The organism is Streptomyces sp. NPDC001902 (assembly GCF_042891295.1).
GTDB lineage: Bacteria > Actinomycetota > Actinomycetes > Streptomycetales > Streptomycetaceae > Actinacidiphila.
In genome coordinates, this window is the sequence record NZ_JBIATA010000023.1 from 1 (window position 1) to 167,656 (window position 167,656).

Annotated in this window: 135 protein-coding genes, 1 tRNA gene, 7 pseudogenes and 1 riboswitch; of the genes and pseudogenes, 80 read left to right on the forward strand and 63 right to left on the reverse strand. The window is 70.5% G+C overall.

Annotated elements, in window-relative coordinates; translation table 11 throughout:
• Nucleotides 1-816 (reverse strand): S8 family serine peptidase (locus ACFYYN_RS30595; protein ID WP_500548320.1); only part of this gene is annotated, 816 nt, incomplete at its 3' end.
• Between the two features lie 1,142 nt (nucleotides 817-1,958).
• Between ACFYYN_RS30595 and ACFYYN_RS30600 the strand changes: the two genes are divergently transcribed.
• The 3 genes and pseudogenes from ACFYYN_RS30600 to ACFYYN_RS30610 form a co-directional block, all read left to right on the forward strand.
• The gene (locus tag ACFYYN_RS30600; RefSeq protein ID WP_500330824.1) at nucleotides 1,959-2,372 is read left to right on the forward strand and encodes a hypothetical protein; all 414 of its coding nucleotides are present in this window, start codon (nucleotides 1,959-1,961) and stop codon (nucleotides 2,370-2,372) included.
• A gap of 769 nt (nucleotides 2,373-3,141) precedes the next feature.
• The gene (locus tag ACFYYN_RS30605; protein WP_500548321.1) at nucleotides 3,142-4,452 is read left to right on the forward strand and encodes an AfsR/SARP family transcriptional regulator; all 1,311 of its coding nucleotides are present in this window, start codon (nucleotides 3,142-3,144) and stop codon (nucleotides 4,450-4,452) included.
• 27 nt (nucleotides 4,453-4,479) lie between these two features.
• Nucleotides 4,480-4,760: pseudogene (locus tag ACFYYN_RS30610) on the forward strand (IS110 family transposase); the annotation flags it as partial.
• 320 nt (nucleotides 4,761-5,080) lie between these two features.
• Here the strand turns inward: ACFYYN_RS30610 and ACFYYN_RS30615 are convergent.
• The 7 genes and pseudogenes from ACFYYN_RS30615 to ACFYYN_RS30645 all read right to left on the reverse strand — a co-directional run bounded on the left by ACFYYN_RS30615 (nucleotide 5,081) and on the right by ACFYYN_RS30645 (nucleotide 13,838).
• Nucleotides 5,081-5,905, reverse strand: coding sequence for a hypothetical protein (locus tag ACFYYN_RS30615; protein ID WP_500548322.1), 825 nt, complete (start codon nucleotides 5,903-5,905; stop codon nucleotides 5,081-5,083).
• A 48-nt stretch (nucleotides 5,906-5,953) separates the two neighbouring features.
• Nucleotides 5,954-6,185: pseudogene (locus tag ACFYYN_RS30620) on the reverse strand (IS701 family transposase); the annotation flags it as partial.
• Nucleotides 6,186-6,460: 275 nt separating this feature from the next.
• On the reverse strand, nucleotides 6,461-6,601 hold the full coding sequence (locus ACFYYN_RS30625) for a hypothetical protein (protein WP_500548323.1): 141 nt from the start codon (nucleotides 6,599-6,601) through the stop codon (nucleotides 6,461-6,463).
• Nucleotides 6,602-6,938: 337 nt separating this feature from the next.
• Complete coding sequence (locus tag ACFYYN_RS30630) at nucleotides 6,939-8,105, reverse strand: ROK family protein (protein WP_500548324.1); 1,167 nt, start codon at nucleotides 8,103-8,105, stop codon at nucleotides 6,939-6,941.
• 279 nt (nucleotides 8,106-8,384) lie between these two features.
• Nucleotides 8,385-11,684: a PQQ-dependent sugar dehydrogenase gene (locus ACFYYN_RS30635; protein WP_500548325.1), complete on the reverse strand. Its 3,300-nt coding sequence runs from the start codon at nucleotides 11,682-11,684 to the stop codon at nucleotides 8,385-8,387.
• Nucleotides 11,685-11,824: 140 nt separating this feature from the next.
• Nucleotides 11,825-12,793, reverse strand: coding sequence for a sugar phosphate isomerase/epimerase family protein (locus ACFYYN_RS30640; RefSeq protein ID WP_500548326.1), 969 nt, complete (start codon nucleotides 12,791-12,793; stop codon nucleotides 11,825-11,827).
• Nucleotides 12,794-12,887: 94 nt separating this feature from the next.
• Nucleotides 12,888-13,838: a hypothetical protein gene (locus ACFYYN_RS30645; protein ID WP_500548327.1), complete on the reverse strand. Its 951-nt coding sequence runs from the start codon at nucleotides 13,836-13,838 to the stop codon at nucleotides 12,888-12,890.
• A 1,084-nt stretch (nucleotides 13,839-14,922) separates the two neighbouring features.
• Here ACFYYN_RS30645 and ACFYYN_RS30650 point away from each other — a divergent pair.
• The 4 genes from ACFYYN_RS30650 to ACFYYN_RS30665 all read left to right on the forward strand — a co-directional run bounded on the left by ACFYYN_RS30650 (nucleotide 14,923) and on the right by ACFYYN_RS30665 (nucleotide 18,258).
• Nucleotides 14,923-15,651, forward strand: a complete 729-nt coding sequence (locus tag ACFYYN_RS30650; protein WP_500548328.1) for an alpha/beta hydrolase — start codon at nucleotides 14,923-14,925, stop codon at nucleotides 15,649-15,651.
• 998 nt (nucleotides 15,652-16,649) lie between these two features.
• Nucleotides 16,650-16,850 (forward strand): hypothetical protein, encoded by a 201-nt coding sequence (locus ACFYYN_RS30655; protein ID WP_500334237.1) that lies wholly within the window; start codon nucleotides 16,650-16,652, stop codon nucleotides 16,848-16,850.
• Nucleotides 16,850-17,431, forward strand: coding sequence for an RNA polymerase sigma factor (locus tag ACFYYN_RS30660; protein WP_500548329.1), 582 nt, complete (start codon nucleotides 16,850-16,852; stop codon nucleotides 17,429-17,431). Before ACFYYN_RS30655 ends, ACFYYN_RS30660 begins: the two co-directional genes overlap by 1 nt.
• Nucleotides 17,431-18,258 carry a hypothetical protein gene (locus ACFYYN_RS30665; protein WP_500548330.1) on the forward strand — a complete coding sequence of 276 codons (828 nt, stop codon included), beginning with the start codon at nucleotides 17,431-17,433 and terminating at the stop codon, nucleotides 18,256-18,258. Before ACFYYN_RS30660 ends, ACFYYN_RS30665 begins: the two co-directional genes overlap by 1 nt.
• Nucleotides 18,259-18,532: 274 nt before the next feature.
• Here the strand turns inward: ACFYYN_RS30665 and ACFYYN_RS30670 are convergent.
• Both ACFYYN_RS30670 and ACFYYN_RS30675 read right to left on the reverse strand, forming a co-directional pair.
• A pseudogene (locus ACFYYN_RS30670) lies at nucleotides 18,533-19,026 on the reverse strand (transposase family protein); the annotation flags it as partial.
• A gap of 10 nt (nucleotides 19,027-19,036) precedes the next feature.
• Nucleotides 19,037-19,471, reverse strand: a complete 435-nt coding sequence (locus ACFYYN_RS30675) for a hypothetical protein (protein ID WP_500548331.1) — start codon at nucleotides 19,469-19,471, stop codon at nucleotides 19,037-19,039.
• Between the two features lie 379 nt (nucleotides 19,472-19,850).
• On the opposite strand from ACFYYN_RS30675, the gene ACFYYN_RS30680 reads away from it, so the two are divergent.
• Nucleotides 19,851-21,467, forward strand: coding sequence for a purple acid phosphatase family protein (locus ACFYYN_RS30680; RefSeq protein ID WP_500548332.1), 1,617 nt, complete (start codon nucleotides 19,851-19,853; stop codon nucleotides 21,465-21,467).
• A 143-nt stretch (nucleotides 21,468-21,610) separates the two neighbouring features.
• Here ACFYYN_RS30680 and ACFYYN_RS30685 read toward each other — a convergent pair whose 3' ends face one another.
• The 3 genes from ACFYYN_RS30685 to ACFYYN_RS30695 form a co-directional block, all read right to left on the reverse strand.
• Complete coding sequence (locus ACFYYN_RS30685; RefSeq protein ID WP_500548333.1) at nucleotides 21,611-22,714, reverse strand: Gfo/Idh/MocA family protein; 1,104 nt, start codon at nucleotides 22,712-22,714, stop codon at nucleotides 21,611-21,613.
• Between the two features lie 64 nt (nucleotides 22,715-22,778).
• Complete coding sequence (locus tag ACFYYN_RS30690; RefSeq protein WP_500548334.1) at nucleotides 22,779-23,000, reverse strand: hypothetical protein; 222 nt, start codon at nucleotides 22,998-23,000, stop codon at nucleotides 22,779-22,781.
• On the reverse strand, nucleotides 22,997-24,196 hold the full coding sequence (locus ACFYYN_RS30695; RefSeq protein WP_500548335.1) for a cysteine desulfurase-like protein: 1,200 nt from the start codon (nucleotides 24,194-24,196) through the stop codon (nucleotides 22,997-22,999). The genes ACFYYN_RS30690 and ACFYYN_RS30695 overlap by 4 nt, the downstream gene beginning before the upstream one ends.
• Before the next feature lie 763 nt (nucleotides 24,197-24,959).
• Here ACFYYN_RS30695 and ACFYYN_RS30700 point away from each other — a divergent pair.
• Complete coding sequence (locus tag ACFYYN_RS30700; protein ID WP_500548336.1) at nucleotides 24,960-25,328, forward strand: profilin; 369 nt, start codon at nucleotides 24,960-24,962, stop codon at nucleotides 25,326-25,328.
• A 162-nt stretch (nucleotides 25,329-25,490) separates the two neighbouring features.
• On the opposite strand, the gene ACFYYN_RS30705 is transcribed toward ACFYYN_RS30700, so the two are convergent.
• Both ACFYYN_RS30705 and ACFYYN_RS30710 read right to left on the reverse strand, forming a co-directional pair.
• Entirely contained in the window at nucleotides 25,491-25,937 is a 447-nt protein-coding gene (locus tag ACFYYN_RS30705) for a hypothetical protein (protein WP_500548337.1), read from the reverse strand.
• A gap of 21 nt (nucleotides 25,938-25,958) precedes the next feature.
• Entirely contained in the window at nucleotides 25,959-27,848 is a 1,890-nt protein-coding gene (locus ACFYYN_RS30710) for an SMI1/KNR4 family protein (protein WP_500548338.1), read from the reverse strand.
• Between the two features lie 113 nt (nucleotides 27,849-27,961).
• On the opposite strand from ACFYYN_RS30710, the gene ACFYYN_RS30715 reads away from it, so the two are divergent.
• The 4 genes from ACFYYN_RS30715 (at nucleotide 27,962) to ACFYYN_RS30730 (ending at nucleotide 32,077) form a co-directional block, all read left to right on the forward strand.
• On the forward strand, nucleotides 27,962-28,468 hold the full coding sequence (locus ACFYYN_RS30715; RefSeq protein ID WP_500548438.1) for a GNAT family N-acetyltransferase: 507 nt from the start codon (nucleotides 27,962-27,964) through the stop codon (nucleotides 28,466-28,468).
• A 92-nt stretch (nucleotides 28,469-28,560) separates the two neighbouring features.
• Nucleotides 28,561-28,833 (forward strand): hypothetical protein, encoded by a 273-nt coding sequence (locus tag ACFYYN_RS30720; RefSeq protein ID WP_500548339.1) that lies wholly within the window; start codon nucleotides 28,561-28,563, stop codon nucleotides 28,831-28,833.
• 266 nt (nucleotides 28,834-29,099) lie between these two features.
• Nucleotides 29,100-30,179 (forward strand): hypothetical protein, encoded by a 1,080-nt coding sequence (locus ACFYYN_RS30725; RefSeq protein WP_500548340.1) that lies wholly within the window; start codon nucleotides 29,100-29,102, stop codon nucleotides 30,177-30,179.
• Nucleotides 30,180-30,694: 515 nt separating this feature from the next.
• The gene (locus tag ACFYYN_RS30730; RefSeq protein ID WP_500548341.1) at nucleotides 30,695-32,077 is read left to right on the forward strand and encodes a hypothetical protein; all 1,383 of its coding nucleotides are present in this window, start codon (nucleotides 30,695-30,697) and stop codon (nucleotides 32,075-32,077) included.
• Nucleotides 32,078-32,475: 398 nt separating this feature from the next.
• Here ACFYYN_RS30730 and ACFYYN_RS30735 read toward each other — a convergent pair whose 3' ends face one another.
• Nucleotides 32,476-33,315 carry an SDR family NAD(P)-dependent oxidoreductase gene (locus ACFYYN_RS30735; protein ID WP_500548342.1) on the reverse strand — a complete coding sequence of 280 codons (840 nt, stop codon included), beginning with the start codon at nucleotides 33,313-33,315 and terminating at the stop codon, nucleotides 32,476-32,478.
• 111 nt (nucleotides 33,316-33,426) lie between these two features.
• On the opposite strand from ACFYYN_RS30735, the gene ACFYYN_RS30740 reads away from it, so the two are divergent.
• Nucleotides 33,427-34,260 carry a helix-turn-helix transcriptional regulator gene (locus ACFYYN_RS30740; protein WP_500548343.1) on the forward strand — a complete coding sequence of 278 codons (834 nt, stop codon included), beginning with the start codon at nucleotides 33,427-33,429 and terminating at the stop codon, nucleotides 34,258-34,260.
• 436 nt (nucleotides 34,261-34,696) lie between these two features.
• Nucleotides 34,697-35,140 (forward strand): VOC family protein, encoded by a 444-nt coding sequence (locus tag ACFYYN_RS30745; protein WP_500548344.1) that lies wholly within the window; start codon nucleotides 34,697-34,699, stop codon nucleotides 35,138-35,140.
• Between the two features lie 146 nt (nucleotides 35,141-35,286).
• Here ACFYYN_RS30745 and ACFYYN_RS30750 read toward each other — a convergent pair whose 3' ends face one another.
• Nucleotides 35,287-35,484 carry a hypothetical protein gene (locus ACFYYN_RS30750; RefSeq protein WP_500548345.1) on the reverse strand — a complete coding sequence of 66 codons (198 nt, stop codon included), beginning with the start codon at nucleotides 35,482-35,484 and terminating at the stop codon, nucleotides 35,287-35,289.
• Nucleotides 35,485-35,723: 239 nt separating this feature from the next.
• Between ACFYYN_RS30750 and ACFYYN_RS30755 the strand changes: the two genes are divergently transcribed.
• Entirely contained in the window at nucleotides 35,724-36,767 is a 1,044-nt protein-coding gene (locus ACFYYN_RS30755; protein ID WP_500548346.1) for a HEAT repeat domain-containing protein, read from the forward strand.
• 437 nt (nucleotides 36,768-37,204) lie between these two features.
• Here ACFYYN_RS30755 and ACFYYN_RS30760 read toward each other — a convergent pair whose 3' ends face one another.
• On the reverse strand, nucleotides 37,205-38,002 hold the full coding sequence (locus ACFYYN_RS30760) for an MBL fold metallo-hydrolase (RefSeq protein ID WP_500548347.1): 798 nt from the start codon (nucleotides 38,000-38,002) through the stop codon (nucleotides 37,205-37,207).
• A gap of 87 nt (nucleotides 38,003-38,089) precedes the next feature.
• Here ACFYYN_RS30760 and ACFYYN_RS30765 point away from each other — a divergent pair, with 87 nt between their 5' ends.
• Nucleotides 38,090-38,707, forward strand: a complete 618-nt coding sequence (locus ACFYYN_RS30765) for an ABATE domain-containing protein (protein WP_500548348.1) — start codon at nucleotides 38,090-38,092, stop codon at nucleotides 38,705-38,707.
• 440 nt (nucleotides 38,708-39,147) lie between these two features.
• Here the strand turns inward: ACFYYN_RS30765 and ACFYYN_RS30770 are convergent, their stop codons facing one another.
• On the reverse strand, nucleotides 39,148-39,603 hold the full coding sequence (locus ACFYYN_RS30770) for an NUDIX hydrolase (protein ID WP_500548349.1): 456 nt from the start codon (nucleotides 39,601-39,603) through the stop codon (nucleotides 39,148-39,150).
• Nucleotides 39,604-39,894: 291 nt separating this feature from the next.
• The gene (locus ACFYYN_RS30775) at nucleotides 39,895-44,544 is read right to left on the reverse strand and encodes a family 78 glycoside hydrolase catalytic domain (RefSeq protein WP_500548350.1); all 4,650 of its coding nucleotides are present in this window, start codon (nucleotides 44,542-44,544) and stop codon (nucleotides 39,895-39,897) included.
• 622 nt (nucleotides 44,545-45,166) lie between these two features.
• On the opposite strand from ACFYYN_RS30775, the gene ACFYYN_RS30780 reads away from it, so the two are divergent.
• Together ACFYYN_RS30780 and ACFYYN_RS30785 are read left to right on the forward strand one after the other, a co-directional pair.
• Nucleotides 45,167-45,688, forward strand: a complete 522-nt coding sequence (locus ACFYYN_RS30780) for an NUDIX domain-containing protein (protein WP_500548351.1) — start codon at nucleotides 45,167-45,169, stop codon at nucleotides 45,686-45,688.
• Between the two features lie 590 nt (nucleotides 45,689-46,278).
• The gene (locus ACFYYN_RS30785; RefSeq protein WP_500548352.1) at nucleotides 46,279-46,878 is read left to right on the forward strand and encodes a hypothetical protein; all 600 of its coding nucleotides are present in this window, start codon (nucleotides 46,279-46,281) and stop codon (nucleotides 46,876-46,878) included.
• A 195-nt stretch (nucleotides 46,879-47,073) separates the two neighbouring features.
• Here the strand turns inward: ACFYYN_RS30785 and ACFYYN_RS30790 are convergent, their stop codons facing one another.
• Nucleotides 47,074-47,850 (reverse strand): DUF427 domain-containing protein, encoded by a 777-nt coding sequence (locus ACFYYN_RS30790; protein WP_500548353.1) that lies wholly within the window; start codon nucleotides 47,848-47,850, stop codon nucleotides 47,074-47,076.
• A gap of 301 nt (nucleotides 47,851-48,151) precedes the next feature.
• On the opposite strand from ACFYYN_RS30790, the gene ACFYYN_RS30795 reads away from it, so the two are divergent.
• Nucleotides 48,152-48,682 carry a hypothetical protein gene (locus ACFYYN_RS30795; RefSeq protein ID WP_500548354.1) on the forward strand — a complete coding sequence of 177 codons (531 nt, stop codon included), beginning with the start codon at nucleotides 48,152-48,154 and terminating at the stop codon, nucleotides 48,680-48,682.
• A 136-nt stretch (nucleotides 48,683-48,818) separates the two neighbouring features.
• On the opposite strand, the gene ACFYYN_RS30800 is transcribed toward ACFYYN_RS30795, so the two are convergent.
• Nucleotides 48,819-49,574: a helix-turn-helix domain-containing protein gene (locus ACFYYN_RS30800; protein ID WP_500548355.1), complete on the reverse strand. Its 756-nt coding sequence runs from the start codon at nucleotides 49,572-49,574 to the stop codon at nucleotides 48,819-48,821.
• A gap of 240 nt (nucleotides 49,575-49,814) precedes the next feature.
• Here ACFYYN_RS30800 and ACFYYN_RS30805 point away from each other — a divergent pair, with 240 nt between their 5' ends.
• Together ACFYYN_RS30805 and ACFYYN_RS30810 are read left to right on the forward strand one after the other, a co-directional pair.
• Nucleotides 49,815-50,480: a DUF4097 family beta strand repeat-containing protein gene (locus tag ACFYYN_RS30805; RefSeq protein ID WP_500548356.1), complete on the forward strand. Its 666-nt coding sequence runs from the start codon at nucleotides 49,815-49,817 to the stop codon at nucleotides 50,478-50,480.
• A gap of 167 nt (nucleotides 50,481-50,647) precedes the next feature.
• Complete coding sequence (locus ACFYYN_RS30810; protein WP_500548357.1) at nucleotides 50,648-51,466, forward strand: alpha/beta fold hydrolase; 819 nt, start codon at nucleotides 50,648-50,650, stop codon at nucleotides 51,464-51,466.
• Nucleotides 51,467-51,773: 307 nt separating this feature from the next.
• On the opposite strand, the gene ACFYYN_RS30815 is transcribed toward ACFYYN_RS30810, so the two are convergent.
• The 6 genes from ACFYYN_RS30815 to ACFYYN_RS30840 all read right to left on the reverse strand — a co-directional run bounded on the left by ACFYYN_RS30815 (nucleotide 51,774) and on the right by ACFYYN_RS30840 (nucleotide 59,969).
• Nucleotides 51,774-54,194 carry a glycoside hydrolase family 95 protein gene (locus tag ACFYYN_RS30815; RefSeq protein WP_500548358.1) on the reverse strand — a complete coding sequence of 807 codons (2,421 nt, stop codon included), beginning with the start codon at nucleotides 54,192-54,194 and terminating at the stop codon, nucleotides 51,774-51,776.
• A 117-nt stretch (nucleotides 54,195-54,311) separates the two neighbouring features.
• Nucleotides 54,312-55,373 carry an ABC transporter permease gene (locus ACFYYN_RS30820; protein WP_500330894.1) on the reverse strand — a complete coding sequence of 354 codons (1,062 nt, stop codon included), beginning with the start codon at nucleotides 55,371-55,373 and terminating at the stop codon, nucleotides 54,312-54,314.
• Nucleotides 55,366-56,874 (reverse strand): sugar ABC transporter ATP-binding protein, encoded by a 1,509-nt coding sequence (locus ACFYYN_RS30825; protein WP_500548359.1) that lies wholly within the window; start codon nucleotides 56,872-56,874, stop codon nucleotides 55,366-55,368. The genes ACFYYN_RS30820 and ACFYYN_RS30825 overlap by 8 nt, the downstream gene beginning before the upstream one ends.
• Nucleotides 56,875-56,894: 20 nt before the next feature.
• The gene (locus ACFYYN_RS30830; RefSeq protein ID WP_500548360.1) at nucleotides 56,895-57,965 is read right to left on the reverse strand and encodes a sugar ABC transporter substrate-binding protein; all 1,071 of its coding nucleotides are present in this window, start codon (nucleotides 57,963-57,965) and stop codon (nucleotides 56,895-56,897) included.
• 88 nt (nucleotides 57,966-58,053) lie between these two features.
• Nucleotides 58,054-58,665, reverse strand: a complete 612-nt coding sequence (locus tag ACFYYN_RS30835) for an SDR family NAD(P)-dependent oxidoreductase (protein ID WP_500548361.1) — start codon at nucleotides 58,663-58,665, stop codon at nucleotides 58,054-58,056.
• On the reverse strand, nucleotides 58,662-59,969 hold the full coding sequence (locus ACFYYN_RS30840) for an enolase C-terminal domain-like protein (RefSeq protein ID WP_500548362.1): 1,308 nt from the start codon (nucleotides 59,967-59,969) through the stop codon (nucleotides 58,662-58,664). The genes ACFYYN_RS30835 and ACFYYN_RS30840 overlap by 4 nt, the downstream gene beginning before the upstream one ends.
• A 304-nt stretch (nucleotides 59,970-60,273) precedes the next feature.
• Here ACFYYN_RS30840 and ACFYYN_RS30845 point away from each other — a divergent pair, with 304 nt between their 5' ends.
• The 8 genes from ACFYYN_RS30845 (at nucleotide 60,274) to larE (ending at nucleotide 67,269) form a co-directional block, all read left to right on the forward strand.
• The gene (locus ACFYYN_RS30845) at nucleotides 60,274-60,993 is read left to right on the forward strand and encodes a FadR/GntR family transcriptional regulator (protein ID WP_500548363.1); all 720 of its coding nucleotides are present in this window, start codon (nucleotides 60,274-60,276) and stop codon (nucleotides 60,991-60,993) included.
• 85 nt (nucleotides 60,994-61,078) lie between these two features.
• A complete protein-coding gene (locus tag ACFYYN_RS30850) occupies nucleotides 61,079-61,381 on the forward strand; it encodes a fumarylacetoacetate hydrolase family protein (RefSeq protein ID WP_500548364.1) in 303 nt (100 codons plus the stop codon).
• 56 nt (nucleotides 61,382-61,437) lie between these two features.
• Complete coding sequence (locus ACFYYN_RS30855) at nucleotides 61,438-62,370, forward strand: aldo/keto reductase (RefSeq protein ID WP_500548365.1); 933 nt, start codon at nucleotides 61,438-61,440, stop codon at nucleotides 62,368-62,370.
• Entirely contained in the window at nucleotides 62,367-63,314 is a 948-nt protein-coding gene (locus tag ACFYYN_RS30860; RefSeq protein ID WP_500548366.1) for an amidohydrolase family protein, read from the forward strand. The genes ACFYYN_RS30855 and ACFYYN_RS30860 overlap by 4 nt, the downstream gene beginning before the upstream one ends.
• Nucleotides 63,311-64,591, forward strand: coding sequence for a nickel-dependent lactate racemase (gene larA / locus ACFYYN_RS30865; RefSeq protein ID WP_500548367.1), 1,281 nt, complete (start codon nucleotides 63,311-63,313; stop codon nucleotides 64,589-64,591). The genes ACFYYN_RS30860 and larA overlap by 4 nt, the downstream gene beginning before the upstream one ends.
• Nucleotides 64,588-65,277, forward strand: a complete 690-nt coding sequence (larB, locus tag ACFYYN_RS30870) for a nickel pincer cofactor biosynthesis protein LarB (protein ID WP_500548368.1) — start codon at nucleotides 64,588-64,590, stop codon at nucleotides 65,275-65,277. The genes larA and larB overlap by 4 nt, the downstream gene beginning before the upstream one ends.
• A complete protein-coding gene (gene larC / locus ACFYYN_RS30875; protein ID WP_500548369.1) occupies nucleotides 65,274-66,455 on the forward strand; it encodes a nickel pincer cofactor biosynthesis protein LarC in 1,182 nt (393 codons plus the stop codon). The genes larB and larC overlap by 4 nt, the downstream gene beginning before the upstream one ends.
• Nucleotides 66,445-67,269 carry an ATP-dependent sacrificial sulfur transferase LarE gene (gene larE / locus ACFYYN_RS30880; RefSeq protein WP_500548370.1) on the forward strand — a complete coding sequence of 275 codons (825 nt, stop codon included), beginning with the start codon at nucleotides 66,445-66,447 and terminating at the stop codon, nucleotides 67,267-67,269. The genes larC and larE overlap by 11 nt, the downstream gene beginning before the upstream one ends.
• Nucleotides 67,270-67,529: 260 nt before the next feature.
• On the opposite strand, the gene ACFYYN_RS30885 is transcribed toward larE, so the two are convergent.
• The gene (locus tag ACFYYN_RS30885; RefSeq protein WP_500548371.1) at nucleotides 67,530-71,246 is read right to left on the reverse strand and encodes a S8 family serine peptidase; all 3,717 of its coding nucleotides are present in this window, start codon (nucleotides 71,244-71,246) and stop codon (nucleotides 67,530-67,532) included.
• A gap of 514 nt (nucleotides 71,247-71,760) precedes the next feature.
• Here ACFYYN_RS30885 and ACFYYN_RS30890 point away from each other — a divergent pair.
• Nucleotides 71,761-71,988 (forward strand): hypothetical protein, encoded by a 228-nt coding sequence (locus ACFYYN_RS30890; protein WP_500329311.1) that lies wholly within the window; start codon nucleotides 71,761-71,763, stop codon nucleotides 71,986-71,988.
• A gap of 190 nt (nucleotides 71,989-72,178) precedes the next feature.
• On the opposite strand, the gene ACFYYN_RS30895 is transcribed toward ACFYYN_RS30890, so the two are convergent.
• Entirely contained in the window at nucleotides 72,179-72,934 is a 756-nt protein-coding gene (locus ACFYYN_RS30895) for an SDR family NAD(P)-dependent oxidoreductase (protein ID WP_500548372.1), read from the reverse strand.
• A gap of 131 nt (nucleotides 72,935-73,065) precedes the next feature.
• Here ACFYYN_RS30895 and ACFYYN_RS30900 point away from each other — a divergent pair, with 131 nt between their 5' ends.
• Nucleotides 73,066-73,500 (forward strand): Rrf2 family transcriptional regulator, encoded by a 435-nt coding sequence (locus tag ACFYYN_RS30900; protein WP_500548373.1) that lies wholly within the window; start codon nucleotides 73,066-73,068, stop codon nucleotides 73,498-73,500.
• A 76-nt stretch (nucleotides 73,501-73,576) separates the two neighbouring features.
• Here the strand turns inward: ACFYYN_RS30900 and ACFYYN_RS30905 are convergent, their stop codons facing one another.
• Entirely contained in the window at nucleotides 73,577-73,792 is a 216-nt protein-coding gene (locus ACFYYN_RS30905; RefSeq protein ID WP_500548374.1) for a superinfection immunity protein, read from the reverse strand.
• Nucleotides 73,793-74,008: 216 nt separating this feature from the next.
• On the opposite strand from ACFYYN_RS30905, the gene ACFYYN_RS30910 reads away from it, so the two are divergent.
• Nucleotides 74,009-75,976, forward strand: coding sequence for a SpoIIE family protein phosphatase (locus ACFYYN_RS30910; RefSeq protein WP_500548375.1), 1,968 nt, complete (start codon nucleotides 74,009-74,011; stop codon nucleotides 75,974-75,976).
• 313 nt (nucleotides 75,977-76,289) lie between these two features.
• On the opposite strand, the gene ACFYYN_RS30915 is transcribed toward ACFYYN_RS30910, so the two are convergent.
• The gene (locus tag ACFYYN_RS30915) at nucleotides 76,290-77,156 is read right to left on the reverse strand and encodes a LysR family transcriptional regulator (protein WP_500548376.1); all 867 of its coding nucleotides are present in this window, start codon (nucleotides 77,154-77,156) and stop codon (nucleotides 76,290-76,292) included.
• 179 nt (nucleotides 77,157-77,335) lie between these two features.
• Here ACFYYN_RS30915 and ACFYYN_RS30920 point away from each other — a divergent pair, with 179 nt between their 5' ends.
• From ACFYYN_RS30920 to ACFYYN_RS30945, 6 genes are all read left to right on the forward strand, one after another.
• Entirely contained in the window at nucleotides 77,336-78,358 is a 1,023-nt protein-coding gene (locus ACFYYN_RS30920; protein ID WP_500548377.1) for a DUF4331 family protein, read from the forward strand.
• Between the two features lie 273 nt (nucleotides 78,359-78,631).
• The gene (locus tag ACFYYN_RS30925) at nucleotides 78,632-79,423 is read left to right on the forward strand and encodes a class I SAM-dependent methyltransferase (RefSeq protein WP_500548378.1); all 792 of its coding nucleotides are present in this window, start codon (nucleotides 78,632-78,634) and stop codon (nucleotides 79,421-79,423) included.
• Nucleotides 79,424-79,696: 273 nt separating this feature from the next.
• Nucleotides 79,697-81,646: a protease-associated domain-containing protein gene (locus tag ACFYYN_RS30930; protein WP_500548379.1), complete on the forward strand. Its 1,950-nt coding sequence runs from the start codon at nucleotides 79,697-79,699 to the stop codon at nucleotides 81,644-81,646.
• A 310-nt stretch (nucleotides 81,647-81,956) separates the two neighbouring features.
• A complete protein-coding gene (locus ACFYYN_RS30935; protein ID WP_500548380.1) occupies nucleotides 81,957-82,709 on the forward strand; it encodes a hypothetical protein in 753 nt (250 codons plus the stop codon).
• 126 nt (nucleotides 82,710-82,835) lie between these two features.
• Nucleotides 82,836-83,069, forward strand: a complete 234-nt coding sequence (locus ACFYYN_RS30940; protein WP_499516374.1) for a type II toxin-antitoxin system HicB family antitoxin — start codon at nucleotides 82,836-82,838, stop codon at nucleotides 83,067-83,069.
• Nucleotide 83,070: 1 nt separating this feature from the next.
• Entirely contained in the window at nucleotides 83,071-83,442 is a 372-nt protein-coding gene (locus ACFYYN_RS30945) for a toxin Doc (RefSeq protein WP_500548381.1), read from the forward strand.
• Between the two features lie 102 nt (nucleotides 83,443-83,544).
• On the opposite strand, the gene ACFYYN_RS30950 is transcribed toward ACFYYN_RS30945, so the two are convergent.
• Both ACFYYN_RS30950 and ACFYYN_RS30955 read right to left on the reverse strand, forming a co-directional pair.
• On the reverse strand, nucleotides 83,545-87,660 hold the full coding sequence (locus ACFYYN_RS30950; protein ID WP_500548382.1) for a carboxypeptidase regulatory-like domain-containing protein: 4,116 nt from the start codon (nucleotides 87,658-87,660) through the stop codon (nucleotides 83,545-83,547).
• A gap of 674 nt (nucleotides 87,661-88,334) precedes the next feature.
• Complete coding sequence (locus ACFYYN_RS30955; RefSeq protein WP_500548383.1) at nucleotides 88,335-89,195, reverse strand: D-alanyl-D-alanine carboxypeptidase family protein; 861 nt, start codon at nucleotides 89,193-89,195, stop codon at nucleotides 88,335-88,337.
• A gap of 465 nt (nucleotides 89,196-89,660) precedes the next feature.
• Here ACFYYN_RS30955 and ACFYYN_RS30960 point away from each other — a divergent pair, with 465 nt between their 5' ends.
• From ACFYYN_RS30960 to ACFYYN_RS30970, 3 genes are all read left to right on the forward strand, one after another.
• The gene (locus ACFYYN_RS30960; protein WP_500548384.1) at nucleotides 89,661-93,860 is read left to right on the forward strand and encodes a carboxypeptidase regulatory-like domain-containing protein; all 4,200 of its coding nucleotides are present in this window, start codon (nucleotides 89,661-89,663) and stop codon (nucleotides 93,858-93,860) included.
• Between the two features lie 403 nt (nucleotides 93,861-94,263).
• Nucleotides 94,264-94,338: transfer RNA gene (locus ACFYYN_RS30965), tRNA-Met, on the forward strand.
• 318 nt (nucleotides 94,339-94,656) lie between these two features.
• Nucleotides 94,657-95,301, forward strand: coding sequence for an aggregation-promoting factor C-terminal-like domain-containing protein (locus tag ACFYYN_RS30970; RefSeq protein WP_500548385.1), 645 nt, complete (start codon nucleotides 94,657-94,659; stop codon nucleotides 95,299-95,301).
• A gap of 237 nt (nucleotides 95,302-95,538) precedes the next feature.
• On the opposite strand, the gene ACFYYN_RS30975 is transcribed toward ACFYYN_RS30970, so the two are convergent.
• Nucleotides 95,539-99,606 (reverse strand): Kelch repeat-containing protein, encoded by a 4,068-nt coding sequence (locus ACFYYN_RS30975; protein ID WP_500548439.1) that lies wholly within the window; start codon nucleotides 99,604-99,606, stop codon nucleotides 95,539-95,541.
• Between the two features lie 863 nt (nucleotides 99,607-100,469).
• On the opposite strand from ACFYYN_RS30975, the gene ACFYYN_RS30980 reads away from it, so the two are divergent.
• The 4 genes from ACFYYN_RS30980 to ACFYYN_RS30995 all read left to right on the forward strand — a co-directional run bounded on the left by ACFYYN_RS30980 (nucleotide 100,470) and on the right by ACFYYN_RS30995 (nucleotide 103,456).
• Nucleotides 100,470-101,933 carry an MFS transporter gene (locus tag ACFYYN_RS30980; RefSeq protein WP_500548386.1) on the forward strand — a complete coding sequence of 488 codons (1,464 nt, stop codon included), beginning with the start codon at nucleotides 100,470-100,472 and terminating at the stop codon, nucleotides 101,931-101,933.
• Nucleotides 101,930-102,493 (forward strand): TetR/AcrR family transcriptional regulator, encoded by a 564-nt coding sequence (locus ACFYYN_RS30985; RefSeq protein ID WP_500548387.1) that lies wholly within the window; start codon nucleotides 101,930-101,932, stop codon nucleotides 102,491-102,493. Before ACFYYN_RS30980 ends, ACFYYN_RS30985 begins: the two co-directional genes overlap by 4 nt.
• Before the next feature lie 193 nt (nucleotides 102,494-102,686).
• A complete protein-coding gene (locus tag ACFYYN_RS30990) occupies nucleotides 102,687-102,950 on the forward strand; it encodes a hypothetical protein (protein WP_500548388.1) in 264 nt (87 codons plus the stop codon).
• A gap of 107 nt (nucleotides 102,951-103,057) precedes the next feature.
• A complete protein-coding gene (locus ACFYYN_RS30995) occupies nucleotides 103,058-103,456 on the forward strand; it encodes a VOC family protein (protein ID WP_500329293.1) in 399 nt (132 codons plus the stop codon).
• 35 nt (nucleotides 103,457-103,491) lie between these two features.
• On the opposite strand, the gene thiE is transcribed toward ACFYYN_RS30995, so the two are convergent.
• From thiE to ACFYYN_RS31010, 3 genes are all read right to left on the reverse strand, one after another.
• Nucleotides 103,492-104,181, reverse strand: coding sequence for a thiamine phosphate synthase (thiE, locus tag ACFYYN_RS31000; RefSeq protein WP_500548389.1), 690 nt, complete (start codon nucleotides 104,179-104,181; stop codon nucleotides 103,492-103,494).
• Entirely contained in the window at nucleotides 104,178-104,987 is an 810-nt protein-coding gene (gene thiM, locus ACFYYN_RS31005) for a hydroxyethylthiazole kinase (RefSeq protein ID WP_500548390.1), read from the reverse strand. Before thiM ends, thiE begins: the two co-directional genes overlap by 4 nt.
• Nucleotides 104,988-105,058: 71 nt before the next feature.
• Nucleotides 105,059-106,465, reverse strand: a complete 1,407-nt coding sequence (locus ACFYYN_RS31010) for a purine-cytosine permease family protein (protein ID WP_500548391.1) — start codon at nucleotides 106,463-106,465, stop codon at nucleotides 105,059-105,061.
• Nucleotides 106,456-106,549: riboswitch (TPP riboswitch) on the reverse strand. Its footprint overlaps the gene before it by 10 nt.
• Nucleotides 106,550-106,726: 177 nt before the next feature.
• On the opposite strand from ACFYYN_RS31010, the gene ACFYYN_RS31015 reads away from it, so the two are divergent.
• The 3 genes from ACFYYN_RS31015 (at nucleotide 106,727) to ACFYYN_RS31025 (ending at nucleotide 109,344) form a co-directional block, all read left to right on the forward strand.
• Nucleotides 106,727-107,074: a transcriptional regulator gene (locus ACFYYN_RS31015; protein WP_500548392.1), complete on the forward strand. Its 348-nt coding sequence runs from the start codon at nucleotides 106,727-106,729 to the stop codon at nucleotides 107,072-107,074.
• Nucleotides 107,071-107,736 (forward strand): nucleotidyl transferase AbiEii/AbiGii toxin family protein, encoded by a 666-nt coding sequence (locus ACFYYN_RS31020; RefSeq protein WP_500548393.1) that lies wholly within the window; start codon nucleotides 107,071-107,073, stop codon nucleotides 107,734-107,736. Before ACFYYN_RS31015 ends, ACFYYN_RS31020 begins: the two co-directional genes overlap by 4 nt.
• A gap of 381 nt (nucleotides 107,737-108,117) precedes the next feature.
• Nucleotides 108,118-109,344: an acyl-CoA dehydrogenase family protein gene (locus tag ACFYYN_RS31025; protein ID WP_500548394.1), complete on the forward strand. Its 1,227-nt coding sequence runs from the start codon at nucleotides 108,118-108,120 to the stop codon at nucleotides 109,342-109,344.
• Between the two features lie 13 nt (nucleotides 109,345-109,357).
• Here ACFYYN_RS31025 and ACFYYN_RS31030 read toward each other — a convergent pair whose 3' ends face one another.
• A complete protein-coding gene (locus ACFYYN_RS31030) occupies nucleotides 109,358-110,599 on the reverse strand; it encodes an RNA-guided endonuclease InsQ/TnpB family protein (RefSeq protein ID WP_500548395.1) in 1,242 nt (413 codons plus the stop codon).
• Nucleotides 110,600-110,746: 147 nt separating this feature from the next.
• Here ACFYYN_RS31030 and ACFYYN_RS31035 point away from each other — a divergent pair, with 147 nt between their 5' ends.
• The 3 genes from ACFYYN_RS31035 to ACFYYN_RS31045 all read left to right on the forward strand — a co-directional run bounded on the left by ACFYYN_RS31035 (nucleotide 110,747) and on the right by ACFYYN_RS31045 (nucleotide 117,536).
• Nucleotides 110,747-111,988 carry a CaiB/BaiF CoA transferase family protein gene (locus ACFYYN_RS31035; protein WP_500548396.1) on the forward strand — a complete coding sequence of 414 codons (1,242 nt, stop codon included), beginning with the start codon at nucleotides 110,747-110,749 and terminating at the stop codon, nucleotides 111,986-111,988.
• A 713-nt stretch (nucleotides 111,989-112,701) separates the two neighbouring features.
• A complete protein-coding gene (locus ACFYYN_RS31040; RefSeq protein WP_500548397.1) occupies nucleotides 112,702-116,886 on the forward strand; it encodes a Kelch repeat-containing protein in 4,185 nt (1,394 codons plus the stop codon).
• A gap of 233 nt (nucleotides 116,887-117,119) precedes the next feature.
• Nucleotides 117,120-117,536, forward strand: coding sequence for a hypothetical protein (locus tag ACFYYN_RS31045; protein ID WP_500548440.1), 417 nt, complete (start codon nucleotides 117,120-117,122; stop codon nucleotides 117,534-117,536).
• A gap of 4 nt (nucleotides 117,537-117,540) precedes the next feature.
• On the opposite strand, the pseudogene ACFYYN_RS31050 reads toward ACFYYN_RS31045, so the two are convergent.
• Nucleotides 117,541-117,786 (reverse strand): annotated as a pseudogene (locus ACFYYN_RS31050) (transposase); the annotation flags it as partial.
• Between the two features lie 281 nt (nucleotides 117,787-118,067).
• Here ACFYYN_RS31050 and ACFYYN_RS31055 point away from each other — a divergent pair.
• Nucleotides 118,068-118,637, forward strand: coding sequence for an SMI1/KNR4 family protein (locus ACFYYN_RS31055; RefSeq protein WP_500548398.1), 570 nt, complete (start codon nucleotides 118,068-118,070; stop codon nucleotides 118,635-118,637).
• 59 nt (nucleotides 118,638-118,696) lie between these two features.
• Here the strand turns inward: ACFYYN_RS31055 and ACFYYN_RS31060 are convergent.
• Together ACFYYN_RS31060 and ACFYYN_RS31065 are read right to left on the reverse strand one after the other, a co-directional pair.
• Nucleotides 118,697-118,956 (reverse strand): annotated as a pseudogene (locus ACFYYN_RS31060) (IS5/IS1182 family transposase); the annotation flags it as partial.
• Nucleotides 118,957-119,257: 301 nt separating this feature from the next.
• Nucleotides 119,258-126,226, reverse strand: coding sequence for a glycoside hydrolase domain-containing protein (locus ACFYYN_RS31065; protein WP_500548399.1), 6,969 nt, complete (start codon nucleotides 126,224-126,226; stop codon nucleotides 119,258-119,260).
• A gap of 702 nt (nucleotides 126,227-126,928) precedes the next feature.
• Here ACFYYN_RS31065 and ACFYYN_RS31070 point away from each other — a divergent pair.
• From ACFYYN_RS31070 to ACFYYN_RS31080, 3 genes are all read left to right on the forward strand, one after another.
• Entirely contained in the window at nucleotides 126,929-127,726 is a 798-nt protein-coding gene (locus tag ACFYYN_RS31070) for a DUF1963 domain-containing protein (protein WP_500548400.1), read from the forward strand.
• Between the two features lie 187 nt (nucleotides 127,727-127,913).
• Complete coding sequence (locus ACFYYN_RS31075) at nucleotides 127,914-128,723, forward strand: hypothetical protein (RefSeq protein ID WP_500548401.1); 810 nt, start codon at nucleotides 127,914-127,916, stop codon at nucleotides 128,721-128,723.
• A 4-nt stretch (nucleotides 128,724-128,727) separates the two neighbouring features.
• On the forward strand, nucleotides 128,728-129,120 hold the full coding sequence (locus ACFYYN_RS31080; RefSeq protein ID WP_500548402.1) for a GntR family transcriptional regulator: 393 nt from the start codon (nucleotides 128,728-128,730) through the stop codon (nucleotides 129,118-129,120).
• A gap of 31 nt (nucleotides 129,121-129,151) precedes the next feature.
• Here the strand turns inward: ACFYYN_RS31080 and ACFYYN_RS31085 are convergent, their stop codons facing one another.
• From ACFYYN_RS31085 to ACFYYN_RS31100, 4 genes are all read right to left on the reverse strand, one after another.
• Nucleotides 129,152-129,862, reverse strand: coding sequence for a class I SAM-dependent methyltransferase (locus ACFYYN_RS31085; protein WP_500358818.1), 711 nt, complete (start codon nucleotides 129,860-129,862; stop codon nucleotides 129,152-129,154).
• 131 nt (nucleotides 129,863-129,993) lie between these two features.
• On the reverse strand, nucleotides 129,994-130,692 hold the full coding sequence (locus ACFYYN_RS31090; protein WP_500548403.1) for a response regulator: 699 nt from the start codon (nucleotides 130,690-130,692) through the stop codon (nucleotides 129,994-129,996).
• Nucleotides 130,693-130,753: 61 nt separating this feature from the next.
• Nucleotides 130,754-131,233, reverse strand: a complete 480-nt coding sequence (locus ACFYYN_RS31095) for an SDR family NAD(P)-dependent oxidoreductase (RefSeq protein WP_500548404.1) — start codon at nucleotides 131,231-131,233, stop codon at nucleotides 130,754-130,756.
• Nucleotides 131,234-131,278: 45 nt separating this feature from the next.
• On the reverse strand, nucleotides 131,279-131,701 hold the full coding sequence (locus tag ACFYYN_RS31100) for a hypothetical protein (protein WP_500548442.1): 423 nt from the start codon (nucleotides 131,699-131,701) through the stop codon (nucleotides 131,279-131,281).
• Between ACFYYN_RS31100 and ACFYYN_RS31105 the strand changes: the two are divergent.
• Nucleotides 131,652-131,873 (forward strand): annotated as a pseudogene (locus ACFYYN_RS31105) (hypothetical protein); the annotation flags it as partial. The gene ACFYYN_RS31100 and the pseudogene ACFYYN_RS31105 overlap by 50 nt on opposite strands.
• Before the next feature lie 207 nt (nucleotides 131,874-132,080).
• Here ACFYYN_RS31105 and ACFYYN_RS31110 read toward each other — a convergent pair.
• Nucleotides 132,081-132,788, reverse strand: a complete 708-nt coding sequence (locus ACFYYN_RS31110) for an alpha/beta fold hydrolase (protein ID WP_500548405.1) — start codon at nucleotides 132,786-132,788, stop codon at nucleotides 132,081-132,083.
• A gap of 589 nt (nucleotides 132,789-133,377) precedes the next feature.
• Here ACFYYN_RS31110 and ACFYYN_RS31115 point away from each other — a divergent pair.
• The 5 genes and pseudogenes from ACFYYN_RS31115 (at nucleotide 133,378) to ACFYYN_RS31135 (ending at nucleotide 137,214) form a co-directional block, all read left to right on the forward strand.
• Nucleotides 133,378-134,835 carry a dihydrolipoyl dehydrogenase family protein gene (locus ACFYYN_RS31115; protein WP_500548406.1) on the forward strand — a complete coding sequence of 486 codons (1,458 nt, stop codon included), beginning with the start codon at nucleotides 133,378-133,380 and terminating at the stop codon, nucleotides 134,833-134,835.
• A 118-nt stretch (nucleotides 134,836-134,953) separates the two neighbouring features.
• A pseudogene (locus tag ACFYYN_RS31120) lies at nucleotides 134,954-135,415 on the forward strand (DUF4279 domain-containing protein).
• Between the two features lie 173 nt (nucleotides 135,416-135,588).
• Nucleotides 135,589-136,107, forward strand: coding sequence for a GNAT family N-acetyltransferase (locus ACFYYN_RS31125; RefSeq protein ID WP_499516318.1), 519 nt, complete (start codon nucleotides 135,589-135,591; stop codon nucleotides 136,105-136,107).
• A gap of 61 nt (nucleotides 136,108-136,168) precedes the next feature.
• The gene (locus ACFYYN_RS31130; RefSeq protein ID WP_500548407.1) at nucleotides 136,169-136,669 is read left to right on the forward strand and encodes a hypothetical protein; all 501 of its coding nucleotides are present in this window, start codon (nucleotides 136,169-136,171) and stop codon (nucleotides 136,667-136,669) included.
• Between the two features lie 152 nt (nucleotides 136,670-136,821).
• Entirely contained in the window at nucleotides 136,822-137,214 is a 393-nt protein-coding gene (locus tag ACFYYN_RS31135) for a VOC family protein (RefSeq protein ID WP_500548408.1), read from the forward strand.
• Nucleotides 137,215-137,243: 29 nt separating this feature from the next.
• Here ACFYYN_RS31135 and ACFYYN_RS31140 read toward each other — a convergent pair whose 3' ends face one another.
• Nucleotides 137,244-137,870 carry a TetR/AcrR family transcriptional regulator gene (locus ACFYYN_RS31140; RefSeq protein WP_500548409.1) on the reverse strand — a complete coding sequence of 209 codons (627 nt, stop codon included), beginning with the start codon at nucleotides 137,868-137,870 and terminating at the stop codon, nucleotides 137,244-137,246.
• A gap of 49 nt (nucleotides 137,871-137,919) precedes the next feature.
• The gene (locus tag ACFYYN_RS31145) at nucleotides 137,920-139,251 is read right to left on the reverse strand and encodes an MFS transporter (protein WP_500548410.1); all 1,332 of its coding nucleotides are present in this window, start codon (nucleotides 139,249-139,251) and stop codon (nucleotides 137,920-137,922) included.
• Between the two features lie 486 nt (nucleotides 139,252-139,737).
• Here ACFYYN_RS31145 and ACFYYN_RS31150 point away from each other — a divergent pair, with 486 nt between their 5' ends.
• From ACFYYN_RS31150 to ACFYYN_RS31170, 5 genes are all read left to right on the forward strand, one after another.
• On the forward strand, nucleotides 139,738-139,941 hold the full coding sequence (locus ACFYYN_RS31150) for a cold-shock protein (protein WP_030224351.1): 204 nt from the start codon (nucleotides 139,738-139,740) through the stop codon (nucleotides 139,939-139,941).
• Between the two features lie 373 nt (nucleotides 139,942-140,314).
• The gene (locus tag ACFYYN_RS31155; RefSeq protein ID WP_500548411.1) at nucleotides 140,315-141,757 is read left to right on the forward strand and encodes a DEAD/DEAH box helicase; all 1,443 of its coding nucleotides are present in this window, start codon (nucleotides 140,315-140,317) and stop codon (nucleotides 141,755-141,757) included.
• 44 nt (nucleotides 141,758-141,801) lie between these two features.
• Entirely contained in the window at nucleotides 141,802-142,200 is a 399-nt protein-coding gene (locus ACFYYN_RS31160) for a CBS domain-containing protein (RefSeq protein WP_500329254.1), read from the forward strand.
• Between the two features lie 48 nt (nucleotides 142,201-142,248).
• On the forward strand, nucleotides 142,249-142,557 hold the full coding sequence (locus tag ACFYYN_RS31165; RefSeq protein WP_500548412.1) for an SCO5918 family protein: 309 nt from the start codon (nucleotides 142,249-142,251) through the stop codon (nucleotides 142,555-142,557).
• Nucleotides 142,558-142,993: 436 nt separating this feature from the next.
• Complete coding sequence (locus ACFYYN_RS31170) at nucleotides 142,994-143,332, forward strand: MerR family transcriptional regulator (protein WP_500548413.1); 339 nt, start codon at nucleotides 142,994-142,996, stop codon at nucleotides 143,330-143,332.
• Between the two features lie 35 nt (nucleotides 143,333-143,367).
• On the opposite strand, the gene ACFYYN_RS31175 is transcribed toward ACFYYN_RS31170, so the two are convergent.
• Nucleotides 143,368-144,408 (reverse strand): SPFH domain-containing protein, encoded by a 1,041-nt coding sequence (locus ACFYYN_RS31175; RefSeq protein ID WP_500548414.1) that lies wholly within the window; start codon nucleotides 144,406-144,408, stop codon nucleotides 143,368-143,370.
• A 3-nt stretch (nucleotides 144,409-144,411) separates the two neighbouring features.
• Nucleotides 144,412-144,843: an NfeD family protein gene (locus ACFYYN_RS31180; RefSeq protein WP_500329250.1), complete on the reverse strand. Its 432-nt coding sequence runs from the start codon at nucleotides 144,841-144,843 to the stop codon at nucleotides 144,412-144,414.
• A gap of 318 nt (nucleotides 144,844-145,161) precedes the next feature.
• Here ACFYYN_RS31180 and ACFYYN_RS31185 point away from each other — a divergent pair, with 318 nt between their 5' ends.
• Nucleotides 145,162-145,518 (forward strand): hypothetical protein, encoded by a 357-nt coding sequence (locus ACFYYN_RS31185; protein ID WP_500548415.1) that lies wholly within the window; start codon nucleotides 145,162-145,164, stop codon nucleotides 145,516-145,518.
• A gap of 224 nt (nucleotides 145,519-145,742) precedes the next feature.
• Here ACFYYN_RS31185 and ACFYYN_RS31190 read toward each other — a convergent pair whose 3' ends face one another.
• From ACFYYN_RS31190 to ACFYYN_RS31200, 3 genes are all read right to left on the reverse strand, one after another.
• Entirely contained in the window at nucleotides 145,743-146,234 is a 492-nt protein-coding gene (locus tag ACFYYN_RS31190; RefSeq protein ID WP_500548416.1) for an SPW repeat protein, read from the reverse strand.
• 372 nt (nucleotides 146,235-146,606) lie between these two features.
• Nucleotides 146,607-149,402 (reverse strand): ABC transporter permease, encoded by a 2,796-nt coding sequence (locus tag ACFYYN_RS31195; RefSeq protein ID WP_500548441.1) that lies wholly within the window; start codon nucleotides 149,400-149,402, stop codon nucleotides 146,607-146,609.
• Nucleotides 149,403-149,407: 5 nt separating this feature from the next.
• Nucleotides 149,408-150,106 carry an ABC transporter ATP-binding protein gene (locus ACFYYN_RS31200; RefSeq protein ID WP_500548417.1) on the reverse strand — a complete coding sequence of 233 codons (699 nt, stop codon included), beginning with the start codon at nucleotides 150,104-150,106 and terminating at the stop codon, nucleotides 149,408-149,410.
• Nucleotides 150,107-150,175: 69 nt separating this feature from the next.
• On the opposite strand from ACFYYN_RS31200, the gene ACFYYN_RS31205 reads away from it, so the two are divergent.
• Complete coding sequence (locus ACFYYN_RS31205; protein ID WP_500548418.1) at nucleotides 150,176-150,760, forward strand: PadR family transcriptional regulator; 585 nt, start codon at nucleotides 150,176-150,178, stop codon at nucleotides 150,758-150,760.
• A gap of 54 nt (nucleotides 150,761-150,814) precedes the next feature.
• On the opposite strand, the gene ACFYYN_RS31210 is transcribed toward ACFYYN_RS31205, so the two are convergent.
• A complete protein-coding gene (locus ACFYYN_RS31210; protein WP_500548419.1) occupies nucleotides 150,815-151,747 on the reverse strand; it encodes a LysR family transcriptional regulator in 933 nt (310 codons plus the stop codon).
• Between the two features lie 134 nt (nucleotides 151,748-151,881).
• On the opposite strand from ACFYYN_RS31210, the gene ACFYYN_RS31215 reads away from it, so the two are divergent.
• From ACFYYN_RS31215 to ACFYYN_RS31225, 3 genes are all read left to right on the forward strand, one after another.
• A complete protein-coding gene (locus ACFYYN_RS31215; RefSeq protein ID WP_500548420.1) occupies nucleotides 151,882-153,132 on the forward strand; it encodes an MFS transporter in 1,251 nt (416 codons plus the stop codon).
• A gap of 228 nt (nucleotides 153,133-153,360) precedes the next feature.
• The gene (locus tag ACFYYN_RS31220; protein WP_500548421.1) at nucleotides 153,361-153,840 is read left to right on the forward strand and encodes a hypothetical protein; all 480 of its coding nucleotides are present in this window, start codon (nucleotides 153,361-153,363) and stop codon (nucleotides 153,838-153,840) included.
• Between the two features lie 64 nt (nucleotides 153,841-153,904).
• Entirely contained in the window at nucleotides 153,905-154,273 is a 369-nt protein-coding gene (locus ACFYYN_RS31225) for an SH3 domain-containing protein (RefSeq protein ID WP_500438957.1), read from the forward strand.
• Between the two features lie 73 nt (nucleotides 154,274-154,346).
• On the opposite strand, the gene ACFYYN_RS31230 is transcribed toward ACFYYN_RS31225, so the two are convergent.
• A complete protein-coding gene (locus ACFYYN_RS31230) occupies nucleotides 154,347-155,240 on the reverse strand; it encodes a helix-turn-helix domain-containing protein (protein WP_500548422.1) in 894 nt (297 codons plus the stop codon).
• A gap of 158 nt (nucleotides 155,241-155,398) precedes the next feature.
• Between ACFYYN_RS31230 and ACFYYN_RS31235 the strand changes: the two genes are divergently transcribed.
• Together ACFYYN_RS31235 and ACFYYN_RS31240 are read left to right on the forward strand one after the other, a co-directional pair.
• The gene (locus ACFYYN_RS31235; RefSeq protein WP_500548423.1) at nucleotides 155,399-155,833 is read left to right on the forward strand and encodes a nuclear transport factor 2 family protein; all 435 of its coding nucleotides are present in this window, start codon (nucleotides 155,399-155,401) and stop codon (nucleotides 155,831-155,833) included.
• Nucleotides 155,834-156,054: 221 nt separating this feature from the next.
• Complete coding sequence (locus ACFYYN_RS31240) at nucleotides 156,055-156,273, forward strand: hypothetical protein (protein WP_500548424.1); 219 nt, start codon at nucleotides 156,055-156,057, stop codon at nucleotides 156,271-156,273.
• A gap of 72 nt (nucleotides 156,274-156,345) precedes the next feature.
• On the opposite strand, the gene ACFYYN_RS31245 is transcribed toward ACFYYN_RS31240, so the two are convergent.
• The gene (locus ACFYYN_RS31245; protein ID WP_500548425.1) at nucleotides 156,346-156,783 is read right to left on the reverse strand and encodes a DUF6174 domain-containing protein; all 438 of its coding nucleotides are present in this window, start codon (nucleotides 156,781-156,783) and stop codon (nucleotides 156,346-156,348) included.
• A 101-nt stretch (nucleotides 156,784-156,884) separates the two neighbouring features.
• Complete coding sequence (locus ACFYYN_RS31250; RefSeq protein ID WP_500548426.1) at nucleotides 156,885-157,409, reverse strand: tetratricopeptide repeat protein; 525 nt, start codon at nucleotides 157,407-157,409, stop codon at nucleotides 156,885-156,887.
• Nucleotides 157,410-157,564: 155 nt separating this feature from the next.
• Between ACFYYN_RS31250 and ACFYYN_RS31255 the strand changes: the two genes are divergently transcribed.
• Complete coding sequence (locus tag ACFYYN_RS31255; RefSeq protein ID WP_500548427.1) at nucleotides 157,565-158,557, forward strand: DUF5937 family protein; 993 nt, start codon at nucleotides 157,565-157,567, stop codon at nucleotides 158,555-158,557.
• 163 nt (nucleotides 158,558-158,720) lie between these two features.
• Here ACFYYN_RS31255 and ACFYYN_RS31260 read toward each other — a convergent pair whose 3' ends face one another.
• Nucleotides 158,721-158,936 carry a phosphodiester glycosidase family protein gene (locus tag ACFYYN_RS31260; RefSeq protein ID WP_500548428.1) on the reverse strand — a complete coding sequence of 72 codons (216 nt, stop codon included), beginning with the start codon at nucleotides 158,934-158,936 and terminating at the stop codon, nucleotides 158,721-158,723.
• 110 nt (nucleotides 158,937-159,046) lie between these two features.
• Between ACFYYN_RS31260 and ACFYYN_RS31265 the strand changes: the two genes are divergently transcribed.
• Complete coding sequence (locus ACFYYN_RS31265; RefSeq protein ID WP_500548429.1) at nucleotides 159,047-160,564, forward strand: tetratricopeptide repeat protein; 1,518 nt, start codon at nucleotides 159,047-159,049, stop codon at nucleotides 160,562-160,564.
• Between the two features lie 405 nt (nucleotides 160,565-160,969).
• On the opposite strand, the gene ACFYYN_RS31270 is transcribed toward ACFYYN_RS31265, so the two are convergent.
• On the reverse strand, nucleotides 160,970-161,302 hold the full coding sequence (locus ACFYYN_RS31270; RefSeq protein ID WP_500548430.1) for a histone-like nucleoid-structuring protein Lsr2: 333 nt from the start codon (nucleotides 161,300-161,302) through the stop codon (nucleotides 160,970-160,972).
• A 641-nt stretch (nucleotides 161,303-161,943) separates the two neighbouring features.
• Here ACFYYN_RS31270 and ACFYYN_RS31275 point away from each other — a divergent pair.
• Complete coding sequence (locus tag ACFYYN_RS31275; RefSeq protein ID WP_500548431.1) at nucleotides 161,944-162,423, forward strand: DUF4232 domain-containing protein; 480 nt, start codon at nucleotides 161,944-161,946, stop codon at nucleotides 162,421-162,423.
• A 480-nt stretch (nucleotides 162,424-162,903) separates the two neighbouring features.
• Here the strand turns inward: ACFYYN_RS31275 and ACFYYN_RS31280 are convergent, their stop codons facing one another.
• The 3 genes from ACFYYN_RS31280 to ACFYYN_RS31290 form a co-directional block, all read right to left on the reverse strand.
• The gene (locus ACFYYN_RS31280) at nucleotides 162,904-163,383 is read right to left on the reverse strand and encodes a DUF6924 domain-containing protein (RefSeq protein ID WP_500548432.1); all 480 of its coding nucleotides are present in this window, start codon (nucleotides 163,381-163,383) and stop codon (nucleotides 162,904-162,906) included.
• Between the two features lie 239 nt (nucleotides 163,384-163,622).
• Nucleotides 163,623-164,594 (reverse strand): hypothetical protein, encoded by a 972-nt coding sequence (locus ACFYYN_RS31285; protein WP_500548433.1) that lies wholly within the window; start codon nucleotides 164,592-164,594, stop codon nucleotides 163,623-163,625.
• Complete coding sequence (locus ACFYYN_RS31290) at nucleotides 164,591-164,944, reverse strand: PadR family transcriptional regulator (RefSeq protein ID WP_500548434.1); 354 nt, start codon at nucleotides 164,942-164,944, stop codon at nucleotides 164,591-164,593. The genes ACFYYN_RS31285 and ACFYYN_RS31290 overlap by 4 nt, the downstream gene beginning before the upstream one ends.
• 185 nt (nucleotides 164,945-165,129) lie before the next feature.
• Here ACFYYN_RS31290 and ACFYYN_RS31295 point away from each other — a divergent pair, with 185 nt between their 5' ends.
• The 3 genes from ACFYYN_RS31295 to ACFYYN_RS31305 all read left to right on the forward strand — a co-directional run bounded on the left by ACFYYN_RS31295 (nucleotide 165,130) and on the right by ACFYYN_RS31305 (nucleotide 167,387).
• Nucleotides 165,130-165,873: an alpha/beta fold hydrolase gene (locus ACFYYN_RS31295; protein ID WP_500548435.1), complete on the forward strand. Its 744-nt coding sequence runs from the start codon at nucleotides 165,130-165,132 to the stop codon at nucleotides 165,871-165,873.
• A 224-nt stretch (nucleotides 165,874-166,097) separates the two neighbouring features.
• Complete coding sequence (locus ACFYYN_RS31300; protein ID WP_500548436.1) at nucleotides 166,098-166,526, forward strand: VOC family protein; 429 nt, start codon at nucleotides 166,098-166,100, stop codon at nucleotides 166,524-166,526.
• A gap of 249 nt (nucleotides 166,527-166,775) precedes the next feature.
• A complete protein-coding gene (locus tag ACFYYN_RS31305; protein ID WP_500548437.1) occupies nucleotides 166,776-167,387 on the forward strand; it encodes a GNAT family N-acetyltransferase in 612 nt (203 codons plus the stop codon).
• The last annotated feature ends 269 nt before the right edge of the window (nucleotides 167,388-167,656 follow it).

Here is a 167,656-nt window from a genome sequence, read left to right on the forward strand (position 1 = left end):
TGCGACATGCGTGCCGTGACCGAACCGGTCCTCGGTGTCCGGCGAGTCGGAGAAGTTCCGCTCCTCGACGACCTGTCCGGCCAGATCGGGATGGGTGGTGTCCACTCCCGTGTCGAGGACGGCGATACGCGTGCCGGTGCCGTCGAAACCGGCCGCCCACGCCTCGGGTCCGCCGATCTGCGGGACGCTCTTGTCCAGGCTCGCCTGGACGACGCTGTCCAGCCACACCGAGGCGATACCCGGTGCGACGGTGCGCTTCATCGCGTCGGCGGACCCGTTGGTGACCGCGGACCACAGTTCCGCGCTGCCGTTCGCGGGCGCGCTGACGGCGTCGGCGTCGATGCTGCTCAGCGTCCGCTGCACGTCAGCGCCGCCGGTGGAGCGCAGCGCAGTCCGCGCCTCCGGACGGGCCGCGTCGTACATCACGATGAGCCGCAGGTCATGGCGGTCCGCGTAAGCCGGCGCGCTCAGCGTGGTGATGTCGAACAGACGCCGGTCCACCCGACCGTTCTGGACCAGGCTCCGCGCGTCGTCGGGCACCGCATAGGTGTGGCCGTCACGGGTCTCCACCCGGATGGGCATGTCCTCCCGGCCCTTGGCGGGACGCGCGGCGACGATCTCGCCCTTCGCGTTCACCGCGATCCGGTCACCGGTGATCAGTGGAATCCACCGGTGCACGCCGGTCCCGGCCGCAGTCCCCTTGACCTCGGGGCCCGTTCCGAAGGCCGAGGCCGAGAACGGCGTGGCCGACGATGCCGTGCCGGTGGGCGCGGAGAGTGCCACGGACACCGACGGGGTAGCGGCGACCAGCAGCATGCTGATTCCCAAGACCGTGCCGATCGCAGGTCTCTTGGACGTGAATTTCACGGTTTCCTCTCGTTCATTCACCCCGCGCCAAAGCGTGCATTTCACGGCGGACTTGGGGTGCGCCGCACAGCGAAGCACCCGCCCCGAGCGGGTGTCAACGGGTTGATCTTGGATAGACGAATGGTAAACGGGTCGTCAACCAGCAAGTTATCTCCGGCATGAAGCCACTTTTCCACCCCAACCCGCCCACCGTCCGGCAAGGCAGGCGCAAACCAGGCACCACCTGCGGTGATATCGCACGACGGCCGACAGCCTCCATTCCTCCTCCGCGAAGTAATCCATCCGGAATTCATCATTTCCCCGCCCGCCCCATTCGCTTCGACCGGATGTGAAGACGCCATTGGGCGAGCAACCGTCCCAGTAATTCCGCGTCCGGACAGACAACGTCCGCTCGCACCCGGCAAGGCCGCCAAGCGAATTCATCATCGGTAACGCCGACTGGCACACCGCCTCCCAACTGACCGAATGCACACGCCACCTGAGCCACAGGAAGTCATCGGCGGGCGAAGACCGTTCACCTGCGGCAAGAAGAACTGCACGCTACGGACTGGCGCCCGGCGACCTGGGCTGGTGCATGGATGCGACCGCCACGTGCAACGAGGCATCGATACCTGCTTCCCGCACATCTCCGATGTGAAGGAGCTGCCGGACGACGGCGACCTCGACCTCAGTCGCGATCACCTCGGCCGGGGGCCACCCCACCGAAGAAGGCGAACAAGATCAGCGCGCCTCAAGGTCCACGAAACCCACCGACAAGCCCACTCGCCCATGCGCACCACCGTCGATCACACCTCGCAGCGCGAGCACCTCGGCGGCCTGCGATGTCGATGCCCAGCAGCACCCCGGGGACGGACAGACTTGCGGGTCACCTTGTCATGCAGCGCAATGATCACTCGCATGTGACGCCAGCCGAGCCCACCCCACCGCCACCTGCAGCGATGACTCTCCGAGCCCGACAGGTGCCGCGCCGTTCGCATCACAGGTTTGCCTCCGAAGAAATAGGAGCATATGCTCGTATCTGTTCGCCGGAATCACCGGCAACCGATCGACACGCAGGCCCGCCCCGGCCGGATCTTCGAAGGAGACACGACATGGCGAACGCGGAAAGCAGTGACACCGACCGCCAGGGACTCAGCTACTACCCGTGGTGGCTGGACAACCTGGCCGACGACGTCACCCTGGAAGGCGCCGCCATGAACGGCACCGCGCGTGGCGCGGAAGCGGTTCGCGCCATCGTGGTCAAGGCCCGCGAACTGTACGAGTTCCAGGACTTTAGCTTCACCGGAGACTTCGGTGACAACGGCTTCCTCGAGATCTACGACGCCGCGGTCCTCGGCGAGCCCATGAAGGTCGTCGTCACCGTCACCTGCAACGCCGACGGACAGGCCCAGGAACTCGCGGTGCTCCATCGGCCGCGCAACACACTGCTGCTCTTCTCCCGCGAGATGAACAAGAAGTTCGCCGGCACCCCCCTCGCCGAACACTTCCTCGCCGACGAGTCCTGAGACGACGATCGCCAGGCGGGTCTCAGCGCCCAGCCCAGGCGCCGTCTCCTGGGCCGTCTGGCACGGTCGGCTGCGAAGCAACCCGAACTCTGCCCGTTGGGATCCAAAAGGGTTCGGCCCACGGACGGCCTGAGCAGGCCCCGCTGGGTCGTCGAGCAGACCTTCGCCTGCCCCACCAGTTCGAGCGGCCCCGGATCCGCTACGAGATACGTGCCGATCTCCACCTGCGCCTGCTCCCCCACGGCTGCACCATCACCTCCTTGAGAGGCCTCCGGGACCACTCCGCTGTCACCCGCGTGATCGCGGAGATCCACGCTCCTTCGGCGGCCGCAGTTCGATCAAGCTGCCCGACAGCGAACGGAACGTTGACCGCTTCGGAGCGCAGAACTGCGGCGGCTACCCGAGGCAGCAGTACGCCAACCGGAGAGATCCACCTCGGTCCGCCACCATCGAGTCGTCACATCCGCGCCGGTCACATCGTCTACCTAGCGTGAACATGGGAACCCAATGAGACGCTCGCACTGCCGTGGCTGCAGGTGCGCTCGCCGGCCCAGCCTATGGCGCGGCTGGGCCGTGCCGCGCGATGGCAGACGCCATCCGCCTCGGCTGCTCCTATCGTGAGCAGCTTCGCGGAACGACACACTGAGCCGAGCGCCGGAAAGCTTCACTCAGACCGACAGCACACGACTGTTGCCATCCGCCGGCATCCGATTCGGTATGCCACCGGTCCGGGGTGGGCCGCACCACTTCGAAAGGGAACAGTGCCGACGTGAGCGAACACTTCTGGTTCACCGTGTTGGGCCCATTGCGCGCCCAACACGGCTCGACAGAGATCGAACTGGGATCCCGTCAGCAACGCACGGTCCTTGCGGCGCTTCTACTGCGAGAGAATGGCCATGCCTCGGTCTCCGAGCTGGTCGAGGCGGTATGGGGAAAAGTTCCGCCACGCACGGCTAAGCAGACAATTCGTACCTACATACACCGTTTGCGGAAGATTCTGGGACCGGCACACGACGCGGGAGCCTCGGTCATCGTCTCCACGGGTAATGGCTACGCACTGCGAGTCTCCCCCAGCCGACTGGATCTAAGTGTGTTCCGTCAACGGCTTGCAATGGCGGATGAGGCCGCCAAAACAGGACACCACACCAGAGCCATAGCCCACCTCCGCGATGCTCTCGACCTGTGGCACGGAGAACCGCTGGCCGGAATTCCCGGAACATACGCCATGTCGCAGCGCAACCGACTCGAGGCGTTGCGCCTTGTCGCAGTTGAGCGACGCATCAACGCGGAATACGAGCTCGGCCGATTCGGTGAGGCCACCGCGGAGCTCTACGATCTGGTCGCCAAAGACCCACTGAACGAGAGATTCAGGGAGATGCTCATGTTCTCCCTCTGCAAAACCGGGCGGCAGGCCGAGGCGCTTGCGGTGTACCGAGAAGTACGGAATCTCCTCTCGGAGGACCTGGGCATAGATCCCGATCCCCGGCTGCAAATTCTCCACGAACGTGTCCTAAAAGCTGACGCTGAATTGCTGGTGTCGGACATATTCCCCGATCCCGCTGTCGGCTCTACCCTCCCGGAATACACGGCCGACACCGCCCCCGAGGTGTCGCCACCCCAGGCGGCCCCGCCGCCCGCCGACGCGGCAGCGTGTGTCGGCTACGACAACGAACTAGCCGTGCTCGACGCCCTGCTGGCTGCCGATGCACAAGGCGCCACCGCCACAGCGAGCGGCGTGATCGTCGTCATGGCCGGAGTGGGTATGACCACCCCTGCCGTGCACTGGGCACACCGGATCGGACATCGTTTTCCCGATGGGCACATATACCTCGATTTGCGCGGATCTGATTCATCCAGCCCGGCCATGGCTCCGATCGAGGCATCCGGATCGATTCTCCGGTCACTCGGAGTTTCCTCGCCGCTGCTCCCATCCGACCTGGAGGGTCGAACAGCGCTTTATCGCAGTCTGCTCTCCGGCCGGCGGATATTGCTGGTGCTCGACAATGTCCGTGACGCGGAACAGATCCGCCCCTTGCTGCCCCGCACGTCGAGTGCGCTGGTGGTCGTCACCAGCGGATGATCTCCGGCACATCGGTTCACATGAGAGTTCGACAAACTCACCGCGAAGTTCGGCACTGTGCCGGTGGTCGTAGACAAGTCTGCCCCGACAGGATTCCTCTCGCTGACCGTTGCCGCGATGCGGGCTGACGGGTCGCCATGGGTTGGATCGCCGACCTCTAGCCCGGCGAAGCCAGAACGATGCCGCTGTCATCGCGGACGCCGCGCTCGCCGGAACTCACCGCCCTGGTCGGCATCGACCAGGACCTGACGGCCGAGGCCACCCGCACCTCCAACCGGATCCGCGGTCTACTCCCTCAGTTCCATCCCCGTCCCGGCACGGGCGCCCTCGACATCGTCGCGCCATCGCCAGTCAAGTCTCCGGCCACCGCGCACGGACCCTCGTACTTCGGTAGTTGCTGCCACGCGATCCCCGTGTAAAGCACGAACAGGATGCCCTGCAGGCACAGCCGGTCGGGCACTGGCCTAATGCTCGGACCAAGGTGGCAGGATCGGCCCGATCATTGCCCACAACTCGTCCTCTACGGACCCACGGCTTGATGCTCACGCTCTCACGAACGGCTCAATCATCTGTCCGGTTACGGCTGACCTGCGCGGCACGTCCATATACGAGCGCCGTGGGGTGCGTGTCAGATGAACAGGACGCTCTCGATGTCGATGGTGACGAGTTCCACGTCCCGGAACACAGTGCCGTTCTCTCCGCGGCGGTAGACGCGCCGCTGGGTTGGAATCATGATCCCGTCGAACTTCCTGTACTCGCCGACGTAGTGTGCGGCATGTCCGGCGTTGATGACCTCAGGCGTGTAATCATGCCTGCGCAGCAACCCGTCCGAGTCGAAGTAGAAGACCTGCTGCCGGCTGTGCGTCGCAATGTGGTCCGGGAAAGTGACCTTCAGGCGCCTCCACTCCTCTCCCTGTTCCGTGACAGGAGACAGTTCCACAGCCCTGAATCCCGGCGAGGTGAACGTGAACGGAGACGTGAGGTACGTCCACATTGCATAACCGGCGAAGTAGGCAACGTGCAGATCGTCCCAAGCAGCACGCACGTCGGCCGGGAACGAAGCACGAGGGTCGAATCGCTCGGCCGTCACCTCCCCCGTGGAGGTCTCGACGGCCACTCGGTGCGGGGTGAAGGACGTCCGCAGGTGGGGCGCGGTATACGGATAGTGGCTGACACTCTGCCGGTACAGGTCGATCGAGACAGCCGTATGACTCAATACCCCCTCCTGCCCCTTCAGTCGCCACAGCGAGCCTCCGACGCGGAGATGCGCGGTCGCTGAGCTGAACTGGTTGTAGCGCGCCAGCCCCCCGTGCGCCTCAGTGGCAATGGCGACAAGATCACACATATCGAACACTCCTTCGTCTATTGATGGCCGCACGACCGGGCCGCACGCCTCCAGCGGACAGCAGGCGACCGTGAACCCCTCTTTAGGAGCATATGCTCCTATCTGCATCGCGGCAAGGATGGGGAGACATCGCCGTTCATGGCTGCAACCACGAGTCCAGGAGATCTCCTGGGGCCGGCTTACGCTGCGGCGGGCGATCACCCAGTGCCGGCGGTCCTCGCGGTGCCAGGGGCGGACCTCCACGCGGCCCAGTCGAAGACGCGCGGGCCGTGGGCGCCGGCGCTGCACGAGCGGCGTTCCCACTTCTGCCTGGGCAGGCCGTTGAACAGGTCGTGGACGGGGTGGTCCATGGCCAGCGGCTCACGACGGTGCCATGGCGGGTTGCTGCGGCGGCGCTGGACGCCTTTGCCAGCCTGCCGGGTCAGACCATGTTGAGCGGGAATCTCCGTGCGGTCGCGGAGATCAGACTGCAAGTGTTTGCGTTCTCCAGAGCCGATGACTGCGGCTGGGACACAGGTGAGGAGGCCCGAGCCAGCGCGCGCCTCTGCAGGACAGGCGGGACGCCATGGCCGGGCCTCGATTTCACTCACTGAATCACCGGTGACGTGCCGCACGAACGCGGTGCGGGGGCCGAGGTCGGCCCCCGCACCGTGCCGGTACTCGTCAGAGCGGCAGGTGCTGCTTCTTTCGGCGGTGTCGCTCACTGAGGGCAGTGAGCGTGGCGAGGACTGAGAAGGGAATGAACGCGATCAGCATCTCGCCGGCGGTAAGGCCACCGTGCAGTACTAGGAACGCCAGCGTCACCAGTGTTCCTGCCACCAGTCCCACGGGGATGGGGTGGCGTGCGGACCAGCGGTTCGCAGCGTCACGTCGTGGGGAAACACCCATGGTCACCACTGGTTCCATCTGCTGTAGCGGTACCAGCCGAGCACGGCCGGCATCTCCGGGGCGACCGCTCGCCCGGCCGGACAGGGGAGCGGGTCCTGTACGGTGCGCTGCGCGGACGCCCGTGCGGCACGGTGGCGTGCTCCTGGGTCGGCCCGATCGGACGAGGGCCCGGGACGCGCGCGCAAGCAGGGTCTGGCCACGCCGCTGGGGCTCGGTACCGGGGCTCGGGCGGCCGGCGCATCCGTCCTGTCGGTCAGAGATGTCGCTGGAAGTCGAGTTCGCTGGCCAGCAGTGCCGCACCGGCAACTCCGGCGCGCGGGCCGAGTTCTGACAGCACGATCTGCAGGTTACCCGTGGCGAGCGGAAGCGAGCCCTTGTACACGACGCTGCGGATCTCGGCGAGCAGTAGGTGGCCGAGGCCGGAGACGCCGCCGCCGATCACGATCATCGACGGGTTGATGAAGCTGACCAGTGTGGCGAGGACTTGCCCCACCCGGTGGCCGCCGTCCCGGATCAGGTTGACGCACGTGACGTCGCCGCCGGCCGCGCACTCCGCCACGTCCACGGCGGTGAGGAGGCCCTCCGCGGCGAGGCGTTCGGCCAGCGCCGGCGACTGACCCGAACGGGCGGCCTCGGTGGCGTCCCGGGCGAGGGCCACACCGCCGAAGAGGGCCTCCAGGCAACCGGTTCTGCCGCACGAGCAGGCCGGTCCCTCAGCCTCGACCTGAATGTGGCCGATGTCGCCCGCGGATCCCTCCGACCCGCGGTAGATCTGGCCGTTGACCTGCACACCGCAGCCTATTCCGCTGCCGATCTTGACGAACAGCAGGTTGTCGACGGTCTTGGCGACCCCCGCGTACCGCTCGCCGAGGGCCATCACGTTCACGTCGTTGTCCACCACGACCGGGCAGCCGTGCGCGCGGGTGAGGGTGTCCCGGACGGGGAAGCGGTCCCACCCCGGCATGATCGGCGGGGAGACCGAGATCCCCTCCTTGAAGCTGACCGGCCCCGGCAGGCCGATGCCTATGGAGTCGAGCCGCGCGCACCCGGCCTGGTCCGCCATTTTGTTGAGGAGTTCGTTGACCCTGTCCAGGACCGCGCGCGGACCTTTGCGGATATCGGCCGGCTCGGCATAGGAGGCGATCGGTTCCAGCCCTCCGTCGGTGATCTCGATGTCGATCGAGCTGGCCCCGAGGTCCACCGCCGCGAACCGGATTTCGGGATCGAGTTGGACGAGAGTGGAGGGGCGCCCGCCTCGAGAGGTGGCCGGACCCGCCTCGAGCACCTTCCCGGCGGCGATCAAGCGGTCGAGTTCAGCGAGCAGCCTCGGCCTCGCCACTTCCAGCTGGTCGGACAGCTGTGCGCGCGACAGCGGCCCGAGGTCGCGCAACAGGCACAGCGCGCGGTACTGGATGGTCACAGGCTCACTTCCTGGGTATCAGCCGCATGTGTGACAAAACGTTAGGGGCGTTACGTCATAAGCGTCAATGGCTTTCGCACGGATCACCGAAAGTTAAATCGGAAACAAAAAAAGCATCGGCGTGTCGAGAAGTTACCCGCCCCGAATCCCGGTCCGGGACTGACGGCATGTGGACACACCTGAGGGCCCGGCGGCCGCCGTCCGGCGACGGCCGCTGGTGGGCCCTGGAGCCTCCGGCAGGGTGCTGCCCGCCGTGACGGCCGGGCAGCACCCTTCGCATCAGCCGGCCAAGCCTCCCTTCACGGCGAGGGCATCGCGGGCAAGTGCGGTCCGCGCGGTCGCGTCGGTCACCAGTCCGGTGTCCTTGGCCAGTTGCGCGACCTGGTCCAGGACCGCGGCCGCCTGGTTGGTACGCCCTGCGTCGGCGTGCGCCCGGGCCTGGTCGAGCCGGACCGTCAGCCGCTGCCGGCCCTGCTCGGTCAGCCGGTTCTCCGCACGCAGTTGGGTGATCAGGGTGTCCATCTCGTCGAAGGAGGTACGGGTGGTGAAGTGCACCGTGCGCGAGGTGGTGTTGCCCGCCGCGTCACGACCCGTGACCACCAGGTCGTGGTCACCCAGCGGCAACCGCCACAGCAGCAATGGCTGCCCCGGCGTGACGGGCGTACCGTCCAGCGTCGCGGTCGCGGTCGGCCCTCCGGAGACGGCGTCCGTGACCGATACCACCGGCGTCGGGCGCTGGGAGTCCCCGTAGGCGGTGTCAGCCGTCACGCCCGTGACCGTCACCGTGGGTCCGGTCCGGTCGATCCGAACGGCGATGGTGCCGACCGCGGAGATGTTGTTGGCCGTGTCCGTCGCCCGGTACCGGATGGAACTCATCCCCTCCGTGGAGAGGGTGACCGCGCTGTTCGCGCTCAGCCAGGTCGTGCCGCCGTTGAGCGAGTACTCCCGGCTCTTGATGGCGCCGTTGTCGGTGGCGTTGACGGTCAGCGACACATTGCCGGTGTACCAGCCGTTGCTGCCGGTGGGCTGCGCCGGGTTGAACGCCGCCGTCGCCGTCGGCGGGGTCCTGTCGGCGATACCGGACCCCTGGAAGGTGAAGGAGTCCACATCGACGCCGCCGGAGGACGTGACGTAGAGCTGCCCGGTGCCGGAGGGAGCCGTGCTCAGCGCCGTGTTGATCGTCTGCCAGCCCTCACCCGCCGGGACCGTGATCGTGGCGAACGGGTCGGACCTGGGTGTGCCCCAACGCAGCGACAGAGTGCCGGCGCCGGTGGCGCGGGTCTGCACCCCGGTGATGCCGGCGAAGGACACCGGGTCGTAGCCGATCCAGTCGCCGTTGTCGAAGGCGGTCAGCTTGCGCTGTCCGGACGCGGTGGCGTCATCGGTGATCACGACGCCCTGGGACGAGTCGTAGTGTTCGCCCTGCATGAGGGCGGGGTTGAGGACGACCTGGGCGTCGCTGGTGGCGGGCGGCACGGAGCCGGCGCCCCGGTCGGTGTAGGTGAGACCGAGGACGCCGAAGACGTTCTCCGTGTCACCGTGGCCCGCGTCGGCCGGGGTGGTGATCGCCCCCGAGCAGCCGGTCCCGCTGCTCACCGGGTGGCCGTGCTGGTTGTGGCCGAGGCCGAGGGTCCAGGCGGCCTTGGTGCAGTCGACGTTGGTGCCGTCCTCCGGATCGTCGATCCGGGTGGCGTACGGCACCACATCGCCCCAGGTGAAGAAGCCACCGTTGGGCGGAGAGGTGAACGCCACCGTCGGAGCGGTGTTGCCCACGGTGATCTGCTTGCTGGTCAGGCCGGTCTTGCCCTCGGGGTCGGTGACCTTGAGGCGGGCACGGAGCTGGCCGTTGTCGGCATAGGTGCGGGTGGCCGTGGGGCCGGTGGTCTCGAAAGTGCCGTTGCCGTCGAGGTCCCACTGGTAGGTGAGGGCGGAGCCTTCCGGGTCGGTGGAACCGGTGGCACTGAAGGAGACCGTGAGCGGTGCCTGGCCCGAGGAGGGGCTGGCGCTGATCACCGCGGTGGGGGCCTTGTTGCCTTCGGCGTAGTCGATCCGGTACAGGCCCGCGTCGGGGTTCTGCCGGAAGAAGCCGTCGCCGTAGTCGAGGACGTAGAGCGCGCCGTCGGGGCCGAACTCCAGGTCCATCGGGTTGTCCCACGGCGGGATGCCGTTCTCGGAACGCTGGCTGTTGGGGAGCACGTTCTCCAGCTTGGTGACCGGTCCGTCCGGGCCGGCCAGGGTCAGGGCGGCGACGTAGTCCTGGGAGAACTCCCCGAAGAAGGCCTTGCCGTCCCAGTAGGCGGGGAACTTGCCCGGGGCGGGGTTGGACGCGTCGTAGTGGTAGACCGGGCCGCCCATCGGGGCCTGGCCGCCGGGGCCGCCAGGACCGCGGAAGGCGGTCAGTTCCGGCCAGGGCTGGTCGGTGTCGCGGTCGCCGTACCACAAGGTGGCCGCCCTCGACGGGGGCAGCTGGGTGAGGCCGGTGTTCCAGCGGGAGTCGTTGACCGGCGCGGCGCAGTCGAAGGCGGGGCCGGGGGTGAGGGTGGCGAAGTCGAAGTCCCGGTAGGGACGGGTGTTGTCACCGGTGCAGAACGGCCAGCCGCTGTTCATGGCGGTGGTGGTGGTGTCCCACTCGACGTAGCCCATCGGTCCGCGGTTGGGGTCGGCGTTCCCGGCGTCGGGGCCGTAGTCGCCCCACATCACCGCGCCCGTGGCCTTGTCCACCGTCATCCGGTAGGGGTTGCGCAGGCCCATCACGAAGATCTCGGGACGGGTCTTGTCCGTGCCGACGGGGAACAGGTTGCCCGGCGGGATGGTGTACGTCCCGTCGTCCTGGACGTGGATGCGCAGGATCTTGCCACGCAGGTCGTTGGTGTTCCCGGAGCCGCGGCGCTCGTCAAGGCCGGGGTTGTAGGTGGCCGCGTCGTTGATCGGGGTGTACCCGTTGACGTTGGGGCCCGACGCGGGAGTGTTGCCGCCGGTGGCCAGGTAGAGGTTGCCCTGCGCGTCGAAGTCGACGTCGCCGGCGACGTGGCAGCACTGACCGCGGTTGGTGGTGACGCGGATGATCTCCTGAGCGGTGGACAGGTCGAGCTTGTCCCCCGTCCACTTGAAGCGGGTGAGGGTGTCGTAGCCCTCCCACTGCTTCCAGTACGCGTCGGTCTGCCCGGCCGGCAGCCGCTCGGGGGCCGCACCGGCGGGAGTGCTCAGCGGCGGCGAGTAGTAGAGGTAGACCCAGTGGTTGGTCGCGAAGTCCGGGTCGAGGGTGACGGTCTGCAGACCCATCTCTGAGTTCTGGTAGACGTCGAGGTGGTTCACGACCTTGGTGATCCCGGTGCCGGGGTCGGTCATCCGCAGATCGCCGTTGCGGGCGGTGTGCAGGACGCGCAGATCGGGCAGCACGGCGAGGTCGATCGGCTCGCCGGTGTCCTTGCTGAGCGTGGCCTTCTCGTAGTTCGACCAGTCCACGGCGGGGTCGGCGCTCGCCTGCGCCGCAAGTGCGTCGTCCGGGTGCGCCTGCGCCGCCGGTGCCAAGGCGAGACCGCCCAGCACGGGCAGCGACGCCAGGAGCACCCCGGCCATGAGGCCTCTCAGGGTACGGTACACAGTGATGCGTCTCCTTGGTCTGTGCCGGTCAGGAGGTGCGCAGCCGGGCCGGCCCGCCGGTTGCGCCGTGGCAGCGGTACGCAAACGGCGGGCTGTGCCCAGTGGAGTGCCTGCGATCAGGCCAGCAGCCCCTTCAGGGCCGTGAAGCTGCGCTGCGCGGCGCCGAACGAACCCGGCGGGTTGGGCTGGGTGTTGGGCGCGGTGTCCTGCTCCCAGATGCCGACATGGCTGCCGCGGGCCCCGATGTCCCGGATGAACTGCTGGTACGGCAGGACGCCGGCGCCGAACTCGACGATGGAGTAGCCGTCCGCCCCCGAGCTGGCGGCGCCGTCCTTCATGTGGAACAGCGGGTACCGGTAGGGCTGGTTGCGCACGTAGGCAGCGGGGTCGAAGCCCGGCCAGCGGTGCTGGCCCACGTACGCCCAGTACACGTCCAGCTCCAGGTAGACGTAGCGCGGGTCGGTGTTGCGCAGGAAGACGTCGTACAGCCGGACCGACGGCTGGTCGGAGGCGAAGGCGAACTCTCCGGCGTGGTTGTGCTGGTAGAGCTTCAGACCGCGGGCGGCCGCGGCCTGCCCCCAGGCGTTGAACTCCTCCGCGGCGGCGAGGTAGCCGGCGACCGTGTTGGAGTTCGACGGTGCGTTGGCGGTGCCGACGTGCGGCATGCCCAGGATCTCCGCCGCGTCGAGCTGGCCCTGGAGGTTGGAGCGGAAGTCCCCGATGCCGACGTGGCTGCCGATCGCCTTCAGGCCGTTGTCGTCCAGCAGTTGCCGGATCTCCTGGAGCGTGATCTGCCGGCCGAGGATCGAGGTGTTCTGCGTGTAGCCCGCGAACTCGACCTCCTTGTACCCGATGCGCGCCATCTCCTCCAGGACGACCCGGAAGCCGAGCGAGCTGACCTTGTCGCGGACGCTGTAGAGCTGCAGGGAGATGCGGTCCTTCGGGATGGACAGGATGCTGGTCGCGGCGGAGGCGGACGGCGCCGCCGCGGCGCCGACGATCGAGGCGGCGGCGACCGCCACAGTGGTGGCGGCGGTGGCCCGCAGGAAGTCTCTGCGGTCGAAGGACTTGTCCAGGTGGCCCACGGTCACTCCTTGATGGGTGGGGCAAAGAAGAGTGGGGTGTGAGGTGTGAGGTGCTGACGGCGCGGAGCGCTGTTCGCCCGTGGACGGGCTGCGATCACAGACCGGTGCCCTCGGCAGCCGCTTCGGCCTTCGCCTGCGCGGTACGCGCCGCCACCTTCGCGGCGAGGTCGGCACCGCGATCCTGCGGGGCCGCCTTGGCGGCCCGGGCGAGCGACGCCGAGGGGGCGGTGGTCGTCGCGGCGATGCCGCCGCGCACGCGGGCCAGTTCGCCCACCTGGAGGGAGGGGCTGTTGTCCGTGGCGGTGAGCTTGCCGCGGACGATGGTGTTGTCCAGGACGGCGTTCGCGTTGTTGCCGGTGACCGCGAGGTCGCCGCCGAGGTAGGTGGCCTGCGCGCAGGAACTGAGCGGGCCGTCGCCGCCGAGCTGGAGGGTGTCGGAGTTGTTCTGGTACGCCGTGTCGCCCTGGACTTCGCTGGCGCACAGGACACCGCCGAGCGTGTTGGCGCTCACGGTGAGCGTCTTGGAGACCGTGCTGTCGTACACGTCGGTGTAGAGGTTCGCGTCGCCGGAGACGGCGCCGGAGACGGTGGTGCCGGAGATGTACAGCTCGCCTGAGGAGGCTCTTATGTCTCCCTTGACCGTGGCGTCTACGCTGTACAGGAAGCCTTCGACGGCCGATATGCCGCCACTGGCCGTGGTGTTCTGCACATGTACGCCGAAGGCCCCCTGCTCGGTCACCGCGCCCTTGACGCTGCTGTCGGTGATGTCCAGGTAGGCGTTGTCCCCGACGGAGACGGTGCTGCTGAAGGTGACGCCCTTCGCCACGAGGTCGGCGCCGGCCTCGATCGTCACCGTGCCCTTGACCTTCGTACCGGTCAGCGTGCACGACGCGCCCGCCGGCACCACGAGGGCGCCGCTCACGGTGACGGCTCCGCCTTCTCCCAAGCAGGTGGTCGTCAGCGCCGCCTGCGCGGGCGCCGCAATCGTGACCAGCCCTCCCGAGGCCACCAACGAAGCTGCAACAAGGTAGTAACGGATCTTCATGGAGCTTCCCTTCTGCTGCTGCTACGGCCACGGCGACATGCCGCGGCCGGGAACCCCCGCCACGGCGGGGTGCTGCGGAGTGCGGGACAACTGTTACGACGGAAACCCGCTACGTGCGGCGGGCGGGAGCTCGGCTTCTCGTCGGCGGTGAGGACGCGTCACATACGGCCCCGGCATGCGGGGTGGGTTGCAAGGCCGCACTGGCGTTACGTCGACGCAACATCGCGTCGATCGGCTGGAACGCTAATCGGGGTCCCCAGTGGTGTCCAGAGCTTTGGACGGAGTCATCAAAATCTTTTGGGCGAACCGTCAAAAGATCGCCGTCATACGTGAATTGAATCCGCCCAAATGTTGGATAGCACCTTGACATGGGTAACGCTCTGCTGCACGCTCGTGACGCTTCGCCACCCAGTCAGCGGTTCCAGGCACCATCGTCATCCCTGACAGGAGCGCTCATGCCGACCGGATCGTGGATCGCCGGCGCCCGTGGCTCTGTCGCCACCGCGGCACCTCCCGGACCGCTCGCCCTGCGCGCCGCACCGGCCGAACCCACCGGACGTGTGACCTCGTTGCCGCTCCCCCACGCAGGCCTTCCCGGCCGGACCACCTCGGCCGTGGGCACCTGCGATGTATACGATCTCCCTCGGCGCCGGAAGGCGGGGCTGCTCACATCGACGTGGGCGACGGCGGCAACTTCCCTTCCCCTGACCGTCTCAGGGTTGCCGTAGCGCCTGACCGGCCTCGGCGAGGCCGCCTGTCGGGCGCGGCCCACGACATTCGGTTCGGCCGGCATATGATCCCGTTCCTGACCCGCTGACCCGCACGGCTCGTCCTCGTCGTCGCCGCCTGCGCCGTTGCCGTGAGCCTCGGATGGTACGGCAGCAGGACCGTGCGGAGACTCCGCAAAAACCCGTTAGGCGGACGAGGAGCCCACTGCTACATTTCCGGAGGCCGTGCGAGAGATCGAGGAGGTGGTACCCGTGAACGCAGTATCGACATGGGTGCTCCCCTCCGGGGTCACGGTCGGGCGGTAGAGCAGGTCGTCCGGGAGCGCCGTTCCAGCGCACTCCCGAAAGGCACGACCATGCATTTCACTTCCGAGCAGCGCCTCGACGACGGCGTCCTCGAACGCGAATTCACCCTCGGCGAGATCCCCGGCATCCTGTGGACACCCGCATCCGCACCGGTGCCGCTGATCCTGCTCGGCCACCCTCCCCTTGGGCTGCGCAAGATGTACCCCCGCCTGGTGGACCGGGCCCGGCACTCCGCGGCGGCGGGCTTCGCCACGGCCACCATCGAGCTCCCCGGAAGCGGTGACCGGCCCCGTTGGCCCGCCGCCGAGCAGGCCCGCGCCGACCTGCGCCGGGCGATGGAGGCCGGCGAGCGGGTCAGCGACGAGATCGTCGACGCCCTCATCCTCCCGCTGGTCGACAAGGCGGTCCCGGAATGGCAGGCCGCCCTGGACGCCCTCCTGTCGCTACCCGAGATCGGCGGTCCGGTCGGGTACTCGGGGGGAGTGATCTCCATCGGCATCCGGCTGGCGGTGGTCGAGCCGCGCATCGTGGCCGCCGGTCTCTTCGCCGGGAGTTTCGTGCCTCGCGCCATGTTCGAGGAGGCCCGCCAGGTCACCATTCCGCTGCACGTCCTACTGCAGTGGGACGACGAGGGGAACGACCGGCAGGCAGCCCTGGACCTGTTCGACGCCTTCAGTTCCAAGGAGAAGTCCTTGCAGGCCAACATGGGCGGGCACACCGGCGTCCCGCAGTTCGCGGGAGACGCCGCGGCCCAGTTCTTCACCCGACATCTGAAGTGAGGCCGAACCGTCACGGTAGCTGAGGTCGGCCGGCATGCAGTTCGCCACAGCGTGGCCCCTGCTGAACTCTCGGCAGGGGCCCGTGTCGCCCGAACTCAGGAACTGTTCGATTCTTCAGACTGTGGGGAGGGTCGGTTCAGGACCCGCGTCAGTCGGTGGCAGGCGCGGTGGCGTATTCCTGATCGGTGACCGGAGTCAGCCAGTGCACGACGTCGTGCTCGGTGTCGCTCTCGTTGATGGTCAGGTGGACCACCAGCCGGTTCGGCGCTGCGCCGTGCCAGTGTTCTTGGTTGGCCTCGAACAGGACGCGGTCGCCGGGGCGAATGACCTCGACGGGCCCGCCGCGGGGCTGGCCCGCCCACCGCCCAGATCAAGTTCTCCCCCACCCTCGTCCCGCGCCACACCACCGCACCCCCACCCAGCTGACCCACCTTCTGCCCGGCATCGCCGAGGCCGTCTTCGCCCGCTCCTTGTCCGGACACACCGCGCTGCGAGCCACCGGTGCCACCCTGCCCGGCCCGGCGCCGACCGTCCTCGGCGCACGCGACGCCGCCCGCTTCACCGACCAGGGCGAACGGGCCCTGTACGCATCCAAGGTCATCTCCTACACCGCCAGGGAAGTCGGCGACGCCCAACTCCCCTCGGCGCCTGGTCGTGGCTCACGCCGCCCGCGGCGGCGCACCCGCACGACACCCTGCGCATACCCCGGCTCCCCGCAGCGTTCATCCAGGCCCGGCGCGACTACTTCGGCGCCCACACCTGCCGCCGCACCGAAGAACCCGCGCTCAAGTAAGACGGAGGGCGTTGAGGTCGCAGGGGATGCACTACGGAGCGCGACGCGCACAAGGGGGGCGCGCGCGTGACAGCGTGCGCACGCTCGGTGAAATTGGTGGCGTTCGGCGTGCACACTTGCGGGTCTCGTTCGCTTGGCTAGGAGCAAGGCAAAAGCGCTCGGTGCCGGGCGGGGGCTGCATCGGCCGACGAAAGGACTCCAGCCAGTGGATCTCGATATGGCTGCTCACGTGGTGACCGGAGCGGTGGCGCTCCGGGTCTTCGCGGGAGACATCCGCGCCCTGGGAACGCGCCTGCTCAGCGCCGGCGTGCGGGTCGGCGCCGCCCAACTGGCCGCGCAGCACCGGCGCGGCGAGGCGGCTGCCTCGAACGAAGGCACCGACGTTCAGCCGCTGGAGCGCGACTGATGAGCGGCCAGCAACCGGATCCGTGGGCCGATCAGGCCGTGCGCGACGATCTGACCGCGGTACTGCCGGACACCTTCACCGCTTTCTACTGCCTGCACCACAAGGCCTACCTGCGGTACGCCCACCTGCAGCTGGACAGCCGGCCCGCAGCCGAGCAGGTCGTCGAGGACGTGTTCGTTCAGCTGGCCACGATGTGGCCGCACGTGCTGAAGCAGCCGAACGTGGACAGCTACGCCTGGGCCGCGCTGAAGGAAGAGGTCGCCCGGCGCCTGGAGATACAAGGCCGCGCTCCCGCCTTGGTGGAGACCGCCGCGTTCGAGCAGATCCGGCGCAGGAGCCGTAGGACCTTCGCCGTGCTGGAGTCCAGCCTCGGGCTGTACACGGCGATCGCCCGGTTGCCGGAGCGCCAGTACGACGTGATCGTGCTGCGGTTCGTGCTCGGCTACCCGATGCGGCAGGTGGCCGAGCTGATGGGCATCACGTACGGAACGGTCCGCAGCCACGTGCGCGGTGCCCGCCGACGGCTGGCCCGGGATCTGGGGATCGACTGGGCCGCTGAAGAGATGAACGAGGAGGATTGATGAACCGGGGGAACAAGCGCACCGATCGCACCGATCGCATCGACCAGGTGCTGGCCGGCGCGGAGGTCCTGGCCGATGAGTACGCCGACTTCGATGAGCGAGCGGCTCTGGACCGCATCGCGCGGCGGGTGGTGTGGCACAGGGCCGAGTCGATGGAAAGCCGCGCCCGGTGGATCCGCACCGCATCCGGCGCGTACACCCGCCAGGCCGACGCACGGGACGGCCTGCCGGCCGCTCTGCACGAGCAGGCCGCCACCGAACTGGGCCTGCTGTCCTCCCAGGTGGTCCGGGACCCGCAGGCGATCGCGGCCATGGCATTGCTCGTCGACGACCGGGCCACCATCGAACCCACCGGCGCCCTCGCGTTCGCGTGCCTGCTGTACCTGGCCGACCGGCACGAGGCGGCGCAGTTCTGGTGGCAGTTCGCCGCCGGCGCCGACTCCCCCACCGCGGCCCACTGCCTGTTCCTGCACCACCTGCAGCACAGCGAACTACGCGACGCGCAGCACTGGCGCAAGCAAGCTCTGCTGCTGCGGAACCTGGGTCAGGACCCTCTGGCGCGCGCCGCGTGGTCGCAGGCGACGACCGATCGGGCACTGACGCATTGGCTGTGGGGACCGTCGCCGTCCCGGACGGCGATGGTGCCCCAGGTGGTCACCGTCGATGTCGTTCACCGTGCGTGCCGGCCCGCCTCGTCCCTGCCGCTGTCGCACTCGATCACCAAGGCCGTGCAGCGCCTCGAGGCGCAGCCTGATGAGGACTTCGGCACCATCCCCAAGCCCGACCCCGAGCTCGCGGCAGAGCTCGTGGACCGTGCGGCTTCATGACGAGCGTCTACGCCTTCAGAGCACCGGCGGGAAGCCGCTCGCCTCCGGAGCCCGCCTGTGGTGAGCGGCGGGTCGGGCTCGAGGACTCCCCCGTTATCTTGAGCCGCAGGTGGTGAAGAAAGCCGCCGAAGAAGGGTGTCGGTGCTCTGGCAGGCCGGGGCCCGGCATGGTGTCCTGAAGCATGGACCAGGCTTTGTCCGCTGCGATCGCTGTCGGGGGAACGCTGCTCGGAGTGGCATTGAGGTATCGGTTCCAGCGGCAGTCGGCTCGGGACGCCGAGGACTTCCCACACCTTGCAGTCGTTGCGGTCGCCGACAAGCGGCTGGCCGACCACCACGACCATGCGGGTGTCGGCGTCGATCACAACCTGGTGGTTCATGGAGTACCGGCAGTTCTTCGACCGCTCGGCCACGGTGTGATCGCGAGTGGGCACGAGGGTGCCGTCCACGATGAGCACGGCCTCCCCTTGGCGAACCGCTCGCGCGAGTGGAGCGCGAGCATCGGCCCGAGGAGGTCAATGACGCGGTCCGCTGCCGACGGGGACACCCCGAACAGCGGGCCGAGCTGGCGCATGGTCAGGTTCGTCCGCCAGTAGGTGGCAACCAGCAGTGCCTGTCCTCGAGCGGACGGCTCCACGGCCGGGCCCTGCGGTTCGCGTCTGCCCCTTCGTGTCGCAGCATGGTCACCAGCTTCCGGAAAAGCCTCGGGCTGAGCCCACGTGAACGGGCCTTTCCACGACGACTCTGACGTCGTGATCACACCGGTCACGCCAAGGTCTTCACACCGAGGTCAAGCGGAGGTCCCCAGCCCAGCTCTCACAACGGACCCGACCCGTTGGGAATGTGAGCTCGAGGGCGACACGCCCGGTGTTGGGTGCGTGTTCCTCCCGCACCTCCACAACATCCTCCCCGACGTGGTCCGCGAACGGCATCCCCTCACCGATCACCCCCACCGTGACGCGCCCCGGGTCGCCCATGTCGTAGCCGGCGTGCGGCTCCGACGCCTCAACGATCAGACACCAATCCGCTGCGGTCGTGGAGTGGATGGCGGCACCCAGGTCATCGATCAGCCACACCTCCAGCGGGCCCGTGGGGGCATCACGGCCGTACAGGTGCCACGAGCCGACGACCTCCGCGAGCCGACGACCCACCAAGCTCTGCGCGCTCACCCCAGCACCGTGAAGCGGGCACTCATTCGACACATCAGGCTCCATCGGCCGACGGTACCGCCGACGGGTCGGCTCATCTCCACCATCGCCCGCTTCTGATTGCCCTGTATTTACCTCGCCCGAGTTTCCACACATTCTTGGCGTGCCCCCAGCCTCCGTGATGCCAGTGACCCCGCCAACTGCCATCCAGGCGCAGGCTCCAAACGGCACAGGAGCGCGCCCGCACACCCCAGCCGCCGGGAACAACCGTCCGTTGCGGTGACCGCCATCTGCCGTTCATACCTGTCCCACCGCTCCGGTCGACCGTGCTTCCTAGCGTCCGAGAGTGCGCGCACCGCTGACCTGCCGCAGCCCGCTGTCAGGTTCGGAGCGCTGCTGTCCGGTCGGTGTGCGACTGCACCCGACGACGCGAAAGGCCCCCGGAATGTCGAAAGAACCCAAGCAAACCAGAATCTCCCGCCGCAACGCGCTCGGCTTGTTCGGCGCGACGGTGTCCGGTGCCGCCGCCGGGCCACTGGTCCTCGGCGCCGGAACCGCCGAGGCGGTCCCGGCGAAGTCGGAGGTCACCGGTCTCACCACCGGCTCGGCCACCACCCCCGTCCAGGGCCTGCACCTGACCTTCGGCGCCGACCCACGCAGCCAGATGGTCGTCTCGTGGGTCACCGACACGGCCGTCAAGAACCCCCGGGTCGTTTACGGCACGCTGAGTGGCGGCTTCGGCTCCACAGTGCACGCGAGGACGAAGACCTACGTGGACGGCACCTCCGGGCGGACCGTCTGGGTCCATCACGCGCTGCTCAGCAAGCTCAAGGCCGACACCGACTACCTGTACGCGGCCCAGCACGACGGCGCCACCCCCGACGCCGGCACCTTCCACACGGCGCCGTCCGGCCGAGCTCCGTTCACCTTCACCAGCTTCGGCGACCAGGGTGCGCCCAGCGTGACGTGGAAGACCGGAGCGAACCCGGCCGACGCCTCGGGCCGGGACTTCGAGCCCAACGCCACGCCCGCCGCTGCCGACATCGTCACCGGCGTCGAGAAGGTCGGCCCGCTGTTCCACCTCCTCAACGGTGACCTTTGCTACGCCAACACCGGGCCCGACCGCATTCGCGTCTGGCGCGACTTCCTCACCAACAACAGCCGCTCGGCGCGATTCCGTCCGTGGATGCCGTGCGCGGGCAACCATGAGATCGAGCTGGCCAACGGCAAGCTCGGTCTCGACGCGTACCAGACCTACTTCGAGCTGCCCTCGACCGAGACCCAGCCCGAGCTCGACAACCTCTGGTACTCCTTCACGGTCGGCGGCGTGAAGGTGATCGCCCTGCAGAACGACGACATCGCCCTGCAGGAGGGCGGTGACATCTACATCAAGGGCTACTCCGGCGGTCGGCAGCTCGCCTGGCTGGAGAAGGAGCTCAAGTCGGCACGGGCTTCGAAGGACATCGACTGGATCGTGGTCTGCATGCACCAGGTGATGATCAGCTCGGCGACCGCCGCGAACGGCCCCGATGTCGCGCTGCGCGCGGCGTACGGCCCGCTGTTCGACAAGTACGGCGTCGACCTGGTGGTCTGTGGCCACGAGCACGACTACGAGCGCTCGTTGGCGGTGCGTGGCGTCGTCCCCGGCAGCGTCACCCTGACGCCCAACCCGAGTCAGACCGCACTCGACGTGATCGACAGTGCGCACGGCACGACGCACATGGTCCTCGGCGGTGGCGGCGTGTCCGGCATCACCAACAACAGCTTCACCACCGACGACGCCGACGGTCATGGCCATCACTCGGCATACGTCCAGATGGAGCACGTCGGCAAGTACAACTCGGTCAAGGAGAAGGAGACGGCGGTCTGGATCGGCGTCCGCGACGCGGAGCATCCGTACGGCTTCGCCGAGTTCGCCGTCGACCCGGGCCGTCACCCCGGTGACATGACCCGCATCCACGTCACCTACTACAACATCATCACGCCCACCGGTGAGCTGTCGGTCTTCGAGAAGTTCACGCTCCAACGCCGCCGTAGCGACGGCGGCCACGGCCAGCACTGACCCACCGCGACCAGCAGCAGCAGTCGGCAACGCCTGGGGCCGGGACGTCGTCCCGGCCCCAGGCGTTGCCGACCGGGAGCCCTTGGCGTGTGGGCGCTGGAGCGCCGCGGGCGGGCACGAAGAAGGCCGCGCGGCCGGCGGGATCAGCGGGCCGCCCACGCCTCCGCCGCGGTCGTCACCGGCGCCCCCGTACGTGCCGACTCCTCGATGGCCAACGCCAGCAGATGGTCCTGGCAGCCCTCGGCCAGGGGATACGGTTCCGGGCCGGCGTCCCGGACCCATGCGCCCGTACGGCACAGCAGGTCCACCACGGCGAGGTCGTCCTCGGACAGGCTCGCGCCCAGATGGTCGTTGCGCCACACAACCCGCCCGTCGAACGAGATGTGGTGCACCTCCGCCCCTTCGAGGTTGAGGTCGGTGCCGGTGCGACGACGTACCAGCGGGGACTCCACCGGCGTGCGCGGATCGGCCATCCGCACCACCGTGTCGTCCACGATCTCGCCGAGCGAGCCGCGCACCACGATCCGGCGGGCACGCAGCGGATTCCACCACTGGTTGTCCGTGAAGTCGTACAGGCCCGTGCGGGCCCCGCCGAAGTCCAGGAGAGCGAGAGTGGTGACGGCGTCCTTGGGCGTGAGGTCGTCCGACCAGCCGCCGGGGGACAGCGGATCGGCGAGCGGGGCGGTGAAGGCCCGGGCCGTCACCGTCACGGGCCCGCAACCGACACCCAGGGTGTGCCGGATCAACGACATCGCGTGATACATGTGGGTCGAGGACACCTGGACGGACGTGACCTCGCCGATCACGCCTTCCCGTACGAGGGCGATACGAGCGGCGTGGCCGGGCATCAGTGTGTACTGCTCCGCGACCTGGACGAGTCCTCCGCCCCCGGCGCGCGTCGCGCCTCCCACGGCATCCCACAACTCCCGAAGCCCGCGCACGTCGGGCGCCGGCGGTGTCTCCGCGAGGACCGGGACCTCGTGCTCGACGAGTTCCCGTACGATCTGGGGCGTAACCTCCCACGGCACCGACGGGATCACGAATTCCGGTTTCCTGCCGCACAGTTCACCGACCGTCCGGAAGGCGGGCACCCCCCACTCCGCCTCCACCTGGGCGGCTCGATCGGCCGAGCGCGTCACCACGCCGGCCACCGCCAGCCGTTCGGGCAGCGCCCTCGCCAGCCGGGCGAAGAACTCGGCCCGCCAGCCACTGCCCACGATGCCGAACCGTATGGGTGCTGCGCTCACGTGTCCGCTCCTTCCCGCGTTCGGGGCGCGAGTCTAACCCGGCGACCTGTACCACGCGCCGCCGTCAGGGCGCACCTGTCCGGGGCGTACAGAAGGGGGCCGCCGCGTTCGCTCCGTCCGGGCCGTCGATGACCGAGCGGGTCATGTCGGACGCAGCCACCTGCTCGGCCTCCCGTACAAGACTGTTGCCGTGCACCGCGGCCCGGTCGCCGGCCCGCGCGAACACCGCGACGACGGCCCGGCCAGTGCCCCGGGACGCGCCCGTGACCAGCGTTCCGCGGTTCACTCGGCCACCTCCGCGACACCGTCGATCAGCCGCTGCACGTCCTCGCCGTCGACGTACGGGGCGAGCCCGGCACGCACCGCACCGGTGTCACCGAGCCCCAGCAGCCGCGATGCCTCCAGCGCGTAGAAGTTGCCCGCGGGGGCGTTCACACCACGCCGCGCCAGCCGCTCGTAGACCTCCCGGCCGGGCACTCCCTCCACGGAGAAGAACACCGTCGGCGTACGGCGTGCCGGCGCGCCGTACAGCCGCACCCTGTCGATGCCCGACAGCCCCTCCAGCAGCCGCCCCAGCAGGTTCTCCTCGTATGCCTCGACCGCTCGCATCGCCTCCAGTACCCGGCTGCGCCGGTCGCCCGCGGAGGACGCCAGTGAGGCGATGTAGTCCACGGCCGCGGTGGTACCGGCGAGCATCTCGTACGGCAGGGTGCCCAGCTCGAAGCGTTCCGGCACGTCGTCGGTGGAGGGCAGGAGCTTGTCCGGTCGGAATTCCTCCCACAGTCCCGGATCCGCGACCACGACACCATGGTGGGGGCCGAAGAACTTGTAGGGCGAACACGAGAAGAAGTCGGCGCCCAGGGCGGCCAGGTCGACCGGCGCGTGCGGCGTCAGGTGCACCCCGTCCACGTACAGCAGAGCTCCGACCTCGTGGACGGCCGCGGCGATCGCCGCCACGTCGGGGCGTGTGCCCAGCACGTTCGACGCCCCGGTGACCGCCACCAGCCGGGTCCGGCCGGACAGCTGTTCCCGGATGGCCTCGACGCTCAACTCACCACTCCGGGGATCGAACGCGGCCCACCGTACCGCCGCACCGGCGGATTCCGCGGCCTGGATCCACGGCCGGACGTTGGCATCGTGGTCCAGACGGGTGACGACCACCTCGTCACCGGCTGTCCACTGCCGCGCAAGCGTACGCGAGACGTCGTACGCCGCCTGCGTCGCCGACCGGGTGAAGACGACACCGCGCGGCTCGCAACCGAGAAGGTCCGCCATGGCCCGCCGCGCCTCCTTCACGACGTGCTCGGCACGGCGCTCGGCAGCTGTCACCGCGCCCCGGTTGGAGATGCCCGAGCACATCGCCGCGGCCATCGCCTCGGCGACCTGGCGGGGCACCTGTGAGCCACCCGGCCCGTCGAAGTGGGCCACCTTTTCCCTCAGCGCGGGGAAGTCGTCACGGATTCGCAGGACATCGAGATGCATGCGCCTATCCTGCCGGAGCGCGGATTCCGCGCGGGCCGGGTCACACAGGACGGATCCGCCTGCGGCCGGGTCTGCGTCACCCCGCGCCCGCACACGCGGGAAACCCTCGGCCAGGCCGCCGGGCTCTCCCCCCCCCCAGCGTCAGCCGCGCCTTCGGCGCCAAGGAAGTCCTCGCCGTCGGGGAGCTCACCGGTCACCGTCCCGCAGCAGTCGAGATCAGCGATCACAACCCCGACCTCTTCTCCGGTGACGACAGCCGGCAGCGCTGCACCTGGAGAGGCAGCAAGAAGAACCCCCGCACCGACGATCCCAAGTACGCCGTCACCGACACATCCGGCACCAGGTGGGCCTGCTGCGACGGCCACCTACCTTGAGTATTGCGCGGTCGCCGCCCGCATCTTCCAGGGTCACGTCGAGCTGGGGGGCACGTCGGCATGCCAGCGGTCGCGCTCGATACGGGCAACCGTCGTCGCGTTTTCGTTCACACGCCGCGAGGCAAGTCAGGCAAAAGCGGTGGTGATGGCGCTGTCGATGGCTGCCGTGGTGCTGAGGCCGGCGTTCCAGTGAATGTCCACGAGGCGCACAGTAGGGCCCTGCGCGGACATTGACGGCGGAATCGGTGGTTCCCCTGCGCGTGCGCTGGTCACTGACCCGGAGCAGCACCCCGCGCGGGGAACCGCCCTGGGTTGCACGCTGGCGGTATGCGCGTTGTCTTGGACCCGGGTCCGGCCGCCGCCGGCTCCCCGTCGGAAAGGAGCGGTTCATGAGCTGGGAACCGTCCTGCGAAGGCATCGTCCGAAGCACTCCGGGCGTAGATGCGGTGTTCCTCGCTGATCTCAACGGGAGCCTGTATGGAACCAGCGACGCGGCGCAATGGCGCCCCTCGCCCCAGGAGACCAAGGAGATCGTGCAGACGGTCCGCGATCCCGAAGCCACTCCGCGCCTGGCGGTTCAGGGCGAGAACTACGCGCTTACCGCCCGGCAGGACGACACCGTCATCGGCAAGAAGGACGACAAGGCAATCGTCGCGGTCGCCACCAGCAAAATCGTCATCGTCGCCCGCGCCAACGAGAGCGCCGCGCCTCAGGCCCTGAGCAAGCTCCAGACCTATGCCGCCGAGAACGCCAGTTGACGACAAGCGGCAAGGAATAGCCCACCGCGCGTCCGACCGCCCCGGGTTGCATGCCGTCGATATGCGCGCGATCTGGACCTGCTACGGCAGCTTCGACCTGGTCGGCCTGCCCGTCCACCTCTGCTCGGCGACCGAGGAGCACGGCACGGGGTTCCATCAGGCTCATGCGCGTGACGGCTCCAGGATCAAGCACCGGAAGCAACGTTCCACTCCCCGGCTCCTCGGCAGGTGGGTGACTCGGGAGGATGCTTCGACTTGAGCTCTCAGGTTCTTGTTCTCGATGGCCAGGAGCTGGACGCATGCGAGGGCGAGGCCCAGCTGGTCGGTGAGTTCCCGGTTCGCTCTGCGGAACTTGGCGTTTCTCCGGGCGAGGTCCGTGTCGCGCTTGGTGCCGGCTGGCGCGCTGCGTTCGGTTGTGGCGTTTCGCGCCGTCGTGATGGTCTCGACGATGTCGCGGTAGGGGCGGTGGAAGGTGGTGTTGGAGAGTCCGACGCGATGGGCGAGTGTCAGGGCGCTGGGACGGACGCCGTTGCGGGTGGCCTCGGCGAGAAGCTCGTCCGCCGCCTTTCCAACGCGTTCGGGACGGGGAAGGTCGGGGCGGGCGGTCATGTGGGGTTCCCGTCAACGAGTTCAGGGCCGGTGCCGCACGAACCCGAGGTAGGCGTACGCCTCCCCCTCGCGCGGCGCCCTGGTCCAGGACCGTGTGATGAAGGTGCGGAGCCTGCCCTGGGTCAGCGCGAAGCGCGGCAACGAGAGCCCGAGTTCGGCATGGAGGGCTTCCAGCAAACGGCGTTCGCGGTCCGGCTCCGTGTCCTCGGGGCGGAACAGCCGTGCGGGGTCCAGGGCTTCGGGTATCGCGCCGGAACGCTCGATCTCCGTACCCCGCACGGTGAACGCGTAGAGCTCCTCGCCCTGTTCGGCCACCGAGAGGTGGAACGCGGTGGGGCGGGCATCCGGAGACGCGCGCTCCGGGTCGCGCCACACCACCACCGCTCGGCCTGACGACGAGGCCGCCGCGGCGGGGGACGCGAGCCGCTCACTCAGAGAACGCCGGGAGTGGCCGTCGAAGGCGAAGGCCCACGCTTCGGCGGTGCGGCCCGCGGCGACGACGGCCCGGTCCTCCCAGGGTTGCACGCCCTCCCGCTCGTGCGGCTTGGGCCCCCGCCAGGGCAACATGCGCAGCTCCGCGGGCCCGCTCAGTTCGGCACCCTCCTCGCCGATCAGCGCGGGGAGCCGGTCCGGGTCGACCCCCTGGACCCAGACACAGCGGTATCCGTCCAACCGCTGCCCGTGCACGGCAGGCTCCGTCAGCCAGCCGAGGCCCGGCGGGTCGAGATCGGGCACCGGCTCGGGAGCGGGTCCCGTCTCCCCGGCCCGTGGTGTCGCGAGGATCTCCCGCCCACGGTCCGGGGTGATCAGCGGGCCCAGGAACGGATCGGCGAGCAGGCCGATCGGAGCGATCAGCAGGGACCCGGGCGCCTCCCACACCGGCAGCGCGTCCCGCAGCACCCGCCATGCGGCGTCGGTCGCCCCCCAGCGGGCCGATTCCCGGGCCTCGGCGACGGCCCGGCCCCAAGCACCGGGAGGCGCGTAGCGATAGGTGCCATCCCGCATCGCGCTCAATAGCGTCTCGGCGGCCTTCCGGTCTGCCCCACGGGCGGTCATCATCTTGAGCCAGTGGTCGTCCCCGCCCTGGCGCCATCGGTCGCCCGCCGGTGCCATGGCCTCCACGGGCAGGATCTCGGACAGGTAGCGCGGGTCGGCCACGAGGTGGCCGTAGTCCCGGTGGCTGTGCGGAGCGAGCAGGTGGCGGAGCTGGCCCAGCAGGGCGGCGCTACGTGGTCGGCCGAATGACCGCGCCTCCTCGAGCAGCGGCAGGGCCTCCTCGTACCGCCCGCGCAGGGCCAGCAGGCGGGCCTGCTCCACTTGGCCGTCCTGGGCTCGCGTGGTCGCGTTGACGAAGTCGGGTCTCTCCGTCCGGTCGGCGTGGAAGGCGCGGTACTTGGCCTCCATGTACGCGCGGAACGACGCGTAGCGGCGGGGGTATTCACCGCTCCAGCCCTTGAACACGTAGAGCGCCCACTCGCCGTCCTGGTCACTGTCGCCCGGGTCGAGCAGGGCGTTCGACATGTCGGAGTCCGTCTCCAGCCGCAGCGCGCGTCGCCACATCCCGGCCAGCAGGGCGTCCTCCTCGCGCGGGTCGTCGCCCAGACCCTGCTCGTACAGCGGGGTCATGCCGTGCGGATCCCCGAACCAGTCGATGTCCGCGACACCGCCGAGTTGGTAGACCCCGGCCGTCTCGTCCACGTGCCACCCGTTGCTCACGGCCAGGAACTCCCGGTACGAGGGCGGCAGCCGCCGCCCCAGCCGCTGCTCGGCCGCGGCGATCGCCGTCTCGTCCGCCCCGGGCCTGCCCAGGGGCAAGGCCTGTCCGCCGTCCTCGTCCCGGTCAGCGCGCGGAACCCACTCCTCCTGCCATCGCCCGAGGAACCCGTGCCAGTTGAAAGCCTCGCCACTCATGACCGGATGGTGTCATCCGGCACCGACAACGGCGGCCCGGTGGAGGACAGTCGGCAATCGGCAGGACAACGCAGGGCGCACGGTCGCGGTCGCATAGAGTGCTTGCCGTGACCGTGCTGCATGGCACCCTCGTCGTCCTCCAGCCCACCGCCACCGAGGACATCCCCGCTCTGGCCGCGATCCGGGGCACTCCCGAGGTGCGCGCACGCTGGAACGGCGGGGATGCTCTCGAAGCGGACATCGCGGCCGACCTTGACGACCCTGACACGGCCTGTTTGACGGTCCTGCACCAGCAGCGGATCGTGGGCATGATCCAGTGGTATTCCGAGGAGGATCCGGACTACCGGCACGCGGGAATCGACCTCTTCCTCGATCCTGCGGCGCACGGCAGGGGTCTGGGCACCGACGCCGTACGCACGCTGGCCCGCCATCTCATCGACGACCTCGGCTACCACCGTCTGGTCATCGACCCGGCGGCGGACAACACCGCGGCGATCCGCTGCTACGCGAATGCCGGTTTCCGGCCGGTCGGCATCATGCGGCAGTACGAGCGTGGCCCCGACGGGACCTGGCACGACGGCCTACTGATGGACCTGGTGGCCACCGAGCTGGTGCGCTGAACGCACTCACGCATCACGGCTGGGCCGGCGGTGGGGACGTATCAGGGGAGACCGGCGGACGTCGCCGCACTGCCGACGCCAGGATGGGCGCAATGGTGGAGATCAGCTTCCTTGCCGAGTCCGGCCGCGCCTGCTGGGAGGTTCCGGTCCGCGGCAAAGACTCGTGCTTCGAGGTCGAACGCGACGACGACGCCTGCGAACGGACGGGGCGGCGTCTGCTCGACGACGAGCGGATGCGCGGTATCGCGGCCCGGCTGGACCGCACGATGGTCGGCATCGCGAATTATTTGTTCCACGCCGGCGGCAGGTACGCCGGGAAGTGCTCTCTGACGGACCTGTTCGTGGACGTGGAAGACCGGCGGTAGTGTGCGGCGACGGCCATGAGCGAGTGGGTGGCGCGGGACGCCGAGAAGCACGACTCCCCACGCCTCTACTGGAACATGCTGGAAGACGCCCCGGTTCCCGCGCGGTACGCAAGGTGGGCACGTTCCTCGCGGGGTTGATCCTCCACACCTACCGGCGTGACGCGAACCATGTCTCCACCCGGCGCTGAGGGCGAGGGGGAACAGCGGGCACGGGCGTTCGGAGCGCTCCACCGCCCGTTGTCAGTCCTCGGGCATAAGGTGTGCCGGTGATCTTCAAGAGGAAGCAGAAGTCCGCCGGCCTCGACGCCGTCGTGTCGGAGCTGGAAGAGGCCGTCGACGCTCGTGACGGTGCCCGCACCGAGGGTGCCTTCACCGCCGCGATAAACAGCCTGCAGCAGTCGACCGACCCCGAACGCGTTCCAGTGGGGCCCCGGTTGGCCGCACTGATTCCCGCCTTCCCGCCCACCGGCCCGCGCCCGCTGCTGGCGATGGCGGCCGGGTTCTGCGTCGAGAGCGGGGCCGATCCGGCGGCCTGCGCGGAGCCGATCCTCGGCGGCGTCCGGCAGGACCTGCTCGACGCACTGGAGTTCGCCCGCCGGTGGACGGGCTCCGGTGGCGCCGAGGACGAACTGCCGGAGCCCGACGAGAAGATCATCGACGATGCCCTGCTGGCCCGCCTGGGCGACGACGCGCACGAGGCCACGCGGTTGGCGCTGGCCTGGTGCTCGGTCGAGGAGTGGCAACCGCCCGCGCTGGCCGTGCTGTGCCGCAGCGCAGAGGTGCGCAACCGGCACGCGTCCGCGCTCCTCCCCGTCTGCAACGATCTGGCAGCCCTGGAGCGGCACGACCTCAAGTGCCTGGCCTACGCGCTGGCCGTCCTGGACGACGAGCACCTGGTCGTGCTGCACCGGCCCACCGGAACCGGCTTCGAGGTGCGCATCGGCGGCATCGCGGACAACTTCCAGTTGCACACGCTGCTCGCCCACGTCCTCGTCGGCGGCGGCCACGTGCCCGGCACCGCGCCTTCGGCCGAGAGCGTCCGCCTGGCCACGGACCCCAAGCCCGCCCGAGGACGCAGCGAAGCGGTCGCGACCGGGGCCTTCGAACTCCTCGCCCCGAACGGCGACCGGATCTGGAACGAGGGGCTGCCCGACGACATCCCCGTGGTGGAGGGGCGCCGCCTGCTCGTACTGGACGAGCCGATGTACCAGCGCAGTTGGAACGCCGACCGGTTCTTCCCGCTGCTCCCGGGCACGGCCGAACTCACCCGCGTCCTCCCCGCCGAGGAGACGCGGAGCTGGTTCGCCCGCACCTCATCCGGCACCGGGACCGGCCCGGCGTCCTGACCCGGTGGCGGGCGCGCTCGTGACCGCGGCTTTCACGGTGCAAGCTGGGTCCCCCTGGTGATCACACGCCAACACCTACGCGCAGTTCGGAGCGCCGACCGTACAGCAACGGTCAGTCCGCGATCACTCCGGCAGCCATTGGGAGTGAATCACCAGAAATGTCGACAAGTCGCGCGCGCATCGTGCCGAGCACGCCATACCGGGTCACCGTGGTCCTCCCCCAGCCCCCGAGGCACGGGACGAAGCCACGGTCACCGAATGGGCATGCGAGTGATGATCAAGGTGCGCTACAACTACTCGCGGGCTCGGCCGCGCAATTGCATCGCCGGGCTGATTTCGGCACAGAAGGGGTGGGACAGCATATGGATGGATTGGCGAGACGGACGAATGGCGGGCGCCGCCCAAGAAGGCTACGTGCCGTCGTGGCGGCGCTGGGTCTCACCGTAGGGCTTGTGGTGACAGCCGCCCCGGCCGCGCACGCATCCGACCAGTTGCAGGTGCGGTACGCCGGCAGCGTGAACGACGACCTTGGCACCCTGCAGGTCGTTGCGGAGTCCGGCAGTGACATCACCGCGGTCTCGGCGCACATCGTCTCGTACACCACCGGGCACGAGGTCGCCCGGGTCAAACCCAAGGACTTCACGCTCTCCTCCGGCGACCGCAAGAGCGGTGTGTGGCGCACCAAGAAGCCGCTGCAGCTGGACCAGTTCGGTGCCTACCGCGTCGACGTAGAACTGACGGACGCCGACGGCGACCACGTCTCGCAGACGTCGGCCGGCGAACTCGCCTACTACGTCGTGGCCAAGTTCGGCGCACTGACCGTCGACCGTACTGCCATCGACAGGGACCACCGCGACGTCGAGGTCAGCGGCACCCTGTACGAGCGCCGGCCCACCAGGGAACTGCTCCCGCTCGCGGGACGCCAGGTAGACCTCGATGTCGACTACTGGACCCAGTCCTCCGTGACCACGGATGCTGCTGGACGCTTCACCGGCTCGGTCCACCTCGACAACGGTGCCCCTGTTCAGGCCGTGTTCCGCGCGACCGGGGGCGAGCCCTTCGTCCTGTCCGGGGAGTCGGAACTGGTGCAGATCGGCGTCGACCAGATTCCCACGCGGTTCGTCGCCCAGGTCAGCGCCACGGACATCGACGACGGAGAGGCGGTCACGCTGACCGCCAAGGTCGAACAGCACACGGCGGAGGGCTGGGTGCCCCTGGCCGGGGAGTCCGGTGGCATCCTCTTCGGGCCGAAGGAGGGCAGGACCGACACCGTAGGGGGCTTCACGACCAAAGACGACGGAACCTTCTCGGTCACCTACACGCCATGGGACGGCGGATACTTCCAGCTCGCGCTGGACACCACGGAAGACCCCTTCCTTCAGCCGTCCACCGGCCTGAGCGACCTGGTACACGTTCACCACGGCGCGGTGTTCACCGACTTTTCGTCGCTGCGGACCGACGAGCGGACCGTGCACGCGGAGGGCCACATGGACTTCACCGACGGCTTCACCCCGGGCACGGTCCTGGTCACCGTGCAGCGCTCGTCCGACGGCCTGGACTGGTCGGACCTGACCACCGTCGAGGCACGGTGGGACGGCACCGGGTATTACTTCTCCGCGGACCTCGAGGGCAGCGGAGAAGCCCGCTACCGGGCCGCCTACGAAGGCGGTGACGGCTTCCAGGACGCTGTCACCGACAGTGTGCTCGCGGCGGATGAGCAGGTGGCCCCGTACGGTGAACCGTCCGTACGGGGCCGGCCGGCAGCGTGTACGGCTGCGGCGGGGTCCGCCCTGCGGCCGACCCGGCAGCGCAGTCCGGGGCGGCGCTCGCCAACCGTTCTCGCTCAACTAGCGCTACAGCCGCAAGAGTTCACCGGGTTCCAGGCTGCGAGGTCGTGAGGAGGCCTCCGCCCCAGAAGATGCCCCACTTTCTGGTTCCTCGGTTCGAACTGGTCATTCGTTGGATCAGCTGGACCCAGGGGTTCTGGGTATGGCTGTCAGCGGACCGCCGCGAGACGGCTGGAACCGATCCGATGCCCCGGGAACCGGTACCCAGCGTGGAGTCCAGGCCCCCCACCGCGAGGGTGGGGAGCCTGGACAGGCAACGCTACGAACACCCTGGGACACAAGGCGCCCCACGACGGTACAACCGCCCCGCCGTCAGCTCCGTGCATCGCCGCACCCGCGCAGAGTCCCTTTCAAAGGGCAGTCGGGGGTCCTCATGGCGGCGCTGCTTCGCCTGGGCTGCGGTCACGGCCAGGTCGCTGAGCCGCGGGCAGGACAGCGAGTCAAGGCGGTCACTTCGCCGCCGGGTTGCCCTGGGCGAGGCGGGAGATGTGGTCCCACTGCTCCAGCCCCGCGAGCCGGCCGGCGAATTCCGTGCGCAGCGCATCGAGGCCGCCTGCACCGAACAGCACCCGCAGCGGCGGCTTCGGGGCGTCGGCCACCGCCAGCAGCGCCGCCGAGGTCGCGGCCGGATCACCCGGGACGAAACCGCTCGCTCTCGCACCGGCGTACAAAGCCTCCCGGGCGTGGGTGTAGGCCGGGTTCGGCTGCGACTGCGGGGAGGACGCGGCCAGGCCGGTGGGGAACATGATCGGCTCGATCAATGTGACGTGGATGCCGTACACCTCGACCTCGGCGGCCAGGGACTGGCTCATGGCTTCCAGGGCCCACTTGGAGGCCTGGTAGATGCCCAGCGCCGGGTAGGCAACCAGCCCGCCGATCGAGGAGACCTGCAGGATCCGGCCGGAGCGGCGCTCGCGCATCCCGGGCAGCACGGCCCGGGTGGTCCACAGCGCACCGAAGTAGTTGACGTCCATCTGCGCCCGGGCCTGCTCGGCACTGACCTCTTCGACCGCGCCGTGGAGCATGTGCCCGGCGTTGTTGACCAGAATGTCGATGCCACCGAACTGCTCTTCGGCGGTGTGGACCGCGGCGTCGGCGGCAGCCCGGTCGGTGACGTCGAGTTCCAGCGGCAGCAGCCGACTGCCGAAGCGGTCGGCGAGCGGCTTGAATACCGCTGCGTCGCGGGCGGTGGCGGCGACCTGGTCGCCCTGCTCGAGGACCGCCTCGGCCCAGAGCGCACCGAGCCCCCGGGAGGCGCCGGTGATAAACCATGTGCGGGCAGTAGCCATGCGATTTCTCCGTACGTGAGTCGGTGCAGCCCAGCGTCGGTCGTCCGGCGCGCGGTAGGCAGAGTGAGGTTGTCCCTGGCTACCGCGTCGCCGGGAGCACAGACTTTCGGCATGGACACCCAGCAGCTCGCCCAGTTCCTCCGCATCCGGCGCGAGGCACTCAGCCCCGCCGACGTCGGCCTGGCCGCGGCCGGGCGGCGGCGTACGCCGGGGCTGCGCAGGGAGGAGGTGGCCGGGCTCGCAGGCGTCTCGACGGACTACTACACCCGCCTCGAACAGGAGCGGGCCACGGCGACGCCGTCGGAGTCGGTGCTGCGCGCGCTGACCCGCGCGCTGCGGCTGAGCCTGGACGAACGCGACCACCTCTACCGGCTCGCCGGGCTGAACGTGCCGGACCGCCGGCGCGGCGACCGGCACGTCTCCCCGGCCCTGCTGGCCGTCCTCGACCGGCTCTACGACGTGCCCGCCCAGGTGATGACCGACCTCGGTGACACGCTGGCCCAGAACCACCTCGCCCGCGCCGTGTTCGGTGACCTCACCGGCCGCAGCGGCCCCGAGGCGAGCATCATCTACCGCTGGTTCACCGACCCCGGTACGCGCTGCGGGTATCCGGTCGAGGACCACGCCAACGAGTCGCGAGCCCTGGTCGCCGACCTGCGGGCCGCCGTCGGCCGCCGCGACGACGACCCCGCCCGCACCCTGGTCGACCGGCTGCGCAGCGGCAGCCCCGAGTTCGCCGCGCTGTGGCAACTCCACGACGTCGCCGTGATGCGGTACCGCCGCAAACGGATCCTGCACCCCGAGGTCGGCCTGCTCGATCTGGACTGCCAGTCCCTGATCGACGAGGACCGCACCCAGGTCCTCGCCCTGTTCTCGCCGGTCGCCGGTACCGCGACCGCGGAGCGGCTCACCCTGCTCGGCCTCACCAGCAGGCCGCATCCGTGAACTCGCACCCCCAAGGCCACGACATCAACCCCACCACCGGGCATCTCGGCCTGTCCGCCGACCAGGTGCTCACCACCGCCCGCGCCGTACGGCTGCATCTCGACTCCGACCAGCCGGTCTCTTGGATCCTGCGCACCGAATGCACCGAGATCGCCCAGCGGGCCCCCCACGACCACGGTGACAGCAACCGCCTTCGACCGCCCCTGCCGGCCGGCCCACGAACATCCCGGGGAGAAGGCCGCCCCCGGGGTGTCACACAACCACGGCCGCTCTGGTCGGTTACTGCGGAGCGGTCGGCAGCCCGGGGCAGAGCCCGCCGGCGTCGTGCACTGCACAAGTCTGCCGCACGCGGCTGAGGCGACGGCCTCTTGGCCACCCTGCTCCGTCGTGGTCTTCACCCCGGGACCACCCCACTTCGACGAAGGGTGACCCAACGATGACGGTACCTCCCGGTGACCTGCCCGTGCCCGAGCACGGTCTGCTCCTCACGCACTTCCTGACCGTGCGGGACGTCACGGTTTCGCGCCGCTTCTACGCCGACGTCTTCGGTGGCCAGGTCGTGATGGAGGAGAACCCGGCGATTGTCAAGATCGCCAACAGCTGGCTCATCATGAACCCAGGCGGCGGACCCACGCCCGACAAGCCGGACGTGACTCTGGAAGCGCCCCACACTGGTGACCGTGTATCCGGTTTCCTGAACGTGCGCGTCGCCGACCTCGCCGCCTTCCATGCGCACGCCGTCGCCCAGGGCGCCCGGTTCCTGACCGAACCGGTGGACCGAGGCTCGGAGCTGCGCTGCTACCTGCGCGACCCCGACGGATACCTGATCGAGGTGGGCCAGTCCACCGGCCTGCTCCGGGGAATCCTGGCCCGGTCATAGCGCAGCAGCACACCAAGGGGGGCCATCACCAACACCGGACATGGCACATCGCCCACCTCGACGGGCCTGTATGCGGCACGCGGACGGCCACCCCGGACGAGCCCGAACTCGAGCCGGTGGCACCCACTCCGGACCTCACATGGGTGTCACCGGTCGTACTGGTCGGTGTACTGCGGCCCGTCCGTCTCGGCCTTGCATCCCTCAGCGCCCGCGGGCATGCCGTGGGAGAGCACGAGGGCGTAGGACTGAGGGACGAAGTCGCAGCCCTTGCCGGACCACTGGGACGCCAGGAAGGTCCAGCCGACGGCAGCGGCAGCGAGTGTGTACTTGGTCGTGGCGTTCATACGAGATCGCGCCTCGGTTACGTAGGGTAATCGTGACCCGACTAAGGGTTATACGCAAGTATGAACGGATTGCACTCATATGCGCACCTCGACCTCAGGGGCAGGTGCACCCCAGGACAGCCAAGGCCTGTTGCCGGTACGCGGGACAGGACGGCACCGGTTCTCCGAGGAACCGGCCAGGCAGAAACCCAGCGCGGTGCTGTGCGGGTGCGGTGGCTCGAGCGTACGCTGACCCCGCCATGCGGGCGCTGGACCGGCGGGAACAGGTCCCCGGTCCGCGCCTCACCTCAGGGCAGGAGGCCCAGGTGACACCAGCCGAACTGTTCCGGTACGCCGACGGCACACTGGATGGTGATCCTTGGCCGCTCGTAAGGGAACTGGCCGTGAGCGGTGACCGCTCGGCGGCAGCGTCCGTACGGGCCGCGCTGGAAACCTGCACGCGCGAGCGCAACTGGTACGGCCGGGACCTGATGGCACATGCCTTGGCCGGCCTCTCCGGGGCCGAAGCGTTCCCGCTGCTCCTGCGGGTCTTCGCCGACGCGCTGCGCGGCGAGGACGACGATGACGGTGAACGACTGGGCATGGCGTTGAGCGCCGTCATGCGAGCCGATCGGGCCGAGTGCCGGGCCGTCATCCTCCCGGTGCTCGCCGGTGATGACCCCGACTTGCGCAGAGCCGCGCTGTGGGCGCTCCGCGACGTGTTCGAGACGCCCGACACGAGGGTACTGCGCGAGGCGCTGGCCGACCCCGATCCGGCGATCCGGCGAACCGCCCTCAACTCACTGCCGAGCGTGAACAACAACGCACAGGCATACGCGCTTGTGGTCACGGCCTTGCAGGATCCGGACTCCTGGGTACGGCACGATGCCGTGCTCCTGCTGGCCTGGTCCGCCCCTCCGGCGGCAGTCGACCACCTGGTTCCGCTTACCTCCGATCCCGCCTGGTACGTCCGTTCGGTGCTGGGCGAGGCGGTAGGGCGCAGGGCCGCGAACTCCGATCGCGCCCCGGACGCGGCTGCCGCCCTGCGTGAACTGCTCGCCGACGCCGAACCCTCCGTGCGGGCCGGGGCGGCCCGCGGCCTCGGCATGCTGGGCGTGTCGCTCGATGCCCTGCGGTCCAGGACGGACGACCCAGACTGGTGGGTACGCGCCGCTGTCGCGGGTGCCCTCGCCGCCAGTGTGCGGCACTGGCCGCCCGCACGTCCGCTACTGGCCCAACTGACCGACGACACAAATCCAACCGTGCGGGAAACAGCGACGGAAGCACTCCGCCCCTTCGAATAGCATCCGCCGAAACTCGGGCGCGTGAGGGTGCCGTCCGATGGGGTTTCGGGGTCGGCGGTCGGGGTCGTCTGCGCAATGACGCGGATGCTCGACCTTCGCGAAGGCCCGGAACAGGCACGCGCGGGCGCCACGGCGGCAACGGGAAGTAGCCCTCGGCCGGCGCGTAGACGGACAACACGTGGTCGCAGCGCGGCAGCGTCTGCCGGACGGCGAAACCGCGGCGCCGGAGTGAGCCGGAGCAGCCACCGCGCCCGCTCACCTGCTCGAGGACCCGGTCGGGCTTCGCCACACGCTCCTTCCCCGGCGGGCACTTCTACCTCGAACAGCACGCGGCACCCCTGGTCGCCGACCTGTTCGCCCGCCTCGACACGAACGCACCGCAGCCGGACCAGGGCTGACGCGCCGGACGCGCGCGAGTCTCGGTTCCGGGCGGCGGTTCAAGCCGAGGAGCGCTGCGCCCAGTCCTGGTCCAGGCGGTCGGCCAGGGCCGCGGCGGTGAAGGCGGCCTCCAAGTCCTCGCGGCCCTCGGTGAAGTGGGCCCAGCTGTCGTGGTGGACCGGGACGACACGGCGGGCGTCGAGGATCCGGGTGGCCTCGGCGGCCTGCGCGCTGTCCAGGACGATCAGGTTGCCGTCGAAGAGCATCGGAAAACGAGGTGCACCGGCGAACAGGATGGCGGTGTCCACCGGGGCGAAGCGCCCGGCGATCTCCTTGACGGCGTCGAGGGAGGCGTTGTCGCCGCTGACGTAGACCGTGGGAAGGCCCTCTCCGGTCAGGACGAAACCGACGACCTGCCCGGTGAAGGGCTCGACCTCCTCGCGCGGGCCGGGGCCGTGGATGGCGGGAACGCCGGTGACGGTGACAGTGCCGCCGCCCGGGCGCTCCAGCTCGACGGCCTCCCAGTCGGCCAGGCCCCTGGCCTTCTCCCCGAGGCGCTCGCCTCCGCTGGGGGTGGTCAGGGTGAGGGGGACGTCGGCGAGCAGGGCACGGCCGGAGGTGTCCAGGTTGTCGGGGTGCTCGTCGTGGGAGAGCAGGACCACGTCGATGGGGCCGAGATCGGCAGGGGTGCCGGTGGAGGGGGCGGTCTTGGTCAGGACCGGGCGGCCGGGCCGGCCGTAGTCGCCGGGGCCGTCGAACGTCGGGTCGGTCAAGAACCGCAGCCCGCCGTACTCGAACAAGGCGGTCGGGCCGCCGTACGTGCGGACCGGGAACTGATCGGCGTTGGGCTGGGACATCACGTCTTCCTCATTCCTCACGCAAAAGGTCTGCGTTTAACGTGACACCAGGCTAGGCAGGGCTCACGGAAAAATGCAACCGCTACCATGAGAAGCATGGACGACGCCCTGGCCACCGACACAGCGCAGAGCGCCCTGCCCCCAGCTCCGGGTGCCGACCGGCACCGCTCCCTGGACTTCGCCAACACCGCCGCCACCTTGCCCGCGGGCCAGAGCCACGACCTGCTCGCCACCCCCGGATCCGCCATGCACTGGCTCGTCGCCCACGACCTGACCACCCCGGACGTGCAGCTGTACGAGGTGTGCGCACAGCGGATGCGCGCGCTTCGCGCACACGTACGTGCCCTGTTCGCCGCCCGCGTCGACAGCACCGCCCCGCCCGAAGACTCCCTGCGCGCGGTGAACGAGGCACTCACGGCCGTACCCACCGCACCCCTCCTCGCCTGGGACGGGGCCCAGGGACTGCGCCGCATCCAGGCACACCCCACCGACCAGGCCGTCAACCACGCACTGGCGACCCTCGCCGCCGACGCCGCCGACCTGCTCACCGGTCCCGACGCCGACATCCTCGCCACCTGCGGCTCCGCCCCCTGCGACCGGTTCCTCCTGCGCACCCACGGCCGGCGCCACTGGTGCTCCATCCGCTGCGGCGACCGCGCCCGCGCCGCCCGTGCCTACGCCCGGCGCAACGGCGCCTCGGGCTGACGCGCCGCCCAGGACCTCACCCCGGGCTCGTGCCGGACCCTCATGCCCGCCCCCGCCCCCGCCCCCGCCCGCGCGACACCGCGACCGCGACCACGGCCTGTCGGGCCGCCACCCGCGGCAGGCTCGGTCGCTCCCGGCCTGGCGACCCCGGGCCCCGGTCTGACCGTCAGCAACTGAGGTCACGGACGCCCTGGACCTCCGCAACAAGAGCCTCCGTATCAGCCCCTCGGGCCTGACGGGCTCAAAGGCAAGGCCGACCGCCTCCCCCGCCGCAGAACGCACGGCAAAAGGAGGAACATGACGGCCGGCTGATGCTCGGTGAGGGTTTCCGGCGTCGTACGTCCCATGCTCAGCGGTTCGAGCAGCCGGGCCGCATCGCAGGTGAAAGTCAGGCGTTCGTACGGGGCGAGCGATCGCGGGCTGCGCTCGACCGTGGCGAGTCAGCCGTGGGGCCGGCCCTGGATCAGGAGTCGATGCGACTCCTGCAATCCCGGCGGCAGGTCGTTCGGCGATACCCACTTGGCCTCGAGGACTTCGAACGAGTCGAGCTCCAGGGAGCCGCCGATGAGCTCGGCGGCATACGCCACCTCCACGCGCAGCTTGTAGCCGCTCTTGAGGTGGACCACCTCGCCGGCCTTGACGTCCAGGCCGGTCTCCTCACGTACCTCGCGGGCGACGGTGTCGCGGAAGTCCTCACCCGCTTTGGCGTAGCCGGTGGGCAGGCCCCATTGGCGGTCTTCGGGCCACAGGCGGTGGCGCAACAGCAGCACGCGGCCCTCGGCGTCGCGGACAACGCCGGTCACGCCGACCATGTATTTGCTGTTCGTCAGCCACAGGATCCGCCACTGCAGGGGCCCCCGGATGATCCGCCACAGTCCAGCGATGATGCGCTTCACGCCATGCCTCTCGGGAGCCGGGCCGCCGATGCGTCCCGCGTAAGGGCCACGATCGCGCATGGAAGGGTGGCCTTCCAAACACGTGGCTACGTCGGCCGTGTACGCCGCAGGCCCTCTTCCCGGCCCGGCCGCGGGTGTCGTGACGGCGCCCCTCGACAGCGGCCTGCCACGCCCCGGCAAACCCCTCGGTCAGCCATTTCGACCGGGTCCGGAGATCACCCGTGCCGCGGGTCGTGTGCCTGAGCACCCCGGCACGGGGGTGCTCAGGCACACGAGGTGTCGCCGGCTGCATCAGTCGACTGGCATCACCCACACGTCGGCGATCGAGGGGTCGTAGTCGGCGCCGGTGTCCTGGAAGCGGAGCCGCACGGTGCCGTCCGACGTGCCGTCGGAGGGGTCGACCACGAACTGGTGGGTGATGGTGCCCTGGCCGCCCTCGCTTCGCCTCAGGTCGACGCTGTGCACCACCTTGCCGTCCACCTGGACGTCATAGGTCTTGCGCCGGGCACCGTCGAAGGTCTCGACGATGCGGACCACGAAGCGACCCTTGGTGGGTACGGCGGCGTCGAACTCCAGCCAGCCGCCCGGGTAGGAGGAGTGGGTGTAGCGCCGCGTCAGTCCGGCCTCGACGTTCGTTCCCGAGTGCTCCGACGCGGTCAGCCGGTGGGCGGACTCCGACGGCCCGTCACCGAGGTCGACGTGGTCGCTGGACTGCGCGGGTGGGGTGGGCAGCGAGACCGCGATCGTGCCGGTCGCCTGCTCCGCCGGCGTCGAGCCGGTCGCCACGGTGACCGTGGCCGCCTGGCCGACGACGGTGAGCGGCACCGTCACGACCGTTTGGACCGTCCTCTTCTCCCCCGGGTTCAGTTGGTAGCCGACCGGGTTCGGCGTCGGCCAGCCGTCAGGGAGGCCGAGCGTGAGCTTGCCGGACTGCACCACATCGGTGCGGTTGGTCAGCACGGTGGCGACGGTGGCCTCCTGGCCCGGGCCGACCGTGTCAGGCGTGGTGGACACACCGTCGATGGCGACGCCGGGGGCGACCGGCAGGCCCGCCGACACCGGGAGCGTCGCCGTTCCTCCCGCGTACTGGTAGGACACCGAGCCGGTGAGGTCGGCCATGGACGCCTGCGCGTTGGTCGCGACCGTGACGTCGTAGGCGTGCTTGACCGTACTGCCCGCACCTGTGGTGGACGCGTGCCGGCCCACCGGTTTCACCGTCCAGCCGCTGGGTGCCTGCAAAGACGAATCGACGCCGGTCAGCGGCCGCTTGCCGGTGTTCTTCAACGCCACGGTCACGCGGACGACATCGCCCGGGAGGATCTCGTCGGCCGGCACCTCCAGGGTGGCGACCGCGCCGACGAGGCGCGACGATGCCCGCGACAGGGTCCGCTCGATGCCGGTCAGCGCATCACGCAGTGCCGTGGCCGCCGTCTTGTCGATCGTGCCCTGCTCGGCGTACGTCTGCGTCCATCGGTCGAGGTCCGCCACGCCGGCGAGCGCACGGTGCACCGCGGCGGCGGTCAGCCGCTCGTCCGCGCCCTCGCTCTGCAGGCGCCAGGCGGCTGCGAGCTCGGTCCGCATCAGGGCGGTGCGCACCTGCAGGTGACCCTTGGCGATCTTGCCGGCACCACGCACCTGCAGCGCGTCGACATCGTCGGAGAACGACGCTGCCTGCGCCCGGGCCGCCCCCAGGTCCCCGAGCACCGGGTCGACCGCGAACGCATAGCGCCCCGAGCCGACCTCCAGCACCACGTCCCCGTCGGCCTGCTCGACGTATCTCACGTCGTCGACCTCGCTGATCGGCGTGCCGCCCTCGGTGACCGCCCAGCGGTTCGCCGCCGGGATGCGCACCTGGGCGGTGGTGTTCGCCGGCACGGTGACGTCGAGCTTCATCGTCCCGCTGGTCGTGCTCCACGCGCTGCGCACCGTGCCGTACGGCGTCTGGTGGCTGAAGTCGACGTGGTCGATGCCCTCACCGGGCTCGGGGGCGATGAGCACCTTGCGGTAGCCCGGCTCGGCCGCCGAGACGCCCGCCATGCTGCCGTACATCCACTCGCCGACCGCACCGTACGCGTAGTGGTTGAACGAGTTCATCCCCACGTCGTTGAAGGTGCCGTCGGGGTTGATGGAGTTCCACCGTTCCCAGACGGTGGTCGCGCCCTTCCCGATCTCGTAGCCCCAGGACGGGTAGTCCTTGTGCTGCAGCAGCCGGTAGGCGATGTCGGAGCGGCCCGCCTGCGTGAGCGCCGGCAGCAGTCCGTCGACGCCGAGGAAGCCGGTCGACAGGTGGTAGTCGCGGCGCTCGAGGGTCTTGACGAACTTGGCGACGACCTTGTCGCGCCGGTCGGCGGGGGCGAGGTCGTTGGTCAGGGTCAGGATGTACGAGGTCTGGCTGTCGCCCTTCACGGTGCCGTCGGCGCCGATGAACGCCGCCTGGTACGCCGACCTGATCGCCTCGTAGCGCTGCTGGTACGCCGCCGCGTCGCCGTCCCGGCCGATCGCGGCCGCCATCTGCGCGAACTCGCGGGTGCTCTTGGCGACGAACGCGGTGTCGAGCACGTCGGCCGGGGTCGCGTCGTCGAGGTTGAGCCAGTCGAGGTAGCCGCCGGCGGAGCGGATGTGGCCGGTGGAGTCGGCGTCGAGGAAGTCGACGTAACCCTTCATCATGTCGTAGTTCTCGCGGATGACGTTGGTGTCGCCGTACGCCTGCCACACCGTCCACGGCACGTGCACGCCGGAGTCCATCCAGCCTGCCGACTCGTAGCCGCCGTCGAAGCGGCCGGGGACCACGGGGGCGACGCCGGGCAGAGAACCGTTGGGCCGCTGGGTGTCCCGCAGGTCCTGCAGCCACTTGGTCAGGAAGGACTGTGCGTCCATGTTGTAGACGGCGGTGCGGGCGAAGACGTTGATGTCACCGGTCCAGCCCATCCGCTCGTCGCGCGCCGGGGTGTCCGTGGGGATCGACAGGAAGTTGCCGCGCATGCCCCAGACGATGTTGCTGTGCAACTGGTCGACCAGGTCGGAGTTGGTGTCGAGGCTGCTGGTGAGGTCACCGTCGGTGCCGACGACGACACCGACCAGGGCCTTGGCCGCGGGGGCCTCGTCGACGCCGGATATCTCGACGTACCGGAAGCCGTGGAAGGTGAACGACGGCTCGAAGGTCTCCGGCTGGTCGGTGGCGAAGGTGTAGTGGTCGGTCGCCTTCGCGGTGCGCAGGTTTGCGGTGTAGAGCGTGCCGTCGGGGTTGAGCACCTCGCCGTGCCGGATCTTCACCGTCCGTCCCGGCTTGCCCTTGAGGGTGAGGCGTACGTGGCCGACCATGTTCTGCCCGAGGTCGTAGAGGTAGACGCCGTCGGTCGGCGAGTCGATCCGCTTGGCGGTCCTGAGCTCCTGGGTGACCCGTACGTCGACCGCGGTCTGTGGTTCGAGCACGGTCGTCGGCTCGTCGCGGACCTGCGCCGCGGCCCAGTTCGCGTCGTCGAAGCCGGGCTTGTCCCAGCCGCCGACCTGCTTGGCCACCCGTGCGTCGTAGGACTCGCCGTCGAGCAGGTCGGCCTCGCGGGTCGGACCGCCGGTGGTGGTCCAGGTGCCGTCGGTACGGACGGTGGTGCTGGTGCCGTCGGTGAACTCGACCAGCATCTCGGCGATCACCGAGTTGTCCTTGCCGTAGACGTCGGTGCCGAACATGGCGACCTTGCCGCTGTACCAGCCCGGTGCGACCTCGGCGCCGAGCACGTTGGCGCCGGCGCGGACCTGCCGGGTCACGTCGTAGGTCTGGTAGTCGATGTGCTTGTCGTAAGCCGTCAGGCCGGGAGCGAGTTCGGCGTTGCCCACCCGGGCGCCGTTGAGCCGCAGTTCGTACACGCCGCGCGCCGATGCGTACACGCGTGCCCGGGCGACCTTCTTGCCGCCGAGGTCGAACTCCTTGCGCAGCAGCGGGACAGGCTCGTCGCGGCGCAGCCAGGCCTCGCCGCCCGCGCTGTCGACGCGCAGGCCGCCCGCGGTCACGGTGCCGGACGCGAAGGTGCGGTCGCCCGCCGGGAAGGCGGTGTCGACCAGGACGGTTCCGTCGTCGCTGGTGACCGTGACGTCGCGGACCAGACCGCGCTCCGCGCCGCTGGTGCGGAAGCCCATCGTGCCGGGGCCGCCGAACGTCGCATCGGTGCGCTGGTCAAGCTGCTTGCCGTCGACGGTGGTGGTGATCGTGTCGCCGTCGACGGCGATCGCGTAGTCGTGCTCGGCGGCGAAGTCGAACCCGGCCGGGAACGGTGTCGCCTTGAGGACCGAGTAGTTGCTGTTGCGCTTGACGTGCGGGCGCAGCGCGTCATCGGCGTCGCTGATCTGCCACATGTAGGCGTTCTCGGTGTCCTGACCGCGGAAGTAGACGCCGAGCGCCCCGTTGATGTCGGAGGCGGTGAACTTGATCGTGTAGTCGGTCCACTGGGCGCCCAGCGCCGGTGTGTCCGCACCGATCCACGCGGCGGTCCACGGCCGGTCGCCCAGAGCGGTGCCGAACGTGGCGGGCACGCTCCACTTGGAGACGATGCCGCGGTCGTCCCATACGCGGACGGACCAGACGTAGTCGGTGTGCGGCTGCAGCGCGGGGCCGCCGTAGCGGACGTCGACCGACTGGCGGGAGGAGACCTTGCCGCTGTCCCAGACGTCGGGCTTGTCGAGGCGGTCGGCCGAAGAGGCGACGTGTATCTCGTAGGCCCGCTGCGTGACGCCGCGGCGCTCGGAGCCGAGCTGCCAGCCCAGGGTCGGCGTCGCCAACGGGATACCGAGCGGGTCGTCGAGGGCGTTGACCGTCAAACCGCCGACGCTCGTTGCAGCGGCGGCGGGGGCGGTGGAGGCGGTGGGTGGACTCGCTGCCGTCGCCGTCGCGGGTGCCGCCACGACGAAGACTGATGCAGCGACCACCGCGGTGATCTGCTGACGCACGGGTGCTCCTCAAGAAAGATACTGAAACGCTTCAATGACACCCTGGCGGCCATCACCCCTCCGTGGCAACGGGTTGGACAGATTTGATGGGACGGATTCCAGAGATCAATGAATCGGTTTAAGACGATGGGACCATTGCGTCCACGTGGCGGCGGGTTGGCCCGGTGGCCCGGCCCACGAGGCCGTCGCCCACGCCGAGGCGGGTCTTCGAAGTCCTGCTGTCGGGGAGGCAGCCCGGTCCGGAAAGGCTCGTTCACGGGCGTTGATGTACACCAGCGCAGCACAGCACCCGGCAGGCCCGCCCTGGAAACCCGGCGGGCCGCCGACCGGCCACTCGGGTGCGGCAGGCTTCCACCTCACTCGGCGGACCGGCCCGGGCTCAGCGCCAAAATCCTGGGTGCCCGCCGCGAACTGCCCGGCGCCCGGGCGTGCCTTGAGGCAGTGGGCGAGGGTGTGGCGATGCGGCCCGGCCGGGTCTGCCCGTCGGCAAGCTATCGAGAATTGAGACAGGGGCGTGATCCTTCGTTCGGTGGGGTGGGGCGGCCGGTCTGAGTGCTCGCTGACCGTGTGGCGGTCCGGTCGTTCCCGGCGGGTGTCAGTGGGTTCTGCGATCGTGCCTGTCGTGGATGAACTCGTGGAACGCGTTGACGCTCAGGACCGTGTGCTGGGGGTGGTCAGTCGGCGGGACGCCGTTCGGGAGGGCTGGCTGCACCGGGTTGGCGTGGTGGTGTGCCGCGACGGGCAAGGTCGTTTTCTCGTGCATCGGCGGGCCGCGCACCTGTCCCGTTTCCCAGGGCACCATGAACTCGGGGTCGGGGGTGCTGCGGGAGTCGGCGAGTCCTATGAACAGGCAGCTGCCCGCGAGCTCAGCGAGGAGCTGGGAGTGCGGGCGACAGCGTGCCTTCGGTTCAAGTTCCTCAACCGGGGCGGGCTCAGCCCTCACTGGCTTGCGGTCTGTGACGCCGTGCTTCCGGAGATCGTCGCCCCTGATCCGGAAGAGGTGGCCTGGCACGGGTGGCTGACGGAGTCCGAGCTGCGGCGGGCTCTGCGGCAGTGGACCTTCACTCCTGATAGCCAGGCGATTCTCGATCGATATCTCGCCTGTCGTGCCGCACCGGCTTCTGCGCAGGAACGGTGCTCATGAGCTGGGCCAGTGGGAGCCCGACCGATATTCGCTGTGAACTGCAGCCACGAGTAGGCCAGTTGATGCTCGGCGACCATGGGGAACGTGTCCCGCGGGATCGAGTGCCATGACGGTGGACGAGACCCGTCTGATGCCACATAAGGCAGACGTACCGGGTGAACACGGGTGACGGCCGTCGCCGGCAGACCCGGTACGCGGAGGGAAACTGACGCACCGGCGCCTCCGGGCCGACAAGGGCCGGCTACCCCCGCACCGGCAGGGACGTCGGCGGCAGCCGTTGCCGCGCTGACGCCGGCCGGCGCCCACACGCTGCGATGTCAGTCCCCCGCACTACACTCACCGCGCGTGGCTCCCCCTGCAAACCGCGCTGCCGCGGAAGACGACGCATCCCTGAACAGGCTGTATACCCCGGTCGTGGGGAGCCGGAGGCTTCTGGGATCTTGTCCGGGGGCGGCGACGTCACACGACGCGCCCACCACTTACGCTACGTGACGCGTGGTCACCACCAGGGCAGCCGACAGGCCGCGGCCCAGCCGCGAACAGCAGGTCGCCGAACTCCCGGTGGGGCTACACGAAGAAAGGGAAAGACTGTGAACACCAGCAAGGTTACGGCCCGGCGTCTGACGGCCGAGGAGGTCTCAGAACTGGGCCTCAAGGACGAGATCTTCGTCTCGGCAGCCACGGATGATCTCCCCCTCGGCTGCTACGCGCCGGCATCCCTCACGAAGTCGGGCAAGAATTTCGAGGGCGGATCCTTCACCGCACGGACGGTCTTCGGCGAGGAAGTCCACATCCTCCCCGACGACGCCGAGCAGCCCGGGATATGGGTTGCCGACGAGGCCGGAGAGGAAATCGAGGTCCTGGCCAGTGCCGGCGTCCTGCTGAACCTCGCCCTCTTCGTGCCCGGCGGCAACACCGCATCCCTCGAATCGCTCTACGCCGCCGCACGGGAGGCGTTCGGCGCGGGAATCGTCCAGCGCTGGAACGAGGAAGTCGTCGCGGTGCCGGACGTCAAGGTCGACCTGTTCGAAGAGCCCGCCCGCGGGCGCAAGGGCACGACCGGCCAGAACCGGGACCGCCGCGCCCTGGACATCTACCCCACCCGGGTGCGGTTCATGGAAGCCAGCGCCGGCTGGAAGTTCGTCCTCGAACTCCACCAGGAACACGTCGACGAGACACCCACCATCTGAACCGGCGACGGCCCACCCCGCACGCCGGCGGCACCACGCCCCCTCCACACCGGAGGGGGCCCCCGCCGCACCCAACACACCAGGCGCCGCGCCCATCCCGGTTCCAGATGGGACCAGGGCCTGCCCTCCCGGCCCGCGCCGGGAACGGGGCACGTGCCGTGTGGGGCGGCCCGGACGACCGGGCCGCCCCAGGGTTCAGGAGGTGACGGCGGCGGGCCTGGGCAGCAGGACGCCGTCGACGTACAGGTCGACGTGCTCGTTGTAGAACGCGACCAGGCCCGCGATGCGATTGGCCTGAATGGTCGGGAAGTCGTACGCCCAGGCGATGTCCTGCTGCGGGTCACGGTCGCTGTCGAAGGACCAGTAGGCGCTCGTGGTCCCCTTGTAGGGGCATCGCGATACCGTTTCCGAGGCCTTCAGCCGGGCCCAGTCGACGTACATGCGCTCCACGTAGTAGCGGGTCGGCAGGCCGGTCTCGAACAACTTCACGCAATTGGGCGCCTCGGCCAGCACCACCCCGTCCAGCTCGACCCGCACACTGCTGGACGAACGCAGAGCGTCCACCCGCGAATACGGACTCCGCGGGTGGACGAAGACCGGTTCGTCCTCCTCGAACCAGGAGTCCAGCGCCTCCCACTCGAACCGCACCTGGCCGCGCAACGGCCCAGGGGCACCCTCGTCCCACACCCACGCCGCACCCTCGCGGACCTGCGAACCCACCCGCAGCGCGTGCCGGCGTGCGGGACCGGCGCCGTGATGCTCCGTGTGATGCTCATCGACGAGCACGCCGTCGACCAGGTCCTCCACCGGGATACTGAACTGCGGGTAGGCCCGCCACTCCCACACGTACAGCGCACGACGCGTGTCGAACACCACGCGGCTTCCCACCACGCCCCGGACCCTGCGCGGCACCGGCTCGACATGCCCCACCGGGACAATCAGGCTCGGATGCGCAACACTCTCACTTGCCATAATGCCGACCTCGGTTCTCTCGTTCGTCTTGCATGCATCGCCCCGCGGCAGAGGCCGCCCGTGGTCGAGGTCGAGGTCGAGTCCTGCGCTGGTGACACCGCCTCGCACCTCTCCACATCCCCTACCGTCGCGGAGGCGGCCCCGCCCACGGGCGGCGCAGTCGCCCTACCGGGCAAGCAGCGGCCACGCACGTCCTCTCGAGCACAGACCGGCGATGCACGGGAAACGTGACAAGCCCGGAGGGGCCGGCTCGAAGCGGGGACCCTGCCGATCCCGCCACCCCGTCCGGCATTCTGGAGCGGTGAGCACACCCGCAACGCCTTCACTCGGTTTGGTTCCCAGCCCTGGAGACACGTCATGGGGGCCGGAGTGGGTCCCGCTCGATGCCTTCCGCGAGCCCACGGTGGTTGAGGAGCTCACCCCGTCTGCCTTCATCTGGGACAACTTCAAGGTCGACGTCAGCCTCAGGATCGGCAATGGCGACTTCTCCGACGCCGCGGCCTCCGTCTGCGTTCTGGATTTTGTCCTCATGCTTCACGCCGCGAGGGTCACGCTCCGCGAGGACGGGCTCGCGGTGTTTGAACTGTCCGATCGACAGGGCGAATGGCGCTTCACTCGGGGCAAGGAACTCATCGGGTTGCGCACCCGATACGCCACCCGGGAGGGCTGGCGCTTCCGCCCCGCAGAGGGGCACTGCCCGGCGGGTGAGTTCGACAGCCTGGTGGAGCAGTCACTGAAGGACGCTCTCGCTCTGATGTTCTCGAGGCAACCCGTGACACGACGGAACCCCTATCTGCAGGCACTCGCATGCAGCGGCTTCGACGCTGCCTGAACGACCCTGTCGTACCGGTGACTGGGCACGTTCATCCGTGCGTGCCCGAGCAGTTTCCAGAGAGCCGGGCCGGCTCTGCACGCACGCCTGCCACCGGCTCGCCCGCCGCAGCAGTCCCCGCCGTCGGGAGGGCTGTCTATCCCTGGTCCGGACGCGGCGGGGCGGTCGCGTCGGGGCTGGTGCCGGGCCTGGTGTGGAGGACGTCGCGGGCCTGCTCGGCAGCGCGGGTGATGCTTTCGCTGATGAAGTCCAGGAAACGGGCGATGTTCTCCAGCCGGGCGGCGGCAGGCGTGTCGGCGCCGAGAACGGCAACACCCTGACGAGCGGTCGCCACCAGCTGGTCGTTGGCCCGGGCGCTGGCGATCGTCGCCTGGTAGAACAGCTCGTCATCGACGACATAGCGGTCCCGGCGGCGCTCGTCGCGCTCGCGGCGCACCAGGCTCTGGCTCTCCAGGAACGCGATCGCCTTGGAGATGGACGCCGGGCTGACCTGGAGGCGCTGGGCGAGTTCCGACGCGGTCAGGCTGCCCGCATCGGTGGTGAACAGACACGTCAGCACTCGGGCCGACATCTTGCTCAGCCCGGAACCCATCAGCACGGTGGTGAACGTCTCCTCGTACTCCGCCACCGCCTCCGCATCCCGCCCGTGCGGCTGAAGACCCGGCTGCGCCCCCCGCGCCGAGGCGGGCCTGCGCCGGTGGGCGCGGCGTTCGGTGGCCCGGTGGGCCAGATCGGCGCGGTAGGCGGTGGGGCCGCCGTTGCGCATCACCTCCCGCGTGACCGTCGACGTCGGACGGTCCAGACGCCGGGCGATCTCGGCGTAGGGGAGGCTGTCGGCCAGTCCCAGCGCGATCTGCTGACGTTCGGTCTGGGTGAGCCTGCCGCCCGGCATCGCGGTCTCCCTCGGTGATCCTGCGTGATGGTCCCTGACGCCCGACACTATAGCGTTCACCCCACAGCCATTGCAATGATCGCAGCGATGGGCGTTGCGTTCTCGACAGAGCCGTTGCAACAGTTTCCACGCATCTACCTGCACTTATAAGGAAGTTGCGCAACGAGCTTGTTGCCACGAACTGGAAAGCAACGTAGCGTTTCCGGTGTCAGAAACAACGAGCGAACACGGGAGACCACGATGCGCACCTTCGACACCCCCGCCCCGATCTCCGCCGTCCTGGACGTCCCCGCCGGACGCATCCAGTTCATCGCCGCCGACCGCACCGACACCACCGTCGAGGTCCTGCCCGCCAACCCCGCCAAGAACAGCGACGTCCAGGCCGCCGAGCAGACCACCGTCACCTACGCCGACGGCGTCCTGCAGATCCGCAGCACCCAGACCGGCAACCGGCTCTTCGGGCCCTCCGGGTCCCTGGAGGTCACCGTCCAGTTGCCCGCCGGCTCCCGCGTCCAGGCCAAGGCCGCAAGCGCCGAACTGCGCGGCGTCGGACGCCTCGGCGACATCGACTTCGACGGCGCCTACCGCCAGATCAAGATCGACGAGGCCGCCGGCGTCCGCCTCACCGCCACCGACGGCGACGTCGCGATCGGCCGGCTCACCGGCTCCGCCAAGATCAGCACCCAACGCGGCGACATCCGCATCACCTCGGCCCTGCGCGGCACCGTCGAGCTGCACACCCAGTCCGGCGACATCACCATCGCAGCCGCCGCCGGAGTCTCGGCCACCCTGGACGCCGGCACCGGCCACGGCCGCATCAGCAACGCCCTGAAGAACAACGGAACCCCCGACCTCGACATCCAGGCCACCACCCCCCACGGCAACATCACCGCCCGCAGCCTGTAAGCAGCACAGCACCACCCGGGGGGCAGGCGCCGAAGAAGTCCCGCACGGCGGGCCACCAGGCCGCCCCGCCCCCCGCCCTCGGGGCCCTGCGACCCACGTCGCGTGCCCCCAAATGGCCACACCCCACGCCTCACACCACGCCCTCACACCACCAAGGCGGAAAAGACATGACCAAGAACAGCACTCCCCCGGCCGGCTCCCCGTGGAGCGGCATGGTGCCCGTCGACGACACCGCCCTGGCCGTCACCGACACCGGCGGCCCCGGCACCCCCGTCGTCTACCTCAACGGCCAGTTCGCCACCCAGGGCTACTGGCGCCGGGTCATCACCGAACTCGGCTCCGGGTGGCGGCACATCACCTACGACGAACGCGCCCGCGGCAGAAAATCGAAGCGCTCGGCGGACTACTCCTTCGAAGCCGCCGTCCGTGACGTCGACGCCGTCCTCGCCGCCAGGAACGTGGACCAGGCACTGCTGGTGGGCTGGTCCTACGGAGCCGTCGTCGCCGCCCACTGGGCCCACCGCAACCCCGACCGCAGCCTGGGCGCAGTCCTCGTTGACGGCGCCTTCCCCCACGACTGGCTGGATGAGGCCATGGAACAACGCATCCGCACCTTGTTCCGCCGCATGAGCTGGATCACCCCGCTCCTGCGCCCCACCGGTCTGACCCCCCGCATGACCGCCCACCAGATGGCCGACAGCAACATCGAACTCGGCCGGCTCTCCCGCGAACGCGAACTCGGCCCCGTCCTGGACGCCATCACCGTCCCCGTCCGCTACGTCGTCGCCTCCGGAACCTCCCTGGGAAGCCGCGGGGACGAGCAGGAACGCATACGTACCAGCCTCGAGGCCGTCATCACCCGCAACCCCGACATCCGCATCAGTGCGAAGGTCGCCAGCAACCACGGTGCCATCCTCAAGAAGGACGCCCCTGCCATCGCCCACGCCGTACACGAAGCCGCCGGCCTGAACCGTGCCGAACACTGACCACACCACCACGACAGGGCCGCGACCGGCACCCGGTCACCACGGTGACCGGCCCGCGCGGCGGCGACAGCGAAGCAGGCGCGAGCCAGGCGCCTGCTTCGCTGTCCCCCTGCCACAGGTACGTTCGACGCGACGTAGCCGCGGGGGTGTCGGTGTGGGATACGCGGGCGCCTGCGTGATCGGGTCGGCCCTTGCCGGGCACGGGCCTCGGCGAGGGCTGGCGGTCAGCGCCCGCACCTGGCACGTCCCTTTCCGCGCCGACGTTGACGCCGCCCACGTGCTCATGAGCGGACGAGAACGGGAATGCTCAGCGAGGCTTGATCACATAGTCGTGGCCTCCCTTGACCTCGAACACGGCGACGGTGCTCTCCGGATGGTCCACATGGTGCCGCGGGGGCTGGCCGGTGGAGCGCACGGTTACCGGAAGGGAGGTACGCAGCCGGACGGTGCCGTCGTGCCGCGCCGCAAGGCGGGCGTGGGACAGCGCGCCGTCACGCCAGGCGAGATCGACGGTGAGGCCTCCACGGGCGAGCAGGCCTGTGACGCGTCCGTCCGGAAGCTGGGGAGGCAGCGCGGGCAGCAGATGGACCTCGTCGGTGTGCGACTGGAGCAGCCATTCGGTCACGCCCGCCGTGGCACCGAAGTTGCCGTCTATCTGGAACGGCGGGTGGAGGTCGAACAGGTTCGGCGCGGTGCGGTCGGGCGTGAGGAGGTCGCTGAGCAACTTGTAGGAGCGGGCGCCGTCCTCCGCCCGCGCCCAGAAGTTGATCTTCCAGGCGAGGGACCAGCCCGTGCCGGCGTCGCCGCGCATCTCCAGTGTCTTCAGTGCGGCCTGGAAGAGGTCCGGCGTTCCGCGCTTGGTGATCTGGTTGCTGGGGTGCAGGCCGTACAGGTGGGAGACATGGCGGTGCTGCCGCTCCGGGGCGCCGGCGTCCCAGTCCTCCTGCCACTCCTGCAACTGCCCCAACGCCCCGATCTTCATGGGAGGCAACTGGTCCCGGGCCGCACGCACCCGCTCCGCGTAGGGGCTCGGGGCGTCGAGGGTGTCACAAGCCGCGAGGTAGCCGTCGAAGAGGTCGCGCAGGATCTGGTTGTCCATGGTCGGCCCGGCGCACGCCGACACACCGTTGTGGTGGGCGTTCTCCGGTGACACGGACGGGCAGGTGACGAGGTGTCCCGTACCGGGGTCGCGAACGAGTGAGTCGAGGAAGAAGCGGACCGCTCCCTCGACCACGGGCAGGCGGCGGCGCAAGGCCTCGCGGTCGCCGGTGAAGCGGTAGTGCTCCCAGACGGAGGTCGCCAGCCAGGCGCCGCCGGTGGGCCACATCCCCCAGAAGGCGCCGTCGACGGGCGCGGTCCCGCGCCAGGCGTCCGTGTTGTGGTGCGCCACCCAGCCGTCCGCGCCGTACTGCACCCGCGCCGTCTTCCGCCCGGCCTCGGACAGGTCGTCCAGGAGCGCGAAGATCGGTTCCCAGCACTCCAGGAGGTTGGTGGTGGGGGCGGGCCAGTAGTTCATCTCCGTGTTGATGTTGATCGTGTACTTGGAATCCCAGGGCGGCGAGAGCTGGTCGTTCCAGATGCCCTGCAGGTTGGCGGGCTGGGTGCCCGGGCGGGAGGAGGCGATGAGCAGGTAGCGGCCGTACTGGTAGTGCAGCGCGATCAGCTGCGGGTCCTCCGCCCCGGCGAAGGCGGCCACCCGCTGGTCGGTCGGCGCGCCGGCCGCATCGGTGGTGCCGAGGTCGAGCGTGACGCGGCGGAAGAGCGCCCGGTGGTCCCGTTCGTGCCGTGCGCGCAGCTCGGGGTACGGGACGGCGGCAGCGGCGTTCAACGGTTCCTCGGCGCGGGCACGGTGGTCGCCCGAGGCATCCGCGTAGCCGAGGTAACCAGTGCCGACGGACACCAGCAGGGTCGCCGAATCGGCCCCGGTCACCGTGAGCGTGCCGTTCTCGCTGCGCACGGTACCGCCGCGGGCGTTGGCGCGGACCAGGGCGCGGAAGCGGACCTGTCCGGTGACTCCCTCGCGGGTCTGCCCGACACCTTCCAGTGCGGCCGTCAGCGGGTCGGGGGAGTCGGTCCCGGCCTGCTGGGGAGTGTCGAAAGCCGCGCTGAAGGACAGGCCGCCGCGGCCGCCGGCGGTGAGCCGGACCACGATCACCTGATCGGCGTGGCTGGCGAAGACCTCGCGCCGGTACGCGACCCCGCCGCGGCTGTACGTCACGGTCGCGACGCCCGTGTCGAGGTCCAGTTCCCGTCGGTAGCCGGTGACGTCGCCGGTGCCCGCGATGGTGAGGCGCAGGTTTCCGACGGTCTGGTACATCAGCTCGCCGACCGGTATGCCCATGAAGGACGAGTTGATCAAGTTCTGGGCGGAGTTCCATTCCCCGGCGAAGACCCTGCGCCGGATCTCCGCGAGGTTGGCCAGGCCCTGGGAGTTGGCGGGCTCGTAGGGGCCTCCCGCCCACAGCGTGTCCTCGTTGAGCTGGAGTTGCTCGGTGTTCACGCCACCGAACACCATCGCGCCGAGACGGCCGTTGCCGAGCGGCAGCGCCTCCAGCCATTGCGCGGCGGGCTTGTCGTACCACAGGGAAAGGTGAGACGGCTTGGGGGCGGGGTGCGGCTCCGGTCCGGGCACGGGATGCGGCGCCGCGGCCGCCTCGGCGGCCGGCAGCCCGGCGGTCAGCGCGGCCGTAGCGGCCGCGGAGGCGACGAGAAAGTCTCTTCGTTCCATGGGGTTGCCATGCCTTTCGGTCGCAGATGTCCGGGCCGGTCCCGAGGAGTGCACCCCGGAATCGCGGGCGCGGTCCGCACGCGCGGGTGGCCGTCGCCCGGCCCGGTCGGAGGGTTCCTATTCCTGGGCCCTGCCGCCTGTGATGCGGGACAGCGCCAGGGCGATGAGGATGATCGTGCCGTTGAGGGCGCCGATCCACTGCGCGGGGACGCCACCGAGGGTCAGGACGTTCTGGATCATGAACAGCAGCAGGATGCCCGTGAAGGCGCCGAACATGGTGCCCTTGCCGCCGTTGAGGCTGATGCCGCCGATGACCGCCGCTGCGAAGACGGTGAAGATGTAGCCGTTGCCCTGGGCGGAGGCCACCGAGGCGAGGCGCCCCGAGAGCAGCAGGCCGCTCAGCGCCGCCAGCACGCTCGCGGTGACGATGACGGTCCACAGCACACGGTCGGTACGGATGCCCGCCGCTTTCGCCGCGTCGACGTTGCCGCCGATCGCGTACAGGGAGCGGCCGAAGCTGGTGAAGCCGAGCACCACGATGCCGGTGGCGAACAGGAGCAGGCAGATCCACACCGAGGCGGGCATGCCCGCCCACTGGGCGGTGCCGAGGTAGAGCATCGACGGCGGCAGCTGGAAGAACGTCTGGCCACCGGAGATGCCGGTCAGGACACCGCGCAGCACGATCAGCATGCCGAGCGTCACGATGAAGCCGTTGAGACCGAACCGGATGATGAACAGGGCGTTGACCACACCGATCAGCAGACCCACCGCCAAGGTGACCGGCACGGACCAGCCGCCGGGCAGCACGCCGATTCCGTGCGTCGCGCCGGCCGGGACGGTGAGCCAGGCCGCGACCCCGGGTGCGATCCCCACGGTGGACTCCAGGGAGAGGTCCATCTTCTTGACGATCAGCACCAGGGTCTGGGCGAGGACCAGCAGTGCGATCTCGGACATGGTCTGCAGGACGTTGATCAGGTTGTCAGCCTGGAGGAACACCGGGTTGACGAGCTGGCCGACGATCGCCATCACGATGATCGCGGGAACGAGCGCCAGGTCGCGCAGTCGTGCGAGAGCGATCCGGTGACCGCTCCTTGTCGCTGCGGCCGGCTGCGCGCTCGAGGCGTCGGGCTGCCCGCCGTCCGGGCTCTTCGCAGCAGCCGCGGTCGCGCTCTCAGACATCGAGGTCCACTCCTTCCATCGCGGCCACGAGCTCGTGGTCGTGCCAGCCACCGGCCCTCTCGGCCACGACACGGCCCTGGAACATCACCAGGACCCGGTCGCATGTGCGCAGGTCGTCGAGTTCGTCGGAGGCGATGAGCACCCCGGTACCGGACTCGGCGATCTCCTCGACCTTGCCGAGGAGGAACTCCTTGGACCGCACGTCCACGCCGGCGGTCGGATTGATCAGCACCAGCACTTTGGGATCGTTGGCCAGGGCCCGGGCCATGACGACCTTCTGCTGGTTGCCTCCCGAGAGCCCGGAGACGGGCAGCTGCGGCCCCGGTGTCTTGATCGCCAGCTTTTCGATCATGGAGCGGGCGTAGGCGTCACGGCGCCGGTTGTCGATGAGACCCCGCGAGCCGAGCCGTTCGGGGATGGTCAGGGTCCCGTTGTCGGCGATGGACATCTCCGGTACGAGCCCCTGGTGGTGACGGTCCTGCGGGACGAACCCCACACCCGCCGCCAGCGCGGCGGGGACGCTGCCCGGCCGTGGCCGGATCCCCGCGATCCTGACCGTTCCCGTCTCGGCGGCCCGGAGTCCGACGACCGTCTCCGCCACCTCCGTACGGCCGCTGCCGGCCGCACCGGCGAGACCGACGATCTCCCCGCCCCGGATCCGGAAGGACACGTCACGGTACGTTCCCTGAACAGCCGCGCCTTCCACCGCGAGCACGGTCGGCGACCCGGAGTCCACGGGCTGACGGCTCATTGCAGCACCCCTGTCCGCGCTCTCACCCGTCATGGCGGCCACGAGCTCGGCACGGGGCAGTTCGGCCACGGGGGCGGTCAGGATGTGCCGGGCGTCGCGCAGCACCGTCACCGTGTCGCAGATTTCGTAGACCTCCTGCAAGTGGTGGCTGATGAACAGGAAGGTGATGCCCTGGCGCTGGAGGTCCCGGATCCGCGCGAACAGCCGGTTGATGGCGGATCCGTCGAGTTGCGCGGTGGGCTCGTCGAGGATGATGAAGCGTGCGCCGAACGACAGCGCCCGGGCGATCTCCACGAACTGCCGCTGTTCTATGCCGAGTTCGCCGGCAGGGGTGCGCACGTCCACGTCGACCGACCAGGTCTGCAGGACCTCGCGTGCCCGGTCACGGACCGTGCGCCAGCTGATCAGGCCACCCCGTCCCCGGCCGTGCCGGTTCAGGAAGAGGTTCTCCGCGACCGTCAGCTGGGGGATGACGGTGGACTTCTGGTAGACGCATGCCACCCGCTTGCGCCAGGCATCCCGGTCGGCGAGCCGGGGGGCCGGCACCCCGTCGAAGGCCACCGTCCCCTCGTCCGGTGCCTGAAGGCCGGTGAGGACGGAGACGAGGGTGGACTTGCCCGCCCCGTTGCGGCCCACGAGCGCGTGCGTCTCGCCGGGCATGATCGTGATCCTGGCGTCGTGCAGCGCGACCGTGGGCCCGAACCGCTTCGTCAGCCCTGCCGCCTGGACGACGGGAAGAGCCGTGACCATGGTGTGTACCGCCCTTCCGGTCAGCCGAGGTTGTTGCCCCACAGGGACGGGTCGTCGCTCTTGAGACTGGGAACCCCGCCGTAGGTGCCGCCGTCCGCGGTCACGAGCGGGGCGGAGAGCTGGTCCTCCAGCAGGCCGTCGCGGACCTGGATGATCGTGCTGTCGTGGTCGGTCTCGCCGGGCCGGAACGTCTTGCCCTCGATCGCCGCCTTGAGGTAGGAGAGGGCGTACTTGGCGTAGAGGTCGGCGGGCTGGGAGACGGTGGCGTCGATCTTCCCCTCGGCGATGTCCTTGAGCTCCTCGGGGATTCCGTCGTTGGAGACGATGAAGACGTGCTTCTTGTCCTCGGGGCCGACCAGCAGGTTCTTCTGCTTGAGCACCTGGAGGGTGCCGGCGAGCGCGAAGCTGGACTGCATGTAGACACCCTTGATGTCGGGGTGCGCGGTCAGGTCGGTCTGGAGCTTCTGCGCCGCGACGGCCCCGTCCCAGTTGGTGGCTTCACCGAGGACCTTGATGGCGGGGTAGTTCTTCTTCATGCACGCGTTGAAGGCCTCGGTGCGGTCTCGGCCGTTGATCGACGCGAGGTCGCCCTGGAGCATGACGACCTTGCCCTTGCCCCCCAGCTTGGTGCCGAGGAACTGGCAGGCCTTCTCGCCGTAGGCGCGGTTGTCGGCGCGGACCACCATGTAGACGTTGCCGGTGTCCGGTCGGGTGTCCACCGTGACGACCGGGATCTTCTTCGCCTCCATCTGCGCCAGGGTCGGCGCGATGGCCGCGGTGTCCTGAGGCGCCATCGCGACACCCTTGACGCCCTGACTGATGAAAGTCTGCGCATTGGCGGTGAGCTTGGCGACGTCGTTCTGCGAGTTGGTGGTCTTCAGGTCCAGCCCGAGTTCCTTCGCGAACTCGGGGGTGTACTTGATGTACGAGTTCCAGAAGTCGGTGTCGGAGCGTGGGTAGTCGACCCCGATCACCGTCGAACCGCCGCCCGTGCCCGACGCGGGTCCGGAGTCGCCGCAGGCGGTGAGTGCGAAGGCGGTCAGGGCGGCGAGGCCGCCGAAGCATGCGTGCCGGGTGAATCTGAGCTTCATTGCTCGTTCTCCTTGCCGGTGGGTCGCGAGGGCGGGCTGTACGCAGGCGGGTGTGGGGGCCTGCCGGAGTCCAGGGAAGGGGCCGGGGTCAGGCGCGCGGACGGATCCGCGGGCCTACCAAGCCTCCGTCGACGGCGAGGGCCTTGCCGGTGGTCGGGCCGGACGACGGGCTCGCGAGGTGGACGACGGCGGCGGAGACCTCGTCCGCGGAGGCGAGGGGGCCCATGGGGTGGCGTGCGCAGAGCGCAGCGCGTTCGGCTTCGGGGGCGGCCGCGCGATCGAGAGGGCGCCCGATACACGGTGCGTCGGCGGTGCCGGGGTTGACGCAGTTCACGCGGATGCCGGAGTGCACGAGGTCGGCAGCGGTCGTACGGGTCAGGGCGAGCACGGCACCCTTCGTCGCGGAGTACGGTGCCCGGTCGGGCAGTCCGGCGGTGGCGGCGACGGAACAGGTGTTGACGACCAGGACGTCGATGCCGTCGCGCAACCGCGCCACCTCGTCCACGGCTGCCCGGACGCTCGCGCCGTCGGCGACGTCCGCGCGGATGCCGATGAGGGGTTCGGGGACATCGTCCGGGATGAGGTCGAGGCAGGCGACCCTGGCCGGGCGGACCGCCGGAAGCCGAGCGGTGGCCGACCCGATGCCGGAGACGCCACCGGTCACGAGCGCCTTCAGGCCCGCGAACTCGGAGGGGCTCATCCGCCGGCCTCCCCACCCCACACGGGGCCGTCGGGATAGCGGTGGTCTTCCAGGGACCGCGGGTGCAGCTCGGCGCCGATGCCGGGCGAGACCGGCGCCAGGTAGCGGCCGTCGCGGATGCGGACCGGGTCCGTGAAGTGCTCGTGCAGGTGGTCGACGTACTCGATGACCCGGTCCTCGGTGGTGCCGCTGACGGCGACGTAGTCGAACATCGCCAGATGCTGCACCATCTCGCACAGCCCGACCCCGCCGGCGTGCGGGCAGACCGGGACGTCGAACTTGGCGGCCAGCAGCAGGACGGCGACGTTCTCGGTGACCCCGGCGGTGCGGCTGGCGTCGAGCTGCAGCACGTCGAGCGCGCCCGCCTGGAGCAGCTGCTTGAACATCACCTGGTTGTGGGTGTGTTCTCCGGTGGCGACCTTGACCGGCGCCAGCGCCCTGCGGATGGCGGCATGGCCGAGGATGTCGTCCGGGGAAGTGGGCTCCTCGATCCAGTACGGGTCGTAGGGCGTGAGCGACGCCATCCAGTCGATCGCCTGCTGGACGCCCCACGCCTGGTTGGCGTCGACGGCGATCCTGACGTCCGGGCCGACCGCCTCGCGCGCCAGCCGCATGCGGCGTTCGTCCGCCTCGCGATCGGCGCCGACCTTCAGCTTGATCTGGCCGAAGCCCTCGGCGACCGCCTCCTTGGCCAGTCGCACCAGCTTCTCGTCGTCGTACCCCAGCCAGCCCGGGGTCGTGGTGTACGCCGGGTAGCCGTGCTCCAGCAGGTGCGCGGTGCGCTGGGCGCGTCCGGGCTCGGCGCGCCGCAGGATGTCCAGCGCCTCGTCACGGGTGAGCGCGTCCTGGAGGTAGCGGAAGTCGACGAGGTCGACCAACTGCTCCGGAGAGAACTCGGCCAGCAGTCGCCAGACCGGCTTTCCGGTACGGCGCCCGTACAGGTCCCAGACGGCGTTGACGATGGCCGCGGTGGCCATGTGGATGGCCCCCTTCTCCGGCCCCAGCCAGCGCAGTTGGCTGTCGCCGGTCAGCCGCCGTGAGAAGCCGCCGAGATCGGCCAGCACCTCTTCCACCGGCAGTCCGACGACCAGTGGCGCCAGGGCACGTACGGCGGCGACCTCGACGTCGTTGCCGCGGCCCACGGTGAAGGCGAGTCCGTATCCCTCGTCCCCGGCACTCGTACGGACCGTCACATAGGCGGCCGAGTAGTCGGGCTCGGGATTCATGGCGTCGGAACCGTCGAGTTCCCGCGAGGTGGGGAACCGTACGTCGACCGCCTCGACCGCGGTGATCAGCTCAGTCATCGCTTCCGGCGCCTCCGGCTCGGAGGCTCCGTCGCACTCCCCGCATCATGGCAACCACCCGTCCTCATGTCTCAACGAGATGTTCTCTTCGTTACGACCAGCCTCGGACATTGGATGGATTTATAGGGTCGACTCGCATCGCTGTCCATACCCCCGGCAGGCAAAGGATTCCGAGACGCCTCTGACCTGCAGATGTGCGACAGACTCACACCCGGGCACGAGTCCGGGTCATCCCATCTATTCCGCAGCGATGGGATGTATTGCTACGCTGCCGCCGCTTGGGCGACGAGCAGGGAGCAGACGGATGTCTTTGACCGACAAGGCGATCGACCGCATCAGGGACCTCATCCACTCAGGCGAGCTGCGCCCGGGCGCCAAACTGCCGCCGGAGCAGCAGCTGGCAGCCGAGCTGGGCCTGTCCCGCAACCTCATGCGGGAAGCGGTGAAAGCGCTGGTCGTCGCACGGGTGTTGGAGATCCGCCGGGGCGACGGAACCTATGTGACCAGTCTGGAACCCGAGTTGCTGCTGAGCAGCATCGGTTCGGCGGTGGAGTTGCTGCGTGGCGACACCCTGCTGGAGCTCACCGAGGTGCGCCGGCTGTTCGAACCGATCGCCACGGGGCTCGCCGCCACGCGGATCTCGGCCGCGGGGCTGCGGGAGGTCGAACGGCATCTGGAGGCGATGCGGGCGGCCCGGGACGACGTGGAGCGCCTCAACGAACACGACGCCGCTTTCCATCGTGCCGTCGTCGCAGCCACCGGCAACGCCACCCTCACCACCCTGCTGGAGGGGATCTCCGGGCGGACGCTGCGGGCCCGTGTCTGGCGTGGCCTGGTCGATGACGACGCCGCGGGAAGGACGGTCGCCGAACACGAGGCGATCCACCGGGCACTGGCCGCCGGTGACGCCCCCTTGGCCCAGGCAGCCGCCCTCCTGCACGTCAGCAACACCGAACAGTGGCTGCGCGAGCATCTGGAACCGAACCTCGGCGCCCGGAGCGACGTCACGGACGGCCGGCAGTGACCCCGCACACCATCGTCCGCCCCGTGGCCGGCCCGAGGTCCGGCCGGCCACTGGCGAGCACGCATCATCAGCGAGGAGCACCCCGATGAGATTCCTGCGCGTCGGCCCCGCGGGCTTCGAGCGTCCCACCGCCCTCGGCGCCGAAGGAGCCGCCTACGGCCACGAGATCGAACTCTCGGTGGTCATCAGCCGGACCGCCCGTAGCCTGGGCTCCCCTGACGCCGCGGCCGGCGTGATCGCGGGTTGCGCCATCGCCGACGTCGTGAGCGAGCGCTCCTTCCAGCACGAGCGGGCGGCCCGGGGTCCGAGGACGCGACTGTGGGGCGGCGGCGTCGAAGTGGCGATCGACCGGCCCGGCCGTCAGCGGCACGTCCTCGGGCACGCCTGATGTCCTCCGCGATCCGACCGTGGTACGCCGAACGGGTGCCTCTGGGACGCTCCGGCGTGAGCGTCAGCCGCGTCGGGCTCGGCACCGCGCCGCTGGGCGGCCTCTTCTCCGCTGTCGGCGGCCGGCAGGCCGCCGAGACGCTGGAGGCCGCGTGGGCGGCCGGGATCCGGTACTTCGACACCGCCCCGCACTACGGTGCCGGGCTCGCCGAGCAGCGGCTCGGCGCGTTCCTCACCGGGGCCGGGCACCCGCGCGCGGAGACCACGGTGTCCACCAAGGTCGGCCGCCTGCTCGTGCCGGGCGAACCGGCCCCGGGGGACGAGGCCTTCCACGGCGCACCCGGCCTCGTCAGGGTCCGCGACTACAGTGCCGAAGGCGTCTACCGCTCACTCGTCGAAAGCCTGGGGCGTTCCGGTCTCGACGCCTTCGACGTCGTCTTCATCCACGACCCGGACGACTGCTGGGAGCAGGCCGTCACCGGTGCCTACCCGGCGCTGGCCCGGTTGCGCGACGAAGGCGTCGTCCGGGCGATCGGCGCGGGCATGAACCAGACGGCGATGCTCACCCGCTTCGTCACCGAGACCGACCTCGACTGCGTGCTCGTGGCCGGCCGCTACTCACTGCTGGACCGCAGCGCGGCCGACGAACTGCTGCCCGCATGCGCCGAACGCGAGGTGGGCGTCCTGGTCGCTGGTGTCTTCAACAGCGGCATCCTCGCGAACCTCGCCCCGGACGCCATGTACGACTACGCGCCGGCTCCGGAAGCGGTCCTCCGTCACGCCCGCGCCCTCGGTGAGCGCTGCGCCGAATACGGTGTCCCGCTTGCTGCAGCTGCCCTGCGGTTCCCGCTGCGCCACCCGGCTGTCACCGGTGTCGTCGTCGGGGCGCGCAGCGCACAGGAGATCACCGTGAACGCCGCGCACGCCTCGACGACGATCCCCGAAGAGCTGTGGCCGGAGCTCGACGTCCTGGAAGCGGAGGAACGATGAGCAGGATCGACGCACACCACCACGTCTGGCGGCCGGCACCGGCACCGGCCCCGTCCCCCTCCCCCACCGACGGCCCAGGTCCACAGCGCCGTGTGCACGCGTGGCTCGACGAACCCGACATGACCCCGGTGCGTCGGGACTTCACCCTGGAAGACCTGGCGCCGCTTGCCCTGGCAGCGGGCATCGACCGTACGATCCTGGTCCAGGTACTGCCCGACACCGACGAGACCGAGGACTTCCTGGCCCTGGCCTCCACGGGTGAGACGGTCGCCGGTGTCGTGGGCTGGGTCGACCTCACGTCGGACTGCCTCCCGCGCACGCTGGACGCCCTACGGGCGGCGCCAGGCGGCGAACTCCTCGTGGCCACCAGGCACCTGGTGCAGGACGAGCGGGATCCCCGCTGGCTGAACCGGCCGGAGGTGCAGCGGGGTCTGCGCGTGGTCGCGCAGGCGAACCTCTCCTACGACCTGCTCGTCCTTCCGCATCAACTGCCCTCGGCCATCGCCGCCGTCCGGACGCTGCCGGAACTCACCTTCGTCCTCGACCATCTGGCAAAACCCCCCATCGCCGCCGGTGAACTGCAGCCCTGGACCTCGCTGATCCGCGAACTGGCGGCACTCCCCAACGTGTTCTGCAAGCTGTCCGGCCTGGTCACCGAGGCTGACCGGCACCGCTGGAGCGTGGCGAACTTGCGTCCCTACGCCGACGTGGTGCTCGACGTGTTCGGCCCCGAGCGGGTGATGTTCGGCTCGGACTGGCCGGTGTGCCTGCTGGCCGCCTCGTACGAGGAGGTCGTCGGCGCGGCGGAGGCACTGACGGACGGCCTCACCGAGGCCGAGCGATCCCACGTCTTCCGCGCGACGGCGGAACGCGCCTATCGCCTGCACGAGCGACACCGTCGAGGGCGGGCCGAGGACGGAGAGGCCGTGGAGGCCGTCAGGTGAAGGTACGCCTCGCCTACGGGCAGTCAGGGCTCGACATCGACGTCGATCCGCACAGGACCACCGTCGTCGAGCCCGTCCACCACGCGGCGGCCCGGAACCCGGCGGCCGTCCTGCGCGCGGCCCTGCGCGAGCCGGTCGCAGGGCCCCCGTTGTCCGAGAGGGTGCGCCCGGGGCAGACGGTGGCCATCTCGGCCTGCGACGGCACCCGGCCGCAGCCCAGGCGCCCGATGATCCAGGCCGTGCTGGACGAGCTGGACGGCGTCGTCCGCAGGGAGGACGTGGTGATCCTCGTGGCGACGGGCACCCACCGCGGCAACGACGCGTCCGAGCTCCGGACGATGTTCGGCGACGAGATCGCGGACACGGTGAGGATCGTCAACCACGACGCCCGCGACGCCGCTCAGCTGACGTGGATGGGCAGGTACGGCAACGGCGTGCCGGTGTGGCTCAACCGGGAGTGGGTGCAGGCGGACGTCCGGATCACCACCGGCTTCGTCGAACCCCACTTCTTCGCCGGTTTCTCCGGCGGCCCGAAGCTCGTCGCCCCCGGCCTGGCGGGCCTCGAGACCGTGCTCGTGCTGCACGACGCGGCCCGGATCGGCGATCCACGGGCCACTTGGGGCATCACCCACGGAAACCCGGTTCACGACGACGTGCGCGCCATCGCGGAGGCCACGGGCGTCACCTTCGCGTTCGACGTGGTGCTCAACCGCGACAAGGACGTCGTCGCGGCGTTCGGCGGCGATCTGCTGCCGATGCACGCCGCCGCGACGGCCGCGGCCGCACGCATGGCGATGCGCCCGGTACAGGCACCGTTCGACGTCGTCGTCACCACCAACTCCGGCTTCCCGCTGGACCAGAACCTGTACCAGGCGGTCAAGGGGATGTCGGCGGCCCACCAGGTGGTCCGCCCCGGAGGGACGATCGTGTGCGCGGCCGAGTGCCGTGACGGTTTCCCCGACCACGGCTCCTACCGGCGGGTCCTGGCCTCGGCCCCGTCCCCGCAGGCGCTCATGACCGAGATCTCCGCGCGCACCGAGACGGTTCCGGACCAGTGGCAGGTGCAGATCCAGGCCCGCATCCAGTCGGGCAGTCAGGTCATCATGCACACCTCCTTCCTCAGTGACGACGAGCTGGCCGCAGCCCACCTGCGGCAGACCCGGGACGTCTCCGCCACCGTCGCCGAAGCGCTCGCCGCCGCGGGGCCGGAGGCCCGCCTGTGCGTCCTGCCGGAAGGTCCGCAGACCATCCCGTACGTCGAAGGGAGCCGGTCGTGAACGACGTACTGGACCTGGGATACGCACGAGTCGACATCGGTCGCGAGGCACGGCAGGGACTGCCCGAGGTCGTGTACGGCCCCGGCAAGACCGTGGAGCAGATCGCCGGCATCGTCACCGGCCTCCTGGAGCACAACACCGGGCCCGTCCTGGTCACCCGCGTCGCCCCGGACACCGCGGCGGCCGTCCAGGAGCAGGTGCACGGCGGGTCGTACGACGAGGAGGCCCGGCTGCTGCTCTGGCGACCGGCCGCCGCCTCGGGCTTCTCCGTCGTGGTGGCCGCCGCCGGGACGTCCGACCGGCCGGTGGCCGCCGAAGCCACCGCTGTGGCCACGGCCGTCGGGCTGGACACGACGGCCGTGCACGACGTGGGCGTCGCGGGACTCGAACGCGTGCTGCAGGTCCGCGGTCCGCTGCGGTCCGCGGACGCGGTGATCGTCGTGGCGGGCATGGAGGGCGCCCTCGCCAGTGTCGTCGGCGGTCTGGTGGCCGGCCCCGTCGTGGCGGTGCCGGTCTCCACCGGCTACGGCGCCTCGCTGGACGGGGTGACCGCGCTGCTCGCCATGCACGCCTCCTGCGCCGCCGGCGTGACCGTGGTCAACATCGACTCCGGGTTCTCGGCGGCCATGGCCGTGCACCGCATCGCCCGGTCCCGCGGCACGGCGGATGCCGGAGGCGTCAGGTGATCTGCTGGATCAACCCGTTCACCGGACTGGCCGGGGACATGCTGCTGGGTGCCCTGATCGACGCGGGGGCACCGCTCGACCGGATCCGGTCCGCCGTCTCCGCCACCGGGCTGACCGGCTGGGACCTGACGGCCGAACGCGTCACCGACCACGGACTGGCAGCCACCCGCGCACGCGTGGAGGTCACCGATCCGTGCACCGAGCGGCGCGCCGCCGAGGTGATCGAGATGGCCTCCCGGGCCGCTCCCCGGCCCGTCGCGACCCTCGCCGTCGCCGCCCTCACAGCCATCGCCGAGGTGGAGGGGAGACTGCACGACGCCGACCCCGCCACCGTCCATCTGCACGAACTCGGCGGTCACGACGCCCTCGTGGACATCGTCGGCAGCGCCGCGGCCCTGCACGCCCTCGGCGTCACCGACGTCATCAGCTCGCCCCTGCCGCTCGGCCGCGGCGAGGTGAACTCGGCGCACGGCGTCCTGCCCTGCCCGGCGCCGGCCACCCTCGCCCTGCTGACCGGAGCGGCCGTCAGGGGCTGCGACCTTCCCGGGGAAACGGTGACACCCACGGGCGCCGCACTCCTGCGCGCCGTCCGCACCCGCTACGGCCCGCCGCCCCCCATGACACTGGGCGCCACCGGCTACGGAGCGGGGTCCCGCCGCCTGCCCGACCGGCCCAACCTCGTCTCCGTCACCCTCGGCGACCCCGTCCCGACCACGGCGAACGAGGAGGTCGTCGTCCTGGAGACCAACCTCGACGACGTCACCGGAGAACTCCTCGGGCACCTCATCACCCGCCTTCTGGACGCCGGTGCCCTTGACGCCTGGACGACCGCCGCAGTGATGAAGAAGGGCAGGCCCGCGCAGGTCCTGCACCTCCTCACCACCGCGCACCACGAAGGACGGCTGCGCGACATGATCCTGGCCGAGACCGGTGCCCTCGGCATCCGGCGGATCAGCGCGACCCGCACCGCGCTGCCGCGCGCCTTCGAGACCGTCGACGTCGACGGACACGCCATCCGGGTCAAACACGGTCCGTACGCGGCCAAACCCGAGCACGACGACGTGGTGGCCGCGGCCACGGCGCTGGGTCTGCCCCTGCGCGCCGTCGCCGCGCGCGCACTGCGCCTGAGCCGAGGAGGGGCGACAGTGACGAGCCAGGAGGAAGACCGTGCACAGTGACGACACCCTTGAGCGCCGGCTGCTGAACCGCGTGCGCGCGCTCGGCGGTTCCCTCGCCGTCGCCTACTCGGGCGGCGCCGACTCCGCCCTGGTCCTCGCCGCGGCCGCACGGGCGCTCGGTCCCGAGCGCGTCCTGGCCGTCACCGCCGTCTCGGAGAGCCTGGCCGACGGTGAGCTGTCCCGCGCGCGGCGACTCGCCGACGACCTCGGGATCATCCATCTCACGCCGCGCACCCACGAGTTGACCCGGCCCGGATACCGGGCCAACGGGCCCGACCGCTGCTACTTCTGCAAGTCCGAGGTGCTGGACACCATCACCGCGCTCGCACACGAGCACGGCGTCGACGCCGTGGCCACCGGCACCAACGCCGACGACGCATCCGATCCCCACCGTCCGGGCATCCGCGCCGGGCGGGAACGCGGCATCCGGACACCGCTCCTCGACGCAGGCCTGACGAAGGCGGACGTACGCCGCCTCAGCAAACACTGGTCACTGCCCACCTGGGACAAACCCGCGACCCCCTGCCTCGCCAGCCGCGTCCGCTACGGCGTCGAGGTCACCTCCCACCGTCTGGCCCGCATCGATCGTGCGGAGAGGGCCGTTCGGGCGCTGACGACCGAGGCCGGGGTGGACGTGCGGGACCTCCGCGTCCGCGACCTCGGGGACCGCACCCGCATCGAGGCGGACCCGCCCCTCGTCGCCCGCATCGCGGCATTGCCGGGGCTCGCCCGAGCGCTCACAGAAGCGGGCTTCGCCGACCTGCCCTACCAGGTCGAACCGTTTCGCTCGGGCCGGCTCAACTCCGAGGTCTGACCCCAGGCCCCGTGGCCGCACCCTTCAGGAGGCGTGTCGTACGCGGGCCACCCGCTCGCCTCGCCCTCGACCCACCGCGTGCATCCCTGGGTGGGCCCGACCGCCACTCGGCCTCCTCTCGAACGGCAGCGACCTGGCCTGCTCTGGGAGCTCCGACAGCACGGACTGGTGCACCGACGCCTGCGGTCCTCACGACAGCCACTAGCCGGTGCGAGCCGGCCCTTGGGACGGCCCGCACCGGCGCGGTGTCGGCTCGCGGACTAGCCGGCCGGCCAGTGCGGCCAGGTCGGGGCGTAGCCGCACCACTGCTCCGGGCAGCCGACGCGGTAGGCCCGGGTGACCGTCTCCGTCAGCGATGTGCCGGAGCGGTCCGCGGCGGTCACCTGCAGTGAGACCCAGCCGGTGCCCGTCGCGGGCACGGTCACCCGCCGGACGCCGTCCCGGCCCCGGACCTCCGCCGCGTGCCAGGTGGCTCCGTCGTCCGTGGAGTACCGCACCGCCACCCGCTCGACGCCGGCGCCGCCGCTCGCCCCGGCCTGCCGGCCGATGCCCAAACCGAAGGTGAACTCCCGGTTCTCCGCGACCGAGTTGTCGCCGTCGAGCCCCGCCATGTCGTAGCGCGTGTCGAGCAGCGGCAGCGGGCGCTCGTCACCGGTGTGTTCCGAGCGGAACCGCCAGGTGTCCGTGACGTGCGTGCCCAGCTTCCACTCCGGGCTGTCGTGGTGCGCGGACGAGGTCATCTCGTACCACTGGCCGCGTGCGGGCACGTCGAAGACGCCCTGCCCCGGCTCGTCGTTACGGGCGATCACCTTGCCCGAGCGGTCGCGCAGCACCGTCTCGCCGGACTCCAGGTTCCGCAGGGGCTCCGACCGGTGGCCCGCCGCGTCCGAGAACATGGGCAGCGCGAGACGCAGCTTGTCCCCCGCGCGGGTGGCCTGTGGCCGGCCGTCGGATCCGTTCACCGACAGCGACGGGTTGAACGGCGCGGTGAGCCAGTTGTCCGCGACGGTGCGTCCCCGGCGGAGGACCGTCGGGTTGGTGTACTGCACACCCAGCGGTCCGTCGTCCAGCGCGTACTCGAACGTGGCCGTCGTCCACGGCACTTCGGGCGTGTAGTACGCCGTCATCCGCTGCGGCGCGCGGAACAGCGTCGACTGCTGGGCGAGATTGAGCCCGCGGTAGGTCACCCAGCCGTAGATCCCCTTGGGGTCGTTGGGGAACCCGGTGGTGCGGAAGCTGTGGTCCACGCGGGCCAGGTCCCGGCGCCGGTCCTGCCAGTTCGCACCCGCCGGCACCCCGTCGTCGTGGGCGTGGAACGTGAAGTAGGTGGCTTCGCCGTTGCGCTCCCCCTTGATCCGCAGGGTCACCTCGCCCTTGGCGAGCCGCTCGCGCAGCAGGGCCGCACCGTGGTCGTCGGTGCCCAGCACGGGGTCGTCCGCGCCGATCGACGCCGACCCGGCCAGCAGGATCGCCGCCGGCCGCTGCGCCTTGACCGCCTGGTAGCGCCGGTCCAGCTCCTCCCAGGGCAGGCTCCAGTCCGACTCCAGGAGCACGATCCGGTCCTCGATCTCAAGGCCCGTCAGGTCCCCGCCGTCGCCGGCGTCGGTGACCCGCTTCTCCAGGTCCCACTCCAGCCGCTGCGTCATCAGCCACACCGGCACGTCCACCGGGCTGCCGGAGCTGCCGGCGGTCGTCGCGAGGACGGACGGCTGCTCCCACGAGGCGGCGGAGAAGTACGTCAGTCCGGGTATCTTCGCGCTGCCCACGGCATAGGACCGGTACGCGCCGGAGTAGAGCGGCGCTGTCAGACCCTCCGGGACGCCCGCTCCGGCCGACGAGACCAGCCCGGTCGCCGACCCCCACTCGTTGATCCGCATCTTCGGGTCGTCGATGCCCATGGTGACCGGCTTCGCGCCGGACAGGTCGGTCCTCAGCGTCCGGTCGCCGGTGAGGGTCAGCCGCCGGGCGACGGCGACGGACGTCTCGGGCACGCTCGACCTGCCGTACCGGACGTACTCCCACACGCCGCCGAACACCCGGTAGTCGCCGACCGGCAGCCGGAGCTCCTCGGCCCCCTCGGTGAGGCTGACCAGCCGGGCCTCGCCGCTCCGCTCGTTCTGCACCACCAGGTTGGTGTACGCCATCTCGACCCCGGGCCGCAGCGCAGCGGCTTCGAGGGTGAGCGTGGCGGCCGGGCCCTCCGCGTCGACGCCGACGGGGGTGCGCGCCGTGCTGCCGTCGCTGCCACGTGCGGTGATCCAGGCGCTGTGGGCGCCGGCGGACGCACGGGCGGTGTCGATCCGCACGGTCGCCTCGGCGGTGCCGCCCGCCGGGACGGTCAGCCGGCGTGTGCCGAGCGAGACCGGTGCGTTGCCGGTCAGGGAGAGGTCCAGCCGGATGTCCTTGCCGCCGCTGTTGCGGTACGTCACCGTGCGGGTCGGGTTGCCGGTGTACGGCCAGGTCAGCTCGGCGGAGACCGCGGAAGGAGAGGCGGTGACCGCCGACGAGAGCGCGCCGGGCACGTCCACGCTGCCCGCGCCCTGCTCGTACACGCCGGCGCCGTCGACCGGGTCGGCGGCGCCGACGAGCGCCGCCTTGAGCCGCTGCGCGTCCCAGTCCGCGTGCCGCTGCTTGAGGATGGCGGCCGCCCCGGAGACGTGCGGGGTCGCCATGGAGGTGCCGCTGATCGTCGCGTAGAACTCGCTGTTCGCGGCGGCGTCCAGCGTGCCCGCGGCACGGGCGGCGGTGATCGCGCTGCCTGGCGCGGTGATCTCGGGCTTGACGCCTCCGTCGGTCACCGCCGGTCCCTGGGAGGAGAACGACGACATCGCACCCTCCTTGGTGATCGACCCGACGGTCAGGGCGCTCGGCGCGGCGGCCGGGGTGCCGATGGTGCCCGGCTTGCCCTCGTTGCCGGCCGCGACGACGAACAGCGGTCCGCCGTCCCCGGACAGGGTCTCGACGGCCTGGGAGATCGGGTCGCCGCCGTCGCTCGGCAGGTTGGAGCCGAGGCTCATCGAGACGATGTCCGCGTCCTGGGCGGCCGCCCATTCCATGCCTTCGAGGATTCCGCTGAAACTGCCGGACCCGCTGCCGTCGAGCACCTTGCCGATCAACAGGTCGGCCCCCGGCGCGACGCCCTTGTAGCGGCCCTGGGAGGCGGCGCCGCTTCCGGCGACGGTGGAGGCGACGTGCGTGCCGTGGCCGTTGAGGTCGGTGACGTCCTCGTCCCAGGTGAAGTTCTTCTCCGCGACGACCTTGTTCTTGAGGTCGGGGTGGGCGGGGTCGTACCCGGTGTCCAGCACGGCGACGCGCACGCCCTTGCCGTCAAGCCCCTTGCGCCATGCCTGGGGCGCGCCGGTCATGGCGACGGACCGGTCGAGGCTCGCCTCGACCTCGGCGTCCAGCCAGAGTTTCCCGGACGCGGCGGCGCGGGACGTCCCGCCGGCGGCGAGGAAGCCCCGCCAGGCCGTGGCCGCCTCGGACTTGGCGACGGTTCGGGCCGCCAGCCCCAGCTCGGGGAAGGTGTCCCGCTGCGTGGACCCGCGCAGCGCGGGGCCCGCCTGGGTTGTCGTGATCAGCGGAATGGACGCCCGGGTGGCGTCGTCGAGCCCTTGCGCGGCGAGTGCGGTGACGTCGAAGAGCTGCCGGTCCACCCGCCCTTCGGCCAGCGGCTGCGTGGCGTCGACGGGAATCACGTACTCGTGGTCGTTGATCCTCGCCCGGGTGAACGCGATGTGACCCCGGCCCTTGCCCGGGGTCACCCCGCTGACCTGGAGCCCGCTCCCGCTGCCGGTGAAGCCGACCCGGTCGCCGCTGATCAATGTGACGGTGTGCTGCGCGGGCGGCGCCGGCGGTACGGCCGCCCGGCCGGTCCCGGCGGCCGGCTCCGGACCGGCTGCCGCCGGCATCCCGGTGGCGAGCAGCGCCACCACGGTGGCCGCGACCACGGCCGCGGTCCTCGATCTGGATCGCATAACCTTGTACCAACTCCCCTGAGATCGCCCGATGAACGAGCGTCACCGGCGTGTGCCCGGCAACAGTCGGGCCGGGAGTTGACGCCGTGCCAGGTGTAAGGGCTGGCGCATAGACGCCATGTCACCTGTTCGCCAGTCGGCCACCCTGCGATCGGCGACGCGACCGGCGAGGGGCAGGTGCTCTGGAGTTGCCGCGTTCGGCCACCGGTCCCGAGCGCGCCGGGCGTACTTCCGTGGCCAACTGCCGGCCGGCAACGACGAGCTCGCACGACCGGGTCTTCAACTGGCGCACGGCAACTACGTCATCCGGGACCGGGAGGCGAGGTGGTCCGGCAGCCGCGCGATGGCGGCCGGGAAGGAGCCGGATGCGCCGCCGCCCGCGGCGGCACGGCCCGGTCGCCCGCGCTTCCCGCCCACTTCCGCGCGGTCCGGATGTAGGGGTACGGCTGCCGCAACCGGATGGATCATTCCTTCGTCCGCAATGACGAGACCGGTCCCCCACCGAGAGGCAACCATGGCCCAGCCCGCGGATCCCCTCGTCGAGTACTGCTTCATCATCACCTTCAGCCATCGCGATCAGGATCTGATGACCTTCTCCGGTACGTACACACCGGCGCCGGGGATGACCAGGCACGATGTCTACAACACGATCCGAGCCGATCATGTCCGGCAGCTGCCTTCGCTGATCCAGGGCTACTGCCAGGTGAGCTTCTTCTCGCTGGAACGCAATCAGCTGCCTTGACGGGCTGTTCCGCCGGACGGGAACGCGCGCCTCCTGGAGCTGGTGCGCGGGGCACTCCCGGCCCCGGGGAGCTGGTGGCGGGCCACCGGGCCGGCGCGCCCGGTACTCCGCTCGCCGGGGGCGGGCGCGCATCGCCCGCGGCATGCGGTCCGAGGCTCGATGTCTCCTCGGGGGCACGGCAGGATCGCCCTCAGGCGTTGTAGCCGCCGTGGGCGTCCAGCACGGCCCCCGTGACGTACGACGCGGCGGGGCTCGCCAGGAAGGCGATCGCCGCGGCGATCTCCTCGGGGCGCCCCATGCGCTGGAGGGAAAGGGAGCTGACCAGGGCCTTGAGGGTCTCGGGGTCCGGCGGTTCCATGCCGCTCTCCATCAGTCCGGCCTCCACGACGTTGGCCGTGATGCCCCGGTGCCCGAGGTCCCGCGCGACGCCCATGGTGTACCTCTCGATCCCCGACTTGGTGGCCGCGTAGTCGGCCAGGCCGGGAAGGCCGACGCGGGAACCGAGTCCGGAGCTCACGGTGATGATGCGGCCGTCCGCACGCAGCACCCGGGAGGCGGCCCGGATGACGGCTATCACGCCGAGGTAGTTGGTGGCGTGCATGCGGTCGAGTGCGGCGGTGTCGGCGTCAGGATCGTCCACCGTGCGGCCTTGTTCCACCGATATCGCCGCGTTGTTGACGAGGATGTCCAGACCGCCGAAGGCGGTGACCACTTCGTCGATCAGCGCCGGCGCCCGGCTCGTGTCCCCCTGGTCGGTCCGGATGGCGACGGCCTTCACACCCTTGCCACGCACCTCCTCGACGACGGCCTGCGCCCGCTCTGCGGAGCTGACGTAGGTGAACGCGACATCGGCACCCTGCTCGGCCAGGAGCCGTACGGTGGCGGCTCCCAGTCCGCGGGACCCACCGGTGACCAGGGCTACCTTGCCCGTGAGCGGCTGGCTCATAGTTCCCACCTCGTTGGATCGGTCTCTTTCACTGCCTGTCGCAACAATGACGGTTACGACAACGATCGCAACTATACTCGTTACGACTGCAGAGTCGTAACAAAAAATGTTTCCACTGGGAGGAGGGTCACGTGAGCGCCAACAGCAGGTTGACGATCGCTGCTCACGCGCTGGCCTGGATCGGCCTCTACCAGCGCCAGGGTCATGAGGTCGCCACCTCCGAGCAGATCGCGACCAGCGCGAACACCAATCCGGTGGTAATCAGACGCCTGCTGGGCGAACTGCGCCGAGCCGGTCTGGTGGAGTCCCGGCGAGGCGTGGGCGCGGGCTGGACGCTGGCACGTGAGCTGGGGTCGATCACCTTGCTCGACGTGTACGAGGCCGTGGAACCCGGCCCGCTCTTCGCGCTGCACCGGACCACCCCGGACCAGGGATGTGTGGTCGGTCACGGCATCCAGCCGGCGATGCGAGGTGTCTACGAGGGCATCGAGGAGACCGTCCGACACGAACTGTCCCGCGTCTCGCTCGAGGACGTGCTCCGGGACGTCCTCGCGGCACCTCGCTGACGGCAGGCGCGGCAAAGGCGCGTACAGGCCCCCGGCAGCCACCGTCCCTCACATTCTCGGGGACCTCACCGGCGATTCACGCCGAGGCTTGCACCGACGCATTGGGCTTCTTGGGCGTGCGGGTCGCCGTATAGAGGGCCACACCCCATCCGATGAGCGATGAGCCGAGGAACACGTTGATGACAAGAATCAGCCACCGGTCCTTTGCTCCACGCGCAAACGCGATGTACGACGGCGCCATGTAGAGCACGGCAAAAGCAAGTACGAGCATGAACGTCAGCAGGTTTTCCACAGCGCCCCCCGAGTTGATCTTCAACGACCGCCACAAGACACACCCGTGTCCGGGGTCCGCTGAAGGCTTCACGGGCGACCGTCCACCCTTTCCGGCCGGCTCCCCATCATCGTCACTGCACGTATGCAGTCGAACACAGCCTTTCATCCATGGCCCCTTGGCGAAATGCGCGAAAATGAAGAAGCGGTTGTTTCGGTATGTGCCAGGGAGCGACCCATGAACGCCTCGGACGAACTCCTGCAGAGGGCTGACCCGGCGGCTCTTGTGACGCTGGACGGTGCCATCCGCAGCCTCAACCCTGCGATGGCCACAGCGCTGGGCAAATCGGCGGAGCAGTGCCTGGGACGTCGCTTCGGTGATCTGTGGCCCGCTAGCCAGCGGATGTCGGCCGAGAGTGTCGTGGTCCACGCCGCCAGGACGAAGACGGTCGCGATGCAGGTGCTGGAGTTCCCCGGACGAGGCGGAGCACCCGTCGCCTCATTGATCGAGGCGCGGCAAGTGAAGGATCCGGCCGGTGACGGGCAGCTGGTCTGGGTGCACGCACTGGACACGCGGAACGACCTGGCCAGCCTACTGATCCCGTTCCGGCTGGCCACCACGGCCGCCGACCTCGGCCTGTGGATGTACTCACCCCAGGGACGCCTGTTCGAGTGGCTCGGGGGCGCACCCTCGCTGGTCGCGCTCTTCCCGGACCCCACAGTGTCGCTCTCCCATGTGATCTCGGCAGTGCACCCTGAGGACCGTGAGGCCTTGCGGCAGCTCCTGCGCTCCGCCTCCGCCCAGTCCTCCTGGTTGAGTGTGCGGTACCTCACCGAGCACGGGGGCTGGCACCAACTGGCCGCTCAGAGCCGTCGGATCCAGCTGGGGTACGGCGGCCCCGAGCGCATCTTCGGGGTGGTCCGCGACGACACCAAGCAGGCGAAGCGCAGGAAGAAGGCGCAGGCCGCACTGGCTGCCGAGCGACAGCGCGCCAAGGACGTCGCCGACTTCTCCTCGGCCTTGATCGGCGCCGCCACGGAGCAGGAACTGCAGCAGGTCGTCCTGACCCGGCTCGCCGCGACCTTCCGGGGTACCGGTGCCCTGCTCGCACTCGCCGACGAAGGCCGCCTGCTCGTCTCCACCGATGCCCGGGTGGCCATGTGGGAGGTCGAGGCCCTGCACGGCCTGTCGCTGGACCAACCGAGCCCGCTGCCCGAGGCGATCCGCAGCGGCCGGCCGCAATTCATTCCCGACCGGGAGGATTACATCCGCCGCTGGCCGCACGGGTCCGGATTTCCGTGGCTCGTCCGGCTCGGCTTCGACTACGCCGCCTCCATCACCCCCCTCAGCGAGACCGGCAATCAGCCGCTCGGGGCGTGGATGGTGTTCTACGACAGCGGGTACCGGCCCTCCGTGGATGAGCGGACCCTCATGGGTACGCTGGCCGACCTGGCAGGCCAGGCGCTGAGGCGCATCAGGTTGCAGCAGGCACGAGTCGAGCTGGCCACCGCGCTGCAGCAGACCATGCTCCCGACGCTGCCCGAGCACCTCGCGGGCCTGGAGGTCGCCGCCCGCTACCGGCCCAGCCGACACGGGCTGGACGTCGGCGGCGACTGGTACGACGCCTTCGTCATGCCCGACGGCACCGTCGCAATGGAGATCGGCGACGCCCAAGGGCACGACGTGGACGCCGCCGCCCTCATGGGACAGGTCCGTTCGTCCATGCGCGCCATCGCCGCCCACGAACCGCATCCGGCGACCGTGCTGACGCGCACCAACGAGCTGCTCGTCACCATGCGAGCGGCACGATTCGCCAGCTGCACCATGCTGCACCTCGACCCGCGCGACGGACGGGTCACCGGCGCCAGCGCCGGCCACGTGCCGCTGCTGTGCGCGCACAAGGACGGCAGCCACAGCACCCACGAGCTGCCGGGCGGACCGGTCCTCGGAGTCGTGCCCGACGCCGAGTACCGCGAGGAGACCTTCACCCTGGACAAGGACAGCGCGCTGATCATGGTCACCGACGGCGTGGTCGAAGGACCGGGCCTCACGTTGGAAGCCGGACTGGAGCGGGCCGGAACACTGGCCGGCGCAGCCCTCCACGACGGACTGAACACCGAGGAGACCGCCGACCGCATCCTCGACGCCGCAGTCGCAGTGGACCACGCCGACGACGTGGCCGTACTGGTCATCCAACGCACATGACGGCGCCCGCGTCCTCACGCACCCGCATCGTGCGGGCGATGGGCCGCGACTCCGAGAAGGTCCGTGACCGGGCATCAGCCGGCAGTCGCACTGCTCTTGCACGCCCGCGTGTCGAAGTCGGCGAGGAGACCGCGGGCACACTCGCCGCAGTGGCCTTCCGAATCACGGGTGCGACCGGGTTCCATCACGGCGGCAATGGCACCGCCTTTCCGATCATCACCTTCGGTCCGGTCACGCTGACCTCGGCTGACGGACGGGTCTCTGCTTTCACGGTCGACATCGAGCAGCAGGACCCATGGCCGCGTGAGAACCGTCAGCGATCCTCGCGGTGGGTACGTGCCGCGATCCGAAGCAGTTCCTCGACCGCGCCGGTCAACGGGCGGCCCTTCGGCCACACGGCGCGCAGCCGGCGGCGCAGGTCGGCCCCCGTCACCGGGACCTCCACGAGGCGCCCCTCGGCCAGGTCGTCCCGGACACTGACCGCGCTGAGCACCGCCGGGCCGGCGCCTTCGGCGACGGCCTTCCGTACCGCGACGTTGGCGTCCAGCACCATCAGAGGTCTGGCCGGCTCCGCTCCCGCGCCGGCGAGCACACGCTCGATGGTCTCCCGCGTGCCGGAACCCGGTTCGCGGACGATCAGGCGGGTTCGGGCCAGCTCGGTCAGGTCCACCGGCTCTCGCCGTCGTGCCCAGGCATGCTGCGGCGCGACCACGACGACCAGCCGGTCGGTACCCACCTGTCGTGAGCTGAGGCCGGACGGGACAGTGGGCGCCTCGACGAACCCCAGACTGATCCGGCCGTTCGCCGCGAGCGTGGCGACCTGTTCGGAATTGGTCACTTTGAGGCTGACGTACACATCGGGCGATCCCCGCTGCAGCGTGCCGATCCACCGCGGCACGAAGTGTTCGGCCAGCGTCATGCTGGCCGCCAGGTGCAGGTCGCGGGCGTGGTCACCGCGCAGCGCCGCGACGCCCACCATCAGAGAGTCCACTTCGGCCAGCACCCGCCCCGCCCATTGGCACACCGCCTTGCCCTCGACGGTCAGTGCGGAGCCGCGGGTGTCGCGCTTCACCAGCGTCAGCCCCAGGCGCCGCTCGAGCTGCGTCAGGCGCTTGCTCGCGGCGGGCTGGCTGATCCCCATCCGCTCGGCGGCCTGCCCCAGGCTGCCGAACTCGGCCACCCATGTCAGCAACAGGAGACTGCTGAGATCGGGGGGCGACCTGCTCATAACCACAGTGTATGACGGCATTCCCGATGTGGCGGTACCAGGTCGCCGCCTGCTCGGCAAGGATGAAACAGTCCGGAAAAACGCCCGGCACCCTTTCCTCGAAGAAAAACCGAGAGAATGAAGGACCGACCATGTCGCACCATCTCGACACTCCCCTGGCGGCCCAGAACGGCCAGCTGTTCATCGACGACCTGTACGTCTTTCCCGGTGAGCGCAGCACGGTGTTTGTCATGGACGTCAACTCCGACATCACCGGCGTCTACGCCGAGCCCGGGTTCCACCCGGAAGCACGCTACGAATTCAAGGTTCACTTCGACGGCGCCGAATTCGAGACCTTGACCTATCGGGTCTCCTTCGACGAACCCGGCCCCGACGGCAGGCAAACCCTGCGCCTGCACGTCCTGACCGGGAACGAGGCGCGGGAGGACTCCGCTGACGGCGACCTGGTGCTGGAAGGCCGCACCGGTGAGACGGCCGACGCGGGCGGCACCCGCGTCTGGGCCGGGCGCATCTCCGACTCCTTCTACATCGACCTGTCCCTGCTGGCCGTCGTCAACGGGGCGGTGGCCAAGGGGACGGCGGTGGACCTCTCGGACTGGCGCCCGCAGGAGGCGCAGAACAGCTTCGCCGGCACCACCGTGGAATCGATCGTGCTGGAGGTTCCGCACGAGCACGCGCAGCTGCGCCCCGGGGCCCGCACGGGCGTCTGGTGCGCGACCAAGCTGGCCACCGACGCCGGCGGATGGCGGCAGATCAACCGCGGCGGGCACCCGATGATGTGGCCGATCTTCTGGCCCGGCGACACCGACTTCAGCAACCCCGCCAACACCCGGCACCCCTCGCAGGACCGTGCCGCCGTCGGCGAATTCGTCGCCGGCCAGGTCGCGGCTGTCGTCGCGGCCACCGGGACGTGCGCCGACCCAGAGGGCTACGGCCGGACCGTGGCCGGGCAGCTGTTCCCCGACGTGCTGCCCTACGTCGTGGGAACGCCCGCCACGTACGGCTTCGCCGCCCGCAACGGCCGCACCCTGGCCGACAACGCGCCTGAGGCGATGCTCTCACTCGTGACCAACACGGCCGTGCCGGCCGGACTCAAGCCGTCCGTCGCCCAGCACCTGCGGAACGACCGCTTCCCGTACGTCGTGCCCGTATGACCACCCCGGTCACCCGTCCCCTCCGCGTCGAGATCGTCGCGGAGGGCTGCGGCGGCCGGATTTCCGGCGCGGCCAGAGGTCGGCCTTGCACGGATGCGTCCCCGGCTGACGCGCCCTGCCGCAGCCGATGATGCGTGTCGGCCTCGCTTCGCCTGCGCGACCACCCGTCGAGCCCGCAAATTTCGTTGAGCCCGCACCCTGCAATCGTGTTGGCTAGCGGCACCGAACTGTCAGTACCGCAGGTGTCCGCTTGCCTGTAGCAGGGAGTTGAACGTGCAGGACATGGTTGTCGACCCCGTTGCCCACAATCGGGCAGCCTGGGACAGGTATGTCCAAGAGGGCAACGAGTGGTCGAGGCCGGTGAGTACCGAGGACGTCGAGCGCGCCCGCATCGGCGACTGGTCGATTGTCCTCATCGGGCGTGAACCGGTCGACCGCTCCTGGCTGCCGACGGACCTGACCGGCAAGGACGTGTTGTGCCTGGCCTCCGGCGGTGGCCAGCAGGGTCCGATCCTCGCCGCCGCAGGGGCGCGCGTCACCGTATTCGACAACTCACCCCGCCAGCTCGGCCAGGACCAGATGGTGGCGGCGCGCGACGGACTCGAGCTGCGCACCGTCCTAGGCGACATGCGCGACCTCAGCGCCTTCGGCGACGCAACATTCGACGTCGTGTTCCATCCGGTCTCCAACCTCTTCGTACCAGACTTGGCACCGGTGTGGCGTGAGTGCTTCCGCGTCCTGCGACCGGGCGGAACTCTCCTCGTGGGCTTCCTCAACCCTGATGTGTACTTGTTCGACCACGAGGCGCTCGACGAGCGCGGCGAGCTGATCGTCGTGCACAAGTTGCCCTACAGCGATGTCACGCAGTACTCCGCCGAGGAACGCGCCACGAAGTTCGGCGCCGATGCCGCTCTTGAATACAGCCACACCCTCACCGACCAGATCGGCGGGCAACTCGCCGCGGGGTTCGTCCTCACCGGCTTCAAGGAAGCGCCGCACCAATCCAACGCATCCGCTCCATACATGTCGCACTATTTTGCGACGCTGGCGGTCAAGCCGGGCTGACCCAGCCGTGGGGCCGGCCGAGACGGCCGTGCCTGTGAAGGGCCGGGCGGAGCGCTGTGCGGGCCCGGCCCCCATTCACCTCGCTGAGCCCGTAACGAGTGGGAGAGCGGCATCCTGGTCGCGGCCCTGGCTGTGGCCGTCGCGCTGCTGATGATGCTGCAGTCTGCCGTGCCCAGTCGGCCCCGGTCATCCTGGTGCTCACCCTGATCCGACGGGTCCGTCCTCGACAGCGCGCCGGCGGGTTCCCGCTTCACCGGACACCTCACGGGCCTGGTGGACGGCAAGACCGCCACGCGCACCCTGGTCGCCGTCAGCACCCGCGAGGAGCACCACCATCTGCGGCTGCACTTCCAGGGCCGGGACGGCGAACCGCTGGCCGACGTGGTGCGGGTCCAGCGCCATGGTGACGGGTCCCGCTTCGAAGGGGTGACCAACACACGCGGTGACATCGACCTGGTCGTGCCGAACGGCGCCTACACGGCCTGGTTGTGGGGTGACGTCCGAGGCACCCACGGGGCCTCCTCGCTCGGGCAGGCGCTCCTGCTCAAGACCGGCATCCAGGTCCGCGACGCCGACACGTCGGCGACCGTCGACGGCAGGGAACTGCGACTGACCGAGGTCGTCACACCGCAGGTGACCACGGCCGGCGTCGTCCGCGCCGATTTCCTCAGGTCGTTCACCGACGGCGCTCCCGCCATCGGCGAGACCTCGACCCTCGCTCCCCAGCACGACAGCATGTGGGCGCTGCCCACGAGCAAGCCCGCCGACGGCGATCTGCTGTACACCGTCCGGGCCCGGATGGAGCAGCCTTTGCTCAGCCTCTCCTCGGGCTCCCAGAACTTCGACGACCTAACCTTGGAGCCCGGTTCGGCCCGGCCGGCCGACCGGACGCACACCCTCCCGGCCGTTTTCGCCGGTGACGGCCGGGAGCAGGACTACGCCGCGGCCGGAGCCCGGGGCAAGGTGGCGGTGGTCCGCTACGTACCCCCGCCGGACGACGACGATGACGGCGATTCCCGGACCGCCTCCCACGACCAGATCGCCGCCGCCGAGAAGGCCGGCGTGGCGGTCCTCGTCATCGTCAACGGCGACAGCGGACGCTACTGGCCGAGCGGCAGCCGTAGCAAGATCGTCGTCGCGGGCATCTCGCGAACCGAGGGCGAGGTCCTGATCGACCGCATCCACAGCGGTTCCGGCTCGGTGCCCATGCACATCGTCGGCCGCTCCACGACCGCGTACCTCTACGACCTGGTGCGCACCTGGCGCGGCGGCATCCCGAAGACCCTGCGCTATGCGCCGGGCACGAGGGAACTCGCCCGGGTCGAGGTCGATTTCCGCACGACGAACAAGGGGTACGAGAACCGGTTCGACATCCAGCCGTACCAGCTCTTCCTGCTGGACTCGACCCGGCTGTCGACCTCCGGGGCGCGACGCACCGACTGGGTGACCGCCGCCCCCGACGCCATCTGGAGGGAGGAGGCCCATCAGAGCGGCAACCAGTACTCCGACCAGTACTCCGGCCAGGTCGCCTATCCGGCAGGACGTGCCACGAGCGTCCAGTGGTTCGGTCCGGTCGAACGACCCCGGGTCGTCGAGTACCTGGACACCCCGCGGCGCACGGGCGACTCCGTCCTCGGGCAGATTCCCGGCTTCGGCGACGGCGGCCGCGATCACGCCGGCACCAATGGGCCCGGTACCACGACGCAGTCCGTCGAACTCCGCCGGAGCACCAAGCTGCTCGGCAGCACCGAAGGCTCGTACTTCGACTTCCCGGTTCCGAGCACCCCGAGCCGCTACCGGCTGGTGACCACCACGAAGCGCACCGGAGGGTACCCGTACTCCACCTCCACCCGCACCGAGTGGGGCTTCATGTCCGGGGCACCGCGGAACGGCAAGGCGCCGCTGCTCCCCCTGGTGCAGCTGGACTACACCATCCCGACCTCTACCGGCGGATCGGCCCGGCGCGACGCCGAGCTCGTCGTGGAGCCGTCGCACATCCGCGGCGCCTCCACGGCCCGGGTGCGCACCGACAAGGTGGAGGTGTCCTACGACGACGGCAGGACCTGGCACCGCGTCACGCCGCGGGTCCTGCGCGACGGCGCCGTGCGCGTGAGATTGGACGCCCCGCGGAAGGCCGCGTTCGTATCGCTGCGGGTCCACGCCTCGGACGCGCGGGGCAACACCGTGGCGCAGACGGTGATCCGGGCCACCGGCCTGCGCTGACCTACCGTCGGCGACCGGGCCGGGTGGGAACCACTCGGCCCGGTCGGCCTCGGGGCCCTCGGAGCCCTCGGCGAGGTGGCATCGCGAGCCGCACCTGGCACGGGAAAAGGGCTTCGGGGCGATCCGTCCCGTGCCATGATCCAGGCTTGTGTGGGGTGACGAAAGTCTGGCCGAACTCGAGGATTCCCTGAAGCGCCTGGCGATGCCTGGCCGCGTTCCGGCCCGGGTCCGCGTTGCCATCCGTCGCAGGCGTCACCTTCGCATCTTGTTGACCTGCATCCTCTTTTGCGCAGCGACGGGTGCGGTCTTCGTGACCGTCGACTACATGACCGCTGACGGCGTTTCCATGGCACAGACCCCCTGGGCAGTGGTCGCGCTGGTCTTCGGTGCCGTCGCGATTCCGGTGATGACCCTTGGCAGTTCCCTCGGCGGACGCGAGGCACCGCAGACCCGCTTGTCCTTCCGGCAGGTAGGCGTGGTCTTCGGCGCACGGCGGTACGCACTGGTCATGGAGATCGCCGAGGCCATCACGGCCTGCGCGGAGGCGCACAGGGCGGGCGGCGAAAGGCTGGCACCGAAACTGCGCAAGGTCTCCCGCCGGATCGGAGCGGTCAGTCGTGGCATATCCGCCGCTCACAGGCAACGGCGCTCCGTCTCCTTGCTCTCGCACCGCCGCAGGACGCTCAAGGCGCACGAGCGCCGGGTGATCGCCGCGCTGCGCGCCTGCGAAGCCCGTCTCGACAGCGATCCGCGCCCGGCGCTGGAGGAGCTGGGAGGGCTCCTTCTGACCATCGCGGATCGCTACTGCCAAGCCCGGGTGGGCGCGCTTCTGGACGAGAGCCAGCTACAGGGCGCTGTGGCGGGGCCTGACCGGGAGTGGATCCGTACCGTCACGTGGGCCGTCCTCACGATCGGAGGCGTGATCGGCGTCTCCCGGCTGGGGTTGTCCGACGGCGCTGAGCCGATCGTCATGGCGTGCACCGCCATCGCGGTGGCGGCCGTGGTCTGGAACCGCTCCGTACGTCGCGCCTTCGACATCGTCGGCCTCGCCCTGGGCCCCTGAGAGCGAGCCCTGCGCGCCGTGGGGCGCACCCGGGCGAGCGGGCGTCCGCACCGGCGTTCCCCGTCGCTTCGGCCCTGCGCTTGGCGCGGCATCCCAGTGTATAGCAGTCTGCTATACACTGGGGGCATGGCGAAGCAGATCAACATCCGGCTCGATGACGCCGTTCATGCCCGTCTCGTCGCACGCGCCGAGGCCGAGGGCACCACGGTGACCGCTCTGATCACGCAGGCTGCCGAGCGCGACCCCCGCCTCGACGACGGGGCCGCCACGGCCGCTGCGTTCCTGGCCCGGCATGCCGCGGAGTTCGCCGAGGCGTTCCCGGAAGAGGAGCCGGACAGCGCCACCGGACGGGCCGCCTGAGGTGGAGCTGCAGGTCGACATTCGCTGGCTGCTGGAACGCCAGGCCGAGGTGCTGCCGAAGGAGCCGTCGGTCCACGACTTCTCCGGCCTGGTCGCGGCGGTCGCCCGGCACCGGGTCAACGCCCCGAAGCTGGATTACACCGTGGACGCGGCCTGGCGTGCGGCGGCCCTCTTCCACGAGATCGTTTCGGTGTGCCCGCTGCCCGCCCGCAACGCCATGTACGGGGCGCTCGTCGCGGTGGCCTACATGGCGGCGTGCGGCCAGGTGGTCGATGCACCGTACGGGGCGCTCAGCGACCTGGCGAAGCAGGTCCGTGCGGGGCACGCGGACGTCTACGCCTGCGCCGACCAGATCCGCCGCTGGCGGCTCTGACCCACCCGCCGCGTCACCCGCGACGAGGCGACCCGGCACCCCCCGGACAGGCGCGGGCCGGTCCCGAGGGCCGGCCCGCGTCCGCTTCCGCCGGATCTGCGGTTACTGCTTCTTCAGCGTGAAGTCGCTGGTGACCGTCGCCCCCTTCTGGATCTTCACCGTGGTGGCCACCGGCCGGTAACCGTCCTTGGCCACGATGACCTGCAGCGGGTTGTTGCGGGAGTCCAGCCACAAGGAGTAGGTGCCGTCGGCGGCCGTCCTGAGCGAGTAGTCCGCCGCCCAGCTGCCGATCTCCACGGTGGCACCGGCCAGCGGCTTGGTGGTGCCGTCGCTCTGGACGCCACGGGCGGTTCCGGTGATCTTGCCCCAGGTCTTCGGCGGGTCGACGTGCAGGGACACCGGAACCTTCCGCATCCCGTACGGGCTGTCGTTGTCCAGCGCCAGCTGCGCGCTGAAGTCACCCGGCTGCGCGACCTCGGGCACCGAGGCGTCCAGCGTGACGGTGACGGTCGTGCTCGCACCGGGCTGCAGGGTGAAGTGCTGGGTGCTCGTCCTCAGCCACGGGACGTCGCTCGTGCCGCCCTGGTCGTATCCGGGCAGGAGCTCCACGGTGCTGCTCGGGGTGTACGGCTCGCTGCCGCCGCCGATCTTGTACACGCCGAGGGCGGCGCCGCCGCGGTAGGTGGCCACGTTGGCGTTGGGCAGGGCGGTCCAGGCGCCGGCCTGCGGGTCGTAGGCGAAGCCCTGGTTGGTGAGGGCCTCGTGGCTGATGCCGCTGGAGATCACGAGCTGGTCATTCGCCGCGGTGGACGAGGAACTCCACAGCGGGATCGGCAGGTCGGGAAGCGACGTCCAGGTGTCGGCGGCCGGGTCGTAGACGTAGGCGTGCTTGCTCTCGCCGAGGCCGTCCGCGTCACCGCCGGCGCAGTAGAGCTTGCCGTTGACGCCGCCGCACGACTCCCAGGCGACCCGCTCCGGGTAGTCGGCGATCCGGGACCAGGTGTCGGTGTCGGGGTCGTAGGCGTACGCCTCGGCGGTGCCGCAGCGGTCGTCGCAGCCGCCGACCGTGTAGAGCTTGCCGTCGAGAGCCGCGTTGCCCTGCCCCGCGTAGGCCGCGGGCGTCGGTGCGCCGGTGCTCCAGCGGTCGGCCACGGGGTCGTAGATCTCCAGCTTGGGGTCGGTGGTGTTGTCCGGGAGCCAGCCCCCGACGGTGTAGAACTTGCCGTCGACGAACTGCCCCGAGGGCGCCTCCCGGCGGTCCGCCGCGCCGGCCACCTTGCTCCAGCCGCCGACGACGGGGTCCAGGACGTACATCGCGTTGGTGACGTCGAAGCCGGTGTAGCCGAAGGCGGAGTAGACCTTGCCCTCGTAGGTGCCGACCGCGTTGCCGAGGACGGTCTCCGGGAGGTCGGGGCCGGTCTGCCAGGCGCCGCCGGACGGCGCCGCGGCGTGCTTCGCCCCGGTCGGGGCCGAACCCTTCTTGCTCGCGTGCGGGGAGAAGTGCCCCTTGACGGTCTGGAGGGGTGCGCCGTTGCCGAGGGCCTGGGACTGGAAGCCGCCGGCCCGTTCGCCCACCGTCACGCTGACGGGCGCTCCTCCGGTGTTCTTGACCGTCATGTTCCGCGTGGCGGACTTGCCCCAGGCGAGGGTGGCGCCGACGGAGTCCGGGGTCACGGTCAGTTGCCCGGCCTTGAGCTTGTAGGAGGCCGTGACGGCGCTGTCGGCCGCGATGTCGACGGTCTTGGTCAGCTCCGTGTAGCGCGGCCTTGCCGCGGTGACCTCGTGCTTTCCGAGGCCTGGCGAGAACATGAGGTAGAGCCCGTCACCGAGCGCGGGGTCCTCGGGGGTGGCCGCGCTCGTCGCGGTCGCCCCCGGCTCGCCCTTGACGGTGACGCCGGCGCCGACCAGGCCCTTGCCGGTGTTGGCGTCGGTCACGGTCCCGGTGACCAGGCCGCCGGGGGTGGCCGTGTAACCGCGATCGCCGACGAAGACGTCGTCGACGCCCCACCACCAGGCGAACTCGGTGACGAAGTGGAAGCGCACACGGACGTCCCGCTTCCCGGCGAAGTCGTCGAGCGGGATCTCGACCTTGGCGTGGTCCGCGAAGCCCGCCGTCGCCGACCACAGGGACTTCCATGTGGCGCCGTCGTCGGAGCTGGCGTCGACCGAGACCGCGCTCCCGTCGGACACCCAGTACATGGCGTCGAAGGCCAGCTCGGGATCGGACGCGTCGGTCAGGTTGTAGGCGGGGCTGATCAGCTGAGTGTCGTAGGGCGAACCGATCGTGGGGTTGTCGGCGATGGCGAAGGCTCCGTCGCCGCCGGTCTGGTTGCCACGGCCGCCCGGGTCGTCGAAGGTCCAGCCGCCCGCACTGCCGTCGGCGTTGACGACGCGCCAGCCCTGCGGGGCGGAGTCGGTGGACGCGAAGTGCTCGGTGGCGCCGTCCAGGTGCACCGCGTAGCCGGGTGCGGTGGCCTGCCAGGGGTCGGCCCGCAGGGACAGGTCGAGGGACTGCGGCGCGTCGGTGACGGTGAGGGACCTGGTCGCCGTCGTGTAGCCGGGCAGGGACGCGTCGGCGTGGAGGGTGTAGTCGTGGCCCTCGGGAAGGCTGAGGGTGAAGGCGCCGGTGGCCGGGTCGGTCCACACCGGGCCGCCGGGGACGCCGTCCACGGTGATCCTGGCGTACAGCGGCCAGCCGTGACCGGAGCCGTCGGTGACCTTGCCGGAGACGGTCTGGCTGGGGACCGGCTTCAGCGCGAAGTCCCGGGTGACGGTGCCGCCTTCGGTGACGTCGACGTCCTCGGCGGTGCTGCCGGCGTAGCCGTAGGCGTCGACGGTGACGTCGTAGCCGCCCACCGGGAGGCCGAGACTGTAACCGCCGTCGGCCCCGGTGCGCGTGACGTTGTCGGTTCCCGCGCTGACGGTGGCACCGGCGAGGGGCTTGCCGGTGACCTGGTCGGTCACGGTGCCGGCCAGCGTCCCGTGCGGGCCGGTGCGGAAGGCCCGCAGGCCGTCGGGGGTGCCGAGGCCCGTCGGGCCGTCGTATCCGGCGGCGCCGGAGCACAGGTAGGCCGGGGAGCAGGTGCCGTTGCTGCCGGCGGTGACGTCGTGGAACCCCGCGTCCGCCGCGTAGGGGTAGGAGTTGGGGTACGTGCCCGCGACGGGGGTGCCCGCGTTGGCGTAGACGGCGGCGATGATCGGCGAACCGGCGCTGGTGCCGCCGAACTGCGCCCAGCCGCCGCCACCGTAGGTCTGGTAGACCGCGACCGGGGTGGCGGGGTCGGCCACCGCGGCGACGTCCGCGACGGCGCGGTTGGCACACCCGGTGTCCCGCTGGAAGGCGGGCTTGGGCACGTAGAGCGAACACCCGGACCCCGCGCCGTCCCAGACGGTCTCGGACCAGCCGCGGCTGCTCCCGCTGTCGGCGGTCAGGGAGGTACCGCCCACCGCGGTCACGTAGGACGACGCGGCCGGGTAGGAGACGCCGTAGCCGAAGTCGCCGGAGGAGGCGACCATCGCGACGCCGGGGTGGTTGTAGTGGGCGTCCAGCACCGTCGTCTGGTAGGGGTCCTCACCGCTGCCGAAGCGGTAGTCGGTGCCGTAGGAGTTGGACACGAACTTGGCGCCGAGCCCGACCGCCGTGTCGACGGCGGCGCCGAGGTCCTCGAAGCTCGGGGTGTCGGCCTCGACGAGCAGGATGTGGGCCTCGGGGGCGATCGCCGAGACCATGTCGAGGTCGAGGGAGATCTCCCCGGCCCAGTCCGGGTCGGGCTGCGGGTAGTCGGTGCCGCCGCGCTGGTCGACCTTCGTGAAGCAGCCGTTGTCGGCGGTGCAGGCGGGCAGGCCGTACTGCTCGCGGTAGACCGCCAGGTCGTCCTCGGCGGTCGGGTCGTCGAAGGCGTCGACGATGGCGATCGTCTGCCCCGCTCCGCCGCCCGCCGGGAGGTTGTAGGCCGAACGCAGGTCGGCCGGTCCGAACCCGCCCGGCGCCGCGGTGGTCCGCAGGCCCTTGGACGGCTTCACATCGGTGCGGCGCAGGGCGTAGCAGGTGGCCTCGCCCTTCTTTGCGGCGCCGCACGCCGCTTCGTAGGGCGCGTCACCGCCCGCGGCAGCGGACGCTGTGGCGGCCGCGGCGGAGGGCGCCGCAGCCTGGGACGGTGTCTGGATGCCCAGGACGGCCAGCGCGGCGGTGACGATCACCGCCGACCAGGTGGACATCCGCCGCCGGAGCGGTGGACCGGATATGTGTGCTACGTGCAACGTCCGACTCCCCAGTGATTCCATGAAACGCCGACATATGAAGGTTCGACAGCGAACTTCTGCGGTCGCCGGGAGTCCATTAGCGGAGAGATCACGTATCCATGTCAACGCCGAAAGGGCAGAAACGGGCCACCATTTCACGTTCTCCGGTGCACTCGACGCGAATGTGTCCGGATTCCGGAGAGCGGGTGGGGATCAATGACGCCATGCGTGACAGGTCGCATCATGAGGGTGGTTGACGCACGCATCGCCCGATTCCCGGTCTGCCACCCTTGTACCACCGCGGAGCCCGTGCACCCTGCTTGCGCCTGACTGGTCCCCATGGCGCGACGTACCGGGGTATTCGCCGACATCCCCGCCTTTCCCGGTTTCCGTGGGCGGCCCCGGCCCGGTCGCTTACCGGGCAAAGTCGCGTCAATTATTTACCCATTGACGTTTCACCCGCCCGCGGGCGACTCGGCCGTACGGCGGGGACGGGATTGCCCATTGCCCATTGCCTGCCGCCGACTTCCGGGACCGACATCCCGGTCGCTGCGCCGGATGCCGGCGCCGGGCAGGTCCGCCGGCGAACGACGAAGGGTGTGCCCACGACCGCGGGGTCGTGGGCACACCCTTCGCCATGGTGGGCTTGCCTACTTCTTGAACCCGTAGTTCATCAGCTTCGTCGCGTCCGAGGCACGGCTGGTCGCCGAGGAGGAGGCGAGAACGGTACCGATGACCGTCTTGCCGTTCCGGGTCGCGGCGAAGACCAGGCAGTACTTCGCAACCGCGCCGGAACCGGTCTTGACACCGATGGTCCCGGAGTAGCTCTTCAACAGCGTGTTGGTGTTGGTCCACGACATGTAGCGGTAGCCACCGCTCTTCGTGGTCACCTTCTGCTTGGTCGCCTTCGTCTTCACGACGGTGCGGAAGGTGGAGTACTTCATCGCGCTGCTGGCGAGCTTGGTCAGGTCGCGAGGGGTCGAGTAGTTCGCCCCGTTTCCGATGCCGTCGAACGAGTCGAAGTGGGTGTTCTTCAGACCCAGGCTCTTGGCGGTCGAGTTCATCTTGCCGATGAACGACTTGACCCGCGCGGCCCGCGTGGAACCGCTGCCGAACTTGTCGGCGAGAGCGTAGGCCGCATCGCAGCCGGACGGGAGCATCAGCCCGTACAGCAACTGACGCACCGTCACCTTGTCACCGACGATCAGATGCGCCGAGGAGGCGCCCTTGGAGACGATGTAGTCGCTGTACGCCTTCTGAATCGTGACCTTGGCGTCAAGGTTCAGATTCGGCTGGGCGAGCACGACGCGAGCGGTCATGATCTTGGTGGTGGAGCCGGTGGAACGGCGGGTGTCGGCGGCCTTCGAGTAGAGGGCCTTACCCGTCGCGTTGTTCATCACGAAGCCGCCCTTGGCGGTGATCGTGGGCACCGTGAGCGTCGCGGCCTGCGCCGGGACGGTAAGTGCCGCGGCGGACAACACTACTCCCGCAGTGATCGTCACCGCGGACACGCGGGATGTGATCTTTATGCCGTTTTTCAAAGTGTATACCCCAAATGTTCCTATGGGTTGACGGCATGACGAAGCCGCCAGCCGATAGGACTCCCGAGGGGCGCAAAGGGATGCACATCCCGTCGAGAATTTTCCGACTTCTCATGCGATTCATTCGGGCATAAGCGTCCAATCACCCCTGTGCGGTGGATTTCGGGCCGGTGCGGCACGATGCCGCCCCCGGCACGCGCCCTCCGCCATCCAGGACCACGGCGGGACCGGCATGCGCATGCGCGACGGCCGCCGGCACCTCCCGGCCGCCCGCCCGACGCCGCGCACCGCCCTGGGGCCGCTCCGCCAAGATCGGCTCAACCAGCCACCCAGCCAGCAGAAACGATGTCTAATGGCCCCGCAGTGAATGGATTCATTCGCCATCGCCGAAGACTGATGGCGCATCACTGTCCAGATGGGATCACTTACTTGCACATGTCGAGAAAGCTCACGCGCTTCGGACGGCACAGACTCACCGCGGGCCTGACGGTACTGAGCCTGTCACTGCTCACCCTGCTGGGGACGCAGGCATCGGCCACCGCACAGACGCCGGCCGGTACGACACACGAGGGCGCGGACACCGGCAGGGACAACGGGCTGTCCATGGAGCCCTCCTGCTCCACACCCGAGAAGAACGAGTTCGCGTGCTTCGCCCTGCGCCGCACGGACCTCGCGACCGCCAGGCGGTCGTCGGAACCGGCCGGGTACGGCCCCGGCGATCTGCGAAGCGCCTACGACCTCCCGTCCAATGGCGGCGCCGGCCAGACCGTCGCCGTGGTCGCCGCGTACGACGACCCCACCGCCGAGCAGGACTTAGCGGTGTACCGGCAGCAGTACGGACTGCCGGCCTGCACCACCGGCAACGGCTGCTTCCGCAAGGTCGACCAGCGCGGCGGCACCGACTACCCGCAGCCCGACCCCGAGTGGGCCGGGGAGATCTCGCTGGACCTGGACATGGTCTCGGCCGTGGCGCCGAACGCGCACATCCTGCTGGTCGAGGCCGACAGCGCCGACCGCGGGAACCTCGGGGCGGCCGTCGACCAGGCCGTCGCTCTCGGCGCCAAGTTCGTCTCCAACTCCTACGGTTCCTACTACGACAGTTACCCCGGGGGCGGTGAGGACCCCGCCGAGACCACCGACACGCACTACGACCACCCCGGTGTCGCCATGGTCGTCGCGTCGGGAGACCTGAACTACGGTGTCCCCTACCCCGCCGCCTCCCCGTACGTCACCTCGGTCGGCGGCACCTCCCTCGCACGGGACCCGAGCGCTCCGCGCGGATGGTCGGAGTCGGTCTGGAGCAACGGGAACGACGGCACCGGCTCGGGCTGCTCCGCCTACCAGGCGAAACCGGCCTTCCAGAAGGACACCGGCTGCCCACGGCGTACCGTCGCGGACGTCTCGGCCGTCGCCGACCCCGCCACCGGGGTGGCGGTCTACCAGACCTACGGGCAGACCGGCTGGCAGGTCTACGGAGGGACCAGCGCGGCCACGCCGATCATCGCCGGGGTCTACGCGGCGGCCGGAACGCCGGCGGCCGACAGCTACCCCAACTCCTACCCCTACGCCGCCGCCGGCGGCCTCAACGACGTGACCAGCGGGGCCAACGGCGAGTGCGACCCCGCCTACCTGTGCACCGCGGGGCCGGGATACGACGGACCGACCGGGCTGGGTACGCCCCGGGGCCTCGGCGCGTTCCGCGGCGGGCCGCGCGGGGAGGTCTCCGGGACGGTCACCGACTCCGGGACCGGCAAGCCGGTGGCCGGGGCCGCGATATCGGGCGGTGACGTCGTGGTGCACTCCGACGCCTCGGGGGCCTACACGCTGTCCCTGCCTGCCGGAACCTACGACATCGGCGTCGAGGCCTTCGGCTATGCGACCGTGTCCACGCCGGACGTCGCCATCGCCGACGGCGCCGCTCTGACGAGGGACTACGCACTCCACACGGTGCCCAGCCGCACGGTCACGGGGAAGGTCACCGACGGTTCCGGCCACGACTGGCCGCTCTACGCCAAGATCGCCGTGGACGGCTCGCCCGCCGGCCCGGTGTGGACCGACCCCGCGACCGGCGCGTACAGCGTCAGGCTCCCCCAGAACCGCGCGCACACCCTGCGGATCACGGCCTCCCTCCCCGGCTACGAGGAAGTCACCCGGCACCTCGCGGCAGGCACGGCGGCGCAGCAGCTCGACATCCCGGTACCCGCCGACGTCTGGTCGGCCGGCACCCCCGCCTACGCGCCGAAGCTGACCGGCCCGACGCAGGAGTTCGCCTCGACGGACTCCGCGCCCGCGGGCTGGTCGGTGGTCAACGCCGAGGGAACGCAGGGCGGCTGGGCGTTCGACGACCCGGGTTCGCGTTCCAACACCACCGGTGGCGACGGTGGTTTCGCGGTGGTCGACAGCGACCACTACGGCTACCCGGCCGGCCAGGACTCCAGCCTGGTCAGTCCGCGGTTCGACTTCACCGACGTCGCGGTCCCCGAGCTGGCCTTCGACACCGACCTGATGCCCTTCTTCGGTCAGACCGCCGACCTCGACGCGAGCACCGACGACGGCCACACCTGGAAGAACATCCGGTCCCTCACCAACGACGCGGCCGGCCCGGCACACCTCGAGGTGCCCCTGGCCGCGTACGCGGGCGAGCCCTCGGTCCGGCTGCGGTTCCACTACTCCGCCTCCTACGCCCTGTGGTGGGCCGTTGACAACGTCTTCATCGGCGGCCGGGAACTCACCCCCACCCCGTCCGGCCTGATCACCGGAACCGTCACCGACGCCAACACGGGCACGGGGCTGGCATCCGCCACCGTCACCGACCGCGACGAGACCGGCCTGAGCGCGACCACGGCGGCGACACCCGACGACCCGAACCTCGGCGACGGCTTCTTCACGCTGACCGCGCCGCCGGGCAAGCACGCCCTCACGGCATCGACGCCGCGCTACACCGAGCGGACCAAGACGGTCGCGGCACGCGCCGACACCGTCGTCACCTCGTCATGGAAACTCGCAGCGGGTCAACTGTCCCTGGCGACCGACCCGATCGAGGCCACCGCGATCCTGGGCAAGAGCGCGACGCACAAACTGACCGTCACCAACACCGGAGGCGCGCAGGCCACCTTGACGCTGGCGGAACGGGCGGGCTCCGGCAGCACCGCCGAGGGCGCACCTCTCCACCGCGCCACCCAGCGTCTGCTCCCGTCCTCCCGCGCCGACGGGCACTCCGCGCAGATCGACGGCCGCACCACGCGGACCGCCGGGCGCGCGGCTGCCTCCACCACGGCCGGACCCTCGGGTGACGCCTGGAAGCCCGTCGCCGACCTGCCCACGGCCATCATGGACAACGCCGTCGACACCTACGACGGCAAGGTCTACTCGGCCTACGGGTACGACGGGGAGGACGACACCGGTGACCTGTACCGCCTCACCCCGGACACGGGGACCTGGACCCAGCTCACCTCGTCCCCGCACCCGCGCCGCGCTCCCGCGCACGGCTTCATCGACGGCAAGTTCTACGCCGCCGGGGGCTGGGGCAGCAGCACCGGCGGCATCGACCCGGGCCTGGACGTCTACGACCCGGTCCGCAACACCTGGACCAGCGGCGCGAAGGCGCCCAAGGCCTACGCCGGATCGGGCAGCACCGTCCTGGACGGAAAGCTGTACACGATCGGCGGTTGCGCGGCCACGAGCTGCGGCACGACCGACGCCTCCGTCTACGATCCCCGGGACAACCGCTGGTCCGAGATCGCCCCGTATCCGGAACCCATCGCCTGGCAGTCCTGCGCCGCCATCGGAACCAGGATCTACTGCGCCGGCGGCGAGAGCGGAGGCGCCGTCGCCGTCTCCTCCGCGTACGTCTACAACCCCGCCACCGACACGTGGTCGGCCCTGCCCGACATGCCGATCCCGCTGTGGGGGGCTGCGCACACCGCGGCCAACGGACTGCTGCTGATCTCCGGCGGAGTGACCGACGACAGTCAGCTGACGAACCAGGGCTTCGCCCTCGACCCCGCGACCGGCACGTGGAGCACCCTGCCCGACGCCAACACCAGCACGTTCAGAAGCGGCGGCGCGACGGGCTTCTACAAGGTCGGCGGCACCGTCGACGCGTACGAGCTCTCCCCCACCACCACCGTCGAGCTCCTGCCCGGCTACGACCAGGCGGGACTGTCGGAGGTCACCTGGCTCGGCGAGTCCGCCAAGAAGATCACCCTGGCCCCCGGCCAGAAGACGGTGCTCACGCTCACCTTCGACACCGCGAAACTGGAGGTCGCGCAGCCCGGCGCCTACGGTGCCCGGCTGGCCCTGTTCACCGACACCCCCTACGCACTGCCCGACATCCCCGTGTCCCTGCACGTCGACCCGCCCAGGACATGGGGCGCCATCAGCGGAACGATCCTCGGGGCGACCCCGGCAGGAGGCACGGCTCCCCTGGCGGGCGCGACCGTGCAGATCGACGGCTGGGCCGGCTCCTACACGCTGACGACGCGCGCGGACGGCACCTTCGGGCTGTGGCTCGACAGCCGTGACAACCCGCTGACCGTCATCGTCGCCAAGGACGGCTACCGGCCGGCCGTGGCCACCGTGCGGCTCAAGAGGGGAGCCACCGTCACCCACGACGTCACGTTGAAACGGGTGTAGCGGCCACGGCCTCCCCGGGACGGCGGCGGCCGTGCGCGGTCCGGAGTGGGCTGCGCACAGCCGCCGCCATGGTCCACCCGGACGATCCGTCCGGTCCCTTGGGCGCGCCGCGCCATCGACCCGAGGGCCGTGGCGGGACGCTCGCCGTAGCCGCGACGGGTTCCTCCCGTCGACAGGCCGGGCGCCGTATCCCCGAGCACGGCGCCCGGCCACCGGTGCGTCGGGCGGCGGGTGCATGGCTGCGGCCGTACGGGGCAGCCGACGGAGTACGGCCGCGCCGCGACCATCCCACCCCCGGTCGTCGGCGCGGCCGCCGCACATGCGAGCCGTACGGACGCCTCCTGGGCTCGCGACGCCAAATGTCAGCCCGACCCGCCCGGATGACGTATGGTGGACTCACCGACGCGGGGTGGAGCAGCTCGGTAGCTCGCTGGGCTCATAACCCAGAGGTCGCGTGGTTCAAATCCCGCCCCCGCTACGACATCCGGCCCCTGCCACATCATGTGGCAGGGGCCGGACCCGTGTGCACCGCGGTGCCCGGCGGTCGGTGGAGCGACCGACCCATGTGACTCGGAAAGCTTCCGACCGTTGCGCTTCCGTGTCCGGATGGGGCAAGCTGTCGATCTTGTCAGACCCTGCCCATGGCTCATCCGCCACCACCAGGTGTACGGAACCTCGGAATTGAAAGGTGTGCCGTGGGCCGCCCGCGCTCACTGGTGCACGACGATGGAGCCGGTGCGAGGGGGCATGTTCACGTCCGTGAGGTGACCAAGCGGGCGATGCGGAAGGAAACCGTGTGAGCCGGATCTCGGTCCGGGGATTCGCGGTGGCTTCGGCCACTGCGGTCACCACCGTGGGCGCCGTCGTCGGTGTCGCCTCCGAAGGCGAGCAGACGGGCCTGCAGCCCGTCGCCGCCGCCGACACGACGACCGTCCTCGCGGACATAACCGCCGGCCAGCACGTTCAGCAGGCCTCGCTCACGCATCAGGTGCAGGCGCAGACGGACGCCGCTGACGTCACCACGCGCAGGACCGCTGAGGAATCGGCCCGCCGGCAGGCCGCCCAGGACGCCACCGCCCGCAAGGAGGCCAAGAGGAAGGCCGAGGAGAAGAAGAAGGCCGCCGCCCAGGTGGTCACGGCTTCCTACTCCACCGCCGAGATCCAGGCGATGGCGCGCGAGATCATCGGCGACTCCTCCCAGTTCCAGTGCTTCTCGCAGATCGTCACCCGTGAGAGCGGCTGGAACTACACCGCGACCAACGCCTCTTCCGGCGCGTACGGGCTCGTCCAGGCCCTGCCGGGCACCAAGATGTCCACCGCGGGCGCCGACTGGCGTACCAACCCGCGCACCCAGATCAGGTGGGGCCTGAACTACATGAACGCCGCCTACGACAGCCCCTGCGGCGCATGGTCGTTCTGGCAGACCAACCACTGGTACTGACCAGCCGTTGCTCCCCCACCGCGGCGAGCCGGCACGCTGCTCAGGAACGCCACGGTCCCCTCTGCCGCCCTGACCGACACCATCGGCAGACCCACCGCGCGGCCACGGCGCACCCCCGGACGGGGGTGCGCCGTGGCCGCGGAACTTCATCTCCCGCAGCGGGCCCGGAGTTCACGTCCGGGGTGCGCCGACGACCCGTCGCGCGGGCCGTCGGCGCCGTTCCCGGCGCTCGCCCGGTTACTTGCGCTTGAGGGTGAAGTTGGCGGTGACCGTAGCTCCCTTCTTCAGCTTCACCGTCGTGACGGTCGGCTGGTAGCCGTCCTTGGCGACGATGACCGTGAGCGGGTTGTTGCGGACGTCGAGCCACAGTCCGTACGTGCCGTCGGCCGACGTGGTGAGCGTGTAGGACGAGGCCCAGCTGTCGATCTGCACGGTCGCGCCGGCCAGGGGTGCGGTGCCGCCGGTGGCCTTGTTGCCCAGGACGAGACCGGTGATCTTCCCCCAGGTCTTGGGCGGGTCGACGTGCAGGCTGACCGGGATGCGCGGCACCGCGTACGGCGTGTCGGTGCCCACGCTCAGGCCGGCGGTGAGGTCACCGGGCTGGGTCACGGACGGAGCCGTGGCGTCCAGCGAAACGGTGACGGTCGTGCTGGCCCCGGGCTGCAGGGTGAGCTCCTGGACGCTGGTGCTCAGCCAGTCGACGTCGCTCGCCCCGCCCTGGTCGTAGCCGGGCAGCACCTCGACCTTGCTGATCGGCCTGCCGGGGGCGTTGCCGCCGCCCACCTTGTAGAAGCCGGGTGCGCCGCCGCCGCGGTAGGTGGCGACGTTGGCGTTGGGCAGGGCGGCCCAGGTGCCGGACCTCGGGTCGAAGGCCTGGCTCCGGTTGGTGAGGGCGTTGTTGCCGATTCCGCCGACCAGCAGCAGGCGCCCGTTGGCCGCGGAGTAGTGGGTGCCCCACTGCGGGGCCGGGACGTCCGCGAGCTGCGACCAGCTGTCGGCGCCCGGGTCGTAGGCGTAGGTGTGGATGACGTCGTTCTCACTGGCACCCAGACCACCGGCGCAGTAGATCTGGCCGTCGATGGCGCCGCACGCCTCCCACGAGATGGGCTCGGGGTAGGCCGCGATCTGGGACCAGCTGTCGGTGCCCGCGTCGTAGACGCTGGCGTCGGTCGTGCCGCAGAAGTCGGCGCCGCAGCCGCCGATCATGTAGAGCTTGCCGTCCAGGACGGCGGTGCCGGAACCGGCGTACGGCTTGGGCGCGGACGCCCCGGTGGTCCAGCTGTCGGACGCCGGGTCGTAGATCTCCAGCTTGGCGTCCGGCGTGCCCGACGGGCCCCAGCCGCCGACGGCGTAGAGCTTGCCGTCGATGAACCCGTGCGCGGGGTCCTCACGGGTGTCGGACGCGCTCGCCAGCTTGGTCCAGGCACCGGCCACCGGGTCGAGGACGTACAGGTCCTTCACGTCGGTCGATCCGTTGTACCCGAAGGCCGAGTAGACCTTGCCGTCCAGGGTGTCGACGGCGTTGTCCATGAGGGCGGCCGGCAGGTCCGGGGCCGTCTGCCAGGTGTCGTCGGCAGGGACCGCCGCGGCGGGCTTGGCCGTGCCGGCCGGCGCCCGGGCGTTGCTGGACAGCGGGTTGAAGTTGCCCTTGACGGTCTGCAGCGCGGCGCCCTTGGCCTGCTGGGTGAAGCCGCCGGCCTGTTCGCCGAGCTTGACCGTGGCGGCGGCGCCGCCGGTGTTCCTGACGGTCAGCTTCTGCGTCTTGGCCCCGCCCCAGGCGACGGAGGCGGAGACGGAGGCCGGGGTGATCGCGACCTGACCGGCCTTGAGCTTGAAGTTCGCCTGGACGGCGCTGTCGGCCCCCGCCTTGGCGGTCTTGGTCAGCGAGGTGTACTTCGCCTTGGCCGCGGTGTAGGGGTGGCTGCCGAAGGCGGTCGAGACGAACGAGTAGTAGCCGTCGGGCAGGTTCGGGTCGTCGGGGGTGGCCCCGGTGGTGGTCTTCTCGGTGGGCTTGTCCTGGCTGGTGACGGTGGCACCGACGATGCCGCTACCGGTGTTGGCGTCGGTCACGGTGCCCACGACCAGGCCGGCGGGGACGGGGGTGAGCTGCCGGTTGCCGATGAAAACGTTGTCGACGGCCCACCACCAGCCGAAGCTCCCGGTGAAGTGGAAGCGCAGCTGCACCTCGGACTTGCCGGCGAAGTCGGACAGCGAGGCCTCGATGTGGTCCCCGGTGACGTCCGAGCCGGGCGACCAGATCTTGGTCCAGGTCTTGCCGCCGTCCGCGGTCGCCTCGACGGCCGCGGACTGGCCGCCGTACTGCTTGTACTCGGTGTCGAAGGCGACCTCGGGGTCGTTCTTGCCGGTGAAGTCGTAGACCGGGCTGATCAGCGAGGTGTCCTGGGTGACGCCGCCGCCGAAGTGGTCGCTGTCGATGACGGCGAACGCGCCGTCACCGCCGGTGTGGTTGCCGCGGTCGCCCGGGTCGTCGAACTGCCAGCCGCCCGTGGTGTCCTTGGCGTTGTCCACCGTCCAGCCGGCGGGCGGGGCGTCGGTGGCGTCGAACGGTTCGGTGGTGCCGGTCACGTCGACCCGGTATCCGGGCGGGTTCGCCGTCCAGGAGTCGACCGGGACCGCGATGCCCACCGTCTGCGCCGAGTCGCCGACGGTGACCGTCTTGCTGACGGTCTCGTAGCCGGGCGTCGCCGACGCGACGTGCAGGGTGTAGGAGTGCCCCTGGGGCAGGTCCAGGCTGTACGCACCGGTCGCGGGATCGGTCCACACCATGCCGGGGACGCCGTCCGCGGTGATCTTGGCGTAGAGCGGCCAGCCGTGGCCTGAGCCGTCGGTGACCTTGCCGGCGACCGTCTGGCTGGGCACCGGGGAGAGGCTGAAGTTCTTGGTGACCGTGGCGTCCTCGTCGACCACGATCCCGTCGGCCGAGCCGTCGGCGTAGCCGAACGCCTCGACGGAGACGTCGTAGGTGCCGGTGGGCACGGTCAGGGAGTAGGCGCCGGAGGCGTCGGTGTGGGCGATGCCGGTGCCCGCCGTGACGGTGGCACCGCTGACCGCCTTGCCCGTGGCGCTGTCGGTCACGGTTCCGGCGATCACGCCGTGCGCGCCGGTGCGGAACGCGTTCAGACCGGCGGGCGTGCCGAGGCCCGTCGGGCCGTCGAAGCCGGTGGCTCCGTTGCACAGGTACGACGGGGAGCAACTGCCGTTGCTGCCGGTGGTGATGTCGTTGAGTCCGGTGCCGGCCTCGTACGGGTACGCGTTCGGGTACGAGCCGGCGACGGGGGTGCCGGCGGCGGCGTACACCGAGGCGATGATGGGCGACGAGACGCTGGTGCCGCCGTAGACCGCCCAGCCGTTGTGGCCGTAGGTCTGGTAGACCGCCACGTCCTCCGCGACGGCCGAGACGTCGGCGAGTGCGCGGTTGTCGCAGCCGGTGTCGTGCTGGAAGGCGGGCTTGGGCTCGTACAGCGAGCAGCCGGAACCGGCCAGGCTCCAGGCGTCCTCGGTCCATCCGCGGGGGGTGGACGGCGCGCGGGTCAGCGTGGTGCCGCCAACCGCGGTCACGTACTGCGAGGCGGCCGGGTAGCTCACGCCGTAGCCGTAGTCGCCGGTGGACGCGGTGATCGCGACGCCGGGGTGGTTGTAGTGGGCGTCGAGGTCCGTGGTCTCGGACGGGTCCTCGCCGTTCCCGCCGCGGTAGTCGGTGCCGTAGGAGTTCGAGACGTACTTCGCACCAAGCGCGACCGCCTGGTCGACGGCGGCGGACAGGCTCTCGAAGCTGTTGTCGTCGGCCTCGACCAGCAGGATGTGCGCGTTGGGCGCGATCGCGGAGACCATGTCGACGTCGAGCGAGATCTCACCGGCCCAGCCGGGGTCCGGTACGGGGTAATCGGTGCCGCCGCGCTGGTCGACCTTGCGGAAGCATCCGTTGTCCGTGGTGCAGGCCGGCAGCCCGAACTGCGCCCGGTAGACGGCCAGGTCCGCTTCGGCGGTCGGGTCGTCGAAGGCGTCCACGATGGCGACGGTCTGTCCGGCGCCCCCGTCGGCGGGCAGGTCGTAGGCGCTCTGCAGATCGGCGGCACCGTAGCCGGCCGGGGTGTCGGCCGCCCGCAGCAGGCCCTTGACCGGCTTCACGTCGGTGCGGCGCAGGGCGAAGCAGCTGAAGTGGCCGGGCTTGGCGTCGTCACAGGTGGGTTCGAAGGAGGGGCGGCCTTCGGTGGCCGAGGCGGCGGACTTCGCGCCTGCGGCCCCGGTGGCTAATGCCGGTGCTTGTACTCCGAGCACCGCCATGGCGGCGGCGCCGAGGACGGCCAGTCCTCTGGTCACCGTCCGGCGGAGGGGGTTGGTGGTTCTCGCTGGTCTGCGCAACGTGACTCCCATGCGTGCGTGCAGGGATAGAGCCGTGTACGGCTCCCGGGCGACGGCGAACGTCCGAGCGTTCACCGGAGCCCATTAGCGAGTTCCGCTCTGTTCATGTCAACAAGGAAGAATCGGCACCGATGGTGACCGAACGTCATCGCTCGAATGCTGCACGTGTACGACGACGGTGATTGTTGGGCGTTTTGGAGGGGAATTGGTGTTGTAGTGTGTTCGCTGAGTGAACGCTGGGCTTCTGTTACTCGTGAGTGGTCACTGCACGTATCGAGGGCGTGAATACGACACGCGACGGAAAGACGCCAGCACCCCGGAGAATGGATCAAGGTTCCCGGATGGCATTTGCGCTGGTCAGCAGCCCATTCGCTGACAACTCGGCGCGCGATAGGTCCGTCCGCCGGATATGTCCTGACGTGACCCGTCGTATCCGCGGAGCCCGCTTGCGGCACGTCCCAATGCCACCTTCCCGGCGTCCGACGGAATTGCGCACCGCATCTCGGACGGCGGCTTCCACCACTCCGCTTTACTGACCCGTCATCAGGTTGCAGGGATGATCCGGGGGAATCTCAGGCCGTACCGCATTCCTGATGGACGGCTTTGTCGCAGATCGGCTGCAGCACGCATCGGCGTCTTGCACCGCAGTTCCTCGACGGAGACGCGGCCCGCCCAACCCCGCCGGGGAACGCGCCAGGGAGGTGTCGGGAATAATGTCATCAGGCGATGACTTCAGCTGAAGACATCGCCTGATGACATCGAGGAGAGCCGTGGAGAATCCCGCGATGGCGGAGCCCCGGTCCGCGCGGCAGCGAGCGCTGGTTCCCGTACTGGTCTCGCTCGGCATGCTGGTCGCCGTGGTCAGCAGCCTCGGCGCCCCACTGGTGCCGACCATCGCCGCCGAGGAGCACGTCTCCCTGAGCGACGCGCAGTGGTCGCTGACCGTCACGCTGCTCGTGGGCGCTGTCGTCACTCCGGTGATGGGACGGCTGGGGGACGGTCCACGCCGACGCCCCGTGATCCTCGGGGCCCTGGTCGCGGTGCTCACCGGCTGTGTCCTGGCGGCGCTGCCGCTGGGCATCGGCTGTCTGGTGACCGGGCGCGCGCTGCAGGGCCTCGGGCTGGGCCTCACCCCGTTGGCGATCGCCACCGCCCGCGACGCCCTGCCGCCGGAACGGTCCCGCCCCGCGGTGGCCCTGCTGTCGATCACCACCGTCGCCGGCGTCGGTCTGGGGTACCCGGTCACCGGGTTGATCGCGCAGTCCTACGGGCTGTACGCCGGATTCTGGTTCGGGGCGGCGGTCAGCGCCGCCGCCCTGGTGGCGGCCGCCGTGGTCCTGCCGCCGTCCCCGCGCCGCGCCGCCCCGCGGCTGGACGTGCCGGGCGCGGTGCTGCTCGGCACCGGACTCGCGGGACTGCTGCTCGCCCTGAGCGAGGCCGAGCTCTGGGGGTGGGACTCCGCGCGGCTGCTCGCCCTGGTCGTGGGCAGCTTCCTGCTGCTCGCACTGTGGGTCGTGCACGAACTGCGGACCGCGCGGCCGCTGGTCGACCTGCGGCTGACCAAGGACCGCACGGTGCTCACCGCGAACGTGACCGCGCTGGTGGCCGGCCTCGGGATGTACCTGCTGCTGTCGCTGGTCACCCGGTTCGTGCAGACGCCGCGCGAGGCCGGTTACGGGTTCGGCGCCTCTGTGGCCGTCACCGGGCTGGTGCTGCTGCCCTTCTCCCTCGCCAGCATGGCCGCCGGCCGGGTGGTGCCGCTGCTGGCCCGGCGGGCTCCCACCGCACTGGTGCTGTCGCTCGGGGGCGCGGTCTCCCTGGGCGCTGTGCTGGCCTTCGCCCTGGCCCGCGGACAGCTGTGGGAGCTGTTCGTCATCATGACGGTGGCCGGCTTCGGGGTCGGCTGGATGTTCGCCGTCATGCCCGGCATGATCGTGGGTTCCGTACCCGCACACGAGACGGGCAGTGCGATGAGCTTCAACCAGGTGCTGCGCTACGTCGGCTACTCCACCGGAAGCGTGCTGAGCGCCACGATCCTGCAGGCCCACACCGCCGCCGGCACCGCGCTGCCCACGGGTGACGGCTACCGGACGGCCGCGCTCCTGGCCTGCGGGGTGTGGGTCGCCATGATCCTGTTCACCGCCGTCCTCCCGCCGCGGCACCGGCGCACTGCCGTTGCGGCTCCCGCACCGGGCGCGGCCGCCGTGACGCACGGTGGGGAATCGGCGCCGCAGGAGGCGGCACGGTGAACGAGGACACACCCTCACGCAAGCGCGACTCCACCCGCAGCCGCGAAAGGCTGTTCCAGGCGGCGAGCGAGCTCTTCAGCGAGCGGGGCTTCGACCGCACCACGATCCGCGACATCGGGGAGCGGGCGGGCGTCGACCCGGCGCTGATCGCCCGGTACTTCAACAACAAGAGCGGCCTGTACACCGCGGTGCTGCGCGCCGAACTGGGTGACGCGACCCCACCGGACCTGCTCGCACCCGAGCGTCTGCGCGCACTGTTCGACCGCGGGGACCAGCGCGGCACCGGCCCCGTCTTCCGCTCGGCCGTCCACGCCCACGACGACGACGCCGTGCAGGACGCCGCCCGCGCCCAGTTGTACCTGCGCGTGGTCGACCCGCTGCGCGAGCGGTTCATCCGCGACGGGCTGGACCGGCCCCAACTGCGGGCCGAGGTGGCGGCTGCCGCCTTCATCGGGGTGCTGCTGGCCCGCGGCGCGGGAACGCTCGCCGAGCTCGCGGCCGCCGACCTGGACGATCTGGTACCCCTGGTCCGCGCGGCCCTGGGGGGCATGGACGTCTGACGGCGGGCCGTACGAGAGCCTCGAGCCCGGCCGGCGCACCTTCGGCTGCTCCACTTCGCCGACCCCGCCGCCGGTACGAACCGCTCCGGGATCTCCCGGCGGTGAGCCCTTGCCTTCGCCCTCCTGCGGGGAGCAAGATCGTCTCGCCGATCGAACGGACTGAGATCGGGTGCCTGCGGTTCATGGAGTTCTGATGAGCGGCTTCGCTTGGTGCATCGTGCTCGCCGTGGCCTGGATGAGCTGTTCCGTCTGGCGTACGGACACGTTGCCAACCTGGCGGCGCCGGCTGCCGATGCTGCTTCTGGTCGCCGGAGCGGCGGGTGTCGTCTCCGCGTCGTGGCAGAGGTTCGGCACCCCGGCCGTCCGGATCGTCGCGGGTTCAGACCTCGTCCTGATCCTGGCCGCCTGGGCGGTGAGTCTGCGGGAACGCCGAAGGCGGACCGCCGGCCGACGCTGAGGAGTTCCCTCCCGGATCAAGCCCGTCTGTTGCCCCTGGGCAAAAAGATCTCCGATCCGTCGGCGGGCGACCTACGCTGAGCCCCGTCCTCACTATCTGGGAGAAGCATGACAAGCAGGTTCACCGAGTTGACCGTCGACTGCCACGATCCGGACAGGCTCGCGGCCTTCTGGTGCGAGGTCCTGGACTTCAAGGTGATCGACCGGAGCGAGGGCAAGGTCGAGATCGGCTCATGGGTGCCGACCGTCGAGGATGTCCGGGCCCGCCAGATGCCGCCCACCCTGGTGTTCATCCGCGTGCCCGAGGGCAAGACCGTCAAGAACCGGCTTCACCTCGACGTCAGCCCGATCGACGGCAGCACCAAGGACGAGGTGACCAGATTGCTCGGTCTCGGCGCCGTCACGGTGGACGTGGGCCAGGGCCCGGACCGGAACTGGGTGGTCATGGCAGACCCCGAGGGCAACGAGTTCGACGTCCTGCGCACCTTGGCACCGCAGGACTACTGAGCCGAGCGATCGACGGCCCCGCGCAACACGCACCGTCAGGCGGGCTTCATCTCCCGGCTCCGGGTCGGCACACGGCCCCAGGCGAGGGCGTACGCGCGGGCCGCGGCACGGGGGTCGTCGGCGGCGCAGATGCCGGACACGACGGCCGCGCCCGCTGCCCCGGCCTCCCGCAGTCGCGGGAGGTCGGCAGGGTTCACGCCGCCGATGGCCACGGCGGGCAGTGCGCTGAGCCGGGCAAGGCGGGCGAAGCCGTCAAGGCCGAGCGAAGGCGGGGCGTCCGCCTTGGTCCGGGTCGCGTGCAGCGCGCCGATGCCGACGTGGTGAACGCCTGCCGGATCCTGGGCGGCCGCGCGCAGTTCCTCGGGGGTGGCGGCGCTGAGGCCCAGGATTGCGTGCGGTCCGATCAGTTCGCGGACGGCGGCCGGAGGCAGGTCCGACTGTCCGACGTGGACGCCCGACACGAGGATGCCCCCGGCGCGGGCGGCCAGGAACACGTCCACCCGGTCGTTGACGATCAATGCCACGCGCTCCGGGAGGACCGCGGCCACCTCCGTGACCGTGCGCAGGAATGCACCGCCGTCGGCGTGCTTCTCACGGATCTGCACCGCGGTGACGCCGCCCGCCACCGCCTGGGCGACGGTCTCGGCCACGCCGCGGCCCCGGGCCGTGCACTGGGCCGCGTCCGTAACCAGGTAGACCGACAGGTCGACCGGCGTCAGCGTCACGACACGGCCGCCCGCTCGGCGATGTCGGACTCCCGCAACCCGGCGAGCGCGTCCAGGAACTCCACGGCGAAACTGCCGGGCCCGGCGGCCTTCTTCGCGGCCAGTTCGGCGGCGACCGTGTAGGCGGTGACGGCAGCCACCGTCGAGGCGAACGGGTCCTCGTCCACCGCCGCGTAGGCGGCCATCACGGCGCCCAGCGCGCATCCCCCGCCCGTCACCCGGGTGAGCAGCGCGTCACCGTTGGCGATGCGGGCCGTACGCACCCCGTCGGTGATGAAGTCCACGGGGCCGGACACGGCGACCACGCCGCCGGTCGTGCCGGCCAGGCGCTGCGCCGTCTCCTCCGCCGCCTCGACGCCGTCGGAGGAATCCACTCCGCGGCCGCCATCGCCCGCTCCCGCCAGCGCGATGATCTCCGAGGCGTTGCCCCGTATCACCGTCGGCCGCAATTCGAGGAGCTGGTGCGCCAGCGCGGTGCGCACGGGCAGCGCGCCGACCGCCACCGGGTCGAGCACCCACGGGGTGCCGGCCGTGGCGGCCGCCTGCGCGGCCTCGACCATGGCGGAGCGCTGCTCGGCGTGCGGGGTGCCGAGGTTGACCAGGACCCCGGAGGCGACCTGGGCGAACGGTCCGGCCTCCCCCGGGATGTCGACCATGGCGGGCGAGGCGCCCAGCGCCAGCAGGACGTTGGCGGTGAACCCCGTCACCACCGAGTTGGTCAGGCACTGGACCAGCGGGGAGTGGGCCCGTAGGCGCGTGAGCGCCTCCGCGGCGAAGGCGGTGTGGTCGGCGGACGTCGGGGGCATGCGGTGTCGCTCCTTGAGGGGACGGACGTGTGCGGGCGCCTGCGATGGTCGGCGGTTCGGGACGTGGCGGTTCAGGGCCGCGAGCGCTGACGCAGTCGCAGCGGGGTGTACACCGCGAGGGCCACGAGGAAGGCCACGTAGTACGACAGGTCCGCGCCGTGCAGGGCCTCCGCCACCGGGCCGACGTACAGCGTGGTGTCCATGAACGGCACGGCCGCGGCGAAGGCGGCCACGAACGCGACCACGGCGGGCAGGCCAGGCTGCGGCCGGTCGGTCTCGGCGGCGAGGTCGATCTCCGCGCCCGCCCGTGCCCGTGCCCGGACCAGCCAGTCGACGATGACGATCGCCACGAAGCCGGGGATCCAGTAGCCGACGAACAGCAGCACGTTCTGGAAGCGGGCGGTGGTGTCGGCGGCGTGCATCCACAGCACCAGGGGGAAGCCGAGCACGGCGGCGAAAGCGGCCGCCGCCGGGCGGGGAACGCGGACGCCGACGGTCTGCAGGGCCAGGGATCCGCTGTAGTCGTTCATGGCGTTGCTGCACAGGGCCGCCAGGGCCACGGCGAGCAGCCCGAACGCCCCCAGCGGCCCACCGCCCAGCAGATCGGCCACGCCTGCGGCGGTCTGGTCGGTCAGGACGGACGCGCCCCACAACCCGAGGACCTGGACGGCCACGAAGGACACCACCAGGCCCGCCAGGGTGAACCAGAACATGCGCGAGCGCGAGGTGCTCCGGGGCAGGTAGCGGCTGAAGTCGCTGGCGTACGGGGCCCAGGACAGGGACAGGCTCAGCGCGATGGTGCTGGTCAGGACGAACGCCCCGCCCCGGTCGGCGCCGTGGGCGGAGCCGGTGACCGCGGGGTGGACGCCGTCGAGCAGCTTCCAGGCGATCAGGGCGAAGGCGACGGCGAGCACGAAGGTCATGACGATCTGGAGCCGGTGGATGGCCTCGTAGCCCAGGACGCCGAGAGCGCCCTGCCCGAGCATCATGATGAGGACCCCGAGCCAGAAGGGCAGGCCGCACAGCCGCGCCAGCGCGTCCCCGCCGAAGAGCCCGATCAGCGCGTCCCAGGCGACCGAGGACAGCCACTGCAGGATGCCGGGTAGCGCGACGGCCCGGCCGAAGGCCAGCCGGGCCAGCGGCAGCTGCCCCGCGCCGGTCCGGCTCCCCCAGGTGCCCAGGTAGGCGGTGGGTATCGCGCCGATCACGGTGCCGAGCACCACGGCGGTGAGCGCGGTGGCGAAGTCCAGGCCGAGGACGATGCCGATGGTGCCGGTGAACACGCCGGTCATGGTGAGGTTGGGCGCGAACCACACGGTGAACAGCCGCCCCGGTCCGCCGTAGCGGTTGCCCTCGGGGACCGGTCGTATGCCGTGTGCTTCGATCCGCAGGTCGCCGGCGGCCGCCGGCATGCGGCCGTCGAAGACGGTCTGTCGGCTGTCGGCAGGCAGACCGCCGGAAACATGCGCCAATGGCATGGAGACATCCCTCCGCCAGTACGAACTGGTTCAGGTTCGACGGGTGTGATCTCAGCCCTCGGCGGGGCACCCCGTGTCCGGTACGGGGGACAGACTAACCCGACGGCGACGCCCGGTGCGCCTGCGGGGCGACCTCCCGCAGGGACCCGTTCGCGAGCGTCCACCCGGCGCCTGGAGCGGCGTGGCGGTCACGGCGACGGCGCCCGTCACGGATCGGCGGGTTTGTGGCCCCGGTACCGCGGGCTGGGAAATAGTCGGGGCATGGCATCGACGTCCAGCACCCCAGAACTGCGCCGCGATCGGTTCCGCAGGCGGCTGCCCGCGGAGCTGTCCGCTCTGCGGGGACCCGCGCACGGGACGGTCGCCCTGCCGCTGCACCTGGCCTGGTCGGGCCTGACGGAGTTCGATCTGGACCAGCCGCGGCTGCGTATGAGTTGTTACCGGACCGTCCTGGCCGAGGGCCTCCACGACGACTTGGTCCGCTACCTCGACCGGGACCTTCTCATCAAGCTCTGGCCCGTGCTTCGCACGCTGATCAGCCGCGACATCCGCGACGTCTGGGAAGCCGCGTTCAGTGAACTCCCCGCTCGGGCGCCTCGAGCAGCGTGAACCTCGGTCCCCTGCACCGCCGGCCGCCGGCGGATGTCCTCACCATCGGCAGTCCGTATCCCCTGGTCCTCACGGGTGGCTACGCGGTGCAGGCGCACGGCCTGGTCCAACGGCTCCGCCAGGACCTCGACGTCGCCACGGACAACAACGACCCGATGGACCAGATCGCCGTGACCGTCACCGCCGGGCTTCGCGACCGCGGCTGGCAGGCGCACGTCGTGGAAGCGGATCCGCTGGCCGCGCGTCTCACCGTGACCGACCCGGACAGCGGTGAGGAATGCGAGCTCGACATCCTCAAGGAAGTCCTCACCCGCCCCGCCGTGATCACCGACCACGGACCGGTCCTGCCCCTCGAAGACGTGGTGGGTACCAAGGTCCGCGCACCGGCCGACCGCGGGATCGCCCGGGACCTCATCGACGTCCGTGCCGCGGCCCACCTGTGGTCCGCGATCGAGCTCGAAGCGCTCGGCCGCCGCCACGCCCGCGACGCCTTCGACCTGGAGGACCTGCCGGCCCGCCTGGGCGGCGCGGACTGGATCGACGACACCGAATGCGCCGCCTACGGCCTCACCGAGCCCGCGATCGGCGAATTGCGCCCATGGGCCCAGAGATGGGCAGACGATCTCACCGCCCGTCTCCACGACCAGCCGCTCGACGACTGACCGCCCTCACCGACGGCAGGCTCGGTCACGGAAACCGGACGCTTCGCCCGTGGAAGCAGCGGCAGCCGTGGACCAGGCGCACGTGCGGCCACCGTGCCTGGCCCGGCAGGCGCTGCGCGGGGGCGCCACGCAGCGGCGCCGGCGCGCCACCGCCGACATGACGTTCCGGCAGTTCCCGCGTCCTGCCCCGCCGCTCCCGCACCGTCGGCGACGGGCCACTCGGGTGGTCCGCGGCGACACCACCACGCTGGGCGGCGCGGGTCCGGGGGCGCCGCTCCGGATCCGCGTTTAATCGCGCTCGGATCCGAAAAGCCGGGGGCTGGGAGCGCCGGCGGGCGCGGATCTCCGGGCCAGGCCTCACAGCGCTTGAGGGAGATTGCCATGAGCGGCACCACGACCTTGCCGGCACCGTCCGGTCCCTACCTGGGCAAAGGGCTGCTGCCCGCAGACTTCTACGCCTACGAGGAACTGCTGTCGGACCGGGAACGGGAGAATGTCGAGTCCGTCCGCGAGTTCCTCCGCACGCAGGTCGCCCCGATCGTCGACGACCACTGGGCCCGGGCCGAGTTCCCCTTCCAGTTGGTCGAAGGCTTCGGGAGGCTCGGGCTCGTGGACTGGGCCGACCCGGACTCGACGGAATCCAGGCCGAGCAACCTCTTCGCGGGTCTCATGGCCTTGGAGCTCGCCCATGCCGACGCCTCGGTGGCGACGTTCTTCGGCGTGCACACGGGTCTGGCCATGGGCACCATCCTCGCCTGCGGCTCCGAGGAACAGCGTCGGCGGTGGCTGCCGGCGATGAGCCGCTTCGAGAAGATCGGCGCCTTCGGGTTGACCGAGCCGCACGGCGGCTCCGACGTGGCCGGCGGGCTGCGGACGACCGCCCGCCGCGACGGCGACGGATGGATCCTCGACGGCGCGAAGCGGTGGATCGGCAACGCGACGTTCGCCGACCTGGTCGTCATCTGGGCCCGCGACGTCGAGACCCGTCACGTGCTGGGCTTCGTCGTGGAGAAGGACACCCCCGGGTTCACCGCGACGAAGATCGAGAACAAGATGGCGCTGCGGATCGTGCAGAACGCCGACATCGTGCTCGACGGCTGCCGTGTTCCGGAGGCCAACCGGCTGCAGAACGCGAACTCGTTCAAGGACGCCGCGGAGATCCTGCGCCGGACCCGCAGTGGGGTGGCGTGGCAGGCGGTCGGCATCATGTTCGGCGCCTACGAGATCGCCCTGGAGTACGCCAAGCAGCGGGAGCAGTTCGGCAGGCCCATCGGAGGCTTCCAGCTGATGCAGGACCTGCTGGTGAAGATGCTCGGCAATGCCACGGCGTCGTGCGGGATGGTGACGCGGCTGGCCCAGCTGCAGGACGCCGGGGTGTACCGGGACGAGCAGTCATCGCTGGCGAAGGCCTACTGCACCGTGCGGATGCGGGAGACCGTGGGATGGGCGCGCGAACTGCTGGCCGGCAACGGCATCATCCTCGACTACAAGATCGGCCGGTTCGTCGCCGACGCCGAGGCCATCTACTCGTACGAGGGCACGCGCGAGATCCAGACCCTCATCGTCGGGCGTGCCGTGACCGACGGCCTGAGCGCTTTCGTGAGTTGACATCCTCCCCGTCCTAAAGGGCGGGGATTCCTGGCTCACGTGGGCTGGGGACCAGCGGTCCGCCAGCGCTTGCACGATCGGCACCAGCCGGGTTGAGACCAGCCCGGACCAGCATCACGCGGGCGGAGTTCTTGTCCCTGGGGGACACGGCTCCGCACGCGGTGCAGGTGTAGGTACGTTCCGAAAGAGGAAGAGCGTGCTTGGTTCTCGCTCCGCACGACGCGCAGTCCATGGTGGTGTGCGCGGGATGCACCAGGCGGACGTCCCGCCCGTGCTTGCGGCCCATCTCGATCAGAGCCGTCTTCGTCGCGCCGATCGCAGCGTCCGCCGCCCTGCGCGCCATGGTCGTCTTCGCGAGGAACCTCGGCCGGAAGTCCTCGACCGCGATCGCATCGTGGTCGCGCACCACGCGCTTGGCCCACTTGCGGGCGGTGTCCTGCCGCTGCCGCGCCACGTGCTTGTGCAGCTTGGCCGTCTGGTGCCTGGCCTTGCGGTAGCCCCTGGACGCGGCCTGCCCACGGGCAGGCTTACGGCGGGCCATCATCTTCTGGTACCGGGCCAGCTTCGCCGCGGCACTCCTCCCGTGCTGGGCGTGCGGCAGGTCGTGCGCGTCGCTGGTCGTGGTCGCGGTCTCACGCACGCCCCAGTCCACGCCGATCACCGCGCCGGTGGCGGGCAGCGGCTCCGGGGCGGTGGCCACGACGAACGAGGCGTACCAGTGGCCGAGGCTGTCGCGGTACACGCGTACCGAGGACGGTGCGGACGGCAGGTCTCGGGACCACACCACCGTGAGCACAATGCCGCCGGCCAGGTGCAGGCGCCCGTCCTTGAGCCTAAAACCCCGCCTGGTGTAGTTCAGCGACGGGGCGGCCTCGCGCTTGCGCTTGATCCGGGGCATCCCGGCCCGCTGCCTCATCGGCAGACGCACCGCGATGTCCTTCAACGCCTTGGCACGGGACTTCGCGAAGTCCCGGATGACCTGCTGCTGCGGCACCGAACTACCCGCCCGCAGCCACTCCATCGACCGCCTCGCCTCGGTCAGCATCCTGTCCAGCTGCGCAGGGCCGCACGTGACCTTCTGCTCGGCACTCCTGTTCAGGACGTGGACCCTGCGGGACACCGCCACGCACTCGTTCCACACCCACCGGCAACGCGCCCACTCCGCCTCCAGACCGGCACCCGCCGTGGACGACACCCGCAGCCGATAGGTGTACCGGGCGTACCCGGACCCCTGCCCGGTCACCGCTGTCGTCATCACGCTCCGGAACCCAACAGCCCCCACCGACAACGAAAGAGAACCCACGTCAGAACAGATGCGCAGTCAACTCCCCCGCTTCGCGCCTCCGACCCAAGCACCAACACCTCCCCGGCCTGAAGGCCCGGGCATCCTGAGAGAAATCAGGTGACGAAGTTGACCACCGAATCCGTGTTCACCGGGCTGAAGGTCCTCGACGCATCGAGCTTCATCGCGGCACCGGCCGCGGCCACCATGCTCTCCGACTTCGGAGCCGACGTCATCAAGATCGAGCCGCCGGGGAACGGCGATCCCCAGCGGCGGCTGGGCTCCGTACCGCCCAGTCCCCAGGCACGGGCCAACTACAGCTGGCACCTCGCCAACCGCAACAAGCGTGGCATGGTGATCGACCTGAAGTCCCCGGCGGCCACCGGGATCCTCAAGCGCCTCGTCGAGTGGGCCGATGTGGTGATCACCAACTTCCCCCACGGCACCCGCGAGAGACTGCACCTCGGCTACGACGAGGTCGCGGGCTGGAACCCGCGGGTCGTCTACGCCGACATCACCGGCTTCGGTGACACCGGCCCCGACGCCGGGCAGCCGGGCTTCGACCTGACCGCCGCCTGGTCGCGCAGCGGGCTGCTGGCCTCCACCCGTGACGCGGGAGCACCGCCGACGGTGCCGGTCTGGGGCAGCGGCGACTACATGTCGGCGATCGCCGTCTACGCGGCGATCGTGACCGCCCTGTACCGCCGCGAGCGCACGGGACAAGGGGCCAGTGTCGGGACGTCGCTGCTCGCCACGGGCGTCTGGGCCACGGGAACCCTGGTGGCCGGCGCACTCGCCGGCGGCACGTCCTTCGAGCTGCACGACCGGAAGGGGCCGGCGAATCCACTGGTCAACCCCTACCGCACCGCGGACGACGAGTGGTTCATGCTGGTGGCGTCTCCCCCGCACTGGCCGGGACTGACGCGGGCCATCGGGCGCCCCGAGCTGCTCGAGGACCCGCGTTTCGCCGACGTCGAGGGGGTCATCGAGAACGCCGCCGCGCTCAGCGAGCTGCTCGACGCCGAGTTCCGCGCGCGGCCCTTCGCCCACTGGAGGGACGCCCTGGGACGAGAACGCGTCACCCACAGCCTCATCCAGACCCCTGAGGAGGCCGCGCAGGACCCGCAGCTGCGCGCCAACGACATCGTGGTGCCGCTGGAAGGAGTCACCGGTCTCACGGAAACCATCAGCAGCCCGGTCAACCTGCGAGGAGTGCCGAAGGTGGCGGCGAAACGTGCGCCGGACCTGGGCGAGCACACCGACGAGATCCTCACCGAGCTGGGATTCGGCCCCGCCGAGATCGCCGAGCTGCGCGCGATCGGAGCGATCCCGGGCACGACGGAAACGCAGGCGCCGCGATGAGCGGGCCGTCCGAAGCGGCCGACCCGGTGCTCCACAAACGCCACGACGGCGCCACGAGCCGCGCTGCGGCTCGCGGCGGCTGTTGATCTGCTCGACGCCGCCCCGGACCGCCGGTCGGCGTGCCTGCGCGAAGGTCGCGTACGCCGACGGTGCCACGGGCCTCAACGGGCTGCTGGATCGCGAGGCCGCAGTCGATGAGTGGTGCTTCGCGCACCACCCGGAGGCTCCGGATGATTACCCGAACCACCGCTCCATCGGCGGCGGCGCTCGCAACGTCGGCAAGGACTGACGTCACGGGACAGTACGGTGACGTCCTGCCGAACGCCCCCGGTCCCCCGGGGTTCCTCCTGGGAAGCCACATGCCCGGCCGCCTCGTGAAGGGGACGACTCCCCCCACGCGGCCGCGCGAGCAACAGGATTCAGGCGTTGCCCGGTTGTGAACGGACGGGATGACCGCTCGGCCCCTCGCACGCGGCGGCCGGTCGACCGGACCGGCCGCCCGATGGTGAGGTGCATCGCCGCGGTGGGGCGCTCGCCGAGAAGTCGTGAATACGACACGCGGCGCCAAGTCGCCAACTCCATCCATTGACCTGGTTGTCGAGGGCGCGCGATCTTTCTTCGGGCAACGCGTCATGTGCCCGACAACGTTATCGGACCACTGCCGGAGTCGCCCCGTGCTCGTTCCCCGTCCTTCACGCCCCCTCTCCCGGTACTTGAGGGGTGCCCCCGCCCGGCCAACGGGATCCCCGTGGCAACGTGCCGTCGGCGGGGCCGCGGCCCTGCTGCTGGCCGCCCTGGCGGTCCAACTGCCCCAGCAGAGCCCGGCCGTCGCCGATGACGCCGGGCCGGCGGAGGAGTCGCTGTGCGGCGCCCCGCAGCCCGGGCACTTCGGTTGCTTCGCGGTGCGCCGAGCGGACACCGACAGCGGTCGCACCGCACGGTCCGCCACTCCCGATGGATTCGGCCCGGCCGACCTGCGCTCGGCGTACGACCTGCCCGCGGACGGCGGCGCCGGGGCGACCATCGCGGTCGTGGCGGCCTACGACAACCCGATGGCCGAGCAGGACCTCGCCGCCTACCGGGCCCAGTACGGGCTGCCGCCGTGCACGGCGGACAACGGCTGCTTCCGCAAGGTCGACCAGCGCGGCGGCACCGACTACCCGCAGCCCAACGACGGCTGGGCCGGCGAGATATCCCTGGACCTGGACATGGTCTCGGCCGTCGCGCCGAAGGCGCACATCCTCCTCGTCGAGGCCGACAGCTCCGCCACGGACGACCTGGGCTCCGCCGTCAACACCGCGGTGGCACTGGGCGCCCGCTACGTCTCCAACTCCTACGGCGCCTACTACGACGGCCCCGACCTCGCCGCCCTGGACGCGGCGTACTTCGACCACCCCGGCACCGCCGTGGTGTTCGCCTCCGGCGACTACGGCCACGGGCTGAGCTACCCGGCCTCCTCCCCCTACGTGACGTCCGTCGGCGGCACCTCGCTCAGCAGGAGCGACACCGGTGCGCGCGGCTGGACGGAGACGGTGTGGAGCGGCACCGGCTCGGGGTGCTCCGCCTACCAGCCCAAGCCGGCGTTCCAGACCGGCACCGGCTGCGACAAGCGGTCGGTGACGGACGTCAGCGCGGTCGCCGACCCCGACACCGGCGTGGCGGTCTACAACACCTACTCCGGCGGCGGATGGGGCGTCTACGGCGGCACCAGCGCCTCCGCCCCGATCATCGCCGGTCTGTACGCGCTGGCCGGGACGCCCGTCGAGGGCACCTACCCGGCCGGGTACCCGTACCGCGCGCCCGGTGCGCTCAACGACGTGACCACCGGCAGCAACGCGCAGTGCTCCGACGACGCGCCCTGCGACCCGGACACCGCACCCGCGTGCGAGCCCGCGAACAGCTGCACCGCGGGCCCCGGCTACGACGGACCGACGGGACTGGGCACGCCGAACGGCGTCGGCGCCTTCCGCCCCGGCCCGCACGGCACCGTGACCGGCAAGGTCACCGACAAGGCCACCGGCGAGGCGCTGTCCGGCGCGACGGTGCGGCTGGGCGCGCATACGGCGGTCACCGGCGCGGACGGAAGGTGGTCGCTGGCGGCGCCCACCGGCTCGTACACGCTGACGGTCAACGCCTTCGGCTACTCCGAGAAGGACCTGGGCAAGGTCACCCTCGCCGACGGCACGGAGCTGACCAGGAACGCCGCGCTCGCGGCCGTGCCGGCCACCACGGTCTCCGGGACGGTCCGGGACGGCGGCGGACACGGCTGGGGCCTCTACGCCCGGCTGACCGTCGACGGCGTACCCGGCACCGTCCACACCGACCCCAGGACCGGCCGCTACTCCGTCCGCCTCGAGCGCGGCAAGACGTACACGCTGCGCGCCACCGGCCTCTACCCCGGCTACCGCCCGGCCGAGACAAAGGTCGCGCTCGGATCGTCCCCGAAGACGGCCGACCTGACGCTCCCGCTGGTCGGCTCCGGCACCCTCCCGCCCGGCTACGCCGTGGACTACCACGGCGGCGGCTTCCAGTCCTTCGACACCGCCGCGAAGCCTGCCGGGTGGAGCATCGTCAACCACACCGCCGCCGGCGGCTGGGGATTCGACGACCCGCTGACCCGCGGCAACCAGACCGGTGGTGACGGCGGCTTCGCCCAGGTCGACGACTACGCCCTCGGCTGGGGCGAGGTCGACACCGAACTGATCAGCCCTGACTACGACCTCTCGGCGCAGACCCGGCCGGCGCTGGAGTTCGACACCGCGCTGCCCAGTCTGTGGCGCTTCAACGAGCCCACGGCCGACATCGACGTGAGCACCGACGGCGGGGACCACTGGGACAACCTCTGGCACCACACGGACGTCGTGGAGGGCCCCTCCCACCAGGTCGTTCCGCTCACCGCCTACGCCGGCAAGTCCTCGGTGCGGCTGCGCTTCCACTTCGCCGGCTCCCTGACCGGCATCTGGCAGCTGGACAACGTCGCCGTCGGCACCCGCTCGCTGGTCACCGTGCCCGGTGGGCTGCTGACGGGCCGGGTGACGGACGCCAACACCGGTGCCGGAGTGGTCGGCGCGACCGTCTCCGCCGCGAAGGCCCCCGAGGACGGCGGCCACAGCATCGCCACGCCGGACGACCCGGCCGTGGGCGACGGGCTGTACTGGGCCTTCTCCTCCCGTACCGGCCGCCAGGAGTTCACCGCCGCCCTGCCCGCCTTCGGCTATCCGGCCGGGACGTCGGCGGTGACGGTCAAGGCCGACACGGTCACCGCCGCGGACCTCGCGCTGCGCCCGTCCCGGCTGAAGGCCACCCCCGGTGCGGTGGGCGTCACCGTTCCCTGGGGCGGGAAGAAGACCGTCACGGTAAAGGTGCGCAACACCGGCGGCGCCCCGGCCTCTCTCGCCGTCGGCGAGCAAGCCGTCGCGGGAGCCCCGGCACGCGTGTCCGGCGCCCCCAGGGAGCGGACGGCGGCCAGACCCGATCCGCTCGACGTCGCGGCCACCGCCACGACGGACACCACGGCGGCGGGCCGGACCGCCGGGGCGACCGCCGGGCAGGCGTGGCAGCCGCTCGCGGACCTCCCGCAGCCCATGACCGGGGGGATCGCGGCCGCGTACGACGGCGTCCTCTACAGCGGTCTCGGCCAGACCCCCGACGGTCAGTGGACCACCGCCCTGCGCTCCTACGACCCCGCCACGGCGACCTGGAAGGACCTCGCCCCGGCCGTCACCAAGCGCAGCGGCGCGGCCTACGGATTCGTCCGGGGCAAGCTGTACGTCGTCGGCGGCAAGAACCGCGCGGGCACGCCGATCGCCGGGGGCGAGGTCTACGACCCGGCGAGCGACACATGGTCGCGGATCGCCGACGCGCCCAAGGCGTACGGCAATTCGGCCGCGGCAGCGGTCGGCGACCGGCTCTACGTGATCGGCGGCTGCACCGGCGTCTCCTGCGGCACGCGCGACGTCCAGGTCTACGACCCGGCCGGCGACACGTGGTCCACGGGCCCGGCCTACCCCGTGCCGACCTCCTGGCAGAGCTGCGGAACCGTCGACGGGACGCTGTACTGCGCGGGCGGTGTCCACCAGGGCGACGGGCAGCCTGCCCACGCCACGGCCGTGGGCTACGCCCTGGACCCGGCCGCGGGCCGCTGGACGCCGATCACCGACCCCCCGGTGGACTTCTGGGGTGCCGCGACGGCGAGCGGCGCGGGCCGGCTCATGGCCGCCGGCGGTGTGCTGGTCGGGGCCGCCGCGGTGACCAACGAGGCCTACGCCTACGATCCGGCCGCGGACACGTGGAGCGCGCTGCCGAACCTGCCGCAGCCGCTGTACGCGGCGGCCGGAGCGCCCGGCTGGTCGGTCCTCGGCGGCCAGAGCGCCGACAGGGTAATGCAGACCTCCGCCCTCGAACTGCCCGGTTACGACGCACCCCACGGGGACGTGACGTGGCTGGCGGCGAAGGCGGGCTCCTCATCCGTCGGTGCGGGCAGGACGGCGGAGCTCACCGTCACCGTCGACGCCCGGGACATGGGTCCGGCCGACGCGGGCGTGCACCAGGCGCGGCTGGTCATCGACAGCGACGGGCCGTACGCCTCCGTCACCGTCCCGGTCACCATGACCGTGGTGGCGCCGCCGGGGTGGACGCACCTGACCGGCACCGTCAGCGGCGCCGAGCGACGTGGCGGCAGCACCCCGCTGGCCGGAGCCACGGTTCGGGTTGGGACCGGGGCGGGCGCGCACACGCTCAGCACCGCGGTCGACGGCTCGTACCAGCTGTGGCTCCCGGACGCCGGACCGACCGTTTCCCTCACCGTGAGTGCCGAGGGCTACCGGACGGCCGAACGCACGGTGCGACCGCGCGGTCGTGACGCCGTCACCACCGACGTGGTTCTGACGAGGCGTTAGGCGACGTGCAGGACACGGTGGGGCCGGCCCGGCGGGCCGGCCCCACCGTGTCGCGTGTGGTGACGGGCAGGGGCGGCCCTGTGCGGCTTACAGGTCGTTTCACCATGAGGTCGCGGAGGGAAGGGATGCTGTCATGCTCGCTCCGTCCGTAGGATCACTCCATGCCTGCTGACGAACGCGTAACCCGGTTCATGTTGTCGGGTGGCATCCAGCCGATTTCAGCTCCTCAGCCGATGTCGCAGCTGCCCCAGCGGGTCTGGTCGGATGAAGACTGGAAGCAGATCCAGCTCGGCTATGCGTCGCGGGATATGGACGAGAAGTGGGACGTCTTCACGGAGGGCGAGGTCGTCTTCCTGCACCGAAGCTGGACCGGTAACGGAACTTTCGCGGCGACCTTCGCGCCGGTTGATGGCGGTGGACGGCGGATCGCCGGTGCTGTGGTCGAACGGGACGCTGAGCGCTATCGAGGAACGGACGATGCGTACGACTGCGTGATGCTTGAGTTGGTGATCAGTGCCATCGTGCTCGGCGAGCCGGCGACGGACCTCCGCTCGAAGTTGGTGGAGTTGACGCGCCGGGGGTCGGGTTCCGCCGACGCTCCTGCCAGTCTGATTCAGCACAGTGCCTTGGGGCTGCGCTCGGACTCCTAGCTGGTCACTCTGGGCGGCAGGACGGACGTCGGATGCAGATCAGGCTGCAGACCGGTTCGAGCAGGCCCTGGGAGAGATCAGCGCGTCGCTCGTAGCGGATGCGGAGTCGTTCGAACTGGTGGAGCCAGGCGAAGGCTCGCTCGACCACCCAGCGCACTTTGCCCAGTCCGGAGCCATGGGCAACGCCACGTCGGGCGATCACCGGCCTGATGGCCCGCTGCCACAGCAGGCGGCGGTACTTGTCGAAGTCGCGCGATCAAGGGAGGATTTCAGCTTCGCCACTCCAGGGTGTGGACGGCCTTGGCGACCTCGGCTGGGCCCCGCCGGGCATAGCCGGCTTGTTTGCGAGGAGGTGACGGGTGGTCACCTCGCTGAGCGGCAGTCCTGCACTTAGGGCCGGAAGGTGGTCGTAGGGGAGGGACCCCGAAGTCCGCTCGGAGTACCATCCCACCGAGGTTCTCACGTCTGCGCTCAGCAACCCCCACAGTGGCGCGGCCGTATGGGGCATCCGTACAGAGAAGGCTGAGGGGAATGAGTGTGGCGGAGAGCTGGTCCCGCGTGATGAATCTTCTTCGGCAGCACGCCCCGGCCGATCACGCGGATCTGCCTGGGCCCGCTACGGAACAGATGCTCGCGGCCGCCGAGGAACGGATGGGTATCCCCCTCCCCCAGGATCTGCGGGCGTGGCTGCTGCAGAACAATCTGGATCTTCCTGAGGAAGATGTGGACGTCGATGTGGCATGTTGCGGCTTCGACGGGTTCCCGGATGAGGGAAGCTTCTTTCTCGGCATCCGGGCGATGGAGAGGCTCTACGCGAACCACTCCACGCTCGGTGGATTCGACCCTCCTGACCAGCCGGACAATCCGTTTTGGCGTAATGAGTGGATCCCGTTCCTGTCGGACCAGGACGGCTGGATGGGAAAGTTTATCGACGTGCGGGACGGGCGCGTCGGCAGGTGGTTCGTGGGTGAGATCACGATCACGGGCGAGTACGAGTCGCTGGCTCACTATTTCGACTCCGTGGCGGAGATGCTGACGAAGATCGCCGATGGAAACCATCCGGTCTGTAAGGTCGCCGAAGGGCGACTCGTCTGGTCGTAGACCAGACGATCCGCCGCGTCGGTCCCGCAAGATGGAGAGGCAACGGTGAAAGAGCATCTTCAGCGTTGACGCTCCAGGGTGAGAACGGCCGCAGCGATGGACGTCATGTGGATGAGACTGACGCGGGCTTTGCGGAAGACGTGCCAGGACGTCAGTCTCGCGGCGCTTCGTGTCTCTGGTGCTCGTACCGCTGACAGGGCGCGGTTGACCGTCCGCTGGGTCGGGCTGAGGTCCTGGTGCGGAAGGTGCGGTCGGCAAGGACCGGAATGCCCTGGCGCTCGCAGATCCGGATGACTCGGTGGGTGCGGGCCGCGGTCAGGGATCACTCCCCCAGGGCACGCAGCGGCCCCGGCGCCCGCCGGGACAGGTGACCGACGAGAGCCGTCACGCCGGATGCGGAGTGCGACGCCGGTCAGTCAGCTGGTGCGGGCCTTGGGGCGGCCGGGCTCCCGGCCGGGGCGCGCCGACACCCGGTAAGGGACTGCCGTCCACCGCCGCCTGCGGAGCGCGCAGGACTGCAGGGCGACCGCCGCCCACGGCGACCCGAAACGCCGACGGCCCCTCCGGGTGAACCACTGGGGTTCACCCGGAGGGGCCGGCCGCCGGCGGTCAGGTGTGCGCTACCCCTGGGGGATCCACATGGGGTTGGCCCACTCCGTCGACGGCGCCCAGAATCCGGCGCCGCCGGCGGAGCCTGCTCCGTTGCCTCCGCGGCTCAGCAGGTCGGATGCCCCGGCGATGCGGTCACCACCGTTGCCGCCGGCCGCGACCGGACGGTCGTCGCGGTCCGTGGGCTGGAACCCGACCGTGTAGGTGCGGGTGACCGAACCGTTGGCCGAGGTCACCTTGATGGTGCGGGTGGTGAACCGGTGCCCGGTCGACGACAGGACCGAGCTGCCGTCGGTGACCTTCACCCGCGCGCCGGACTGGGCCGGTACGGCGGAGAGGGCCGGGACCTTCTTGTTCTTCGGCCAGTCGACGACGTACGTGGACACGGCCGGGTCGAACCCGTCGATCGCGATGCCTCCGACGGTGATCGCCTTGGCGTCGGCGACGCTGGCCTTGGTGGCGTCGGTGTGGTTCGTCACCTTGACCGACCCGTCGGCGTTGACGACGACGTGCGCCGCCATCGCGGCCGCCAGGTTGATCCGCTCCCAGCTCGCTCCGCCGTCCGCGGTGAGGTCCAGCGGGGAGCCGGAGTCCGTCGCGGTCTGCTCGAGGATCTGGGTGCGCTGAGCGGTGGTCAGGTCCGGGAAGGCCGTGATGAGCAGGGCCGCCGCGTCGGACGGCGCCTTGAGGGCCTGCCCGGACTTCCCGACCTGGGAGAACCCGTAGTCCAGGCGCTGCGTGTACAGGTCGACGTGCTGCGCCGTGCTCAGGCCGGCGTAGGAGTCGCCCTCGCAGGCCTCGAGCGTGTCGCCGTAGCCCTCCTTCTCGCAACTGGCGAGCAGCACGTTCTCCATCTCGGTGTGGGCCTGGGTCAGCAGCTTCGCGAAGTCGGGGTCCGCCCACCGGTGCGCGACGGTGGCCTGTGCGGCGATGCGGCCGCCCATGACGTCGAGCGGGTAGTGGAACCCGAGGACGATGCGGTTGTCCCCGTACTCCGAGGTGCGGGCCAGGATCGACGGTGCCAGCTCCGGCAGGAGCGTGGCGAGGATGGTCCCCGCTTCGTAGCCGCCGTAGGTGTGGCCGCTCGGGTAGGAGCCGCTGGTGGTGAGGCTGCCGTAGGAACCGTCCTGCGACTCGTAGACGGCACCGCCGTCGCCGACGAACCCGAGCCGCACGTACGGGCGCTGGTAGCCGAAGTGGTCCTTCGCCGGCCCGCCCTTGTCGAGGCCCTGAGTGACGCGGGAGAACAGCGCGCCGGTCTTCGGCAGCCGGCCGCCGTTGAGGGCGTCCAGGTAGATCTGTCCGAGCCGGGAGCCGAGTCCGTCGGCCATCGTGACGGTGGAGCTGTTCGTGGCGTCGACCTCGGCCCGGTCCACCTCCTTCTGCGTCGCCGCGTTGTTGATGCGCACCGCGATCCGGTCGTTCTCAGCGGTGGGCGGGGTGCCGCCCGGCACCTTGGTGTTGGCGGCAAGGATGTCGGAGTCGAGGTCCTCGAAGCCGTTGAGCAGGCCGTAGAAGTAGTCGGTCCCGTCGCCGGTGCCCGGCCACTTGTCCGACGCGTAGGTGGCGTTGAGCGTGTCGTCCGGGAAGGGGGTCGGCTCGTACGCCGGGTCGGAGGCGTCCGCCGCGGCGGTCGCCGAGGTGGTCACCGGGACGGTCGCGGCGGTGTCGTCCGACGTTCCGGCCAGCGTGACCGCGGTGACGGTGGCCGCGTGGGCCTTCGCCTTGCCCGTGGTCGTGAGCAGCGTCGTGCCCGCCGTGGCGGGGACGTGCGCGGTGGTTCCGTCGTCGAGGGCCACGGTGTAGCCGATGATCGGGAATCCGCCGTCGCCGGCCGCCTGCCAGGTCACGCGGACCTGCTTGCCGTCGGTGATCACACCCGTCACGGCCGGCTTCTGCGGCTTGCCGCCGCCGGTGACCACGGGTGCCGTGGCGGCGCTCCGCTGGGAGGTGCCGACGGCGTTGACCGCCTGGACGCGTGCCGTGTACGACCTGCCCGACCGCAGCCAGGTGAAGGTCGTGCTCCGGCTGCCCGGATCCTTGATCTTGATCTGGTGGCCGTCGTTCAGGGTGATCTCGTAGCCGGTGACCGGTGAGCCGCCGGTGTCCTTGGGTGCGGACCAGGCCACGGTCACGCTCGTGCCGGACGAGGTCGCCGACACCGCGTCAGGCGCGGCCGGCACCGTCTTGGGCTTCGTGGTGAGCGCGGACAGGGCGTGGCGAAGGGTGTCGTACCGGGCGGTGAGGGTCGCGTCCGTGGCCGCGCCGTCGGCGACCGCGGTCTTCGCCGCGGCGAGTGCCCCGGTGAACGCCTTCCACGACGCGTCCGTGTAGCGGTCGTCGTCGAGGGCGGACGCGGTGGCGACCAGGTCCTCCAGCTTCAGCCGCGGGAGCGGGATCAGCTGGCCCGCGGCCAGGGTGAGGCTGCGCGTCTGCGTGTCGACCTCGAGCTGGGTCGCGTCATCGGCGGTGACGAGGATGCGTGCAGCGGCGAGTTCACGCCCGTACACACCGAAGTCGATCGCGTCGTAGCGCTCCGCGTCGGCGGAGAGCCCCTCGTACTGCTCGATCGCCTTCTGCAGGGCGGACTTGTCCGTGACGGCGGGCGTCTCGACATGGTTGAAGGTGATCCGGCCCAGGTTCGCGACGTACGGGTGCGAGGAGTCCGGGTTCGTCGTCAGCCGCAGGTAGACGGTGTGCGTGCCGGTGATCGCCTTGGGCAGCGTCACGCTCGTCGTCCCGCCGGACGACCACGCGGATCCCGTGACCGGCAGCGGCACGGTCGCGTACGGCGTGCCGGGGTTGGCCGTGTCGAAGGAGTCCAGGTAGAGCTGGACGGCGGAGCCGGTGCCGCAACGGGCGGAGTTGTTGACGTAGGTGATCGTGACGGTGCTCTTCGGGGAGGTGCCGAAGTCGACGTCCCCGTAGTTGAGCCACGCCCCGTTGTAGGTGCCGCCGAGGTCGGTGGTGGAACCGGAGCCCGTCCAGCCGACGGGCTCGCTCTTGAGGCCGCCGCCGCTGTGGGAGCGCCACGCGGTGGCGTCGAAGCCCACGGGGGCGTCGGCGGTCTGCGTCAGGGCCAGCGAGTAGACGTTGCCCACGTAGGGCTGGGAGGCCGTCTGCGTGCTGGAGACGAACGCCGCGTACACGTCCTGGACGCCGGTGAAGACGCTCGGGTCGAGGTGCACGCTCGTGGTGGCGATGGTTCCCCAGCCCGATCCGCTGTAGTCGAGCGGGATGTCGACGCTCTTCGCGCCGTCCTTCGAGCCGAGGTGCAGCTCGATGTGCGAGTCCGACGCGGCCCGCGACTGGGGCTTGTCATAGCGGACGGTGACGGTGTCGGCGCCGCTCTGGAGGTTCGTGTCCTTCCACTGCGCCCACGCGCCGTTCGTCACGTTCTCGAAGATGCCGTTGCCGAGGTTGAGCGGCAGCGAACCGTTGCCGGTCGCGGTGCTGTTGACCGCGGTCAGCGTGGCGAGCGTGGTGGTGGGGGACGTCGAGACCTCGTACGGCGAGAACTGGTACCAGTCGAAGTTCGACACCCACTGCTGGCCCGACGGGGCGTGGAACACGAACGTCGCGCTCTTCGCGTCCAGCAGGGCGTCGGCGTCGGTGACGGCCGCCTGCACCGTGGAGTAGTACTGCCAGCCGCCGGTGCCGGGGAGCGGGACGGTGGCCACGATCGGGCCGTCGGCGGCGCCGGCGTGGATGTCCACGCTGCTCGGCTTCGCGTTCGTCGCCTGCGAGTTCGCGTAGCGGACCGAGATGGTCCGCGGGGCGACCCCGCCGAAGTCCAGCCTGGTGAACCGCTCCCACGACCCCTCGGTGACGCCACCGAGGTTGCCGTCGGAGTTGTTCCGCTCACTGACGAGGCTGGGGCCCTCCTTCTGGTCGGGGCTCTCGGCCTGCAGGACGGCGTAGCCGCCCTCGTCGATGGTCAGGGCGTCGATGGCGGTCTGCAGCGCGTCCTGCGCGGCCATGATCGTGCCCGTCGCGGAGGCGGTGTCCGCGAGGACGGTCCGCGCGCGTTCGAGGGCCGACCGGAACAGGTTCCAGGAGCCGTCGGAGTAGTTGGCGCTGCGCACCACGGACGCCTGGTCGACGAGTGCGCCCAGGGCCTTGCGCTGCACCGCGGCGGCGGAGACGAGGAGCGGGTCCGTCGGGGATATCCCGGTGCCGGTCACCGTCGAGGCCCGCACGCCGTGCGCGAAGGCCGCGTCCCGGAAGGTGATGCCGAAGCGCGCGTCGACCTTCGTGGTGCCGGTGAGGGACAGCGTCGCCGTGCGCTTGTCACTGACGCGGAGGTCCGCCGTGACGCCGTCCGGCAGGCCGGTCACGCTCGCCGCTCCGGTCTTGGTGAGGCTGGTCCCCTTGCGGGCGTCGAAGGACGCCGGTCCGGAAAGGGTGAGCTTCACGCTGTCGTGGAGGGTGCCGTCCTCGTCGGTGTCGACGGTGCCGGGGTGGGCGGAGAGGACGGTGTCGCCCTTGTCCGTGCCCGTGTCGCCGTCACCCGTGTCGCCCCCGTCGGTGTTCAGCGAGTACGCGGGCTCCGTGTGGGCGCCCCACTGGGAGGGCTTGGAACCCATGGTGAAGTCCAGGGTTCCGCCGGAGATGATCTGGGAGTAGTCGAGCCACGTGTTGTCGAACCGCTTGCCGTTGAGGGTCGCGCTCTGCACGTAGTAGTTGCTCGGCGACACGCCGTCGGCCTTCACCGTGAACCGGGAGCCGTTGGCGTAGCTGATCGTCGTCGAGTCGAAGAACGGGCTGCCGATCTGGAACTGGCTGGATCCGGCGGTCACCGGGAACAGGCCGAGCGCCGCGCCGACGAACATGGTCGACATGGTGCCGGCGTCGTTGTCCATGGTCGGCAGGAAGCCGTTCGGGGAGAGCTTGTAGACCTGGGTCTTGACCGGCGGGGTGAACTGGCCGCCGGAGCTGGGGGCCTCGTTCGTCGAGCCCGTCGCGATGTAGCGGTTCCAGGTCGTGCCGGTGTAGATGGCGCGCACCCACTTCTGCGTCAGGCTCGGCTCGCCGACGTAGTTGAAGAGGTAGGGGGCCTGGAGGTCGATCTCGTTCGCGTTGGAGTGCAGCATGGTCGAGCCGTCGTCGACGGTCGAGTCCTCGCCGAACATGTGCTTGACCGCGGCCTTGCCGGCCTTGTCGCCGCCCATGGCCTCGATGAGGCCGCCCATGTCGTACGCGTCGTACCAGTGGTACTGCCAGAGCGTGCCCTGGTAGAGGCCGGCCGCCTCGAACTTCTCGTAGTCGGCGCTCTGCCAGTCGCCGTTCGCGGCGCGCGGGGTGAGCAGACCGACCTTGGTGCCGTCGGCCGCGGTCCAGGCGCCGGACTTCACGAGGTTGTCGATCGCCATCGTCGACTGGGTGCGCAGCTTCTTCGCGTCGTCCTTCTTGCCGAGCGCGTCGGCGACGACGGACAGCGCCCACTGGTCGTAGCCGCGCTGCACGGTCGTACCGGGGTCACCGGTGACGTACCCCTGCCGTAGCTGCGCGCCCGTGTAGTAACCGGAGTACGACAGCAGCGCCGGGTACGCCTCGTCGAGCCGGTCGAAGTTCTTGTAGCCCTTCGACAGCGCGTCGGCGACCAGCACGGCCGAGCGCTCCCAGCGCACGGTCGGGACCGAGTGGGTGAGGCTGCCGAGGCTCTTGCCGGAGGTGCGCTGGTCGGCGAAGAGCACGATCAGCGACTGGATCATGTCCCGGTACGTGGCCGGGTCGATGTAGGACTCGACGGAGTACTTGCGGAAGTCGTCCCAGGTGGACCAGCCGTCGTAGTACGTGAAGCCGTTCGCCTTGTGCACCGCACCGTCCGCGCCGCGGTACGTCCCGCTGGTGCTGGTGGCGTTCACCGGCAGCGCGTACATGCGGTACAGGTGCGTGTAGAACTCCTTGGTGAGCGTCGACCCGGGGTCGGACTTCACCGAGGAGCGCACGTCGACGGCACCGAGGGCCTTGTTCCAGTCCGCCTTCGTCCGCGCGCGCGCCTGGTCGAGGGTGAGGTCGCCCACCTCGTTGTGCTGGTCGGTCGTGGCCTGCTCGGCGCTGATCGGCGACAGCGTGATGCGCAGCTCGATGTCGTCGCCCGCGGCCTTGTCGAACCCGAGGACGGCGCCGGTGTCGGACCCGTCCTGCGTGGTCGCGTCGCTCAGCTTGCCGTCGTTGCCCCAGCTCTTCAGGGAGGTCACGGCGACGTTCGTGGTGGCGGCGTAGTACAGCTTGTACGAGGCGCCGTTGAACGAACCCGCGATGAGCCCGGTGATCGACGTGGTCCCGTTCGGGAGCGTCGTCGCCTTCATCGTCGAGCGGGTGCGGCTGGTGAAGTTGTTCGCAAGGTCGAGGACGAGCTCGGGGTTCGACCCGGCGGGGAAGGTGTACCGCTGCAGCGCCGTGCGCGTCGTCGCGGTCATCTCGGCCTTGATGGTGCCCGGGTCCTGCTTCACCGACGACGCGGTTCCGGAGATGGCCCCGAGGCCCACCTGGTACGAGCCGGGCGTCGCGCTCTCGTCGTCGTGGCTGTACGCGTGGGCGTACGTGCCGGCGGCGGGCCGGCTGTCGTACTGCACGGAGGTCGGGACGACGAGCAGGTCGCCACCGCCTCCGGAGCCGCCGACGCCGTCGAGGTTCGTCGCGGTGAACCCGGCGATGTGGTCCTCGTTGTAGTCGTACCCGGTGTGGTTCCGGTTCGGCGTGGTCAGCGGGTTGACCTTGGCCAGGCTGTGGGGCGCCTGCGCGCCCGGCAGGTCGTTGCCGTCGTCGCCGGCGGTCGACACGAACGGGTCGACGAGCTTCGTGTAGTCCGTCCCGCCGGACCCCGTGGACGTGGTGGCGACGGGCACGGCGGCGGCCGCGCCGCCACCCGCCAGCGCGCCGAGGCCGAGCGCCCCGGTGAGCAGCGCGGCGACCGTCGCGCGCAGTGGCCGGCGACGCCCGCTCGCGGTTCCCGGAAGGACCGCGCGGGGCAAGGGGGGATGGGATCTGATGGACACGTAACCTCTCCAGCGTCGCAATACGCACGCACGGTTCGGCCTCACCAGAAGACAACGTTGTCAGCCCGGAAACGCCGGGCGTGCAACCCAGAGCGAGACGGTAGTGGACGAACGGCATCGCAGCCGCCGCTTTCACGACCGTACGTCATCAGACACGGGGAAGACGTACGGAAGGCAAACAGAATTCGTACGGCACGTGCGCGCCGGGGGCCGCGAGGGCGACACAACGGCGCGGCGTACGGCAGGGCGTGAGGACTTCGGCCGACGACGGGTCAGAGCGTAGCGGGGCGAGGCCGTCCTGTACACGTCATCCGAATCCAGGTCCTTCGCCACTGGCGAGATCCGCGCCCCCATCTCGCTGCCCGACTGCGTTGCTGCCGTTTCGACACTCATTCGACTGCGGCAGGTTGTGCGACGCGCTTGACTGATGCCGTGGAACGTGTCGAAGGACCGGTCGCATGGGAACCGCAGCGTCATGCCGTCGGCACGAAGTCCCGCGAGCAGCGCTGCGCTTGGGCCCGCTGACTGACGCTCGGCCGGAGGCCGTCAGGCGGCTGAAGGGCGCCAGGGTTCAGCTCGTCGACCTGAGGCGGGGTTCTTCGTCGTTCGGCTATGGTCACCACAGCTGCCGTACTTCTGCGGTGCAGGGCGTCGAACGGACGTTGAGGAGATCGGGGCATGTGGTTCGATGACTCCGCCGGCGTGAACCGTGTGTGCATCGAACGGCTCGGCGAGACGGCCGGCCCACAGTTCGCCGCCATGGCCCGCCGTGGCTTCCAGTTGGTCCGGCCGACCGACGATCTCCAGGCCACCGGTCAATGCCGCCTCGGCGGCGCCGCCCTGCTCGAACCGGGCACCCCCTGGCCGGAACAGAGCGGGGTTCCGCTGTCCCTGCACGCCGTGCTGGACACCGATGCCCTTGCTGCGTGGCTGGGTGACGAACTGCCCCTACGGCCCGGGCTGCTCAACTTCTTCTACCTCGATCCGGACGTGCCGTACGAGGAGTACCGAAGACTGGATGCGTCCGGACCCGAGGCGTACCGCGTGATTCCCGCCGATCCGGCACGCGCGGTCGAGACGCAGGCACCTGTGCCGGCGAGAAGCTATCCAGCCGTACCCGTGCACGCGGCCGAGCTCACCATGCTGCCGGACTGCTGGGATGTCGAGGACGATGACGTCGGGTTCGACAGGCAACAGCACTGGGGGGCGGCATCGCTCATTCTCAGCGAGATGGGAGATCTCGACGGGAACACCGCCGGCAGCCACTGCGCCTTCGGTTGGCCGGACACTTCGTACACGGTCACGGTGACCTCCCGCGAGGACGGTGGCCCCGCGGTCCATCTGCTTCAACTGGCGGAGGACGCGGACCTCGGGTGGGGCTGGGGGGACGCGGGAACGCTGTACTTCACGATCCCGGTCGGGGCGTTCGTGACCGGGGACTTCCGCCAGGCCGTGGCGAAGGTCCACTGCTGTTGAGCCGGTGCCGCCTTGGCTCACGCTGCACCGAAACCCACTGAACCCACCGAACCCACCGAGGCCGGCGGGTCACCACCGTGAGCCGTCTTGCGCACCCTCCCTCTCGTTGACTTGTCGCAAGGATTGACGCACGATGTTGAGACAAGGCTTGAGACATAGAGGGCTCATGACGAAGGAGGGTGGCTGGATGCCCGAGCAGTCCGTGCGTCCGGCGGATGTCGAGCAGGCCGGCGTGTGGTTGGCCCGGCACGGCCTGGTCGACGTCCGGCCGACGCCGCTGTTGGCCACGCGTCTGGCGGTCCGGCGCGGTGCCCGGCTGGCCGCTCAGGTCCTGCTGGCGGCGTTCATCATCGCGGTCGCCCTTGTCTACACGACCGACCGGCGTGGCGGCCCGGTTGACGGCCCCGGGTCGTACCGGGAATCGTCGTTGCTGGTCCTGACGGCGGTGGTCGTGGGGTTGGTGCTGGCCCAGTCGCTGCTGGACTGGTGGGTGCGGCGGGTCGACCGGCGGGCCGGCGCGACGTTGCCGCGCCGGGCGGCCCACCCGGTCCGCCTCGGCTGGCGCACCGTGCTCGGCCGGCCGCGTGCGGCATTCGCGGTTGCCACGTTCGCGGGAGCGTTGGTGCCGGCGGTCGTCGCCCTGACCGTGCGGGACTCCACCGCGCGGTACGCGGGCCTCGTCCTGCTGATCGGACTGTGCGGGGTCGCGGTCGGTACGGCGGTCCAGCTGCGCCACATCCTGACGCACCCGGTCGTGGCCGACGACAAGGTCTCGCTGACCGCCGACGTCATCATGCGGGTCGAGGACGCCCGCGAGGTCGCCACGCCAACCGTGGTGTGGCTGCTGCCGATCGTGTCGGTGTTCGATACCGCGCTGGGCTGGTGGAGCACCGCCTGGCTCGTCTTCGTCGCACTGAGCACCGTCACGCTCGCCCTGATCACCAAGCGCACCGCGCAGAGCGGCACGGTGGCGCGGCACGTCACGAGCGACCGGTGAGCCGATGATCGTCATCGACTCGGCCTCGCCCGTCCCGCCGTTCGAGCAGCTCCGCGCCCAGCTCGCCCGGCAGATCCAGGACCGCACACTGGCCGTGGGCACCCAGCTGCCGACCATGCGCCGACTGGCCGCGGACCTCGGCCTGGCCGTCAACACCGTCGGCCGGGCCTACCGGGCGCTGGAGGAGGCGGGGCTGATCGAGACCCGCGGACGGGCGGGCTCGTTCGTCACCGCCGCCGGCGAGCAGGGACGCGAGCGGGCACGCCACGCCGCCGCCGAGTACGCCGCCGTCATCGCCGCCGTGGGCATCGACACCGACGAGGCCATCCGCATCATCCGAGCGGCGCTGGCCAACGGCGTGGCGGCATCGCCCTCTTCACGCACCTCGGTTGAGTGAGGGGCCTGCCTGACGGGGTCCCGGCCCGCCGTCACGCTTTGCGGGCCAGGACCAGGCGCGCGTACGGGGCACCGTCCGGGCGGTGACCGAAGTCGGGTACAGCGGTCGTGCGTACGGTGAAGCCCGCCGCGGTCAGTTCGGCGCGCACCGCGCGGAGCGGGAAGGTGCGGTAGTACATGACGAAGGTCGGCCGCCAGACCGCGTTCCGTATCCGCATCGCCGCGTCGAAGCCGGCGGGTATCCAGTAGCGCCGGGAGGCGATGCGCGGCGGTGCGAAAACGGGGAAGGCGAAGAGCCCGCCGGGCCGGAGGGCGCGGTGCACCCCGGCGAACAGGGCCGGCCGCTCGGCGGCCAGGAAGTGCCCGAAGGCGCCGAAGCTGACGGCCAGGTCGAACTCCGCGGCGAAGGGCGGCTTCCGTGCGTCCGCGCGTATCCACTCCGCGTCCGGGTGGGCACGGCGCGCCTGCGCGAGCATGCCGGCGCTGAAGTCCACGCCCGCGACCCGGCCCCGGCACAACGGTTGCAGGACGCGCAGGCCCGCTCCCGTGCCGCAGCACACGTCCAGCCCGTCACCGAACGGGCCGAAGGGACTCAGGGCGGCGGCGGTCGCGTCGAGGATGCGGTCCGAGGTGCGGAACGGCGTGTGGTCGAACCTCGGGGCGAGCAGGTCGTAGCCGCGCTCGACGGACGACAGGGCCTGCACGGCCAGCTCACGCAGGGAGGGGCCTTCGGGTGAGAACACCGGTCCAGGGTAAGGCCGTTCAACCGTCGTGAAAGGCGGCATCACCGAAGCCGAGCGCTGCGGCCGTGGCTCGACCGGGCGTCAAGAAGCGGCGCGGCGCCGGGCCGGCGGTCCCCCCTCCCGGATCCGGGCTACGTCTGCTCGTCGGACTGCTGGCCGGCCTCACGTCCACCGGCGCTGACCAGCCCTGTCTCGTAGGCGACGATGACGGCTTGGACGCGGTCGCGGAGTCCGAGTTGGGCGAGGATGCGGGCGACGTGGGTCTTGACGGTCGCCTCGGCCAGGTGGAGGCGGCTGGCGAGTTCGGTGTTGCTGAGTCCGCGGGCCAGCAGGCCGAGGACCTCCAGTTCGCGGGGGGTGAGCGAGGCGAGGTCGCGGTGGAGGGCGGCGGTGTCGCTGCCGCGCTGGGTGAAGCGCTGCACGAGGCGGCGGGTGATGACGGGCGCGAGGCGGGCGTCGCCGTTGCGGACCGTTCGGACGGCCGCGGTCAGATGCTCGGGGGTGACGTCCTTGAGGAGGAAGCCGCTGGCGCCGGCGGACAGTGCCGCGTAGACGTACCGGTCGAGGTCGAACGTGGTCAGGATGATGACGCGGGGTGCGGTGGGGGCGCCGGTGAGGATGCGGCGGGTGGCCTCCAGGCCGTCCATCTCGGGCATCCGGATGTCCATGAGGACGACGTCGGGCCGCGTGCGGCGGACCGCTTCGACGGCTTCGGCGCCGTTGGTCGCTTCCGCCACGACGTCGATGCCGTCGGCGCCGAGGATCATCCGGAACCCGGTACGGACCAGGGTCTGGTCGTCGGCGAGGAGCACACGCAGCGGCTCGGTCACGGCGTCTCCAAGGGGATCAGGGCCTCCACACGGTAGCCGCCGGTCATGCGCCGGCCGGTGGTCAGGGTTCCGTCACCAGACCCTGCACGGCGGCATTGACCGCCGTCAGCGTGGTCGAACCCGGGTACGGGAAGTCCTTGGCCATGCCACCGAACAACAGTACCGAGGCGTCCGCGGACATCCGCGGATACAGCGAGGCGACCACGGTCGTGTAGTCGACGATCTTCGTCGTGGCCAGCGTCGTCGCCGTGGCGACGTCATAGGTGCGGGCCGTGTTCATGTCGCGGACCATGCCGACCAGAGCCACCCGGTCCACGTGCCGCACCGGCTCGAGCGCGGCGGCGATGCCGGCCGGCCGGCTCAGGTCGAGCGCCAGGCCCGTGACCGTACCGCCGGTCTCCGCCACAAGTTCCTCCGCCACTGCGGTGGCGCGTTCCTGGGTGCGTCCGGTGATCAGGACGTCCGCGCCTCGCCGCGCGTACTCCGCGGCCAGTGCCCGTCCTGTGCCCTGCGTGGCTCCGACGACGACTACGGTGCTCAATTCTGTTTCCTTCGGGTGTGCGACGTGCCGCTTGCTCTCCGGCCGTCAGAGTTTCGGTCCCTTGACGGCGTAGAGGAGGGTTCCGGTTGCGAGGAGGGTGATGGCGGTGATGGTGTCGGTCGGGGTGCCGGGGGGCTGGAGCATCCAGGCGCATACCTGTCCTTGCGTGCCGGTGGGCGGTGGGGTGAGGAGGGCGCAGGTGAGCCGGACGGTCGGCAGGGTCCCACCGTGGTGCGCCCCGCACACCACGGCCCCGAGTGCGGTCAGGCCGATCAGGCCTGCGGTGTTGCGGAGGATGACTGTGGTGGGGGCGAGTTCGGTTCCCAGCGCCTGCACTGCCAGCAGGGTCGCGGCGGCGACGGTGCCGATGAGGAGGATGCGACCGGCTCGGCGGGGTGCCCAGCGGATCGCGGCCGTCCTGTCCAGCGCGGCGTCCTGCTCGCCCAGTCCCACCGCGGCGGCCGCCACGTGTGCGGCCGGGCCGCTCGACGAGTCGTACCGGCGTACGTCGCCGTGGCCGGCCGTGCGGCTACGCCACCGCTGCGTGGACGAGCAGATCGTCGCCGAAGCCCCGCAGGAGACCTACCTGGCGGTGTGGCGCGCCGCTGCGGCATTCGCAGGGAGTGCGGCCGGTGGGTCGGACGCCCCGCGGTCGCCTTTGGCCACCGGACGGAGAAGGCGTTCCTCGTCGAGCTCGTCCAGTGCTTTCCTGCGTGATCTCACACCAGCCAGACGCCAAGTGGGCCGCGCAGGTTCTGCGTTGACCGTGACCTGCGTCATGGCCCCGGACGAGGGAGGGCGTGAGCGCCCGGTGCGCCGGCATCCGGGGCCCGGACGCCGTTGATGGTCAACCCAGTTCGCAAGCCGCCTCGTGCAGCAGGTCCGCCAAGGATGCGGCCGCGGTCACCATCGGTACGTGTCCGCTGGGGAGGGACCGCACGTGGGCGTTCATCCGCTCGGCCAGGAACCGCTGCGTCCCGGGCGAGATCATGCGGTCCTTCTCCGCCACGACGTACCAACTCGGCAGGTCCCCCCACAGCGGGCGTCCCAGTGGCGTGCCGATGCACACTGCTGCGATCGGCCGTTGCACGGCAGCCAGTACCGCCTGGTCCTCCGGCGAGGCGTCCTGAGCGAAGACCTCCTCGAACGCGGTGTCGGGAAGCCACACATAGCCGTGCGCGTCGGGTTCGAGCGCGGGAGCCCTGGGGTCGGGCGCCGCCCGGTGGAAGACGTCGGCGACGGTCTCCTTCTCGGCCGGTGTCAGCCCGGTCACGTGCACCAGCCCCGTCACCTGGTCGCTTCGCACGGAACTGATGACAGCGCTCGAGTACGCGTGGCCCACCAGGGCCACAGGGCCGGCCGCCACCCGCTCGACCGTCCTCTCCACCGCCGCCACATCGTCCTCGACGGAAGTCAACGACAGCTGCGCGGCGTGGCATTGCACTCCCTTCGCCCGCAGCGCTGTGATCACCCGGGACCAACTGGACCCGTCCGCCCAGGCCGCGTGGACCAGAACCAGCGATGCCTGCTCGCCCTTCCTGGGATCCGTGGTCATTCCGTCCTCCTCTCCGATCTGCGATTTCCGGCGCTCATCCGGCCATCCCTGATGCCGCCCAATTCATCGGATTTCCATCGCCCATTCTTCGCCTTCGCTCAAAAAGTGTCCACACAAGGGAGATCTCAAGCCGATCGGTGGCTCCGCGCCATCCGGCAGAGCCCGGTCGGGCAGTCGTTCGCCACTGTGGACGGCACAGGGATGCTCTGCCGGTCCGTCGGCGTCGCGTCCGGGCCGCGAACTGCGATGTGCGTGCCATTCGGATGGTGAAACCCGGCCACAAGTAAATCGAATGGAATTATCCCCAGGCATCCGCACAGCGGCGGACTGGGGCTGCAACACTGGGCCCGTCGGCCCGATGCTCTTCCGCCCGCAAGGCGGCCGTACTGCACGTGGCGTCGGGACGGTGGCCACCCAATTGGCAGGTCGGCCGTCAGGAGGGAAGGCATGGGATCGCGACGAGGGACATTCTCATCCAGTGGCGCGCCTGCATGATGCGTGATGTCTTCTTGTATTCGCTGCGCGTCCGGTCGTAGGACGCTCCGCGATGCCATCTGCGGATCAGCACCGAAAACGAAGTGAGGCAGCAATGACCGAAGCATCCGGGATCCAGGATCACGGCACCTACGACGTGATCGTGCTGGGAGCCGGCCCGGTCGGGCAGAACGTCGCCGAACACGCCCGCGCCGCGGGACTCTCGGTGGCCGTGGTGGAACGGGAACTGGTGGGCGGGGAGTGCTCGTACTGGGCGTGCGTGCCCAGCAAGGCGCTGCTGCGCCCGGTCATCGCCGTCGCCGACGCGCGGCGGGTCGACGGCGCCCGGCAGGCCGTGACCGGGTCGCTGGACACCGGCAGGGTGTTCGCCCGCCGGGACCACTACGTCACCGACTGGGACGACACCGGCCAGGCGCGCTGGGTGAAGTCCATCGGCGCCGACCTCTTCCGCGGCCACGGCCGGCTCGACGGGCCGCGGAAGGTGACCGTCACCGCGACCGACGGCGCCCGCCACACCCTTGCGGCGCGGCACGCGGTCGCCATCGCCACCGGCAGCCGCCCGGTGCTGCCCGACATCGACGGCATCGGGGAAGCCCGGCCGTGGACCAACCGGCACGGCACCGACTCCAGCACCGTCCCCAGCCGCCTGATCGTCGTCGGCGGTGGCGGGGTCGGGGTGGAGATGGCCACCCTCTGGCAGGGCCTGGGCTCCCAGGTCACCCTCCTCGCCAGGCGTCCTCTGCTCCCCCGGATGGAGCCTTTCGCCGGCGAGCTCGTCGCAGCCGGGTTGACCGACGCCGGAGCGCAGGTCCGCATCGGCGTCCGGGTGACCTCCCTGCGCCGCCCCGACCCCGCCGGGCCGGTCACCTGCATCCTGGACGACGGCAGTGAACTGGAAGCGGACGAGATCATGTTCGCCACCGGACGCGCCCCGCTGACCGACGACATCGGTCTGGACACCGTAGGCCTCACCCCGGGGTCCTGGCTGGACGCCGACACCACGTGCCTGGTCCGCGAGGTCCCGGGCGAGTGGCTTTACGCGCTCGGCGACGTCAACCACCGCGCCCTCCTCACCCACCAGGGCAAGTACCAGGGGCGCACCGCCGGCGACGCCATCGGCGCGCGTGCCGCCGGCCGTCCCCTGGACGACGCCCCGTGGGGCGACCACGCCACCACGGCCGACCAGCACGCCGTACCGCAGGTCTTCTTCACCGACCCCGAAGCCGGCGCCGTGGGCCTGTCCGCAGCACAGGCCGCGGAGGCCGGTCTCCCCGTCAAGGTCGTCGACCTCGACTTCACCGCCGCCCAGGGCGCCAACCTCTACGCCGACGGCTACCGCGGTCACGCCCGGATGGTCGTCGACACCGACCGGGAGGTCCTGCTCGGGGTGACCTTCGTCGGCCACGGCGTCAGCGAACTGCTGCACTCCGCGACCGTCGCCGTCGCGGGCGAGATCCCCCTCAAGCGGCTGCGGCACGCCGTCGCCTGCTTCCCCACCATCAGCGAGATCTGGACCTTCCTCCTCGCCGCGTACCACCGCGACGGTGACTGACGCCGTTGTGCCGGGCGCATGCGTTCACTCCTGGAAGGGGGATCGCGGCGCGTGACGCCCGGCCCCGGGCACCGAATAATCCTGCTCGGCCCGCCTCCCGCGCGGCTGTCCTCCCGGGATGCCTCTTCGCCAGTACGCCTATTTCGCGCTGTTCAGCCGGCATACCTCGGCAGATGAGATGACCGCGCACCTGGGCATCGCTCCTGACGAAGTGTCCATTCGCGGCAGCAGACGCACCACACCGAGAGCGATTCCGGTCAACCACTGCTGGAAGGCCGTCTGCCGGGAACCCGACCTGTGCGTCGACGAGCAGATCGCCCGCGTTCTCGACAGGCTCCAGCCCCATACGGACCGCATCGCCGACCTCGCCAGCCGCCTGGCCGACCACGGCGGCTGAGCGGTTCTCCAGGTCGTACGCCATTTCCACGACACCGACCCTGACCAGCCCGATCACGCGGATGCCCCCAACCTGTTCGGCTGGCATCTGGACCGCGACGTCCTGGACTTCCTCAGCGCCACGGGCGCCGAGCTCGACGTGGACGAGTACGACATGACCGGGGACGACGAGGACGGCGGCTGAGCGCAGGGAAGGCGGACGCAGCAGGACCACACGGGCGGCACCCGGTCGCCGGGACCGGGGCCCCCTGAATCGCCCGGCCGTCCCACGGCCGGACGGCCCGATCGTGGCACCGACAGCCCCGCCCACGTCTGGATGAGCAGGAATGGCCGCCCGGGCCGATCGTGAGAAGACTGGTGCGGTGGCCGTACGAGGCCGCACCTCCGGGCGTCGCCGAGGCCGTCCGGTGCCGTGACAGCCTGGATAGGAACCGGATCATGAGCCTTGAGGTTGCGGTCGTCCGCGAGGCGGACGACGAGATGGTCGAGGCGTTCACCCGCCTGCTGCCCCAACTGTCCCGCAGCGCCGCGCCGCTGACCCACGAGACGCTCCGACGGCTCCTGGCCGCCGAGGCGAACACGGTGCTGGTGGCGCGGGTCGACGGCCGTGTCGTCGGGACGCTCACGCTGGTCCTGTTTCCCCTCCCGACCGGGATGCGGGCCTGGATCGAGGACGTGGTGGTCGATGAGGCCGCCCGCGGTTACGGCGTCGGGGCCGCCCTCACCGAGGAGGCGGTGCGCCTGGCCGACGCGGCGGGAGCCCGCACGGTGGATCTCACCTCGCGCCCCTCGCGGCAGGCGGCGAACCGGCTGTACGAGCGGCTCGGCTTCGAGGTACGGGACTCCCGCGTCTTCCGCTACGCCCTGCAGCAGTAGTCACGGCGGTTTCCCGTACGCCGTCGGGAACCGTACGGTCCCGGCGTACGTCGTATCCGCCATGATCAAAGAACCCGGACGACGCCTGCCCGGCGCCACGTTGCTCGTCCTCCCGCTCGCCGCGCTGCTGCTGTCGTGCTCTGCCCCATCGGACACCGGCACGGACCGGGCAGCCGGCGGCACCCCCGCGCCGGCGGCCGCTTCGGCGTCCGCGTCCGCATCGGACGCCGAGCCGGCGGGACCGGTGGAGAAGGTGCGCGACGCCTTCGCCACCTTGCAGGCCACCTATCACTCCGGCTGCACCGCCACCACGTCCCGGGGCGAGTGCGAGTACTTCCTGACCCGGGTGCACGACGAACTCGTCGAACTCGACGCCGCGATGAAGGCCGATCCCCAGGGCCCCGGCCACTTCCGCGAGCCCCTCGCCTGGATGACGGATCTGCGCGACCTCCTCGGCGCGGACACCTCCTTCGAGAACCTCAAGGCGCACCAGGACGAACTCGTGGCGACGCGCGACCGGATCAACCGCTGGATGCAGGGCCACCCCGAGGACTACCGCTGAGCCGCTGTTCGGACAGCGGAGGGGTGCTGAGGGGGTCAACGCCGGAAACAGCCGTACGTGCCGCGCCGTCCTCAGCCTCCTCGCCGCCGCCGGCGGCCGTGCGCCTGAGAACTCGGTGGCGTTCCGGGGCGGGAGTCGGAAGGCTTGCGCGCATGGTTTCGGTCTTGCAGAACGTGGCGATTGACTGTGCGGATGCCTACGAGTTGGCCCGGTTCTGGAGCGGGGTGACCGGGCGTCCGCTGCATCCCGAGGACAAGCCGGGTGACCGGGAGACTCAGGTGATGCTCGCGGAGGGCCCGGTGCTGTACTTCAACCAGGTGCCCGAGCCCAAGAAGGTCAAGAACCGGATCCATCTGTGTCTGCGCCCTGAGACCTCGCGCGAGCAGGAGGTGGAACGGTTGCTGGGCCTCGGTGCCATCATGGTCGCCGATCTCCGGAATCCCGACGGCTCTGGCTGGGCGGTCCTTGCCGACCCTGAGGGCAACGAATTCTGCGTCCTGCGCAGCGACTCCGACCGAGCCGCGATGCCGACGTCCGCCTCGTAGCGGACGGCGAGGAACCGCTGCCGTACGCCTCAGCCCCGGTGGCCGGCCTGCGGCGCCGTGGCCAGGGCGGCGTCCAGGAGGACCTCGGCTGCGGCCCGGGCCGCAGCGGCGGCGCCCGGGTCGCCGTCCATGCGGACCGAGACCGCGCACCCGTCGTAGAGCAGGTGCAGACGGCGGCCGAGGGTCTCCGGGTCGGGTACGCCGGCTTGCCGGGCGAGGTCGGTGAACAGGCCCCGTACCCATGCCCGGTAGTCGTTGGAGGCCTGTTCGGTGCTGCTGCCCGGCTCGGCCTCCGCGCTCGCCGCGATGAACGCGCAGCCGCGGTAGCTGGGGCCCTTGAACGACTCCGACAGCGCGTCGAAGACGCCCAGCAGCCGGTCGCGGGGGTTCTCGAAGCGCTCGAGGGCGGCCAGGAGGCGGGCGGAGGTGGCGGCGTGCCGGGACTTCAGGTAGGCGTGGACCAACTCGTCCTTGCTGCCGAACGTGTTGTAGAGGGAGGCCTTGGCCACCCCGGCGCGTTCGATGATCCGGTCGATCCCGACGCTCTGCACACCCTCGGCGTAGAAGAGCTCGTTGGCGGCGGACAGCAGACGCTCGCGTGCCGGAGCCTTGACCTCGGCGCGCGCGTCGTGCGCCCTGGTGCCGTCGGCAACCATCGCAGCCTCCCTGCTGGTTCGTGCCATCTTCCGGGCCTCGAGGCTCACTTTAGGCAATCACGGGTCGCGAACGGCTGCTGCGCCGTTCCGTCAGCAGACCGAGCAGGGCCAGCAGTGCCAGGACGATGACGGCCGCGCCGTACTCGCGGGCGGTGGCGAGCAGGCCACCGGCGTGGACGACGAGGTAGCCGGCGATCACCGACGGCACTCCCATCCCCAGATAGGACACCACGTAGAGCAGGGACAGCACTCCGGAACGTTCGTGGGCGGCGGTCAGCGGGATCACGGTGCGGATGCCGCCCTGGAAGCCGCTGCCGAAGCCGATGCCGGCGATGGCCGAACCGGTGAAGAACAGGGCGGGCGAGCCGTTCTGCACCGAGACCAGGGTGAGGCCGACGCCGACGACGAGGCTGATGATTCCGCCCACCATGACGCCGCGGGCGGGTGCCGTACGCAGGACGAGGGTGGCGGCCGCGGCCACCCCGGCCAGGACGAACAGGGCCAGTCCGCCGTAGACGGCCGACGTGGAGTGGGTCAGGGTCCGCACGAGCGCCGGGCCCAGGGAGGCGTAGAAGCCCGCGAGGGCCCAGACCGCGAACAGGACCGGGGCGGCGTTGAGCACCGCGCGCCGCACGGTCCTCGGGAGCTTCACGTCCGGGACCAGGGTGGCGAGCGCGCCCGGGGTGGGTGTGAGGGTCTCCCGCATCAGGACGACGCCCAGTGCCTGCACGGCCATCACGACGAGCAGGGCCAGGTAGACCAGGTGTGTCGGCGCGGGAAGGTACTGCACGAGGAACGCCGACGCCAAAGAGCCGGTGGCGGTGCCGAGACCGGGGGCGAAGGAGTTGGCGACGGTCCCGCGGCGGCGGTCGATGTCCAGCATCCCGGCCCCGATCGCGCCCAGCGCGGCACCGGTGGACAGTCCCTGGACCACCCGGCCGACCATCAGTTCCGGCACGCCGTGGGCCGTCGCGAACACCACCATCGCGGCCGCCTGTGCGGCGAGGGCCGCGAGCAGGACCGGGCGGCGGCCCAGGTGGTCCGACAGCCGTCCCAGGGTGAGCAGTGAGACCAGGACCGCGATCGCGTACACGCCGAACACCAGCGTGGTGGTCACCGGACTGAAGCCCCACTCCGCCTGGTAGACCGCGTAGAGCGGGGTGGGGGCGCTTGAGCCCGCCAGGAATGACACGACGATGGACGCCAGGAGGTAGAAGGCCGCACGCTGAGGCAGTACGCCGCCTGCGACGCGCCCTCTCCGCTTGGGCGCTGCCGAGGTCAGCGGGGCCGGGCCCCTTGTCTCCGCGCCGACCGGGCCGGTATCGGCCGCCGGCGTGGTGACCACGTTGCCGCGGTCCTGCGAGGTGGGCTGCTCGGGCATGCCACCGTCCCCATCTTGAGTAGACCGGTCTGTTCATTTTCCCTAGACAGATCTGTCTAACGCTGGTGTGATGCGTTTCCTTCCCGCCACCCCGACCGGATTGTCGGCCACCCGCGGGTCGCCCGGTGGAGGCCCGTCTCCAGGCGCGCCCCGGATCCGGCCGTGCGCGCGGGGGCACGCGAGGCGGAGCGCCGACCGTCGCCGGGCCGTGGTGCGCGGCGCGACACGCCGAACGGTATGTCCGGGGACGCTGAATATGTGTGCTCGCGAAGTGAGAAATTAGCGCGACGCGCGATGAGGTTTCTCACACGCCAGGGCGGTACCCGGTTATTAACCGTGCACAGCCGATCGCGCCATGCTACTCTCGAATAAGTTGCAGTTGTGGTTCCCAAAATTCCGGTTCATTTGCTGGCGGGGCAATCATCGCGGCGACGCGGGGTCCGTACAGTACGGATTCCGGGCACTGCCCCAAAGGAGATGCACCACATGGCTACTGGCACCGTGAAGTGGTTCAACGCGGAAAAGGGTTTCGGCTTCATCGAGCAGGACGGTGGCGGCGCCGACGTGTTCGCCCACTACTCGAACATCGCCGCCCAGGGCTTCCGCGAGCTGCAGGAGGGCCAGAAGGTGAGCTTCGACATCGCGCAGGGCCAGAAGGGCCCCACGGCCGAGAACATCGTTCCCGCCTGACGCCGAGCGCACGCATCGCAGCTGGGGCCCGCACCTTGGGTGCGGGCCCCAGCTTGCTGCACATCAGGACGCACCCTGCCCTGGTGACGCCGTGACGACCTCACTGGTCCCACGATTTTGAGGGTGCCGCGATCCCGCCGGCAACGGACGTTCCCGTCAGACTCCGGATGCACATCCGTCAGAGCTCCCCGACGCCCGTACGTAACCCCGGTCTTTCGGACGCGGACCAGATCACACCACCCGTTCGGCGCCTCGGCCCGCGGCTCCCGCCGGCTGAATTCGCCATCGTATTTGCTTGGCCCATTCTTGCGATTCTCCGTCCTGCTCATCGCAGCGGAATCCCTTGATGCGGCCGCTTCAAGGAAGGTTCTGCATGAGCCGTACACGTACGAACGACCGTTTCACCGACCCGAGCCGTTCCGGTGGCCGACGCCGTCGCCCCGTCGCACCGCAGGGGGAGTTCGCCCTGCCGGACACGGCGACTCCGGCACTGCCCGCCGCCGGGGCGTTCGCCGATCTCGACATGCCCCGGCCGCTGCTGGCCGCGCTCACCGCCGAAGGCGTGACCGTGCCGTTCCCGATCCAGGCGGCGACCTTGCCCAATTCCCTCGCCGGCCGTGACGTGCTGGGCCGCGGGCGGACCGGGTCCGGCAAGACCCTCGCCTTCGGCCTCGCGCTGCTGGCCCGCACCGCCGGACAGCGCGCCGAACCCCGGCAGCCACTGGCCCTGGTGCTCGTACCCACCCGGGAGTTGGCCCAGCAGGTCACCGACGCGCTTGCCCCCTACGCCCGTTCGATGGGGCTGCGGCTGGCCACCGCGGTCGGCGGGATGCCGATCGGCCGTCAGGCCGGCGCGCTGCGCAGCGGGTCGGAGGTCCTCGTCGCCACGCCGGGCCGGCTGAGGGACCTCGTCGAGCGCGGCGACTGCCGCCTGGACCGGGTCGCCGTCACCGTCCTGGACGAGGCCGACCAGATGGCCGACATGGGCTTCATGCCGCAGGTCACAGCGCTGCTGGACCAGGTGCACCCCGAGGGGCAGCGCATGCTGTTCTCGGCCACCTTGGACCGCAACGTCGACCGGCTGGTCCGCCGCTACCTGCACGACCCTGTGGTCCACTCCGTGGATCCCTCCGCAGGCGCGGTCAGCACGATGGAGCACCACGTGCTGCACGTGCACGCCGCCGACAAGCACCAGGCGACGACCGAGATCGCGGCGCGGGACGGTCAGGTGATCATGTTCCTGGACACCAAGCATGCCGTCGACAGGCTGACCGAGCACCTGCTCAGAAGCGGCGTCCGCGCCGCCGCGCTGCACGGCGGCAAGTCGCAGCCGCAGCGCACCCGGACCCTGGCCCAGTTCAAGACCGGACACGTGACCGTACTGGTGGCGACCAACGTCGCCGCACGCGGGATCCACGTCGACAACCTCGACCTGGTCGTCAACGTGGACCCGCCCAACGACCACAAGGACTACCTCCACAGGGGCGGCCGCACGGCCCGCGCCGGCCGGTCCGGCATCGTGGTCACGCTGGTCACGCCCAACCAGCGCCGCGACATGGCCCGTCTCATGCAGCACGCCGGAATCCGCCCGCACACCACCGAGGTCCACCCGTCCGGGGACGACCTGATCCGCATCACCGGCGCGCAGACCCCCTCGGGCATCCCGGTCGTCATCACCGCACCGGCTGCCGAACGCAGGGACGGCACCCCCACCTCCCGCGGGGGGCGCAGCCGTGCCACCGCTCAGGACCGCCGCACCGGCCGGCCGGCACGCCGCACGGCCCAGCGGCGGCCCGCCTACGACGCGGTGGCCTAGGCCCTGTCGTCACGCCGCCCATCCACTTCTCCAGGAGGCACTTCTTGACCCTGGCACACGCCTTGCCACGCCCTGCGGAATCCGCCCACGGAACGGTGGCCGACGCCATGGACGTGCCCGGACCTCAGGTCTGGGACGACATGACCGTCGAGGTGGCCCTGTCGGTCATGGCCAGCGCCCGTACCGGGCATCTGGTCGTCTGTGACGAGGACGGCCGGTGCACGAGTCTGGTCACCCATGCCCAGCTCACCGCCGTCCGTGACGGCTACGGCTACACGGATCGGGTCCGCCTGCGGGAGGTCGCCGGTAACGGCGGGCCGTTCGCCTCGCCGATGACCAAGATGACCGAGGCACAGCACATCATGCGCCACCGGCAGCTCGCGGCCGTGCCCGTCGTCGACGAGCACGGCTGCGCCGTGGGTGTTCTCACGCGCTCACGCTGACCCGTCGTCCACCGGTCCCATCGCTTCCCACTCTTCCTGCGAGGCACCATGCGCTGCGTCATCGCCCGTTTCGCGTTCGACCTGTCCAAGACCGGGGTGGTGGCGTCGATGAAAGGCGTCAGGCCCGAGCAGGTCACCGGTGAGTCCGTGATCATCGGCCGCCGCCACTACCCCGTCATGCAAGTGGGCGAGGTCATCACCCGGCAGGACCGCCGTGACTTCACCGCCGGCGAGGTCCTCCGGGCCATGACGCGCCTCGGCTTCACCTGCCGCGCCCTCCCTGCCGCAGCACCGGCGCCCGGGCTCACCCCGCTCCAGGAAGCGTCGGCCCTGCTCGGCGTCCCCACCGCCGGGTAGCCGGGAGAGGGACGACGCCCTGGCCCGGCCATGGTGGCATGAGGGCTCGGCCGGCGCATGCCGGCCGAGCCCTCATCGCGTGGGGCGCCCGGTGCGGCTTCCCGTGGCCTGCCGTCCGTGGACGGCAAGCGGCGCACCCCGGCCGTCCCCGTACTGACGCGCCGACAGGTCGACGTTCGGCATGGAACCGACCTCTGTCTCACCCGCCCGGAGTGCCGCCGGCCTTCGTTCGGGCGCTGCCCCCTGCCGGCCCACGGAGCGGGACCATGCCTGGCATGGCCGGATCCGTATATCTTCGACCAAGACACACCACAACCATTGCGAGGAAACAAGAGGTCGGCGCGGACCAGGGCCGTCAGAAGGCGTAGCAGTTCCTTCGGGGCCCTGGTGGCGGGACGGCGTCAAGGCCCCTCCACATGTCCCACAAAGAGGTGCAATGACGGCAGCTGACTCCTTCGGCCGGATCGATGACGACGACTACCCCGCTTACTCCATGGGCCGGGCCGCCGAGATGCTCGGCACCACCCCGGGCTTCCTCCGTGCCATCGGCGAGGCCCGCCTGATCACCCCGCTCCGCTCCGAAGGCGGACATCGGCGCTACTCCCGGTACCAGCTGCGCATCGCGGCCCGAGCCCGTGAACTCGTCGACCAGGGCACCCCCGTCGAGGCCGCCTGCCGCATCGTCATCCTCGAGGACCAGCTCGCAGAAGCCCAGCGGATCAACGCCGCATACCGCCGCGCCGCCGGATCGACGGATCCCACGGGCGCAGCCTGAGACGGGCTGCACCCCGCGGAGGGTCCGCCGGTTCCTCACCCAGGACCGGCGAGGGGGTCGGCTGGGGGGCGTACCGAGGGCGCCTCGGCCTGGGCGGCGTCGGCAAGGGCCTCGGCAGCCGCTTCTGCGGCCCGCGCGGCGTCGGCGGCGGCCTGGGCGGCCTTGTCGTCCGAGGACTTCTCCCGCGTGGCCGGCGACTGCGGCAGCACTTCGCTGAACGCGCGGGACACACCCTCCAGCGCGGAGGTGACCTCGCTGGGGATCACCCAGAACGTGCTGCCCGCGCCTTGCGCGAGCTGGGGCAGCATCTGCATGTACTGGTACGCGAGCAGCTTGGGGTCGGGGTCGTTGCGGTGCACGGCCTGGAACACCTCGTCGATGGCCCGTGACTGGCCTTCGGCCTTGAGGATCTCAGCCGTGCGGTTGCCCTCCGCGCGCAGGACGGCGGCCTGCTTGTCGCCTTCGGCAGTCAGTATCTGCGACTGACGTTGTCCTTCGGCCCCGAGGATCACGGCACGCTTGTCCCGCTCGGCCCGCATCTGCTTCTCCATCGCGTCCTTGATGGACTGCGGCGGGTCGATGGCCTTGATCTCCACCCGGTTGACCCTCAGCCCCCACTTGCCGGTGGCCTCGTCCAGCACACCGCGGAGCTGGCTGTTGATGGTGTCGCGCGAGGTGAGGACCTTCTCCAGGTCCATGGACCCGACGACGTTGCGCAAGGTGGTGACGGTGAGCTGCTCGACCGCCTGGAGGTAGTTGGCGATCTCATAGGCGGCCGCCCGAGGGTCGGTGACCTGGAAGTACAGGACGGTGTCGATCTCCACGACCAGGTTGTCCTCGGTGATCACCGGTTGCGGTCGGAAGGAGACGACCTGTTCTCGCAGGTCGATCACCGGATAGACACGGTCGATGTAAGGGATGACGACGTTGAGCCCGGGCTTCAGGGTGCGGTGGTAACGGCCGAGCCGTTCGACATTGCGAGCACGTGCCTGGGGGACGATGCGCACCGCCCGCAGGACGGTGAAGACGACGAAGAGCGCGACGATCACTCCGGCGACGAGGAGCCCCGATTCCATGGTTCACTCCTGGGGGTAGACGAGTGCGGTGGCACCGCTGATCTCGATGACGTCGACGGTCGTTCCGGGAGGGATCACCAGCGTTTCGTCATAGGCCCGGGCCGTCCATTCCTCGCCGCCTATGCGGACCCTGCCGCCCATGCCCGTGACCTCCGAGACGACATAGGCGCTCCTGCCGACCAGCGCCTCTACGCCGAACCGCTCCGCCTGGGGCCGGCGCACGTGGCGCAGCACGACGGGACGGATGAACAGGACGGTGCTCGCAGCAACGACGGTGAACACCACGAACTGCAAGGGCAGCGGGAGCCCGACTGCCGCGGATCCCGCCGCGACCAGCGCAGCCCCACCCAGCAGCCCCAGCGCGGCAGTGAGCGTGAAGAGCTCCGCCACGGCCAGCCCTGCCGCGGCGATGAGCCAGATCAGCCACGGGTCCATGCCCCTCCTGCCGCGTGCAGTAGGTGAATGGCCGGCCGACGCGCCCCCTCGGTCGGCGACCAAGTTCCCCCTCAGGTGACCTACCCGTACGAAATGCCGGAAATCAAAGCTTCAGCCGGAATGAGGGGAAACGCCGAGGCGGGCGAGCAGCGCACGCCGTCGCAGCCACCCCATGCCCCGGACGTGTGGAGTGACGCGCCGCTGTTCGTCACGGACGGCGTCGACGATCAGCACCTCATGGCCGCGCTCGACCGAGCGGCTCGCCGGGCGCCCCACGGCTACCCGCCGGGCCGGGCGCCGGCGCGAGAGGATTCCCGCATGCCTCACATGACAGCCGAAGAGGCCGCCGACTGCCTCGGCATCGCCGACGAGCACCTCGCCGCGTTCGTCGCCATCGTGGACGCACTGCGCACCCCCGACGCCCGGCGGGCCGAGATCGAGCGGCTGCGCGCCGAGCTCGAAGCCGTTGACGAGGTGCTCCGCGAGGCGGGGATCGACCATCCGACCGGCGCCCTGGGCGTCCACGACCTGCACAGCATGCGCGACATCGCCCGCGAGGACGCCGACGAGGACGCCCGGGCGGCACGAATCGTCGCCGCCCTCAGACGCACGAGGAACAGTCTGCCCGCGGAAGTCCTCGCCGCCCTCGACGAGTACGACGCGGCTTCGACGTGACGGGCGAGAATGGCGTGGCGCACAGGGGCAGACGCAGTGCCGAGGATCTCCTCGTCCACGTGCACGAGGGAGCCGCCGCCGTCCAAGGGGGGCATCACGGTCGTCACCCGGTGCTCCGCTCCTCCAGCCTGCCCCTCCCTCCGGTCGACCGCACCCTGTGAGTCAGCTCCGCGCAGATGACGCGGGGCGCGGGCCTCAGCCGGGCCCGCGCCGACCGGTCGGCGTCACCCGCGCCCCAGCCCGCCAGGGGTGCGTGACATGCCGTGCTCCTGGGCGCGAGCGCCACCGGGACGCGTTGTTGCCGCAGCGAGCGCGAGCACCAGGCCGATCGCTCCGACGATCACGTTGTTCGTGATGGTGCGCCACGTACTGACATCTCCCGCGATGCACCAGGGCGAGATGATCGTCCACAGGGCGATGACCGCCGCAGCCCAGGCCTTGGAGTGGGTGCGCTCGAAGCCTCGCCCCGCCCCGCCCATGAGCAGGGCGTACGCGATACCGGCGATGAGGTTGTTGACGGCGATCGTCGACAGCGCATTGAAGCCCAACAGCGCGTTGAAACCCACGATCCACGGTGACGCGGCCAGATAGACGCCGGTGAGCAGACCCATGGCCCTGATGGCCTGACCGCGATGGGTCGCGGTCGCACGCTCGTAATCGGCGCGAAGTTCCAGCAGATCGGGGTGCTGCTCGATGCCGGGTTGTGTGCGCGACATACGGACCATCTCCCGCCATTTTGGTCATTCCACGTATCCCCCTACCCGGACTCATACATTCGATTCCGGTCGTTTCCGACCAGGCACGACGCGGGGATCCAGCCGCCGGCAGGGCGGGGGCGCGGTCGGCGGGGCCCGGAGCGTCCCGGGGGGCGTCGGCGGCGGTGACGTGGCAGAGCTCGGCGACGCACACGTCCCGAGGGCGATGAATGCTTTCAATGACAGTGCTGCTACCTCGGCCCTCGGCCGGAGGAGGCGGCCGACCGGCCGTGACGACGACTCCCCAGGCCGTCCTGCGGCCCGGGACCCTCGGGTCCCGGGCCGCAGGACGGCCCCGACGGCGGGTGGTGTCGCCGCCGTTCCCGGCGTCCGTCATCCCACCGCCAGCAGATGGGCGGGGGCGATGCGTGACTGGGCGCGGACCGGGAGGGCCAGCGCGGCGCAGACGAGGACCACGGCGGCCAGGGTGGCGAGGAGCGCCGCCCCGCCGACGGCCGGGAGCCGCCCGTCCAGGGTGCCCCAGCCGATCGCGAGGACCGTCCCGAGCCCGGTGACCGCACCGGTGAGGCCGCCCAGGAGGGCGAGCAGGGCACCTTCGTGGTAGCTGAGCAGGGCGAGTTCACGGGTCGTCCAGCCGGTGGCGCGCAGGACGGCGAGGTCGGCGGCCCGTTCGCGCATGGACAGCACCAGGACGTCCACGGCGCCGGCGGCTCCCAGGAGCAGCGACAGGGCGACGCTCAGGTAGTCCGCGGTACGGGCCTGTGCGACGACGGCGTTGCCCAGCAGTGAGCCGGCCGCCTCGCCGCGGAAGCCCAGGGTGAGGGCGAGCAGGACGGTGAAGGCCGCCACCGCCAGGGCCAGTCCCGCCGCGCCGAGCGCGGTGCGGCCGCGTACCCGCAGCAGGTTGCGTACGGCGAGTCCGAGGACCGAACGTACCGGCGCCGCGCGGCCGGTGGCGGTCACCGGGGGCGTGATCGCGTCCAGGGGCCTGAGCCGGGTGGCGCGCCAGGCCGGGAACAGCCCGGCGGTGACCGCGAGCAGCAGCGAAACGGGCAGCACGAGAGCCGCCTTGGTCCCCGCGTCGGGCAGCTTCAGCAGCAGGCCCAGGACGTAGGCGAGCACGGCGCCCACGGCGCCCGCGCCGAGGCCGATGGCCACGAGTTCACCGAGGATGAGCCGGAGGATCTCCGGCGGGCTCCAGCCCAGGCAGCGCAGGGTGCCGATCTCGGTGCGGCGTGATCGCACGGAGGCCAGGGCGGCCTGGGCGAGGAAGAGCGCACAGACGACGAGGACCAGTACGAACAGCACGGCGCTCTTGGCGTCGACGGCCTTGAGGATGCGCAGGGCCACGCCCTTGGCGGTCCAGTTCTCGACGACGTCGACGCCGGGCAGCGCGATGGTCTGCGGCGCCGGTGAGCTGCCGATGGTGATGTCCACCTGGAGACCGGGGTACGCGGTGCGGATGCGGCCCGCGACCGCGTTGACCCGGGCCTGTGAGGCGGGGTCGACTCCGGTGACGCCGGCGACCCGGATGCGGATGGCGCTGATGGGCGCCTTGTCCTGCGCGGTCGGCTGCCGGCGGCTCTTGGTGAGGACGGGGAGCGCGTCCAGGGAGGTGAGCATGGTGGGCGGTGCGGCGAGGTAGCCGCCGAGATTGCGGTCCGGACGCAGCGGCCGGTTGTGCAGCGCCGTCCGCCCGGCCTCGTCGGCGCCGGTGACCTGGGGCGAGCGGTAGGTCTCCAGCGGTACCTCGGACAGCGAGGAGAAGCCGGGCAGCTCGGTGGCGTCGTAGCGGCCGACCGGGGTCAGGTACGGGATCGGTGTCCTGCCGTAGTCCTCGTGCGCGCACGTGCGGGTGCCCCAGCAAGAGGTTCCGGGGTGGCTGACGACCTCGCGGAACTGGGTGCCGGTGTTCTCCTCGGGCACGAACTCGACGAACTGGCGGTCGGCGTTGGTGCGCCACACCTCCGGGGACTGGCCGGCGCGGGCGCGCGGGGCCAGGCCCGCCCCGGCGCGGCGGTAGTCGACGGGGCCGACCGTCCAGTAGCTGTCGACCTGCGGGGCGAAGAGGGACTTCCCGGGAAAGCCCCGCTCCAGGTCGGCGCTGACGCGTCCCACCGGCGTGCCGCGAAGGTCGTTGACGAAGTCGTGGGCGGCGGGGCTGCCGAGCTTCGCGCGCAGGGCCGCGGGGTCGCCCGCGTCCAGCCGTTCCACCGTGGCGTTCACCCTCCCGGAGGTGAGGGTCTGGTCGCTGAGCACGGCAGGGATCGTCCAGTAGGGCTCGTTCGACCAGCCCTCCTTGCTGCCCCAGACGGGCTTGTCCCGGTCGGTGAGCATGCGGCCGGAGGTGATGGCGCGTCCGAGGCCGACCAACCGGTCCTCGGCGGCGGGGTCCACCGCCGACAGGAGCACCGGATAGGAGACCGGGATCTCGGCGACCGCCTTGTCCCGCCCCGACCGGCAGGTGAGCCAGGTGTTCATGTCGGGGTCGAACGGCGACGCCTCGCGGCGGTCCTCACGGATGAGATTGGGCTGGAGGGGCCCGAATCCGCCGTCGTCGGTGTGCTCGATGTGGACGTCGGTCTTGTTGTAGTTGTAGTACCAGCACACCGGATAGGTCCGATGGTCCGCGTGCTCCTCCAGCAGCCCCGGGAACGTGGAGTCGGAGAAGGTCTTGGACGGCTCGATCGGATTGCGGCTCAGGTACACGTACTGGTCGGCGGTCCGGTAGCGGCCCAGTCCCGCCGTCAGGGTCGGCTTGATCCGCAGGATCTGGGACGGTGCCGTACCGTCCAGGAAGGACGACACGTCGACCTTCAGCGTCCCCGGCACCATCAGGTAGCCGACGTTGGCGACCGGTGCGGCGACCTCGATCCCGGGCATCTTCTTGATCCGGTCGTACTGGCCGAGGCCGATGCCGCCGAAGATCCCGGACAGGAAGTTCGCCTCGACCAGTCCGTCGCCGCGCTCGACCGCGGTCCGGCTCGCGTGGGGGCGTACCAGGACGTCGTACGCGGAGCGGGCGTTCTCCCGGACGGTCTCGGTGGTCCGCGCCTGACTGGTGGTCACCGTCGAGGTGAGCAGGGTGAAGCTGGTCGCGGCCACGAGGATGCCGGCGGCCAGTGCCAGCGCGCGGGCCCGATGACGCCGCAACTGGGACCAGATCATGGCGATCACGGGCGGAGCCCCCCGAGCCGGTCGAGGACGTCGGCGGCCGGCGTCACGCGTTCGTCGGCCACGATCCGTCCGTCGCGCAGGCGCACGATCCGGTCGCAGCTCGCGGCCACCTCCACGTCGTGCGTCGCGACGAGCAGCGTCATCCCGTACTGCTCGGTCAGCGAGAGCAGCAGGTCGACGATCTCCCGGCCGGTCGCGCTGTCCAGGTTGCCGGTCGGTTCGTCCGCGAGCAGCAGGCCGGGCCGGTTGATCAGCGCCCGGGCGACCGCCACGCGCTGCTGCTGACCGCCCGACAGCTCCGAGGGCAGCGCCCCCGCCCGCTGCGCCAGGCCCACGGCCTCCAGGAGTTCCATGGCCCGGGCCCGCCGGTCGAAGTCCACCCGGCGGGGCAGCACCGGGGCCAGGACGTTGTCCAGCACCGTCAGCGCGGGCAGGAGGTGGAAGCGCTGGAAGACGAAGCCGATCCGGCGGCGATGGGCGTCGAGCCCGCCCGGTGTCAGCGCGGCGCCGTCGACCTCCACCGTGCCGGAATCGGGCAGGTCCATGCCACCGACCAGGTGCAGCACGGTCGACTTGCCGGCGCCGGACGGGCCGGTGAGGGCGACGGATTCGCCGTCCCCGATCTCCAGGTCGACGCCGTCCAGCGCCACGACTCCCGGGTGCCGGCGGGACACGTCCCGCAGGGTCACGCTCATGCTTCCGACCACCCCTCATGCATTGCGGCAATGCAGGGGTACATTGTCACAATACAGAGGGGATGCAAAATGCCGCTGCAGCACGCAGTGCTCGCGCTGCTGTCCGAGGGACCGAGCCACGGCTACGAGCTCAAGAGCCGTTTCGAGGACGCCATCGGTCCGCAGTGGGGCGGCCTCAACATCGGGCACCTGTACCAAATCCTGGACCGTCTGGTGCGCGACGGCCACGTCACCCGGTCCCAAGTGGCACAGAGCGACCGCCCCGACAAGACGCGCTACACCCTCACCGCGCAGGGCCAGGACGAGTTGCACTCCTGGGCGACCACGGCATGGGTCCGCACGGGCGGATTCCGCGACGAGTTGTTCCTCAAGCTGTTCGGAGCCGCCTCACTGGGCTCCGACGCCGTGCACGCCCTGGTGGAGACCCAGCGCCAGACCTACCTCTCCGAACTCGCCGGTCTCACCCGCCTGCGGCGCGGCCACACCGACGACCCTCTGGTGGCACTCCTCATCGACGCCGCCATCGCGCACACCAAGGCGGACCTGGAACTCGTGGAGAGCGCCGTCCAGCGGCTCGCGCCGCTCACGCGGCCCGGTGTCCCGTCGCACGGGGCGGCGGAGGAACCGGAAGCCCGCGAGCGCAGGGCGACGTAGGGCGAGCCCCGCGCCGTCGCAGTCCTGCCGGGATCATCGCGGACGCGGCGGCGTTCAGCGCGCGGTCACCCAGTCCGGCGTCCAGGTCCCGGCGTCGTGGCCGGCCGCGGCGGCGGCGAGGTGGGCGCGGAGGGTGGCCAGCGCCGGGTGGGGGTTGTCGCGGTGCCACAGGAGCGAGTGCGGGTAGACGGGTGTCGGGTCGGTCACCGGGATGCGGCGCAGGCCGTGGCCCGCCGGCCAGACGAGGCTGGTGTTCCCGCCCATGAAGGTGGCCAGGGCCGGGGTGTCGGCGACGGTGTCGAGGAGCGCGTCGGAACCGAAGTTCGGGCCGGTCGCCTCGATGGTGAGGCCGAACTCGGCGACGAGGTCGTCGTAGTAGGCGGCCCACTCGGTACCCGGCACGATGCCGGGCATCCAGATCCGGTGCCCGGCGAGCTGGGCGACCGTCACCGACCGGGCGCCCGCCAGTGCGTGGGCGGGGCCGGTGAGGAGCTCGAGCGGTTCGTCGAGCACCCGGACGGACTCGATGTCCTCGGGAAGGGGCCGGCCGGGCGCGGCGACGGCGCGGAAGGACGCGTCGATCTCACCGGACCGGATGGCGGCGACGGCCGTGCCGATGTCGAACAGCATCACCACGTCGAGCTCGATCTCGGGGTGCGCGCGGTGGAAGCCGCGCATCAGGCCCGACGCCGCGCCACGCGAGGCGATGATGTCGACGCGCAGCGGACGGCGGCCGGTGCGCACCGACGCGACCGCGCGCTCGGCGACGCGCAGCAGCTCGCGCGCGTGGGGCAGGAACGCCTGCCCGTCGATGGTGAGCTCGGCGCCGCGCGCCGTGCGGGTGAACAGCCGCACGCCGAGGCTGCGCTCCAGCGCGGCGATGCGCTTGGAGACGGCCTGCTGGGTGACCGCCAGCTCGGCGGCGGCCTCCTGGAACCGGCCCGCGTCGGCGGCGGCGACGAAGGTCCGGACGGTGTCGATGTCCATGCCGGCACCCTACGGCCACAACCGTCGGTTGTGGCCGACGGCTCTGCGGTTGTTTGATCCCAGGCCGCGGCTCTCGCTTTGATGATTCCGATCGCGGATCGGTTGTGCAGGGTGAGTGGCGAGGGGCGTCGGGCATGGGGAGCGGGCACCGGCTGGGACGGCGGTTCGGGTGGCTGTGGGCGGCGTACGGGACCAGCGCGCTCGGCACGTGGCTGGCCTTCGGCGCGTTCCCGCTGATCGCCATCCAGGTGCTGCACGCCGGACCGGCCGAGGTCGCCGCGCTCGCCTCCGTGGGGTCCGCGGTGGGCGCGGCCGTGGCGGTGCCGCTCGGCCCGTGGGTGGAGTTCCGCCGGAAGCGTCACGTGCTGATCGCGATGGACCTGGTGCGGTTCGCGGCGCTGCTGACGATCCCCGCCGCGTTCGCGCTCGACGTCCTCACCTTCCTCCAGCTCCTGCTGGTCTCGGTCGCCGTCGCGGCGGCCGACATCACCTTCCGCGCCGCCTCCGGCGCCTACGTGAAGACCCTGCTGCCGGCCGGGGACCTGCTCGTCGCCAACGCCCGCTTCGAGTCCACGGCATGGACGACCACGATCATCGGACCACCGCTGGGGGGCGCGGCGATCGGGCTCCTCGGCCCGGTGGCGACGGTGGTGGCCGACGCGGCCAGCTACCTGCTCTCGGCCCTGGGCATCCGCGCGACGGGCGGGCACGAGCCGCGGCCCGAGCGCCGGCAGGCCACGCGCATGCGGACCCGGGACCTGCTCGACGGCTGGCGGTACGTCCTCGCCGACCGGGCGCTTCGTCCGCTGTTCTTCAACACCGCCCTGTTCAACGGCCTGGTGATGGCCGTCCAGCCGTTGCTCGCCGTCCTGATGCTCGGCAGGCTCGGGTTCGCAGCATGGGAGTACGGCCTCGCCTTCGCGGCGCCGTCGATCGGCGGGCTGCTCGGTTCGCGGCTGGCCCGGCCGCTCGTCACCCGGTTCGGACAGCGCCAGGTCCTGGTCGTCACGGGGGCGCTGCGCGCGCTCTGGCCCGTCGGCCTGGCCTTCCTGGGGCCCGGCACCGGAGGGCTGCTGCTGGTGATGGGGGTCGAGCTTGGGCTCATCTTCTGCTGCGGGATCTTCAACCCCGTCCACGCCACCTACCGCCTCGAGCGCACCCCGGCCGACCGGGTCGCCCGCACGCTGTCCGCCTGGGCGGTGACGACCAAGGCCTCGACCGCGCTCCTGACGGCCGTCTGGGGTGTGCTGGGAGGTCTGCTCGGGGCACGTACGGCCATCGGCCTGGCCGGCGTGCTCCTGCTGGCGACCCCGCTGCTGCTCCCCCGCCGCACGGCAGCGCACCCGCGAGAGCCGGAGCCGGAGCCGGCATCGAGCCGCCCCTGACGGGGTACGCCGTCCCGACCGGCATCCCGCACACGGTGATCGTTTCTGACGGTACGTCAGTGTGTCGTACACGGGTGCTTGTTGTGGACATGATCCATAGAACAGACTGGCGTCGATTCGCACAAAGAATCGAATCGAGGTGACGTGATCACCGCGGTCGCGTCCGACCGCCCGGACCGCCGCCCCGGTGGCGGTCCGCCGTACGCACCACACCAACGAGGGGGAACCATGTCCGTACGTCCGTCGCGCAGGTCGCTGACCAGCGCCGCAGGCGCCTTCGCCTTAGCCCTGGGATCGACGCTCGCGGGCGCCGCCGTCGCGCCGACCACCGCCGCCGCCGACACGGGCGACCGCACGTCGACCGTGGCCTGCGCGTCCCTGTGGGTCAACGACTCCGGTGGCACGACCCACGCCAGGCTCCGGAACTGCTCCGTCATCTGGGGCAAGAACATCTTCGACGGCTCCTACTGGCAGACGGTGAAGTTCGAGCTGTACGACGCCCTCACCGACGGCGTCTGCGCCAAGTCGAACGTGATCCTGTCGCCCACCGGGGCCAGCTCGCAGGCGAGCGAGTGCAACGGCCTCTACACCGCGAAGTCGGCGACCTTCAGCGGCCGGGCCACCAACATCTTCATCAGGATCGCCTACGGCTCCAACTCGACCTACGGCAAGATCAGCACGAACGTCGCACCGCCGTCCGGTTTCTGACAGCCGCCGCCGGCGGGTTCGCCCCCACCGGAACCACGCCGGCGCCAACGGGAGGGGATCAAGCATGCGATCGACACGCAAGGCGAAATGGGCGGCACTGGCCGCCGGAGTGCTCGCCGTACCGGCGGCCCTGGTCGTGAGCACCGCGGGGCCGGCGACGGCCAACGCGTCCTGCGGTCAGGGCGCCTGGGGCACGGACGGCACGGACGTGCGCATGACGCCGGGCGTCAGCGCGAACATGCGCAGCGGCTCCAGCACGGCGTGCGGGGTCGTCGGCTGGGCCGACAACCAGGACGTCCTGATCTACTACTGCTGGACGTCCGGCCAGAACGGCACCTGGACGTACCTCTACAACCAGCACGACGACCGCACCGGATGGGTGAAGGACTCACTGCTGCCCTACAACGGGTCCAACCAGTACTGCGGCTTCTGACAGCCTGTCCGGCACCCCGGCGGCGCCGGCCCGCACCGCGCATTGGTGGGGGCCGGCGCCGCACCGCCGATCGCTAGCCCCTGCGCCGCTCGTCGATGTGGTCCGCGTCCTGCTCCGCTCCGGTGGCGGACCAGTTGGCGAGGATCGTCAACGCGTCCTCGGCGGGGGACCCGGGGGGCGCGCTGTAGACGACCACGCTCAGGCCGCTTTCGTCGGGCAGGCTCATGGTTTCCTGATCGAGTTCCAGGTCGCCCACGAGAAGATGGTTGAGGCGCTTGGTGCTGTCGCGGAAGACATGCACGTCGTGGGCTCCCCACAGCATGCGGAAGGCGTCGCTGCGGGTGGACAGTTCACCGACCAGGTTCGTCAGTTCCCGGTCGTAGGGGTGCCTTCCCGCTTCGACACGCAGGGCGCCGACGGCGAAACGGGCCATGCGTTCCCAGTCGGCGTAGAACCGCCCGGCCGCGGGATGGAGGAACGCGAACCGGGCGACGTTCGCTCCGCAGGTCGGGTCGGCGTACATCTCCGCGTACAGGGCCCGGCCCAGGGGGTTGGCGGCCAGCGTGTCGAGGCGGTTGTTCATCACGAACGCCGGCATCCGCGGCATCCCCTCGACGATCCGCGCCACGCTCGGCCGCACCGCGGGCCGGCTCTGCTGCGGCACCCGTACCCGCGCCGCGGGCGCCGGTCCCGCGGCACGGGCGAGGTCGTACAGGTACATGCGCTCGGTGGCGTCGAGCCGCAGCGCCTGGGCGAGGGCGTCCAGCACGCTGTCGGAGACACCTTTGAGGTTGCCGCGCTCCAGGCGCGTGTAGTACTCGACGCTGACCCCGGCGAGCGTGGCCACCTCACCCCTGCGCAGCCCGGGCACCCTCCGCTGACCGTACGTCGGCAGCCCGGCCTGCTCGGGGGTGATCTTGTCGCGTCTGGAGCGGAGGAAGGCACTGACGGCGTCCCGGTTGTCCATACGGACAGGGTAGGCAGGCCGCGCGAAGCGTGGGGGACCCTGGCAGTACCCCTCACGGCAAGGACTCCCCCGCCCCGGCCGTCCGGCGTTGCATGGTGTTGCCCCGATCCCCCGGGGCCCCACCTCCACGGGTGGACAGGACCGGAAGGACGCAGACGATGAACAAGACGACCGAGACGGTGACTCAGAGCCCCGCGGATGTCGTGCGGGGGCTGTACGCAGCGCTGAGCAGGGGCGACGTACCGGGTGTCCTGGAAAGGCTCGCCCCCGAGGTGATCGTCGACGAGCCGAACCAGCTCCCGTACGGCGGTGTGCACCAGGGCCGCGAGGTGTTCGTGCAGTCGGTCCTCGGCGCGATGATGGGCTACGCCGCCGTCGCCATCACCGCGGCCGAGGTGTACGAGGGGCCGGCCGGCGTCGTCGGCACGCTCACCGGAACGCTCACGGCCCACACCACCGGTGAGGAGTTCCCGCTGACCATGGTGGAGATCCACCAGGTCGAGGACGGCACGGTGCGCAAGATCGACGTCTACACCAAGAACCCCCAGGAACTCGCCGCGTTCTACGCGCGGGCCGAGGCCGGCACCCGCTGACGACCGCCCCGGGCGGTCGGCGAGACGTCCGTCCGGTCGCTGCCGGTCTACGCGGCCGGAGCGGCCCCTCCTGGTGGGACTGTGCGCGTGGTCCATCGACGGGGTTCGGGCGAGGAACGAGGCGGTCGTGTCCGACCGGAAGCCTCCTGGTCAGGGCTGAGCAGGCCGGCGCAGGCCGCTTCCCGCCCGCGGAGGATGCCGGGCGTGCCAGTCTGTGCGGCATGGAGAAGAGTGCGGTGTGGATCGATCTGTCCGAACTCGACCCGGGCAGCGTGTCCGCTGCCCGGTGCACCTGGCACGGCGACCGTGCCCACCCCTGTACGGACGACCCCGTGACCGGGGTGGTCGACCGCGCCGGGAAGCGGTTCTCGGCGTGCGCCGAAGCGGCCCGCGCCGTGGCTGCGGACCGCGGCGTCCCTCTCCCGTCGACGGCGCTGTAGGGGAGCAGAGGGCAGGGGTACGGTCGTGCTCTGCGACCCGGGTGGTGTGGGGTGCGGAAGCGGGAACGATCCTCAGGGGTGCACGCGGTACTCGGTGATCAGGTAGTCGGCCTCGTCGTCCACGGAGTTCGTCTCCCAGTCGAGGTGGATCTCGGTGGGGTGTCCGTCGGGCGCGAACACCGCGTCCGCGACATCGGCCTTGTCCGCCCGGGCCTGCCGGAGCTGGGTGAGGAGGTCGCGCAGGGTCCGCACGTTCTGCGGCTCGCGGGCGATGGTCTGCCGGGCCGGCTCGTCGAGTCCGACCGCCTCGGCCACCTTCCCGTCCGCCACGGTGATCCGGTACTTGCCCAGGCCACCGCGTTCGCCGCCTTCGGAGAGCAGCGTGAAGGAGTACCGCGCCGGCTCGGCCCATCGGGGCTCCGGTGCCGTTTCGGTATCGGAGCCGCAGGCGGTCGCGGTGAGCGCGAGCGCTGATACCGCGGTGAGCAGGAGTGCGTGAGGTCTCGGCATCGGCGTGCCTTTCCGTGGTCGGCTGTCGCTCCGACGCGACGGGCGGCGATCCGGTTCCGCGGCGGGGTGCGCGGTACGGGTGCCGGCGAGGCTGTGCCGGCTCAGTCCTCGATCAGAGCCTTTCCGTAGTTGGCCATGGACCGCTTGTACCGCGGCAGATGCTCGGCCAGGGCGATCAGGACGAGGGACAGCCCTTCGCGCTCACGGCCGAGTGAGGCGAGGCACAGCGCGGTGACGGCGTCGAGAGCGTCGTCGAGGTGGTCCGGGCCGTGGGCGCGCTCGGCCTCCAGCATCGCCAGGCCCGTGGCCGCGTCGCCGGTGTTGCGCAGGGAACTGGACATCTGGATCACGGCGCGGCGGCGGTTCTCGCCGGTCAGGCGGCCGCGTTCGAGCGCCTCGCGGTAGAGCGGGACGGCCGCGCCGGAATGGCCCCAGGAGTCGCGGGCGCAGGCCCTGTGGAACAGGCCGTCGGCATCTCCTTCGGGCAGTTCGGCCGCGAGCGCGTCGATCTGCGCGAGGAACGCGGCCTCCTCGTGGTCGTCGATGACGGCGAACAGCGCGGCGGCGCGGCGGTTGACCTCGGCGCGCCGGCCGCCCGGCTCCGCATGGTCGGTGACGTCGTGCATGCCGTACTCCTTCGATTCCCCGGTGAGTTCGACCGGTCCCGGCCGAGGTGATCAATCCTGGCCAGGCGGTTAGGATCACCACCAGTGATTCGGTACGGGCCGAATCACCGTCGCCGGCGCACGACGCTCGGGACTCGGAACCCACGGGGGTGGGCGTGGCCATCAGCCTCGGCTTCGGGCCGTCCGACCTGGCCCGCTGCCGGTTCGCCTACTCCCCGGTCTTCGAGACCCTCGCCGCAGTACGCATCGCGACCGGAGCGCGGGGCCCTGGACCCGGGCCGCATCACCGTCGGTGGCTGCAGGAGGCGCTGCCCCGTCTGCAGGCGGTCGACCTGCGGCCGCTCACTCTGCTGCAGCCACGTCGCGGCTACACTCCGGACTTCCTCTCCCTGCCCCCGCTCACCTCCTCCCCGGACTTCGACGGCGAGCTCACCCGGATGGCAGCCACGCCCGCTTCCGTCGTACGCCGCGAGATCGAGATGTCACTGCTCGACACCCCGGGTGCCCAGGCCGGCGAACTGGGGCGGCTGCTGCTCGGCGACCCGGCCGACGTGCTCGGGCTCCTCACACAGTTGGTGCGCGCGGCGTGGCAGGCGCTCGTCGAACCGGTGTGGCCGCAGGTGCGCGCAGCGCTGGAAGCCGACATCGCCTACCGCTCGCGGCGCCTTGCCGAAGGCGGTCTGGACGGCCTGTTCGCCGATCTCGACCGGACGTTGCACTGGACCGGCGACACCCTCGTACGCGACCCCGGCGGCAACGAGCACGTCGCGCTCGCCGGGCGTGGCGTGCTGCTCATGCCCAGCGTGTTCAAGTGGGACGAGGCGATCGTGATCACGCAGCCGCCCTGGCAGCCGGCGGTCGCCTACCGGGCCCGGGGCCTGGGCAACCTCTGGCAGCCGACGCGTGAACTCCCGAGCGCCGCCCTGGCACGACTCGTCGGGGGCACCCGCGCCGCCCTGCTGACCGCACTCGAGGAGCCGGCGTCGACGACAGGCCTGGCGCGACGACACCGGCTGGCACCCGCCACGGTCTCCGAGCACCTGAAGGTGCTGCGCGACAGCGGCCTCGTCGTCGGGGCGCGACACCGTCACGAGATCCGTTACCGGCGTACACCGTTGGGGTCAGCGCTCGTCCACGGCAACGAATAGGCGGTCAGCACCGTCCCTCGTCATCCGCTCAACCCCTACCCCCGTTCCTCCGACCCGGTCACCGGGGTCGGCGGTCCCGACCCCGGCCGGAGTTTCCGATGAGCCGCCCTGCGCCGCCACCGGTTTCCATTCCCACCGGTGGCGGCACATCTCAGGCGCCGGCTCACTGAAGGGGGTATCCGCCCGGACCGGCGAAAACCGCGTCGGCGACGGGACGTTCCTGCCCGTCCGACGGCGTGTTGGCGAACGCGTTCTGCCACACCAGGGTGGTCGAGCCGCCACCGTCCATGTTCAGGGCGTCCACCGCGCCGAGGTCGTGGAGCAGGTTGGCCGGCTCCAGGCGGGTCGCACCTTTGCCCGCGCCCCCGTCGACCGTCACGAGCGGGGCGCTGACGGAGCGGAGTCGCCCTTGCGGGCGTTGGCATGGGCGAGTGCACGAGGCTTCCGGTACGGCGGGGCGGTGTCAGTGGGGGGTCCTAGGGTGCTCCCGTGGATGTTGATGATCTTGAGTGGCAGCGGGTCCATCTCGGCGGCGTTCCGCCGCGGATCGTGGACGAGATCCTCGAACACGGCGGCCTGGAGACGCTGGTGGAGGCGGCGCAGGAACGCGGGGACTGGTTCTGCGCCGAGGGCGCGGTCCGCGGACTGTGCGCCGGGGGTGAGTTCGAGCGGGCCTGGGATGTGATCGAGCCGTTCGCGGCCACCGGCTGGCAGCCCGCGGTCCGAGTCGGCGCCGATGTCCTGATGGGGTGGGGCCGCATCGAACAGGCATTGGAACTGGCGGACCCCGAGCAATGGGACGAGGAGACGCCCGACACGTGGCCGGACTACGCCGAGGTACTGGTCAAGGCCGGGCAGGTGGACGAGGCGATCGACGTGCTCGTGCCGCACCTGTGCGACGGATGGGTGCTCCGGTCCCTGGTGCGGATGACCGAGGGCCAGGGGCGCGACGACCAGGTGCTGGAGCTGCTCGCCTCGATGGCCGAGGAGTTCCGGCGCGGGCAGGAGCAGTGCAGGTGCGGCGGCCATGGCCTGTGGGAGGTCCTGCCTGCGCAGGCTCTCGTCCTGGAGCGGTCCGGCAGGGCGGATGAGGCGATCGGGTTGCTTGGCGCGGATGTGGCCGCGCGCCGGTACGGGCCGCAGAACACCGTTGAGTTCTATACCGAGTTGCTGGTACGGCACGGGCGGATCGAGGAGCTGCACGAGCTCGCGACCGGCACCCGGATGTCCGTCGCCGCCCGCCCCTACGTGACGGCCCTGGAGGACCTGGGACGGGCCGGGGACGCGGAGGCGTACCTCCGCCGCCTCATCGACACCGCCGAGCATGCGACCAGGTACCGGAACGAACTACTGGAGCTGCTGGTCCGGCAGGGTCGGTTCGAGGAGGCCATAGAGGCGGTGGCGCACACGTTCGACGACCCCTACGAGAACCTCCTCCAGCCCACGATGCTCCTGCTGGCCGAACACGGGCACCCCGGCAGAGCAGTGGAGCTCACGGAGGGGCGCAGCGCCGAGTTCCTCGAGGAGAGCGGGTACTGGCTCCCCTCCAACCGTTGGTGGCTGATGGGCGAAGTGGGGCGCTGCCGTGACGCCATCGCGGAGATAGAGGCACTGCCGCCGGACGAGGTCGACGACCGGGACGTCACCATCGCGCTGCTGCTGGCGAAGGACGGCTGCGCGGAGGAAGCCATCGCCCACTCCGCGAGCACCCCGGCCGCTGGTCAGCGACCGAGCTGGCCCGCTTGTTGGTCCAGCAGGGCCGCTGCGCGGAAGCCATCGCCGCCATTCCCGACGTCACCACCCAACGAGAGGAACAACGGCGCGCCTGGGCCCGCTGAGAAACACACAAACACCTGTCTGCGCGATCAGCCCCGTGACCTCGCGGCGAAGGTGCGGAACGCCGGCGCCGTGAAGTACCCCGCCACCAACTCCAAAACGGCGAGCAATGAGGCGGGTACGGTCGGGTCCGGACCCGCGCTGCCCTATGACGCCACATCACCCGCCTGAGCGACCCCCACGACAATCAACGAAGACGTCGAAGTCGAGGAGGAGTTCGAGAAGTCGCCCTGGAGCCCGTAGTGGCAGGTAATGATCGGTGTCGGCCACCACCTCCAGCCGCGCGCCGGGGATGCCGTCGGCATGATCACCGGACCCGGCCCAGCGCAGGCCGTCGTCGCCTCCGGCAAGGCCGACACCGTCCTCCTCGGCCGCGTGCTGCTGCGCGAACCGTACTGGGCGCGCCCCGCGGCCACGGCACCGGTCGGGAAGGTCACCACCGCCGTCCAGTACCACCGCGCTTGGCGTCGGCGCCGCAGCGGCAGGAGGACCCAGGGCGTCCACTGCGGTGAGGCGGGCAACGCGGTCCGGCCGGCAGATGTGTCCCTGCCGGCCGGGCCCGTGCCAGTGCGGGTCTCAGCCGTTGGCCGCGGCCTCGAACTGACGGCGGACGCTCTCCGAGATGCGGCCGCGGTCGCTGATCTCCACGCCGTTCGACTTCGCCCAGGCACGCACCGCGGCATTGTCGGCACCGACCTGCGTCCGCTGCTGCGGCACTGCCCTGCCACGGCTGCGCGACTGCTTGCGGGCAGCCTTCTGGAACGGAGCGAGCGCATCGCGCAACGCAGCCGCATTGTCGTCGCTGAGGTCGATCTCGTACTCACGCCCGTCGAGGCCGAAGTTCACCGTCTCGTGAGCGGTACCGCCGTCGATGTCATCGACCAGCAGAGTCTGCACGCGCTGCGCCATTTTTCTTGTTCCTTTCCCGGACAACCAACGTGACCCTACACGCAATGGGGATAGGCGACCTTGGCGAGTTGCGTGACGGTTGTTGATGCGTTTGGAACGCTCACTCCTCGGCTGGTCAGGGTCATTTCCGATCCGCTCGGCAGCCGGAAGTGCCGGGGGACACGTTCCTGTGAATCCGGAAGGCCCGCGGGATCGGACATCCCTCGGCGACGGGCCGGAAGAAGGCCGGTCGTTCGGGACGGCACGTGTGCCCGCCGTGTTCACCTCCCGCAAGGTAAGGGGCGAAATATTCGGTGCGCATGCGGTCGGCCGACGCCGTCGCAAAGGTCACCCCGGCGGCGCATCACGGGCGGCCGGCGCCGTCATCTCTTCGGCCACGGTTCGTTAGCCCGGAAGACCCAGGACATCACCTGTCGGTCCGCCACCGTCGGTGCCGCCCGAACCCAAGTGACCGGCGTCCTGCCGGAAGGGAGCTTCCCGTGGTCCTCACCAGGTCTGCCGGCCGCCGCGCCGGCGTGCTGCTGGCGACGGGTGCCGTCTGTGCTGCGACAGCCCTCCCGGGCTGCTCGTCCGCCACGCGCAGCCCGGGGGCTGCGGCCCCCTCTCGCTCGGCGTCCGCCGTCACCGTCACCGTCGACACCATGACGTCCGACTTTCCCGCCCGGGCGAACAATCGCCTTTCCGCGGGACCAGGGCCGTGCACCGAACTGGAGGCCCATCTGGGCAACAGCCAGGTCGACGCGGGACATCAGCGGGATCTCATCGTCCTCATCAACACCTCGACCCGGCCATGCGCGCTGTGGGGCTATCCTTCCGTTGCCGTCGCAGACAGGAATGGCAGTCGCGTCGCGACCAGGATCACGCACGATGGCGGCCAAGCCTTCTACACCGAACCCGCTCGCCGCTTTGTCGTGCAGTCTTCGGGCGAAGCCTCGTTCAACGTCGCGTGGCAACGCGTGCCGGAAGGGGTGAGCGACGTCTGCCGTGCCGGCTCCGCATACATCGTGGGCGCTCCGATCGCCGCCCGCACGGCATACCTCCCCATCGACGTTTCACCTTGCTCGAACGGTCTCCTGGCGGTGTCGGCTTTCGTGCCGGGCAACGTGGGCATCAACGCCTAGCCGGTCGGTGGAGGCCTATTGCCCACCCTTTCCCCTGGGTGCCCTGCCGAAGACGCGTGTGGGTCCGCGTCGTCCGTCCACGGGGCCTGTCACCCTCCTGACCTTCGCGCCGTCTACAGCAGTCAGACCTGGCGCGCCGTCACCCGTCGGGCCGAATGCAAGCTGACACGCCGTGCACGCGTGGAACGCGGCTCGTATGGTCGGTACGCAGGCAGGACCGACCCTGAAGATGCGCAGACAGGGTTGTATCAATGGGGTACGGCCGCTTCCCCAGTGGGGGCGGCCGTCCGCATCAGGCGGTGCACGGCACGCACTGCCGCCCGTAGCTCCGGCCTCACCTTCGGGCTCACCTGACCGGGAGCCCTGGCCCCGCTGCCAGGGTGCGAATACGCAGTTCAGGGGCACCTGGCACGGACATTCCCACGCTGCGGGCACGGACCGGGCCCGCCACGCTCGTGCGGGTCGGGTCCATCCACGGCTTCAGTCAGATCCGCGGAAGATCCCTTCGGGATCATCGTGGGCCCATGCCGCGTACTCCTCGAATCCCAGGTTGGCGATACTCAGGTTCGCGAAGACCTCGTGGACCCCCGCCGGGGTGGTGCGGAATTCCCGGCCGAACTCGATGAGCTGCTCGTAGTCCTCATCGTCCTTGCAGTCCTCTCGCCTCAACGTCGTGACCGCCAGGAGCGAGTGCCTTTCGGCCTGCATGGTCGTCCGGTCGGCGAGGAATACGACGGACAGGTCCTCCGCAGCGCGGACCGCCTCCAGCACCTCGTCGACGACCGCTCCCGCCCATGCCGGATCGTCGATGACGTGGACCTGAGCGTCGTACTGCTCGTCTCCCCAGGGTTTCACCAGTGCCGCTGCCACGTCCTGCCACGCCGATTCGTCGTCGTAGTCGGTCCTGACCACGAGGGCCTCGAACTCATCCCGTCCGGTCATGGCGGGAAGTGGTCGCATGAAGGCTCCTCCTCGGTGGCGATCCGCAAACTGCGTCCGACTCTCTCATGGGCCTTTCATCGACCGGAAACCCGGTTGCGGAAGAGTGCGAACGAGACCCGGGCACCATGGCCCGCTCGAGCGTTCTCACCCGGTTTACGTGACCCTCCGCTACACCGGAACTCCTCGGGAGAGCGGGCAGCGCGGTGCCCACCCTCCGTCAGACCGCGCCGCGCCCGCGGCGCTTGAACGGCGCCGGTTCAGGTCGTCCCGCGGCGCTCCCGGGCCGCACGCGAACGCAGACCGAGGCGGATGGCGAGGGCGGCCACGCCCGTCAGGATCGCGGTCCTCGCCCACAGCGTCCCGGAGGCGTAGGGGACGGCGGCCGCCACCTCGTACGGGTACAGCAGGACGAACAGCGGGGCCACGACCAGTACCACCGCGCAGAGCGCCCCGTGGCGCACGCGGGCCAGGGCCAAGGCCGCCGGGAAGGCCAGCACGAGCGGCGCGAAGAGGGTGAACAGGTGCATCGGGTCCGCGCGCCCGGGCTCGGTCACCCCGGGGCCGGCCAGCGCCTGGAAGACGGTGACCGATCCCACGACCATCGGCACGCCGAGGGCCAGTGCGATCAGCGCGCCCGCGCGACGGGCGCGTGCGTCCGCCGGGGGAAGGTCGGGCGGGGCGGCCAGGACCGCCGCCGAGGCCAGCGCGAGACCGAGGACCGTCGGGAGGTTCTGGGCCAGTCCCGCCGGGCCGCCGGACCAGTACGCGACCGGGACCGACAGCCCTGCGCCGGCCAGGGCCGCACCGACCGCGGTCCGCGCCCACGCCCAGCGGCCCGCGAGGAGGCACCCCAGGACGACCGGCCACGGTGCGTAGGCGAGCGGCGCATAGGTGCGCTCGCCGTCCCAGGGCAGCGGATCGAGCGGCCACACCGCCAGCAGCGCCGCCGACAGCGAGGCCGCAACCGCGACGATGCAGGGGATCAGCGCGGCCAGCACCCGCCCCGCCGGGCGGGCCGAGTCCAGGCCCGTCCGCATCCGCAGCGCGTGTCCTGCCACGGCCGCCGTCTCGCGCAGCGCCTCCAACCGGCCCACGCCACTGGTGACGTCCTCGAGGGTCGCCGCGATCTCCGCACCGTGCTGCCGGCGGTACATGGCCGGATACAGGCCGATCACCGGATGCCGTCTGCCCACCGCGCGCTCCCCCGCCTCGACCTCACAATCGCTCATGCGCCTGCTCCGCCCTGTACCGGCCCGGGGCGGCCCAGCCCGATACGGCGGGCGGCCTCGTGCGCCGTCGCGCGCATCCGGTCCGCCTCCGCAGTGAGGAGGGTGTAGCCGGCGTCGGTGAGCGCGTAGGTCCGGCGCAGCCTGCCGTCGACGATCTCCTCCCGGTCGACCCTGACGACCCCCTGCCCCAACAGGCGGTCCAGCGCCCCGTACAAGGTGCCCGCTCGCAGACGGACCCGGCCGCCGGAGATCGCGGCGACCTCCTCGATCAGCGCGTACCCGTGCCTGGGCGCATCGGCGAGTGCGGTGAGCAGGAGCAACGTCGGCTCCTGCAAGGAACGTTCAGCCATGCCCGCAGACTATATATCGGTGAACTGCATATACAAGTTCCTTGACTTTTCCGACCGTTCATTTATCTTGCCAGCAATCAACTTGTGCACAAGACAATCTGGCGCTAGGTTTCTCGGTGTCGGCGGCACCCCAGCGGCGCACCGGCGAAGGACACGACCCGCACTGCCCAAGGAGAACAACCACCATGAACGACACCACCGCCCGCCCCGCCCCGCACAAGCCCACCGTCGTCCTGGTGCACGGCGCGTTCGCGGACTCCTCCAGCTGGAACGGCGTCATCGAGCACCTGCGTCAGGCAGGACATCCGGTCCTCGCGCCGGCCAACCCGCTGCGGGGCCTGGCCAGTGACGCCGCGTACCTCGCCAGCGTGCTGAAGAGCGTCGACGGACCCGTCGTGCTCGCCGGGCACTCCTACGGCGGCGCCGTGATCAGCCAGGCCGCCGACGGGGATCCGAAGGTCAAGGCCCTGGTGTACGTCGCCGCCTTCATCCCCGAGAAGGGCGAGAGCGCCCTGCAGCTGTCCAACGCCTACCCGGGCAGCACCCTCGGCCCGAACCTCGACGCGGTGCCCTTCCCGCTGGCCGACGGCGGCACCGGGACCGACCTGTACATCAAGACCGACAGCTTCCACGACCAGTTCGCCGCCGACGTGCCGCAGTCCGTGACCGACCTGATGGCCGCCACCCAGCGCCCGGTCGCCGCGGCGGCCCTGGAGGAGACGGCCACCGCGGCCGCCTGGCGGTCGATCCCCTCGTGGAGCCTGGTCGCGACCGCGGACCGCAACATCCCGCCGGCGGCGCAGCGCTTCATGTCCGAGCGCGCCAAGGCCCGCACGGTGGAACTCGACGCCTCCCACGCGGTGTCGGTCTCCCAGCCCGAGGCCGTCGCCCGCATCATCCGGCAGGCCGCCGAGAGCGCCACCGGCTGACCAGGCTTCCGGCAGGTGTTCTGAGGGGTTGCCCAGGCCCGTGGCAGTCACTAGGTTCGATCGGGTGACTGCCGGGTCGGCCTTGAGCCATGCACGAGTTGGGTCGCCGGCCTCGGCGTGAGCGCGAGGCGGGCAAGAGCCCCGCCTTCCTTCCGAGTCTCCCCGCGGCGCCCCACGCGGTGCCTGTTCCCAACGAATTCGAGACCCGGAGACCGATGTCACCCATGCCGAACGACCAGCAGAACCCGTACGCGAACCAGCCGCCCGCGGCTCCCGCCCGACTGGACCACACCGCTGTCTACGCCCGGGACCGGCAGTTGTCGGCCGAGTTCCTGGCCGTCATGCTGGGCCTGAGGGTCGGCGCGCCCTTCGGTCCGTTCCTCCCCGTCGATCTCGGCAACGGCGTCACACTCGACTACTACGAGAAGCTCGACGAGCCGGTCCAGTCGCAGCACTACGCGTTCCTCGTGTCCGAGGAGCAGTTCGACGAGGTGATCGCCCGCCTGGAAGGCGTGGGGGTCACCTACTACGCCGACCCCGGCCATGCCGAGCCCGGCCGGATCAACCGCCTGTTCGGTGGTCGTGGCGCGTACTTCGCCGACCCGGACGGTCACAACATGGAGGTCATGACCCGGCCCTACGCCCGTCCGTAGGCGGCAGCCGTCGACCCGCCGTTCCTCCTGGCCCCGGGCGCTGAAGCCCGGGGCCGGATGAGGGTGGGGGCCGTTCGCCAGTGCGGTGACCGCATAGGTTCGCCGGGTTGGTGGTCGGGAGCCGACCCACGCGGTCACAGCGCCAGGGGCGTCCGTGTTCCGAACGCGGCGGAAGCGGCCGTGCCGCGCGCACCACCGATCCGGTGACACAGCGACTGGTCGGCGCAGTGGCCTGGGTACAGTCGCCCGATGCTGTGTATCGACCTTCCGATCGCCACTGCCCGGCTGATACTCCGCCCGTTCCGGCCCGAGGACGCGGAGGACGTTTGCGAGTACCAGCGCCGGCCCGACGTCGCCCGCTTCATGCGATGGGAGCCGCGCGGACCGGAGGACGTCCGGGTGGCGGTGGAGCAGATGGCCCGGGAGACCACACTGGACTCGGACGGGGACTGTCTCAGCCTGGCGGTCGTCGAGCCGGGCACGGGGACGGTCGTCGGGCAGGTCGAACTGGTCCTGATCAGCGCGGAACACCGCCAGGGCGAGCTCGGCTATGTCTTCCACCCCGCCCACCAGGGCAAGGGCTTCGCCACCGAGGCCGCCTTCGCCGTCCTGCACCTGGCATTTGACGCACTGGAGCTGCACCGGGTGATCGGCCGCTGCCACGCGGACAACGCCGCCTCCGCCGGGCTCCTCGAACGGCTGGGCATGCGCCGGGAGGCCCATTTCATCGGAACGGAGTTCTTCAAGGGGGCATGGCGCGACGACCTGGTGTACTCCCTACTCCGGCGGGAGTGGCGGGCTTCAGCCATCCCCCGGAACACACCACGCACCCCTGAAACAGGCGCTGGAACTTGCCCTTGAGCGAGATCAACGAGCAACCCGGCGAACCCATGCGGTCACAGCACTCGGGCGTGTGTCGAAAGCGCAGGTCACAGCGACTCGTTGATGGCTGCGGCCAGCACGATCGTGCAGCGGTGGCGAGATCATCGAATCCGTCCGGCCGGGGAATCGTCCGGCGGATCACTGGGTTGACGAGTCAGGAACCCAGGCCGCTGCGCGGCCGCCGTGAGGCCGGGAAAATGGGGCTGCTCCGTCCGGGACGCCGGTTTCACTGTGATGCCGTGAGCTCG

Coding starts and splice junctions, on each gene's coding strand:
- thiM (WP_500548390.1), bottom strand. CDS start 104,987: ATGCCCCCGACGTCCGCCGACCACACCGCCTTCGCCGCGGAGGCGCTC.
- ACFYYN_RS30885 (WP_500548371.1), bottom strand. CDS start 71,246: ATGCGATCCAGATCGAGGACCGCGGCCGTGGTCGCGGCCACCGTGGTG.
- ACFYYN_RS30820 (WP_500330894.1), bottom strand. CDS start 55,373: ATGTCTGAGAGCGCGACCGCGGCTGCTGCGAAGAGCCCGGACGGCGGG.
- ACFYYN_RS30835 (WP_500548361.1), bottom strand. CDS start 58,665: ATGAGCCCCTCCGAGTTCGCGGGCCTGAAGGCGCTCGTGACCGGTGGC.
- ACFYYN_RS30615 (WP_500548322.1), bottom strand. CDS start 5,905: ATGCAGATAGGAGCATATGCTCCTAAAGAGGGGTTCACGGTCGCCTGC.
- ACFYYN_RS31070 (WP_500548400.1), top strand. CDS start 126,929: ATGTGGTTCGATGACTCCGCCGGCGTGAACCGTGTGTGCATCGAACGG.
- ACFYYN_RS31190 (WP_500548416.1), bottom strand. CDS start 146,234: ATGTCGCGCACACAACCCGGCATCGAGCAGCACCCCGATCTGCTGGAA.
- ACFYYN_RS31145 (WP_500548410.1), bottom strand. CDS start 139,251: ATGCCCGAGCAGCCCACCTCGCAGGACCGCGGCAACGTGGTCACCACG.
- ACFYYN_RS30920 (WP_500548377.1), top strand. CDS start 77,336: ATGTCGCACCATCTCGACACTCCCCTGGCGGCCCAGAACGGCCAGCTG.
- ACFYYN_RS31155 (WP_500548411.1), top strand. CDS start 140,315: ATGAGCCGTACACGTACGAACGACCGTTTCACCGACCCGAGCCGTTCC.
- ACFYYN_RS30790 (WP_500548353.1), bottom strand. CDS start 47,850: ATGGCAAGTGAGAGTGTTGCGCATCCGAGCCTGATTGTCCCGGTGGGG.
- ACFYYN_RS30960 (WP_500548384.1), top strand. CDS start 89,661: ATGTCGAGAAAGCTCACGCGCTTCGGACGGCACAGACTCACCGCGGGC.
- ACFYYN_RS31250 (WP_500548426.1), bottom strand. CDS start 157,409: ATGCACGACGTCACCGACCATGCGGAGCCGGGCGGCCGGCGCGCCGAG.
- ACFYYN_RS31055 (WP_500548398.1), top strand. CDS start 118,068: ATGAGTGTGGCGGAGAGCTGGTCCCGCGTGATGAATCTTCTTCGGCAG.
- ACFYYN_RS31235 (WP_500548423.1), top strand. CDS start 155,399: ATGAACAAGACGACCGAGACGGTGACTCAGAGCCCCGCGGATGTCGTG.
- ACFYYN_RS31210 (WP_500548419.1), bottom strand. CDS start 151,747: ATGGACATCGACACCGTCCGGACCTTCGTCGCCGCCGCCGACGCGGGC.
- ACFYYN_RS31275 (WP_500548431.1), top strand. CDS start 161,944: ATGACGTCCGACTTTCCCGCCCGGGCGAACAATCGCCTTTCCGCGGGA.
- ACFYYN_RS31195 (WP_500548441.1), bottom strand. CDS start 149,402: ATGATCTGGTCCCAGTTGCGGCGTCATCGGGCCCGCGCGCTGGCACTG.
- ACFYYN_RS30695 (WP_500548335.1), bottom strand. CDS start 24,196: ATGCATCTCGATGTCCTGCGAATCCGTGACGACTTCCCCGCGCTGAGG.
- ACFYYN_RS31290 (WP_500548434.1), bottom strand. CDS start 164,944: ATGGCTGAACGTTCCTTGCAGGAGCCGACGTTGCTCCTGCTCACCGCA.
- ACFYYN_RS30700 (WP_500548336.1), top strand. CDS start 24,960: ATGAGCTGGGAACCGTCCTGCGAAGGCATCGTCCGAAGCACTCCGGGC.
- ACFYYN_RS30940 (WP_499516374.1), top strand. CDS start 82,836: ATGGCGAAGCAGATCAACATCCGGCTCGATGACGCCGTTCATGCCCGT.
- ACFYYN_RS30765 (WP_500548348.1), top strand. CDS start 38,090: ATGAGAAGCATGGACGACGCCCTGGCCACCGACACAGCGCAGAGCGCC.
- ACFYYN_RS31180 (WP_500329250.1), bottom strand. CDS start 144,843: ATGGACCCGTGGCTGATCTGGCTCATCGCCGCGGCAGGGCTGGCCGTG.
- ACFYYN_RS30950 (WP_500548382.1), bottom strand. CDS start 87,660: ATGTCCACCTGGTCGGCGGTGATCGTCACCGCCGCGCTGGCCGTCCTG.
- ACFYYN_RS31215 (WP_500548420.1), top strand. CDS start 151,882: ATGGGGAGCGGGCACCGGCTGGGACGGCGGTTCGGGTGGCTGTGGGCG.
- ACFYYN_RS30645 (WP_500548327.1), bottom strand. CDS start 13,838: ATGAAGATCCGTTACTACCTTGTTGCAGCTTCGTTGGTGGCCTCGGGA.
- ACFYYN_RS31115 (WP_500548406.1), top strand. CDS start 133,378: ATGACCGAAGCATCCGGGATCCAGGATCACGGCACCTACGACGTGATC.
- ACFYYN_RS30740 (WP_500548343.1), top strand. CDS start 33,427: ATGGACACCCAGCAGCTCGCCCAGTTCCTCCGCATCCGGCGCGAGGCA.
- ACFYYN_RS30705 (WP_500548337.1), bottom strand. CDS start 25,937: ATGACCGCCCGCCCCGACCTTCCCCGTCCCGAACGCGTTGGAAAGGCG.
- ACFYYN_RS31130 (WP_500548407.1), top strand. CDS start 136,169: ATGATCAAAGAACCCGGACGACGCCTGCCCGGCGCCACGTTGCTCGTC.
- ACFYYN_RS31135 (WP_500548408.1), top strand. CDS start 136,822: ATGGTTTCGGTCTTGCAGAACGTGGCGATTGACTGTGCGGATGCCTAC.
- ACFYYN_RS30845 (WP_500548363.1), top strand. CDS start 60,274: ATGTCTTTGACCGACAAGGCGATCGACCGCATCAGGGACCTCATCCAC.
- ACFYYN_RS30600 (WP_500330824.1), top strand. CDS start 1,959: ATGGCGAACGCGGAAAGCAGTGACACCGACCGCCAGGGACTCAGCTAC.
- ACFYYN_RS31010 (WP_500548391.1), bottom strand. CDS start 106,465: ATGCCATTGGCGCATGTTTCCGGCGGTCTGCCTGCCGACAGCCGACAG.
- ACFYYN_RS30975 (WP_500548439.1), bottom strand. CDS start 99,606: ATGGCGGTGCTCGGAGTACAAGCACCGGCATTAGCCACCGGGGCCGCA.
- ACFYYN_RS30995 (WP_500329293.1), top strand. CDS start 103,058: ATGACAAGCAGGTTCACCGAGTTGACCGTCGACTGCCACGATCCGGAC.
- ACFYYN_RS30750 (WP_500548345.1), bottom strand. CDS start 35,484: ATGAACGCCACGACCAAGTACACACTCGCTGCCGCTGCCGTCGGCTGG.
- ACFYYN_RS31185 (WP_500548415.1), top strand. CDS start 145,162: ATGCCTCACATGACAGCCGAAGAGGCCGCCGACTGCCTCGGCATCGCC.
- ACFYYN_RS30830 (WP_500548360.1), bottom strand. CDS start 57,965: ATGAAGCTCAGATTCACCCGGCACGCATGCTTCGGCGGCCTCGCCGCC.
- ACFYYN_RS30735 (WP_500548342.1), bottom strand. CDS start 33,315: ATGGCTACTGCCCGCACATGGTTTATCACCGGCGCCTCCCGGGGGCTC.
- ACFYYN_RS30990 (WP_500548388.1), top strand. CDS start 102,687: ATGAGCGGCTTCGCTTGGTGCATCGTGCTCGCCGTGGCCTGGATGAGC.
- ACFYYN_RS30760 (WP_500548347.1), bottom strand. CDS start 38,002: ATGTCCCAGCCCAACGCCGATCAGTTCCCGGTCCGCACGTACGGCGGC.
- ACFYYN_RS31300 (WP_500548436.1), top strand. CDS start 166,098: ATGCCGAACGACCAGCAGAACCCGTACGCGAACCAGCCGCCCGCGGCT.
- ACFYYN_RS31230 (WP_500548422.1), bottom strand. CDS start 155,240: ATGGACAACCGGGACGCCGTCAGTGCCTTCCTCCGCTCCAGACGCGAC.
- ACFYYN_RS31150 (WP_030224351.1), top strand. CDS start 139,738: ATGGCTACTGGCACCGTGAAGTGGTTCAACGCGGAAAAGGGTTTCGGC.
- ACFYYN_RS30800 (WP_500548355.1), bottom strand. CDS start 49,574: ATGCCGGGCGGCAGGCTCACCCAGACCGAACGTCAGCAGATCGCGCTG.
- ACFYYN_RS31075 (WP_500548401.1), top strand. CDS start 127,914: ATGCCCGAGCAGTCCGTGCGTCCGGCGGATGTCGAGCAGGCCGGCGTG.
- ACFYYN_RS30755 (WP_500548346.1), top strand. CDS start 35,724: ATGCGGGCGCTGGACCGGCGGGAACAGGTCCCCGGTCCGCGCCTCACC.
- ACFYYN_RS31110 (WP_500548405.1), bottom strand. CDS start 132,788: ATGACCACGGATCCCAGGAAGGGCGAGCAGGCATCGCTGGTTCTGGTC.
- ACFYYN_RS30680 (WP_500548332.1), top strand. CDS start 19,851: ATGTCGAAAGAACCCAAGCAAACCAGAATCTCCCGCCGCAACGCGCTC.
- ACFYYN_RS30805 (WP_500548356.1), top strand. CDS start 49,815: ATGCGCACCTTCGACACCCCCGCCCCGATCTCCGCCGTCCTGGACGTC.
- ACFYYN_RS30745 (WP_500548344.1), top strand. CDS start 34,697: ATGACGGTACCTCCCGGTGACCTGCCCGTGCCCGAGCACGGTCTGCTC.
- ACFYYN_RS30910 (WP_500548375.1), top strand. CDS start 74,009: ATGAACGCCTCGGACGAACTCCTGCAGAGGGCTGACCCGGCGGCTCTT.
- ACFYYN_RS31205 (WP_500548418.1), top strand. CDS start 150,176: ATGCCGCTGCAGCACGCAGTGCTCGCGCTGCTGTCCGAGGGACCGAGC.
- ACFYYN_RS30825 (WP_500548359.1), bottom strand. CDS start 56,874: ATGGTCACGGCTCTTCCCGTCGTCCAGGCGGCAGGGCTGACGAAGCGG.
- ACFYYN_RS31140 (WP_500548409.1), bottom strand. CDS start 137,870: ATGGTTGCCGACGGCACCAGGGCGCACGACGCGCGCGCCGAGGTCAAG.
- ACFYYN_RS31030 (WP_500548395.1), bottom strand. CDS start 110,599: ATGACGACAGCGGTGACCGGGCAGGGGTCCGGGTACGCCCGGTACACC.
- ACFYYN_RS30840 (WP_500548362.1), bottom strand. CDS start 59,969: ATGACTGAGCTGATCACCGCGGTCGAGGCGGTCGACGTACGGTTCCCC.
- ACFYYN_RS30660 (WP_500548329.1), top strand. CDS start 16,850: ATGAGCGGCCAGCAACCGGATCCGTGGGCCGATCAGGCCGTGCGCGAC.
- ACFYYN_RS31295 (WP_500548435.1), top strand. CDS start 165,130: ATGAACGACACCACCGCCCGCCCCGCCCCGCACAAGCCCACCGTCGTC.
- ACFYYN_RS31175 (WP_500548414.1), bottom strand. CDS start 144,408: ATGGAATCGGGGCTCCTCGTCGCCGGAGTGATCGTCGCGCTCTTCGTC.
- ACFYYN_RS30980 (WP_500548386.1), top strand. CDS start 100,470: ATGGCGGAGCCCCGGTCCGCGCGGCAGCGAGCGCTGGTTCCCGTACTG.
- ACFYYN_RS31045 (WP_500548440.1), top strand. CDS start 117,120: ATGTCGCAGCTGCCCCAGCGGGTCTGGTCGGATGAAGACTGGAAGCAG.
- ACFYYN_RS30810 (WP_500548357.1), top strand. CDS start 50,648: ATGACCAAGAACAGCACTCCCCCGGCCGGCTCCCCGTGGAGCGGCATG.
- ACFYYN_RS30895 (WP_500548372.1), bottom strand. CDS start 72,934: ATGAGCCAGCCGCTCACGGGCAAGGTAGCCCTGGTCACCGGTGGGTCC.
- ACFYYN_RS31305 (WP_500548437.1), top strand. CDS start 166,776: ATGCTGTGTATCGACCTTCCGATCGCCACTGCCCGGCTGATACTCCGC.
- ACFYYN_RS31225 (WP_500438957.1), top strand. CDS start 153,905: ATGCGATCGACACGCAAGGCGAAATGGGCGGCACTGGCCGCCGGAGTG.
- ACFYYN_RS31165 (WP_500548412.1), top strand. CDS start 142,249: ATGCGCTGCGTCATCGCCCGTTTCGCGTTCGACCTGTCCAAGACCGGG.
- ACFYYN_RS31025 (WP_500548394.1), top strand. CDS start 108,118: ATGAGCGGCACCACGACCTTGCCGGCACCGTCCGGTCCCTACCTGGGC.
- ACFYYN_RS30850 (WP_500548364.1), top strand. CDS start 61,079: ATGAGATTCCTGCGCGTCGGCCCCGCGGGCTTCGAGCGTCCCACCGCC.
- ACFYYN_RS31015 (WP_500548392.1), top strand. CDS start 106,727: ATGGCATCGACGTCCAGCACCCCAGAACTGCGCCGCGATCGGTTCCGC.
- ACFYYN_RS30650 (WP_500548328.1), top strand. CDS start 14,923: ATGCATTTCACTTCCGAGCAGCGCCTCGACGACGGCGTCCTCGAACGC.
- ACFYYN_RS31240 (WP_500548424.1), top strand. CDS start 156,055: ATGGAGAAGAGTGCGGTGTGGATCGATCTGTCCGAACTCGACCCGGGC.
- ACFYYN_RS30815 (WP_500548358.1), bottom strand. CDS start 54,194: ATGGAACGAAGAGACTTTCTCGTCGCCTCCGCGGCCGCTACGGCCGCG.
- ACFYYN_RS31270 (WP_500548430.1), bottom strand. CDS start 161,302: ATGGCGCAGCGCGTGCAGACTCTGCTGGTCGATGACATCGACGGCGGT.
- ACFYYN_RS30665 (WP_500548330.1), top strand. CDS start 17,431: ATGAACCGGGGGAACAAGCGCACCGATCGCACCGATCGCATCGACCAG.
- ACFYYN_RS31245 (WP_500548425.1), bottom strand. CDS start 156,783: ATGCCGAGACCTCACGCACTCCTGCTCACCGCGGTATCAGCGCTCGCG.
- ACFYYN_RS30635 (WP_500548325.1), bottom strand. CDS start 11,684: ATGGCCGGGGTGCTCCTGGCGTCGCTGCCCGTGCTGGGCGGTCTCGCC.
- ACFYYN_RS31080 (WP_500548402.1), top strand. CDS start 128,728: ATGATCGTCATCGACTCGGCCTCGCCCGTCCCGCCGTTCGAGCAGCTC.
- ACFYYN_RS31285 (WP_500548433.1), bottom strand. CDS start 164,594: ATGAGCGATTGTGAGGTCGAGGCGGGGGAGCGCGCGGTGGGCAGACGG.
- ACFYYN_RS31280 (WP_500548432.1), bottom strand. CDS start 163,383: ATGCGACCACTTCCCGCCATGACCGGACGGGATGAGTTCGAGGCCCTC.
- ACFYYN_RS30710 (WP_500548338.1), bottom strand. CDS start 27,848: ATGAGTGGCGAGGCTTTCAACTGGCACGGGTTCCTCGGGCGATGGCAG.
- ACFYYN_RS31170 (WP_500548413.1), top strand. CDS start 142,994: ATGACGGCAGCTGACTCCTTCGGCCGGATCGATGACGACGACTACCCC.
- ACFYYN_RS30890 (WP_500329311.1), top strand. CDS start 71,761: ATGGCCCAGCCCGCGGATCCCCTCGTCGAGTACTGCTTCATCATCACC.
- ACFYYN_RS31220 (WP_500548421.1), top strand. CDS start 153,361: ATGTCCGTACGTCCGTCGCGCAGGTCGCTGACCAGCGCCGCAGGCGCC.
- ACFYYN_RS31200 (WP_500548417.1), bottom strand. CDS start 150,106: ATGAGCGTGACCCTGCGGGACGTGTCCCGCCGGCACCCGGGAGTCGTG.
- ACFYYN_RS30860 (WP_500548366.1), top strand. CDS start 62,367: ATGAGCAGGATCGACGCACACCACCACGTCTGGCGGCCGGCACCGGCA.
- ACFYYN_RS30720 (WP_500548339.1), top strand. CDS start 28,561: ATGGTGGAGATCAGCTTCCTTGCCGAGTCCGGCCGCGCCTGCTGGGAG.
- ACFYYN_RS30675 (WP_500548331.1), bottom strand. CDS start 19,471: ATGGAGCCTGATGTGTCGAATGAGTGCCCGCTTCACGGTGCTGGGGTG.